This window comes from Sphingopyxis sp. (assembly GCF_016704835.1).
Taxonomy (GTDB): domain Bacteria; phylum Pseudomonadota; class Alphaproteobacteria; order Sphingomonadales; family Sphingomonadaceae; genus Sphingopyxis.
The window spans coordinates 228,782-456,189 of the sequence record NZ_JADIZJ010000021.1 but is presented as its reverse complement, the minus strand read 5'-3'; the positions used below and the strand labels follow the sequence as shown (position 1 = coordinate 456,189).

Genomic DNA, 227,408 nt, shown 5'->3' with positions numbered 1-227,408 from the left:
CCCCAAGTCTGATGCCAGCACGCGCCAAGCACGGTCAGCATCCATCGGACCGCCGTAAAAATGTGATGCCTCTGCGTCGGCAAAGAAATCACGGTAGACGACGTAATCCTCGGCCGTCGGTCCTCGCAACTCGAGACGCTGAGTTTTCAAAGTCGGTATTTGGTGCTGGATATTCATGACAAACGACAGCTTATTACGACGATCGCCTTGCGTGTAAACGACCGAAATTGGTCGTTCGCGGACACCTCCATCTCCGTTCGCGTCGAGCGAAGTCGAGACACCAATCGGCCATGCTCTGCTCCGACGGGAGTTTCGACTTCGCGCGATGCGAACCGGATGGGAAGGGTGGCTGTGGACCGGACCTCACTCCCGTCGGCGCCACTATCCTGGCTCACCAATGCGATCCCTTTCGCTGCGCCTTGCGAACATCCGACCAACGGCTAAAAGCGAGCCATGCCCGCGATCCGCCTCTTCGGCTTGCCCACCGATAGCAACAGCAGCTTCGAACGTGGCGCTGCCGCTGGACCCGCGGCGATCCGGGCGGCGCTGTTCAGCGACCGCGGGAATATGGCGAGCGAACTCGGCGCTGAAATCGGTACCGACATTGCGTTCACCGATGACGGCGATTTGCCGCTGACCGAAAATACCGCGCACGATGATGCCGCGATCCGCCGTCACGTCGTGATGCTGCAGGAGGACGGCGAGGTACCGCTCGCGTTGGGGGGCGATCATGCAGTCACCTTTCCGCTCGTCGAGGCCGCGGCGACCTGCTCTGGTCCGGTGAGCATCCTTCATTTCGACGCCCACCCCGATCTTTACGACGATTTTGCCGGCAATTCGCGCAGCCACGCCTCGCCCTTCGCGCGCATCTGCGAGGCGGGTCACGCGGCGCGGTTGGTGCAGGTCGGCATCCGCACCCTCAACCGCCATTGCCGCGAGCAGGCGGCGCGCTTCGGGGTCGAGATTATCCCGATGACCGATTTTACCCCCGATCGCGTCCCTGTCCTGGACGGACCGCTCTACATCTCGATCGACCTCGACGGAATCGATCCGTCGGCGGCGCCTGGCGTCGCGCATCCCGAGCCCGGCGGGCTGACGGTGCGCGAAGTTCTGGCAGTTCTGCACAAACAGACCGCGCCGATTGTCGGCGCCGACATCGTCGAGCATCATCCCGGCCGCGACATCGGCGATGTCACCGCGATCCTTGGCGCCAAGCTGGTGCGCGAACTCGCGGCGCTGATCGACCGCAACGGTTCATATAAAAACTGACCCCTTGAGGAGAGCATCATGACCCTGATCGTCCACCATCTGAACAACAGCCGCTCGCAGCGCATTTTGTGGCTGCTTGAAGAAATCGGTGCGCCTTATGACGTCAAATATTATGACCGTGACGCGACGACCAACCTGGCGCCGCCCGAACTGATCGCGGTGCATCCACTGGGCAAGTCGCCGGTCATCGAAGACAATGGCCGGGTCATCATCGAATCGGGTGCGATCACCGAATATCTGTGCGAGCGGCACGGCGGCGGGCATCTGGTTCCCGAGCGCGGCAGTGACGACCATATCAGCCATCTCGAATGGCTACATTTTGCGGAAGGATCGGTGATGACGCCGATCCTGCTGCGCCTCTACACCGCGAGGCTGGGTGAAGCCGCGGCGCCGCTCGAACCGCGGATCAACCAACAGCTCGACACGCATTTCGCCTATATGGAGAGCCGCGTCGGCGACACCGGCCATTTCATCGGCGATAGCCTGTCGGCGGCGGACATCATGCTGAGCTTCCCGGCTGAGATCGCGATCATGCAGGGCATGGCGGCGCGCTATCCCAAACTCGCCTACTTGGTGAACGCGTGCCACGCGCGCCCCGCCTGGCAGCGCGCGCGCGAAAAGGGCGGCGCTTATTATGGCTATTGATCGGCGGCGCTGGCTGCCGCTCGCCGCGCTGGGGTTGATCGCCAGCACGACCGGGGCGCAGGCGCCGCCGCTCGGTCCCGAGGTCGAGCGGGTTACGACGGGCGCCGACGATGCAGCCTTTACTGTCGCGGCAGCTGATGAAAGCGCCGCGATGGGCCGCTTTGCTGCCTACACGATGGCGCTGGCCAAGCGCGATTATGCCAGCGCCTATGCGATGCTGCGGCTGTCGTTCCAGGCGGCGAATCCCCGGCTCGAATGGGAAATGAACCTGCGCAAGCGCCCGACCTTATGGGCCGACGGCACGCTTCGGGTGCTGCGCGTCAGCTGGTACGCCGATCCCGCGGGACAGCCGCCGGGACTATATGCCGCGTTTGATTTTCGCGGCGATCGCAAGGACGGCGCGATGGATTGCGGCTATGTCGCGGTGCATCGCACCGCCCCCGGCGCCGACTGGACCGTGGTGCGCACCGACACCTCCGAAGTCCCCGGCGAGCTGATCGAGGACGGGGTGCCGAAGGCCGATGTCCTGCGGCAATTACCCTGCTATCTGGGCAAAGGGATCGCGACCGCTTTCTGATCGATTGCGGCGTTGATCGTCATCGACACGAAGCGGCTTGTCGCATGCCCGCAAAATCCCTAATTCGCGCGCATGACATCGACCAACGACATCCGCCGCTCGTTCCTCGACTATTTCGGGGGCACCGGGCACCATATCGAGCCGTCGGCACCGCTGGTGCCGTACAACGACCCGACGTTGATGTTCGTCAACGCCGGGATGGTGCCGTTCAAGAATGTCTTCACGGGCCTTGAAAAACGGCCGTACAGCACCGCGGTATCGGCGCAGAAATGCGTCCGCGCAGGCGGCAAGCATAATGACCTCGACAATGTCGGCTTCACCGCGCGCCACCATACCTTCTTTGAAATGCTGGGCAATTTCTCGTTCGGCGACTATTTCAAGGAACAGGCGATCCACCATGCGTGGAACCTGATCACGAAGACCTGGGGTCTGGCGCCCGAACGGCTGACGGTCACCGTCTATCACACCGATGACGAGGCGTTCGACCTGTGGAAAAAGATCGCGGGGCTGCCTGAAGAGCGGATCGTTCGCATCGCGACCAACGACAATTTCTGGTCGATGGGCGACACCGGCCCGTGCGGGCCGTGCAGCGAAATCTTCTATGACCATGGCGACCATATCTGGGGCGGCCCGCCGGGTTCGCCCGAGGAAGACGGCGACCGCTTCGTCGAGATCTGGAACCTCGTGTTCATGCAGTACGACCAGCGCGGCCCCGGCGACCGCGTCGACCTGCCGCGACCCAGCATCGACACCGGCATGGGGCTGGAGCGCGTCGCCGCGGTGCTGCAGGGCGTCCACGACAATTATGACACCGACACGTTCAAGGCGCTGATCGCCGCGTCGGTCGACCTGACCGGGGTTCCGGCCGAGGGGGCGACACAGGCCAGCCACCGCGTGATTGCCGATCACCTGCGGGCGTCGAGCTTCCTCGTCGCCGACGGGGTGCTGCCGTCGAACGAGGGCCGCGGTTATGTGCTGCGCCGGATCATGCGCCGTGCGATGCGTCACGCGCATCTGCTCGGCGCCAAGGATCCGCTGATGTACCGCCTGCTGCCGTCGCTGACCGCCGAGATGGGCGCCGCCTATCCCGAGCTGATCCGTGCGCAGCCGCTGATTGCCGAGACGCTGGAGCGTGAAGAGGCCAAGTTTCGCCAGACGCTCGACAAGGGGCTGCGATTGCTCGACGAAGCGACGGTCGGGATGTCGGCGGGCGCGACCTTGCCCGGCGAGGTTGCGTTCAAGCTCTACGACACGTTCGGTTTCCCCTATGATCTGACCGAGGACGCGCTGCGCACGCAGGACATTGCCGTCGACCGTGCCGGTTTCGATGCGGCGATGGCGCAGCAGAAGGCGGCGGCGCGCGCGGCGTGGAAGGGCAGCGGAGACAAGGCTTCGGACGAGATCTGGTACGACATTGCCGAGACGCAGGGCGGCACCGAATTTATCGGTTATGGCGCAACCGAGGGCGAGGCGACAGTGATCGCGCTGGTCAAGGATGGCGCGTCGGTTGACGAAGCCAAGCCGGGCGACCAACTCACCGTGCTGACCAACCAGACGCCTTTCTATGGCGAGAGCGGCGGCCAGATGGGCGACAGCGGAACGATCGCGACGTTGGGCGGCGCGAAGGCGTCGGTCAGCGACACCGGCAAGCCGCTGGGACGGCTCCATGCGCATCATGCCAAGCTGGAGGCGGGAACGCTGAAGGTCGGCGACACGGTGCAGTTGACCGTCGATGCCGACCGCCGCGACCGGATTCGTGCCAATCACAGCGCGACGCACCTGCTGCATGCGGCGCTGCGCAACCGGCTGGGCGGGCATGTGACGCAGAAGGGCAGTCTCGTTGCTGAAGACCGTTTCCGCTTCGACTTCTCGCACCCCAAGGCGCTTAGTGCCGAGGAGATCGCCGACGTCGAGGCCGACGTGAACGCGCAGATCCGCGGCAATGAGGCGGTGACGACGCGGCTGATGACCCCTGATGACGCCGTCGCGGCGGGCGCGCTGGCGCTGTTCGGCGAGAAATATGGCGACGAGGTGCGCGTGCTCAGCATGGGCAAGGCGACCGACAATCATTATTCGGTCGAGCTTTGCGGCGGGACGCATGTCCGGGCGCTTGGCGATATTGCTTTGCTCAAGATCATCAGCGAGTCGGCGGTGTCGTCGGGTGTGCGGCGGATCGAGGCGCTGACCGGCGAAGCAGCGCGGACGTGGTTGAACGGGCGCGACGAGGCGCTGAAGGCAGCGGCGGCGGCGCTCAAGACCTCGCCCGACGATGTCCCGGCGCGCGTCGCGCAACTGGCCGAAGCGCTGAAAAAGGCCGAGCGCGAACTCGCCGATGCCAAGAAGGCGCTAGCGATGGGTGGCGGTGGCGGCGCGACTGGGCCTGCGGTCGAGCAGGTCGGCAACACCGCGTTTATCGCGCAGGTGGTAGACGGGCTCGATCCCAAGGAACTGCGCGGCACGGTCGACGGGCTCAAGAAGCAGGTAGGCAGCGGCGTCGCAATGCTCGTCGCGGTCAACGACGGGCGCGCTTCGGTGGCGGTCGGGGTGACCGACGGGGTTGCGCATAATGCCGTCGATCTCGTCAAGCTCGCGGTTGCAGCGCTTGGCGGGCAGGGCGGGGGCGGCCGGGCCGACATGGCGCAGGGCGGCGGTCCCGATGGCGGCGCAGCCGATGCGGCGGTCGCCGCGGTCAAAGCCGCGCTGAGTTGAAACCGACCAAGAAGACGCGGCGCACCGATCATGCCGAACGGCTGATAGCGGCGCCGCTGGTCGATGTTTTTTCGGCGTTCACCAGCGAGGCGAAGCTGGCGCGCTGGTTGCCGCCCGAGGGCGCGACTGGCGAATTCGAGCATGTCGACCTGCGTCCCGGCGGCGGCTTTCTGATGCGGCTGACGTTCGATGATGCCGACGTCGAGACCAAGAGCGACGACGACAGCGATGTCGTCGAGGTCTATATTCCGACGCTCGACGACGGCCGCCTGATCGTGTGGGAGGTCGAGTTCGTGTCCGACGACCCGCGCTTTTCCGGGACGATGGCGATGCACTGGTATCTGTCGCGACAAGGCGGCGGCACGCTGGTGACGATCGACGCGCATCATGTGCCGCCGGGGATTTCGGCGAAGGATCATGAGGCGGGGTTGAATTCGTCGTTGGCGAATTTGGCGCGGGTTGTGGAGGAATAGAGCTGTTCCTCGGCGAAAACCGGGGCCCAGCGGTGTCGCGCTGTCCTTCTGGGCACCGGCTTTCGCCGGGGAACAGAATTATCCTCTCTTGGTCGTCAGCTCTCCACCCCCTTCGCTTTCCCCCACGCCCTTGCCGCCGTGTAGCCCAGATACCCCGTGCCAAAGAGCGCATAGAGTGGTTCGGGAATCCCCGCGAGATAGGCGTTCATGCCCTCGGCAATGCCCTTCGCCATCTCGGGCCGCGCCGCGGCGATCAGACCCATCGGGATGGCCCAGAGCAGCAGCGCGTACATTACGTAGAGGAAGCTCGGGCGTGCGCGGCTGGTCCACGGGTCGGCGCTGTTCGCCTCGGCGACGATCGCGGTCATGCGCGTTTTGATCGCCTCCATTTCCTGGCTGCCCTCCATTTGCAGCAGTTCCAGCTTAGCGCGGTCGCGTGCTTCGGGGTCGGGGATGATCTTGTCGATCAGCTTGGCGATGGGGCCGATCAGGCCTTCGATGATGCTCATGGTCGGATGTCCTTTTGTCGGAAGTTGTCAAAGTTCACGGTCTATCGAGGTCCGGAAAACTGGTCAGTGCTCGCCGGTCCGGTTGGCGAGCCAGCCGTGGAGAAACGCCTTCTGGCTGGGGCGGCGTTCGGCGAGTGCGATGTAGCGCTCGCCATGCAGCGCCTCCATCGCGCGCAGCAGCACCGTCTCGCCGCCTTTGCCGCGCGCTTTCAGAAAGCCGTCGAGCGCCGACAGGGTGCGCGCGCCGATGTCGCGATCGACCGCGATGTTTGGATAGTCGCGCGCGGTACGGTTGAGCGCGTTGAGCGCGCGCTGGAGGAAGCCGACCGCGGTGGCGGTGCCCATGTTGACGCCGGTGTCGAACAATTCGGCGGCGATTTGTGGCGCGCGGAGCGCAATCTTGTCGAAGCCGGGGCGCAGCCAGTAGATACTGCGATCGATCGCCACGGCGTCGGCGCGCGACAGGTCGCGCATTGCGCCGTCATCTCCCTGCGCGCGGGCGACGGCCTCGGTGATCCCCCAGCAGGTCGGGCCGCCGCGGTCGGCGGGGTGGTTTACATATCGGCCTTCGCGGTCGATGACGGCATCAATCAGCGCGTCGGCATCGACGGGCGGGCAATCGGGTCTGGACATGATTCGCTCCTGTGGTTGGTTGAATGAGTAAAACGAACCAAATTGGAATATTGTAGGAAAGACTTTTCTCCATGCGGGCTTTGCAGGTCACCGAATTGTTGCCCGATCATGCGGGAGCCACCTTGGCGGAGGTGCCGGTGCCGCAGCCCGGACCGGGCGAAGTGCGGGTGCGGGTGCGCGCGGCTGCGGTGAATTTTCCCGACCTGTTGATGACGCGCGGCGATTATCAGTTGAAGCCGCCGCTTCCCTTCGTATCGGGGCTGGAGTTTTCCGGTAAGGTCGATGCGCTGGGCGAGGGGGCCGCCGATTGGCAGCTTGGCGACGCGGTGGTCGGCGGAAACCGGTTCGGCGCGATGGCCGAATATTGCGTCGCGCCCGCGGCGGGGCTGCGCGCCAAGCCTGAGCGGCTGACGTGGGAGGAAGCAGCGGCCTATCCGGTCGCGTATCTCACCGCATATGTTGCGTTGGTCCGCTGCGCGCGGGTCGTGCCGAGGGAGTGGGTGCTGGTGCATGGCGCGGCGGGCGGCGTCGGGCTGGCGGCGGTCGATCTGGCCAAAGCGCTCGGCGCGCGCGTGATCGCGGCAGCGAGCAGCGCGGACAAGCGGGATGCCATTGCGCGGCGCTTTGCGCCGGATGCAGTGATCGACGGCGAGCCGGGTTTTCGCGAGCGGGTGAAGGAACTGACCGGCGGGGCAGGGGCGGACGTCATTTTCGACCCGGTCGGCGGCGATATATTCGACGAATCGACGCGCTGTATCGCGTTCGGCGGGCGGCTGCTGGTGATCGGCTTTGCGTCGGGACGCATTCCCGAGCTGTCGATGAACATGCCGCTGATCAAGGGCTTTGCGGTCGTCGGGGTGCGCGCGGGCGAATATGGCCGCCGCTTTCCCGAGCGCGGGGCAGAAAATATTGCGGCGATCGATGCGCTGGCGTCGGCTGGCAAGATCAAGCCGCACGTCCATGCGACTCTCGACCTCGCCGACTGGCGCGAGGGGTTCGCGATGCTGGAGCGGCGCGAGGTGATCGGAAAGGTCATTCTGATACCTTGACCGTTACCGCGACGTGGTTGTCTCGGTTCCTGCTCCTGTGCCATGGGCGTGCGTCAACGCCGTTCTGACAGAGGAAACCTTATGCGGACCCTGCCGATATTGCTCGCGCTGGCGGTCTGCGTCGTACCTGCAGCGGCGCAAGACCGGGTGGTCGATACCCATGTTCATCTTCATAATGGTGAAGCGTCGATCCGCGAATATGAAGCGCAGTTGAAGGCAGCTGGGCGGTCGGTGTCGGTCTTTGGCGCAATGTGGTTCGGCGGCCCGAACCAGGCACTCGCCGGGAATCCCGGGCAGATTCGTGCCAACAACGATGCGATGATCGCGCTGGCGGCAAAGCACAAGGGCATGCTCGCCATCGCCACGGTGCACCCTTATGACGGCGACGGCGCCATCGCCGAGGTCGAGCGCGTTGCGTTGCGCGGCGTCAAGTTGCTGAAGATCCACCCGCATACGCAGAAATTCGACGCTGCCGATCCGCGCGTATTGGCGCTGGTTCGGCGGGCCGGTGAAGTCGGGCTGATCGTGCTGATGGACAATGCCAGCATCGTCCCAGCGGACAATGAAAAGCTGTTCAACCTTGCGCTGCAGGCCCCGAAAACGCGGTTCATCTTTGCCCATATGGGGGGACTCCAGTTTCGCTTCTGGAATATATTGGCGCTGGCGCGGACGGCGGAAAATCTGTTCGCCGACAACGTCTATTTCGATATCAGCGCCACCGTTTTGCTGGCCGCAGACTCGCCGATCGAGGCTGAATTCGTCTGGACGATTCGAAATGTTGGCGTAGACAAGGTGCTGCTGGCGTCGGATTTCCCGCAAATTTCGCTTCCGGCGACCCTGACCGCTTTCGAAAAGCTCGATCTGACCGACGCGGAGCGCGTGAAAATTCGCGGTGGCAATGCGCGCAAATTGCTCGGGCTTGACTGACCGGCATTCACCGTAGCCGCGCGACACGGGCCACGACGCCGAAGTGATCGGACGGATACTCCCCGTTCACCGGCGTATCACCGATGATATGCGCATCGGTGACAACAAACTTCGATCGCTCGACAAAAATATGATCGATAACGCGCGGCTTGTGGCCGCGCTCCGGGTTGAACGTTGTTGCCGTGGCACCGCGCGGCAGCGCCGACGCAAATCGTGGCGGCCCGAAAGCCCGGAGACCCGGGTCGTCGAGCGGGGCGTTGAAATCGCCCATTATGATGCGCGGCACAGCGTCGTCAGGGAGCCAGTCGAGCAGGTCGGTCGCCTGCTGTGTCCGTACCGCAGCGGCTTCGGGCTGCCACGCGAGATGCGTTGCGACGATGTCGACGGGTTCGGATCCGATCTGCACGCGCAAGCGGATCGCGGTGCGAAAATCGGACAGTGGTTCGAGCCGGCGGCGCGCAATCTCGATCACCGGCCATCGCGTCAGGATCGCATTGCCATAGCGTTTGGGCGCTCCTTCGGATTCGACCGCCACGAAATGGACTTCGGGGTAGCCGAGCGCGTTCGCGATGGTGCTGGCCTGATTGGGCAGCCCCTTGCCGGCATCCTCCAGAACTTCTTGCAGCGCGATGACGTCGGCGTCAGTGGCTCGCAGCGCCGCGGTCAGCAGCGCGAGCCGTGCCGGCCAGTTCCCGCCTGCGTCGTGCCAGATGTTGAACGTCGCAATGCCGATGCTCGTCGCGAGGGACGCGGCGTGAAGCGCGCAACCCGAGAAGGGAATCGCGGCAATTCCGGCCAGAATGGTACGTCGATCAAATTCCGCTTTCGGCATCGCGAATAAGTCCCCCAGCCGCGCTGTCGAATGCCTACGGCGCACAGCCATGGCGCATGTCATCGCCTATTCGGTCAGTGTGAAGCTCGCTTCCGATCCGACCGAGGAGGACGGCCCCACCCACAGTTTATACTGGCCGGGCTCGCTGCCCCAGCTCATGTCCTGGCGCGTGAAGGCAAGATCGGCGTCGGTCAGCATGAACCGAACGGTGCGCTTTTCGCCCTTTTTGAGCATGATCTTTTCGAATCCCTTAAGCTCCTTGACCGGGCGCGTGACCGATCCAACGAGGTCGCGGACATAGAGTTGCACCACCTCTTCGCCGGCGCGCGCGCCGCTGTTGGTCACGGTGACGCTGGCGGTCAGCGTCTCGCCGGGACGGATCTTTGCCTTGTCGAGCGTTACTGGCGAGTAGCCAAAGCTGGTGTAGCTGAGGCCAAAACCGAACGGATAGAGCGGGGTGTTCGGGGTGTTTAGGTAGCGCGAAACATATTTTGCACCGGGCTCGCCGAGTTCGATTGGGCGACCGGTGTTTTTCATGTCGTAGTGAATCGGGACTTGCCCGACGTTGCGAGGGAAGGTGACGGGTAGCTTGCCCGAGGGGTTATAATCGCCATAAAGCACATCGGCGATGGCGTGGCCGCCCATCGTGCCCGGATACCAGGCGTGCAGGATCGCATCGACATGGGTATCGGCCCATTCAATGCTGTTCGGTCGCCCGCTCATCAGCACCAGGATGATCGGCTTGCCGGTCTTTTTCAGTTCTTCGAGCAACGCCTGCTGGTTGCCGGGCAGGTCGAGCGAGGTGCGGCTCGCGGCCTCGCCGGTCATGTCCCAACGCTCCCCCATCGCAGCGATAATGACATCGGATTTCTGCGCCAGCGCCAGGGCTTCGGCAAAACCATCCCGCTTGCCCGCATCCTCGAAAGCGTAGCTCGCGCCCTTGGCATAAGCGACGGTGGTTCGCTTCGGCGCGCGTGTCTGCAAGCCTTCGAACAAGGTGATTGGCCGCGTCTTGCGGTCGCCGGCGGCCGACCAGCTGCCGATCATGTCCTCCTTGCTGTTGCCGAGCGGGCCGATCACCGCGATCGATCTTGCCGTCGCAGCGAGGGGAAGGGCGTTGGCATTGTTCTTGAGCAGGACGATCGACTTGCGCGCGACGTCGCGCGTGGCGTCGAGGAACTCGGCTTTGTAGATCGTTGCTTTTTCGCGTGCTTCGTCTGCATAGCGATAGGGATCCTCGAACAGGCCGAGACGATATTTCATTTCGAGGATCGCCTTGACCGCAGCGTCGATGCGCGCGGTATCGACCTTGCCTTCTGCGACCGAACGGCCAAGATTTTCCATATAGACCGCGCCCTGCATATCCATATCCACCCCGGCGTTGATCGCTTGTTCGCCCGCCTGCTGCAGATCCTGCGCATAGCCGTGCGGGACCATCTCGTTGATCGATGTGTAATCGGTTACGACAAATCCCTTGAAACCCCATTTTTCGCGCAACACCTCGGTCAGCAGGTACCGGCTGCCCGAGGCCGGGACGCCGTCATATTCGTTGAACGACGTCATAAAGGTTGCGGCGCCCGCGTCGGCAGCGGCCTTGAACGGCGGCAGATAGACGTCGCGCATCGTGCGCTCCGAAATATCCACGGTGTGATAGTCGCGGCCCGCCTGCGCCGCACCATAGGCGGCGAAATGTTTGGCGGTGGCCAGAATCGTGTCGGGGCGCGACAGGTCGCTGCCCTGATAGCCGCGCACGCGCGCCTTTGCGATCAGGCTACCGAGATAGACATCCTCGCCGGCGCCTTCGGAAACGCGTCCCCAGCGCGGGTCGCGCGCGATGTCGACCATCGGCGAAAAGGTCCAGTGAATGCCCTCTGCGGAGGCTTCAATGGCTGATATTCGCGCCGCCTTTTCAATGGCCTGGAGATCCCAGCTCGCCGCCTCGCCCAGCGAGATCGGAAAGATGGTGCGGTGGCCGTGGATCACGTCATAGCCGAAGATCAATGGAATCTTCAGCCGCGTGCCCTCGACCGCAAGCGCCTGCAACTCGCGCGTATATTTCGCGGTGTAGGCGTTGAAGATCGCGCCGACGCGGCCGGTGCGGATGTCCTCCTTGTAGCCGTCGCGCATCGTCGGACCGGTCGATTCCCAATTGCTGGTGAGCAGGGTCAACTGGCCGATTTTTTCGTCGAGCGTCATTTTGGCCATCAGGTCGGCGATGAAGCGGTCCATCTTGCCATCGGGGCGGAGCCAGCCGGCTGCATCGACCTCCGTTTGCTGAGGTGCCATCGCCGCGGGCTTAGCGAACAGCGGGGCAGGCGACAGCTGCGTACCCAGCAGTAGCGCGGCCAGCGTCAAGCCTGTCAGGTTGCGCGAAATCGGCGGCATGATTCGTCCTTCCCAATCACTATACGTATATATTCTCATGCGGATTGGCCGAAATCGGCCAAAAATTGACTGATCGTCGATCCATCCGCCTGTGTCGCTTCCCCCTATACAGCGATCGTGAAACCGGTTACAAATCAAAAAAAACAACGACGCGATTTCCCGCGATTCGTCGCTGCCCGGTGGCAAGGCTGGTCAGCGAACAAGGCGAAAGCGGGGAATGTCGGGGCACAAAAAGGGAGGATGCCGTGAAGTTTCAGCGTGAAATCTCGAACAATTCTGCGCGCCGGTCGCGCGTCAAGGCCGCTGCCGCGGCGTTGGCGTGGAGCAGCGCGGGTGCGGCGCTCGCGGTTGCAGTTGTCACCCCCGCCTATGCCCAGGTGTCGAACGCATCGCTGCGCGGCACGGTAACGGCCGAAGGCGGCGTGAGTCAGGTTACCGCGATCAACGTCGATACCGGCCTGACCCGCAGCGTCGCTGTCGGCGAGAGCGGCAGTTACAACATCGCATCGTTGCCGGTCGGTACCTACCGGCTGGAAATCACGACCCCCGGCGGCGTGCGCAATACCGACGAGTTCACCCTGTCGGTCGGCCAAAACGCGGTGCTCGATTTCGACTTTTCGCAGCCCGATATCGCCGAAGGCGCGGGCGACGCGATCATCGTCACCGGCACGCGCATCCGTTCGATGGAGGGCGGCGAGGTTGGCTCGAACATTACGCAGCGCCAGATCGAAGTGCTGCCGCAGAACAACCGCAACTTTCTGGCTTTTGCCGATCTGGCGCCGGGCGTTCAGTTCGTGACCGGCGGCAACGGCCAATCGCGCTTGCAGGGCGGCGCGCAAGACAGCCGTAGCGTCAACATCTTTATCGATGGTGTCGGGCAAAAGGACTATGTCCTGAAAAATGGCATCACCGGCCAGGATTCGACGCAGGGCAATCCCTTCCCGCAGCTAGCGGTGGGCGAGTATCGTGTCATTTCCTCCAATTATAAAGCCGAATTCGACCAGGTGAGCTCGGTCGCGATTACTGCGGTGACTAAGTCGGGGACCAACGAGTTCCACGGCGAAGCGTTCATCGACTACACCGACCAGAGCTTTCGCGATCGCCGCCCGAACGAGCTGACCGGGACCAAAATCCAGACGAAGGATTTCCAGTTTGGCGGCGCACTCGGCGGTCCGATCATCAAGGACATGCTGCACTTCTTCGTAACCTATGAAGGCAAGCGTCAGCAGAATCCGGTCGACGTCACGCCGGGACTCAACCTGCCGGTCGCCTACTTCCCGTCCGAATATCAGGGCGTGTTCGGGCCGACGAACGCGACGTTCAACGAAGATCTGTATTTCGGCAAGCTCAGCTTTCAGCCTTCGAACAGCGACCTGATCGAGTTGTCGGGCAAGTATCGCAAGGAAACCGGCGAGTTCCTGGGCAGCGGCATCAACGCGCGCAGCACGATCAGTTCGCAGGATGTCGAGGAAATCCGCGGCACCGCGCGCTGGGAACATACTGCCGAAAACTGGATCAACGATTTCAAAATCACCTATGAGGACGTCAAATGGGCGCCGACCCCGTTCGAGTTCGGCAATGGTTTCCTGTTCGCTTACGCCGGACCGTCGCCGACCAACCCGCAACCCGGAGACGTCGTGCGCGGCGACATCCTGCGCATCGGCGGCGGGAGCAACTATCAGGAGAAGGGCCAGAAGGGTTGGGGCGTCCAGAACGACTTCACCTGGACCGGGCTCGAAGGTCACACAATCAAGGTCGGCGCCAAGGCGAAATGGGTCGAGCTCAATTCGCTTCAGCTCAACGCCTTTAATCCCGTCTATACCTATAACCCCGCGTTCAACCCGGGGGGCGGGACGTTCAACGACGACGTGCCCTATCGCGTCCAGTTCGGCGCCTCGACCGGGAACGGCAACCCGATCATCAATTCGAAGAATTTCCAGTTCGGCATCTATGTACAGGACGACTGGGAGGTTACCGACCGGCTGACCCTGAACCTGGGCGTGCGCTGGGATTATGAGCGGACACCGGCCTTCCTCGACTTTGTCCACCCCGCCGACGCGGTCAATGCGGTGTCGCCGGCCAATTATCCGAATCTGGTCAATGCCGATTACAACATCAGCGACTTCATCTCGACCGGCAGCGAGCGCAAGGCGTTCATGGGCGCCTGGCAGCCGCGCATCGGGTTCAGCTACGAACTGGACGACGAAGGGCGTTATGTCGTGTTCGGTGGTATCGGCCGATCCTACGACCGCAACCAGTTCGACTTCCTGCAACAGGAAATCAGCGTCGGATCCTATACGACCCGCACCTTCAATTTCCAGACCGGCGATCCGAACAACACCTGCGTCGCCGGGCCGACCTGCGTTCCGTTCGACCCGATCTATCTGACCGAAGCGGGTCGCCAGCAGTTGCTGGCGGGCGCCGGGCCGGGCGGTGGCCGCGAGCTGCGATTCATCGATAACGATCTGAAAGTCCCCTATTCGGACCAGGCCAGCATCGGGTTTCGTGCGCGCGTCACCCCGCTGTTTGAGGCTGAGGTTGGCTACAGCCATGTCGAGAGCAAGGACGGCTTCGCGTATCTGCTCGGCAATCGTCGCCCCGACGGCACGTTCTTCCCGCCGGCGCCGGCAGCACCCAACTCGCCCTTCGGTTTTGCGCCGCCGGGATTCGGGTCGATCATCATCGGCACCAACGGGCTCGAAACCAGCGCAGACACAGCCTATCTCAAGCTTGTGAAAAACTACTCGGCGGCATCGCCCTGGACGTTCTCTGCAACTTATACCTACACGCAGGCTGAAGAAAACCGCAGCTTTGGCGAAGTCTTCAGCCTCGATTTCCCGTCCCTTGACGATTATACCGTCAGTCGGTCGAGCGGCGTGCGCAAGCATCGCCTGGTCGCGACGGGTTCGGTCGACCTGCCGATCGGGGTGACGCTGTCGGGCAAGTTCCAAATTGCATCGCCGCCTTATCTCAAGGCATTCATTAACCAGGGCGGGGCCAATCCCAGCCGTACGGTGATTTCGAACGAAGCCGATGGCAACGGCGATCGCTGGGGTTTCCGCCAGATGGATATCGCGATCACCAAATATATCCCGGTCCGGTTCATCACCGACGAATCGCGACTGCGGCTGCGCGTCGACATCCTGAACCTGTTCAACGATCGCAACTATGTCGACTACAACAACGATCCAAGCTCGCCCCGTTATCTGGAGATTTCGGGCAATGGGGTTGGCGGCAACGCGCCGCGTACGGTAAAGGTATCAGCCGGATTCTCTTTCTGACCGGCTGAACAAGGCGCCCGGCCTACACCCCCCTCCCGTGGGCCGGGCGCCTGATTTTTGGAGTAACGAATGTCGTTCCGGATCGGGGCGCTTGCATTGCCCCTGGTGGCTCTGACCGCTGCCTGCACTGCTACCCCCGCGCCCACCACCCCGGGCGCTGCGTCCCCGCCCGCGCTGGCACCGATCAGCGCAGCGGTGTTTTCGGAAGAGCTGACCGAGCGGACCTTCCGCTATTTCTGGGACACCACCGACACCCAGCGCTGTCTGGCGCCCGATCGCTGGCCCAGCAATCCTTTCTCATCGATCGCCGCGACGGGGTTTGCACTGACCGCCTATGGCATCGGGGCAGAGCGCGGCTATGTTACGCGCGCCGAAGCGGCGCTCCGCACGCGCGATTGCCTGCGTTTTTACTGGACCGCCCCGCAGGGGCCCGAGGTGGCTGGAAACACAGGCTATAAGGGGTTCTTCTATCACTTCCTGAAGAATGACGACGGCACCCGGTACAAGACCAACGAACTGTCTACCGTCGACACCAGCCTGTTCCTCGGCGGCGCGCTGTTCGCGCAAAGCTATTATGACCGCAATGACCCGGTCGAGGTCGAGATCCGCGATCTGGCCGAGAAAATTTACACCCGCGTCGACTGGACCTTTGTCCAGCGGACGAACACCGGGACGCAGGCGCGCAACCTGGCGGGGTCGCATGGCATCACGATGGGGTGGAAACCCGAGAAGGGTTTCGAAACGCACGACTGGGTCGGGTATAACGAGGGGATGCTCGTTTATGTCCTGGCGCTGGGCTCGCCGACGCACCCCGTTGGTAAGGACGCGTGGGACAAGGGCTGGGCTGCCGACCTCGAAAAGGATTGGGGCACCTATTACGGCCAGGAACATCTGCAGTTCGAGCCCCTGTTCGGGCACCAGTATAGCCATGTCTGGATCGATTTCCGCGGCATCAAGGACGCTTTCATGCGCGGCAAGGGAATCGACTATTTCGAGAACAGCCGTCGCGCAACCCTGTCGCAGCGCGCATATGGCAACGCGAATCCGAGCAAATGGAAGGGATATAGCGCTGACATCTGGGGCTGGACCGCGTCGGACGGACCAGGATACTCAAAGGGACAGTATAGCGTCAATGGAAGCCCGCGCGAGTTCAACGGCTATATGGCGCGCGGGGTCAGCGCGATCCGCGTCATCGACGATGGCACGATCGTCCCGACCGCGGCGGGCGGTTCGATCCCCTTTGCACCGGAAGTCACGATCCCTGCGTTGATGGCGATGCGGACCCAATATGGGACCACGCTTTATACCCGATATGGCTTCAAGGACGCGTTCAATCCCAGCTTTACCTTCGCCGCCGCGGCGTCGCGCAGCGGCGCGGTCGACCCGGTTCATGGCTGGGTTGCCAACGACTATCTGGGCATCGACCAGGGACCGATCCTGGCCATGATGGAAAATCACCGCAGCGGTTTCGTGTGGCAGGTGATGCGCAAAAACCCCCACATCGTGCGCGGGCTGAAACGCATCGGCTTTGCTGGCGGCTGGCTCGACAAGGTGCCCGCCGCGTAATCAGCAACCCTTGCCCAGGCACAGGTCGGCAAGCACCGGATAATGATCCGACGGCAGTCGTCCACCGCTCTGCTGGGTGAGCGTCGCGTGACGCAGCACCACGACGTCGTTGCTCACGAAAATATGGTCGATCGGTGCCGGTTCTACCTGCTCGATCTTGAAGCCGGTGAAGGTGCCGCGCGGGCCGAAATGCGGTGCGCGACTGATCGCAAGCGTATCGCGCAGCGCCCCGGCGCCCGGTTCGACGATCGCGGCATAGGGTGGACTATCTGTCGGACTGTTGAAATCGCCCATGAGCACGACCGTCTCGTTCGTCGTCCGTTGAGCTGCGGTCCAACGGCGGATTTGCCGTGCGCCCTCGAGCCGCGCTATCGTGCCGACATGATCCATGTGCGTGTTCACGACGAGCAGGTTGCGTTTCGCCGCCTTGTCCCGCAGGCGCGCCCAACTCGCGATGCGCGGGTAGGTAGCGTCCCAGCCCTTGCCCGGAACGTCGGGCGTCGGCGATAGCCAGAAGGTACCCGATGCAATCAGATTGAATCGGTCACGGCGGAAACCGAGCGGCGAAAACTCGCCCTTGTCCTTGCCATTGTCGCGCGCGACCCCGACGAACCGATAAGCGGGCAGGTCGGCCTCGACTGCTTGCTTCTGATTGGGCAGCACCTCCTGCATGCCGACAAGGTCAGGGGCATAGTAGGCAATCAGGCTGGTCAGCGCGTTCCGCCGGTGGGGCCAAGCATTGTCGCCATCCGACGCGATGTCGAGCCGAATGTTGTAGGTCATCGCACTGTAGCGGTCGGAGCGTTCCCCCGCCGCCGCAGGCAGTGCGAGCAATGCCGCCAACAGGGCCAGCAGGAACCTCATCCGAGGTTGCCGCCGTTTGCCGCGATCACGCTGCTGTAGAAACGCGCGCTGCGTTTGGGTGTGCGTGTTTGCGTTGCGTAATCGACATGGACAATGCCGAACCGTTTGGAAAAACCGAGCGACCATTCGAGATTGTCGAGCAATGACCAGGCCATATAGCCGCGCACATCGACTCCCTGCCGGATTGCTTCACCGATGGCCGCGATATGCGTGCGCAGATAATCGCAGCGCAGCGAGTCGTCGATGCCATCGGGTCCGGCGGTCGGCGGATCGTAAAAGGCTGCGCCATTTTCGGTGATATAGACCGGGATGTCGCCATAGGTGTCGCGGAACCAGACGAGCGTATCGGTGAGGGCGGGGGGATAGACCTCCCAGTCGGTCGTCGTGTGCGTTGCGACCTGCTTCACCGGCGACGCGCCGAGCGGCCACTGGTTCGGGTCGGCTCGAACGACGTTGCGCGTGTAATAGTTGATGCCGATAAAATCGACCGGCTGACAAATGTCTTTCAGATCCTCGGCGGACCAATCCCGCCACGCTTCACCGAATATCTCGGCGAGTTCCGCAGGGTAGCTGCCCTTCAGTGCCGGGTCGAGATATTGCCGGTTCATATAGGCGTGTGCGCGCCCGGTCGCCGCGATGTCATCGGCACTGTCGCTGGCCGGATATTTGGGCTCGATATTTACCACCAGACCGATCTCATGCGCACCGTCGCCGCGATAGGCCTGCACCGCGCGGCCATGCGCGCGCATCAGATTGTGGCTGGCGATCGGCGTCTCGAACAGATTGCGGTGGCCGGGCGCGAGCACGCCGTGGAGATAGCCGCCATCGGTGATCACCCAGGGCTCGTTCAGCGTCACCCATTTCTTCACCCGACCATCTAGGCGGCGGTACATGACCGAACCATATTCGGCGAACCAGTCAGCGCTGTCGCGATTCAGCCAGCCGCCCTTGTCGTCGAGCGCCGCGGGCAGATCCCAATGATGCAGAGTCAGCAACGGCTCGATGTCATGCTTGAGCAATTCATCGACCAGCCGCTCGTAAAAGCTGAAACCGGGTTCGTTGATGCGCCCAATTCCTTCGGGTAGCACGCGACCCCAATTGACGCTGAAGCGATAGGCCTTGAGCCCCAGCGCTTTCATCAGGGCGACGTCGGCGGGCATGCGGTTATAATGGTCGCAGGCAACGTCCCCGGTGTCGCCCTTTTCCGCCATCAACCGCGGATCGTGGCTAAAGCGCTGCCAGATGCTGGCGCCAGCGCCGTCAGCAAGCGGCGATCCTTCGATCTGATACGCGGCAGTCGCCGCACCCCACAGGAAATTGTCGGGAAAAACAGTCTGCGTCATTTCTTGTCCTTGGCGGGAACCGGAGCGGCGAGGTGGTGGTCGAGCAGCCAGGCATAGAGTGCCGGGTCGTCGTAGGCGGGATCCCAGGCATTGTGGCCAAGATCGGGATAGATGGTCAGGCGAACCTTGCGTCCGCCGCAGCCGCGGATAGCGCGCGCCATGTTGAAGCTGCCCTCGGGTGTCACGACATCGTCGCGATCGCCGTGAAAGGCCCAGACAGGCAGGTCCATCAGGCGGCAGGCTTCGCCCGGATTTCCTCGCCCGGCGACCGGCGCCACCGCGGCGAATCGCTTCGGCTCGGCAATCGCCCAGCGCCAGCTGGCGTGGCCGCCGCGGCTGAGTCCCGTGAGATAGACCCGCGCCGGATCAATGCGATAGGTTTTGGCGACATGCGAGATCAACCGATCGAGCTTGGCGATATCCCAATCCTGATCGGCGGCGAGCAGCGGCGACACGGTCAGGAAGGGGAAGTCGGGATCGCGATCGGCAATCTTTGGCGGGCCGTGGACCTTGACGCGGGCGACATCGTCGCCGCGTTCGCCCGAACCATGCAGGAAAACGAGCAGCGGATAGGATTTGGCCGGCTCGGCCAGATAGCCCTTGGGCAGGAACAGTTGATACGGATAATTGCCGGGCTCGATCGCCGGCTGGGGCGTCTGTCCTTCGACCATGGGGGGCATGGTTGTCCTTGCAGTGGCGGGGGCGGAAGCAAGGGCGAGCCCCAGCAAGGCCGCGGTCCAGTATGTCATTCGATTGTCCTTGGTTGGAAAAGTCATCCCTTGACGCTCCCGGTGAGCAGGCCGGTCAGGTAGAAGCGCTGAAGCGCGAGGAAGAGGATCAGCACCGGGAGCGTCGTCACGACGGCGCCCGCCATCATCAGCTCATTGTCCTGAACATGCTCGCGGCTCATCGCGGCAAGCGCGACCGGAAGTGTATAAAGCTGCTGGTCGGCGAGGATGATCAGCGGCCACATGAAATCGTTCCAGCTGCCTAGGAAGACAAACAGCGCCAATGTGACGATAATCGGGGCCAGGATAGGGAGCACGATGCGGCGCAAAATCTGTCCCTCGCTCGCACCGTCGATGCGCGCCGCCTCGAGCATTTCGTCGGGGATCGACAGGCAATATTGGCGGACGAGGAAGATGCCGAAGATGCCCGCCAGCCATGGCACGAGCGCGCCGGCATAGCTGTTCACGAGACCCATCGCCTTCAGTTCGAGAAACAAAGGCAGCATCCCGATCTGCCCCGGCACGACCAGCGCCGCGACAAGCAGGCGAAAGGTCGCGTCGCGGCCCGTGAAGCGCAATTTCGCAAAGGCGTAACCCGCCGGGATGGTGAAGATCAGCGCGAGGATCGTCGCGAGCGTCGAGACGAGGATGCTATTCGCGAGGAAGCGGCCGATGCCGAAGGTGCTGAACAGTGTGCGATAATTGGCGAGGCTGGGATCGGCGGGGAGCAGCGGCGGGGGGAACTGCGCCGCTTCCCCCGGCGCCATGAAGCTGACCGAGAGCATCCACAGCAAGGGCGCGATCGTCAGCAACGCAACCAGCGCCGCGAGCAATGTGACCGTCCAATGGCGCGCGCTCATATCGCGCCTCCGCGTCGGGCCAGTCGCAGCTGCACCAGGGTCACCGCGAGTATGCACAGGAACAGCAGGAACGCGACCGCCGCGCCCGATCCCAGGTTCCACCATTTGAACCCTTCCTCATACATGAAATAGAGAATGGTGACGGTTGATTGGGCGGGGCCGCCCTGCGTCATCACATAGGGTTCGGCAAACAGCTGGAACATGCCCGCGACGGTCAGAACTGACACCAGCAACGCCGTCGGTGCAATCGCGGGCAGGGTGACGTGGCGCAGCCGCGTCCACCAGCCCGCACCGTCGATCCGCGCCGCCTCGTCGAGTTCGCGCGGCACCGTCTGCAGCGCCGCGAGGAAGATGATCATATTATAGCCGAAGGTTTTCCACCCAACAAAAATCAGGATCGCGGGCAGCGACGCATTCGGGCTGCCTAGCCAGTCAATGGGCGGAATACCGATCAACGACAGCAGATAGTTTACCAGGCCGTAGCGGGTGTGGAGCAGGTAACGCCAGACGACCGCCGTCGCGACGAGCGTCGTCACATAAGGGGCAAATAGCGCGACTCGCCAGAGGGGTCGCCACTTCAGCCAACGCGAATTGACCAGCATCGCCGCGAACAGTGAGAGGGCGACGATAAAGGGCGTCCCGACCGCCACGAACAGCAAGGTGTTCGTCATCGCTTTCCAGAACAAAGGATTTTCAATCAAACGCGCATAATTTTGGAAACCGACGAAGCGTAGATTATCGAGGTTCGCGAGCGCGTAGATGTCGAAATCAGTGAAGCTGAGAAACAGCGACGCGATTGCCGGAAACACAAAGAACAAGGCGATCGCGGCGAGCGCTGGCGATGACATCGCCCAGCCCGCGCGGGCCTCGCGGATGCGCCGCACGGCGCTCAAAGCGCGAGTCCCTTGTCGAGCATCCAGCGCCGCTTTTCGAGCAAGCGGTCGGCGCGGCGGTCGATCTCTGCCGCAGCTTCGTCGATGCCATATTGACCGCGCACCATGCGTTCGGCAACGATCTGCATTTCGGTGACGATGCGTTCCCATTCGGGTACTTTGGGCAACGCGGTTGCGTGCTCGAGCTGAGTGGCGAAGGGGGCAACGACGGGATCGCTGACCAGCCCCGCCTCGCGCCACACTGCACGCCGCGCCGGCAGGTCGCCGGTCAGCTGGTGGAATTTGAGCTGCGCCGAGGGCGCGAGCAGGCGGGCTACCAGATCCCATGCCGCATCGGGGCTTTTCGTTCCGGCAAAAACGACCAGGCTCGACCCGCCAGGCGCCGCCGATCCGACGCCATTGGGGCCGGGATTGGGCGCGGTGCCCCACTTATCCTGCAAAGCGGCGGGCAGGCGGCGTTTCATGTCGCCAATCGTCCACGGACCCGAAGTGAAGATGCTGAAAAAACCGCGCGCAAATTCGTTCCAGATGTTCGAAATCTGCGTCGCCGATACGACCGGCGCCAGCTTTTCGTCGAACAGGGATTTGTAAAAGGCGAGCGCCGCCTTGAATGCGGGATCCGAAAAGGCGCCGCGCGCATTGCGGTCGCGCAGCAGCCGCGCCCCGGCCGACAGCGCAATGGTCAGTAATTGTTCGAACTCGTTGACCGGCAACAGCACGGCATAATTGCCGTCGCCAGCGGCCGCCTTGACCCGGTTTAACGCAGCCTTCCATCCCGCCCAGTCGAGCGGCGGTGCTTCATAACCGGCGCGCGCGAACATGTCCTTACGGTAAAATTGCAGCCGCGTGTCAACATACCAGGGGACCGCCCAGGTCTGGCCCGCGATGCGGTTGGTATCGACAACGGCAGCAAACTGGTCGTCGAGCAGCGCGTGCGCCGACGCGGGGACCGGCTCGATTGCGCCAATCGCCGCCATTTCGGCGATCCAGCTGTTGCCGACCTGCCCGATCGTAGGCAGCGCGTTTCCGGCAAAACCGGTAAGTAGCTTTTCGTGCGCCGCGGTCCATGGCAGCGGCTGAACCGTCACGTTCTGCGCTCCGGCGGGAAGGTCGAGACTTTTCAACAATGCGGGCAGACTTGCGGCCTCGTTGCCCATCGCCCAGATCGTCAAACCGTCGCCGTTCTGCGCGCCGCAACTGCCGATCATCGGCAGCAAGGGCAGCGCCGCGAGCGCGCTGGTGATCTGGCGCCGCGTTACCTGCATCGGGCGCCGCCGTTGGTCACCCGTGTGCGCCGAGCACCGGCGCCTTCGCCGCGACCGCGCTACCTGCCGCGCCGCCGGTGGTGCCGCGGGCAACCAGCGTCGGGGTCAGGATCGTCGCGCTGGCCGCGGCCAGCGTCTCGCCGCGCAGGATACGTAGCAGCATCATCATCGCGGTCGAGCCAAGCCGGTCGATATTGACCTGCATCGTCGTCAGCGACGGGTTGAGGTGGCGGGCGAGCGGAATGTCGTCGAAGCCCGCGACCAGGATGTCGCCCGGGACCGACATGCCCGATGCCGCGAGTTCAGCGATCAGCCCGACAGCCATCTGGTCGTTGGCCGCAAAGACCGCGTCGGCAGGAAGCCGTCCCTGAACCAGCAGGCGCGCCGCCTGCGCGCCGCTTTCCTCCGAAAAGTCGCCGGGCAGGATGGCGGGGCTCTGTACCTTGGCGATTTTGGCCATCGCGTCGGCGAAGCCGCGCTGGCGGTCGCGCGCGTCGCGATTGTGTTTCGGTCCCGCGATATGGACGACTTGCTTCGCGCCGCGCGCCAGCAGCGCCTCGGTCATCGCATAGGCGCCGTGATAATTGTCGACCGCGACAAAGGGCAGGTCGAGCGATCCGGCGTCATAGTTGAGCAGGACAGTGGGCAGGGCGGGGTCGAGATAGCCCGACAGCAGTTCTGGCTTCACATCGGGCGGCATTACCAGCAATCCATCGACGCGCCCGCGCATCGCTGCGATCGCCGCCGCGGTTTCGTGGGTGCTGCCGTGCATATTGCCGAGCAGCAAGTGCATGCCCGATTCATGTGCAACGAGGTCGATGCCGCGAATGATCTCGGAGAAGAATTCGCCGAACAGATCGGGCAGGATCACACCGACGGTGTCGGTCTTGCGCCGCGTCAAACTGCGCGCGCCGCTGTGCGGCACGAAATTGAGCTTCTTGACCGCCGCGAGCACCGCCGCTTTGGTCGGAGCTGTGACATTGCTGTGGCCGTTGATCGCGCGCGATGCCGTCGCGACAGAAACCCCCGCCTCGCGGGCGACGTCCCTTAACGTGGTCATGCTGTTCGCCCCCTCATGTTCCGATGGCGCCGGGTCGGCGGTGCGGCACCGCTGCTATTCTGACGGCCGGGCGCGGAAACAGGTTTAGAGTAACCGGTTACAATGGCAAAAGGCAAGGTCATTTGTACGCCTCGCGGGGCAGCGCACCGCCGCCGGCGTCGAACAGATGCAGGCAATCCGGCGGCAATTGCAGCGCGATCGTTGCGCCTTCGCTGAGGCTGCCGTCGTCGCGAAACTGGCAAGCGATGCGTTCGCCGGCGCCGTCGGCTTGCAGATGCACGGTCGCTAGTCCACCAAGCCGTTCGACAAAGCTGATCGTAAAGGGCAGCGCGTCCGGTGCAGCGCCGATCCTGAGGTGTTCCGGCCGAATGCCGACCGACACCCTTGTACCCGGCGCGAGGGCGGCCGCCATTGTGGGCAGATTGATCTCACGGCCATCGTCCAAGCGGGCTCGTCCGTCCGTTGTGAGCACCGCTGGAATGATATTCATGCGCGGCGTGCCGAGAAATTGCGCGACGAAGATGTTTGCAGGCCGCTCATAAAGCTCACGCGGGGTGCCAATTTGTTCAATACGCCCATCGCGCAGCACAATGATCCGGTCGGCGAGCGTCATCGCTTCAACCTGATCGTGGGTGACATACAGCGTGGTCGTTCCGAGCGTCTTGTGCAGCGCGGCGAACTCGTAGCGCATCCGCACGCGAAGATCGGCGTCAAGGTTGGAAAGCGGCTCGTCGAACAGGAAAATCTGCGGCTGACGGACAATCGCGCGTCCGATCGCGACGCGCTGCCGCTGGCCGCCCGACAGCGCCGCCGGCTTGCGTTCGAGCAGACCCTCGATGTTCAATATCGCCGCCGCGCCGCGGACCGCGGAATCGATCGCGCCCTTGTCCGCCTGCGCGATACGCAGTGCAAACGCCATGTTTTCATAGACGGTGAGGTGCGGGTAAAGTGCGTAACTTTGAAACACCATTGCGATGCCGCGCGCCGATGGCGGCAGGTCGGTGACGTCGCGACCGCCGATAGCGATGCGTCCCTCCGTCAACTCCTCAAGCCCCGCGACCGCGCGCAGCAACGTCGACTTGCCGCACCCCGACGGACCGACGATCACAGCGAATTCGCCGTCGGCGACATCGATTGAGACGCCGCGCAGCACCTGCGTTTCGCCAAAGCTCTTGCGTGCATTCTCGATCGACAGTCCGGCCATATGCTCTCCCTGTGTTCGCGAGGTTCAGCGCGCCGGGGTCAGCGCGATGGCGAACCCGCCGCCCGCCGCCATGCGGACCGGCCATGTCGTCGCCGCGGTCACAGTCTTAGTCTCGATCGCCATGGCGAACGGGTCGCCGTCGATGCCGCCACCGGCGCCGTCGCGCCAGATCGTCGCCGAATAGCGCTTGCCGGCGGGCAGGAAAGCGAAATCGACTGTGAAGTCGCGCGCCGCCTTGTCGGTGACGCCGCCGACATACCAGTCGTCGCCCCCGCGGCGCTGTCGCGCGAAGACGGCATAATCGCCGATCGCACCGCCCAGCACGCGTGTCACCTCCCAGTCGGCGGGGACGCGCTTGATGAAATCGAACGCCGCGGGTCGAGCTTCATAATGTTCGGGCAGGTCGGCGGCCATCTGGACAGGACTGTAGATCACGACATAGTTCGCAAGCTGCTTCGCAAGCGTCGAGGGTATCCGTCGGCCGCCCTTGCCGACCAGGCTGACAATCCCCGGCGTATAATCCATCGGACCCGACAGCATCCGCGTAAAAGCCAGATTCGCTTCATGCTCGGGCGGGTTGGGCGGGTCGCCCCACGCCTGATATTCCATCCCGCGCGCACCTTCGCGGCTGACCATGTTGGGCCAGGTCCGCCGTAATCCGGTATCCTTGACCGGCTCGTGCGCGTTGATCGAAATGCGGCGCTTCGCTGCGGCCTCGACGACCGCTTGATGGTGCCGGACCTGATACTGGCCGTCGTGCCAGTCCCAGATGTCGTTGCCATCCTTGTCCCGGTGCAGCACGCCGCCCGCGTCGGCGACATAACCCGTCTTGACCGCGGGAATGCCGTGCCGCGCATAATAGTCGAAGGCGGCGTCCATCTGCGCGGCGTAGCGCCCCGAATTGCCAGCGGTTTCGTGATGACCCATGATCGCGACTCCCATTTTGCGCGCATGGGCGGCGATCCTGTCCATGTCGAAATCCGGATAAGCCGTGGCAAAGTCGAAATTGCGGCCGTGGTCGCCGATCCAGTTGCCGTCCCAGCCGTCATTCCATCCCTCGACCAGCACCGCGTCGAAGCCGTGCTTTGCGGCGAAGTCGATATATTTAAGGGTGTTTTCGGTCGTCGCGCCATGCTTCGGTCCGCTGTGCCAGCTCGCCTGATCAAGGTGCATCGCCCACCAGATGCCGATATATTTGAGCGGCTTCACCCAGCTTACGTCGCCCAGCTTGTTGGGCTCGTTAAGGCTGAGGATCATGTCGGACGCGGCATAGAGACCTGGCGCGTCTTCGGCGATCAGGATCGTCCGCCATGGCGTTTCGAACGGCGCGGCGCGGCGCACCTTTGATGGCTGGGAAGACGGGGAGAGGCGGGTGCGAAAACGCTGACCGTCGATCCGCTGCAACCAGAAGCTGGCATAATTGACCAGCGCCGCTTCGTGAATCGCGATGTGCAGACCATCGTCGCGGCGAAAGCTGATCGGCGAATGGGCGGTGCCGACCTGGTTCGCGGGGGTGCGGCTATAGAGATATTCGTAGCGGTTCCATTCTCCCGCCGGAATCCACCATGCCTCGGCCGTGCCCGCGATGTTGAACTCGGTGAGTTCCTCATCGATCTGCACATCGTGCAGTTGCGGCTGGTCGGGAAAGGCAAAGCGAAAGCCGACGCCATGGTCGAAAACCCGCGCGATCAGTTCGATTCGGCGTTTGCCGCCGATCAACTCGACGATCGGCACCTTCATCTCGCGATAGTGGTCGCGGACCCATCGATTCTCGCCCCACGGTTGTTCCCAGCGTTCGTCCGCTTCGGAAAAACTCGCCTGGCCCAGCGCCGTCGCATGCTCGAACTTGCCGTCGCCGCGCAGCATGAAGCCCAGCCGGGATGGCGCGATGACCGGCTTGCCGTCGCGCGTCACGCGATACGTCGGGATCTCGCCCACCGTCGTCAGCAAAAAGCAGGTGCGCGTGTCGGGCGAGCAGACCTCGTGGGTCATATCGTCGCGTGCTGCCGCCGTCGAAGCGGAGAGGAGCGCGGTAAGCGTCAAACCGAAGCGGGCGAGGTTGCAGATGTGCATCAGTGGATGGACACGACGGCCGCCGCCTCCTTCACCGGCGCTCGCCCGGCCGCGACGGCAAAGATGCAAAGAAGGGCGTAGCATAGCGCGGGCAGGATCAGCGCGGCGGCATAACCCATCGCGCCAGACAGCGCGCCGACGATAACGGGGACGATCGCGCCGCCGACAATCGCCGTGCAAAGCAGCCCCGATGTTGCCTCGGCCCGCGCCTCCGATCGCTCAAGGGTCAGCGTGAAGATGACCGGGAACATGATCGAGTTGACGAGGCCGATCGACAGGGCGACGAAGCCAGAATTCACGCCGCCGACGAACACCACGTAGAGGCACATCAGGCAGGCGATGGCCGTGAACAGGGCGAGCAATCGCGCTGCCGGCGCGAGCGCGAGCAGGACCGATCCGATCGCTCGGCCGACCATCGCGCCACCCCAATAAAAAGCTACCGCCTTGCCCGCTTCCTGCAGTGAAACGCCGAACACGCCGTCGCTGCCCATCGCAAAGCCGAGCAGGGGGACGCCGAATGCGGCGTCGGACTGGCCCCAGATCGCATCGCTGTTAAGGAACAGCGCCATCTGCGTGCCGATCGCGACTTCGGCGCCGACATAAAGGAAGATCGCCAGCGCGCCGATCCGCGCCCAGCGCGACGCAAGTGCCTCGCGGAACAGTTCGTCCATGCGCGCAGGTGGCCCCACTGGTGCCGACGGTATGGCCGCATCGACGACGCGGCGGCTGAACCAGAAAAAGAGGAACAGTGCCGCGATCAGGCCGCAGAGCCAGAAGTAGGCCGAATCGATGCCGGCAAGTGCCTGCGCGCGGACCGTTTCGTCCAGCGCGGCACCGTCCTTGACCTCGACGCCTTCGAGGAAAAGATGCGCACCGATCAGTGGGCCGAGGAAGGTCCCGAAGCTGTTGAACGTCTGGCTGAAGGTCAGTCGGAAGTGGCTCCATTTCGGATTGCCGAGCCCAGCCGCGAGTGGGTTCGCCGCCACCTGGAGAATGGTGATCCCGCTAGCGAGGATGAACAGGCCGACCAGCACAAGAAGATAGATCGCCAGATTGGCCGCCAGCAACATAACGAGGCAGCCGGCGACCATCGTTGCCAACGCAGCAAGGATGGATGGCACCGAATTGAAGCGCGCGATCAGTTTCGCTGCGGGAAAGGACATCAGTCCATAAGCCGCGAAGAAGGCGAAGGCTGGGAGCTGCGCCATCGTATCGCTCAGCGTGAATATCCCCTTCACCGCCGCGACGAGCGGGTCGATCAGCGAAGTGATGAAACCCCAGGCAAAGAAGAGGACCGTGACGGCCGCAAACGCCGCCACCGCGGTCGATCGTCCGCCCGCGCTGGCGGGTGCCTGATCGGCGTGTTCCATGGAGCTCGTCCCTTCCCGCTATTCCATTATCGTTATGCGAAAGGTCTAGCGACAGGCGGATTGCAATGCAACCGGTTACATTGGTGCTTTGCCGCAGCTCAGTGTCCGGAAGGACGGACATATACGGCGACGGACAGCTTTCGCTGCCCGATTAATCCGTCGTATATGTTTGAAAATTGGTCGGGACGAGAGGATTCGAACCTCCGACCCCCACACCCCCAGTGTGATGCGCTACCAGGCTGCGCTACGTCCCGACCGGCCCTGTTGGGCAGGCGAGGCCCCTAGCGCGGCTTGGCGGGGGATGCAAGGCTCTCCTGAGCGACGTGCGGCGGCGGGAGGGTGGAACCGTCGCGGCGCCCTTGACCTTCAGGCCATCCTCCCCATTTCGAGCCCGGTCGCTCGGGGAGGGGCGCGGCGTAGCCACCGGTTGCGCGCGGCGCGCCTGCATGATAGGCGCCGCGCCATTCATGCGCGCCGGTTGCGTCAAGGAACGGGCTGCGTTTTCAAACGGAAAGTTTTTCATCCATGTCGACGCAATTGCTTCTGACCCAGGCGGCCGGATCGGGCGGCGGGGCTGCCGGCTTCCTGATGCTGGTGCCGTACCTGCTGATCTTTGTCGTGTTCTGGTTCTTTCTGATCCGTCCGCAGCAGATGCGCGCCAAGGAGCAGCGCAACAAGATCGCCGCGGTAAAGCCGCGCGATCAGGTGGTTACCGGCGGCGGCATCGTCGGCAAGGTCACGCGCGTCGATGATGATTTCGTTGATGTCGAAATCGCGCAGGGCGTCAAGATCAAGGTCGTCAAGGCGACCCTGGCGGACGTGATGCAGCCCGGCGGCAAGCCCGCCAACGACTGACGCGTCGGGGTCGGCGTCGCTGCCGCCCCGCGCCTGCTATCGGACCTTTAGACCATGCTCGATTTCCCGCGCTGGAAAACCATCAGCATCAGCATCATCCTGTTGCTGGGCGTCATCTTTTCCATCCCCAGCTTCCTGCCTGAAAAGACGCTGAACAGTCTGCCGACGTTCCTGCAGGCGAAGGTCAATCTGGGTCTCGACCTTGCCGGGGGCAGTCACTTGCTGCTCGAGGCCGACATCGACGATCTGCGCAAGACGCAGCTGACCAATATGGAAAAAACCGTCCGCACGGCGATGCGCGGCGAACGCGGTCCCGACGACGATATTGCGATCGGCGAACTGTCGACGGCGGGCGGCAAGATCAGCTTTCTGATCCGCGACCAGAAGCAGCTCGACGACGCACGCGACCGGCTGTTCAGCCAGACGCAGGGCGCGGCGATGACCGGCCAGCGCGACTGGAATATCGACATCATCGATACCAGCCGCATCGTGATGACCCCGACCACTGCCGGACAGACGCAAGCGGTTGCTGATGCGATGGATTCGGCGCGCGACATCATCGACAAGCGCGTCAATGACCTTGGCACCCGCGAACCGACGATCATCCGCGAGGGTAACGACCGCGTCGTCGTCCAGGTCCCGGGCTTGCAGGATCCGGCGGCGCTGAAAGAATTGATCGGCAAGACCGCACGGCTGGAATTCCGCATGGTCGACCCCAATGCCGACCCCGCCGAAGCCGCCGCGGGCCGTGTCCCGGTCGGCAGCGAGATCGTGCCTTACGCGGAAGGCGAGGGCAGCGGCGCGACGTTCGAGGTGCTGCGCCGCCAGGTGATGATCAGCGGCGAACAACTGATCAACGCCAAGCAAAGCTTTGACCCGCAGTCGAACGAACCGGTGGTGTCGATCAGTTTCGATTCGGGTGGGTCGAGCACTTTTGCCAAGGTAACGGCGCAGAATGTCGGCAAGCGGTTTGCGATGGTGCTCGACGGCAAAGTGCTGTCGGCGCCGTCGATCAACGAACCGATCCTCGGCGGCAGTGCCCAGATTTCCGGCAGCTTTTCGGTCGCCAGCGCCAATGCGCTGGCGATCTCGCTGCGCTCGGGCGCGTTGCCGGTGAAGATGGCGGTGGTCGAGGAACGCACCGTGACCCCCGAACTTGGCGCCGATTCAATCCGCAAGGGTGTGATCGCGGGGATCATCGCCACCGTGTCGGTGTTGACGCTGATGGTGCTCGTCTATGGCCGCTTTGGCGTTTATGCCAATATCGCGCTGTTCTTTAACGTGTTCCTGATCGTCGCCATCATGGCGGCGTTCAACGCGACGCTGACGCTGCCGGGCATCGCCGGTTTCGTGCTCACGATCGGTGCGGCGGTCGATGCCAACGTGCTGATCAACGAGCGAATACGCGAAGAGCTGAAGCGCGGTCGAAAGGTTTTCCAGGCCGTTGAGCTGGGCTATTCCGAAGCGAGCCGTGCGATTTTCGACGCCAACGTCACCAATGTCATCGCCGCGGCGCTGATGTTCTGGTTCGGTTCCGGCCCGATCAAGGGCTTTGCGGTGGTGCTGACCATCGGCATCGTCACCAGCGTTTTCACCGCCGTCACCGTGACGCGCATGTTCGTCGCCCATTGGCTGCGGACGACGCGTCCGACGTCGATCAACATTTAAGGGAGCGAAGAGATGCGCTTGCTCAAACTCGTCCCCGACGACACCAACATCGACTTTCTGCAGTGGCGGAAGATCGCGTCTTTCATGAGCTTCTTCCTGGTGGTCGTGTCGATCGCGCTCGTCGCGGTCAAAGGCCTCAATCTCGGCGTCGACTTTGTCGGCGGCCAGTCGGTACGGGTCGAATTCACGCAGGAAATGCCGCCGATCGACGAAATCCGCGAGAAGGTCAGCCAGATCGGGCTAGGCGAGCCGACGATTCAGCAATTCGGATCGGGCAAGGCGATATCGATCCGAACCGCGCTGCCCGAAGGCGACAAGACGGCCGCCGACCGGGCGGGCGCGCAGCTTGTTGCGGGCGTCGCTAAGGCCTTTCCCACCGCCAAGGCGGGGGCAGTCGAAACCGTGTCGGGCAAGGTGTCGGGTGAATTGATCCGCACCGGCGCGATCAGCCTGGGCCTCGCGATCATCGGCATTTCGATCTATATCTGGATCCGCTTTGAATGGCAGTTCGGGGTCGGGGCGCTGGGTCGCCTGTTCCATGAGGTGTCGCTGACGTTCGGGCTGTTCGCGGTCACGCAGATGCAGTTCGACCTGAACAGCGTCGCGGCGTTGCTGACGATCGTCGGCTATTCGCTCAACGATACGATCGTCGTTTACGACCGAATTCGCGAAAATCTTAAGAAATATCGCAAGATGGAGATCGTCCCGCTGCTCAATCTCAGTATCAACGAAACGCTGTCGCGCACAGTCATGACCACTTTGGCCATGGTGCTCGCGCTCGGCGTGCTGTTGATTTTCGGCCCCGACGTGATTTTCGGCTTTACCGCCGCGATGTTGTTCGGCGTGTTTATCGGCGGCTATTCGTCGGTGCTGATGTCGACCCCGGTGCTGGTGTGGCTGAAGGTCGGCCCCGACAGTTTCGTGCCGCGCACAAGCGCGGGCATGGACGGCGGCGAGCGGGTCGAGCGCAAGGACGACGGCGCGGTCGTTTAACGACCGGCGCAGCGGCGCAGATGCGCGGCCAGTTCGCGGCCGTTGCGGTCCCAGTCGAAGCGGCCGCCGAGGCTGGCGGCGACGCCTGACGCTGCGGGCGGGTTTGCGAGAATCGCTTGCACCGCAGCGGCAATGGCTTCGGGCGTGCGCTCGACAATGCGACCCGCGACGGGCGACGTCACCAGTTCGGCGGCGCCGCCCGCATCGCTGATGACGATCGGGGTGCCGCAGGCGAGCGCCTCGACCCAGGCATTGGCGAGGCCCTCGCTGACCGACGGCATCACCACCGCGTCGGCGGCGCGATAAAGCTGCGGCAGGTCGGCGTTGGCGACTGGACCCATGACATGGACACGCGCTTCGACGCCGAGCCGCTGCGCCAGCGCGCGGTAGCGGCCCTCGGCTTCGCCTGCACCGGCGAGCCAATAATGGACGCAGGGCAGCGCGGGTAGCGCTTCGATTACGAGCGACTGGCCCTTGCGCGGGATGAGCGCCCCGACGGTGAGGATCATCGGCGCGTCGTCGATGCCGAGCGCAGCGCGGGCGGCGGCGCGGTCGCCGGGGTGAAAACGGGCGGTGTCGATCCCAGTGTAGTGGGTGGTGACCTTTGCAGGATCGATCCCGATCGCGGCCATGTCGCGGCGCATCGCGTCCGATACGGCGAGCAGGCCGGCCGCCTTGCCTGCCGCCTCGATCAGTTGCGGTGCGGTCGCGGGATCATGGCCGAAATGGCTGATGTCGGCGCCGCGCGCTTTGGCCGAGAAGGGGAGGCCGAGCGCCGCCGCAACGCGCATTGCGGCGGGGGCGTCGGGATAGAAGAATTGCGCGTCGACGACGTCGAAGGTCTGGCCGGGCACGGCGGATAGCACGGCGCGCGCGACCATGGCAGGGTTGAGGGGGGCGCCGATGCGCGGGATCAGCGCGAAGCGCGGGCGGTGGACGGTGAGGCCGCGCCAGCATTCGGTCGGCGGCAGGGCGCGAAGGGCGCGGTAACGGTGATGGAGCGACAGCGGGAAGGGCGGGACGCCGACCGGCGCGACGACGGTGAGTTCGATCCCCGGCTGCGCGGCGAGCGCACGCAGGCTCTTTTCGACGAACAGCCCGAAGTTGGGGCGCGCTGCGTCGGGGAAGAGCGTGGCGATCGACAGGATGCGGATGGGAGTCATGCCCGCCTTCTCATCCGCTTGTACTGAGCTTGTCGAAGCACCGTTTTTCCTTGGCGTCGGTGAAAGAAAGGACGGCCCTTCGACAAGCTCAGGGCGAACGGATATTGCTACAGCGTGCGGATCAGCCGCACTGCGACCGCGGCCCAGGGCGGGTTGCTGACCACCTGTTGCCGGGCGCCAGCACCGAGCGGCAGGAGGTGCAGTTTCTCGCTATCGACGTTGAGCAGGCGCGCAAAGAAGAAGCGCCCCGCGGGGCGAGGGACGAGCAGGTCGCGGTTGAGTGCGCTGGTCCAGTCGCCTTCGATGTGGCGGCACCAGATTTCGTCCCCGGCGCGGTAATCGCCGATCGACGAGGTGACGCGGACGGCAATCATGTCTTCCGCCGGGCGCGCGGTGAGCGCTTGTTCGACCCGCGACGGCGCCTGCGCACCATCGGCGCCGAGGTGCGCGGTGATGGTGAGCTGGGTATCCTGCGGTAACTGCACCAGCTCGGCGGCATCGACCCCGAGCGCCGCGGCGATGCGGTTCATCCAGCCGAGCGACAGATTGCGCGTGCCGGTTTCGAGGCGGCCGATCGTTTGCGCGGTGGTCGGCGGATCGCAGCGCGCGCCAACCTCCTCGAGCGTCAGTCCCTTGGCGCGGCGCACCGAGCGGATGCTGTTGATCATCGCAAAACCCTCAAATAACCAAATCGGTTTCTTCCTTCCTATAAAATATTCCAGTGTCAAGACCGGCGTGCAGCAAAGGAGTGGCGCATGACCAAGCCTCGCCGCGAAACCCGACTTCACCCCGGCGACCGGATCGACCCCGGCACGACCGGGCCGCAGGTGATGCGGCATGCGACGGTCAATGTCGGCGAAAGCCCGATCGTCTGGCTGGCGTCACGGGGGCTGCTGACCGCCGCGCAGTTCGGCGCAGGTGAAAGGCTGCGCGGCGATTATGAGCGTGCCGGACTGTCGGCGCGGGATACGATGCGATGGGATGCTGCGCCGCCGAGAAAAAGCCGGGGCGGAGCGCGAGCATCCGAAGCGTCACTGGCGCGGATTGCTGCGCATCGGCGCTTTCACGCGGCGCTGGATGCGGTGGTCCGGGACGCGCGGACATTTGCTGGCGGGTGATTTGTGCGGGTGAGGGAATTGGTGGGACGGAGAAGGGGCCGGGGGGGTGGGGAAGCTGGTGCTTGGGCTGGCGCTGGATCGGCTGGCGCGGTTTTATGGGACGGGATAGCCGGAGTGTACGGCCAGAATTGACCGGCAATGGATGTTCCCCGGCGCCAGCCGGGGCCCAGAATGTCACGACGCGACGCTTGCTCTCCAACGCACTGGGCCCCGGCATTCGCCGGCGAGCATGAGGTCCGCTCCACCCCAAACAGCCTGCCATCCGCTTTAGTGGGCCAAGCCAGCTTATCGGAGCGATTCAATCTCTTCGGCCAGTTCCAGCCAGCGATCTTCCGCCGCCGCCTTTTCTTCGCGCAGTTTTTCCAGCTTGCCCGTCAGCGCGCTGAATTTTGAATGATCGCGCGCGAAGAGATTGCCGTCCGACAATTCCGTTTCCGCCGCTGCCATCTCCGCCTCGATCGCCTCGATCCGAGCCGGTAGCAGGTCATAGTCGCGCTGATCCTTGTAGCTGAGCTTCTTGCGCGAGGTTGGCGGAGGCGGGGGTGCGGCGGCAGTTGCTTTGGTCTTGACGCTGTTCGGCTTGACCCGCTTCGCCTCCCAGTCGGCATAGCCGCCCGCGACGATGTCGACCTTGCCCGATCCGTCGAGGCCGAGCGTCACGGTGACGGTGCGGTCGAGGAAGTCGCGGTCGTGGCTGACGAGCAGCACGGTGCCGGCGTAATCGGCGATGACTTCCTGCAGCAAGTCGAGCGTTTCGAGGTCGAGATCGTTGGTCGGCTCGTCGAGCACGAGCAGGTTCGATTCGCGGGCGAATTCGCGCGCCAAGAGCAGCCGCGAGCGTTCGCCCCCTGACAGCGCGCTGACGCTGGCCTCCATGACGCCGGGATCGAACAGGAACTCCTTGAGATAGCCCTGGATATGTTTTTTGACCCCGCGCAGCTCGACCCAGTCGCCGCCGTCGGCGAGGATGTCGCGGACGGTCTTGTCGGGCGACATCAGGCTGCGCTGCTGGTCGATGATGATGCCGTCGAGGGTCGGGGCAAGCGAGATCTGACCGCTGTCGGGCTGGATCTCGCCGGTCAGCAGCTTGAGCAACGTCGACTTGCCGGCGCCATTGGCGCCGACGATGCCGATACGGTCGCCGCGCTGGACGCGGAAATCGAAATTCTTGATGATCGTGCGGTCGCCGAAGCTTTTCGACACGCCTTCGGCGACGATCACCGATTTCGAGCGAACGTCGTCGTTGGCAAGGCCGAGCTTGGCGACCCCGGGGCCGCCGATCATCGCGGCGCGGGTGGCGCGCATCTCCTTCAACTTTTCGAGCCGCCCCTGATTGCGCTTGCGGCGCGCGGTAACCCCGCGTTCGAGCCAGTGCGCCTCCAGCCGCAGTTTCGAATCGAGGCGCTGTGCGGCGCGCGCTTCCTCGGCGGCGATCGCGTCGCTCCATTCCTCGAAACCGCCGAAGCCGATTTCCTTGCGGCGGATGCTGCCGCGGTCGAGCCACAAAGTTTGACGCGTCAGGCGGGTCAGGAAAGTGCGGTCGTGGCTGATCGCGACGAAAGCGCCGGTGTAGCGCGCGAGCCAGCTTTCGAGCCAGTCGATCGCGGCGAGGTCGAGATGGTTGGTCGGCTCGTCCAGCAGCAGCACATCGGGGTCTTGCGCGAGCGCGCGGGCGAGTGCGGCGCGGCGACGTTCGCCGCCCGAGGCGCTGTCGGCGGTGCGGCTCATGTCGATGCCGAGCTGGTCGGCGATCGCGGCGACTTCAAATTCTTCGGGTGCGTCAGGCGCCGCGAGTGCGAAGTCCATCAACGTCTCGAAACGCGAAAAATCGGGTTCCTGTTCGAGCATCACGACGTGCGTGCCGGGGACGATCACCCGCTTGCCCTTGTCGGCGTCGATCTGACCCGCGAGCAGTTTGAGCAAGGTGGTCTTGCCCGCGCCGTTGCGCCCGATCAGCGCCAGCCGGTCACGCTCGCCGACATAGATGTCGAGATCCTGGAACAGCCAGCCGCTGCCCTGCACAAGACCGAGGCCTTCGTATGAAAGAATGGGAGCTGCCATGATGAACGGCGCGCTACCGTTACGTTCAGCATCATGCAAGCGCCGTGCGCGCAAAGGCCGGAACGGGTTCAGTCCGTCTGCGTTACGGGCTGGAAATCGGAAATGGTCGAGATCCGACCGACAGGAGAATGAAATGACGAAGCAAATGTTCGCCGTTATGGCAACTGGACTTGCGCTGATGGCGGCAACGCCCGCGCTTGCGCAGCAGGGAGGTTCGACGGTGACCGCAGCAACGACGCAGGGACCGATCTTGGCCTTTTCGGTCAGCGAGGAAGTGCGCTCGCGTCCCGATCAGGCGACCGTCGGCGCCGGGGTGACGACGAGCGCGCCGACCGCAGTCGAGGCGATGCGGTTGAACGCGGTGGCAATGGACAAGCTGATTGCCGCGGCGAAAAAGCGCGGGATCAAGACCGAGGATATCCAGACGAGCGGGATCAGCCTGTCGCCGCAATATGATTATAACAACCAGGGCAACGGCCAGCCGCCGCGCTTCCTGGGCTATCAGGTCAGCAACATGGTGCGCGCGACGACCAGCAAGATCGACGACGTCGGCCCGCTGCTCGACGCCCTGGTCGCTGCCGGCGGTACCAATATCGACGGGCCGTCGTTCGGCATGAAGGATCCCGACGCGCAACTGGTCGGCGCGCGCGGCAATGCGATCAAGGCGGCAGAAGCGAAGGCGGCGGACTATGCGCGACTTGCCGGATTCCGCGGCGCCGAGCTGGTGTCGATCAGTGAAGGCGCCAGCTTTGGCCCGAACCCGCCGATGCCGATGGTGCGGATGCAGGCGATGGATGCCGCGGGCAAGGCGACGCCGGTCGAGCCGGGACGCGTGTCGAATACGCTCACGCTGAGTTTTCAGTATCGCTTGGTTCGGTAAAACTGCGGTTCGTCATTGCGAGCGAAGCGAAGCAATCCAGAGCGGTTTACGCACGCTCTGGATTGCCCCGTCGCTTCGCTCCTCGCAATGACGATCGGGATAGGCCTCTGCTGATCTACCCCAACTCCCCCTCCGCCCACGGCCACGGTCGTTCGCGGAACCATTTGGTGATGATGTACTTCCGCCCCTTGCGCACCTTCATCCCATGATGAAGCGTGTCGGGGTTTACCGTGCCGTCGGCGCGGACATTGTTCCAGGCGAGTAGCTTTCCTGGCTCGGGCTGGTGCAGCTTGCCGGTCGCCAGAAAGCGTGTCGCGCCGCCCGCACCGGGCTGATTGAGATAGATCATCAGCGTCCAGCTGCGCTGCCCCGGAATCGCGCAATAGGTTTCCCAATCGGCACCGTACGGGTCGAAATAATCGGTGTGCGCCTTGAACTCTTGCCCCACGTCGTAGCGCTGGCCCTGCATCGGCTCGCCATATTCGCGGGGGATGCCGGTGAGGTCGTGGAGGCGGTTATTCACCGCGATGACCAGCGGGTCGCGGTGATCAAGGTCGCAGGTCGTGCTGGTACGGAAAGCCTCGTCGCCATTAGGATCGGCGATGGTCGAGGGGCGGATGTCGCGGTCGATCTGCGCGATCAACGCTGTGCAGGTTTCGGCGTCGAGAAAGCGCGCGAGCGTGAACTGTTCGAGCTTTGGCGTCGGTGCGCGGCGGATGCCGGGGACCGCGGCGAGCCGCGCCGTGGTGCGGTCGGCGCCCGAGGGCGCCATATCGACATTATCGTTTGCAGCCATAGCGCGCTTTTTAGCAGGGAAGCGCGTGCGAACAATGCTTGACGAACGGGGCGATGCGCGCCTATCGCCGCGCGCTGTCGAGGCCGTATTGCGCGCCCTCTTCGTATGTGTGGCGATCATAGCTCAGTTGGTTAGAGCGCCGGTTTGTGGTACCGGAGGTCGCGGGTTCGAGCCCCGTTGGTCGCCCCATTTTCGCTCACATCGCGCCCATGCGGCTTTTGTGGTGACTCATCGCTGCTGTTGCATTATTACGCTCAGACGTAATTTTTTATCGCAAGGATGAGTCCATGTCCGCAGTCTGGGATTTCGCCGATTTCGACGATCATGAGCATGTTCATATGTTCCGTGATCGCGCCAGCGGACTGACGGCGGTCATCGCTGTGCACTCTACCCACCTCGGCCCCGGCGCGGGCGGGGTGCGCTATTGGCATTATCCGCAGCGGGCGGCGGCGATCACCGACGCGCTGCGCCTGTCGCGCGGCATGAGCTACAAAAATGCGATGGCGGGCCTGCCGATGGGCGGCGGCAAGGGCGTGATCCTGGCCGACGAGGGCGCCGCGAAGACTCCCGAACTGCTCGCGGCGTTCGGCCGCGCGGTCGAATCACTGGGCGGCGCTTATGTCACCGCCGAAGACGTCGGCATGTCCGATGCCGACATGGTCGCGATCTCGAAGCATACCAGGCATGTCAGCGGCCTGCCGGTAGCGAGCGGCGAAGCGGGCGGCGATCCCGGCCCATTGACTGCGCTCGGGGTCTATCTGGGCATCAAGGCGGCGATCAAGCACGGCCTGGCGACCGACAGCACCAAGGGAGTGCATGTCGCTGTGCAGGGCGTCGGTAGCGTCGGTGGCGGCGTTGCGCGGCGGCTGGCGGCGGAGGGCGCGAAGTTGACCCTCGCCGACGTCAATCTGGCGCGCGCGAAGAACCTGGCCGAAGAACTCGGCGCCGAGCTCGCCGATTCGGCAGCGATCATGGAAATCGAGGCGGATGTGCTGAGTCCGAACGCCCTCGGTGCGATCCTGACCGAGCGCAGCATCGCGAAACTGCGCGTGCCGATCGTTGCGGGCGGCGCGAACAACCAGCTGTCGACCGCCGCCGATGGCCAGCGCATCCATGACCGCGGCATCGTCTACGCTCCTGACTATGTGATCAACGCGGGCGGGATCATCAACGTCGCGCTGGAATATCTGGGGCAGGGGAGCCGTGAGGAAGTCGAAAGCCGCATCCACCTGATCCCCGGGCGGCTGGCCGAGATCTGGGCCGAGAGCAAGGCTAGCGGCACCCCGGCATCGGCGGTGGCGGACCGGATGGCGCAGAAGCTGATCGGGCGCGGGTAGTTTCTTAAGCTCCTCCACTTCAGGGGAGGGGTTTAGTTGTTGCAGGTTTCCGCTAAGCCCGCCCCAATGAAGCGACATTTGTTTTTCGTCGGCGGCTGGCTGTCGCTCGCGGTCGGCGCGATCGGGGCATTCGTCCCGTTGCTCCCGACGGTGCCGCTCGTGATTCTGGCCGCTTTCTGTTTTGCGCGTTCGTCGCCGAAGCTCGAGGGGTGGCTGCTGAACCATCCGGCATTCGGTCATCATATCATTGCATGGCGCGAAAACGGCGCGATCAGCCGCAAGGGCAAGATTGCAGCGAGTATCGCCTTTGCGTTCAGCATCGTGCTGGCGATACTGTTTGCCCCCTGGCCGTGGATGATGGCGCCGATCATCGCCGCAGCGGTTGGCGGCAGCTGGATCTGGACGCGGCCGGAGGGGTGATTGTCACTCTACCGCGGGGAAGCGTGATCTCCCCGCATCGCACCGCATGAGGGGCCAGACCGGGTCGCATCCGGCAAATTGCTGGACCCCTGTGCCGGGCTCCCCTAAGGACGCGAACCGATGCACGCTTATGCGAATCCCACCCGTTTTCTGGCGATTGCCAGACCGCTCACGCCGTGGCTGCTCAGCTTCGGGCTGCTGCTGGTGATCGCCGGTGCCTGGGCCGGACTGACGCAAGTGCCGGGTGACTACAAGCAGGGCGAGACGGCGCGGATCCTGTATATTCATGTGCCCGCGGCGTGGCTCGGCATGGGCGGGTGGACGTCGTTGGCGGTCGCCGGGCTGGTTCAGCTCGTCTGGCGCCATCCGCTGTCGGGCATTGCTGCCCGCGCGATTGCGGTGCCCGGGATGCTATTTACGGCGCTGTGCCTCGCCACCGGATCGATCTGGGGCAAGCCGACCTGGGGCACCTGGTGGGAATGGGACGGGCGAATGACGTCCATGCTGGTGCTCCTGTTCTTGTATGCGGGTTTTATCGCGTTGACCCATGGCGATGAGGGGCAGCGCCAGGGCGGGTCGCTATCGCGCGGCGCCGCGATCTATGCGCTGGTCGGTGCGGTCAACCTGCCGATCATCAACCGCAGCGTCGTATGGTGGAACAGCCTGCACCAAGGGCCGAGCATTACGCTTCGCGGATCGAGCATCGACAATGCGCTGCTATGGCCATTGGGCTTGACCTTACTGGGTTTTTCGCTGCTATTCGGTGCCATCGTGCTGATGCGGATGCGCCGGATCATCGCCGACAATCGCGTCGCGGCGCGGCTGAGGCGGCTGGCCGACGACGAGGGGGCAATCGCGTGACGGGGGTGATCACCGGCAGCGGCCAATGGGTCTATGTGGCGGCGGCTTATGGGCTGACAGTGTTGCTGACGGGTGGCGCGCTGTGGTCAAGCTGGCGCGCGATGGTGCAGGCCGAGCGGCGCAGCGATGCGCTGCGAAAGGACCGCAAATGAAGGCGAAACATCAACGACTGGTGCTGGCGCTGGTCGCCTTGGTCGGTGTTGCGGGCGCGGGGGTGCTGGCGGCCAGCGCCCTGCGCGACGAGGCAGCCTATTTCCGCACGCCAGTCGAGATTCAGGGCGGCAAAGCCACGGTCGGCGAGGCGATGCGGCTGGGCGGCATGGTCGCGGCGGGCAGCATCAAGCGCCAGAGCGACGGACTGACAATCCGCTTCGTGGCGACCGACGGCAAGGCGTCGGTGCCGGTCGAATATAAGGGCATTGTCCCCGATCTGTTCGGCGAGGAATCGGGAATGGTCGCCGACGGCCGGATGCGCGCCGATGGGACGTTCGTCGCCGACCGCATTCTGGCGAAGCATGACGAGCGTTATATGCCGCCGCAGATGGGTGAGATGCCGAAGAATATGAAGGCGCCGAAGGCGTGAGGCATCGCTCTTCGATCTTCATCCCGGCGAAGGCCGGGATCTCGCCGGTGCGTATTGACGCAGAGCGTGGGACCCCGCCCTTCGCCGGGGTGACGAAAAAGGTTGGAGCGCCGAAGATCATCGATATGGCGCGCGCTTCGCTTGAGATTTCCGCATGATCGCCGAACTCGGCCTCGCGCTGCTCTGGATCGCCGCCGCGCTCGCGTGCCTGTCGCTCGTTGCGGGGACGCTGTTCCTGCGCGGCGGTCAGAAGGCTCTCGCCGCGCTCGTCCGCCCCGCAAGTATTGCGCAGGGCGTGCTCACGGCGGTGGCTTTCGGCCTGTTGATCGCGCTGTTCGTGCGCTCCGACATGTCGGTAGAGCTGGTCGCGCGCAACAGCAACAGCCTGAAACCGATGATCTTCAAGATCGCCGGGACGTGGGGCAATCATGAAGGGTCGATGCTGCTGTGGCTAACGATCCTGTCGCTGTCCGGGGCGCTGATCGCGCTGTTCGAAAAGCGGCTGCGCGAGGATACGCTGATCGCGACCTTGAGCGCGCAAGCCGCCCTCGGCCTTGGCTTTTTCGCCTTTCTGATCTTTTCGTCGAACCCGTTCAACCGGCTGCCGGTCGCGCCGCCCGATGGGCAGGGGCTCAATCCGCTGCTCCAGGACATCGGGCTCGCCTTCCATCCGCCGACGCTTTACGTCGGCTATGTCGGGCTGTCGGTGGCGTTCAGCTTTGCCGTCGGCGCACTCATCACGCGTGAGATCGGCCCCGCCTTCGCGCGCGCGATGCGGCCGTGGGTATTGTTCAGCTGGATATTCCTGACCATCGGGATCACCGCGGGCAGCTATTGGGCCTATTATGAGCTCGGCTGGGGCGGCTGGTGGTTCTGGGATCCGGTCGAGAATGTTTCGCTCATCCCCTGGCTGGCGGGCGCGGCCTTGCTCCACTCGGTCGCGGTGACGGCGACGCGCAACGCGCTGCGCGCGTGGACGGTAATGCTGGCGGTGATCGGTTTTTCGATGTCGATGGTCGGCACCTTCATCGTGCGGTCGGGATTGCTCACCAGCGTGCACAGTTTCGCGGTCGATCCCGAGCGCGGCACATTTTTGCTCGTGTTGATGGCGATCTATATTGGCGGCGCGCTGACCCTGTTCGCGCTGCGCGCCGGCAGCGTGGCCGAAGGGAAGAAGTTTGCGCTGCTGAGCCGCGAGGGTGCGCTGGTGATCAACAATCTGTTGCTGACGACGATCCTCGCGCTCGTCCTGCTCGGAACGCTTTATCCCATCGTGGCTGAGGCGATGGGCGAAAAGATTTCGGTCGGCCCGCCCTATTACAACCGCGTTGCCGGACCGTTGGCGCTTGCGCTCTGCTTGGTGATGGTGGCGGGACCGCTGCTCAGCTGGCGCAAGGACGATGGCAAGAAGCTCTGGTCGCGGCTGCCGCTGGCGGTGTTGGCGGGCGCGCTCGTGCTCGTGCTGCTGGTGATCTTTGGGGGTCGTGTCGGCATCCTGCCGCTGCTCGGGATGACCGTCGCCGGCGTGGTCGCGGTCGCGAGCCTGGCGCCGCTGTGGGGTCGCAATTGGCGGCGTATCCCGCTGCCGACATGGGGCATGGTGATCGCGCATTTCGGCGTAGCGGTCGCGCTCGCGGGCATGGGCGCCGAAAGCGCCTTCATCAAGGAACGGCTGGTCGCTGCGGCGCCCGGCGACGTCATAAAGGTTGGCGATTTTGCGGTGAAGTTTGCGGGCGTCAAGCCGATCGCCGGGCCGAACTATACCGCGATCGAAGGTACGCTGGTCGCGACAACGTCAGCCGGTTCATCGTTCACGATGCGCCCCGAAGCGCGCACCTTTCCCGGGCTGATGGGAACACCGCCGACCGAGACCAACGAAGCAGCGCTGCTGACACGGCCGGGCGGGCAGCTCTACGCGGTGCTGGGCCAGCCAGTGGCAAGCGATGACGGCAGTGCCGACCGCTATCAGATCCGCCTGTGGTGGAAGCCGCTGGTGTGGTGGATCTGGCTCGGCGGCGGACTGATCGCGCTCGGGGCGGGGTTGTCGCTGCTCGGCCGCGCGCAATTGCTGACGATCTGGCGGTCGCGGCGCCATCGCAAGTCGCAGGAGCGTTTCGCGCCATGAAAAATCGCTGGGTCCTTTTTGTGCCGCTGGCGATCATGGGATTGCTGTTCGGTGCCTTCATCTATCGGCTGACCGTGCCGGGCGAAAAGCTGATCCAGTCGCAGTGGATCGACAAGCCGATGCCGCTGTTCGACCTGCCGCCCGCGACCGCTGGGGTTGAAGGTCTGAAAAGCAGCCAGCTGGCCGATGGCAGGCCGCGGCTGGTCAATGTTTTCGCGAGCTGGTGCATTCCGTGCCGCGCCGAGGCGCCGCAGCTAGAGGCATTGAAGGCCGCTGGCGTGCCGATCGACGGCATTGCGATCCGCGACCGGCCTGAAGATGTCGCGATGTTCCTGCGCGAAGTTGGCAATCCGTTCGACCGTATCGGCGCCGACATGCAGAGCAGCGTCCAGATCGCGCTGGGATCTTCGGGAGTGCCGGAGACGTTCCTGATCGACGGCAAGGGAATCATTCGCGAGCAGATCCAGGGGGTGATCCTGGCCGATCAGGTGCCCGTGATCGTCGCCAAGCTGGAGGCGATGGAATGAGTCTGCGGCTCGGCCTGCTTTGCCTGCTGGGCGCGCTGGCGCTCCCCTCGGCGGCGCAGGACCGGCTGCCGCCCGCACCCTATGCCTATCAGCAGCTGAAGGACCCGGCACAGGAAGCGCGCGCGAAAGCGTTGATGGAGGAGCTGCGCTGCCTCGTCTGTCAAGGGCAGTCGATCGCCGATAGTGACGCGCCGCTCGCCGGCGATATGCGGCACGAGGTGCGCAGCAAGATCGCCGCGGGCGAAAAGCCCGACGAAATCAAGGCATGGTTGGTGGCACGCTATGGCAATTGGGTCAGCTATGATCCGCCGTTCGACGGCGCGACCGCCTTCCTGTGGCTGGGGCCGCTGTTGTTTTTGCTGCTTGGCGGCTTACTGGCGTTTGGCCGGTTTCGCCGCGGCGCGAGTGACGATGCGGAGGACGGCGCATGATCTGGCTGTGGGTCATGCTGGCGGCGGCGGTGACGATCGCTGCGATTTTCTGGCTGGGCAAACTTCCTGCGGCGGCACGGCCACTGGCGGGGGCTGCCGTCATGCTGGGGCTCGCAGGCTATGCCTTGCAAGGCAGCCCATCGCTGCCCGGAAAACCGGTTGCGGCGCCGGCAGAGCCCGAAGGGTTTGGTGACGTGATTGCGGACCAACGGCAGGGAATGACTGACCGTTTTGGCCCGGCGGCGCAATGGCTCGGCATGTCCGACGGCTTCGCGCGCACGGGCAAGACCGAACTAGCGGCGCAGACGCTTGAAAAGGGGCTTGAGCGATATCCCGACAATGTCGACCTATGGGTTGGCCTCGGCAATGCGCTGACGGCGCATGGCGGCGGGATGATGTCGCCCGCCGCTGCGCTGGCGTTCGACGAGGCGGCGCGCCGCGATCCTTCGCACCCTGCACCGCCGTTTTTTGCAGGTCTGGCGCTGGCGCAGGGCGGAGATTTGAAAGGCGCTGAAGCGGTGTGGAGCCAGTTGCTGGGGCGCAGTCCCGCCGACGCGCCGTGGCGCCCCGACCTCGAAATGCGGTTGGCGCAGCTCAGACAGGCATTGGGGCCGCAGCTGCCGCCAGCGACGGCGGAAGCGCCTTGATATGGACGCTATTACAATCGCGCGGCCTCGTCTAAAGGCTCGCGATGACTGCTGAGTCGCAAAAGGGCGCGAGCGGCGCTGAAAGCGCCGCGCCGAGTGCCGCCAACACGGGCCATTATGGCCATGGCCAAACCGGCGACGGCAAGCTGAAGCTCGCGGTCGGCGCGGTCGGCGTCGTGTTCGGCGACATCGGTACCAGCCCGCTCTACGCGTTTCGCGAGACATTTGCCGGCCATCACCCGATCGAGCCTGACCGCCTTCACGTTTATGGCGTGCTCAGCCTTGTCTTCTGGTCAATGATGCTCGTCGTCACCTTTAAATATGTCATGACGATAATGAAGGCTGACAACAAGGGCGAGGGCGGTAGCCTGGCGCTGCTCGCACTGATCAGCCGCTCGTCGGGCGAAAGGCGCTGGACCTGGCCGATCGTCCTGCTGGGGGTGTTCGCGACGGCCCTCTTCTATGGCGACAGCATGATCACCCCGGCGATGTCGGTGCTCTCGGCGACCGAAGGGCTGCGCTATATTGACCCAGGCTTTGCGCCCTATATCGTCCCGATCGCGCTTGCGATCCTGATCGGTCTATTCGCGATCCAGTCGCGCGGGACGGCGAAGGTGGGTGCCTTGTTCGGGCCGATCATGCTGCTCTATTTCATGACGCTGGCCGGGCTCGGGATCATGCACATCGGCGATAATCCGTGGATTATCGCCGAGACGATCAATCCCGTGAACGCGCTGCGGTTTTTCTATGTCGACGGATATACGGCCTTTATCGCGCTGGGCGCGGTGGTGCTGGCGGTAACCGGAGCCGAGGCGCTTTATGCCGACATGGGGCATTTCGGGCGCGGGCCGATCGGGATCAGCTGGCTCGCCTTTGTCCTACCCGCCCTGATGCTCAACTATATGGGGCAGGGGGCGATGGTTCTCGCTGCCGAGGCCGGACCGCGCGCTGAGCTGATTTCCGACCCGTTTTTCCAGATGATGCCCGAATTTCTCGAGGTTCCGGTTGTCATTCTCGCATTGCTCGCGACGATCATCGCCAGTCAGGCGGTCATCTCGGGCGCCTTCTCGCTGACCCAGCAGGCAATCCAGCTCGGCTTCATCCCGCGCTTGCGTGTCGAACACACCAGCGCTTCTGCGGCGGGTCAGATCTATATTCCGGTCGTCAACTGGTTCCTGATGACGATGGTGATCATCCTCGTTCTCTTCTTTGGATCGTCCAGCAACCTTGCCGCCGCTTACGGGATCGCGGTGACCGGCGCGATGTTCATCGACACCTGCCTATTGTCGGTCGTGCTCTTCACGCTGTGGAAGTGGCCGGCGTGGAAGGCGCTGCCGGTGCTCGCGGTGTTCTTCATCGTCGACATCGCCTATTTTGGAGCAAACCTGATCAAGGTGCCCGACGGCGGCTGGGTCCCGCTGGCGATCGGGCTGATCATCTTCACGATGCTGACCACCTGGTCGCGCGGGCGCAAGCTGATGCAGCAGGAGATGGCCGAGGGCGCGATGCCGATCCCGGTGTTCGTCAAATCGGCCGCGAACAGTGCTACCCGCGTTCCCGGAACCGCGGTCTTCATGACATCGAGCAGCGACGGGGTACCGCATGCGCTGCTCCACAATCTCAAACACAACAAGGTACTGCACCAGCGGATCATCCTGCTGACGATCAAGGTCGCCGATGTGCCGTTCGTGCGCGAGGAAAATCACTGTGCGCTTGAGGATCTGGGGCAGGGATTCCACCGCTTGATCCTGAACTATGGCTTCATGCAGCCGGTCGATGTGCCCGATGCGCTGAAGCGCGTCACAAGTTGCGGCGGCGAGTTCAAGATGCTGGAAACCAGCTTTTTCCTGTCGCGCCAGACATTGATCGCGGCCAGCAAGCCCGGGATGCCGATCTGGCGTGAAAAGCTGTTTGCGTGGATGCTGCGCAATTCTGAAAGCGCGATGGAATATTTTCGTCTGCCAACGAGCCGCGTTGTCGAACTGGGCAGTCAGGTCGCGATCTGAGGGCTGCTTCCAGATTAACTCGCCGACATCTTCGATTATACGTTTGAAGATTGGCGCCGGCCTTGCGATGCAAAGCGCGAACCGATGGAGGTTGGCCAGCGACATCGACGCGGGTAAATTGAATGCTCTGAACCTGCCGGTGCCGCCGGCACCCTAGGCGCTGATTGTGGGTGCCGCGACGCATGGTGATTGCGCTGACGCCCTGGAAATGGCGCTGCGGCATATGGGGGTGCGTCCAGAGGCTTGATATCGAAAATACCGGCATCGAAGCGCGGATTGCAACGCCGCGGTTTCGTATGCGCTTCGGTGCGGCATCGGTTTTGGCCGGTCCCGCCGCCAATGCTGCGCTCGAAATGGCCGATCTGCCCGTCGCTCGACCAGCCTGCTCGCGGCGAGCCTGACCAGCGACTGGCGTCAGGCCGGGCAATGCTGGATATTCGTCCCCAAACCCGGCGGCGCCCCGCCGCAAAGATGGAGGAGCCAATGCGGATGCGCGAATTTTTCAAGATGATGGTGCTGCTGATTGACCCTGATCGACGCCAATCATATTTTTTGGTCGCCGGCGCGGCCGTGGTCCGACGCTCCGCAATTTCGCGCTTCAATCGCCGAGATGCTGGCGATTGGGATGCCGCCGGTACTTTCCCAAGTGCTTTCCGGCGCCGCGAGAGCGACGCTGGCGCGAGGATGGGTGCGCGGGGTTTGGCGTTGTTTTCCGGGCAAGGGTTGGACGCGCGAATTCCCGTGGGCTGGATCGTGGCGGAGATGGTACGGCAGCTGTCGCGGCTCGCGCTTGACATGACGCTAAACGGCCCTGCTCGCCACGACCGCACGATGCGGAAATGGAAGCGGGCGAATGGATCGACCGGTCGCCGTCGCCAGGCGCAAGCGGTCAACGATAGATCGTGGCCGTCGAGATTGGCCATGATCGAAGATTCCGGGCCGCAGCTGGCAGGGCGCACTGCCGCCGCAACCCGAGTTCCAACGGCATCACCTCATCCCCATCGCTTTGCTTCAACGCGCGCAGAAAACGGTGATGTTCGAGGCGTTGCAGGTTGAAGGCTTCGCGCTCGAGCAATTCGAACGCAATGGCCTGACCTTCCACGCCTGCGACGGGGCGGCTCTCGTATCGGGCCATGCCCTGCATCGCGGACCGCATCAGGGCTCTAGCGACTGCGCTTGTTGCAGGACACGGCGCGGCAGGCGCTCACCGACCGGCACGGCGCCGGATTCTGGCTCAATCGCCGCGATCCGATGCGGCTGTTCGTCGATCGCTCCTATCTGGACGGTGCGATTGAAAGATTATTCGGGGGTGCTAGAGCCGGACTTTCGCTTCAAGTTCGCGACGCGCGGCGAGATATTGCGCTTCGAGTTCGGCGACAAATTCGGCGACCGGGCGCACCGCGGTAACCGGGGCTATGCCTTGACCCGATCCCCAGATATCCTTCCACGCCTTGACCTTGGTGTTGCCGCCCGAACCGAAGTTCATAGTTTTGAGGTCGCCCTCGGGCAGGTTATCGGGGTCCATACCCGCCGCGACGATCGATTGGCGGAGGTAATTGCCGTGGACGCCGGTGAAGAGGTTCGAATAGACGATATCGGCGGCGCGCCCTTCAACGATGCCGTTCTTATAGCCTTCGTCGGCATTGGCTTCGGCGGTAGCGATGAAGGCGCTGCCGATATAGGCGAGGTCGGCGCCGCACGCCTGCGCAGCGAGGATCGAGCGGCCGTGGCCGATCGCGCCCGACAGCGCGACGGGACCGTCGAACCACTCACGGATTTCCTGAAGGAGCGCGAAAGGCGACTGACGGCCGGCGTGGCCACCTGCACCGGCAGCGACGGGGATCAGGCCGTCGGCGCCCTTTTCGACCGCCTTGCGGGCGAAACGGTCGTCGATTACGTCGTGCAGGGTGATGCCGCCCCAGCTGTGCACCGCCTGATTAAGCTCCTCGCGCGCGCCGAGCGAGGTGATCGTGATCGGTACCTTCCATTTGGCGCAAGTCGCGATGTCCTGTTCGAGCCGGTCGTTCGATTTATGGACGATCTGGTTGACCGCATAGGGCGCCGACAGGCGCTCGGGGTTGGCGCGGTCCCACGCGGCGAGTTCTTCGGTGATCTGGTGCAGCCATTCGTCGAGCAAGGTTTGCGGCCGCGCGTTGAGTGCCGGGAAGCTGCCGACAACGCCCGCCTTGCACTGCGCGATGACGAGTTCAGGCCCCGATACGATGAACAGGGGCGAGCCGATCACGGGCAGTCGCAGACGGTCGAAAATCGGGGGCAGGGACATGAATCACTCTCCGGTAGCAGTTTGAAACTGACCTTAACGTAAACGGAAGGTCGTGCAAGAGGGGTTGGCGGTGCTGAAACGACAAGGGCGACCGAAGCCGCCCTTGTCGTTGGGTTTGGTTGCGATCAGGCGGCCGCGGTTCGGCGCCGCGCTGCCTTGAACGTCAGGTAGCCAAGGCCGACCATCGCGATCAAAAGCAGGCCCTGGGCGATAGCGAAGGGCGGTTCGGTTCCGTTCGGGGCGAGCGCGTTGAGCGCGGGGACTTTCAGGAAGCTCTGCACCACCAGCACGAACAGGTTAAGGTAGAGCGCGAGTGTGGCGGTGGTTGCATAGACGGTGGCGGCGCTGCCGACGAGCTCGCGGCGATACCAGGCCCAGAAGGTCGCGACGAGAATCAGCGTCGAGAGGATCCCGAAGCCGAGCGCTGGGGTGAAGGCGACGATCGGGAAAAGGAAGCCCGTCAGGCTCGTGAGCAAAGTCGTCCACAGGAAAACGCCGGTTGTGCGCGGCAGGATCAGGCCGCGCGCAAACGCGGGGAGGGCGATCAGGCCGGCGCCGATGCCGACGAGGCTGATCGCGACGTGGAGCGCGGTGAATTGCGAAAGGGTCAATCCGAGGATCATGGCCCGTCTCCCTTACAGATAGCGCGGCGCGGGGCGCGCGTGCGACAGGTTGGGGCGAAGCGCGGAGCGTGCGGCGACATAGGCGTCGTAGTCGGCCATGTCGGGGAGCGCGGGAATGGTGACGACTTCGCCCGCGTCGAAACCGGCCAGTGCGGCGTCGACCATGTCGTTCACGTCCATCACCATTTCGGCGGGGATGTTCGCAAGCTGCGCCTCGTCCCAGATCGCGGTGCGGGTGATGCCGGGCAGGACAGCCTGGATACGCACGCCTTTGGCGCCAAGTTCGGCCTGTAGCGCCTCGGTAAAGGCGAGGACATAGGCCTTGCTGGCCGGATAGACGGCGGTGAAGGCGTCGGGCATCAGCGCGGTGACCGAGGTGATGTTGACGATCGCGCCCGTTCCCGTTGTCGCGAGCCGCGGGGCGATGGCGGCGGATAGCCGCGTCACTGCGACGATGTTGAGGTCGATCATTCCAGCGAGATGAACGGGATCGGCCTCGACGAAGCTGGTTTCGCCCGCAATCCCGGCGTTGTTGATCAGGCCGGTGATCGCATCGTCGGTCCGCAGGCGGGTTTCGACGCGGGCGAGGTCGTGGAGATTGGCGAGGTCGGCGGCGATGACGTCAACCGCGACGCCGGTGTCGCTGCGCAGCTGGTCGGCGAGGGCGGCCAGTTTGTCGGCGCGGCGCGCGACGAGGATCAGATTGTGGCCGCGGCGGGCGAGGCGGTCGGCATAGACGGCGCCGATGCCGTCCGATGCGCCGGTGATGAGGAAGCTTTGCTTGGTCACGGCTTTTCTCCTTGATGAAGGAGGAGGCGCGATCGGGCTGGACCGCGCCTCCATTTATCAGCTGTTGATGAAATCCAGAAGATCGGCGTTGAACCGGTCCTGATGGGTGACCGTCAGGCCATGGTCGGCGCCTTGGTAGATTTTCAGCACCGCCTGTTTGACGATCTTCACCGTGGCGCGGGCCGAGGCATCGACGGGCACGATCTGATCGTCGTCGCCATGGAGCACGAGCGTCGGGACGTCGAATTTCTTCAAATCGTCGTTGAAATCGCTTTCCGAAAAGGCGCGGATGCTGTCGAGCTGACCCTTGAGGCCGCCCATCATCCCCTGCCGCACAAAATCGTCGCGCAGCGCTTCGCTGATAGCCGCGCCGTCGCGGTTGTAGCCGTAGAAGGGGATGGTCAGATCCTTGAAGAACTGCGGGCGGTTGTCGAAGGTGCCCTTGCGGATGCCGTTGAAGGCGTCGATCGGCAGCCCGCCCGGATTGGCTTCGGTCTTGAGCATCAGCGGGGGCACCGCGCCGATCAGCGCGATCTTGGCGACCCGTGCCGTGCCATGGCGGCCGATATAACGGGTGACTTCGCCGCCGCCGGTCGAGTGGCCGACGAGGATGACGTCGTTCAGGTCCAGCTGTTCGATCAGTTCGGCGAGGTCGTCGGCGTACTGGTCCATGTTGTTGTTGTCCCAGACCTGATCCGAACGACCATGGCTGCGGCGGTCGTGGGCGATGGTGCGGAAACCCTGATTGGCGAAAAAGACCATCTGGACATCCCAGGCGTCGGCGGTGAGCGGCCAGCCGTGCGAAAAGATGATCGGCTGCCCATCTTCCGGACCCCAGTCCTTGTAGAAGATGTGCGTGCCATCCTGCGTGGTGATCGTGGTCATATCTTGGTTCCTTTCGTTTTAGGGGGGCGGTGTGTCCGTCCCGATGACATGGATTTAGGCCGTACCGGGCTTGCGCGGGATTGGCGGATACGACATTATGCGGTTCAAATCCGACAAAGGAGCCATTATGCCTAAGCTGAAGATGCCGGACGCGGCGACTGTGCCGTTGGTCGAGGTCGGGTTGATGACCTATCCCGACTGCCAGATGGGAATGGTGCATGGCATCACCGATCTGTTCGACATAGCCGGGCGCTTTGCGGTCCAGCATGACCGCCCGCCGATCCGCGTCAGCCATTGGCGGTTGCAGCACGGCGGCGGCCTGGCGCGCTGTTTTGACAGTCACCCCGATCAGCCCGCAGCCAGTTCACCCGCAGTGCTGATTGCGCCGGGCAGCCTGCACAAGCTGCTCGAACCCGGCGAGGTCGAACCCTATGCGCGCTGGCTGCTCGACCGGCATGCGCAGGGGACGGTGCTGGCGTCGAATTGCGGCGGGGCGTTTGCTTTGGCGGCGACGGGGCTGCTCGCGGGGCGGCCCGCGACGACGCACTGGTTCTTTGCCGAGCAGTTTCGGGACCGGTTTCCCGATGTGCGGCTGGAGGCCGACCGGATGGTGATCGACGATGGCGACATCGTGACCGCGGGCGGCTTGATGGCGTGGACCGACCTGGGCCTCAGGATCGTCGAGCGGTTGCTGGGGCCGACGGTGATGATGGAGACGGCGCGCTTTCTGTTGATCGATCCCAATGGCCGCGAGCAGAAGAATTATGCCAGCTTTGCCCCCAACCTGAACCACGGCGACGAAGCCATTTTGCGGGTCCAGCATTGGTTGCAGGCGCGCGGCGTCGGCCCGGTCGCCGTCCCTGCCATGGCCAGCGAGGCGGGCCTGGAGGAGCGGACGTTCCAGCGCCGCTTCAAGGCTGCCACCGCCATGACCCCGGTCGAATATCTCCAGCATCTGCGCGTCGGCAAGGCGCGCGAGCTGCTGGAATTCACCCGGCGCACCGTCGACCAGATCGCGTGGGGCGTCGGATATGAGGATGCGGCGGCGTTCCGCAAATTGTTCCACCGCATCATCGGCCTGTCACCGCAGGAGTATCGCCAGCGTTTCTCGACCCCGCAATCGCTGACCGAAGTCGCGTAAAGCTGCCTCCTAATATCCCCCCTCGGACCCCGGCGGGCGGTAGAAACGGTGGCGTGTGACGGCGCCGTCGATGAGATGTTTCTTCAGCTTTTTGCGCATCTTGTCGGCGCCGATCGGCGAGATGCAGACGAGGCGGGTGCCGCCGTCGGGGAGGGGTTCGATCGCGCTGATCGCGACCCCTGCGCTCTTGCACAGCGCGGTGACGTCGGCCTCGGCCATCGTGACGTTCATCGCGCGGCTCATGATGTTTCGGCGCCGGGCGCCATGGCGCGGATCGCGCTGGCGACCTGTTCAAAACCCTCGGCACTGGCGGTGGCGAGCGCGAGCGGGCGGCCGCCGAGCGCTTCATTGTCGCTGTTGAGGAAATCGACCGCGGCGTCGCGCCCGCCCATGGTCAGAAAGGCGAGCTGGCTGATATCGCCTTGCCGCTTGGCATCGGCGGGGGCGAGCGGCGTGCGGTTCTTGCGGAAATGATTGTTCGTGCGCGCGCGGACGGGCGCGCCGGCATCGACCGCCTCCGCGCCAGCGGCGGCGCTGGCGGGCTTGGCAGGCGCGGTGACGGGTGCCTTGCGGACGGGCGGGTTGACGGGTTTGGCTCGGCTGTTCATCGGGCGCGGCTCCTGTTAGGGTAAGCGGGAGCGCGCAGGTCTCTCAGCCGCGGCGGCTCATCGAAAGACGTGCCGCGATGATGCTTATATGGGGATGCACGGGGAGGGTTGTAAGGCCAGCCTCACAGGCGAAAACGGCGCAGGAGCCGAAAGGCGTCATGGGCCAGAAGTCCTCCGACAACCAAGATGCAAAAAAACGCAACGACGATGCGGCGGATGTCGCGCCATTCGGGAGGGATCAGACTCGATGGCGCTTGCAGAACGGCGCCGAAAGCAACAATCAGTGCTATGCTGGCGGTCTGCCAGTGGCTCGACGCAAAGCCACGACGGATTTTTTCCTGCCGCCAGAGTGGTGGCACGGGCGCACGGCGCTCGAGGCGCCCCCATATCCGCCATTGGAAACGCGCTCGCTCGATACGCTGCACGATCGCGGTGAAAAGCCGGCCGAACATCGATAGCAAGGCAAGTGCCGTGAAAGGGCGCAGGTCATATCTTGCGCCAAGGCTTCCGAAAAAAAATCTGCAACACGACGGATGCCCAGACCGAGTGACCAAACCGGCGCGCATGGCGGATCGCCATCGCGGCGAATTCACAGATAAAGCGAACGGCCTCGTCGTCGGAAACGAAGCGGCCCTCGCCGCCAGGCGTTGGCGCATAGACGAGGCCGGCCTTTTCCCCCCGGAAGCAGGCCTGGAAGGCATTGCGCTCGCGCTCCACCGATTCGCTCAGTTTGACCATTTCGCAGCGTGTAGCGGGCCAAATTTAACAGTTTGCCAATGGGTTGATGGCCAAATTGTGCATCAGCCCGTCGTTAGCCTCTTCCCCATGCGGATGAGCGGCACGCTCGCGCGATTCGGGCCCGACGCGACGACATGTTCGATGGGGGTGTAGCCGCAGGCGCGATAGAGGGGTTCGCCCGATAGCGTGGCCATCAGCTCGGTGCGGGCGAAGCCGGCTTGCTGTGCGGCGGCTTCGCAGAGCGCCATCACCATGCGGCCGACCCCCTGCCTTGCGAAGGCGGGGTGGGTGTACATCGCGCGGATGCGGGCGGCGTCGGTGGCGGGGTTGAGCTTGGCGGGGTCGCGCAGGTCGCTGCTGTGATCGCCGCCGTAGAGCGTCGCGCGGTGCGACCAGCCGCCGCAGCCCGCGATCCGATCGCCCGCTTCGATGACGAAATAAGTGCGGTCGGTGATCAGCTGGGTGTCGAGGCCCATGACGGCGTGGCTGGCGGCGATCTGCGCGTCGTCGAGGAAGGTCTTTTGCAATTCGGCGATCGCGAGCGCCATCACCGCGCGCAGCGCGTCGAGATCGGACGGCTGCGCGAGGCGGTGGGTCAGGGTCATCGCGCGGTCAGGCGCCGTTGGCAGCGCTCAGGATCGCGCGGACGCTGGCGGTCGCGACGTCGGTATCGAGGCCGCAGCCGAAGACGCTTTTGCCGTCCGGCGTGCGACATTCGACATAAGCGGCGGCTTGCGCGGTGCTGCCCTGGCCGATCGCATGCTCGCTGTAATCGACGATGTCCATGACCGGGCCGCCCGATTCGGCGAGCGCGGCGATGACGCTGCTCATCAGGCCGTTGCCGCGGCCGCTGACGCTGCGCGGGGCGCCGTCGATGGTGAGCTTGCCGGCGAAGATGCGGTCGGCTCCGGCGTGGCTCTCCGACCAGTCGACGAGCTGGAAACGCTTGGCCTCGACCTTGAGATAGGCGATTTCGAACGCGCCCCAGATGTCATCAGCGGTCAGCTCGCGGCTGGTTTCGTCCGCCAGCGCCTGCACGACGTGGCTGAAGCTGGCCTGCATCTTCTTGGGCAGTTTCAGCCCCTTGTCCTGTTCGAGCACCCAGGCGACGCCGCCCTTGCCCGACTGGCTGTTGACGCGGATCACCGCTTCATAGCTGCGGCCGAGGTCGGCGGGGTCGATGGGGAGGTAGGGGACTTCCCAGCGTTCGTCATTCTGGCGCTCGCGCGCGGCGAAGCCTTTCTTGATCGCGTCTTGATGGCTGCCCGAAAAGGCGGTGTACACCAGCTCGCCGCCATAGGGGTGGCGCGGGTGGACGGGGAGCTGGTTGCAATATTCGACCGTCGCGATGACTTCGTCGATATTCGAAAAGTCGAGCTCGGGGTCGACGCCCTGCGTGTACATGTTGAGCGCGATGGTGACGAGGCAGGTGTTGCCGGTGCGCTCGCCATTGCCAAACAGGCAGCCCTCGACGCGATCGGCGCCCGCGAGCAGGCCGAGCTCGGCCGCTGCGACGCCGGTGCCGCGGTCGTTGTGGGTGTGGAGCGAGATGATCGCCTTGTCGCGGCCGGGCAAATTCTTGCAGAAATACTCAATCTGGTCGGCGTAGATGTTCGCAGTAGAGGCCTCGACCGTGGCGGGCAGGTTGAGGATGATCGGCTTGTCGGTGGTGGGCTGGAGGATATCCATCACCGCGGCGCAGCACTCGATGCTGAAATCGAGCTCGGCGGTCGAGAAGGTTTCGGGGCTGTACTGAAAGCGCCAGTCGGTGCCGGGGAGGCGCGCGGCATTGTCGCGCAGCTGCTTGGCGCCCTCGATCGCGATCGCCTTGATCTCGGGCATTTCCATGCCGAACACGATGCGGCGCCAGGCGGGGCTGACCGCGTTATAGACGTGGACGATCGCGGTTTTGGCGCCGGCGAGGCTGTCGAAGCTGGTGCGGATGAGGTCGGCGCGGCTTTGAGTCAGCACTTGCGGAGTGACGTCGTCGGGGATGCGTCCGTGCTGGACGAGGCCCGAGATGAAGTCGAACTCGGTCGCGCCGGCGCTGGGGAAGCCGACCTCGATTTCCTTGAGCCCGATGCGGCAGAGGAGGTCGAAAAAGCGCGCCTTTTTCTCGGCGTCCATCGGGTCGATCAGCGCCTGATTGCCGTCGCGCATGTCGGTGGACAGCCAGATCGGCGCGGCGGTGGTGACGCGGGTGGGCCATTCGCGGTTCGCCAGGGGAACTTGCGGAAAGGCGCTGTACTTGACCGAAGGGTCGCGAAGCATGGTCATGGGATTGGTCTTCTGCTGGTCGGTTGCGATGATGTCGATCGGACCCTTGAGCGGGTGGCCGCGACTAACGCGCAGCCAGTGTCACGCCCAAGGGCGTGTAAGTCGCAGAAGAAGAAGGGCGTTGCCGCGCATGGGCGCCCTAGTGATGCAAAATGTCGCGCTTGGCAAGGGGGGAGTGGGAAAATTGCGCGGGCGGGCGTATCAGCCCTTCACCCACTCCACCTTGGGATCGTTGAAATCGACGACATCGGCAAGCTCGTACACGTTGGGATAGCCGTAACCGACGAGGTTGATGAAGGTCTGGATATTGAGCGCGAGCGCGACCGATTTGACCGGTACCGGAGCGACATTGTTGCGGAAATTATTGTTGCAATAGATCAGGATAGGGCGGTCGGGGTTAGCGCCGATGACTGCGGCAAGGCTGCCCGCGGTGAAATCGGTGAGCGGCAGGTTGACCGCGCCCCTGATATGTCCGCGCGCGAAGGCGCTGGCCGAGCGCGCGTCGAGGAGCAGGGCTTCGGGTTTGACGGCTGCGGCCTTGAACACGTCGAAGGCGAGCAGGCGGGTGGCGCGCTGCGGTGCGACGCTGGCAGTGAGCGCCTGGAAGGCGGGGTAGTCGATCTGGGGATTGGCTTGCGCGAGCGCGGGGTTCGCGGTGAGCAGCAGGGCAGCCAGCAAGGTTATACGCATGATATCCTCCTCGATGGGAGGAGATTAGGCGCGCCTTGCTGGCTGCGCGATGAATGCCGCTTACTGCTTTTCAAACGCGGCGTGGATTTCGAGTTCGACCTCGTCGCTGACCGCGGGGATGCCATAGGCGACGCCGAAATCGCTGCGGCGGATCTTGCCCTCAGCCTCGAAACCGATCGTCGCCTTCTTGTTAAAGGGATTGGTTCCGGCGCCGTGGAAATCGACCTCGAGGGTGACCGGCTTGGTGACGCCGTTGAGGGTCAGATTGCCGGTGACTTTTGCCTCGTCGCCTTCGTCGTCGAGGACGACGCTGGTCGAGACGAATTTGGCGTCGGCGGGGGAGGCGCCGAAGAAGTCGGGCTTGCCGCCGTCCTTGCCCGCGCGCAGCAGATGGCCGGTGAGGCCAGCGCTGGCGGTGGTGACCTTGGCGACGGGGATCGTCACGTCGACTTTCGACGCGGCGGCGTTGGCGGGGTCGATAACCAGCGTGCCAGTCACATCGCCAAACATGCCGGTGTATTTGCTGAAGCCGAAATGATCGACTTCCCAGACCACCATCGTGTGCCCGGCGTCGGCGGTATAGGTGCCCGCGGTGACGCGCGCCTTGTCCGGGGCGCCAGGGACGGTGGGGGCGTTCTGGGCGATGACGACGGGAACCGCGACGACGGCGAGGGCGAGGGCGGCGAGGGGAGCGATACGGCGCATGAAAGGGATCTCCTGTTGGGGCGTGCAAGCTAAGCGCGCGGGCGGCGCCGCGTCAATCAGCGTACCGGAAACGCAACGTTTCTCGGCGGGGTTCCGTCAGGGCGCGCGGCGCGCTTCGAACCATTCGCGCAGCGCGGCGGAGGCGCAGCCGGTGAAGCCGTAGCTGCCGACCGGCGAGCAGCTGTTCGGGCGGGTGGCACGGGCGATATTGTCGTACCCCTCTACCGTCGAGGCCCAGCTGCCGCCGCCGACGGGAACGTCGTCCTTGAGCTCTTCGCGCAATTCCTTGGGGACGCGGTAGCGTTCGGATTCGGGTTGCTGCGCGCAAACGACGATTTCGTCGCCGACAGGTTCGGGGCAGGGATCGTCGCCATAGGTGTAGAGGACCGACGTGCGCTGCGGCGGCTGACCCGACTGGGCAAGCGAGCTGTCGGCTTGGGCTGTGACGGGCGCTGTGAGCGCGGCAAGCAGCGGCAGCAGCAAAAAGGTCGGCCTTATTCTCATCGGGCGTCGCGCCTCCAAAAGCCTCTCCCGCCCGCGGTGATAGGCAGACCAGATGAACCTAAGCCTAATCAGATGCCTGCGGCGCGTTGCAAGCTGGTATCGCGCGCCCCACATCGAAAGCCGAAGGAGCCAACCGATGCCGAGCGTTCGCATTGCCCATGATCTGCCCCGCACCGAAGTGCGCCGCCGCATGGCGGCGCGCGCCGACGACCTGGTCAAGCTGATACCCGGCGGGCTGGGGCGGGTCGAGCATCGCTGGGAAACTGACGATCGCATGGACTTCGTCATCCACGCGATGGGTCATAGTATCGCATCGACCGCGACGGTCGAAGATGCGGCGCTGGTCATCGATTTCGATCTGCCGGCCGGGCTGGGGTTCGTGCGGCCAATGATCGAGGGGATTATTCGCCAGGCGGGCGACAAATTGCTGTTGGAAAAACGCTAGGTCAGGTGATCGAGGGAAAGCGCGATGGCGTCCCACACCTGGGCCAGGTCTTCTGCGGTGATGCAATAAGGCGGCATGACATAGACCGTGTTGCCGAGCGGGCGCAGCAGCACACCATGGTCACGGGTTAAGGCGATCAGGCGGGGGGCGAGGTTCGAGAGATAGCCTGAGTCCGCCACGACGATGTCGAGCGCGGCGATGGTGCCGAGGCGGCGGGGGTTCTGGGCGCGCGGGCCGTGGCTGAGTAGCGACAGATGTGCGGCCTGCGCGTCGGCGAGGGTGTCGATGCGCTGCTGTACGGGCTCGTCGCGCCAGATTTCGAGATTGGCATTCGCGGCAGCGCAGGCGATCGGGTTCGCGGTGTAGCTGCTCGAATGATAGAAGGTTTTGGCGCGGTCGGTCGAGAAGTGGGCCTGGAAGATCGGTTCGATGCAAAGCGTCACCGCGAGCGGCAGCGCCCCGCCCGTCAGGCCTTTCGAGAGGCAGACGATGTCTGGGATGACGCCGGCCTGATCGCAGGCGAAGCGGGTGCCGGTGCGGCCCCAGCCGGTCATCACTTCGTCGGCGATGAAGAGGACGTTGTGGCGCGCGCAGATGCTGCGCATTTCGGCGAGCACCCAGGCGGGGTAGATCAGCATGCCGCCGGCGCCGAGAATGAGCGGTTCGACGATGAAGGCGGCGGGCTTTTGCACGCAGGCGGCTTCGAGCGCGTCGAGCGTGGCTTGCTCCAGTCCTTCGCGCGGGAAGGGGATGGTGTCGACGTCGAACAGCAGCGGCTGCCAGGCGCGGTTGTAGACGCCGCGCTCGCCGACCGACATCGTGCCGATCGTGTCGCCATGATAGCTGTGTTCGAGAACGAGGATGCGGCTGCGCGGCTCGCCGATGTTATACCAGTAACCGAGCGCCATCTTGAGCGCGACCTCAACGCTGGTCGAGCCCGAGTCTGAGAAGAAGACTCGGGTGAGCGGATCGGAGGTGATGCGGATCAGTTCGGCGGCGAGGCTTTCTGCAGGCTCGTGGGTCCAGCCGGCGAAGATGAGCTGGTCGAGCCGTTCGGACTGATCGCGGATCGCCGCCATGATGCGCGGGTGCGCGTGGCCGTGGGTGGTTACCCACCAGCTGGAGATGGCGTCGATCCAGTGATTGCCGTGGGCATCGTAGAGGCGGGCGCCCTCGCCGCGGGTGATCAGCGGGATGGGGTCGCCGAGGCCGTGCTGGGAGAAGGGGTGCCAGACGGGGGAGGTGTGCGACATTCTTCTTTTTCCGTTTGTGATGAGCTTGTCGAAGCACCGTTCTTCTTGCTTCGCATAAAGACAAGAACGGCCCTTCGACAAGCTCGGGCCAAGCGGCTTTCAGTTAGCCAAAATCGGCACGATCGAAGTTTGAGTTGAACGCAGCCGCGAGTGTTTCATTCGTCAGCGGGTCGAGGATTGGCAGCCGTCCCAGTGGACGGACGCCGCCGATTTCGGCGATGATCGCCTCGCTGTCCTTGACCGCATCGCCCAGGAACGCGACCCCGTGGATCGGGGCGCCGCGCGACCGCAGCGCCTCGATCGTGAGCAGGCTGTGGTTGATCGTGCCGAGCGCGGTACGCGCACATACGATCACGGGGATCTGCCAGCGCGCGAACAGGTCGGCGTAGAGCGTGGTGCGGGTGACGGGGACGAGCGCTCCGCCGGCACCTTCGATGATCAGGTTGCCGAGGGGCGGGGTGAGCTCGGCGAGGTCGATGGTGATATGGTCGATCTCGGCGGCGAGGTGGGGCGAGGCGGGGGTGTTCAGGCGATAGGCTTCGGGCAGGATTGCGACATTGGCGAGGCGGGCGACGACCTCGCTGTCAGTTTCGTCCTCGAGGCCCGACTGGATCGGCTTCCAGTACGGCGCGCGCGTTGCGCCCGCGAGCGCGGCAGCGAACACGGTCTTGCCGATGCCGGTGTCGGTGCCGGTGACGACGAAGCGGGTCATGTCGCGGCCATTGCGTCGGCCAGCGCGTGCGCCATATCGTCGATGCTGGCCTCGTCAACATTGAGGGTGATCGCGATGCGCAGTCTTGCGGTCCCGTGCGCGACGGTCGGCGGGCGAATGCCGCGGATGTCGAAACCCGCCTCGCGCAGCGCTCCCGCGATGCGCATCGTGCGGTCGTTGTCGCCGATGATCACGGGCAGGATCTGGGTACCGCTGGCGGCGATGCCAAGCGGGACGAGGCGTTCGGCGGCGTGGCGGACGACCGCGTGGAGGCGTGCCTGACGCTCGGGCTCGTTCGCAACGATTTCGATCGCCTGACGGACGAGCCACGCCATCAGCGGCGACGGGGCGGTCGAGAAGATGAAGGGGCGCCCGCGGTTGACGATGAAATCGGTGGCGATGGCGGGGGCGCAAACGAGGGCGCCTTCACAGCCGAGCGCCTTGCCGCAGGTGTGGAGGGTGATCAGATTGTCGCGGCGTGTGAGAAAATGCGCCAGCCCCGCGCCGCCGGGGCCGAACACGCCCGTGGCGTGCGCTTCGTCGACAACAAGCACCGCATCGTGGTGGTCGGCGACCGCGGCGAGATCGGCAAGCGGGGCGCGGTCGCCGTCCATGCTGTAGAGGCTTTCGACCGCGATCCACGGGGTGCCGCCGCCACCGCCTGCGCGCCAGCGAGAGATGATGTCGTCGAACGCCTGCGCGTCGTTGTGCGCGGCGGCGACGGTCCCGGCGCGGCCGAGCTTCATGCCATCGTGCGCGCTGGCGTGGATCAGGTCGTCATGAACGATCAGATCGCCGCGCTGCGGGAGGGTGGCGAAAATCGCGGCGTTGGCGGCGAAGCCGGTCGGAAAGAAGAGCGCACCCTCGCTGCCATAATGGCGCGCGGCGTGGGCTTCGAGCGCTTCATGTTCCGCGTGATTGCCGCGGAGCAGGCGCGAGCCGCCCGATCCGGCGGGGAGGCCGCGTTCGATGCCCGCCGTAAGGGCGGTGCGGAGCGCTGCGGAGTCGGCGAGACCGAGATAGTCGTTCGACGCGAAATCGCGGCCCGCGCGCGGCGCGAGCGCGCGGCGGCGGCTTTGCGCGGCCAATGCGTCGAGGTCGGCGCGGTGGGTGTCGAAGGGAGAGTTTCCCATTACGTCCTCAGTTCGTCATTGCAAGCGAAGCGAAGCAATCTCCAGCTCTCGACCTTGTGCAGGTCGATGGCTGGAGGTTGCTTCGTCGCTGCGCTCCTCGCAATGACGAGGGCTAGGCTCCGGGCCGTCAGTTCTTGGCTTTATCGACCAGCTGGTTCTTGGCGATCCAAGGCATCATCGCGCGCAGTTCACCGCCGACCTGTTCGATCGGATGCGCGGCGGCGGCCTTGCGGCTCGCCTTCAGTTCGGGCTGGCCGGCTTGGTTGTCGAGGACGAAATCTTTGACGAAGCGGCCCGACTGAATGTCCTGCAGGACGCGCTTCATTTCCTTCTTGGTTTCTTCGGTGATGATGCGCGGGCCGGTCTTGATGTCGCCATATTCGGCGGTGTTGCTGATCGAGTAGCGCATGTTGGCGATGCCGCCTTCATAGAGCAGGTCGACGATCAGCTTGGTTTCGTGGAGGCATTCGAAATAGGCCATTTCGGGGGCGTAGCCCGCCTCGACCAGCGTTTCGAAACCCGCCTGGATCAGATGCGTGATGCCGCCGCAGAGCACCGCCTGTTCGCCGAAGAGGTCGGTTTCGCACTCTTCCTTGAAGGTGGTTTCGATGATGCCGCTGCGCCCGCCGCCCACTGCCGAGGCGTAGGAGAGGGCGAGCGCCTTGGCATAGCCGTTGCCGCTGTTGCCGGTCGCTTCCTGCGCGACCGCGATTAGGCAGGGGACGCCGCCGCCCTTTTGATATTCGCTGCGCACCGTGTGACCGGGGCCTTTGGGTGCGACCATGAAGACGTCAATGTCTGCACGCGCTTCGATCAGGCCGAAGTGGATGTTGAGGCCGTGGGCGAAGGCGAGCGCGGCGCCGGGCTTCATATGGGGGCCAAGGTCGTCGGCGTAGATCTTTGCCTGATGCTCATCGGGTGCGGCGACCATGATGACGTCCGCCCACTCGGCAGCTTCCTTGTTAGAAAGCACCTTGAAGCCTGCGGTTTCGGCCTTTTTCGCGGTCGCCGATCCGGCGCGCAGCGCGATCGCGACCTCGGCGACGCCGCTGTCGCGCAGGTTCTGCGCGTGGGCGTGGCCCTGGCTGCCGTAGCCGACGACGGCAACCTTCTTGCCCTTGATCAGATCCTGGTCGGCGTCGCGATCGTAATAGACTTGCATTGGTTGAAACCCCTTCTCGTATCTGTTTGTTCGTCATCCCGGCGGAAGCCGGGATCTCGCCCTCGCGTTAAACTGCCACGGCGAGATCCCGGCCTTCGCCGGGGTGACGGGTGTGAGTAATATCTAAACCGCCTCCGACCCGCGGGCGATGGCCACGACGCCGGTGCGGCCAACTTCGACCAGACCGCATTCGCGCATCAGTGCGATGAAGCGGTCGACCTTGTCGCTCGTCCCGGTGATTTCGAAGATGAAGCTGCTGAGCGTTGTATCGACGACCTTGGCGCGGAACACGTCGGCCATGCGCAGCGCCTCGATGCGCTTGTCGCCGCTGCCCGCGACCTTGACGAGCGCGATCTCGCGTTCGACATGCGCGCCGCCGTCGGCGAGGTCGGTGACGCTGTGGACGGGAACGAGCCGGTCGAGCTGCGCGATGATCTGGTCGATCACCGCGGGCGGGCCGCTCGTGACGATGGTGATCCGCGACAGCGCGTGATCGGCGCTGATGTCGGCGACGGTCAGGCTTTCGATATTATAGCCGCGCGCCGAGAACAGCCCGGTGATCTTGGCGAGGATGCCCGCCTCGTTATCGACGGTGACGGCGAGCACATGGCGCTCGCCCGCTTCGGTGTAGATTTTCATGGGCTTAGACCAGTGCTTTCGCTTCGTCGTCCATCGTGCCGGTGACGTCGCTCGGCTGGAGGAGCATCTCGGTGTGGGCGGCGCCCGAGGGGATCATCGGGAAGCAGTTGGCGAGCTGCGCGACGCGGCAGTCGACGATCACGGGTCCCGGCGTGTTGATCATCGTTTGGATGCCGTCGGCGAGTTCACCGAGCGTGTCGATGCGCAGGCCGGTCCAGCCATAGGCGTCGGCGAGTTTGACGAAATCGGGAAGGCTGTCCGAATAGCTGTTCGAATAGCGGCTTTCGTAGGTCAGTTCCTGCCACTGGCGGACCATGCCCATCCACTGGTTGTTGAGGATGAATATTTTCACCGGCAAGCGGTACTGCGCAACGGTGCCCATTTCCTGGATGTTCATCTGGAGCGAAGCTTCGCCCGCGATGCAGATGACGAGGCGGTTCGGATGCGCGATCTGCGCGCCGACCGCGGCGGGGAAGCCATAGCCCATCGTGCCGAGGCCGCCGCTGGTGAGCCAGCGGTTGGGGCTGTCGAAATGGAAATGCTGCGCCGCCCACATCTGGTGCTGGCCAACCTCGGTGGTGATGATCGGGTCCATGCCGCGGGTCGCGTCGAACAGCGCCTTGACCGCGCGCTGCGGCATGACTTCGGCGCCATTCTCTTTCTTTTCGGGGAAGTCGAGGCAGCGCGTCGCGCGCCAGCCGTCGACCCGGCGCCACCATTCGCCAAGGTCGCGCGGCTTGTGCCCCGCATCCTGCCAGCCCGCGATGATCGCGTCGAGCGCGCGTCCGGCATCGCCCACGACCGCGAGATCGACGGGGACGATCTTGTTGATCGAACTTCTGTCGATGTCGATATGGATCTTTTTGGAATCGGGCGAGAAAGCGTCGAGACGGCCGGTGACACGGTCGTCGAAGCGCGCGCCGACCGCGATGATCAGGTCGGCGCGGTTCATCGCCATATTGGCTTCATAGGTGCCGTGCATGCCCAGCATGCCAAGCCACTTGGGATCGTCGGCGGGGAAGGCACCGAGCCCCATCAGCGTCGACGTGACCGGCGCGCCGGTCAGCGCGACGAGCTGGCGCAACGCCGCGCTCGCATCGGGGCCGGCGTTGATCACGCCGCCGCCGGTGTAGAAGATCGGACGCTCGGCCGCGGCGATCATCGCGACGGCAGCGGCGATGGCGTCGGCATCGGGTTCGACCTGCGGGCGATAGCTTTTGTGCGCGATCTTTTCGGGGATCACATAATTGCCGGTCGCGACCTGGACGTTCTTGGGGATGTCGATCACCACCGGACCGGGGCGGCCGTGAGTGGCGATATAGAAAGCCTCGTGCAGGATCGGACCGAGGCGTTCAGGATCCATCACCAGATAATTATGCTTGGTGCAGTGGCGGGTGATGCCGACGGTGTCGCATTCCTGGAACGCGTCGGTGCCGATCAGCGCCGTCGACACCTGTCCGGTGAGCACGACCATCGGGATCGAATCCATCAGCGCGTCGGTGATGCCGGTGACGGCGTTGGTCGCGCCGGGGCCGGAGGTGACGAGGACGACCCCGGGCTTGCCGGTCGAGCGTGCATAACCCTCCGCCGCATGCGTCGCCGCCTGTTCGTGGCGGACGAGGATGTGCTTGATCGTCGGATGCTTGAAGAGCGCGTCGTAAATCGGGAGCACCGCGCCGCCCGGATAGCCGAACACCGTGTCGACCCCGAGGTCGACCAGCGCCTGAACCACCATGTCGGCACCGCTCATTTCCGTCACCACGAAACTCCTTTCGACATCAAAAACGCCGCGCTTGTGCGCTGCAACAGGGTTGCGGGCAATAGGTATATGATTCTATCCTGTCAACAGGCTTTGACGTAATTTTATTGCTAATTTATCAATATAATCGTTGTTTAGTGACTCTGGGTAACGCGGCCACTCGGCGGGTGGCTGGTTGCGGAACCAGGTATACTGGCGTTTGGCATATTGGCGGGTGGCGGCCTGCGTCAGCATTAGCGCTTCGCCGCGGTCGATAAGGCCGGTCAGATATTGCGCGATCTGCGGGACCCCGATGGCGCGCATCGCAGGAAGGTCGGGGTCGAGGTCGCGAGCCAGCAGTGCTTCGACCTCGGCGACCGCGCCGCTGTCGAACATCTGGAAGAGCCGCTGGTCGCAGCGTTCGCGCAGCCAGTCGCGCGGCGGGAGCAGGATGAGCGGGGCGAGCGTGATCGTATCGCCGATGCCGCCCGTGTGCGCGGCGTGCCAGTGGCCGAGCGGGTGGCCGGTCGAGCGGACGACTTCGAGGGCGCGGGCGACGCGCGTGGTGTCGGCGGGATTCAGGCGGGCGGCGGTATCGGGATCTTCGCGGATAAGCGCGGCGTGGGTGTCGGTAACGGGCAGGGCGCGCACCGCGGCGCGAACATCGGGGTCGATTTCGGGGATCGGCGAAATCCCGTCGAGCAGGGTGCGGATATGAAGGCCGGTGCCCCCGACGAGGATCGGGATGTCGCCTGCGGCGTGCGCAGCGGCGATGGCGGCGCGCGCTTCATCGGCCCAGCGCGCGGCATTATGCGCCTCGGCGGCGTCGATATGGCCGAAGAGGTGGTGGGGGATGCCCCCCATCTCCTTGTCGCTCGGGCGCGCCGAGAGGATCGCGAGATCGGCATACACCTGGCTCGCGTCGGCGTTGACCACGACGCCGCGCCCGACGGCTTTTGCAACCGCCACCGCCAATGCGCTCTTGCCGCTGGCGGTGGGGCCAGCGATAAGCGCGACAGGTGGCCGTGCGCCGAAAGAGGATGAAGGAGATGCCATGTTCGTCGCGACGCTGATAGCAGCCGGGAAGCTGACCGACGAGGTGGTTCGCGAAGCGATCGACCGGCTCGACGCGACAGGCCACGACGTCGGCGCGCCGCACTGGCTGGATGTCGGCGACGCCGCCGATATTGTCTTTCATGGCAGTCTGGTCAGCGCGCGTGCCGAACTAGCGTTGATGGACCATGGATCGCTCGACACGATCGTCCAGCCGCAGGGTGATCGGACCAAAAAACTGATCATCGCCGACATGGATTCGACGATGATCACCGTCGAGTGCATCGACGAACTGGCCGATTATGCGGGGCTGAAGCCCGAAATTGCGGCGATCACCGAGCGGGCGATGCGCGGCGAGCTCGATTTTCGCGCCGCACTGATCGAGCGCGTCGAATTGCTCGCGGGGATGTCCGAAGCGACCCTGGTCGACTGCCGTATGGAGCGAGTGAAACTGACGCGCGGCGCGCGGACGTTGGTGCAGACGATGAAAGCGCATGGCGCGCATTCGGTTCTGGTGTCAGGGGGCTTCACCGCCTTTGCCGGGCCGGTCGGCGAGGCGATCGGGTTCGACAAGGTGGTGGCGAATACGTTGGAAATCCGGCACGGCAAGCTGACAGGCAAGGTTGCCGAGCCGATCGTCGATAGCGCGGCCAAGCTGGCAACGCTGAAGGCCGAAGCGGCCAAGCACGGCCTGCCGCTCGCCGACACGCTGGCGGTCGGTGATGGCGCGAACGATATTCCGATGATCACGTCGGCGGGGCTGGGGGTAGGCTATTACCCGCACCCGACGGCGGCGGAAGCGGCGGCAGCGGTGGTGCGGCATCATGATTTGACGGCATTGCTGTGGGCGCAGGGTTATCCGCGGCGGAGCTGGGTGCTGGGGTAGGGCAAGGCCATTTGGTGAAGGTCCGTAACATCCTGTTCGTGTGCAGTCAGAACCGGCTACGCAGCCCGACGGCCGAGCAGATATTCGCCGACCATCCGGGAGTTGAAACGGCCTCAGCGGGAACCAATAACGATGCGGAGAACCCGCTGACGTCTGAAGCCGTTCGCTGGGCGGATATGATCTTCGTGATGGAAAAGGCACGTCGAAACAAGCTTCAGAAGCGATACAGGACCGCGCTGAACGACGTGCGCGTCATCTGCCTAGACATTCCGGACGATTATGAGTTTATGGACGAAGCACTGATCCAGCTTCTGAAGGTCAAAGTGTCCCGATATCTGCCTATGTAGGTTCCGGGATGCACCGCGAACCCGCATCCGACCGAAATGGGGAGACCCCATGACCACACACCGCATCTTTTCGATCAGCGTCGCGAGCGTGTACCCGCATTATGTCGCCAAGGCGGAGAAGAAGGGCCGGGCCAAGGCCGAGGTCGACGAGATTATCCGCTGGTTGACGGGGTATAGCCAGAAAGCGCTCGAGGCGGAGCTGGCGAACGGGACGACTTTCGAGGATTTCTTTATACACGCGCCGCGGCTCAACCCGGCGCGGTCGCTGATTACCGGGGTGATTTGTGGGATCCGGGTCGAGAATATCGAGGCGCCGTTGATGCGCGAGCTGCGCTATCTCGACAAGCTGATCGACGAACTGGCGCGGGGGAAGAAGATGGAGAAGATTTTGCGGGGGTAGGGGGGCTGCTTGAGGCCTTTGATCCTCCCGGTGGCGCAGCCACGCGGAGGTGGCAGCGCGAAGCGCTGACGGAGGGGCTGTGGCACAGCGTCGCCGCCCCTCCATCATCGCCTGCGGCGACGGTCCCCCTCACCATCGCTTGGCGACAGGGAGGATATTCTCCTCGTCGTGATCCCGGACTTGATCCGGGGTCCACAGCTACGTCGCGTTGATGGATTCCGGATCAAATCCCGGATGACGAAGGTTTAGAACGACCACTTGTGGACATTCGCTGTCGGTGGCACCTCAGACAAATGTTCTCGATCGTCGCTACCTTGGGAATCCTTTTGATGGACTTGGACCACGTTCCAATTGCGGCCGAGCGCCTTGCAAAGGAGGAGGCGTCCGATGCTCAGCTCGTAGATGCCCTGAAGCAAGCTGGGGACGTCGCCACTGTCGTTCGGACGATTAGCGCGTATTTCGTCGGAAAAGATGGTCCGATCAAAGACCTCAAGGGCGATGTCGACGCTCTTGGTTGGCGGCTGGTTAGCGTGAGTGGTCCTGAGCAAGACGGCTCATTTTATCTTTGGCTGGAACGAGAACAATCAACAAGCCTTGAAGATCTCGCTCGGCTCCGCAGCGACGCACTGAAGATAGAAGCCCACTACGAAGTAAAATATGACGGCTGGGAAACGTCCGCCGAGCCCGGAATTAACTGATCCGATCGTAATTGCTCCGTTGGTGCAACGCCACTCACTACCCCAAGGCTGACCTTCACACATCGGGTTACGCGCGGCTGCCCTCGCCCGCGATTTCATCGGCCAGCCATGCCTTGAACCGCGCCATCGCGTCACTTTCGGGGCGCGACATCAGGCGGGTGAGCCAGTAGCGGCCGGCGTCGATCGTCGTGGTGAAGGGCTGGACGAGCAGTTCAGCGGCGAGCTCGCGGGCGAACATCGAAGGCGGGGCGAGCGCGATGCCCTGACCAGCGGTGGCGGCGGTCGCCATCAGCGCCGAGCTGTCGAACATCGGGCCGCGCAGCACTGGGACGGGGACACCCGCTGCGGCGAACCACAGCGCCCATTCGTCGGCGCGATACGAGCGCAGCAGACGTTCGGGGATCAGGTCGGCGGGGGTGTGGAGCCGCGCGGCGATCGTGGGGGTGCAGAGCGGGGTCATCGGCGCGGAGAGCAACGGCTCGGCGTGGGTGCCGTGCCAGGCGCCGTCGCCGAAACGGATCGCGAAATCGAGCGCCTCGCCCGCGAGGTCGACGCGGTTGTTGTTGGTCGAGATGCGCAGGTCGATGCCCGGATGCGCGCGGGCGAAGGCGTCGAGGCGCGGGAGCAGCCAGCCGGTGGCGAAGGTGCCGACGACGCCGACTTTCAGCACTTCGCGGAAGCGGCCGCCGCTATATTGGTCGAGCGTCGCGGCGACGCGGTCGAAGGCGTCGGCGACGACGGGGACAAGCGCATGCCCCTCGTCGGTGAGCGCGAGGCCGCGCGGCAGGCGGTGGAACAGGCGGGTGCCGAGGCGGCGTTCGAGCTGCGCCACCTGATGGCTGACGGCGCCCTGGCTGACGCACAGTTCGATCGCGGCGCGGGTGAAGTTGAGGTGGCGCGCCGCGGAGTCGAAAGCGCGAAGAGCGTTGAGCGGGAGCTGGGCGCGGTCCATGTTGCAGGTATCAATTATTCTCATGGCTTTGTCGAGAAATGATGCTTTGTTACACGCGGGTCGGCTTGGCATTCTCATCGCGAAGGAGACGAAAATGTTCGAAACAATCAGTCTTATGGCGTGGCTGGCGGCGGCGAGTGGGACGCCGGTTCCGGCGGTCGATCCGCTCACGCAGCCGATTACGACATCGCGATCAGCTGAATGGCTGGCGCCTGTGCCGCCCGAGAAAATTTATGGTAACGGCTATCTGGTCGGGTTCGGCGGGATGAGCGTCGCACTGATCGATACCGGCGATGGGCTGGTGCTGATCGATGGCGCCTTGCCGCAGGCGGCGCCCGCGATTCTGGCCAATATTCGCACGCTGGGATTCGACCCCAGAGACATCAAATTTATTCTGAGCACCGAGCCGCATTTCGACCATGCCGGCGGGCTCGCGGCGCTGGCGCGCGACACCGGCGCGACCGTGGTGGCGAGCGCGCGCGGGGCCGAGGGGTTGAAGTCGGGACGCCACGCCGCCGACGATCCGCAGCTGGCCTTTGGCGGCAGCTGGCCCGCGGTGACGACGCCCATGCGCGTGATGAATGATGGCGAGGTGATGACGCTGGGCAAGACCGCCATCACCGCGCATGCGACGCCGGGGCATACGATGGGCAGCATGAGCTGGAGCTGGCAGGCGTGCGAGGGCAAGAGGTGCAAGGTGATCGTCTTTGCGTCGAGCCTGAATCCGGTGTCGGCGGACGATTACAGGTTCAGCAGCCCTGCGGGAGCGCCGTTCGTGGCGGGCTTTGCGCAAAGTTATCGGACGATGGTGGCACTGAGCTGCGACATCCTGATTTCTGCGCATCCCGACAATGCGGGCGAGGGGCGGTATCGTGCCGATCCGGGGGCGTGCCGTGCTTATGCCGACCGGTCGCGCGAAGCGCTGGCGAAGCGATTGGCGGCGGAGAAGACGAAGTAGCTTGTTCTCAATCTTCCCTGCGGCGAAGCCGTGGGCAGGTCGCAGTCCGCAGGACTGACGGAGGGCCCCTGGCGCTGCCGTCGCTGTCCCTCCACCCCACGCTTCGCGAGCGGCCCCCCCAAGACTTCGTCACAGGGAGGATTTGGCCTTATTTATCGACGACCAGACAGGCCTGCCCGCCCTTGGTAAGCGCGGCGCAGAAGTTGTTGGCTTCGCCCTTGTTGGCAAAGCCGCCGGTCTGGAGGCGGGTGACCTTGCCGGTCTTGAAGTAGGTCGGCTGACGCTCGGCCACGGCAGGGTATTTTTTGCCGAGCGACGTCCAGAGGTTTCGCGCATTGGCCTCTACCCCGAACGCGCCGAGCTGTGCTCGCCAAGGGCTGTTGCCGCCGCCGGGGCGGGCCGGGGTCGGGGTTTCGCGGACCATGATGGGTTCGGTGTTGAGGGGCGGCTTGGTTTTGGCCGGAGTGGGCGGCAGCTTGCCGCTGGCGGGCGGCGGCGCATAGGTCGTGCCGGGCTTTGCCTTGGCTGCATCGGCCGCCGCGGTGGCTTCGGCAGCGGCGAGCGCGGCGGCCTGCGCGGCGGGCGTCAAGGGGGCCGGGGTCGCGATCACCGGCGGCGGCGTGTAGCTGGCGCCGGGAACCGAGGCGGGCAGGCTGGCGGTCTTGATCGGCGAGGCAGGGGCCGCCTTTGCGGCAGGCGGTGCCGCAGCGTTGACCGCGGACAGGCGTGCGCGCGCCTCGTTCTTTTCGATTTCTGGCAGCATCGCGAGCCCGCGCTGGCGCTGGTCGAGCGGGATCAGGCTGTCGAGCTGCGCCAGCCGCGCCGAGGCGACGCTCAGCCCGGCGTCGCTGGCGCGCTTGGTCAGCGCATAGGCGCGCGGCCAGTCCCGCGCGGCAAGGTCGCCGTTGAAGTGGGCGGTGCCAAGGACATATTGCGCCCGCGGCTCGCCGCGTTCGGCCGAGCGGAGGATGAAGGGCATCGCTTCGTCGCGGCGGTTGGCGGTGAACAGGACGAGACCCAGATTATCTTCGGCCTGCAAATGCCCCTGTTTCGCGGCGCGGCGGTACCAGGCCTCGGCCTGCGCCAGATCGGCGGGCACGCCGCGGCCGAGCTTATAGGCCTGACCCAGGTTGAACTGCGCATCGGCATCGCCAGCGAGCGCGGCGGGGCGCCATTGGGCGACGGCGCCCTGATAATCGCCGCGCTGCCAGGCATCGACGCCGTCCTTGACGTCGGCATGGGCGGGTGCGGTCAGCACTGTCGCCGCAATCAGCGGCAGCGCCAGCGAAACGGCGGTGCGGAATGGTCGCATCTTATTCTCCAATGACTTGCATCGCTGCAGTCCCCGACGGTTTCTTAGCGTGAATTGGCTAACACCGCGTTAGCAAGCTGCACCAGAGGCGATATTTGATCCATTTCGGGACAAGTCTCTCTTGAGGTCTTGTTAACCACGATGGCGAGCGAGCCGTTCACCTTCTTTTTATCATCGTTAACTCAATTTTAGCGCCCCGCATGGCATTCCACCGCCAATTCGTGGTTTTTCAGGGGGACAGCTGTGCGCGTTTTGGCATTGGCTTCACAAAAAGGCGGGTCGGGAAAAACGACCTTGTCGGGGCATCTCGCGGTACAGGCGCAGCTTGCGGGAGCGGGTCCGGTCGTCCTGATCGATATCGATCCGCAGGGCTCGCTCGCCGACTGGTGGAACGAGCGCGAGACCGATCTGCCGGCCTTTGCCCAGACGACCGTGGCGCGGCTTGCTTCGGATCTGGAAATTCTGCGTCAGCAGGGCTTCAAACTCGCAGTCATCGATACGCCGCCGGCGATTACGATGGCGATCCAGAGCGTGATTTCGGTCGCCGAACTGATCGTCGTCCCGACCCGGCCCAGTCCGCACGATCTGCGCGCCGTTGGCGCTACCGTTGACCTTTGCGAACGCGCCGGCAAGCCACTGGTATTCGTGGTCAACGGCGCGACGCCGAAGGCCAAGATCACCAGCGAAGCCGCGGTTGCATTGTCGCAGCACGGCACCGTCGCTCCGATCACCTTGCACCACCGCACCGACTATGCCGCGTCGATGATCGACGGGCGAACGGTGATGGAAGTCGATCCCAATGGCCGCTCGGCCGAAGAGATCCGCCAGCTGTGGACCTATATGAGCGACCGGCTCGAAAAGAATTTCCGCCGCACCATCTTTGCCGCGCCGATCCCGACGCAGGGCAATTATGGCGCGGTCCGTCCGATGGGCGGTGGCTTCGGCCGCCGCATCGCTGGCCAGTGACGGGAGGGATCGGAACCATGGGCGAACCCAAACCCCTCGCATCGCTGAGCGCCGGACTGCTGGCCCGCAAGGGTGGCGCACGGCCAGCCATGCGCCGCCAGCCGCTGGGCAGCGGTCCCGCACCCGTCAATTCGGTCGGCTATGACGATCTTGGCTGGAACGACATGGGCTATGACGTCGATCCCGACCAGTCGGGCGAACCGGCGCGGATGCTCGACCTCAAGCCACTGCTCACCGGTTCGGTGCTGGCGCATAATGTCGAGGCCGAACATGCCGTCGACGACAGCGTCGGCCATGAACTGACCGATGCGGTTGCCGAGGATTATGCGGCCGTAGATTATGGCGCCGATGCTTTTGAAGCCGAAGCGCATGAAGTTCCTGAAATCGTTCGCCAGCAGGAATCGCTGATCGATCGCGTCGCCGCCGTGGCGCGCAAGGTCGAAGCGCGGCCCGAGCCGAAAGCGAAGAAGGAAAAGGCGCCGCGCGCGCTGCGGGCGCGCGAAAAGGCGGCCTTCACGCTGCGCCTCGACGCCGAACGCCATCTGCGGCTGCGGTTGGCGAGCGCGGTGACGAACCGGTCGTCGCAGGTGATCCTGACCGACCTGCTCGACGAATATCTGACCACGCTGCCCGAAATCGACGCGATGGCGAGCCGCCTGCCGGCAGCACGCCCATCGCGCCAGACAATGCCGCGCTGAACCAGTCCAAAGGGGACCCTAAGATGAACCGCAAAATGCTGATGAACCTCGCCGTTTCGGGCTTTGTGCTGAGCGTCGCCACCGGATGCAGCGGGATGGGCGCGATGGCCGAGGCGCCGTCGCGCGCCGCGGGGAAACCCGCGGTCGCCGCCAAGTCGGCGGATCAGGCGCGCGCGGCGCTCGAAGCCGGGAAAGTCACCAAGGCGGTCGGCCTGGCCGAAGCCGCGGTTGCTGGAAACCCGCGCGACGCGAGCTATCGCGCGCTGCTGGGACAGGCGTACCTCAACGACGGCCGTTTTGCATCGGCCACCGCAGCGCTCGCCGAAGCGATGGAACTGGGCGCGACCGACAGCAATACGATTATCGCCCTGACGCTGGCGCAGATTGCGCAGGGCAAGAGCGCCGAGGCGATTTCGCTGCTTCAGGCGCACCGCGACACCGTACCGGCGTCCGACATCGGGTTGGCGCTGGCACTGGCCGGGGACAGCGAAGGTTCGATCTATGTTTTGACCGACGCGGCGCGTGAACCCGATGCCGGCGCGCGGACGCGGCAGAATCTGGCGCTCGCCTTTGCTCTCTCCGGGCGCTGGGCGCAGGCGCGGATCCTGGCGTCGCAGGACCTGTCGCCCGCCAAGCTCGAAGCGCGGATGCTGGAATGGTCGAAACTGGCCGAAAGCCCGAACGCGCAACTGCGTGTCGCGAGCCTGATCGGCACCACGGCGCAGGAGGATGCCGGGATGCCGGTTCGCCTTGCGCTCAGCAATTATGGCGAGACGCAGATGGCGGCCGCCGCACCGGCGGTCGAACTCGCGAGCGCCGATCCGGCGCCAGTCGCCGCCTATGCGCCGCCGCCGCCGGTGCTGGCCGATGCCAGCAGCGCGATCCGCAGCGTCGAGCTGCCGATGCCCGAACGCACCGCCGATGGCGTCGTGCCGGTCACCGAATTGCCGCAGCCGAAGGCCGCGGGCGAAGTCATCATGGCCGACGCAGCCCCCTATCGCGCCGCTCCGCGCGTCGCGGGCGAGGGTCGTATCCGTCCAGCGCAGCAACAGGCGCTGGAACTGGCGACCGTGCTGATCCCGAAGGCGATGGCGTTCAATGCCCAAAAGCCCAACGGCTGGGCGGTGCAGCTCGGCGCCTATGACAGCCTGGGCATTGCCAAGGAAAAATGGGGTGGCTTGAAAAAACGGAACAGCGTGCTCGCCAATTTCCCGGCATCGAGCCACGCCGCGACGGTCAATGGTCGAACCTTTTATCGCTTGACGGTGAATGGTCTGGCGACGCGCACCGATGCGAATAATCTGTGCCGCGAACTGAAAGCGCACGGTCAGACCTGCTTCATCCGCGCGATGGGCGGCAGCGAGAGCATCCGGTGGGCATCGAAAGCCGGCGCACTGCGGCTCGCTTCAAGGTAATTGAGTTTCCCAGCCTGTCGGCGGGATCCACGGAAAAGGGACGCGGTCAGCGAAGGCCGCGTCCCTTTTTCTGTCAGGAGATGGTCGCATACTGCCAATATGATCATCCCATCCTTGCATCATTCGCGTGATAGCGGGAACCCAGCGTACTGTCGCTGCGACGAGGTACACCCCCCCATGGAATGATGAGGTTGGGTGGCGGACGGTCAAACCAGGGTCATGATTCTAAATCACCGCCATATTATAGCAGTGCCAGCTGAAAATCGCCGCGGCGCCGCGGTGCGGGCGCCAGGGTTCGGCGAGTTCGCGCGCTGCCTTCTCGCTGGGACGTGCACCGAGCTGGAGGATGCGGCCGACGGCTTCCTGCACCGCGAGATCGCCGGCGGGCCAGATGTCGGGACGGCCCTCGGCAAACAGCAGGTAAATTTCGGCCGACCAGCGGCCGATGCCCTTGACCTTGGTGAGTAGCGCGATCGCTTCCTCGTCGTCGGCGGGCAGCGCGTCGAACTTGAGCTCGCCGTCGAGGATCAGCTGCGCCAGACTCTTGGCATAGCCTTGTTTCTGGCCCGACAGGCCGCACGCGCGCAGCGTGTCGAAATCGGCAACTGCGACGACTTCGGCTGGGCAGCCTACGCCGAACTGCGCCTCAAGTTTGTTCCAGATCGAGTTCGCGGCGGCCACGCTGACTTGCTGGCCGACGATGGTGCGAAGCAGGGTGGTGTAACCCGGTGCGCGGATGCGCGGTTCGGGATAGCCCGCGTTGCCGAGCGCGCGCGCGAAGTTCGGATCAAGCGCCGCGAGCGCATCGATGCCCGCGTTCAACTGCTGCTGGGTCAAGCCCATGTCATATTCCCTTTTTGTTCCTCAATCCGTCACTAGCAGTGCTTGATTTGCCGTGCAACGCGCGACATAGCGCCAGCAACATCGAAGATATGGGGACTAGCATGGCCAAGCTGATTGTCGTGACGCGTGACGGAACCGAACATGAGATCGAAGGCGACACCAGCCTGACAGTGATGGAAAATATCCGCGATGCCGGGTTCGACGAACTGCTGGCGCTGTGCGGCGGTTGCTGTTCGTGCGCGACGTGCCATGTCCATGTCGAGGCGGGTGCGGCGGATCAGCTGCCCGCGATGAGCGAGGACGAGAACGACTTGCTCGATTCGACCACCGACCGCGACGCCATGTCGCGCCTGTCGTGCCAGCTGCCGTTTAGCGAGGCGCTCGACGGGTTAAAGGTGCGGATCGCGGCGGAGGATTAAGCTCTGCTCCCTCGTCATTGCGAGGAACGGAGCGACGAAGCAATCGCCAGCTATCGGCATTGAAGGCTGCTAGCTGGAGATTGCTTCGTCGCTCGCTATGACAGCCTTTGGGCTCAGCCCTTGCCCGCCGTCGCCACCGCGTAGAGCGCGACGGCAGCGGCGTTCGAGATGTTCAGGCTTTCCATGCGCGGCGAGATCGGCAGTTTGGCCAGCACGTCGCAATGCTCCATCACATTGTGGCGCATCCCGTCGCCTTCGGAACCGAGCACTAGCGCGACCTTGCTACCGTCGAGCGTCGAGCCCAATGTCGTTTCGGTGTCTCCCATCAGCCCGATGCGCCAGTATTGCGCCTCGGCAATCTCCTCCAGCGCGCGCGACAGGTTGACGACGCGGATCCACGGCACAATTTCGAGCGCTCCAGAGGCCGACCGCGCGATGACGCCGCTTTCGGGCGGGCTGTGGCGGTCTTGGGTGATGATCGCGGCAGCATCGAATGCGGCGGCCGAACGCAGCACCGCGCCGATATTGTGCGGATCGGTGACCTGATCGAGGACAATGAGCGGGCGCTTGCTGTCGGTATCGACCTCTAGTTGCAACAGGTCGCCAAGATAGATGTCTTCGAGCGGATCGACCTCGATCACCAGCCCTTGATGCGGCGCATCGCGCGCGACCAGTCGCGCGAGGTCGGTAACCTCGGCATAGCTGATCGGAACCACCGGCGGCAGGTCAAGCTGACCCAGCGCTTCGCGCGTTCCCCAGATGCGTTTGACGGTGCGTTCGGGGTTGGCGAGCGCCGCGAGAACGGCGTGGCGGCCCCAGAAACGGGTGGCCTGGCCGCGCTGGGCCTGGCCTTGCGGGCGACGGTGACGGGAAATCTGTCTCATAGCGCGCGCCTTTCCCATGACTGGCATTGACAGGCAAGCCTCGTTTCGCCATTGGACCGCTTCCCAAAGCGGACCCCATGGACAGGTGGCCGAGTGGTTAAAGGCAGCAGACTGTAAATCTGCCCGGGTTTCCGTACGCTGGTTCGAATCCAGCCCTGTCCACCACCGCCCTCAAGGGCGCTGAAAACCCTAGAAAACATTGGTTTCTGACCTTCCGTTGCTACACAAAGTTGCTACACGGAGGCATGGAAGCTGTGTTCAAATTATCCCGCCGAAAGGGGTCCGCGAAGTGGCAGGTTCGGAAGCGTTGGCCGACTGACGTTGCGAGAATCCTCCCCGGTGAGTTCAATATGTCCACCGGAGAGGAGGACAAGAAGGCCGCTCAGGGGATGCTCCCAGTGATCGCGCCGGCGTACACCCGACAGGTGCAGAAGGCCCGCGACAAACTCGCTGCTGCGTCCAAACGCGGGCCGCCGGTGACCAATGCAACAAAGGTGAGCAAATGATCTCGATCCGTTCGATGCTTATCAGCGCGCTTGGCGCAGCATTCGTGCTACCCGGGGTTCCAGCCGTCGCGCAGAATGCCCTCTATAAAAAAACGGAGCGCGGATAGTTCATCTGTAAAGAAACGCAATCATGCGTCGCATATGCCGACTTCGACACCGGCACGATGCTGCGGCTATCAAACCGGGTGGAGGAACGCCGCTTATATTTCAGTGCGTTTAATGAAAACTGGGAGCACTTGCGGCCGTTGGCTGGGCAAAACGTGTCGCTATTCCTCAACTTTCCCGATCTTAAGCGGAGTCACGGAACCGCTGCTGTCATAACAGAAAATCAGAAGCGCATGGGTATCGCTCTTGCGAACCTAGCAAATGAGGAGGTTTTGCTGATACCGCCGGGGAGCACCTCTTTGTCCATTGAGGTGCTCTTTGCCGGGATAACGAAGCCTGCTGCAGTTGATCGTGTGCGGATCGTCGGTGGAGGCGAAGTTGCTCTTTTGTTGACCAAATGCTCTCAAGAGAATCCCGAGACGACTTGTAATCGCGTAAGCGGTAGAACTTGCAGGGGCCGTGCGGGAGATAAGGGCAAGCAGTAACACGTCGCTGACCACCATCGCCGCCGAACTCAATGCACAGCGTATCCAGACACGGCGGGGGCGGGCGGTGGCATGCCTCCAGCGTTCGCAACCTGCTCGCTAGGCTGTAGGTTTCCGGGTACACTCAAGATGCCCTACATCGTTTTGGCTGACTTGATTGCCGCCTAGTTTAGTAATTTTTCCGTTATCGTCTGTTAATACCGCCTGCTTCGCATATTCGCTTTGTTTAACGCCCTTTAGCGGCAACGGGGCTTTTCCGGTGAGACTCGTAGTGTCCCGTTTAGAAACAGAAGTTTAGATTTGCGTTCTCGCTTGTTAAGTTTACAGCAGCGAGCGTAAGGTCACGATTGGGTGGCATGTTGAGGGGCTTAATTATGTTTATCCGAACCGGCATTACGGTTATCACTGCGGGAGTCCTCGCGACGGCCCTCCCGACGATGGCAGCTGCAGCGGTGGTCCTCACTGACCCCGGAGCAGGCCCCGGCACTACTATCGTGACGTTCGACGATCATGCCCTCGCGCCAGGGACAGTAATTACTAATCAATATGCTTCGGCCGGTCTGACCGTAAGCGGGCAACCGTTATATGCCTCGAATGCTTACACAAATAACTCTGCCGTCATGGTGGGCATGCATGCAGCCTCATTTGCAAATAACGGCGCTGGCACCCCGCAGGCTATTTGGGATTTCACGTTTGCATCGCCCGTACAGCTCGCTGGGGCATTTTTTGAATTCAACTCGCCGACTTCTGCAACGTTTCAAACCTATCTCGCCGGGAATCTCGTGGAAAGCTACACTTACAACAACAATAACTGTTGCAGTTCACCTCAGTTCATTGGGTTTTCAGGAGTATCATTTGATACTTTTCGTTTGTCCAATGTCACTGGCAATGATTTTTATATGGAAGACTTGAAGTTTAGCAGCGTCAGTGGAGCGGTACCTGAGCCCTCTACATGGGCTATGATGCTCTTAGGCTTCGGCGGGATTGGTTTTGCGATGCGTCGGCGTGGCCAGCAGCAACGCAAGTTAAGGGTGCGCTACGCCTTTTAATTCTCGCTTAATTTGGGATTTCAGGCGCCGCCGGCTTTCCAGCTGGCGGCGTTCTGATGTGGAAAATCGGCTCTAGACCCAAACCTTCGCGGACCTCTGAAATGGGCTTAACGTTTCTAAAGGAACAGGTCATGGCCTTGCTGTTGCCCCACTGAACTGCCACACATTTGCCCACAACGGCAGTGAAAGACCCTAGGTTTTCTGCGGTTTTCTGGTGAAATCTGGTAATCCAGCCCTGTCCACCAAACTTCTTTCACTTCCCGCAGCACTCCCCGGTTTGGACTAGCCTTCGGGCCAGCGCCTGCCTGGGCTGCTACATAATTTTCTACAAGAGTGGGGCAGTGGCCTGCGGCCGATCCCGCTTACGCAGCACGTTTGGGTAGGCGCCCAGATCGCGCGACGCCCGCACGTTCGTTCGCCCCGCGCTCGAGGTCACCCTTACCGCCTCAAGCCGGAACTCACGGCTGGGCTTGCGTCTTTGCAGTGTGGGCCTCCGATAGATGGAAACACACTGTCTCGGTGGCCGTCCAAACCGGCAGCAGGCCTCATCATCGATATCGCAGATGCTGAGCAGGAGGCAGGTGATGAGGCTTATTCTCCGGCGAACACAAGGGTCCGAAGCTGGATCAAAGCTGTAGGAAAGCGCGTTCGCGTGTTCGCAGGAGCAAGTGTACCCACTTCAATCCCGCCGTTGCAGGCTAACCACCACGTCGATCGGCAATTCGGCGTAGAGATGCGGGAACATCTCGCCGCCGCGCGCTTCTTCCCAGCGGATCGCGTCGCCGAGCCGGATGAGATCGACCTCGACGAGCATCAGATCGGTTTGGCCGGCGAAATGCTTGGCCAGCGTTCCTTCGAGCTGCTCGGTGGTCGAGAGGTGGATATAGCCGTCGGCGATGTCGATCGGGGCGCCGCGAAAGACGCGTTCGCGTTCGAAATCGGCCCATTGCTGATGGGTCAATATCTTGAAGGCGGTGGTCGTGATCATTCGGCAGTGCTGTCGGGTGTGGTTTCGGGGGCTTCAGTTCCGGCTTCGGTCTCTACGCCCTCGACTTCGACTTCTTCGCTTTCCTCGATCAGCGCCGCCGACACGACATGTTCGTTGTTCGCAACGTCGAACAGACGGACGCCCGCCGTTCCGCGGCCGATAACACGCATCGAATCAAGTCCCATGCGGATCAGTTTCGCCTGGTTGGTGACCAGCATCAGCTGATGCGCCTTGGTCGCGGGGAAGCTGGCTACGACGAGGCCGTTGCGGGCGATGTTGTCGATGTTGGTGATCCCCTGACCACCGCGGCCAGTGCGGCGATATTCATAGGCGGACGAGAGCTTGCCATAGCCGTTGGCGCAGACGGTGAGGATGAACTGTTCGCGCGCGGCGAGCTCTTCCATGCGGTCGGCGGGCAGCGTCGGTTCGTTCTCATTGTCCTTCCACGGCGCGGCGCGCAGATAGGCTTCGCGTTCGTCGCCGGTCGTGCCGACGCGGTGGAGAATCGACAGCGAGATCACCTCGTCGCCCGCGGCGAGGCGCATGCCGCGTACGCCGGTCGAATTGCGGCTCTGGAATTCGCGGACGTCGTCGCCGGCAAAGCGGATCGCCTTGCCTTGCTGCGTCGCGAGCAGGACATCGTCGCTTTCGTCGAGCAGGGCGACGCCGATCAGACAGTCGTCCTCGTCCTCACCTTCGAACTTCATCGCGATCTTGCCGTTCGATGGCACGTTGGTGAAGGCGTCCATGCTGTTGCGCCGCACGCTGCCCTTGGCGGTGGCGAACATGACGTGGAGCTTGCCCCACTCGGTTTCGTCTTCGGGAAGGGGAAGCACGGTCGAGATCGTCTCGTCCTTGCCCAGCGGCAGCAAATTGACCATCGGGCGTCCGCGCGTCGCCGGTCCGCCTTCGGGCAAGCGCCACACCTTCATGCGGTACACTTTGCCGAGGGTCGAGAAGAACAACACCGGGGTGTGCGTCGAGGTGACGAACATTTCGGTGACGACATCCTCGTCCTTCGTCGCCATGCCGGCGCGGCCCCTTGCCGCCGCGGCGCTGGGCGCGGAACGTGTCGAGGGTGGTGCGCTTGATATAGCCGTCCATGGTGACGGTCACGACCATCTCTTCGCGCTCGATCAGATCTTCGTCGTCGATGCCGTCGGCGGCAGGCGCGAGCTGGGTGCGGCGCGGTTTGGCGAATTCGTCACGCACCGCGATCAGCTCTTCGCGCATCACGGCAACCAGCTTGTCGCGGTTGGCGAGGATACTCAGAAGTTCCTCAATCTCGTCCGCCAGTTCCTTGAGTTCTTTGCCGATTTCGTCGCGGCCAAGCGCCGTCAAGCGATGCAGGCGGAGATCGAGGATGGCCTTGACCTGGACTTCGGACAGGCGATAGCTCGAGCTGTCGTCCAGCTCGCCGTCGATCGCTTCGACTAGGCGAATATAAGGCGCGATGTCGCCGATCGGCCATTCGCGCGCGAGCAGCGCTTCGCGAGCCGCGGCGGGGCTGGGCGAACCCCGGATGATGCGGACGACTTCGTCGAGATTGCTGACCGCCACGACGAGGCCGAGCAAGATATGGGCGCGGTCGCGTGCCTTGTTTAGCTCATACTTGCAGCGACGAGTGATCACTTCTTCGCGGAAATCGATGAATGCCGACAGGATCGTCTTGAGCCCCATCATTTCGGGGCGGCCGCCGCGGATTGCCAGCATATTGGCGGGGAAGGATGATTGCGCCGGGGTGTGGCGCCAGAGCTGGTTGAGCACGACCTCGGCGGTCGCGTCGCGCTTCAGCTCGATGACGACCCGGACGCCTTCGCGGTTCGATTCGTCGCGGATGTCGGAGACGCCTTCGATGCGCTTGTCGCGCGCCGCTTCGGCGATTTTCTCAACCAGACCCGACTTGCCGACCTGGAACGGAATGGACGTCAATACAATCGATTGTCGGTCGTTTCTGCCTTCCTCAATGATGTGCGTCGCGCGCATCATCACCGAGCCGCGTCCGGTGGCATAGGCGTTGCGCGCGCCGCCCTGGCCCAGCATCAGCGCGCCGGTCGGGAAATCGGGGCCGGGGATGATCGTCATCAGTTCGTCGAGGGTGATTTCGGGATTGTCGATCGTCGCCAGCGTCGCGTTGATCACTTCGCCCAGGTTGTGCGGGGGGATGTTAGTTGCCATGCCGACCGCAATGCCGCCCGCGCCGTTGACGAGCAGATTGGGATAGCGGGCGGGCAGGACGGTAGGCTCGGACTCCGACCCGTCATAGTTCGGCTGGAAATCGACGGTGTCCTTGTCGAGATCGCCGAGCAGCGTGTTCGCGACCTTGGCAAGGCGCGATTCGGTGTAGCGCATCGCCGCTGGCGGATCGGGATCCATCGAGCCGAAATTGCCTTGGCCATCGACGAGCGGGACGCTCATCGACCAGTCCTGCGTCATGCGCGCGAGCGCGTCGTAGATCGAGCTGTCGCCGTGGGGGTGATATTTACCCATGACGTCACCGACGATACGCGCCGATTTGCGATAAGGACGCCCCGCGACATAGCCGCTTTCGAACGCCGAATAGAGGATGCGCCGGTGCACCGGCTTTAGCCCGTCGCGCACATCGGGCAGCGCGCGGCTGACGATCACGCTCATCGCGTAATCGAGGTAGCTTGTCTTCATTTCGTCGACGATGTTGATCGGCGAAATGCCGTCTTCGGACGGCGGCGTCGGCGTATTTTCTTCGGTCAAGACCCGGCCTTTTTTCTGCTTTTCGGGAGGTGGTTTTTACCTAGCCGACGGCGGCGGGGAATGCCAGCGATTCGGTAGCTTTTCAGGGAATGATTTCACTGCCGTCCCACGCGAAAATCCGACCGGTTTCGGCGGATGTCAGCGTCTCTAGCGTGCGCTGCAGATTGACGGCGGCAGCGGCGGCCGACGTCAGCTTTTCGATGGGGACGCCGCGCTGAAACGGCGCCGACAGGCTGGTGTCCACAGTGCCGGGGTGCAGCGCGACGACGAGCGCGTCAGGGTTGCGCCGCGCTTCGGCAATCGCGAAGCTGCGTACCAGCTGGTTGAGCGCGGCTTTCGACGCGCGATAGCTGTACCAGCCGCCGCTGCGGTTATCGCCGATGCTGCCGACGCGCGCCGACAGCATCGCGAAAACGGTGCGTCCGCGGCGGGGCAGCAGGGGCAGGAAATATTTGGCAATCAGCGCCGGTCCAATCGTGTTGACAGCAAAGCTCTGCGCCATCCAGTCGGCATTGATGTCGGCGAGCTTTCGTTCGGGCTGCTGTCCCTGAGCGTGGAGGAGGCCCGTGGCGACAATCACCAGCCGCGGCGGCGGACCGCTGTCGTGAACCCAGGCTGCGGCGGCAGCGACTGATGCTTCGTCGGTGATGTCGATGCTGTGCGGCGCGGGAAGCTGGCGCGCGAAGCGGTGGATGACGTCATGGTGTCCATCTACCTGCAAAGCGTCGGCCAGCGCAGCGCCGATCCCGCCCGAAGCCCCGATGATGATTGCCGATCCGTTGCCTGTCACCGCGGCGGCGTATCATGCGCCGTAACGGCGCGACAAGCGATGCTTGCCAAACCGGTTCGGCGCCATATGACGGTGAGCCGTGACGTTTCAATATCATCGCGCCCGCCGATGGCTCTGATTGCGCTGATCGGCGCCAGCGAAGTCTTGCCCGACGGCGGGCTGCGCGCGCTCGTTACCGTGGCGGGCGAAACGCTGATCGAGCGGCAGGCGGCGCGGCTGGCCGATGTTGGGGTGACGCATATTGCCGTCGCAGTTGCGGCGCTTCCCGCCGACCTGCTGGCCACCTGTGACCGGATCCGCCGCCGCGGGCTGAAAGTGACCCCGGTGCGCGCTGCCTCCGACCTGATGGGGCTTGTGCAGGGCGACGACCGGATCATTCTGGTCGCCGACGGGTTGCGCGCCGGTGGCACGCATTATGCCGCGATCGCCAAGCCGGGGGCGCCAGCGATCCTGGTCACCGGCGATACGCCGCTGACGCAAAGCTTTGAACGGATCGACGCGACGCGGCGGTGGGGTGGGCTCGCGAGCATTTCGGAGCCGATGGTCGCCGAACTCGCGGCAATGCCGGGTGAATGGGACATGATGCTCACCCTGCTGCGGCTGGCGGTGCAGTCGGGCGCGCGACGGCTCTATTGCGAACCAGCGCTGTTCGAACAGGGTGAGATCGCGATCGTCACCGACCGCCCGACCGCGGCGCTGATCGAGCAATCGAGCCTGCAGCAGGTCGAATATGGCGGGATGGGATTCGGCCGGTCGGCGATCATGATGCCGCTGATCCGGCTTTTCGGGCCACTGCTGGTCAAGTCGCCGACAACCGCGCGATACTTGCCGTTTCTCACTGCCTTGCTGTGGGCGGCGGTGGCGGCGCTGGCGGCGGGCGGCCTGGCGGCGGCGGGGGCGCTGGTCGCGATCCTCGGCGGGCTGGGGCTGACCGCGATGCGCTTCCTGTCGGCGTTCCGCGCCGAAAGCGCGGGGCAGGACCGGGTGCGCGAGGTCATTCGGACCTTTGCGTGGGCCTTGCTCGCGATTTTTCCGTGGCTGGTCGCGCTAGCGGGGCCGGGGCATCGCATGCCGCTATTTTCGGAGGCGGCCTTGGCGCCGTGCCTCGCCGCGACGATCCTGCTGGCGCGCTCGCTGTACGAGGATTCGAGTGAGCGGCGGCGCTTCCACTGGCTGCTGCCCGACGCCGATCAGGCGTGGATCATGCTGGCGCCCGCGTTACTGTTCGGCTTTGCGTCACTGATGTTCGCGATCCTGCCACTGGTGGCGTTGCTCCAGATTCTGCTCTGGCTCCGCTTGGCACGGCGCCCGGAAGCCCGCTAATACAAAGCGCTTCAAGGTTTAGCGCGTATTAACGCCATCCTGCTATCCGCGATCGAGCATGACTGACTCCGTCTCCTCGTCCGGCATCGATCCGCTGTCCGCGCGCCTGCGCGAACTTGCGGACTATCTGGCGGCCCCTGCGGCCGGACGATTGACCGAGGAGCAGCGCGCCCTGTCGCTGGGGATCGCACGCCGGCTGGTCGCCGATGTCGCAGCATGGCTGGACCCTGCGATCGACGCCGACGGATTGTGGCGCGATTGGCTGCGCAACGGGGTGCCAGGCGCCGCGCGGCTGGCGCCGATCTGCTTCGCCCGCGCCGAGGAACATCGCTGGCGGGAACAATCCGCGCAGCGCACGCCGCCGCCGCCTATCCTGGCCGATACCGGCGAAGGGAAGAGTGAGGCGGCGGTTGGCGCGCCGCTGTCCGAAGTTGACCGCGCCTATCTGGCACTGCAGATTGCCGATCGGCGCCGTTTTGACGCGCTGGGTCACCCGGCGCTGGCGGTTGCTGACCTCGACGGCGACGTGTTTCGCGGGTTGTTGCGCGATGTCGCTGCGTGGCGTCTCCCCGAGGTCAGCCAGTATCAAGCCCGCGCCGCCAAACTGGGCGATGCGGTGCGCGTCGCCACCGAACGTCACGCCGCGCAGCGCGGAATTGCCGACGCGGGAGCAGCCTATCACAAGATTTTGGGCGCGGGCCTGTCCGAAGCTGCCGGACAGGCGACCGCCCGGCACGATTGGCCGACGCTGATCGCGCTTGCCGCCGCGGCGCTCCACCGCCGCTATGACGATATGGCACTGGCGCTGCTGACAGCAGAGACGGCGGCGCTGCCGTCGTTGCTCGCGCCGCTCCACCTCGATCGCACCGCGCTGGCGCCGCTCGAAGCGTCGCTGACAATGCTGCCATCGCGCGCGGTCACCGATGACGGCGCGCGCGACTATCGCGAGATGCTCGCTCCGGGGCAGGGCAAGCGATGAACGAGCGGATCGTTCATGGCCGGATCGATCGGTCGGGCGCGCTGGTCAGCGCCGATGCGCCGCTGCTGCGGCTGCAACAGCGCGCGGGCGCCGGGCTGGGCAAACCGTTGGCGCTGCCGCATCTGGCGCGGCTCGTCGCGCTGGCGCAGCGGCTGCACCGCGATATCAGCCGGCCGCTGCACGCCGCCGACGACCATAGCGACATCCTCGCGCTGGTAAGGATCATCCCCGACGCCGATGGCGCCAGCCTGGAGATCAGCGACTGGCGCGCGCGGCCGGTGGCGCAACCGCAGATCCCGGCGATTGCCGACAATGTCGTGATGCCGCATGGCTGGACTTGGGAGTGCGACCAGCAGTTGCGAATGGTCGCTCTGCGCGCTGCGCCCGATGCACCGCCGGTCCCTGCCGATTGGGAAGGGTGCTCGCTGTCGGAATTGTTCGAGCTGCAACCCGATGGCGACGGCCGTTTTCCGGTGCTGCGCGCGCTGGCGCGGCAGTCGCGTTTCGATGGCCAGCATGTGCAGGCTGACGCGCCTGATGGACGTTTGGCGATGACCCTGTCGGGCGACGCACTGTTCGACGCGGTAGGCGGGTTTACCGGGTTTCGCGGTTCGGCCGTGGTCGCCGAGGGTGACGTGATGGTCGATGCGGTGCCCGCAGCGATGCTGGTCGATCCCGCCTTCGGTTCGCTGCCGCTGTCCGACCCGCAATTTGGTCGGCGTATCGACGGCGCGCTGCGCGGTCCGCTCAGCCGGATCATTGCGACCGCCGAGACCATTTCGGGCCAGTTCGACGGCCCGATCCGTGCGGATTATGCGCGTTACGCGGGCGATATCGCGCATGCGGGGCGGCATTTGCTGGGGCTGGTCGACGACCTGGCCGATCTGCAGAATATCGAGCGCCCGGGGTTCAAGGCGGCCGCTGACGAAATCGACCTGGGTGATCTGGCGCGCCGCGCGGTCGGCCTGCTCGGCATGAAGGCCGAGGAAAAGGGCATCCGCATCGACGCCCCGCGCACCGATGACAAGGCCCCCGCGACCGGCGAGTTCCGCCGCGTGTTGCAGGTGCTGCTCAACCTGCTGGGCAACGCGATCCGCTATTCGCCCGACAATTCGCTGATCTGGATCCGCGTCAACCGTGAAGGCGACCACGCGACGGTGACGGTCGCCGATCAGGGACAGGGGATCGATGCCGACCAACAGGCGGTGGTGTTCGAAAAATTCGAGCGGCTGGGGCGGACCGACAGCGGCGGTTCGGGGTTGGGGCTGTATATCGCGCGGCGACTGGCGCGGGCGATGGATGGCGATCTGACCGTCGATAGCGCGCCGGGGCAGGGGGCGAGGTTTACGCTGAGCCTGCCGGCGCGCGATGTAGGGTAGGCGGCGGCGTCTGTTTTGGGGTTGGGAGTTGTCACTCCCGTTTCGTCATCCCGGCGAAGGTCGGTATCTCAACCTCTCGGATTTAGGCACAGACGAGATCCCGGCTTTCGCCGGGATGACGAGGCTGCGGGTAGCCGCAATCGGTCGAGACCGGCCGAAAAAGGGGGCCGTACACGGTCCCCTTTTCGTTGTTGGCGTCTGCCGTGATCAGCGCTTGCCCACCGCTACATAATCGCGCGGTGCCGGACCCGTGTAGAGCTGGCGCGGGCGGCCGATTTTCTGGGCGGGGTCGGAGATCATTTCGTTCCACTGCGCGACCCAACCCACGGTGCGGGCGAGCGCGAAGAGTGCGGTAAACATCGTCGTCGGAAAACCGATCGCCGACAGGATAACCCCTGAATAGAAATCGACGTTCGGGAACAGCTTTTTCTCGACGAAATAGGGGTCGCTGAGGGCCATTTCCTCGAGCTGCAGCGCGACTTCGAACACCGGGTCGTTGACCTTGAGCGCCTCGAACACTTCGCGCACCGTTTTCTGCATCACCGTCGCGCGCGGGTCGTAGTTTTTATAAACGCGGTGGCCGAAGCCCATCAGGCGGAACGGATCATCCTTGTCCTTGGCGCGCGCGATATATTCGGGGATGCGTTCGGGGCGACCGATTTCGCGCAGCATGTTAAGCGCGGCTTCATTGGCGCCGCCATGCGCCGGGCCCCACAGGCAGGCGATGCCGGCCGCGATGCACGCGAACGGGTTGGCGCCCGACGAACCGGCCAGGCGGACGGTCGAGGTCGATGCGTTCTGCTCATGGTCGGCGTGGAGGATAAAGATGCGGTCCAGCGCGCGTTCGACGACCGGGTTAACCACATATTCCTCGGCCGGAACGCCAAAGGTCATGCGCAGGAAATTGCCGGTGTAGCTGAGCTTGTTGTCGGGATAGACGAATGGCTGTCCGACCGAATATTTATACGCCATCGCGGCAATGGTCGGCATTTTGGCGATCAGCCGGTGGCTGGCGATCATCCGCTGGTGCGGATCATGGATCTCGGTCGAATCATGATAGAAAGCGCTGAGCGCGCCGACAACGCCGCACATGATCGCCATCGGATGCGCATCGCGGCGGAACCCGCGATAGAATGTCGCCAGTTGCTCGTGCAGCATCGTGTGGCGGGTGATCGTATAGTCGAACGTCGCCAGCTCGTCGGCGCTCGGCAGTTCGCCGTTGAGCAGCAGATAGCAGACTTCCATGAAGCTGGAATGCTCGGCAAGGTCGCCGATCGCATAGCCGCGGTGGAGCAGCACGCCCTCGTCGCCGTCGATATAGGTGATCTGCGATTCGCAGCTCGCGGTCGAGGTGAAGCCGGGATCATAGGTGAAGGCGCCGGTCTGGGCATAGAATTTGCGGATATCGACGACGTCGGGACCTACGGTGCCCGACAAGACGGGGCTTTCGACAGTCTTGTCACCCAGGGTGATTTTTGCGGGCTGGTCGGTCATATGTTGTTCCCTGTTATGACGGCGGAGAGCGTGGTTACGCCCCTGCCGGATAATGTTGCGCTGCGTCAAGTCGGGCCAGACTGACATCACGCCCAAGCAACAACAGCACGTCGAAAATCCCTGGGGAAACGGTCCGGCCGGTTAGCGCCGCGCGTAATGGCCCAGCCAACTTGCCGAGCCCCAGTTCGGCGGCTTCGGCCTCGGCCCGTACGGCGGCGTCCAGCTCTTCTGTCGTCCATTGGTTCAGCCCGCGCAGCCGCTGCGTCACGGCAGCCAGCAAGCCTTCGGGCGCCGCCTTTAGCACTTCGCCAGCCTTTTCGTCCACCGGCAACGGATCAGCTTGGAACAGGAACAACGCCCCGTCGGCGATTTCATCAAGCGTTTTGGCGCGGGGTTTGAGCGATTCCATGGCGCGCGTCAGCACGTCGCGCTCGGCGTCGTCGAGTGACCGGCTGACGAGCGTTTCGACCCGTGGCGCGACCAGCGTGGCGAGCCGCGCATCATCGGCCTCGCGCAGATAATGGCCGTTGAGATTCTCCAGCTTTTTAAAATCGAAGCGCGAGGGTGAGCGACCGACATGCGCGAGGTCGAACCATTCGGTCGCCTGGCCGCGGCTGATGATTTCGTCGTCGCCATGGCCCCAGCCGAGGCGGAGCAGATAATTGTTCACCGCTTCGGGCAGATAACCCATTTCGTCGCGATAGGCGTCGACGCCCAGCGCGCCGTGGCGTTTCGACAGTTTTGCGCCGTCGGGCCCGTGGATCAGCGGGACATGGGCATAGACGGGCTCGCGCCACTGCATCGAACGAATCAGCGCTAACTGGCGAAAGGCGTTGTTGAGATGGTCGTCGCCCCGGATAACATGGGTGACGCCCATGTCATTATCGTCGACGACGACGCTGAGCATATAGGTTGGGGTGCCGTCGCTGCGCAGCAGGACGAAATCGTCTAGTTCGGCGTTCTGGACGGTGACATCGCCCTGAACCTTGTCGGCGATTGTTGCTGCGCCCTCCTGCGGGGCGCGCAGGCGTACGACGTGCGGCACCAACGGGTCGCCATTGTCGCGGTCTCGCCAGGGGCTGCGGACCCGGAACGGCAGGCGCTTTTCCTGTGCTTCGGCGCGCATTGCTGCAAGTTCGTCCTGCGTGAGATAACAGCGGTAAGCTTCGCCTTTCGCCAGCAATTCGGCCGCGATAGCGGCATGGCGATCGGCACGCGCGAACTGGAATACGGCCTCGCCATCCCAGTCGAGATCGAGCCATTGCATCCCGTCAATGATCGCGTCGATCGCTGCGTCGGTAGACCGGGCGCGGTCGGTATCTTCGATACGCAGCAGGAATTTGCCGCCGTGATGACGCGCGAACAGCCAGTTGAACAGCGCGGTGCGCGCGCCGCCGATGTGCAGGAATCCGGTCGGCGAGGGAGCAAATCGGGTCACCACGGCGGCGCCCGTCGCTTCGGAGGTCGTGGTCAAACTGGTTTCAATATCGGTTGCCACCAAGGCCTCTTTCACTCAATTAGCCACGCACCGCGGCGGCGATCGGGGAGCCCCTAGCATGGCGACAAGGCAGCTTCAAACGCCCATTGCCGCGCACTGGGCAAGTCACTGGCGAGGGCTGGGCGACGCGATCGAGATACGGCTGGAGGCGGAGCGCGAGCGGATCGCACTGTGGCTGCCCGTTGCGCTGGGGGCGTGGATCGCGCTCTGGCTGGCGATGCCAACGGCGATGCACTGGATCGGGGCGCTGCTGGCGCTGACCGCAGGCGCGTTGGCGGGGCTGCTGATCAGCTGGCAAATGAGGCTCGGGCGATCGACTGTCATCGGTTGCGGCGTCGTTGCAGCAGGGATGCTGCTGATCTGGGGCCGCGCGCTGTGGGGCGCGGCGCCGGTGCTGGCGCAGTCGGTGACCAATAGTTTTTTGCCAGAGGTCGAGCGCGTCGATGGGCAGCTGGCGCGGGGGCCGATGCGGTTGATCGTTCGGCACTATACGCGGGCCGACCTGCCGCCGCTCGCGAGCCTGCCGGGAGGCTATGATTTTTCGCAGTGTGCGCGGTTCGACCGCTTGATCAGCGACCGCTGGTTACCACACGAATGCGTGGGACGCTGGATGACGATCGATCGCGACAGCCCGAGCGAAACCGGCGGCTTGGCACTCAATCTGGATGAGCGGGCCCGCGGCCGTCGCCACGCTGCGCGCGGGGGACGCGTATCCGTGGCGGCAACCGCAGCAACTTAGTGGTAACGACGCAGCAGCCCCGACAGGCGCCCTTGCACGATGACGCGGTCGGCGGGGTAGCGCTGCGGCTCATAGGCACTGTTCGCAGGGTCGAGCCGGATCATCGGGCCTTCGCGGCGAAAATACTTGAGCGTCGCGTCCTGGCCATCGACGAGCGCGACGACAATGTCGCCCTCTCGCGCGGTGCTGGCTTTCTGGATCAGCGCGTAATCTCCGTCGAAAATCCCGGCCTCGACCATCGAGTCGCCCGATACTTCGAGCGCATAATGTTCGCCCGAACCGAGCAGCGCGGCGGGAACGGAAAGATGGTTGTGGTCCTCGAACGCTTCGATCGGAACGCCGGCGGCGATCTTGCCGTGCAGCGGCACTTCGACGATGTCGTTGGCGGCGATCGGTCGCATCGCGGGGGCGGGCTTGCGCAGCGGGACGACATTGTCGCGATCATTGCGCACCGCCGACTTGGCCGCATCGGGCACCTTGATCACTTCGAGCGCGCGGGCGCGATTGGGCAATCGGCGTAGGAAACCTCTTTCTTCCAAGGCGCTTATCAGGCGATGTATGCCCGATTTCGATTTCAGTCCCAGCGCCTCCTTCATCTCTTCGAACGATGGCGAAATACCGCTCGCGTCGAGCTTTTGCTGAATGAAGTGAAGCAGTTCATGCTGCTTAGCGGTCAACATTGATCATCCTCCGTCGGGGTCAGAACCGGACATAATGAGAACGATAGTAGAACAGAGCGGAACTTGTCAAGCGGTGACGATATAGTCGGCGACGTCGCCCGCTGCGCGTCGCGGGGCGTCGATCTCGCGGATCAGCAAAGCGTTCGCGGCGGCGAGGGGCAGCGTCATGCCGCTGTCCTGGCTGTGCAGCGGGGTGAGGCGGCCGTTTTCCAGTCGTGCGCGCAGATAGTCGCGGCGAGCACCGCCGCCATCCAAAGCTGTCGCGAGCGGCGCCTGATGGATCGCGGGGTGCGGATTGCGCGCGCCGGCGAGGTGGCGGACGAGCGGGAGCAAGAACAGGGTCGCGGTGACGAACGCCGACGAAGGGTTGCCGGGCAGGCCGAGCAGGACCGCATCGGCGATCCTCCCGGCGATCAGCGGCTTGCCGGGGCGCATCGCGATCTTCCAGAAATCGATTTGCCCACCGGCGTCCTGCAGCGCGCCGCGGACATGATCATGGTCGCCGACCGAGGCTCCGCCGACGGTGACAATGACGTCGTGACGTCGCGCCAAATCCTTCAAAACCTTGGCAAGTAGCGGGCGATCGTCGCGAACATGATGCGGAAGGCTGACTTCGGCGGGTTCGCTTGCGAGCATTGCGGAGATCATCGGACTGTTGCTGTCGGGGATCTGGCTCGCGGTCAGCGCGCGCCCAGCCTGGACGAGTTCGTCGCCGGTGGTGAGAATCGCGACGCGCGGGCGGCGGCCGACCGCGAGCTGGTCAACGCCGCTCATCGCCGCGGCGGCAATCGCGCCCGGGGTCAGGCGGGTTCCCGCGGGTAGCAGGCATTCGCTGGCGGCGAAATCGCTCGCGCGGGCGCGGATATGGCGGCCGCGCGTGCCGGGGCCGTCGCGGGTCAGGGTCAGCGCGGCGCCGTCTACAGCGACATCCTCCTGCACGATGACGGTGTCGGCGCCGCTTGGGACGATCGCGCCGGTGAAGATGCGCATCGCTTCGCCTGGGTTCACGGTGCGACCCGGCGCAGTACCGGCGGCGCTTTCGCCGACGACGGTCCACGGGCCGGGGAGTTCGTCGAAGCGAATCGCATAGCCGTCCATGGCCGATACTGGCGCGGCGGGCTGGTCGCGCTGGGCAAAGATATTATCCGAGGTGTAGCGGCCAACGCATTCGGAAAATGATACTTTTTCAGAGGAAATCGGGCTGCGCAGGGCCAGCAGACGCGCCTGCGCTTCTTCGACCGGCAGCAGGCCGCTCATTCGGCGCGCCAGTCGCCCGAGCGGCCGCCGCTCTTTTCGAGCACGCGGATATTGCCTAGCACCATCGCGCGATCGAGCGCCTTGGCCATGTCGTAAAGGGTCAGCAGCGCGACCGAGGCGGCGGTCAGTGTCTCCATCTCGACCCCGGTCGGCCCGGTTGTCGTGGCGGTAGCGGTTACGGCGATGCCATTAGCTTCCCAAGCAAAGTCGATGCTGACTTTGGTGAGCGCAAGCGGATGGCAGAGCGGGATGAGGTCTGAAGTGCGCTTGGCGGCCATGATCCCGGCGATGCGCGCGGTCGAGAGGACGTCGCCCTTAGGGGCGTTGCCACTGCGGATCGCTTCGAGGGCTTCGGATGACATCGTGATTCGCCCGCTGGCGACGGCGCGGCGCTGGGTCGCTGGCTTGGTGCCGACATCGACCATGTACGCGGCGCCGGTTTCGTCGAGGTGAGTCGGTTTGATCGTCATTAGGGGAGCGAAGCAAGGTGGGGTGGGAAAGGCAAGGGAAGATCGGGATGTGGAGATTGGAGTTAATGGCTGGAAACGACCAAGCTAGCCGCCGCGCCCGCGAAGGCGGGGGCCGCTGTCGGTTTACACTGCGACGCAGGAATAGGCCGTTTGCGGTCTCCGCCTTCGCGGGTGCAACGATCATCGGTGACTTAGGCTCCCCACCCCGAAGCGGACTTCAGCCCTCGAGTAGCAACCTCGTTGCCGCCGTGACGTCATCCTGGCGCATGAGGCTTTCGCCGACGAGGAAGGCTTTCACGCCGCTGGCCGCGAGGTGCTGGCAATCGGCGTGAGTGGCGATGCCGCTTTCGCCGACCAGCAGCGTGCCCGCGGGAACAAGTTTGGCGAGGCGTTCAGTGACGCCGAGGTCGGTTTGGAAGGTGCGCAGGTCGCGATTGTTGACGCCGATGAGACGCGAATGCAGCTGGGTCAGCGCGCGGTCGAGTTCGGCCTCGTCATGCACCTCGACGAGCACGTCCATGCTGCGGTCGGTCGCGGCCGCCTCGATCTCTTGCATCGCGCTGTCATCCAGCGCGGCGACGATGATCAGGATCGCGTCGGCGCCGATCGCGCGCGCTTCGGCGACCTGCCAGGGGTCAATCATGAAATCCTTGCGCAGCGCGGGCAGGGCGCAGGCGGCGCGCGCGGCGACGAGATAATCCTCGTGCCCCTGAAAATATTGGGCATCGGTCAGCACGGACAGGCAGGCGGCGCCTCCTTCGGCGTAAGCGCGGGCGTGGTCGGCGGGGTCGAAATCTTTTCGGATCAATCCCTTGGAGGGCGATGCTTTCTTGATCTCGGCGATCAGGGCGAAGCCGCCCTCGTCGATCTTCGCCTGCAAGGCGGCGTGGAACCCACGCACCGGCCCGGCATCGATGGCGTCGAGGTCGGCGAGCGAGCGGAGGGCACGGCGCGCAGAGACTTCTTCGGCCTTGGTGGCAAGGATCTGGGTCAGCTTGTTCATTTCGGGCTCAACATTATCATCATTGCGAGCGTAGCGAAGCAATCTCCAGCTAGCGATCTTGATGGACGAAAGCTGCAGCTTGCCGCGTCGCCTCCGGCTCCTCGTAATGACGTGGAACGCGCGGCTCTCATTTATAGGCGATCCAGCAGTCAAGCAGCGCGTTGGCGAGCCCCTTGTCGATCGCTTCGGCGGCTTCTTCAACGCCATCGGTAAGCGTTTCGGCGGCGCCCGCGATGACCAGCGCCTCGGCGGCGTTGTACAGGACCGCGTCGCGATAGGCGCTGGGGGCGCCTTGCAGCAGCTCGCGCAGGGCTTTGGCATTGTCGGCGGCGTCACCGCCACGGATGGCAGAAATAGGGTGGGTGGGAAGGCCTGCGTCGCTTGCGTGGCTGCGCTGCATGAACACGCCCTCGGCATCGACCACCGCGACCTCGTTGCCGCCCGCGAGCGAGAGTTCGTCGATGCCTTCGTCGCCCGAGACGACGCGCGAATGATCGGTACCGAGCCGATGCAACGCCTCGGCATAGACAGGGACGTAGCCCGGGCGCGCGATGCCGATCAGCTGGCGGGTGACGCGCGCGGGGTTGGCGAGCGGTCCCATCAAGTTGAAGATCGTGCGGCGGCCGAGCTTCTGGCGGATCGGCTGGATGCGCTTCATCGCCGGGTGGTGGTTGGCGGCAAAGAGGAAACAGATGCCGAGATCGGCGAGCGTCGCTTCGGCCAAGCGTCCCGCACGGTCCATGTCGAGGCCCAGGACTTCGAGGGTGTCGGCGGCACCCGATTTCGAGGAAGCCGCGCGATTACCATGTTTTGCGACCGGAACTTCGCAGGCTGCAACAACAATCGCGACCGCGGTGGAGACGTTAAGCGTGTGGTGGCCGTCGCCGCCGGTGCCGCACACGTCGATCGCGCCGGTGGGGGCGTCGATAGGGACTAGCCGGTCGCGCAGCGCCTGCGCCGCCGCAGCGATTTCGACCATTGTCTCGCCGCGATCGGACAGCGCGGCGAGGAATTCGGCGATCTCGTCCTCGCTGGTGCGCGCGTCGAGGATGTCGGCGAAGGCCTGCGCGGCCTCGTCATGACCCAGCAGGTGCGCGGGGTCGGGCAGCGGACCGAAGCGGCTCATGCGGCTTGCCGCGCCAGTACGGGCAGCCCGGCGACGGCCATGAAATTGCCGAGCATCGCATGGCCATGTTCGGTCGCGATGCTTTCGGGGTGGAATTGCACCCCGTGGATCGGGAGCTCGGTGTGGCGGAACCCCATCACGGCGCCGTCGTCGCTGGTCGCGTTGATGGTCAGACAATCCGGAATGTCGACGACCTCGAGGCTGTGATAGCGCGTCGCCTGAAACGGCGAGGGCAGGCCGGCGTAGAGCCCGCTGCCGTCGTGGCACACCGGCGAGGTCTTGCCGTGCATCAGATGGCCGCGCTGGACGGTGCCGCCAAAATGCTGGCCGATCGCCTGGTGCCCCAGGCAGACGCCGAGCAATGGGCGCTGGGCGTCGGCGCACGCGGCGACGAGGTCGAGGCTGATCCCGGCTTCGTTGGGGGTGCACGGGCCGGGCGAGATCAGGATGGCTTCGGCGCCGGTCGCGAGGGCTTCGGCGGCGGTCAGCGCGTCGTTGCGTTCGACACGCACGTCGGCGCCCAGCTCGATCAGATAGTGAACGAGGTTGAAGGTGAAGCTGTCGTAATTGTCGATGACGAGGATCATGGGGTGCGCCGTAACGATTTTGGGGTGGCGGGGGAAGGGATAGAAGCTTTTCGGCGCTCAAACTTACCTTCGTCATTCCGGCGAAATTCGCGACCTACGTAGCAACGTCGCAACTGAAGCCCCGCTTGCGCGGGAATGACGAAAGAAGGCAGGTCATTGGCCATATCCGGGCGTTCCCGCCAGTCGCACCGCCTCGCGCGCCGCGGCGAACAGCGCGCCGGCTTTCGCCTCGCACTCGCGCTGTTCATAGGCGGGGTCGCTGTCGGCGACGATGCCAGCACCGGCCTGCACATGCATTTCGCCATCCTTGACGATCGCGGTGCGAAGGACGATGCAGCTGTCCATATTGCCGTCGGGGGCGAAATAGCCGACGCCGCCGGCATAAGGTCCGCGCGCGTCGACCTCGAGCTCGGCGATGATCTGGCAGGCGCGGACCTTTGGCGCGCCGCTGACAGTGCCTGCGGGGAAGCCCGCGAACAGCGCGTCGATTGCGTCCTTGTCGGGAGCGATGCGGCCGATGACGTTCGACACGATGTGCATAACATGGCTGTAGAATTCGACGGTGTAGCTGTCGGTGACGGTGACGCTGCCGCCGACCGCGGCGCGGCCTACATCATTGCGGCCGAGGTCGAGCAGCATCAGATGCTCGGCGCGTTCCTTGGGATCGGCGAGCAGGCTTTCGCGGTTCTCGACGTCCTCGGCGCTGGTGCGGCCGCGCGGGCGGGTGCCGGCGATGGGCCGGATCGTGATTTCGCCATCGCGCACGCGCACCAATATCTCGGGTGACGAGCCGATCAGCGCGAAGCCGGGCAGGTCGAGGAAATAGAGGAACGGCGACGGGTTAATGCGCCGCAGCGCGCGGTAGAGGTCGAAGGGCGGCAGGTCGAATGGGGTCGAAAAGCGCTGCGACAGCACGACCTGAAAAATGTCACCCGCAGCGATATAATCCTTGGCGGCGGCGACCATTGCGGTGAACTGCGCCGGCGTCGTCGCGGCGTGCAGGCCAATGTCGGCGGGCAGTGCATCGGTGGCGGCGCGGTCGGCGTGGGCGCTGGTGCTCGCCAGACGTGCAGCAATGGTGTCGAGACGGTCCTGTGCCGCTTCGATCATGCGGTCGAGCGCGCCATCGGCGTCGGGCCAGATTGGCGCGATCAGGAACAGTTCGTCGGCGAGACGGTCGAACACCAGGATCGTCGTCGGGCGTACGAACACCATATCGGGTAAGGCGAGTCCGGCGCTGCGCGCGCGCGGGATGCGTTCGACAAGACCGATGGTTTCATAGGCGAAAAAGCCGACGAGCGTTGCCAGCGCCTTGGGCAGTCCCTCGGGGACGTCGAAACGGCATTCGGCGACGAGATCGCGTAGCGCCTGAAGTGCAGGGGCAGCGAGCGGTGTGAAGGCACCCCGGTCATGGCGCCATTCGCGATTGATCCGCGCAGCGTCGCCGGTGACTTCGAACATCAGATCGGGGTCGAGCCCGATCAGGCTGTAGCGCCCGCGCGTCTCGCCGCTTTCGACCGATTCGAGCACCCAGTCGCCGCGCCCCGGCTCGATGAGCTTTAGCGCCGCCGAAACCGGGGTTTCGATATCGGCGATCAGCCGCTGCCAGACTACCGCGCCGCGGCCGCCCGCCAAGGCTTCGAGCGCCGCGGCTTTGCCCTCCAGCGCCACCAGGACGTTATTCGGCGACCGGAGCGGTGCCGGTGAGTTCCTGGCGCAGCTGCTCGACTAGTTTTTTGTTGATCGTCACCCCGACGCGGCGCTTGGCTTCGCCCGCAAGCTGTTCGATCAGTTCGTTGCCGAAGGCGGGGGCGAGCGGCTGCGCGATGGCGGCGACGCGGGCGGGATCGATCGATTTGGGATCCGGGCGCTGGACGTCGGCGAGCGCGATCACCATCCAGCCGCGATTGCCGGGGATTTCGAGCGTCTTGACGCTATTTTTTGCCATCGAAAACAGCAGCGCGAGTTCGGGCGGCACCGGCTGGCCGTTCTGGCCGAGCTCGCCGCGGCGGCCGCCAATCGTCTGGACGCTGCCGATGTTCGGTCCGGCGGCGGTGACCGCGGCGCCGAGCGTCTGGCCACCCTCGACTGCCTTGACAATCGCGCGGGCCTTGTCGCGGGCGACCTTTTGCCCCTGCGCGAAACGCCAGTCGGTGAGCAGGTCGGCGCGGATCTGCGCGAAGGGCGGCGGCGCCGCGGCGACAATCGATTTGACGGCATAGATGGCGAATTTCTGGTTCTCAACCAGCGTCGCCAGTTGGCCTTCGCCTTCCGAGCTGCCCTGAAACGCCTGGCTGACGAGCGGCGCGAGTTCGGCGGGCAGGGTGTAGGCGGGCTGGCCGGGAACGCGGCCGCTCGGCAGGAGGGCGGGGGTAGTGGCGAGCGTCAGTTTGCGGTCGGCGGCGACTTCCTCGATCGATGCGCCGCTGTTCACGGCGTCCTGGATCGTATTGTAATAATCGACGATCGCCTCGTTCGCCTTGTTTTTGGCGAGTTCGGTGCGGATGTTGGCGCTGGCGTCGGCCAGGCTTTTGGCGGGACGCGCGGTGACGTCCTCGACGCGCGCGACGCTCCAGCCAAGGCCGGTCTGGATCGGGCCGATCAGGTCGCCCTGCCTAGCGGCGAAAGCGGCCTTCGCCGCGGCGGCGGTGCTGGTGGCGGCGTAGGATGATTGGGTGAGGTCGCCAGTGGTCGACGCCGACAGGCCCGCGGCCTGCGCCGCGGCGGCGAGCGGTGTGCCGCTGCGCACTTTTGCGGCCAGTGCATTGGCGGTTGCCTGATCGGGCGCGATCACCTGCGCAAAACGGCGCGTTTCGCTCGCGGCGTATTGCGCGGCATTGTCCTTGTAGACTTTGGCGATTTCGGCGTCGGTGACCGCCGGAACCGGAACACTGGCCGCGTCGAACGTCGCATATTGGATCACACGGCGTTCGGGCACGGTGAATTTGGCGGCATTCTGGGTGAGGTAGGTCTTGAGCGCGGCGTCGCCAGGGTCGGCGGTCGGCGCGAAGGGGCTGGCGGGAATGAAAGTCGCCTGACCGCGGCGCTGTTCGAGCAGCAGCGCGGCATAGGGTTGCGCCATGCCGGAGGCGAGGCGCGGCATGCTGGCGATCGGGGCGGCGATCTGTTCGATCAGCAGTTGCTGGCGCAGGTCGCGGCGCAGCTGCGCCTCGGTCATGCCGTTCTGGCGGAGGAAGGTTTTGAAGGCGGTCTGGTCAAAGCTGCCCGATACGCCAGCAAAGGCGGGGATGTCGGCGATGCGGCCATCAATCAGCCGTTTGCTGACGCCAAAGCCCAGCTCGGTGGCGAATTGGTCGAACGCCATTCCCTCTACCATCTGGTCGAGCACCTGGTCGAGCCCGCCCGATTCGACAAACGCTGCCATCGTCATCCCGGGCTGGTTCTGCCGTGCCTGGTTGTAGGCCAGGCGCACTCTGTCGCGCAGCTCGCCGACGCCGATTTCTTCGCCGCCGACTTTCGCGACATTGGCACCGCCAATGCCGCCAAAGGTCGAATTGCCGGTGACGTCGCTGAGCGCAAAGGCCACCCCGACGAGGACGACAAAGCCCAGCGCAAGGAATTTGCCGATGGTTGAGGAAAACATGCGGCGGATGGCGGTGATCATGGGGCAGGCAATCTTTCGGCGGGGCGCGAGGGCGCACGGTTGCGCGATGCTTTAGAGGCGCGATGGCGGTGCATCAAGGCGCGAAACGGGCTTTTCATGACGCCGCGACACTGCTTGCCTATTGGCCCCGCCCGCCGCTAGGGCAATTCGATCATTCAGACAGCGGGAGCGACGCGGCGATGGCACGGCGAAAATATGTGGTCGGCAACTGGAAAATGAATGGCGTGACCGCGTCGATCGCCGATGCGCAGGCGATTTTTGCCGCGGCAGGCGATCATGCCGGCGTCGATGTGGCGCTTTGTCCGCCGTACACGCTGATCGGTGCAATGGTCGCAGCTGCGCCGGGCGCCGTGATCGGCGGACAGGATTGCCATCACGCTGCGTCGGGCGCGTTCACCGGGTCGGTCGCGGCGGGGATGCTGGTCGATGCTGGTGCCAGCGTGGTGATCGTCGGGCATAGCGAGCGGCGCGAAGGATGCGGCGAGGGCGATGGCGATGTGTGCGCCAAAGCCAAGGCAGGGATGGCGGCGGGCCTGTCGGTCATATTGTGCGTCGGCGAGCCGCGCGAGGTGCGCGAATCGGGCGGTGCGATCGATTATGTGCTTGAGCAGCTCGCCGGATCGGTCCCCGATGATTTCGACGCGGACCGGCTGGCGATCGCTTATGAACCGATCTGGGCGATCGGCACCGGGCTGGTGCCGACGGTGGGCGATGTGGCGGCGATGCACGGTGCGATCCGCGGCGCGCTGGCAGCGCGTTTTGGGGGCGCCGCGGACAATATGCGCTTGTTGTACGGCGGGTCGGTGAATGGCGACAATGCTGCCGAATTGCTCGGGGCGGGTGATGTCGATGGGGCGCTGGTGGGTGGCGCGAGCCTGACCGCGGCGAAATTTATGCCGATTGTGGCGGCGGCGGCCGAGTTGGGGTGACCTAGCCCGATCATCGCTGCGGCGTAGTCATGGGGAGGGGGACCGCTTGCGAAGCAAGTGGTGGAGGGGCCGCGACGTTAGTGCCATTGCCCATCCGTCAGCGCTTCGCGCTGCCACCTCCCATCGTTACACGTCAGCGAGGATCGTCGCACGGCGACGATATGCTTGAAGCGCGGCCGCTTCGTCTCTATGTGCGCCGCGGGCGCGGTCCGTTTGAGGTCGTGCAAGATCAGGAAAATATGATGTCCAGCCTTTTCACCTTCATTCTCGTCTTGCAGGCGCTCGTTGCCGCGGCGATGATCGGCGTCATTCTGATGCAAAAGTCGGAAGGTGGCGGTTTGGGGGTTGGCGGCAGCCCCGGCGGGATGTTGTCGGCGCGCGGCGCGGCGGATTTCATGACCCGGGCAACGACCATTTTGGCCTGCTTGTTCGTTGGCCTGTCGATCGTCCTGGCGGCGATGGCTTCGGTCGGTCGCAGCGGTTCGACGATCGACACCTCGCTGTCGAAATCGGCGCAGACGAGCGGTCCCGCGCCGGCCTCGTCGCTGACCGGTCCGGCGCAGCCGGCACAAGGCGCACCCGCGACCGCAGCGCCCGCACCGGCGAGCGACGATCCGCTGGCGGCGGCTGCTGCCGCGGCGACGCAGGGAACCGCTCCGGCCCCCGCACAGGCTCCTGCCAAGCAATAACTCAAAGCTCCGGCTTTCAGCATAGCCCGCGCGGCGGAAATATATTCCGCCGTTTGCGATTCGACGGCTTGCGCCGTCCCCCTCCGGTTGAGTAAGTCTTTCCTCCCATGGCGCGGTTCATTTTTATCACCGGCGGCGTGGTCTCCTCGCTTGGCAAAGGTTTGATGGCGGCAAGCCTCGCGGCTTTGTTGCAGGCGCGCGGCTATCGCGTCCGGATCCGCAAGTTCGATCCCTATTTGAACGTCGATCCGGGGACGATGTCGCCGTACCAGCATGGCGAGGTCTATGTGACCGACGACGGCGCCGAAACCGACCTCGATCTTGGTCATTATGAACGCTTTACCGGCGTTGCGGCGCGGCAGAGCGACAATATCACCTCGGGCCGCATCTATCAGCAGATCATCACCAAGGAACGCCGCGGCGATTATCTTGGCGCGACGGTGCAGGTCGTCCCGCATGTCACCGATGCGATCAAGGCGTTCGCGCGCGCTGAACTCGACGACCTCGATTTCGTCCTGTGCGAAATTGGCGGCACCGTGGGCGACATCGAATCGCTTCCGTTCATTGAAGCGATCCGCCAACTGCGCAACGAAGAGGGACGCGACAAGACGTTGTCGGTCCATGTCACGCTGGTGCCGTACATCGCCGCGGCCGGCGAACTGAAGACCAAGCCGACGCAGCATAGCGTGCGCGAACTCGCCTCGCTCGGTGTCCAGCCCGAAATCCTGCTCTGCCGCTGCGAGCGGCCGCTGCCCGACGGCGAGCGTGCGAAGATCGCGCAATTTTGCAACGTGCGCAAAGAGGCGGTGATCCCGGCGCTCGATGCCGACAGCATTTATTCCGTGCCGGTGCAATATCATGGCGAAGGGCTCGACAATGAAGTGCTGCGGCATTTCGGGATCCATGATGCGCCCGCCCCCGACCTGTCGCGGTGGTACGACATCATGGATCGCAAGCAGCATCCCGAGGGCGAAGTGACGATCGGCGTCGTAGGCAAATATGTGTCGCTGCCCGATGCCTATAAGTCGTTGAACGAAGCGCTGGTCCATGGCGGTTTGGCGCACCGGGTGAAGGTCAATATCCGCTGGCTCGACGCCGAAATGTTCGAACGCGACGAAGATCTCGCGGCGAATCTGGAACCGCTGCACGGCATTTTGGTGCCCGGCGGGTTCGGCGAGCGCGGGTCCGAGGGCAAGATTTCGAGCGTGCGCTTTGCGCGCGAACGGAGCGTGCCTTTCTTTGGCATATGTCTGGGCATGCAAATGGCGTGCATCGAGGCCGCGCGGCACACCAGCGGTATTGCCGATGCGTCGAGCACCGAATTCGGCAAGACCGACGAGCCAGTGGTGGGACTGATCACCGAATGGATGAGCGCCGAAGGTCTACAAAAGCGCGGCGCCAACACCGATATGGGCGGCACGATGCGGCTCGGCGCCTATGAGGCGAAATTGTCGCCGAACAGCCATGTCGCGAGCGTCTATGGCACCAATGACATCAGCGAACGTCACCGCCATCGGTATGAGGTCAATGGCGCGTATCGCGATCGGCTGGAGACGGGCGGATTGGTCTTTTCGGGCATGTCGCCCGACGGCATGTTGCCGGAAATCGTTGAGCGTCCGGACCATCCGTGGTTTATCGGGGTCCAGTTCCATCCCGAGCTCAAATCGAAGCCGTTCGACCCGCATCCGTTGTTCGCGGGCTTTATCGAAGCTGCGGTGAAACAGAGCCGGCTGGTCTGACCGTTTGGATAGAGGGGTATCAGGGGCATGGATCACGCAAGACTCGCCGAACTGCAAGGCCCCGACAGCATCTTTGCAGGTCTGTCTGCCGAAGATTGGGCCGATATCACCAGCCGCGCGGTGCAGATCACCTTTGTCAAAGGCAAGGAATTGCTCGTCCAGGGCGACCCGGGCGACATGATGCTGATCCTGACCCAGGGCACGGCACGCGTGTCGATGCTGACCGGTGGCGGGCGCGAGATCGTGCTGGCCTATGCCGAACCAGGCGCTGTGCTGGGCGAGATCGCGCTGCTCGATGGCGGCGAACGTACCGCATCGGTGACCGCGACGAGCGCCGGCAGCGCGTTGCAACTTGGTCGCAACGCGCTCAAGGATTTTGCGGCAAGCCATCCCGAATTTGCCTGGTCGCTGATGCAGCAGCTGGCGCGGCGATTGCGCACCGCCGACCAGACGATCGAAAGCGACCGCGCCTATGCGTCGGGGCCGCGGCTCGCACGTTACCTCAAACGCCTGATCCGCAAGGATGTCGAGGCGTCACACCGCGTCGAGCTCAGCCAGACCGAACTCGGTAATTTTGCCGGGATGAGCCGCGAGCATATCAATCGCCAGCTGCGCAGCTGGGAGGAATCGGGAGTCATTTCGCTCGAGCAGGGACGGGTGCGGGTGCTCGATACCGATATGCTGGAGGATATCAGCGAGAGCGAGGGGTAGGAGCCGTCGCCCCCGCGAAGGCGGGGGCCGCAGTCGTTTACGCAGCGTTTCCGGGTTGAGCCGCCAGCGTCCCCAGCCTTCGCGGGGCGACGCTTCGCGGCGGAATCACAACGCCCGGGCCTCTTTCGAGACCCGGGCGCGTGTGACGAACACTCGCCATCCCCTTTTGTTGCAGGCCCGGCGAAAGGCCTGCACTCCCTGGAACCGGGCCTTGGGGCCGCTTGATCCAGAAGTCATCGGGCTAGGCGCAAGAGGGCCGTTTGTCACCCTGCGCAAGCCGTTCGGCGGCGCTTTTGACCTGCGCTGTGGCCGTTGTGCAACATATTCTGCGAATCGGTCGCAAAAGACTCTCATGCCCGCGCCCATTGCCAGCGGTGAAGGCTCTGCTTAAAGCGGCCGCACGCGTGTCATCTTACATGCGCCGCAAAGGCCGATTGCTCCATGATCCTGCGTCCTTACGAACGCACCATCTTCAAACGCTATATGCTTCCGCAGCGGGGCGAAGGGTTCATCTTTGTCGCGGCGGCGTTCAGCTTTGTCGCCGTCACGTTGGGCGTTGCGGCGCTGGTGATCGTGATGAGCGTGATGAACGGAGTGCGCGCCGACCTGTTCGACAAGATCGTCGGGTTGAACGGCCATGCCGTGGTGCAGGGCTTTGGGGGGCGGCTCGACGATTGGCGCGATGTGCTGAAGCAGGCGAGGGCGACCCCCGATGTGGTGTCGGCGACGCCACTCATCGAACAGCCGCTGCTCGCGACCTTTGGCGGGCGGGTTGAGGGGATATTGGTGCGCGGCATGACGGTGCCCGATATTCAGAGCAACCAGACGCTGGGCGGAAAGGTGTTACAGGGGAGCCTCGACACGCTCACCGCCAATGGCGGCAATGTTGCGATCGGCAGTGAACTGGCGCGCAACCTTGGCGCGACGGTGGGATCGAATTTGACGATCATCAATCCGCAAGGGCGCCCAACGCCGTTTGGCACGGTACCTCGCGAAATCAGTTATCGGGTGACCGCGGTGTTCGAGATCGGAGTCTATGACTTCGACAAGATGTATGTCGTCATGCCGATGGAGGATGCGCAACTGCTGCTGCTGTCGGGGGATCAAATCGGGATGATCGAAGTGAAGGTGACCGACCCCGACGATGTTGACCGCATATTGGCGCCGCTCAAGGAAAAGGTCGCGGCGCAGGCAGTGGTGTCGGACTGGCGCCAGATGAACAGCAGTCTGTTCGAAGCACTGTCGATCGAGCGCGTCGCAATGTTTGTCATCCTGTCGCTGATCGTACTGGTCGCGGCGTTCAACATCGTGTCGTCGCTGATCATGCTGGTGCGCGCCAAGACCCGCGACATGGCGATTTTGCGCACGATGGGGGCGCCGCGCGATGCGGTGCTGCGCATCTTCATGGCGATCGGGCTGTCGATCGGGGTCGCGGGGACTTTGATGGGGATGGCGTTCGGGTTCGGGCTGCTCTATTTCCGGCAGGGCGTGCTGCGCGGGGTCGAATTTCTAACCGGCCAGCCTTTGTGGGATCCATCGATCCGTTTCCTGACCGAGTTGCCGTCGAAACCCGATCCGTTTGAGATCACCGGTATCGCCCTGATGGCGGTCGTGTTCAGCTTCCTTGCGACGCTCTATCCCGCGTTCAAGGCGGCGAACACCGATCCGGTACAGGTGCTGCGCTATGAGTGACATGATCCTCGAACTGGTCGCGCTCAAGCGCAGCTTTACGCAGGGCGATGTGACGATCGACGTGCTGCGCGGGGTCGATGCGCATCTGAAGCGCGGCGAGATCGTCGCGCTGCTCGGCCCGTCGGGATCGGGCAAATCGACAATGTTGCAAGCCGTCGGCCTGCTCGAAGGCGGGTTCGACGGGACGATCCGGATCGATGGCGCGGACGTCACCCAATATGATCAGGGCGAGCGGACGAAGACGCGGCGCGAGAAGATCGGCTTCGTCTATCAGTTCCACCATCTCCTGCCCGATTTCAACGCGATCGAGAATGTGGTTCTACCGCAGCTGATTCGCGGGACGGCACAAGCCGATGCCGAGGAACGCGCGGCCGATCTGCTCGGGCGGCTCGGGCTGGGCGAACGATTGCAGCACAAGCCGAGCAAGCTGTCGGGCGGCGAGCAACAGCGCGTCGCGGTGGCGCGTGCGCTGGCAAACCGGCCCATGCTGGTGCTGGCCGACGAGCCGACGGGCAACCTGGACGAGGCGACTGCCGACCGGGTATTCGACCAGTTCGTCAGCCTGGTGCGCGACCATGGCTCGGCGGCGCTGGTCGCGACGCACAACGAACGGCTGGCGGCGCGGATGGACCGCGTGCTGCGCTTGCACGACGGGCGGATCGAGGCGTAAGGTCCGCGGGCCGGGGCAGAGGAGGGGAATCCAGATGCTACGCCTGCCAATCCTGTGCGCAATCTTGCTGTCGCCCGCTGCCGTAATCGCGCAGTCGCCGCCACCACCGCCCCCGCCTATTCCGATGCCGCCGTCGCCGGCGCCGCCACCTCCGCCGATCCTGCTGCCGCCGTCACCGTCGCCCGTTTCGGCGCCTGCTGCGCCGCCGCTGGTGGCGTCGGCTTGCACGGCGCCCGACTATCGCGCTTTCGATTTCTGGGTCGGTGAGTGGGATGTCTATGCGAATGGCAGCAGCGCGCAGGTGGCGACGAGCAGCATCGAGGCGATGTTCACGGGCTGTGCGATCCGCGAGACGTGGAAGCCGCTGAAGGGTGGCAGCGGTGGATCGTTCAGCCATTATGATAGCGAACGGCGGTATTGGCGGCAGATGTGGGTCGACAGCAGCGGCGCGCGGGTCGATTTCGACGGCGGACCGGCGGGCGGCAAGATGGTGCTGACTGGCCATTGGGCGAATGTCGTCGCCAAGGGTCAGGACGGGCTTATCCGTATGACATACAGCAGGCAGCCTGACGGATCGGTGCGCCAGCGTGGCGAGCAGTCGACCGACCATGGGCTCACGTGGGGCACGAGTTTCGATTTCATCTACAGGCCGCGAAAAGCGGGGGAGAAATGACCATGAGCCTATATGATTTTTCGGCGCCGCTGCCCGGTGGGGCCAAACAATCGATGGCGGATTATCGCGGCAAGGTGCTGCTGATCGTCAATACCGCGTCGAAATGCGGTTTCACCCCGCAATATGAGGGGCTGGAGGAGCTGTACCGCGAGTATAAGGACCGCGGGTTCGAGGTGCTGGCCTTTCCCTGCAACCAGTTCGGGGCGCAGGAGCCGGGTGATGCGGCCGAAATCGCGAATTTCTGTTCGCTGACCTATGACGTCAGCTTTCCGGTGATGGCGAAGGTCGAGGTCAATGGCGATGGCGCCGATCCGATCTTCAAGCATCTGAAGCAGGAAAAGACCGGGCTGCTGGGCAGCGGGATCAAGTGGAACTTCACGAAATTTTTGGTCGGGCGTGACGGCAAGGTGGCGTCGCGGCACGCGCCGACGACGAAACCCGAGCAGTTGCGCAAAGAGATTGAGGAATTGTTGGGGTAGCGTCCCGAACGCGTCAATGCCCGCGAAGCGAAGCTATCTCCTGCTGTCGATATTGCGCGGGGCCGATGGCTGGAGATTGCCGCATCGCCTTCGCCTCCTCGGAATGACATTTTTGTTAATCGAGCCATGGTCGAATCAATAGCGCCGCGTTAGCGTCCCCCCATGGCCTACAGCCCCTTTGTCCCCCTGCGCGTCTTTTCCAGTTACACGATGCTCGAAGGGGCGATCGAGCCGAAGGCGATCGCCAAAGCGGCGCGCGAGCGTGGGTTTCCGGCGATTGCGATCTGCGACCGCAACGGGCTGTACGGCGCGATGGCGTTTGGCGATGCGTGCAAGGCGGCGGGGGTGCAGCCGATCGTCGGGGCGCTGCTCAGCGTCGCGCGACCGGGACAGCGGCTGGCGAATGGCGCGGCACAGATCGACTGGCTGGCGCTCTATGCGCAGGACGAGACGGGGTATGGCAATCTGTGTGCGCTGGTGTCGCGCGCGCATTTGGGCCGCCCGGTCGAGATGGACCCGCACGTTACGCTGGCCGACATGGCTGGGCGGACCGACGGGTTGATCTGCCTGACCGCGGGCGGCGAGGGCGCGCTGACGCGTTTGCTCGCAGGCGAGCAGGCGGTCGCGGCGAATGATTATGTCGAGCAGCTGGAGGCGCTGTTTGCAGGGAGGCTCTATATCGAGTTGTCGCGGCGCGGCGATGCGGCTGAAATCGCGGCCGAAAAGGCGCTGATCGACCTCGCCTATGCGCGCGCGCTGCCGCTGGTCGCGACCAACCCCGCGAGCTTTGTCGAACCGCAATTTCACCCCGCGCATGATGCGATGCTTTGCATTGCGCAGTCGGCCTATGTCGAAAGCACCGACCGGAGGGTGAGCAGTCCCGAGGCGTGGCTGAAGCCCGCCGAGGCGATGGAGGATGCATTTTCGGACCTGCCCGAGGCGATGCGCAACAGTGTGGTGGTCGCGCAGCGCTGCGCGTTCATGGCGCCCAACCGCGCCCCGATCCTGCCGAGCCTTGCGGGCGATCGCGAGGCTGAGGCGGCGCAGCTGGCGCGCGATGCGCGTGACGGGCTCGATATGCGGCTGGCGCTTTATGCCGAACTGACGGACGACGAGCGGCAGACCTATATCGACCGGCTCGATTTCGAGGTGGGGGTGATCACCCAGATGGGCTTCCCCGGCTACTTCCTGATCGTGGCCGACTTCATCAAATGGGCAAAGGCGCAGGATATTCCGGTTGGGCCGGGGCGCGGTTCGGGCGCGGGCAGCGTCGTTGCGTGGGCGCTGACGATCACCGATCTCGACCCTTTGAAACTCGGCCTGCTGTTCGAACGCTTCCTTAATCCGGAACGCGTGTCGATGCCCGACTTCGACATCGATTTTTGCGAAACACGGCGTGGCGAAGTCATTCGTTATGTGCAGGAAAAATATGGACGCGACACCGTCGCGCAGATCATCACCTTCGGGAAACTGAAAGCGCGCGCGGTGCTCAAGGATACCGGTCGCGTGCTCCAGATGAGTTATGGCCAGGTGGACCGGCTGGCAAAGCTGGTGCCGAACCATCCGACCGATCCCTGGACGCTCGAACGCGCGCTGAACGGCGTGTCCGAGCTGATGACCGAATATAAGCAGGACGACGGGGTGCGGCGCCTGTTCGACATGGCGCGCCAACTCGAAGGGCTGCCGCGGCACAGCTCTACCCACGCCGCAGGGGTGGTGATTGGCGACCGCCCGCTCGACCAGCTCGTGCCGCTCTATCGCGATCCGCGATCGGACATGCCGGTGACGCAGTTCGACATGAAATATGTCGAGAGCGCGGGGCTGGTGAAGTTCGACTTTCTCGGGCTCAAAACGCTGTCGGTTTTGAAAGAGGCGCGGCGACTGCTCGCGTTGCGCGGGATCGACGTTGATCTCGATACGCTGAGTTGGGATGACGCGGCAGTGTACGAGCTACTGCAGCGCGGCGAAACGGTCGGGGTCTTCCAGCTGGAATCCGAAGGCATGCGGCGCACGCTGTCGGCGGTGAAACCGACGAATTTCGGCGACATCATCGCGCTCGTCGCGCTCTATCGGCCCGGGCCGATGGACAATATTCCGCTGTTCGGTGCGCGCAAGAACGGGCGCGAGCCGATCGCCTATCCGCACCCGCTGCTGGAGGAAATCCTCGCCGAGACCTATGGCATCTTTGTCTATCAGGAACAGGTGATGCAGGCGGCGCAGATCCTGGCCGGTTACAGCCTCGGCGGCGCCGACCTGCTGCGCCGCGCGATGGGCAAGAAGGTTCAGGCCGAAATGGACGCGCAGCGCGACACCTTTGTCAAAGGGTGCGGCGAGCATAACCAGATCGCTCCCAAGGCGGCGAATGAACTGTTTGATTTGATCGACAAATTCGCGGGTTATGGTTTTAACAAGAGCCACGCCGCCGCCTACGCCTTGTTGTCGTATCAGACCGCCTGGCTGAAGGCGCATTATCCGCATGAGTTCTTTGCGGCGTCGATGTCGTTCGACAGCCATCAGACCGACAAATTGTCGATCTTTATCGACGACATGCGGCGGTCGGGCATCGCGGTGGCGCCGCCGTCGATCAATGAGAGCGAGGCCGATTTTTCGGTTGGCCAGAGCGGCGACGACCTGACGGTGCGATTCGCGCTCGGTGCGCTGAAGGGTGTGGGCGAAAAGGCGATGGAGGCGTTGGTCGCCGAACGGCAAGCGAAGGGCGATTTTGCCAGCCTCGACGATTTTGCGGCGCGGATCGATCCCAAGCTGCTCAACCGGCGGCAGATCGAGGCGCTGGCCGCGGCGGGGGCGTTCGACGGGGTCGAACCCAACCGCCCGCGCGCCTATGCGGGAGCCGAAAGTCTGCTCGCCTGCGCCAATTCGTCGGCACACGAGCGGTCGACCGGGCAAGGCGGCCTGTTCGGTGGCGACATCGACGTGGCGCCGGTGCTGCAGTTGCCGACCGCCGAGCCCTGGACACTCGCAGAGCGGATGACGCGCGAAAAGGAGGCGTTCGGCTTCTATTTCTCGTCACACCCGGTCGAGCAATATGAAGCGATCGTCGCGGCGCGCGCGGGGCGCGGACCTATGGTGACATCTGCGCGCAGGTCGAAATGACGCCGGGGACACGGATCCCGATGACGATGGCGGGCATGGTGGAGAACGCCAAGGCCCGGGTGTCGCAGCGCGGCAACCGCTTCCTGAACTTGACGCTGTCGGACCGCAGTGGGCAGTTTCAGTCGAGCTGTTTTGATGAACAGACTTGCAAACTGCTGGAATCACTCGCGACCGATGGTGGCTGCGCGATCCTGTCGGTCGAACTCGACCTGCTCGAAGGCGAAGAGACGCCGCGCGTGACGGTGCGCGGGGCGCAGCCGCTGGCCGAGATTGCGGCGACCGCGGCGCTGGAGCTGACATGCCGCGTCGCGCTGCCCGAGGCGATTTCCGACATGGCGCGCCTGCTCGAACGGCGCGACGATGCGCGCGGTAAGGTGATTGTCGTGGCGGACGACCCCGACACCGGTGGCGTGATCAGGATATGTCTGGGCCGCCGCTTTGCGCTCGGTGCCGATGTCGTGGCGCGGCTCGAAACGGTTGCCGGGATCAGCGACACCGCGCTGTCGCTGGTTACGCCGCGCGATTTTCGGGTGCGCTGATCCCGCTTCACGCTTGCGTAAACCGCCGTCCTCGCCTTATCCTTTGAGGAAATAAGAGAGGAATCCCTAAATGTCCGGAATGCAAAGCCAGCCGCTGCTGGTCACCAGCCTGATCGATCATGCCGCGCGCGAACATGCGGGACGCGAAATCGTCTCGCGCTGGGCCAATGGCAGCGTCACGCGATCGAACTGGGGCGAAGTCGGGCAGGATGCGCGCCGCTTTGCCGCGGCGATGGTCAAGCTGGGGATGCAAAAGGGCGACCGCATCGCGACACTGGCGATGAACCACGGCCACCATCTGGTCAGCTGGTACGGCAGTGCCGGCATCGGCGGGGTGCTGCACACGGTCAATCCGCGACTGTTCGACGAACAGCTGGTTTATATCATCAACCATGCCGACGACCGCGTGCTGCTGTTCGACGCAATGTTCCTGCCGATCGTCGAGCGGCTGCGCAGCCAATTGCCAACCGTCGAGCATTTCATCCTGTTCGATGCGCCGGCACAGGACGGTTATCTGTCGTACCGCGATCTGATCGATGCCGAGGACGGCAGTTTCCAGTGGGTCGACCTCGACGAGCGCGATCCGGTCGGGCTCTGCTACACCAGCGGCACCACGGGCAATCCGAAGGGCGTGCTCTACGAGCATCGCTCGAACGTCATCCATGCGATCACCGAGATCCAGCCCGATGTGTTCGACATGTCGAACCGCAGCGTGATCCTGCCGATCGTGCCGATGTTCCACGCGAACAGCTGGGGCATCCCCTTTGCCGCGGCGACGGTGGGGGCAAAACTGGTGTTTTCGGCGACCAACGACGCCGCGGTGCTGTGCGACCTGATGCACAGCGAAGGTGTGACGCACAGCGCCGGGGTGCCGACCGTGTGGATCGCGATGTTCGCGCATATGGACGCAACGGGTATCGACTATGGCAAACTGCACCGCGTCATCATCGGTGGATCGGCGTGTCCGCGCGCGATGATCGAGCGCTTTATGAAAGCGGGGATCGACGTCGGCCACGCATGGGGGATGACCGAAACCAGCCCGATCGGGACGATGGGCAAGCGCCCGTGGAGCTGGGATGAAATGAGCTTTGACGAGCGCGTCAATGTCGTTGCGCGCCAGGGCTGTCCACCATTCGGCGTCGAGCTGCGTATCGTTGACGACGAGGACAACGAACTGCCGCGCGACGGGGTGACGAGCGGGCGGCTGCAATGCCGCGGGCCGTGGATCATTCAGCGTTATTTCCGGGCCGACAGCGATGCCGCCGATGCCGACGGATGGTTCGACACCGGCGATGTGTCGGTGATCCACCCCGATGGTGTCATGCAGATCACCGACCGCGCCAAGGATGTGATCAAATCGGGCGGCGAATGGATTTCGTCGATTGAACTGGAAAATGCAGCGGTCGGCGCGCCGGGGGTACAGGAGGCGGCGGCGGTGGGGGTCTATCATCCCAAATGGGATGAGCGGCCGATCCTGCTGATCGTCCGGAAACCGGGGGCTGAGGTGAGCGAGGCTAGCATCGTTGATTATCTCAAGGACAAGATCGCCAAATGGTGGCTGCCCGATGAGATCGTGTTTGTCGATGAGTTGCCGCATACGGCGACGGGCAAGATTTTAAAGCGGCAGATCAGGGACGATTATAAGGATTATAAGCTGAAGTCGCTGGCGGCGGCCTAAAATAGCTCCATCTGCCCGTCGCGTGCGGGCGGGCGGAACAGGTCGCTCCGGAGCGGCGGAAAGCTCTTGTCCATGCCGTGCCCGTGCGCGGCGCGCTTGACGCGGGTGCGGATGAGCTGCGCCCAAACGCCGTGCCCTTTCATGCGCGCGAAGAAACTGGGGTCGTTGTCGCGACCGCCGCGAATGTCCTGCACCATGTGCATCACCTTGTCGGCACGGTCGGGGTAGTGCGCGGCAAGCCAGGCGCGAAACAAGGGCGCGACCTCATACGGCAGGCGCATCAGGATATAAGAGGCGCGGATCGCGCCTGCCTGTGCAGCGGCGGTCATGATCGCTTCGATCTCGTGATCGGTGATCGCGGGGATGATTGGCGAGATATTGACCTGCGTCGGCACCCCGGCGTCGATGAGCTGGCGGATCGCGGCGAGGCGGCGTTTGGGGTGCGGCGCACGCGGTTCGAGGGTGCGCGCGAGGCCGGGGTCGAGCGTCGTGACCGAAATCGCCACACCGACCAGATTGTCGCGGGCCATGGCGGCGAGCAGGTCGATATCGCGCAGCAGCCGGTCGGATTTGGTGGTGATGAGCAGCGGGTGGCGGGTTTCGGCGAGCACCGCGATCACCGACCGCGTGATGCCCCATTCGCGCTCGATTGGCTGGTAGCCGTCGGTGTTGGTGCCGATCGCTAGCGGCGCGGCGGTGTAGCCGCGCTTGGCCAGCTCGGCGCGCAGAAGCTTGGCCGCGTCGGGCTTGGCGAACAGACGGCTTTCGAAATCGAGGCCGGGTGACAGGTCGTGAAAGGCATGGGTCGGGCGCGCGTAGCAGTAGATGCAGCCATGTTCGCAGCCGCGATAGGGATTGATCGAACGGTCGAAGCCGATGTCGGGCGACGTGTTGCGAGCGATGATCGTTTTGGGGTGTTCGACGGTGACGGTGGTGCGGAGAGGGGGTGGGGCGCCGTCTATCAGTTCGGCGATGTCGAGCCAGTCGCCATCGGGCTCGCGATCGAGCGATCCGGTGCGCGTCGGGCGTGGATTGGCGGCGGCGCCGCGGCCCGAGATTGGCGGGAGGGATTTGGTCGATTCCACCGAGGCAGACTATCGTGTCAATGGGAACAAATAAAGAACAAATAGCTGAATGAAGCACCTCATCGTCATGCCGGACTTGATCTGGCATCCATTCGGCAGCGGTGAAATGACCCCGGATCAAGTCCGGGGTGACGACGATTCCAAAGTTGGCCCTATTCCATCAACCGCGGCATCAGTTCGACGAAATTGCACGGCTTGTTCCGGCTATCGAGCTGGGTCGCCAAAATGCCTTCCCACGCGTCGCTTACCGCTCCGGTCGAGCCGGGGAGCGCGAAGATGTAGGTACCGCGCGCAACGATGGCGCAGGCACGCGACTGGATCGTCGAGGTGCCGATTGTTTGGTAGCTGAGCCAGCGGAACAGTTCGCCAAACCCGGGGATGTCCTTGCCGTCGAGCCGGTGCAGCGCCTCGGGCGTCACATCGCGGCCGGTCAAGCCGGTGCCGCCGGTGGTGATGACGGCATCGACCTCGGGATCGTCGATCCAGTTATGGAGGCGCGAGACGATCAGGTCGGTTTCGTCTTTGATAATCGCGCGCGCGGCGAGGATGTGGCCCGCGGCGCTCAGCAATTCTTCCAGCTTGTCGCCCGAGCGGTCTTCGGCCGCGCTGCGGCTGTCCGAAATCGTCAGCAGCGCGATCCGGACCGGTTTGAAGACAAGGCTTTCGTCAATCGGCATTGGCCAAGCCGCCCGCCCAGGTCAGGCGGGTGCGGTCTTTGCTGTCGGGGAAGCGCGGCCATTTGCCCTGCGCGAGCGCGGCGCGGCTGACCGACGGCTTGCCCTGCTGCGCTTCGTACATCCAGTAATTGCGCAGCACGATACCGACATAACCGCGCGTTTCCCAATAGGGGATCGATTCCATGTAGAGCAAAGGATCGCCATTATCGCGAATTTCGGACTGCCAGCGCGCGACGGGCGCGGGCCCGGCGTTATAGGCGGCGATCACCTTGGGCAGCTGGCCGCCGGTCGAGGCGTCGCGGGCGAGATATTGCAGATAGCTCTGCCCCATGTCCATGTTGACCGCGGGAATGCGTAGATCGCCCGTGCCGCTGTCGCCGCGCCAGCGCGCGACGTCGCGCGCGGTGCCCGGACGCACCTGCATCAGGCCGAAGGCGCCCGCGGGGCTGACGACGCTGCGCTGAAAACGCGATTCTTGCAGCGTGTGCGCGAAAACGAGGGCGGGATCGACCTTCCATCCGCCGTTCGGTTCCCACTTTGGCTGCGGGTAGCGAGCCTGCGCCGCGGGTTTGCGGCCCTGCGGCGTATTATGGGCGAGGTAGAGCTGAGTTTCGGGCAGGCTCAATGTGCCGGCGATCGCGAGCAATTGTTCGTGCTGGCGCGCATCGCCGATCCGCGCCTGATGACGCAGCACGGAATCGGCATATTGGTCTTCGCCAATCTCCGACAGCGCCATTGCAGAGCGGACGTTCGGCAGGTCTTCGAGCGTGCGCCAGGCGCTGCGGTCGGCGCGCACATTCTCGCGCTGGCGGCGCGGTTCGACGCCGAGCGTTTCGGCGGCAAGGAGGCCGTAAAAGGTCTCTTCGTTGGCGGCGGCGGCGCGCAGGCGTGGCTGCACCGATGCGGGTTCGCCCGCCGCGATCGCGGAGCGCGCAGCCCAATAATAAGCGGCGGCGCGCAATTCGCTGTCGGGCGCCTCTTTCGACACACGGTCAAAGGCGGTCAGCGCGGCGCGATAGTCGCGCGTACGCCAAGCCGCGAGACCCTTGACCCATGCGCCCTGCGTCGACCAAGCACCCTGACCGTTGCTGCATTCGTTCGCGAGGCGCAGCGCATTTATGTCGTCATTTTCGATATAATAGGACCAGGCGACCTTTTGCCGCCATTCGTTGCGAGCCTCGGGCGTCAACTGATCGCCCGCTGCGTTCAGCAGCGCTTCGGCGCCGGCAGGGTCGTCATTCTTGATGCGTTCGGGGATCGAACGGGCAAGCGCGGCCGCAACGGGGTCGCCGCTGACCGCATCGGCGCCGATGCGGCGGGGCGCGGTTCCGGCCCAGGTGAGGCGGGCTTGCGAGGGAAGCGTCGGCAGGTCGGTCGCGCCGCGCTTTGCGGCAAGCCGGCCAAGCTGTTCAGCCTGCGGCAGATGGGGCGAACGCGACAGAATCGGCATGATGTCGGCAACTTCAGCGCGCGGGCTGTTTGCTGCGGTGAGCAGCTCGGCGCGCAGGAAGTCGTCGAGCGGCCCGTTTCCCGCGCCATCGAGCAGCGATTTCGCGTCGGCCCAGCGCTGGCCGCGGATCGCGGTCAGCACCTGCGTGTACAGCTGTTTCTGTTTCGACGATAGGATGTCGGGCACCGTTTGCGGCGCCGATACCATGTCGCGGCTGCTCGCATCGGCGGCCAAGGCCGGAACTGCGGCGAAAGCGGCGGCGAGAGCCGCGCATGAAACGAAAGTCTTGGTCATATTCTGCATCCGTCAACGTCCCCGGTTGAGCAGTTTCAGGCTATCCCATGCCGCCGCCTTTTGCGCGGGCCGGGCCAGGAGCATCGCGGGATGCGCCACAGCCACCGTCTCCACCTTGCCGCCATCTTGGTTAATATTCAGTAACTTTCCGCGCGTGTTGGACAATTCGCTTGCCACCGCCATACGGACGATGTCGCTTCCGATCAGCAACAACCGTGCGGGTTTCGCCAGCAGCAAGTGATGCCACAGCAGCCGGTCGAGTTGGGCCGCTTCGTCGCCGTCGCAGCGCCCACCTGCGGGGCGCGTAATCGCGAGACTTGCCACATAGCATTCTTCGCGCTTCATTCCGATCGCGAGCAGCATCGCGTCGAGCAACTTGCCTGCGGCGCCGGTAAACAGCGCGCCGTCGCGCTGGTCGTCAATTTCGGGCCAGGCGGTGAGCAGCATCAGCGGCGCGTTCATCTGGCCGACGGGCAAAATGCGGCGGGCGTCCCACTGGCTGCCGGGCACATCGTCGCTTGCCGCAAGCCACTGCTGAAATTCGTCCCAAGCGTCTGGAAAGACGACCGGCCCCTTCGCTGCGACAGTCTGCGGTGCTTCCGGGCGCTGTAAAATGGCCGGGAGGGGCGCTCCTTCGGATTCCGGCGCGATGGTCGGTTTGGGCCGCAGTGCCGCAGCGTCATTCGCCGGCGGCAGGACGAGCCAGCCTGCCGGTTCCTCGCCAACCAGCGCATCGACGCCCGCCAGTGACCACCAGTCGCTAATGCTGTCCGCCAGCAAGGCTGATTGTGAGCCACCCATGTGATTTATCCAAACAGGCTGTTGACGGACACGTCAATTGGCGGGCATCGCATTTCGTGACAGAATGAGCGCCGCTTACGATGAATGATCGGCGCCGGGACGGCAGAAAGGCTTTGCAAGTGAGCGAACGGGAATCGATGCCCTATGACGTGGTCATCGTCGGCGCGGGTCCGGCGGGACTTTCGGCGGCGATCCGCCTGAAACAACTGGCGAATGAAGCTGGCAGCGAGCTGTCGGTCTGTATCCTGGAAAAAGGGTCCGAAGTCGGCGCGCATATCCTGTCGGGCGCGGTGATCGATCCCAAATCGCTCGACGAATTGCTTCCCGAATGGCGGACCCAAGGCTGTCCGATGGCCGAGGTGCCGGTCAACGACAACCAGCATTGGGTGCTGACCAAGACCAAGAAGATCGGGGTGCCGCACATCATTACCCCCGGCTTCATGCACAACAAGGGGACCTATACTGGCAGCTTGGGCAATCTGTGCCGCTGGCTCGCCGAGCAGGCGGAAGGGCTCGGGGTCGAAATTTTCCCCGGCTTTCCCGCGGCAGAAATCCTCTACAACGACGACGGTTCGGTCAAAGGCGTCGCAACCGGCGATATGGGCATTGCCCGCGACGGCAGCCACAAGGGCGATTATGCGCCTGGGCTGGAACTCCATGCCAAATATACCTTCTTTGGCGAGGGCGTGCGCGGCCACCTGACCAAGATTTTGAAACCGCAATTCGCGCTCGACAGTGATTGCGAGCCGCAGGTCTATGGGCTGGGTGTCAAGGAATTGTGGGACATCAATCCTGAAAACCATGCGCCGGGCCGGGTGATACACACGCAGGGCTGGCCGCTTGACGAACATGCCAATGGCGGCGGGTTCCTCTATCATCAGGCGAACGGCCAGGTCGCGCTGGGTTTCGTCACCTGGCTCAATTACCGCAACCCGCACATCTCTCCGTTCCAGGAGATGCAGAAGTGGAAGACGCATCCCGAGATCGCCAAGGTTTTGAAGGGCGGCAAGCGCGTGTCCTACGGCGCGCGCGCGATCAGCGACGGCGGGTACCAGTCGGTGCCGAAGCTGGCGTTCCCAGGCGGGGCGCTGATCGGCGACAGCGCCGGGTTCCTGAACGTACCGCGTATCAAGGGCACGCACACCGCGATGAAATCGGGGATGATGGCGGCCGAGGCGGCGTTCGCGGCGGTGAGTGCTGGACGCGGCAGCGACACGCTCGACGCCTATCAGACGGCCTATGACGACAGCTGGGTCAAGAAGGAACTGAGCGTCGTCCGCAACGTGCTGCCGCTCGTCGAAAAATGGGGCGACCTGGGCGGGACGATTCTGTCGGGGATCACGATGTGGCTCGAAACGCTCAAGATCAAAGTGCCGTTCACGATGAAGCATCATCCGGACAATGAGAGCCTTTACCGCGCCGACATGATGCCGAAGCCCGATTATCCGAAGCCTGATGGGGTGCTGACCTTTGACCGCCTGTCCTCGGTGTTCGTGTCAAACACTAACCATGAGGAAGATCAGCCGGTCCATTTGCAACTGAAAGACCCGACGATCCCGGTCGCATACAACCTGCCGCTCTATGACGAACCCGCGCAGCGCTATTGCCCGGCGGGGGTCTATGAAATCGTCGGCGAAGAAGAGGGCGATCCGAAGTTCGTCATCAACGCGCAGAATTGCGTCCATTGCAAGACGTGCGATATCAAGGATCCGACCCAGAATATCAACTGGGTCACCCCCGAAGGCGGCGGAGGCCCCAATTACCCGAATATGTAAGCTCGCGCGGGTTGTTCTGGCCGTCGGCGTGATCGGCGCGGCCTGTCCGGTGCAGGCCGCGGACGATGGCGGCGCGGCGCTGAACGCGCTGGTGCGGGCGCGGCTGGCCGAGGCGGGCGGTGAACCCGCGGCGGCGCTGGCGGCGCTGACCGATGTGTCGAGTCTGGCGCCCGGCCTGCCGGGAGTGCGCGGGCGGATCTTGGAACAGGCGATCGAAGCGGGCGACCTCGCTGCCGCGCGCACAGCGGCGTTGCAGCTCTGGACCGCGGGCGATCGCCGTTTCGATGCGCAGCTGGTGCTGATGGTCGATGCGATGCGGCGAGCGGACTGGAAGGCTGCGCGCGATTTTATGTCGGGCCGCGGCGACAAGACGGGCGCCGATACGATCGCGCGGCTGATCCTGCCGACCGTCAATGCATGGATCGACGTTGGCGGGCGTGAGAAGCAGCCCGAGCGGCATTTGCTGGACGTCACTGGCCAGGCGCGCTCCGAGCCGGCGCTGACGTTGCAGGTGGCGCTGGTGCAGCTGGCGACAAGACGCGCGGAGGAAGCGACCGTGCTGACCGACGAGATTGTCTTGACCGACCGAACGAGTCAGCTGGTCGGGCTGCGTCTCGCTGCAACGCTCGACAAGGCGGGACAGGGAGATGCCGCGCAACGGCTGCGCGGACGGATCGCGCTGGCGGCGGGGCAGCGCGAGGATCCGATGCTGCTGCTGCCCGATCAGGCGGTCACGACGCCTTGCGCTGGGGTGGCGCAATGGCTGGGGCTGCTGGCCGACGGGCTGGCGCGGGTACCGAACGGCAACACCAAACTGCCGCTGCTCTTTTCGCGCGCTGCCTTCTGGCTGAACGATGCGGATTGGGCGGTCCGCGCGACGTTGGTCGAGGCGCTCGACCGCAATGGCCAGCGCGACGCGGCTGCGGCTTTGATCGACAGCGGGCGCGCTGAACTGCCGCCGGTGCTGGCGATGCGGCGCGCCGAGTTGCTGGCCGAAGGCGGCGACCTGCTGGGCGCGGCGAAACTGGCCGAAACGGCGGCGGTGGGCGATGCGCCGCGCAGTATGCTGGTGCGGCTTGCCGATATTGCGCGGCGATCGGACGATCCGAAAGCTGCGGCGCGCGCTTATGAGCGGCTGGAGGCGGCGCTCGGTGAGGGCGATGGCGACCAGATACTACGCGGCTCCTTGCTGATTGCGCGCGCCGAATTGTTGTTGCAGGCAGGTGAATGGGACGCCGCGGCGCCATTGATGGAACGCGCAGTGGCGCTGCGTCCGAACGATGCCGCGGTGCTAAACTTCGCAGGCTATTCGGCGCTGGAACGGCGCAAGGAGGTCAAACAGTCACTGGCGCGGATCGAGGCGGCGTGGGCGCAGGAGCCGCAGAATGCCAGCATCACCGACTCGCTTGGCTGGGCCTATTTCCTGACCGGGCGCACCGACGATGCGGTCGATCTGCTCGAAAGGGCGCAGCGCGGCGAGCCGACCAATGCGGTGATCGTCGAGCATCTGGGCGATGCCTATTGGCAGGCGGGACGCAAATTCGAGGCGCGGTATAAATGGCGCGCGGCGACGCTGCTCGCCGAAGCCGAGATGGCGACGCGGCTGGCGGCGAAGCTGCGCGACGGGCTGACGCCGGCGACGACCGCGCCATGAACGATGTGATGCAGGAAACCGGTTGGGCGAAGATCAATCTCGCGCTGCACGTGCGGGCGCGGCGAAGCGACGGCTATCATGACATCGAGACCTTGTTCGCCTTTGTCGATGGCGGCGACGGGATTGTCGCCGAGGTGGCGGCGGCGGACAGCCTGACGATCGCTGGTGAGTTTGCCGAGAGGCTGAGCGCGGGCGACGACAATCTGGTGATGCAGGTGATGGCACTGCTGCGCGAGCGTCATGGCGCCGATCGCGTGCCGCCGCTCGCGGTGACGCTGAGCAAACGGTTACCCGTGGCGGCGGGAATTGGCGGCGGGTCGGCGGATGCAGCGGCGATGGCGCGGCTGGTGCGGACGCAATTCCTGCCAGAACTCGGCGATGCGGCGCTGACGCGGATCATCAGCCCGCTCGGCGCCGATATTGCCGCGTGTGTGGCAAGTTCAACCTGTCTGGGCGTAGGGGTCGGCGAAGAATTGAGCGCCGTTCCCGAACTGCGGCTGGCTGGCACGCCGGTGCTCCTCGTCAACCCGCGCCAGCCGGTCGCGACTGCGCCGGTTTTCGCCGCGTGGGACGGCATCGACCGTGGAGAATTGTTCGGCGATCCGGCGGGGCGGGCGCAGTTGCTGGCAGCGCGCAACGATTTGCAACGTCCCGCCACTGCGCAATGTCCAGCGATTGCCGATGTGCTGCTCGAACTCGGCGCGCTTCGGCCTTGGCTGGCGCGGATGTCGGGATCTGGCGCGACCTGTTTTGCACTGTTCGATGCAGCGGCGGAGCGCGATGCAGCGGCGGTTTCGCTGGCGCAGAGTCATCCGCAGTGGTGGCAGTTGGCAGGCGCGCTGCGGTGAACGAGGCGTGGCGCCAGTTGGGGACGCCGCGGACAGGCGGCATCTTGCTGATCGCGGATCATGCATCGAACTATGTTCCAGATGACATCGATCTGGGGATCGATCCGGCACTGCTGACCAATCATATCGCGATCGATATTGGGGTTGCTGAGGTGGCAGCCTCGCTGGTCGAGAACGACGCGGTCGACGCCGCGATCCTGGGCGGGGTGTCGCGACTGGTGGCCGACTGCAATCGCGAGGAGGAGTCGCCGGGGGTGCTGCCGATCGCGAGCGATGGGCATGCGGTGCCGGGAAATGCGCTGGACGAGGCAGGCCGCGAAGCGCGGCTGGGGCGGTTCTTTCGGCCTTATCACGCGCATATTGCGGCGACGACCACAGCGCATCGTCCGGCCATGATCCTGTCACTGCACAGCTTTACCCCGGTGCTGGCGGCGCATCCCGATCAGGCGCGGCCGTGGCATGTCGGGGTGCTGTATAATGACGACGACCGGCTGGCGGCGGCGGCGATCGCGGCGCTGAAGGCCGAAGGCATGATCGTCGGAGATCAGCTACCCTATTCGGGCAAGCTGCTCAACGCGACGATGAACCGCCATGCCGAAAGCAATGGTATTCCCTACGTCGGGATCGAGATGCGGCAGGATCTCGTCGGCGATGCGGCGGGGCAGGCGCTGTTTGCCGCGCGGTTGGCGCGAATGTGTCAGAAAGTGGCGTTGAACATCGCGGGCTAGGCGTGTAGAGGCGCGTTCTCTCCCAATTAATTGTAATTATATTTCTAGGAAACTGAAAAATGCCTTCTTATCGTTCGCGCACGACCACGCATGGCCGCAATCAGGCTGGAGCCCGCGGACTGTGGCGTGCGACGGGGATGAAGGACGGCGATTTCGGCAAGCCGATCATCGCGGTGGTCAACAGCTTTACCCAGTTCGTCCCCGGCCACGTCCATCTGAAAGACTTGGGCCAGATGGTTGCGCGCGAGATCGAGGCGGTCGGCGGGGTCGCCAAGGAATTCAATACGATTGCGGTCGATGACGGGATCGCGATGGGGCATGACGGGATGCTCTATTCGTTGCCGTCACGCGACCTAATCGCGGACTCGGTCGAATATATGGTCAACGCGCATTGCGCCGACGCGATGGTGTGCATCTCCAACTGTGACAAGATCACCCCGGGCATGCTGATGGCGGCGCTGCGCATCAATATCCCGGTCGTGTTCGTATCGGGCGGGCCGATGGAGGCGGGCAAGGTCGTGCTAAAGGGCAAGACCGTTGCGCTCGACCTGGTCGATGCGATGGTCGCTGCTGCAGACGAGAAATATAGCGATGAGGAAGTTCTGGCGATCGAGCAGGCAGCGTGTCCGACCTGTGGCTCATGCTCGGGCATGTTCACCGCCAATTCGATGAACTGCCTGACCGAGGCGCTCGGGCTGTCGCTCCCGGGCAACGGATCGCAGCTGGCGACGCACGCCGACCGCAAGGAGCTTTTCCTGCGCGCGGGACGGATCGTCGTCGAGATGTGCAAGCGGCACTATGAGGAAGGCGATGACAGCGTCCTGCCGCGCAATATCGCGACCATTGAAGCGTTCGAGAATGCGATGAGTCTCGACATTGCGATGGGGGGATCGACGAACACGGTGCTGCATTTGCTGGCGGCGGCGTTCGAGGCCGGGGTCGATTTCACCATGACCGACATCGACCGGCTGTCGCGGCGGGTGCCGTGCCTGTCGAAGGTCGCGCCCGCCAAGTCCGACGTCCATATGGAGGATGTTCACCGCGCCGGCGGGATCATGGCGATCCTCGGCCAGCTCGAACGCGCGGGGCTGCTCCACGCGCATCTGCCGACCGTGCACAGCGCAACGCTGGGCGATGCGCTGAACAAATGGGACATCTCGCGGACCAACGATCCCGAGGTGCAGAAATTCTTCATGGCGGCACCGGGCGGGGTGCCCACACAGGTCGCGTTCAGCCAGGAGCGGCGCTGGGATTCGCTCGATCTTGACCGGGAAACCGGAGTGATCCGGTCGGCATCGCACGCGTTCAGCCAGGATGGCGGACTGGCGGTGCTGTCGGGCAATCTCGCGCTCGACGGCTGTATCGTGAAAACCGCGGGGGTTGATGAATCGATCCTGAAATTCTCGGGACCGGCGAAGCTGTTTGAAAGCCAGGATGCATCGGTGGCGGGCATATTGACCGGGCAGGTCATCGCGGGCGATGTCGTCGTCATCCGTTACGAGGGGCCGAAGGGCGGACCGGGGATGCAGGAAATGCTCTATCCAACCAGCTATTTGAAATCGAAGGGGCTGGGTGCGGCGTGCGCACTGGTCACCGACGGGCGCTTTTCGGGCGGCACGTCGGGCCTGTCGATCGGCCATGCCTCGCCCGAAGCCGCTGAGGGTGGCCTGATCGGCCTGGTCGAAGATGGTGATATGATCGAGATCGACATTCCGAAACGCACGATCCACCTCGCCGTCCCGGATGCCGTGCTGGTAGCGCGGCGGACGGCGATGGAGGCCAAAGGCGACGCCGCATGGCAACCCGCCAAGCCTCGTCCGCGCAAGGTTTCGGTGGCGCTGCAGGCCTATGCCGCGATGACGACGAGCGCCGCGCGCGGCGCGGTGCGCGACCTGTCACAGTTGAAAAACAAGTAATGCAGAAATTGGGGGGTATCGCAGGACTCATGCTCCTCGCCGCGTGCAGCGGCGCGCCCGACAATGACGATTTGGCGGAAGCGGAAGCCCGCGGGTCGCGCGCAGCGGCGGAAAATGGGCGTATCGAATGCGCGCTGGAAGGCGCCAAGCTGTTCGATCGCACGTGTACCGTTGAGGAGATGAGCGGTCAGGACGGCGCGGTGCTGGTGGTCGGGCGTGCGAATGTCGGATACCGCCGGTTGCAGATCACGTCCGACGGGCACGGTGTCGTGTCGGCCGACGGGGCCGAGCCAGCGAAGGTGTCGATCGTGGGTGACGGCATGATCGAGGTTGCAATCGGGAATGATCGGTATCGGTTGCCTGCCAATACGGGTGGTGGGACCTGATGACGGGTTGAGGGGGCCGAGCGCTTCCACCGCGACTTTTTGGCTGGTCGTGCTAGTCTGACGCGATGTCCGTTCCCGCCGACGCCCCGATCCTGACCAGCGCCGTGATGCGCGAGGCCGAGGCCGCCTGCGCGGTGCAGGGTACGCCGCTGTCCGAACTGATGGAGCGCGCCGGTGCGGCGGTGGCCGATATCGCGTGGCGGATGGCGGCGGGGGCGCCGGTTCTGGTCCTTTGCGGTCCAGGCAATAATGGCGGCGACGGTTATGTCGCGGCGCGGTTGCTGGCGGAACGCGGCGCGGCGGTGCGGGTTGCGGCTTTGGCCGAGCCGACGACCGATCTGGCAAGAGTTGCGCGTGCGGAATGGTGCGGGTCGGTCGAGCTGCTGGACTCCACGTTGGCGCCGGCGCCGCTGATCGTCGATGCACTGTTCGGTGTTGGACTGTCGCGGCCGCTGGATGACAATCTGGCGCTGTCGTTGCAGCGCTTCGCCGGACGCCGCGTTCTCGCGGTCGATGTACCAAGTGGCGTCGAAAGCGACGGAAACGCTGATTGGATACCGCCGCTGGCCGCCGATACCACGGTAGCGCTTGGCGCACTGAAGCCCGCGCATGTGCTGCTGCCGAACGCCCCCGCCTGCGGCCGCGTGCTGCTCGCGCCGATCGGGATTGCGCCGCGCGGCATGATGCGGACACTGCCGCTGGCGACGACCCGAACGCCCGACGCGACTACGCACAAATTCAACCGCGGGATGGTGCTGGTGATTGCCGGGCCGATGCCGGGGGCGGCAGGGCTGGCGTCGGCGGCGGCGCTGCGCGCGGGGGCGGGGTATGTGGTTTTGGAGGGCAGTGAACGCGCGCCGCTGTCGGCGATCATCACTGAGAGCGAGGCGCGCTTTGGCGCGCGGCTGAGCGATCCGCGCGTTGGGGCGGTGGTGATCGGGCCGGGCTTTCCGGCGAGCGATGAACTGCTGTTCGACGTCGAGGCTGCGCTCGATTCGGGCAAACCGCTGGTGCTCGATGCGGCAGCGATTGCCGCTGCTCTGCCGCGGCTGTGCGCAACGCCATGCCGGGCGATCCTGACCCCGCATGAGGGCGAGTTCGCGCACGCTTTCCCCGAACTTGATGGCAGCAAGATCGACCGGACGAAGGCGGCGGCGGTGCGGACAGGTGCGGTGGTCGTTTATAAAGGCGCCGATACCATCATTGCCGCGCCCGACGGCCGCGTCGTGGCGGCCTGGCCGGGCAACCCCTGGCTGGCGACCGCAGGGACGGGTGATGTGCTGGCGGGGGCGTGTGGGGCGATGCTGGCGCGCGGCGTCGATACCTTCGACGCGGCGGTGGCGGCGGTGGGGTGGCATATCGCGCAGGCCACGCGTATAGGCCCCGGCCTTGTCGCCGACGATCTGGTTAGGGAATGAAATGAGCGAAACTGCGCTGATCGAGCGCATTGCCGCGCGCGGCGATGGCGTGACCGGCGATGGCCGCCATGTCGCTGGCGGCGTTCCGGGCGATCACTTAGCGGTCGACGGGACGCTGATCCCCGGGCCGAACCGCGCCGAACCGCTGTGCCGCCATTTCGGCAAATGCGGTGGGTGCGAATTGCAGCATGTCGCCGAGCCCGCGCTCGCTGATTTTGTGCGCGACCGGGTGGTTGGAGCTTTGGCGGGGCAGGACGTGCCGGTGGGCGACGTCTTGCCTGCGCTGCTGTCGCCGCCGCAGAGCCGCCGTCGCGCGGCACTCACTGCGCTGCGCACCGGCAAGCAGGTGGCGATCGGGTTCAACGCGGCGCAGAGCAACCAGATCGTCGATATGCGGCAATGCCCGCTGCTGCTGCCCGAATTGTTCGCGCTGATCGCACCGCTACGCGAGTTGCTGGCGACGATTGCGCAGCAGAAGCGACCGGTAAAGGTCAAGCTGCAGATGCTCGATCAAGGCGTCGAAGTGATATTGGAAGGCGTAAAGGCAGACGGACTGGACGCCGCGATGGCGCTTCAGGATTTTGCGGGAACGCATAAGCTGGCGCGCTTTGCCGTCGATCAGGGGCATGGGTTGGAAACCTTGTGGCAGCCCGAGCCGCCCACCGTCCGTTTCGGAGACGTCACGGTCGAAGTTCCGGCTTTCTCGTTTCTGCAGCCGACCGCCATGGGGCAGACGGCGTTGGTCGATGCGGTTGCGAAAGCGATCGGCGATGCCGCGGCGGTGGCTGACCTGTTTGCTGGGGTCGGCACGTTTGCGCTGTCGCTTCAGAAGGGGCGCAAGGTCTATGCTGCCGAGGGCGCGCGCGATGCGATTGCGGCGTTGAAAGCGTCCGCCAACCGAGCCGGGGCGCTGGTTGCGACCGAGCATCGCGACCTGTTCCGGCGGCCGCTGATCCCGGCGGAGTTGAACCGCTTTGGCGCGGTGATCGTCGATCCGCCGCGTGCGGGGGCCGAAGAGCAAGTTGCGCAACTGGCGGCATCGGACACGCCGGTAATCGCGTATGTTAGCTGCAATCCCGCGAGCTTTGCGCGCGATGCGAAGCTGCTGGTCGATGGTGGTTATACGCTCGATTGGGTGCAACCAGTTGGTCAGTTCCGCTGGTCGACGCATGTGGAACTGGCGGGGCGGTTTTCGAAATAGCATAGGGTCCGGTCCCGCTCCGGCGAGGGGTCCGTAGGGTTGCCGCATGGCCGATGGACCTGCCCGCTGCGACTAACGTAAACGTTCGCAAGTCTTGCCGCCCTCCCCCTAAAGGGGAGGGCGTGAAGGCATCAATGCAACACAAACCCCATGAACGCGTGCACGCATAGCGCGAGCAGCGCGAGGCTGGCCAGTGCGAAAACGGCGAAGCGCCACAGGACCCGATTGACGGTCACCTGGATCAGGCTGTGAATGATCCTTAAGCCGACATAGGCCCAGGCGATCTGGGTATTCAGCCCGCCGCCCATGCCGCCGACCGCGAGTGCCAGCGCGACGGCGTAGAAGATCGTCGGCTGTTCCATCAAGTGGTTATAGTTGTGCGCCTTCCACTGCACTTCCGGCGGCAGCACTTCGTCAAGGCTCTTGCCGGTGCCGCCCACCATTTTGGCGGCGTCGATCTTGGCTCGCTGCATCGCCGGGATGCGGGTTGCGTACATCCACACCCAGATGATCATCGACCACAGCGCAAGTGTCGCGACCGGCCCCAAAATTGCATTGGTTTCCATGATATTTCCCCCTCAACCCAAAGTGGCGATCACCGCCAGTACTGCCAGTGCGAATAGACAAAATGTCGACAGCCCGAAAATGGCAAAGCGTACCGGGATACGATTAACCGTCGCCTGCCAAAAACTGTGGACGATGCGCAGCACGACATAGGCCCACGCCAGCCCGCGCGTCAGGTCGGTACTGCCGCCCGAAAGGTGTAGGAAAACGGTTACTGCATAGAAGACCGTCGGCTGTTCGAGCAGATGCGTATAATTATGCGATTTCCAGTTGATCGTCGGCGGCAGAATATTTTCCAGATCGACCCCACGACCGCCCGGCGGCGCGGCTTTCAGGTCGACGCCCGCCTTGGCCATCGCGCCAAAACGCGTTGCGGCGACCCAGCCAAGCATGATGAGTGTCCACAGCGCGAGCACCGCGCCGGGTGCAAGCAGGCTTTCAGGCATATCATTCCCCCTCGTTATTTTCGCGCGATGCTAGGGCGCGCGACCGACAATGCAATAATCGATGTTCAGCGACGGCGTTCGGCGAGTTCATCGCGGATCACCGCGCCGTCGCCGTCGACGCGCGGCGCGAAACCCAAATCTCCAGGCGGCATCGCTCCATATTTTACCGGCGGCTGCATTTCGTGGAATGCGCCGACGTCGGGATGCGTGCGGTGCCGGAAGAAACCCGTCGCGATGAAATGCGGATCCGCCTTGATATCCTGCAGGTCGCGTGCCGCCATCGCGGGGATGTCGTTGGCGGCAAACAGTGCCAGCCATTCGGCGCTCGTCTTTGCCGGGGTTTTGCGGGCGATTTCGCTGTAAACGATCTGCATGTGCTGGCCTTTCGCCTTGGCAGCCTCGAATTCCGGCGTATCGGTCAGGCCTTGGCTGCCGAGCAGTGTCATCAGCCGTGCCGTCGATTCGGGAGTATAGGGGACAATCGCGAGATAGCCGTCACTGGTCGGGAACGGCTGGCGTGTCGGGTCGAGCTGGCGTGGGTAGCCCGCGGGGCCGAGCGGCGGATCGAGCGCCGCGTCGCGCAGATGTTCGGTGAGCATGAACGAGGCGAAGCATTCGAACATCGGCACTTCGACCTGCTGCCCCATGCCGGTCCGCAGCTTGTGGACCAGCGCCGCAAGGATCGCCTGCGTGCCGAACTGCCCCGCGATCTTGTCGGCGATCAGCGACGGGAAATAGCGCGGGCGCGGATCGCCATCGACGCGCGGGAGCAGGCTGGTGGTACCGGTCGCGGCCTGGATGACGTCGTCATAGGCCTGAAGATCGGCATAGGGGCCATCCTGTCCAAAGCCGGTGCCATGGACGTAGATGATGTCGTCCTTGATCGCCTTACAGCCCGCATAGTCGAACCCCAGCTTGGCAATCGCCTTGCCGCGGACATTGTGAAAAAAGACGTCGGCGGTCGCGACAAGGTCGCGCAGCACCGCCGCGTCCTCGGGCTTTTTAAGGTCGAGCGCGATCGATCGCTTGCCGCGGTTCACGGTGAGGTGAATCGACCCCATCGTCGGATCGGGTGCGCCGCTGCCGAGATAGCGTGAGATGTCGCCTATCCCGGGGGTTTCGACCTTGATCACCTCGGCACCGAGATCGGCGAGCATCTGCGTCGCATAGGGACCGAAAATCACCGTCGTCAGGTCGACGATGCGGATACCGTTGAGCATAGTCATGCGGCGCGATCTCGCCGGTATGATTTCAACGCCATCGTCTGCCTCTCCACTGCTCTTGTCGCCCGGAATGGTTGCAGAAGGAAACCGAAAACGCAATCGAGCATCCCGATGTTGGCGCGGCGTCGTTATGCCTGCCGTCACACCGCGGCCGGCAGGCGGGCGAGCATCGCGACCAGCTGCGCCTGGCTGGTCGCGCCAGTTTTCCGGAAGATGCCTTTGAGCAGGAAACGGACGGCGTTCAGGCTGACGGCGCGCAGTGCCGCGTAACTTTGCAGCGACTGTCCTCCGGCGAGCGCGACCGCGAGCCGCGCCTCTGCCGGGGTAAGGGCGAACCATTGCGCAACGCGGTCGATCTCGACGACGGGCGTTTCGCCGGGCGCGCTTCCAAGCGTGACGATGAGCGAGGCGCCGGCGCTGAACCCGCCGATTTGCTGCACCGCTTGCGGCGTTATCCGTGCGACGAGCACCGGACATTCGACGCCCGACCGGCCGACCGCCTGGAAAGCGAGTCCCGCGGCCTTGGCACTCCTGACCAGATCAAGCAGCTTTTTCTGACTGGCGGGATGGGCAAAGGCAAAGCGGCCCTGCGCGAGGTGGATGATCCCGGCGTTCTCATATCGACCGGCGCGGCTGTTGGCGGCTAGGATGTTTAGCTGATCGTCGAGACTGAAGATCGCGAAGGGCGCGAAATCGGCGGCCGCGCGGGCCGCGCCGACGGCCAGTTCGAACGTCGCGATGCGATCACTGATCCGCATGGCGCGCTGGATGTGCGGCGCCAGGACGCGCAGCCCGCGCTTGAGCCTTTCGACATCGCGGTCGCCGGGGCCGGGTAGCATCAGCCCCAGCCGCTCGCCGCCGCGGCGGTCGAGCAGGACGCAGACCATTCGATCGATGCCCCAGGGCGCGAGAAAATTCTGGAAAAATGCCGATTCCGCAAATTCGTCGCGGGTCATGATATCGTTGCTGTCGACGACGCTGCCATTGCCATAGCGCATCAGTTTCCGTGACCAGGGGTGGTTGCCGGCATAGACCGCGGTGTAAATTTCCTGCACCCCGGCGGCGAGCCCGGTCGCGGCGACGAAGCGCGCGCGCGGCGGGTTGCTCCCCTCCCAAAGGATGAACGCCGCTTCCCAGCTTAGGGGACACAAGGCACCGGTGATCCGGGCGAGCGTATCGTTCCAGCACTCAGGCTGGAGGACGGAATCGTAGATGAGTCCGATCAGGACATTCAGCGTTTCCCATTCATCGGGTTCGTTGTGACCCGGTGCAAAGATCGGAACATCGCTCGACACAGCTTCCCCGGCAGGCGGCACAATGGCTTAGGATCTCGGCCGGGATACACGAATGTCGCCTGAAAAAGCGCAAAATATCGCGGCACTACCCGAATGGGTAGTGAAACGGCGCGTCGCATGCGGCATGAATCGGGTGCGACCCAAGGGCAGGATGGTCCACAAAGACCATCCTGTTCGCTTCAGGCCCGTCGGCTCGGCCCGGCGGGCTTCTTTTTTGCAACGGAAAAGGGGCTGGTCGCATCGCTGCGCCAGCCCCATTTTATCGATCAGCGGGATTGGGTCAGAACAGTTTAGTCACCGTCGCACTGCGGCGTTCCGGTTCGACTTCGCCAGTGTAGAGGCTCGTCATCGGCTCATCGCTGACCACATGCGTCTCGTCGGCGCCGAAGCCGTTGAACTTGGTGCGCATCGCGCAGCCATAGGCGCCAAGCATGCCGATTTCGATGAAGTCGCCCGCCTTGATGTCCGTCGGCAGAAAGAAGGGTCCGGCCATATGGTCTAGGTCGTCGCAGGTCGGGCCATAGAAGCTGAACGGCACCATCTCGGCATCGCTTTCGACGTCGCGTTGCAGCGACACCGGGAAGCGCCAGCCGACATGTGCGGCGTCGAACAGAGCCCCGTATGCGCCGTCGTTGATGTACAGTTCCTCGCCGCGGCGCTTTTCGACGCGGACGATCAGCGAGCTGTACTCGGCCGACAGTGCGCGGCCGGGTTCGCACCACAGTTCGGCCGAATAGCTGATCGGCAGGCTTTCGAAGCTGCGGTGTATCGTGTCGAAATAGGCGTCGAGCGGCGGAGGCTCCATGCCCGGATAGGACGATGGAAAACCACCCCCGACATCGATGATGTCGACGGTGACCGATGCCGCGACGATCGCGGCGCGGACGCGCTCCATCGCCTGCGCATAGGCATGCGGGGTCATTGCCTGGCTGCCGACGTGGAAACAGATGCCGAGCGCGTCAGCCGCCTGGCGGGTCGCCATCAGCAGCTCGACGACCTCATCGGCTTCGGCACCGAATTTGGCGGCGAGGCTGAGCTTTGAATGGTCCGACGAGACGCGAAGGCGCACGAGCAGGTTGAGGTCGGCGGCGCCTTCGGTCGCGCGCACGATCTTTTCCAGCTCGTCCATCGTGTCGAGCGAGAAGGTGCGCACGCCATGCTTCCAATAAGCTTCGGAGATCGCTTCCTCGGCCTTCACCGGATGCATAAAGCACAGCGTCGCTTCCGGCAGGGTACGCGACACCAGCCGGACCTCGGCGATCGACGCGACGTCATAATGGGTGACGCCCGAATCCCATAGCACGCGTAAGAGGTCGGGCGACGGATTTGCCTTGACCGCATACATGGTCGTGCCGGGAAACCGGTCGATGAAGAAACGCGCCGCGCGCCGTGCGGCGTGCGGACGGACAAGCGTGACAGGTTCGACCGGCGAAAGTGCCTGAATCAGCCCGTGGGCGCTATGATGCTGGTGCAATGCAAGGGACCCCCAAAAGTGTAACGGTAAACGACAAGGCTGCCTTGCGGTTATTGGAAGTCCCCCTGGGGCAGCGGAGAGCGCATATATGGAGGGGGGTCCCCCCTGTAAAGTCCCTATCGCGCAATTTTGTAACAGTGTGGTAACTGGATGGGCGAACCGGGGCGGATATGCGCCGAGCGGGGCAAAATTGAGACAGGGCGGCGGCTCTGCGCTAAGGCAATACAACTCGCAACGCCGAAAAGGACGCGCGCGCCATGATCACTCCCGCTGACGTGAATCATACTTTCTCCGATACCGAGCTCGAGGAACTACTGGCCTTTGGCACGGTCGAATCATATCGCGCAGGCGACCTGATCATCGAAGAGGGCGCGATGGCGCCCGACTGCATCATCACCCTTTCGGGCCATACCGATATTTTCGCATCGACCGAAGACGGGCGGAAGCGCGTCGGCTGGATGGAGCGCGGGCAGTTCGCGGGTGATTTGTCGGTGCTGACGGGTCAACGCCATCTCTCGCGCGTCGAAATGGGCGCAGATGGCGAGATATTGCGCATAGCGCACGCCGATTTCCAGCGGCTGATTGCCAGCAATTCCTATTATTCGGACATATTCATACGCGTGCTTTCGGCGCGGCGCGAGTTCAGCAACCAGCGCGGCTTTGCAGTGACGATCGTGATCGGCGCTGCGCTCGACCGCAGCGTCTATGCGCTGCGCGACCTGCTCGCCAAACATGGCGTAGCGCATCGCTGGTTTGATCCCGCCGATGGGCCCGTCCCCGCGCACCTTCTCGCCGAGCGCGACATCAGCGAGGAGCAGTTGCCGGTCGTGATTCTCGGCGCCGCCGACCTGCTCGTTCAGCCGACGCCCGAACAGCTGGCAGCGGCGCTGGGACTCGACCTGCTCCCCGACGGAGCGACCGCCGATGTGCTGGTCGTCGGCAGCGGGCCGGGCGGGCTCGCAGCCGCAGTCTATGCCGCATCAGAAGGGCTGACGGTCATCGCGCTCGACGCCCACGCGCCGGGCGGACAGGCGGGCACTTCGTCGAAGATCGAGAATTACCTCGGCTTTCCGACCGGAATTTCGGGCAATGAGCTGGCGCGCCGCGCTACTGTGCAGGCGCAGAAATTCGGCGCGCGGATCGCCGCGCCGGTGCGCGCCGCGTCGATCGTGCGCGACGAGGAGGTGTATTGCCTGCACCTGGCCGACGGGCGCAAGCTCCGCAGCCGCGCAGTGGTCGTCGCGTCGGGCGCGCAATATCAGCGCCTGCCGATCGAGGGTATCGAGGCCTATGAAGGGCGCGGCATCTTTTATGGCGCAACGCCGATGGAGGCGCAGCTGTGCGGCAACGCCGAGGTTACGGTCGTCGGGTCGGGCAATTCGGCGGGGCAGGGCGCGATCTATCTGGCGAGCGTCGCGAAGACGGTCTATGTCATATTTCGCCGCAAAAGCCTGCGTGAAACCATGTCGGATTATCTGGTCCGGCGGCTGGAAGACCATCCGAATATCCAGATCATCCCATCGACGGACGTGATCGCGCTGCATGGCGAGGACGGGCTGGCAGGGCTGACCTATCGCTGCCGCGAGACCGGCGAAGAAGGCCATTGCGATTGCCGCTTCCTGTTCCTGTTCCTGGGCGCCAGCCCGAACACCGGCTGGTTGCCAAATGAAATGGTGTGCGACGAGCGCGGGTTCGTGAAGACCGGCGCCGACATAGCGCCGCTCGAATTGGTCAAAGCCGGGTGGTCACTCGACCGGATGCCGAGCCGGTACGAGACCAGCTGGCCGCGGATCTATGCCATAGGCGATGTGCGCAAAGGTTCGGTGAAGCGCGTGGCGTCGTCGGTGGGCGAGGGGTCGGCGGTGGTCAGCGATATTCATCAGGCGCTGGCGGAAATGGGCGCGCCGGTCAGTTGATGATCGCGTCCATCCTGGCCTCTGCTTCCTCTTCTCCAGCCTGAACGGCCTGCAGGCTGCGGGTCATGACGAAGCCGCCCGAATAGTCGTCGATCGACCAGTGGCCGTCGACTTGTTGGCCATCGGTGCTCAAAATGCCCTCATACGCCACCGCATGCCCATAGGCTGCGTCGCCGTCGTAATATTTGTAGAAGCTCACCGCTGTCCCGCTGCGTGTGCCTCGAACGTCGGCGCGTTCGTCAGCACCGGCGAGAAGATCGGACGCCTCGCTCGTCGAACCTGACAAGGATCCTTGATTGTCGCTGAGGGTCGCGATGAAACTGCATGGCGGCTCCCAAGGCTCGGGATACCAATATTGCCCGATCCATAATCCGGTCATGTCCAACGGGCCCAACATTCGCCGTCACCCCAGCCGCGTCTTGAAATCCTCATAGCCGAATTCGCGGATCAGCTTCAGTTCGTCGGTTTCGCTGTCCCAAAGCCAGATCGACGGCAGCGGGACTCCGTTAAAGGTGTTGGTCTTGACCATCGAATAATGCGCCTGATCAAGGAACGCGAAACGCTCGCCGATGCGCGCGCCGCCGGGGACGCGGTAGTCACCGATCACGTCGCCCGCGAGGCACGACGGACCGCCGAGGCGCACCGGCATCCCTTCGTCGCCTTCACCGAGCATCGCGGGGCGATAAGGTGCCTCGATGACGTCGGGCATGTGGCAGGTCGCAGAAATATCGGTGATGCCGATGGGCATGCCGTTGTCGAACAGGTCCAGGATCTCGCCGACGAGGATGCCCGCGTCGAGTGCGATCGCTTCGCCGGGTTCGATCATCACGTCACAGTCGGTCGCCGCGCGAACCTGTTTCAGGAAGGCGATCAGGTCGTCGACCTGATAATCGGCGCGGGTGACATGATGGCCACCGCCGAAGTTGATCCATTTGAGCCGGCCGAAGAACGGCCGCAACATCGGCTGCACAGCTTCCCACGTGCGCTCCAGCGGCGGGAAATCCTGTTCGCACAGGCTGTGCATATGGATACCGTCGATGCCCTCCATATGTTCGGGGAGCAGCTGGGTGACGGGAAAGCCAAGGCGGCTGCACGGCGCAGCGGGGTCGTATTTCGCGACCTCGCCTTCGCTGTGCATGGGGTTGATGCGCAGGCCGATGTCGAACGCCGCACCCTGCTCGCGGAGGTCGTCGAGCAGCGGGCGGAAGCGCGCGATCTGGCCGGGCGAATTGAAAATCAGATGATCCGATAGCGACGCGATTTCGGGCAGGTCGGCTTCCTTGTAGCCTGCACAATAGGTCGCGACTTCGCCGCCATATTCCGCGCGGCCAAGCTTGGCTTCGTAAAGCCCTGAAGCGCAGACGCCGTCGAGATATTCGGCGACCGTCGGGCCGAGCGACCACATCGAAAACGCCTTGAGCGCCGCCAGCACGCGGGCGCCGGAGGCATCGCCGATGTGGCGTAGCACCGAGAGATTGGCGCGCACCTTCGCCGCGTCTACGACGAATGCGGGCGAGGGGACGCGGGTCAGGTCGAAATGGGCAAAGGCCCCGGGGTCGCCGGCTCTGGTTTCCATGCCGCGCTCTAGCGCAGCGCGCGCGGTCGCTCAAGGCACCGGCGTCTTGACGTTGCCGGCGGCGGTTTGCACCGAATAGCTGAAACCGGCCTTTTCCCAACCCGTCTGCGCGCCGCCGTGCATGCCGTCGCGGCGGATCACCGCGATACCGCCGCTGATTTCATAGCCGGCATCGGTAATGCGCTGAATCGCGGCCTCGGCGGCCGCTTTCGGCTCCATGCCGCCGCGCATCAATTCGACCGCATGATAGGTCGGCAGGAAGCGCATCATCACGTCGCCATTGCCGGTCGCCACTGCCGCGCCGACCGCCTGGTCGACATAGGCGCCAGCCCCGATGATTGGCGAATCTCCCACGCGGCCCGGGATCTTGAATTCGCGGCCGTTGGTCGAGCAGCCGACGCACAGATTTCCGGCGGCGTCGAGCGCGATGCTGCCCACCGTGTCATGACCCGCGAGCTTGGCCGGTTTGCCGATCGGTTCTGACTTGAAGGCGTCCGATTTTTCGCCCTTGGCGGCCCATTTGTCCCACGCCTGCTGTGACACCACGCTGGTCAGTGTCGTTTCGGTGAAGCCCATGCGCGCCGCAAACCGCGTGGCATCGTCGCCAACAATCAAACTGTGCTGCGTCGCTTCCATCACCTTGCGCGCAACCGAGATCGCCTTTTTGACGCGTTTTAGGCAACCGACCGCGCCGGCATCATGGGTCGGCCCCCACATGATCATCGCATCGAGGGTCGTTTCGCCGACCTCGTTCGGCACGCCGCCAGCGCCGACCCAGTAATCGCCGAGCAGTTCGACATGGTTGATCGCGGCCTCGACAACATCAAGCGCCGAGCCCCCGCCCGCGAGCATCGGCCAACCGATCGCGTTGGCTCCCGGACCGAAATCCCATGTCGTCAGGATGAAGGGTTTGCCGGTCGGGATCGCTTTTGGTTTTGCCGGTATCGCCGATGCCTGCGACGCACCGAGCGTCGCCAATCCCGCCGCGCCGACTCCGAACGCGCGCCGCGAAACACCCGTGCTATCTGTTGCCATCGCGCGTCCTCCTGACCGTGAGGCTAGCGGGACTGCGGTCAGGTCGCAATCGGTCCCTTGAAGATGAAGAACGCCCCGGCCGCGATCAGGCCGAAGCCGACGAGATGGTTCATCGTCAGCTTCTCGCCGAGCCAAAATGCCGCGAACCCGGCAAAGACAATCAGTGTGATGACTTCCTGCAAGGTCTTGAGCTCGGCGGCGGTGTACACGCCGTAACCGATGCGGTTCGCCGGCACGGCGAGGCAATATTCGAAAAAGGCGATGCCCCAAGCGATCAGCACCGCGAGCCACAGCGGCCGCGACATATCGCCGAGATGGCCGTACCAGGCAAAGGTCATGAAGATGTTCGAGGCGATCAGCAGGCCGATAGGCACGAGATAGGCGGTCATTTCACCTCCCTTGTCAGCGGGAGCACGTCGCGGAGCAGCGCGGCGAAGAAGTGCCCCGGTTCCTCGACCATCGGCATATGCGCCGAATGTTCGAGCCATACGAGCGACTTAGAAGGCGCTTCAACCCTGTCGAACCATTCGGCGGCCACTGGCGAAGGCACCGTATAATCATGACGGCCGAGCAGAAAGACGAGCGGCACATCCATCGTCCGTATCTTCGTGAAGCTGACATCGGCGAGGCGCGGCCAGAGGGTCGTCACCGAAAACGCGCTTCCCAAGCCCCACGCTTTGCGGTCGGCTTCGCTATATTCGGGCGATAGGCGGGGGGTCTGGAAATAGAGGTTGAGGTCGGGCTTGTTATACATCAGCGAGCCATAGGGAATCGCGTATTTGCGCCAGCCGTCGGCCTTGGCGATGGTGAACTCGCCTTGCGGATAGGGCGCAAGCCTATCGATTGCGGCCACCGCTTCGCCGTCACCGGCAGCGAGCGCCTTGGCGCGCGTCCACGCCATCCCTGTCTTTTCGCCTTCGCGAAAATCGATCCCCTGTCCCACGCCGACATAGGCATAGAGCAGGTCGGGGCGCTTGACCGCGACCGACAGGGCGACGATCGAACCCCAACTATGCCCCATCAGCAAAACCTTGCGCTTCGCGTAGCGCTGCCTGAGCAAGTTGATCAATTCGATGGCATCATCGCGGTAACGCTCGACCGTCATCGTCGGCGCAAGCGTTGCAGGATCGTTCAGCGTATAGGAGCGCCCGGCGCCGCGCTGGTCATATTGGACCACGGTGAAGACGTCTTCCCAGGGGCGCTGGAATGCCCACGCGAAAGGCATCTCGACCGCGCCGGGGCCGCCGTGGACAAAGATGAGGATCGGGTTGTCCTTGTCCGATCCCCGCACATTCACGACCTGCCGCGCCCCGCCGAGCGTAACCTCGAAAGTCTCCTGCACCCCGTTTGGCGTGACGATCTTGCCAATGTCGGCGACGATCGCGCGCGCAGGGGCGTAGGCGTCCTCGGTTTGAGCGGCCGCTGGCGCGGCGAAAGCGGCGAGCAGGGCGACCGCTGCAAATCGCAATTTCATGTCGGCTACCTTTCGTCATTCCCGCCGAAGCGGAAACCCAGTTCCGACGTGGCTACTGGGTTCCCGCTTCGTCGGGAATGGCGAAAAAGGCAAAATCGATCAAAATTCGAGCGGCCCGTCCAGTTCCTTCACCTGCCACGGCAGGCCGTGCTGGTTCAGCATGTCCATGAAAGGATCGGGGTCCATCTGTTCCATGTTGAACACGCCGTCGCCGGCCCATATGTTCGTCACCATCATCGCCGCACCGATCATCGCGGGGACGCCGGTGGTATAGCTGACCGCCTGGTTGCCGGTTTCGGCATAGGCTTCTTCATGGTCGCAGATATTGTAGAGGTAGAGCGTTTTATCCTTGCCGTCATGGCCAAGGCCGGTCGCGATCACTCCGATGTTGGTCTTGCCCTTCGTCGTCTCACCGAGGCTTGAAGGTTCGGGCAGCACGGCCTTAAGGAACTGCAGCGGAATGATTTCGCGGCCTTCGTAGATCACCGGATCGATCCGCGTCATGCCGACGTTCTGCAGCACGTTGAGGTGGGTGATATAGGCCTCGCCAAAGGTCATCCAGAAGCGAATGCGCTTTATTTCGGGAAGATGGGTTTTCAGGCTTTCGATCTCCTCATGATACATGAGGTACATCGTCTTCGGCCCGACCGCTTCGAAATCGAACTGCTGCTTCACCGACATCGGCGGGGTTTCGACCCAGTCGCCATTTTCCCAGTGGCGCGCGACCGCGGTGACTTCGCGGATGTTGATCTCGGGATTAAAGTTGGTCGCGAAATGCTGACCGTGGTCACCGCCGTTGCAGTCGAGAATGTCGAGCGTGTCGATGCGCGCAAAATGATGTTTCTTCAGCCATGTGGTGAATACGCTGGTGACGCCGGGGTCGAAGCCCGAACCGAGCAGCGCCATCAGGCCGGCATCCTTGAAACGGTCGTGATACGCCCACTGCCAATGATATTCGAACTTCGCCTCGTCGCGCGGTTCGTAGTTGGCGGTGTCCATATAATGCGCGCCCGTCGACAGGCACGCCTCCATGATCGTCAGGTCCTGATACGGGAGCGCAAGGTTCACGACATGCGTCGCGCCGATGTCGCGGATCAGTGCCGCGGTCGCATCGATATGGTCGGCGTCGACCTCGGCGGTCTTGATCGTGATGCCGGTGCGCGCTTTCACCGATTCGGCGACCGCATCGCACTTGAACTTGCGGCGGCTGGCCAGCGTGATGTCCGGAAAGATGTCGGGGTTCATCGCCATTTTGTGCACCGCGACTGAACCGACGCCGCCTGCGCCGATCACCAGAACCTTGCTCATCGAAAATCTCCTGTGGCGGCCCGATCGCCGCTTGTCATGTATGAGCGGCGCTATAGGACGAAGCGATGACACAGCAAAGCCCCGATCCCCTGCTCAGCCCTGCCCGCGCGCCGACGCTCGCGGGTGTCGAACGCGCCGCGGCGAAAGTCGCCGAACTGCTGCCGATGACGCCGCTGCTGCCGATGGAGGTTGATGGCCGGACGATCTGGTGCAAGGCCGAATGCCTGCAACCCGTCGGCGCGTTCAAGATTCGCGGCGCGTGGCATCGGCTGACCGACCTCTCGCCCGAGCAGGCGGCCGCGGGGGTGGTCGGGGTGTCGAGCGGCAACCATGCGCAGGGGGTGGCGTGGGCGGCCAAACGGTTGGGCATATCGGCGACGATCGTGATGCCGAGCAATGCGCCGAAGATGAAACTGGCGGCGACGCGCGCGTTGGGGGCCGAGGTTGTCCTGTACGATCGCGTGACCGAATCGCGCGATGACGTTGCGGCGAAGTTGCTGGAGGAAAGCGGCGGGACGCTGGTCCATGCCTATGGCGATCCGTGGATCATCGAGGGCCAGGGGAGTGCGGGAATCGAGGCGCGGGCACAGTTGGTGGCGCGCGGTATCGCTGGCCCCGACAAGGTGGTCGCGTGCTGCGGCGGCGGCGGATTGTCGGCGGGGCTGGCGCTGGCCTGTCCCGATGCGGAGATCATCGCCGTCGAGCCCGAGGGGTGGGACGATGTGACGCGGTCGCTCGCGGCGGGCGAAATCCTGTCGGTCGAGGATCTGGCTTATCCGACCGAATGCGATGCGCTACAGACGCCGCGGACCTGGCCGATCAATTTTACCGTGCTGCAGGCGCGCGGCGTGCGCGGGGTTGTAGTGACGCGCGAGGAAGTGCGCCACGCGATGCGCGTCGCGTTCGAGCGGCTGCATCTGGTGGTCGAACCCGGCGGTGCGGCGGCGCTGGCGGCTGTGCTCGCCGGTAAGGTCGAACTGGGCGATTCGACGCTGGTCACCCTGTCGGGGGGCAATGTCGATCCCGAGCTTTATGCCGAGATAATCGCCGGGTGACGCCGCGCGGGATATCTGCTTCATTTGGTGCGTTGGGACGGCAAAGGAGAAGCGAAATGCAAAAAAGCGTGATTCTCGCTGGTGCAGCGGCACTGGCGCTGCTGAGCGGATGCGAAAAGGCCGAGGCGCCCGCGCCAGCCGACACGACGGCGACTGACGCTCCGGTTGAAACGGCGATGCCCGAAGGAACGGCCACCGAGCCGGCTGCGGCAGCGCATCGCTATGCTGCCTGGGCGGGCAAATGGACCGGGGTCGAGGGCATGTATGCCACGATCACGATCGCCGAGCCGGGCAAATACAAGCTGGAGATGCAGTCGGACCTCGACACCAAGGGAACCTATGATGGCACCGACAGCGATGGCGGCATCTCCTTCAAGCGCGGCGATGAAACGCTGACGCTGGCGGCATCGACTGGCGACGCCACGGGCCTCAAATATCTGGCGGGCAAGAAAGACTGCCTGAAGGTCAAGGATGGCGAGGGTTATTGTCGCGATTGATCAGTTTGGTCTTGCGTCATTGCCAGCACAAAGAAGCAATCCAGCGCTTGCGTAAACCGCTCTGGATTGCTTCGTTGCGCTGGCAATGACGACGGGGGAGGCGCGAAATGGACCAAGTCAGCGTTGCTTCGGCAGACGATCAACCTGCTCTGATCGAGACACTCGCGCAGGCCTTCCAGACCGATCCGGCGCTGTCCTGGATATTGCCCGATCCAGCCCACCGCGCCCGCGCACTACGCGGATTGTTTCGTACCCTCGTGCCCGCCGACATGCGCGCCGGTGTGGCGCTTCGCTCCGCAGGCGACGAAGCGGCGGCATTGTGGCGCGCCCCGGGGCAGGCACATGGTGGGACGCTTGAATTCCTGCGTACCGTTCTGCCGCTGGTCGCCACCTTCGGCACCAATTTGCCGCGGGGGCTTAAAGTCCAGGGTGGCATCGACGCGCACCGGCCTAACGGCCGATTCTGGTATCTCCACTATGTCGGCGTCCGCACCGCGCATCAGGGCAAAGGTCATGGTGGGCGGATCATTCGCGCGCAAACCGCGGTTGCCGACGCTGCGGAGCTGCCATGCTGGCTCGAAACCGCGACGCCCGCAAATGTTGCGCTTTATGAACGGCTGGGCTTCGTCACGCAGGTCGAATGGGATGTGCCGGGTGGCGGGCCGCATTTCTGGGGCATGATGCGGTCGCCCGCCGCTTGAATATTCCCGTCACTTCTCTACCACTTGACGGCGTGGACAGCACCCAATGGTCATCAGGCGCGGACGAGGCGCGCGCGCGGCTGACGGCAGCGCTGACCGCCGTCGGGCGCGGCGACCGTGTGGCGATGCGCCAAGTCTATGACATGACCGCCGCGAAACTATTTGGAATCTGTCTCCGTATCTGTGGCGAGAGGGCCAGCGCGGAGGATGTTTTGCAGACCGTCTATATCAAGGTGTGGGAGCGGGCGGGGCAATTCGATGCCGCGCGTGCCAGCCCAATCACCTGGCTGGCGACGATCGCGCGCAATGGTGCGATCGACTGGCGGCGATCGGTTGCCGGTCGTGCGGTCCGCGATACCCTGCCCGAACAGGCATCCTTTGCGGTGGCCGACGACAGTCCGCTCGCCGATCAGTCGCTGGTCGCGGCGGAGGACGGCGCGCGGCTCCACCACTGCCTGGATGAACTCGAGGAACGCAGCCGCACGTCGATCCGCGCGGCCTTTTTCGATGGATCGACCTATGCTGAGCTGGCGGAGCGCGAAAATGTGCCGCTGGGGACGATGAAAAGCTGGATTCGGCGCGGGTTGCTGCGCCTGAAGGATTGTCTTGGCGATGGATGACCATCTCACGCCCGCCGAGGAGCGCGACGCGCTCGCCGCCGAACTGGCGCTCGGCCTGCTCGAAGGGCAGGCGCGCGCCGATGCGCTGCGGCTGGCGCTGAGCGATCCCGCCTTCGCGGCGCAGGTCGCGGCATGGGAGGCGAAGCTGGCGCCGCTGCATGACGAGTGGGCCGATGTCGAACCCGGCGCTACCGTGTGGAGCGGGATCGAACGGCAGCTGACGGATGCGCCCAACGACAAGGTCACCGCGATCGAAACGCGTTTGCGCCGGTGGCGCGCCGGGGCGCTGCTGTCGGGCGCCGTCGCGGCGGCGCTGGCGTTCGTGATGATCACTCAGCCCGTGCCACCACCAACGCCTGCCGCGCCGCAACTCGCGGTCGCACGGATCGAAAGCAATGCCGCGGGGCCGCTGGTGCTCGCGCGCTACAACCAGAGCAATGGTCTGATGCAGCTGCGCATCCAGGGCTTTGAGTCGGGAACGCTGGCGCCCGAGCTATGGGTCATTCCGGAAGGTGGGCCGCCCGTCTCGCTGGGGCAGATCGGCCATGCGGGTGAGGCCGAAATGACGATGCCGCCGCCGCACCGGCTGCTCATGACCGAAGGCGCGACGCTGGCGATCACCATGGAGCCGGTGTCGAAGACCCCGCATCCGGCGCCCAGCAGTGCTGCGGTCGCGTCAGGGAAAATCATCACTATCTGAGGTCGCTGTGCATCCGATGGCGGATCGGTGCCGTAGCTGCGCCGCATTCCGCATTTCCGGGGTGCCAGAAACCAGAGGATTGTATCATGAAACTTTCCAAACTCTCCGCGTCGCTCGCTGTTTTGATGATGGTTGCCGGGGGCGGCGTCGCCCTCGCTAACCCGATGGTCGGCGGTGCCGCGATGTACGAAACCAAGAACATCGTCGAAAATGCCGTCAATTCAAAGGATCACACGACGCTGGTCGCCGCGGTGAAGGCCGCCGGCCTGGTCGACACGCTCGCCAGCCCCGGCCCGTTCACCGTGTTCGCACCGACCAACGCCGCGTTCGGCAAGCTGCCCGCCGGCACCGTCGATACGCTGCTGAAGCCCGAGAACAAGGGCACGCTGACCGCCGTGCTCACCTATCATGTCGTACCCGGCACGCTGACTGCCGCCGATCTGGCCGCCAATGCGCAGGCCAATGGCGGCAAGGCCGTTCTGACGACGGTTCAGGGCGCCAAGCTGACCGTGTGGGGCAAGGATGGCAAATGGTATGTCACCGACGCCAAGGGCGGTCAGGCGCAGATCACCATCGCTGATGTCAAGCAGTCGAACGGCGTGATCCACGTTGTCGATAGCGTATTGCTGCCGGGCTAACCCCTTCGTCCGGTAACAGGTGCGGTCCGTCCACTTCCCTCCCGGGACGGGCCGCATTGCCGGGTCGATTATACCAAGACCTAAATGAACTCGCGAGCGGCGTAGCCAACGGCCAAGCCGAAAATGATGGCAAAAACCGCGAGGCATCCGAGCGTTGGCCAGCGGTGGTGTCGCAGCCCCTGGTCGAGCTGTTTTGCCAACAAAAGGTCGATGACAGCTTGGATAGCGGCCGAGCGAATTTCCCGATCAGTCGTCGAAGCCCACGAATCGCGCGGCATCGGCGACGCTCTTGCGGTTCGACACCACCGCATTGGCGGGGAAGTCTTCATCGGGCCAACCCAGCGCGACGCAGATCATGATCACCTGATCGTCAGGAATCTTCGCATGCTCGCGCACCACCGGGCTTTGCATGATGCCCTGGCTATTGATGACGCAGCCCAGCCCGCGCGACCAGGCGGCGTTGACCAGAGCGTTGGTGACAGCGCCGCAATCGAAGGGCGCGATATCGCTGCCGAGCAGGACGCGGTCATAGGTCACGACGACGCTGACCGGCGCGTCGAACTGGCGAAAGCCGCGCAGTACCCAGTCCTGCCGCCCGTCCTTGTCGTCGCGCTCGATGCCCATCGCGCCGAACAATTGCTTGGCAACCTCGATCTGGCGACCGCGATGTTCGTCGGGGACGACGTTGAAAGTCCGAAATTCGCGGCTGTCGGGTTTGCCCGCCAAAATGCCGTCAGTGTTGCCGCGGCGGATCGCATCGAGCGGTTTGCCGGTGACGACCGAGAAATTCCAGCACTGATTATTGTAGGACGAGGGCGCGCGCATCGCGACCTCGACGATCTCGGCGATCAGTTTCTTGGGGACAGGCTTGTCGAGGAAGCCGCGGATCGAGCGGCGCCCCAGCACGACATCGTCAAAACCGATTGCTTGGTTCACGCAGCCTCGCGCAGTTCCAGCTCCAACCGGCCCCAGATTTCGACCAGCGCGCTCGTCAGTTCGCGCATCATCGCCTCGTCATGCGCCGGGCCGGGAGTGAAGCGCAGCCGTTCGGTGCCGCGCGGCACGGTCGGGAAATTGATTGGCTGCACATAGACGCCATATTCGGCGAGCAGAATGTCGCTGATCTTTTTCGCGCGCACCGGGTCGCCGACCATCAGCGGCACGATGTGCGTCGTTGAATCCATCACCGGCAGACCGGCGTCGCGGAAACATGCCTTGAGATAGGCGGCGTTGGCTTGCTGTGCCTCGCGCTCGACGCTCGAGCTTTTCAGGTGGCGGACGCTGGCGAGCACCCCGGCGACGAGCACCGGCGACAGGCTGGTGGTGAAGATAAATCCCGGCGCATAGCTGCGGATCACATCGATGATATTCTTGTCGGCAGCGATATAGCCGCCCATCACGCCGAACGCCTTGCCCAGCGTCCCCTCGATGATTGTCACCCGGTCGGCGGCTTCGTCGCGGTCGGTGATGCCGCCGCCGCGCGGACCGTACATGCCGACCGCATGGACTTCGTCGCAATAGGTCAGGGCATTATATTTGTCGGCCAGGTCGCAGATCGCGTGGATCGGGGCGACATCGCCGTCCATCGAATAAACGCTTTCGAACGCGATCAGCTTGGCGGCTTCGGGATCATCCTCCGCCATCAATTCTTCGAGATGGGCGAGGTCGTTGTTGCGCCATACGCGTTTTTCGCAGCCAGAGTTGCGGATGCCCGCGATCATCGAGGCGTGGTTGAGCTCGTCCGAATAGATGATGCAGTTGGGCAGCAATTTGCCGAGGGTGCCGAGCGTCGCCTCGTTCGAGATATAGCCCGAGGTGAAGAGCAGCGCACCGTCCTTGCCGTGCAGGTCGGCAAGCTCATGCTCGAGGTCGATGTGATAATGGGTGTTGCCGCCGATGTTGCGGGTGCCGCCAGATCCGGCGCCCACGTCGTGCAACGCCGATTCCATCGCTTCGACGACCTTGGGGTGCTGGCCCATCGCGAGATAGTCGTTTGAGCACCAGACGGTGATTGGTTTCGGGCCGTTGTGACCGGCAAAACAGCGGGCGTTGGGAAACGAACCGCGGTTGCGCAGGATGTCGATAAAGACGCGATAGCGCCCCTCTTCGTGCAGCCGGTCGATCGCGCGAGCGAAGATATCGTTATAATTCACGTTCCAGCCCCGCAGTCCAGGTGCCAAATCCAGGCATTTTTGCCGCTCGTTCAGGGCGACTAATAACAGGCGGGCCAATAAAGGTGAATTGGGTTGAAATCCAGTGCGAACGATTCGCAAGTCATTGCGTCGTTCAGTGTGATCAATTGCACCGGTATGTTGACCGTAAGCAGCTAACATGAAACTCGAACATGCGGTTGCGATGGACATGCGGCGATCCGTGTTCGGGGACCGGCACTCGGTGCGCGGCCTGGGCGTCGCCCGGCGCTGCAAATGCAGGTTGGGGCCCGTCCGACAAAAGCCCGTGTGTTTGCGGTGGTCGCCTCCACGTCGCATCGAATGGAGACGGGTTCGGTTGCACCAACCCCGTTCGAGCGGCGGGGTTTCCAAAGGTGCGCTTGCTAACACAGGAGGGTCCGGAAAGCGCAGGATCGCGCGTGGTTGAGCGCGTGCGGTGCGGGAGCCCGGATTAGGTCGTTTCGATCCGGTTGATGCCGTAGGGCGCTAGTGCCGCGAGCGGCGGTGGCGGTCGGTCGGCGCTGCGAGTGAACACCGCGAGGCCGGGGGTTGCGGTGGTGGGCCATGGCTGGCCTTGCGTCAGGTCGGCGATCCGCCGCGCAATGCCGTCGGCGCCGTCGATCAAGAGCACGCCCGGACCAGCCGCAGCCTGCAATTCGTCGGCCAGCAAAGGGAAATGGGTGCAGGCAAGGACGATAACGTCGATCGCATCGCCGCCCGGTTGATCGCGCAGGCCGGCGATGGCGCGCGCGATGACAGCGGGGTCGAGCTGCTCGCCGCGCAGTTTGGCCTCGGCGCCGGTGACGAGGCCGGGGCTGCCGTGACGCAGCACGGTCTTGCCGCTCGCAAAGCGCGCGCTGAGGTCGTCGACATAGGGCTGGCGCACGGTCGCTTCGGTACCGAGCACGCCGATGACCCCGCTTTTGGTGAGTGCCGCGGCGGGCTTGATCGCGGGAACGGTGCCGACGATCGGCAGGTCAAGAGCGGCGCGAACGTGGGCGAGCGCGATCGTCGAGGCGGTGTTGCAGGCAATGACCGCGAGCCGCGGCTGGTAGCGTTCAACGAGACGGCCGAGCAGCGCGGGGACGCGCGCCGCGAGTTCAGCCTCGCTTTTCTGGCCATAAGGCAGGCCGGCATAGTCGGCGGCGTAGACGATCGGCGCGGTCGGCAACCGCGCGCGGGTCGGACCGAGCACGGTGAGGCCGCCAAGGCCGGAGTCGAAGAACAGGATAGGGGCGTCGGCGGTCGGAGCGTGCATGGCCGGGGCGTAGCAGGGGGGAGGGCGACGCTCAATTGCATCTCGTCGCCCCCGCGCAGGCAGGGGCGGCAAGAGGGCTTCAACCGCAGGTGAGACATGGGACGATGGTGGGCTCCGTCTCCACGCGAACGACGGTCGTATCCGTTTTGACAATCAACATGCGCGAATCCGTTGATTGCGCCCGCCAACTTCGCCACACTCGCTGCGAACGGAGCAAGGATCGGAATGACGACTTTATCGCTGATCGCCATGGGTTATTTGCTCGGCTCGATCCCCTTTGGCGTAATCCTGACACGCCTGTTCGGCGCCGGCGACCTGCGCCAGATCGGGTCGGGCAATATCGGCGCTACCAATGTGCTGCGCACTGGCCGCAAGGGGCTGGCGGCGGCGACGCTGATCCTCGACGGCGCGAAAGGCGCGGTGGCGGTGGTGCTGGCGCGGCAATTTGTGCCTGAACTGGGCGATCAGGGCGCGATGATTGCAGGCGCCGCGGCGATGATCGGCCATTGTTATCCAGTATGGTTGAAGTTTCGCGGCGGCAAGGGGGTTGCCACGCTGCTCGGCCTTGCGCTGGCGCTCGCCTGGCCGATCGGGCTGATCTTTGCTGTGGTGTGGATCGGCGCCGTACTGTTCCTGCGGATTTCGTCGCTGGGCGGCATGCTCGGCGCGGTCGCGGCGCCGATTGCGGCGCTGGCGCTGGGCTATCCGGTCTATGCGATCGGTCTCGCCGGACTCGCAGTGATCGTGCTGTGGCGGCACCGTGAGAATATCGCGCGGCTACGCGCCGGGAACGAACCGCGGATTGGCGGCAAGAAGGAGCCCGCATGACCCACGCCGAGCGGCTGGCGCGGTTGCGTTGATCCGCACGCCGCCTGTCGGCCCGGTCAGCCGGCACCAGCTGATGCAGCGGTTGGGATCGGGCGAGGCGGCGCTCGACGCGCTCCCCGACCTGGTGCTGCGCGGCGGCGCCGGGACGGTCCAGGTTGCGCCAATCGAGGTCGCCGAGCGTGAGCTTGCCCGCGCCGGCGAGCTCGGCGCGCGGCATATCTTCAGCGACTAAGCCGACTATTCGCCAATGCTGCGCGCGGTCGAGGGCGCACCGCCGGTGGTTACGGGGCGCGGGGATAGCGCGATGCTGCGGCGCCCGTGCGTGGCGGTCGTCGGTGCACGCAAGGCCTCCGCGAACGCGTGTCGGTTTGCACGCCAGCTTGCCGCCGACCTGGTGGCACGCGATGTCACGGTATTCAGCGGCCTGGTACGCGGTGTCGACACCGCGGCGCATAGCGGCCTGCTGGGCGGATCGACGGTCGGGGTGATCGCGAGCGGCATCGACATCGTCTTTCCGCCCGAAAATGCCGCGCTGCCGGAAAAATCGCGACCGACAGTTGCTGATCGCAGAACAGCCGCCGGGCAGCGAGCGGCTGGCGCGTCACTTCGCCTCGCGTAACCGCATCATCGCCGGGTTGGCGCATGGCACGGTGGTGATCGAAGCGGCACCAAACTCTGGATCGTTGATCACGGCGCGGCGGGCAGGAGACTGGGGGAGCGAGGAGATAGCGGTCGCAGGATCGCCACTCGACCCGCTCCCCCAAGGCTGCAATCTGTTGAACCTTGAGGGTGCTACGTTGATCCAGACTGTCGATGACGTGATCGAGCCGGGGGATCCGATTGATACTCGGCATGTGCGCGAACTGGTGCGTGGTTATGCGGCGGCGGTCGATAGCGAAGTGGGTGACGGCGACCGGAGGCGCGTAATCGACATGCTCGGTCCCACTCCGGTGGCTATCGAAGAACTGGTGGGACAATCGCGACAGCCCGCGGCCATGGTGCCCTGTGCTGCTCGAACTCGAACTGGCGGGGCGGGTAGAACGGCACGCAGGGGCCAAAACTCACTGGTGTGAGCCCGCGCACCGCGCACCAGCTGGCAAAGACATAACCATTCATCGCGGTTCAGCCACGGTTCAGCGGTCGAGCTTCAGTTTGATGATATTGTGTTACATCGCGGGGAGTGGGATGATGCGAAGCCGATTGATGACGAGCGTGACGATGGTCGCGGTACTGGCGGCCGCACCCGGGCCGATGCCCATTTCGACGGCGCAGGCAAGGTCGGTTACGGGCCAGGGCTTTTGCCGCAACGCCGATCCGCTGCCGCGGCTCGATCCCGAAGTTCACCCACAGCAACAGCAGTTGGACGGAGCGATCAAGGCCGAGGGCGGCAGCAAACGCGATCGCTCGGACAGCATGGCGTCCGAGCCTCCTTCTCTCCTCCTCCTCCACCACCACCTCCTCCTCCACCTCCACCTCCACCTCTCTCCTCCAATGGCGCCACCGTCCCCCGACTATGACGGCGGAGTGGATGAAGCGGCTATCGCCGTTACGGGCTCGCGAAGCGCGAGACCCATGCTGGAGTCGGCCAGTCCGGTAACTGTCATCGGGTCGGATATGACCAGCGGCTTGCCCGCCTCCGCGCCTCCCGTAACCGGATCGACCACAGATTCGCGCGTGCCGCCGCCGCGCCCCTATCCGCGCCCACAGCCGCTACCGCAGTCGGGCATCCTGACCGCGGGCGAGCATGACGATTTGCTCAACCCCGAACTTTATGCCGCCTATGTGAACCGCAGCGGCGATTTGGGGCAGGAGGTGCGCAACCTGCCGCGCGTCGACACGACGCGCGTCTTGACGGTGAAAGTCGCCGACCGCAGCGGTCAGCCGATCCCGTTCGCCGACGTCACCGTCACGTGCAGCGATGGCAACAGCATCACCATGGCAACGCAGGCCGACGGCAATGTTGTGTTCTTCCCCGGCCTCGACCGGCTGAGCGAACGGATCACGGTTTCAGCGCGCAAGGCGGGGCAGACGATTGCCGACGCGCGCCCGGTCCTCGTCGCCAACGCGGCGGGCGGCCAGCTGGTCGGCCTGACCGCCAATCAGGCGGCGACGAAAGTGACGAAACTCGACCTGATGCTGGTCGTTGATACCACTGGAAGCATGGGCGACGAGATCAGCTATCTGCAGTCGGAGCTGCGCTCGATCATCGCGTCGATCACCGCGAAACACCGCCAACTCGACATCCGCATCGGCTTCGTCTTTTACCGCGACTTGGGCGATGAATATGTCACCCGCACGGTTGTCTTCGATCGCGATGTCGGGCGCGTGCAGGGGGCGCTGGCGCGACAGAATGCCAATGGTGGCGGTGACTATCCCGAGGCGATGGACCAGGCGATGATCCGTGCGGTCGGGCAGGATTGGCGTCCCGATGCGGTCAAATCGCTGTTGCTCGTCGCCGACGCGCCGCCACACGACCAGCTGTTTGGACGCACCTGGCAAGCCGCCGAAGCGGCGCGCGCCAAGCGGATCCACATTACCCCGGTCGCCGCCTCGGGTGTCGCCGACAAGGCCGAATATGCGATGCGCGCGATGGCGGCGGCGACCCAGTCGCGGTACCTGTTCCTGACCGATGACAGCGGGGTGGGCAATCCGCACGCCGCGCCAGCGGTCGATTGCTATCTGGTGACCAAGCTCGACGCGCTGGTGCGCCGCGTGATCGACACCCAGATCAGCGGCCGCCGCATCGAACCCGAGGATCAGGAAATCATCCGCAGCGTCGGCAGATATGACGCGGGCAAATGCATCCTGCCCGCCGACTTCCAATGGCAGAATTGATCCGAGATTGACTTGGCCCCGCATCTGACCGATGCGGGGGCGTGGGTTGCTTCGGGGGAGCTCCGCTGCCGGACATCGGTTTGCGGGGTCGGAGGACCATTTCATGAAAAAACTGCTGTCGGCCATCGCGGTGATCGCGATGCTTGCCCAGCCCGTCGTCATCGCCGCCAAGGACCAAGAACCGGTCAAAATTGCGGGTCCGGCCAATGCGAAGGGCGTGACGTCCGTTACCGTAGGCGCGTTCAACGTCGGCTTTATCTTTGAATCGACCGATCAAACCAAGGCATCGGGCGGCCTGATGGGCGCGTTCGGCGGAACGACCAAGGCGAAGAGCGAACTCGTCGGGGTGACACCCGAAATGATGCAGGCGGTGACCGACGCCGCCTATGCCGATTTCGTGGCGCAGCTGGCCGCCAGCGGTTACGCGGTGCAGCCCGCTGCCGATCTGTTCAGCCATGCGGCGCTGGCAAAGACCAAGTCGCAGGATGTTCCGCTCGACATCAACATCGCGCTTGAAAAGGGCAGCAAGGGCAAGGCGACCTATTACAAGCCGTCAGCGCTTCCGTCGCTGTTGATGATTCCCGGCGATTTCCTGGGATCGGGGATGAGCAGCATGGGCATGAACATGGCGGCGGGACAGGCGAGCGGGGCATTGTCGCAATATGCAAAGGCGGCGGGCGTTGGGGTGATCGATGTCGTTTATCTGATCGACTTTTCGGAACAGAAGCGCCCGGGCGCCTTCAGCTTTGGCGGCATCCAGGTCAACAGCGGGCTGTCGGTGACCGCCGACTATTCGCGGATCACGTTGATCGCGCCGACCGGCAAGCAGTCGGTGATTACGGTCAAGGCGCCGGTCGCGGTCGAAGGCGAATTCATCGACAAGGCTGACGCGTCGAGCGGCGCCGACAAGGCGCTGCAATCGACCGCCAACGTCGCCGGCGGTCTCGCCGCAGCGGCGGGCTTTGGCGGGCTGGGCTTTGGCAAAACGCGCAAATTTGCCTTTACCGCCAAGCCGGGCGCTTATGAAGAGGGCGCAGCGAAGGCGGCGAGCCTGGCCAGTACGATGCTGATCGGACGGCTCGGCGCGCTGCGCTGATCGGGCGGCGGTCGGGCGCTCCGAAACTTCTTGACGGAGGGACTGGACGCCCGCCACCCTCGCGCGCATTTGGGCGAGGGGAGTTTCGGTCCATGCAATTTGATGCGAGCCTACTGGTTCCGACCCTCCGACGAAGCTGGGACATGGCGGCGGCCATGCCGGGCACCGTGTTGGTCGGCTGGCTGGCAACCGCGGTAGCGGGGATTGCTTCGGACGTTGCTTTTGACCGGATGGGTGACGTGGGCAACCTCGTCCTGATCATCTACGGCATTCTGATCACATTTGTTCAGGTGTGGATTACCCGCGAAGCTTTTAAACAGGTCGGCATTGCGCCCGCCCTCTTGGTTGGCAATTCGTTGAGCGTGTATTTGCAGGGCGTTTTGATCGGACTTGGGATCTTGCTGGGAATCGTCCTCGTCATCCTGCCTGGGCTCTATGTATTCGCGCGGTGGTACCTCGCGAGCGCGCTTCTGGTGCGTTACGGCAGTGGGCGCCGGGCTGCGATGCAGCGGAGTTGGGATATGCTGGCGGCGCACTGGCCCGCCGCGCTGGGCGTCGGATTGATTCTCGCGGCGCTGTCTGTTGCGCCGCTGGTCGTCGGGGAGGTGGCTCCCGCGCTGGCGGTCGAATATGGGTTTGGATGGTTGGCCGCGACCAACCTTGTCGCGGCCGCGGGGATTGTGGGCGGCTATCTGGCAGCGGTGAGCCTGTTGCTGAACATCGAGCAACCCGCTCCGGCCTTGCAGGAAATTTTCGGTTGACGCGGCGCACGGCGACGCCACCCTCACGCGTACGTACGTAAGGGACAGCAAGGACTAAGGTTTTTCATGCAGTTGGTAATTGTGGAATCGCCCGCAAAGGCGAAGACGATCGAGAAATATCTGGGACGCGATTTCAAGGTGCTGGCCAGCTATGGCCATGTCCGCGACCTGCCGCCCAAGGACGGATCGGTCGATCCCGACGACGGCTTTGCCATGCAGTGGTTGCTGTATCCGGACAAGGCCAAGCGCATGAAGGAAATTCAGGACGCCGCCAAGGGCGCCGATCGACTGATCCTCGCGACTGACCCTGATCGCGAGGGTGAAGCGATCAGCTGGCATGTGCAGGAATTGCTGCGCAGCAAAAAGGCGCTACCGGCCACGGTCGACCGAGTGACGTTCAACGCGATCACCAAGGATGCGGTGCTGACCGCGATGGCCAGTCCGCGCGCGCTCGACGAAGATCTGATCGACGCTTATCGCGCTCGCCGAGCGCTCGATTATCTCGTCGGCTTCACGTTGTCCCCGGTGCTGTGGCGCAAGCTGCCTGGCGCCAAATCAGCGGGGCGCGTCCAGTCGGTGACGCTGCGCATGATCGTTGAACGCGAGCGCGAGATCGAAGCCTTTGTTGCGCAGCAATATTGGTCGATCACCGGGCTGTTCGAAATGTCGGGAACGCCGTTCAAGGCGCGCCTCGCGCGCTGGCGCGGCGACAAGATCGAGCGGCTGACGATCACCAACGAAGCCGATGCGCGCGCTGCCGAAGCCGATGTGAAGGCGGGCCATTTCACCGTCGATCTGGTCGAGACCAAGCCGCTGACGCGCAACCCGCCGCCGCCGTTCACGACGTCGACCTTGCAACAGGAAGCCGCGCGCAAGCTTGGCTTCTCGGCCAGTCACACGATGCGGATTGCGCAGGGGCTGTATGAGGACGGCGCAATCACCTATATGCGGACCGACGGCGTCCAGATGGACGGCAGCGCGATCAGCGCGGCGCGCAAGGCGATCGCGACGCGATACGACGGCGGCTATGTCCCCGACCAGCCGCGCCAGTATCAGACCAAGGCAAAGAATGCGCAGGAAGCGCATGAGGCGATCCGTCCGACCGATTTTTCGAAGGATAAGGTTGGCGGAGGCGACCATGCGCGGCTCTACGAGCTAATCTGGAAGCGCGCGATGGCGAGCCAGATGGCCTCGGCACGGCTCGAACGCACCAGCATCGACCTGACCGACGGCACCGGCAAGACGATGCTGCGCGCCACCGGACAGGTGATCAAATTCCCCGGTTTCCTTGCGCTCTATGACGAAGGCCGCGACGACAGCGAGGATGAGGACGCACGTCTGTTGCCCGCGACGGCCAAGGGCGATGCGCCGGCCAAGACCGGCGTCGAAGTCGAGAAGCACGAGACCCAGCCGCCGCCGCGTTATTCGGAAGCGAGCCTCGTCAAAAAGATGGAGGAGCTCGGCATTGGGCGTCCGTCAACCTATGCTTCGATCCTCCAGGTGCTCAAGGACCGTGCCTATGTGATGGTGGAGAAGAACCGCTTCATTCCCGAAGAGAGCGGACGGTTGCTCACCGCCTTCCTCGAACGCTTCTTCACCGGCTATGTGCAATATGACTACACTGCCGGTCTGGAAGAAGAGCTCGACGATGTGTCGGGCGGCCGTGCGCAGTGGCAGGCGGTCCTCGAACGCTTCTGGCGCGATTTCAAGCCGCGTACCGGTGAAGTCATGGAGCAAAAGCCCTCTGAGATCACGGCGGAACTCGACATATTCCTCGGCCCCTATCTCTTCCCCGACAAGGGCGACGGCACCGACCCGCGCATCTGCCCCAATTGCGGCACCGGCAAGCTGGCGCTGCGCGGCGGGAAGTTCGGGCCGTTCATCGCGTGCAGCAATTATCCCGACTGCAAATTCACGCGCAAATTCGCGCAGCCGGGCGGCAGCGACGGCGCCGATACCGGGCCGGAAACGATGGGCAACGATCCCGACAGCGGACTGGAAGTCACCAAGCGCAGTGGGCGCTTTGGCCCCTACATCCAGCTCGGCGATGGCAAGGAGGCAAAACGCTCGTCGATCCCGAAAGATATCCCGGGGGAGGATTTCGATCTCGACTATGCGCTGCGGTTGCTCAGCCTGCCGCGTGAGGTCGGGACGCATCCGGAAAGCGGCAAGGTCATCATGGCTGGGCTGGGACGTTACGGCCCGTACCTGCTCCACGACGGCAAATATGCGAAGCTCACGGGCACCGCCGAAATCTTTGACATCGGCATGAACGCCGCAGTCGTCCGGATCGCCGAAGCGGCAGCCGGCGGCGGGCGCGGGCGCACCAAGGCCGAACCGCTCAACACCTTCGGACCGCACCCGACGAGCGGCGGCGAGATGAAGCTGATGGAAGGACGTTTTGGTCCCTATGTGACCGACGGCACGACCAACGCCACCTTGCCCAAGAGCAGCGATCCGGCGACGCTGTCGCTGGAGGAGGCGATTGCGTTGATCGATGCGCGCGCAGCAAAGGGTCCGGCGAAGGGAAAGAAGAAGGCAGCGCCCAAGAAAGCTGCCGCCAAGAAAGCGCCCGCCAAGAAAAAGGCGCCAGCGAAGAAGAAGGCCGCCGCCGAATAGCGTTCATCCGCGGCGTTTTGCGACGCCGCGAAGCCGTGTTAGGGTGACGCATCGGGGAGACCGTCGATGCGCCACTTCTACGCAGCCGTTTTGATCGCCATCCTGTCGGTGCTCACCGTGCCGGCCGCGGCGCAGCCACCCCGGTATCTGATCTCCGCTCAGCCGATGCCAGAGACGCCTCCCGGCGTGCAGGCGTGGCGCGTACAATATTGGACGACGAACGGGAGCGGTGCGCGTTTCGCGGTCACCGGCATCGTTGCCGCGCCGATGGAGGCCATTCCGCCGCGCCCGCGCCGCGTCATCGCCTGGACCCACGGCGCGTGGGGTGTCGCAGAAAAATGCGCCCCGTCGCTCAGCCCGAATTTCTTTGCGGCGACCGCCGGGATCGACGCGGTCAGCCGCGGTTATGTTGTCGTCGCGCCCGACTATATCGGCCTCGCCAACCCGACGATGCACCCATTCCTTGTCGGCGCCGACACCGGACAGGCGGTGCTCGACGGCGTGCGCGCGGCGCGCGAAATTCCCGGCGCTGCAGCGGGCAGTAGTTTTGCCGTTTGGGGCGAATCGCAGGGCGGTCATGCCGCGCTGTGGACCGCGATGTCGGCGCGCTCCTACGCCCCCGACCTGACTCTCGTGGCGACGGCAGCCGCAGCACCGCCTACCGACCTCGCCGCAAATTTGCGCGACGGTAGCGACAAGAATGCGCGTGCACTGCTGCTCTCCTTCGCGCTGCATAGCTGGTCGACGCTCTACGGCTTTTCGATGGATGGCGTCGCCAACCGCACGAACCAGGGAATCATTACGCGGCTGGCGCAGAATAATTGCGTCAGTCTCGACAAGAAGCCCAAGCTCGGCACGATCCTTGGCATCCTGACCATCGTCCGCGCGACGAAGAACAAGGATATCGCGAAGATCGAGCCGTTTGGCAGCTTCGCGCGCGCCAACAGCGTCGATGCGGCGCGGGTGCCGGGGCCGCTGCTGATCGCGCAGAGTGGCAACGACACGATCGTCGCGTCCTCGGTGACGCGCAAGTTCGCCAAGGCGGTTTGTCGGCGCGGGACGGGTGTCCGCTGGATCGATATGACCGGCGACCATGGCAACAGCGCGCGCGAAAGTGCGCAGGAAACGATCGGTTGGATCACGTCACGCTTTGACGGCAACCCAGCGCCGAATGATTGTCGGCGGGTTTAGGCTGCCTAGTCGAAGGTTCGAGGATCGACCGAGTCTTTTCCGAACCAGGCGCGGGCGTCGGGTCGGAACAAGAAAAAGATCGAAAGCGCCGTCAGCGTAGTGCTGACAAGCGAAATTGCGAGCGCAAGCCCTGTCGGCGACCTCGGATCGTTGAGTGACGTAAGCGTCGAGACGGCGCCAAATCCCATGACCGCTACATAGATCCATTTGGCGATATTGCTCGCCTTTCGGGCAACGAAATACCAGAGAAGGATCGATATTGCGAAGCCAAATCCCAGTGCGATGCCGACGAAGATTGCCGCCGACCCGACCATCGGTGCGGTAGCCGGATCGCTTCTCAGCGAGGCGATGATCGTTGGCCAATGAAGCGCCAAACTTCCGACGCCGAGCAGCATGGAAGCCCAGAAACTGCGCTCGAAGTTTATGATGGATGCCGGACGTGCCACGGTTTGCCGCTCAATCCACCCAATCAAGCCCCATGTCGCGATAGACGCTGCGATCCTCGTCCCAGTTCGCTTTGACCTTCACATGCAGAAACAGGTGAACCGTCCGCCCCAGCAGTTCGGTCAGTTCGGCGCGCGACTTGCTGCCGATCTCCTTGATGCGTTCGCCCTTGTGGCCAAGGATGATCGCGCGCTGGTTGTCGCGGGCGACGAGGATCTGCTGATGGATTTCCGCGCTGCCGTCCTTGCGCGTCGTGAATTTCTCGGTCTCGACGGTTGATTGATAGGGCAGTTCCTCATGGAGCTGGCGATAGAGCTGTTCGCGGGTGATTTCGGCGGCGAGCATGCGTTCGGGCGCGTCGCTCACCTCGTCTTCGGGGAAATGCCAATGCCCCTCGGGCATCAGCGCCGACAGCGTCGCTTTCAGTTCGGGAACGCCGTCGCCCGTGCTTGCCGAGATGAAGAAGGTTTCATCGAACGCGACGCGCTCGTTGAGCGTCGTCGCGGTCGTCAGCAGCTTGTCCTTCCGGGTCAGGTCGACCTTGTTGAGCACGAGGAACTTCTTTTCGGGCCGCCCTTCGATCCCCTGCAGCACGCGCTCGGCGCGTTCGCCGAGTTTTGCCGCAGCATCGATCATCACCAGGATCGCCTCGGCCTGGTCGAGGCTGTTCCACGCCGCAGCGACCATGGCGCGGTCGAGCCGACGGGTGGGGGCAAAGATGCCCGGCGTGTCGATCAATATGATCTGCGTCTCGCCATCCATCGCGACCCCCATCAGCCGGGTGCGCGTCGTTTGCGCCTTGGGGCTGACAATTGCGACCTTCTGGCCGACCAGCGCGTTGACGATGGTCGATTTGCCCGCGTTGGGCGCGCCGACGACGGCGACAAATCCGCAGCGGTGGGTCATTCTTTAAGTCCTTCGAGTTCGGCGAGCAGGGCTGCCGCTGCGGCCTTTTCGGCCGCCTGTTTGCTGGTGCCTTCGGCCTCTGCGCGTGCAAGCTTGCCGACGCTGACGGCAACGCGGAAGCGCGGTGAGTGGTCGGGGCCTTCGCGGGCGACGATTTCATATTCGGGGGGGCGGCGTTTGCGCGCGAGCGCCCATTCCTGCAGCGCCGCTTTGGGATGTTTGGGTGCTTCTACCTGTCCGTCGACCATGTCGCCCCAATGGGCGAGGATGAAGGCGCGGGCGGCGTCGATGCCCTGATCGAGATAAAGCGCGCCGATCAGCGCCTCGATCGCATCGGCCGCGATATTGTCGCTATAGCGCCCGCCATCGTTGCGCGCCTGCGCGCCGAAACGGATCAGGTCGGTGAGGTTCAGCCGCTGCGCAATCGCCGCGCAAGTCGCGCCGGATGCCAGCACATGCAGCCGCGACGACATCTCGCCCTCGCTCGCGGTCGGATAGCGCGCGTAAAGTTCGGATGCGATGACCAGGCCAAGCACGCGGTCGCCCAAAAACTCGAGCCGCTGGTAATCGGCGCGCCCGGTGCTGCCATGGGTCAGCGCCAGTTCGTAAAGGGCCAGATCGTCCGGGGTGCTGCCGAGGATTTCGGCGAGCGCCCCGGTGTCCAGCTTATCGGTCAAAAACCATCCCCGATGCGGCTCCAGCGCGCCGCGGTGAACCAGCTGATCGGGTTGATCCAGCTCGCCGATCCGTCGGTCGAGAACATGCCGACGAGCGCTTTGCCGACGAGGTTCTCTTCGGGCACCAGGCCGATGCCCTGATTTTCCATCGCAGGAAAACGGCTGTCGGCACTGCGGTCGCGGTTGTCGCCCATCATGAACAAATGGCCTTCGGGAACGACGACCAGATCCGTGTTGTCCTCGGCAATCGTGGTTATATCGAGGATATTGTAGCTTTTGCCGCTCGGCAGCGTCTCGCGGAACTGCTTGTAGCGGCATTGGCGCTGACCGTCGGGCGCGACTTCCTCAAACTCCATCGAGTAGCAGGGCAAGCTTCCCATTGCGCGCGATGCGTCGACCATGTTCGGGGTCACCGGAATAACAAAATCGGCGATCGGCTCGCGCTTCAGCGGCTTGCCGTTCAGCCACACGATGCCGTCCTTCACCTGCACGCTGTCGCCCGGCAGGCCGATGACGCGCTTGATATAATCATTGTCGGCAACCGGCGGCGCCTTGAACACTGCGACGTCGCCGCGCTCGGGGGTGCGCGCGAACAGGCGGCCCGGGATCAGCGGCACGCTGAACGGCAGGCTGTACTTCGAATATCCGTAGGCCATCTTATTGACGAGCAGATAGTCGCCGATCAGCAGCCTGGGCTGCATCGATTCCGAGGGAATGTTGAACGGCGACAGGAAAAAGCTGCGGAAAACCAGCACCGCGATCGCGAGCAACGCGAGGAAGCGGACGGTGTCGACCGCCTCTTCCTTTGCCGATACCGGTGCGGGGGTCGGCGCGGACGGGGCGGGCTGGCTGGCTGGCCCGTTATCGACGGTAATGCTGGCTTCGGTCATGCCGCGGCATTGGCGATGAATAGGTTACCACGTCAAGCAAATATCGGCGGATGGCGCTGGTGTCGCGAGGGGCGTGGACGTATGGAAAGGCCAGTCAATCCCGTTCGCATCGAGCGAAGTCGAGATGCCCCTTGGCAGCACATGTCCTCGCGGTGTCTCGACTTCGCTCGACACGAGCGGATTTTAGAGGATTTTCGATGACGACAGCCGATCAAGCCTGGCGCGCGTTCGCAGACTGGCAGCCGCATAAACTGACCGACCTGATCGCCACCGATCCCGACGCGCGGTTGCAGGCTCTGGTGCGCAGCGTTGCCGATATTCGCTTCGATTTTGCCAAGACGCATCTGGATGACGCTGCGGTCGCGATCCTGTCCGACCTTGCCGCCGCGCAGGATTTCGACGGGCGCCGCAAGACGCTGTTTTCAGGCGGCATCGCCAATCCGACCGAGAACCGTGCCGCCGAGCATAGCGCCGAACGCGGCGACGGCGCCCCCGATTCGGTCCACCGCGCGCAGGCGCTGCATCAGCGGATGCGGATGATGATCGATGCGATCGAGGCGGGTGCATTCGGCGAGATCCGCCACCTGCTCCACATCGGCATTGGCGGATCGGCACTCGGCCCCGACTTGCTCGTCGATGCGCTGGGTCGTCACAGCAACCGCTATGACGTCGCTGTGGTGTCGAACGTCGATGGCGCGGCGCTCGATGAGGTGTTTGCCAAGTTCAGCCCCGAACATACGCTGGTTGCGGTCGCGTCGAAGACCTTCACCACCACTGAAACGCTGATGAACGCCAATTCGGCGCTGCAATGGCTCGACGAAGCTGGCGTCGACGATCCGCTCGGGCGCTTCATCGCGCTGACCGCAATGCCCGATCGCGCAATTGAATGGGGCATCGACGAAACGCGAATCTTGCCGTTCAACGAGACGGTGGGCGGGCGCTATTCTTTGTGGTCGTCGATTGGCTTTCCCGCCGCACTGGCGCTCGGCTGGGATGCGTTCGAGGATATGCTCGAGGGCGCAGCGGAGATGGATCGCCATTTCCGCCTCGCGAACGGTGCGGACAATATCTGCCTGCTCGCCGCCTTCGCCGATCAACTCTACGCCAATCGGCTCGGCTGCCAGACGCGCGCGGTGTTCGCCTATGACGAGCGGCTGCGGCTCCTGCCGAGCTATTTGCAGCAGCTTGAAATGGAATCGAACGGCAAGTCGGTGACCCTGGCGGGTGAGGCGCTAGGCCGCCACAGCGCCGCGATCACCTGGGGTGGGGTCGGCACCGACGCGCAGCACGCCGTGTTCCAGCTGCTGCATCAGGGCACCAATCTGGTCCCGGTCGAATTTGTCGTAGCGCGCGAGCCCGACCATCTGCTCGACGACGCGCATCACGAAACGCTCGTCGCCAACTGCATCGCGCAGGGCGCGGCGCTGATGGCGGGACGGGCGAGTGAAGATGGCGCGCGCAACTATCCGGGCGACCGTCCGTCGACGACGATCCTGCTCGATCAGGTGACACCGCACGCGCTGGGCGCGCTGATCGCCTTTTACGAACATCGCGTGTTCGCCAATGCCGTGCTGCTCGGGATCAATCCGTTCGACCAGTTTGGCGTCGAGTTGGGCAAGGACATGGCAAAGGGGCTGGCCGAGGGAACGATCGACTTCGACCCGGCAACGCAGGCGCTGATGGCGGCTGCGCTCGGCGAATGAGACAGCGCCACTGTCTGTGATGGCAAAAATCGATTGGCATCGCGGCACCGCGTAACCACATAGGCGCCGGCTGCGAAAGCCAGCCAATTCTATTTCAAGGGTCTCCCACATGAGCAATTTCGACTTCGACCTGTTTGTCATCGGCGCCGGGTCGGGCGGCGTTCGCGCCTCGCGCGTGGCTGCGTCCTATGGCGCGCGCGTCGCGGTGGCCGAAGAGCATCGCGTCGGCGGCACCTGCGTCATTCGTGGCTGCGTGCCCAAGAAATTGCTCGTTTATGGCGCGCATTTTGCCGAGGATCTGAAGGACGCCCGCCATTTCGGATGGGACGTGCCCGACTGCAAATTCGACTGGGACCGGCTGCGCGACAATGTGCTGGCCGAGGTCACCCGGCTCGAAGGACTGTACGGTCAGACGCTCGAAAATCACAAGGTCACGCTGTTCAAAACGCGCGCGACGATCGTCGGGCCGCAAAAGGTGCGGATGGCCGATGGAGAGGAAATCACCGCCGAGCGCATCCTGATCGCGACCGGCGGCTGGCCTTTCGTTCCCGAATTTCCGGGCAGCGAGCATGCGATTACCTCGAACGAGGTGTTCCACCTCGACAAGTTGCCGGGTCGCGTCGTGATCGCGGGCGGCGGCTATATCGCCAACGAATTCGCTGGCATCTTCAACGAATTCGGCAGCAAGGTAACGATCGTCAACCGCGGCGACACGATCCTGCGCGGGTATGATGAGCAGATCCGCGACCGGCTGCTGCAGATCTCGATGACCAAGGGCATCGAATTCCGCTTCAACGCGCCGTTCGAGTCGATCGAGAAGAAGGAGGACGGTTCGCTGACCGTCCATCTGGGCAATTGCGATCCGATCGATGCCGACATCGTGCTGGTCGCGGCGGGCCGGGTGCCGAACACCAAGGGGCTGGGGCTGGAAGAGGTCGGCGTCGAGCTCGACAAAGAGGGCGCGATAAAGGTCGACGAGACCAACCAGTCGTCGGTTCCCAGCATCTATGCCGTCGGCGACGTCACCAACCGCATCCAGCTGACCCCGGTCGCGATCCGCGAAGGGCAGGCCTTTGCCGACAGCGTCTTCGGCGGCAAGCCGACGGTGGTCGACTATGCCAATGTCCCGAGCGCGGTGTTCAGCCACCCACCGATCGGCGCGGTCGGGATGACCGAAGCCGAAGCGCGCAACAAGCTGGGCACGGTGCGTGTGTACACGAGCGATTTCCGCGCGATGAAGAATGTTCTGGCGGGCCGCAACGAGCGCGCGCTGTACAAGATGGTGGTCAATGAGGCGACCGATCAGGTGGTCGGGCTGCACATGATCGGCCCCGATGCGCCGGAGATTTTGCAGGCGGCAGCGGTTGCGGTGAAGGCCGGGCTGACCAAGGCCGATTTCGACGCGACGGTGGCGCTGCACCCGAGCATGGCGGAAGAGTTGGTGTTGCTGAAATAAGATCGTTGCCCCCGCCTTCGCGGGGACGACGGTTAGCCAATCCGATACGGCACGACGTCCCGCCGATCGGGATCGACCAAGATCGGCCGATCGCTCGGCGGAAAAGCGCGTTGGTCGCAGTCGTCGCGCGGGCAGATGCGGCACGACAGGCCGATGCGCGTCGCCGCCTGTGGGGCGGTGACGTCGACCCCGTCGGCATAGACGAAATCCCCCGCATATTGCGCCTCGCACCCGAGCGCGACGGCGTAGCGCCGAGGGCTGCGCGCGTAGCTGCCCGACGGCTTCACCAACCCCTTCGCCATCGACACATAGCGCAGCCCGTCGGGTGTCTCGGCCAGCTGGAACAGGATGCGGTCGGGGATCGCCGCCGCTTCATGGACGATCCACAGCGGGCAGGCGCCGCCGAAGCGCGCAAATTGGAGGCGCGTCGCGCTGTGCCGCTTGGTGATATTGCCCGCCATGTCGACGCGGCAGAAAAACATCGGAATGCCGCGTGCGCCGGGGCGCTGAAGGGTCGAGAGGCGGTGGCACGCCTGTTCGAAGCTGACCCCATAGTCCATCCGCAGCCGGTCGATGTCGTGGCGCACGGCGCGCGCGCTGGCGCGGAAGGGGGCGTAGGGCATCAGCACCGCGCCCGCAGCATAGTTGGCGAGGCCGACGTGGAGCAATTGCCGCGCGGCGGCTGTGCGTAGTGGACTGGCCTCCACCACCGCCGCGATTTCGCGCGCCAGCGCTAACGCTGCGAGTTGGTGCGCCAACTGAAACCGGCGGCTCTCGGCGGGCTGCGACGGGTCGATCACCAGGTGGCGCATCGTCGCGTCGAAATCGCGAAGACTTTGCGTCTGGGTGTAAACGATCGAAATGCCGAGCGCGTCGCGCAGCCGTCGTTCGATCGTCTCGATGGTTGGGGAAGGGTCTTTGCCGCGCAACTGCCCAGCCAGGGTTTCGGCGGCGCGGTCGATGCTATCGACATAGTTGCCCGCATCGTGAAACCAGTCGCGTACCTCTTCCCACGGCAGGCGGCTGCCCTCGGCGGTGCCGCCGGTCAGAGCCTCGTCGATGATCTGGAGCCGCTGCCCCGCGCGGCGATAGGCGGCGTGGAGCGCGACAAACTGGTCGGTGAGCTGTGGCTGTTGCAGTGCCGCGCGTTCGAGCTGTTCGGGGGGCAGGGGCGCGGCAGCGAAGAGCGGGTCGGCAGCGGCTTCGCGCAGTGCTCCGGCGCGGCGATCACCGGCGTCGGCGGCGACCTCCTCCCATTCGAGCGGAAACAGCTTTTGCAGCCGGTCGAGGAGTACAGGGGTCAGTGGCCGGTCGTCATGCTCGATCTGGCTGAGGTAGGAGGCCGAGATCCCGAGTTTTGTCGCGAAGTCCGACTGACGGAGGTTGCGGGAGTCCCGAAGTTGGCGAAGTTGCCGCCCGGCGTAGAGTCGGTTTTGCACCATCGGCGGCACTTTATTCTGCAAACTAGCACTTTGCAACTTTGCAAATTCGCATTTGCCTGCGCGGCTCGAAGCGGGCAGACGATATTCTGAAGTGCGTTGGGAGAGCCGAATGTCCGCCAATATCGCCGAAATGGAACGCCGCCGCGCCGCCGCTGTCTTGGGCGGCGGGCAAAAGCGCATCGATGCGCAGCACAGCAAGGGCAAGCTGACCGCGCGCGAGCGAGTCAATGTGCTGCTCGACGAAGGCTCGTTCGAAGAACTCGACACCTATGTCGAGCATAATTGCGTCGATTTCGGCATGCAGGACCAGAAGATCCCGGGCGACGGCGTGGTGACCGGATCGGGGACGATCAACGGGCGTCTCGTTTATGTTTTCAGCCAGGATTTCACGGTTTTTGGCGGCGCGCTGTCCGAGCGTCACGCCGAAAAGATCATGAAGGTCATGGACAATGCGATGAAGGTCGGCGCGCCGATCATCGGGATGAACGACAGCGGCGGCGCGCGCATCCAGGAGGGTGTGGCATCGCTTGGCGGCTATGCCGAGGTGTTCCAGCGCAACGTGCTCGCGTCGGGGGTGGTGCCGCAGATCAGCCTGATCATGGGGCCGTGCGCGGGCGGCGCGGTTTACAGCCCGGCGATGACCGACTTCATCTTCATGGTCAAAGACAGCAGCTATATGTTCGTCACCGGCCCCGATGTGGTCAAGACCGTGACCAACGAGGTGGTCACGCAGGAAGAGCTCGGCGGCGCGATCACCCACACGACCAAGAGCTCGGTCGCAGATATTGCGTTCGAGAATGATATCGAGGCGCTCCTCGCAACGCGCGATTTCTTTGACTATCTGCCCGAAAACAACCGCAGCGGCGTCCCGGTGCGCCCGACGAGCGACCCCTATGATCGCGCCGAACCGAGCCTCGACACGCTGATCCCGCCCAACGCGAACCAGCCGTACGACATGCACGAGCTGATCAGGAAGACCGTCGACGAGGGCGATTTCTTCGAGGTGCAGCCGGCGCATGCGGGCAACATCATTTGCGGCTTCGGGCGCATCGAGGGCCGCACGATCGGCATCGTCGCGAACCAGCCTTTGGTGCTCGCCGGCGTGCTCGACATCAACTCTTCGAAGAAGGCGGCGCGTTTCGTGCGCTTCTGCGATGCGTTCGAGATCCCGATCATCACCTTCGTCGACGTCCCCGGCTTCCTGCCCGGCACCGCGCAGGAATTTAACGGCATCATCAAGCATGGCGCCAAGCTGCTGTTCGCTTATGCCGAGGCGACGGTGCCGAAGATCACGGTGATCACGCGCAAGGCCTATGGCGGCGCCTATGACGTGATGGCATCAAAGCACCTGCGCGGCGATCTGAACTATGCGTGGCCGACCGCCGAGATCGCCGTAATGGGCGCGAAGGGCGCGGTCGAGATCATCTTCCGCAGCGACATCGGCGACCCCGAAAAGATTGCGCAGCGCACTAAGGAATATGAGGACCGTTTTGCGAACCCGTTCGTTGCGGCGTCGCGTGGGTATATCGATGAGGTCATCCACCCGCATAACACGCGGAAACGGATCGCCCTGGGGCTGCGCAAGCTGCGGAACAAGCAGCTGGAGAACCCGTGGAAGAAGCATGACAATATTCCGCTGTGAGGTGCCAGAGTGCTCACTTTGACATACAGGCCTGAGGCCCTCGAGGTGACACCTGAAAAATCTGCTCGCTTTTCGGTGAACTCGGTGATCTCAAAAATGAAGGAAATATCTCCGACCAGCGCAGATTGGCATTGCGACCCCGCATATCAATAGTCTTCGAAGGTACTGCTCTATGAAATTAGGCCGCCTCAACCACATCGGCGTCGCGACGCCTTCCATCGCCGACAGCATCGTCTTTTACCGCGACGTGATGGGCGCGACGAAGATCCATGAACCTTTCGACCTGCCCGAGCAGGGGGTGAAGGTGTGTTTTGTCGATACGCCGGGTGCCGAGGGGGCGCTGAATGGCACGCAGATCGAGCTGGTCGAGCCGCTGCCCGGAAACACCTCGATCGCGGGGTTCCTGGAGAAGAACCCGGCGGGGGGGCAGCATCATCTATGTTACGAGGTGCCTGACATCCATGTCGCCAAGGCCGCGTTCGAGGCGTTGGGCAAGCGCGTGCTGGGCGAGCCGCGCATAGGGGCGCATGGGACGTTGATTTTCTTTGTGCATCCCAAGGATATGGGCGGGGTGCTGACCGAGATAATGGAGACGCCCAAGGGCGCGCATTGACCTGTTTACTCTCGTCACCCTGAAATTGTTTCAGGGTCCATGGCCTGCCGTGTCCTTCTATGCAGCGCTCGATTAGAGGCCCGGCCATGGATGCTGAGACAAGTTCAGCATGACGAATTTTAGAGAAGCTGAGATCGCATATGACCGACAAACCCACCCTCGACCAATGGGCCGCCGCCGCTGACAAGGAAGTCAAAGGCAAGGACCTGACCTGGCACACCGCCGAGGGGATCGACGTCAAGCCGCTCTATACGGCTGAGGACGTGCGCGAAGACCCCGGCCTCCCCGGCTTCGCACCGTTCACCCGCGGTGTGCGCGCGTCGATGTATGCCGGGCGGCCGTGGACGATCCGGCAATATGCGGGTTTCTCGACCGCCGAGGAATCAAACGCCTTCTATCGCCGCAACCTCGCCGCGGGACAGAAAGGCCTGTCGGTCGCCTTCGACCTCGCCACGCACCGCGGTTATGACAGCGACCATCCGCGCGTTACCGGCGATGTTGGCAAGGCAGGGGTCGCGATCGACAGCGTCGAGGATATGAAGATCCTGTTCGACGGCATCCCGCTTGACCAGATGTCGGTGTCGATGACGATGAACGGCGCGGTGATCCCGATCCTCGCCTTCTTCATTGTCGCGGGCGAGGAGCAGGGGGTCGATCGCAAGCAGCTCGACGGGACGATCCAGAACGACATCCTGAAGGAGTTCATGGTCCGCAACACCTATATCTACCCGCCCGAACCCTCGATGCGGATCATCAGCGACATTTTTGGCTACACGTCGCGCGAGATGCCGAAATTCAACAGCATCTCGATCTCGGGCTATCACATGCAGGAAGCCGGCGCGACGCAGGTGCAGGAACTGGCCTTCACCATCGCCGACGGCATGGAATATGTGAAATATGGCGTCGCGTCGGGGCTCGACATCGACAAGTTCGCCGGGCGGCTGAGCTTCTTTTTCGCGATCGGCATGAATTTCTTCATGGAGATCGCCAAGCTGCGCGCGGCGCGGGTGCTGTGGCACCGCGCGATGACCACGCTCGGCGCGCAGGACGAGCGGTCTAAGATGCTGCGCACGCACTGCCAGACGTCGGGGGTCTCGCTCACCGAACAGGATCCGTACAACAACGTCATGCGCACGACGATCGAAGCGATGGCGGCGATGCTGGGCGGGACACAGAGCCTCCACACCAACGCGCTCGATGAGGCGATCGCGCTGCCCACCGACTTCTCCGCCCGCATCGCGCGCAACACACAGATCGTGATCCAGGAAGAGACGGGGATGACCAAGGTCGTCGACCCGCTCGGCGGCTCCTTTTATGTCGAGGCGCTGACGCAGGAGCTGGTCGACAAGGCGCAGGAGATCATCGACCGCGTCCAGTCCGAAGGCGGAATGGCGAAGGCGGTCGCTGCGGGCTGGCCCAAGGCGATGATCGAGACTGCGGCCGCGGCGCGGCAGGCGCGGGTCGATCGCGGCGACGATGTGATCGTCGGGGTGAACAAATATCGCAGAAAAGACGAAGATCTGCTCGAAACGCTCGAGGTCGATAACGCCAAGGTGCGCGAGGGACAGATTGCGCGGATCAGGAAGACCAAGGCCGAGCGCGACGAAGCGGCATGTCAGGCGGCGCTGACGGCACTGCGCGATGGCGCCGCGGGCCAGTCGAGCATTGAGAACAACCTACTCGCGCTGGCGGTCGAGGCAGCGCGCGCGCGCGCGACGCTGGGCGAGATTTCGTCGGCGATGGAGGAAAGCTTCGACCGTTACGGCACCCAGCCGACGCCGGTGAAGGGCGTTTATGGCGCACCCTATGAAGGCGACGCCCGCTGGGCGCAGGTGCTCGACGGGGTCGAGGCGGTGACCCGGCGGCTCGGTCGCAAGCCCAAGTTGCTCGTCGCCAAGATGGGACAGGACGGCCACGACCGCGGCGCCAATGTCATCGCGTCGGCCTTCGGCGACATGGGGTTCGACATCGTGTCGGGACCGCTGTTCCAGACCCCCGACGAGACCGTGGTGCTGGCGCTCGACAGCGGGGTCGACGTCGTCGGCGCCTCGAGCCTGGCGGCGGGGCACAAGACACTTATCCCCGAACTTATCCACAAGCTGAAAGAGGCGGGGCGTGGAGATATAAAGGTGATTGCGGGCGGCGTTATTCCGCCGCAGGATTATCAGTATCTTCGCGATGCGGGGGTTCAGGGCATCTATGGCCCCGGCAGCAATGTGGTGGAGTGCGCGGCCGACGTGCTGCGCTTGTTGGGGCACAATATGCCACCGGTGATGGAAGAGGTTTGATATGAAAAAGCAGTTTCTCGTCGCATCGATCCTCGCCGGCATAGCGTCACTTGGCGCCGCGCCCGCGCACGGCGCGCTCGAAACATCGCCCGGGCTCGGTGTGACCGAACTTCATCAGGCGGTTGCTGAGTTCGATCAGCTGTGCCTGTCGATTTTCCCGAACCCAAAGCGTTTCGAATATGTCGTCGCCAAGAGCGCTTTCGGCTATGAACGCGCCGACGACGATCGCTGGCGCTCGGACCGCACCGTCGTGACGCGCGTCGCCGCTGCGCAATGTGACTTCGACGCCGCGTTGAGCGCTGACGACAGCAGCAGCGACAAGATCGCCGAAGCGGTCGAAAAGGGGCTGCGCAAGGAACTGGGGCTGCGCCCCGTCCGTGTCGTTTATGACGGCGGCATGCGGTGGGAATGGCAGGTCGATGGAAAGACGCACAGCGTCTCCTATTATTTCGGCCCGACCATCCCGGCCCGCCAGCTTGTGCTGACCTATCGCGTCGGCGCCTGACCGACAACGCCGCCATATTTGCGCCGGACGTGTTGCCCACCGAGGGCCTCATGTTCGGCGCTCCCACCCTCTTCCCTTGCCTCGAAAGCGCCATGATGACACGTACCGACTGGACCCGCGAGGAAATCGCGACCCTCTTCGACCTTCCGTTCGACGAACTGATGTGGGAGGCACAGAGCGTCCACCGCCGCCACCACGCGCGCGGCGAGATCCAGCTGTGTACCTTGCTCAGCATCAAGACCGGCGGCTGCGTCGAGGATTGCGGCTATTGCTCGCAGTCGAAGAGCGCCGATTGGAAACGTGCATGACGCTGGGCATGCTGAGCAAGGAGCAGGCGCAGACGCTTGGCATGGCGGGGCTCGATTATTACAATCACAACATCGACACCTCGCCGGAAAATTACGGCAATATCATCACCACGCGGACGTTTCAGGAACGGCTCGACACGCTGGAAGAAGTGCGCAGCGCCGGGATCAACGTCTGCTCGGGCGGCATCGTCGGCATGGGCGAGACGCGCGCCGATCGCGTCGGCTTTATCCACACGCTCGCCACCCTGCCCGAGCATCCGGGCAGCGTACCGATCAATGCATTGGTGCCGGTGAAGGGAACCGTGCTCGGCGACATGCTGGCGGACACCCCGCTCGCGAAGATCGACGACATCGAATTTGTCCGCACCGTCGCGGTGGCGCGCATCACGATGCCGCTGAGCATGGTGCGGTTGAGCGCGGGGCGTGAGAGCATGTCGGAGGCGACACAGGCTTTGTGTTTCATGGCGGGCGCGAACAGCATCTTCACGGGTGACAAGCTGCTGACGACGGCAAATGCCGGCGACAGCAAGGATGCGGCGCTGTTCGCCAAGCTCGGGCTGAAGCCGATGGAGGGCGAGGAGCCGATGCGGATGGAAGCGCAGATGGAGCTGGCTGAGTGATCCTCGCCGCGCTCCTGCTGCTGGCCGCGCCGATCAACGATCCGGCGATCGACTGCGAGAACCAGCTCTATCAGGTCGAGATGAACCATTGCGCCGGGCAGGCCTATGAGGTCGCCGACGTCGCGCTCAACGCGCAATGGAAGCGGGCCGTCTCGGTGATGCGCGAGCGCGACAAGACGATCGACCGCCGTCACGACACCCAGCCCACCCATCATGACGCCTTGCTCGCGGCGCAGCGCGCGTGGCTAACGTACCGCGACCAGCATTGCCTGAACGAAGGCTTTGCGGCGCGCGGGGGGAGCATGGCGCCGATGCTGCACAGCGGCTGCATGGCGCGACTGACCAAGGCGCGGACCGCCGAACTCCAGGCACTTGTCGAGGAATATTGATGTTCAAGAAAATCCTGATCGCCAACCGCGGCGAAATCGCCTGCCGCGTCATCAAAACTGCGCGGCGCATGGGCATCGCGACGGTCGCGGTCTATTCGGACGCCGACGCGCGCGCGCCTTTCGTGCAGATGGCCGACGAGGCGGTGCATATCGGCGCCTCACCTGCGTCCGAATCCTATCTGGTCGCTGACAAAATCATCGCGGCGTGCAAGGCGACCGGCGCCGAGGCGGTGCATCCGGGTTACGGCTTCCTGTCCGAACGGACCAGCTTTGCCGAGGCGCTGGCCAAGGAAAATATCGCCTTCATCGGCCCGCCGGTGAACGCGATTGCCGCGATGGGCGACAAGATCGAATCGAAAAAGCTCGCGCTCGCCGCGGGGGTCAATGTCGTCCCGGGCTTCGTCGGCGAGATCGACGACACCGAACATGCGGTGCGGATTGCGAACGAGATCGGCTATCCGGTGATGATGAAGGCGTCGGCGGGCGGCGGCGGCAAGGGAATGCGCCTCGCCTATGACGAAAAGGACGTCCGTGAGGGGTTTGAGGCGACGAAGCGCGAGGGGCTGAACAGCTTTGGCGACGACCGCGTGTTCATCGAGAAGTTCATCCTCAATCCGCGCCACATCGAGATCCAGATCCTCGGCGACCAGCATGGCAACATCCTCTACCTCAACGAACGCGAGTGCAGCATCCAGCGCCGCCACCAGAAGGTCGTCGAGGAAGCGCCGTCGCCGTTCGTGACCGAGAAGATGCGAAAAGCGATGGGCGAGCAGTGCGTCGCGCTTTCGAAAGCCGTCGGCTATTACAGCGCGGGTACGGTCGAGCTGATCGTCAGCGGCGCCGACCCGACGGGCGAGAGTTTCTACTTCCTCGAAATGAACACCCGCCTGCAGGTCGAGCATCCGGTGACCGAGGCGATCACCGGCATCGATTTGGTCGAACAGATGATCCGCGTCGCCGCGGGCGAGAAGCTCGAAATGACGCAGGACGACATCAAGATCGACGGCTGGGCGATCGAGAACCGCGTCTATGCCGAGGATCCCTATCGCGGCTTCCTGCCCTCGACTGGACGGCTCGTGCGCTATCGCACCCCCGTTCCGGCGTGGGCGGGCAACCCGCGCGGCGAGGACGGCGTGCGCGTCGATGCGGGGGTCGAGGAGGGGGGCGAAGTGTCGATCTTCTACGACCCGATGATCGCCAAGCTGGTCACCTGGGGCGAAACGCGCGACGAGGCGGCCGACAAGCAGATCGCGGCGCTGGACCGTTTCGAACTCGAGGGGCTCGGCCATAATATCGATTTTGTGTCGACAATCATGCAGCACCCGCGCTTTCGCTCGGGCGAGCTGACGACGGGATTCATCGCCGAGGAGTATCCCGATGGTTTCCACGGCGCCGCGACCGAGGATCATATCATACGCGCCCTCGCCGCGATCGCGGGTTTCATGGCGAGTGCCGAGGCTGACCGCGCCCGGCGCACTGACGGCCAGCTTGGCGACCGGCTCGATCCGCCCGCCAAGTGGCAGGTCACCGTTGGCGGGGTCGAGCATAAGGTAAAGCTCGGCCACAAGCACATCAAGGTCGATGGCGAAAAGCTCGACATCGCGCTGGAATATACGCCGGGAGACCGGCTGTTGATCGCCGAGATCGACGACAGCGAGCTGGCGGTCAAGGTCGCGAAGACCCGCGCCGGCTGGCGGATGACGACGCGCGGGCGCATGCACGATGTGCGCGCGCTGCCCTGGCACGTCGCGCCGCTGACCCGGCATATGATCGAAAAGATCCCGCCCGACCTGTCGCGCTTCCTGATCTGCCCGATGCCGGGCCTGCTCGTCGCGCTGCATGTCGGAGCGGGTGACAAGGTCGAGGCGGGTCAGCCGCTGGCGACGGTCGAGGCAATGAAGATGGAGAATATCCTCCGCGCAGAAAAATCGGGGACGGTGAAGAGCGTCAACGCGGCGCAGGGCGACAGCCTGGCGGTCGATGCGGTAATTCTGGAGATGGAGTGACCACACCGATTTTCGTCATTGCGGGGGGCGACGTGACGAAGCAATCTCCAGCTACCGGCTTTACAGGGCGATAGCTGGTGATTGCTTCGCTCTGCTCGCAATGACGGATACTCAAGATGCACCTGAATCACGAAACCGACGCCCCTGCCGCAGACCCTGTCACCTTCGAAGATTTCCTCCGTGTCGACATCCGCATCGGCACCATCGTCGAAGCCGAGCCCTTTCCCGAAGCGCGCAAGCCCGCGTTCAAGCTGAAGATCGACTTCGGCCCCACGATCGGCATCAGGAAGAGCAGCGCCCAGATCGTCGATCGCTACGCTCTGGTTGAACTGGTCGGGCGACAAGTCGCCGCAGTGGTCAACTTCCCGCCGCGCCAGATCGGCAAATATCTGTCCGAAGTGCTGACGCTGGGCTTTGCCGACGAGACCGGCGCGGTGATCCTGTTTGCGCCCGATAAGCCAGTCCCGAACGGCTCGCGCCTATTCTGACCGCCGCAGCCGACTAGCCCATTTTCGATGCGGCGCGTGTCCGCGCAGGCGGTTAGCTAGCGCCGACTTGTCGAGCCTGGCCTTGACGGCATAAGCTTGGCGCAAAAGACATTCAGGCGAGATGGGAGATGGGGTTTCGGCCAACGATGATGGCGGCGGCGATCGGTGCCCTGCTGGTGGCGCCGACCGATGCCCAGCCCATAGCGGCGATTGCCCGTGGCAAATGCCGCCAGGTCGGCTAGGCTGCGGCGCAGGACCATGGGGGGAGATAAATCATGACCTTGCCGGTAACCGCCTTCGTCGCGGCTGTTTGCGCGCTGTTGTTGCTCGCGACCGCGATCGACACGGTGCGCCAGCGGCTGCGTATCCAGGCCGCATTTGGCGACCATGGCGATGCCAAGCTGATCAGCGCCAGCCGCAGCCATGGCAATCTGGCCGAATATGCACCGATCACGATCATCCTGCTCGGCCTGCTGGAAAGCGCGCGCGCCAATCATATGGGCTTGATGGTGATCGGTGCGATCTTCCTGATCGGTCGCGTCGCGCATATTGCGGGCCTTTACGCCAAGATCACCCCCGGTAAGGCACCAGTGCCGCGCCAGGTCGGGGTCATTGCGACCTTCGGCACGTTGCTGGCGCTGGGTGCGTGGACATTGTGGATGCTGGTGGCAACGAACCTTTAGGCGTCTTCCGCGGTTGCGTCATTGCGAGCGAAGCGAAGCAGTCCCGGGCGGTTTATGCTACTCTGTATTGCCGCGTCGCTTCGCTCCTCGCAATGACGAACAGTATTAATCCTCCACCATAGCCACCGCCCTGATCCACCCCGCGCTGGCGCGTTCGATCTTCACCGGAAAACAGCTGAAGGTGAAACCTGTCGCCGGGATCGCTGACAGATTGGTGAGCTTCTCGATCTGGTAATAGGGCCGGATGCGCCCCGCTTTATGCCCCTCCCAGATGATCGACGGATCGCGCGTTTCGGCCCAGCGTCTTGCGGTGTGGCTGAACGGTGCGTCCCAGCTCCATGCGTCGGTGCCGACGACCTGCACGCCGCGTGTCGTCAGATAGAGCGTCGCCTCGGCGCCCATGCCGCAACCCTGATCGGTGAAATTGTCGGTGCCGTACATCGCGCCCGACTGAACGAGCACGATGTCGAGCGGCTGGAGGTCGTGCCCGATCCGCGCGAGTTCGGCCTCGACCTCAGCGCCGCTGACGACATGACCGTCCGGGCGATCTGAAAAATCGAGCTTCACGCCGGGGCGAAAGAACAGGTCGAGCGGCGCTTCGTCGATCGACGGGGCGGGGGATGCGCCATTGTCGGTGGTCGAGTGGTAATGCCATGGCGCGTCCATATGGGTGCCGTTATGCGTGCTGAGCGTCAGGCTCTCGACCGCCCAGCCTTCGCCATCGGGCAGGTCTTCCTTCGTCAGCCCGGGAAAGAACATCGCGATCTGCTCCCATGTATTTTCATGGGTCATATAGGTGATATTGGGCCGCATCACCGGCGGGTCGGAGATGACGTCGTTGGTGATCGGGATCGAGAGGTCGATGAACTGCATTTGTGCAGTCTGGCACCATATTCCATCCGCGCCAAGAAGACTTGCGCACAGCCATCGGGCAACTAGACGTAGCGTAACCGTTCGCATCGAGCGAAGTCGAGACACCCTGCGTCGACGATGCCCGCGAGGCATCTCGACTTTGCTCGATGCGAACGGAAGAGAAAGAAGCCCGAACGGGTGGGGGAGCCAGAAGACCATGACCGAAGCCAGTGCCGCGGGCGCCGTTTACGAACCAACCCAGAAAGAAATTCGCATGGTCATCGCCGCCTCATCGGCGGGGACGGTGTTCGAATGGTATGATTTCTTTATCTACGGCACTCTGGCCGCGATTATCGGCAGAGCCTTTTTCCCGAGCGACAATGCGACGCTGGAAACGCTGCTTGTCTGGGCGGGGTTCGCGGTCGGCTTCGGATTCCGTCCGCTCGGCGCGGTGTTGTTCGGCTTCCTTGGCGATAGGCTGGGTCGCAAATATACGTTTCTCGTCACCGTCACGTTGATGGGGATCGCCACCGCCGGGGTCGGCATGATCCCGTCGGCGGCGACGATCGGTATCGCGGCGCCGATCATCATCATCCTGCTGCGTATCCTGCAAGGGCTGGCGCTCGGCGGCGAATATGGCGGCGCCGCGGTTTACGTGGCCGAGCATTCGCCGCCCGGAAAGCGTGGTTTCTACACCAGCTTTATCCAGGCGAGCGTCGTCGGCGGCTTCGTGCTCAGCCTGATCGTCGTGCTGGGATGCAAGGCGTTGATGCCCGATGCGGTGTGGGAGAGCTGGGGGTGGCGCGTGCCGTTTCTGCTGTCGCTGATCCTGCTCGCGATTTCGCTGTGGATGCGCCTCAAACTGTCCGAAAGCCCGGTATTCAAAGCGATGAAAGACCAGGGCGAGCTGGCGAAGAATCCGCTCAAGGAAAGCTTCACCTACCCGGGCAACCCGCGCCGCATCTTCATCGCGCTGTTCGGAATCGCTGCCGGCCTGACCGTGATCTGGTACACCGCGATGTTCTCGGGCCTCTCCTTCCTGAAAGGCCCGATGAAGGTCGATGATACTGCCGCCGAGATTATCGTCGGCGTCGCCGCCGCGGTTGGCATGGGCTTTTTCATCTGGGCCGGGCATTGGTCCGATCGCGTCGGGCGCAAGAAGCCGATCGTCTGGGGCTATGGCGTCACGCTGGTGCTGCTGTTCCCGCTGTTCTGGTGGATGGGCAGCGTCGCCAACCCGTCGCTGCAGGCCGCCGCCGAGCGCGCGCCGGTGACGGTCAGCGGATCGCGGTGCGATTTCGATCCCTTCGCGCAGCAGCAGGAAACTGCGTGCGGCAAGACGCTGGGTGAGCTGACCAAGCTCGGTGTACCTTATGCGGTCGCGGCGACCGATAGTGGGTTCGACAGCGTCGCGATCCGCATCGGCGACCGCGAGGTGGCGAGCGAGGATCCGGCGTTGCTCCGGCCCGCGCTCGAAGCGACCGGCTACGATTTTGCCAAGCAGATCCCCGGCTGGGGCAGCATTGCGGTGATCTTCCTCGCGCTGCTCGGGCTCAGCGCCTTGTCGGGGTTCACCTATGGCCCCGTCGCAGCATTGTTGTCGGAGATGTTCCCGCCCCACGTCCGTTACTCGTCGCTGTCGATCCCCTATCATATCGGAACCGGCTATTTCGGTGGGTTCCTGCCGCTGATCGCGAGCTTCATCATCGCCAAGACCGGCAACGCCTATTCGGGGCTGTGGTACACCTGGTTCGTGGTGCTGGTCGCGTTCCTCGTCACGGTTTTCATGATGAAGGATCCTGTCGAGGGCGAGTGGGACAAAAAGCCCTCCACGCCGCCGCCGGCGGCTTGATCCAGCCCATTGGCGGCGCCCGCGAACCCGTATAGGGGCACAGCCATGATCGCCGTGCCGTCACCGCTCCGTCTGCGCCTTTCGTCCGATGCGCTCGTTGCCAACTGGCGCTGGCTCGCGGCGCAAAGCGGCGCGGCGGCTTGCGGGGCGGCGCTCAAGGCCGATGGCTACGGGCTCGGCGCGCGCGAAGTGATGCGGCATCTGGCGGCCGCAGGATGCCGCGACTTCTTCGTCGCCACCTGGGCCGAGGCCGCGGCGCTGATGCCGTTGCCCGCGAACGTGTCGTTGTCGGTCCTGCACGGCGTGGGCGAGAGCGATATGGTTGCCGCGCGGCTGCTCCCGGCGCGTCCAGTGCTGAACAGCGTTGAGCAGGTACAGCGCTGGCGTGAGGCAGGCGAGGGGCAGCGGTGCGACGTCATGGTCGATACCGGCATGAACCGGCTGGGGCTACGTGTCGAGGAGGCACTGGGCGGGGCGCTTGATGGTCTCGCGATCGAAACGCTGCATAGTCATTTGGCGTCGGCCGACGAAGATTGCGACCAGAATGCCCGGCAACTCGTGACCTTTTGCGCGCTTCGTGATCGCGTTCCGGCGCGGCGCTACAGCCTGGCGAATAGCGCCGGCATTTGCCTTGGCGCCGACTATACCTTTGATCTGACGCGTCCCGGAATTGCCCTTTATGGCGGCATTCCGCGCGTCGAGGCGGCGGAGCATATCCGACAGGTCGCCTTTCCTGGCGCACGCGTGCTGCAAGTGCGGACGGTTCCGGCGGGCGAGACGGTCGGTTATGGCGCAAGTTGGGCCGCGCCGCATGATTGCCGAATTGCTGTCGCCAATCTGGGTTATGCCGACGGCTATCTGCGCTGCCACGCGGGCAGCGGCGGTGCGACCTGGCAGGGGCAGGCCCTACCACTTGTTGGCCGCGTGTCGATGGATCTGACCGCGTTCGACGCCAGCGACGCGGCTGGAGTGGGTGAGGGTGACTGGCTCAGCCTCAGCTACGACCTGCCCGAGGTTTCGGGGCGCAGCGGACTATCTCAATATGAGCTGCTTACCGGACTGGGCAGCCGGTTCGAACGCGTCTGGGGCTAAGCCGGGCGCATCCCCCATGGATCGAAATCGCGCGACCGGATCCAGCGGGTGCAGACCCATTTCTCGCCGCGCGTCACCGGCAGGCCGGCGTGGCGGCTGCGTTCATCGACCCGGCCTTCGGCCAGCGTATTGACGAACAGGATCGCGTCGCCGATCGCGCCCCGAAATTCGGTATCGATCGCTGGAAACTGCGTCGCGCCGCCGTCATAGTCATCGCTCAGATAGATGATCGCGGTCATCACGCGCTGGTTGGGTTCGCCCGGCAGGCAGTCGTGGTGGAGGCGATATTGCTGGCCCGGCACATAGCGCAGCACAGTCAGCGGTTCGCCCTGCTCAACGCGTGTCCCGCTGATCGCAGCGATACGCCGGTCGAGCGCGTGGATGACGAGGTCCTGCTGGATCGGGCCGAGCACCGTGCCTTCGGACGTGCGGATGGGGTGTGGAACCTGACGGTGCGTGGCAGGATCGACGACGACAGAAGGTACCATTTTGGGCGCCGATAGCGCCACGATATGATCGCATTCGTTGGGGGTGAAAAGTGCGCGCGCGACGGCGACCTTTGGGCTGACCGATAAGGATTCGAGTGCGAATAGCGAAGCGGGCGCGCCGGCAGGCGTCAACGCCATGGCCGCAATCAGATCGCGCTGGCGTGCGGCGGCGGGATCGTGCGCGGCCGCCTTTTCAACAAGCGCGAGTGCCGTGCGCCAGTCGGCCGGGCCGCCCGCTCCGATCGCGACGAAGACCGCATGGGTGAGCGCCGCCGCCTTGTGCCCGGCAATCCCGGCCTTTTCATATAATCCGCGGGCAGCGGCGAAGCTGCGCGGTACGGGATGGCCATAGACATGCCATAGCGCGAGTTCGTGCAACGCGTCGGGGTTGTCGCGTTTGGCGGCATCGATGAGGCAATCGACAGCGGCCTGAGCCTGACCGGCGCCGAGCAAAGCGTTGGCGCGTTCGACGATGTCTGGCTGGGGCATAGGCGTCAACCGAGCGCCGGGTCGGCAAAAAAGGCGGCAATTTCTTCGCGTTCGCGCGCGCTGAGTTCGGGACGCCAGATATCGAAGATCAGCACGACCCGGTCTTCGCTGCTGTCGTTCCACGCTTCATGCTCGATCGTGTCGTCGAAGATCAGCAGCTTGCCTTCTTCCCACGGACGCACGTCGTTGCCGACGCGAAAGCCACAGTTCGGCGGCACGATCAGCGGCAGGTGGCAGATCAGCCGGGCATTGTGGGTGCCGGTATGCGGCGCGATGCGCGCGCCAGCACGCAACAGCGAGAACATCACCGTGGGCGAATTGACTATGTGGGGTAGCGGGGCAGCCTGAACCGCGGCCCATGTCCGGGGACAGCGCGCGACGATGTCGTCGGAAATTGTGCCATTTTCACAGAGGAACAGCGCGCTCCAGTCGATATTGTCCAGCAGGCGATTGACGTCGGCGCGCGGTTGGTCGGTGTGCGTCTGCATATAGGGACGAAAGCCGTCGGTACCCGCCGCGAGCAAGGCGGTGATTTCCTGCTTGATCGCTGCGGCCGCCGCTTCGAGCGTGGGCACCCAGTCGAAATCGGCGGGGTCGAAAAACTGCACCTGCGGCAGTTCGGGGACATAATAGCCGGTCGGTTCCTGCACGAAAATCTGGCGCCGTCCGGCGAGGATGTCGAGCGAATGCTGGAACCGGCGACTGCGCTTTTCGGGCGGCAGGCCGCGCGCCAGCAGTTTTGCCTCGCGCTGTTCGACGACACGTGCCTTGAACTGCGCGACCCACGCTTCGGCGCGCTGCAATTCGGCGCGCAGATCGGCGGGCAGTTCCTGATTTGCGGCGATGAGCAGGGCAATTTCATAGCCGCGCAGGGCGCTGCGTTCGTCACCGGCATTGGCGCGGCAATCGGCCTTCATGATGTGCCCGCGCACCGCCTGGGGTTCGAGGGTGAGCAATTGATCGAGCGCGGCTTCTTCGGCACCGCTGTCATTGTCACTGCGGCACGCCACCGCGAGGAGCAGCCAGATCTGGCCGTTGGCGCGACCGCTTTGCGCGATGCTTTCAAACCGCGCGCGGGCGATGGCAGGCTGGCCGCGCTGCAATGCATCGACGCCTTCTTTGGCCAGGCGCTCCGCCTCCTGGTTGCTCAGCTGCACGGCATATCCTTATGGCCAAAGAAAGGGGGCCGGAACAATGTCCCGACCCCCCATCTATTCCGATCGCGTCGCGATTAGAAGCGGGCGCGTGCGCCAGCGTAGAAGTTGCGACCACGGAAGTTGTAGATCGCGCTACCCGCACCCGTTGCCGTCGAACCCAGCGGCGGCATGCGGTCAAGCACGTTGTCGACGCCGACGTAGAAGTTGAGGTTCGGACCGCCGGCTTCCTTGTTCACGTCCCATTCGAAGCGAAGGTCGTGATAGAAGACCGCCGGATATGTATCGCGGTCGGCAAAGTCGAGGTTGCCGCCGGTCGCCGCACCGTTGATGCCGAAGTAATCTTCGTACACGCTGATGAACTGCGGACCGATGTAGCGCATGCGATAGCCGAAGGTGAACGGCCCGGTGCTCAGGTCGACGTCCCAACGGAACTCGTTCTTCGGATCGCCGAGTTCGCTGAGAATACGGTTTTCGAAGGTCGGGTTCGTCGGATCCTGGAAGTTGCTGATCTTCAGATTGTGGGTGTAGATCAGGTTGGTGTTGAACGCCAGATCGTTGCCCAGGTTCGTCCGATATGCGACGTTGACGTCGATACCCTTACGTTCGCGACTGGCATAGTTCAGCGGCGCCGCGACGAGCGAGTTGCCCAGAACACGACCTGCGAGTTCGCCGTTCGGGCCGGTGCCCGGACCGCGGAAGCGCGTGAACTGCTGACAGAAGATGTTGTTGAGGTCGGCCGCGTCATAGCAGCTGTTGACGATCTGTTGCGCCGTCAGCGATGCGATGATGCCCTTCACCTTGATGTCGTAATAGTCGACCGACAGGTTCAGACCAGGGACGAAGCGCGGCTGGATGACCACACCGTAGGTCCAGGAGTCGGACTTTTCCGCTTCCAGGTTCGGGTTCGAACCGCTGACGATCGGCAGTGAATAGGTAGTATCCGAGAAGCCAGCGAGCAGCGCGCCGAGATCTGCCGTGCAGTTCGCGTTGCGGTTTGCACTGGTATTGATACGACCCGGATCGCAAGGATCGGTGAAGCCCGGCGCGAAGTTTGGCACCAGCGGGAAGGCCGTTTCCGAAACGTTCGGCGCGCGCACTGCGCGGCTGTAGTTGCCGCGGAAGCGGACGTCTTCGATCGGAGCCCAGTCGAGACCGGCGTTGTACGACCACACCGTGCCGGTGCCGCCCTGATATTTGGCCACGCGACCGGCACCGCTGACGGTCAGTTCATGCGCGAAAGGCATGTCGGCGAGCAGCGGGAGCTGCAATTCGCCGTAAAGCTCTTTCACTTCGAACGGATCGGGGCGGAACGACGGGATCGACACGCCGTTGGTGAAGCCGTTGGTTACGAACGGATCCTGTTCGTAGAACGCCTTTTCCTCACGATATTCGGCACCAAGTGCGAAGCGCACCGGACCGCCCGGGAGGTTGAAGAAGCCGCTGGTATCGCCCGAGACGAAGCCTGACAGGATGAACTGCGACAGCCCCGAGGTGGCGGTGAAGGTGCGGGCGAAATAGTCGACCGATGCGCTGTTGTCGGGCGAACCGAACGGGTTGTAGGGGACGCAAGCCGCGATGTCCGCTGCGAGACGGGCGGCATTGGCGGACGCAGGAGCGGCGAAGCCGACCAGCGGAACCGCCGAAGCCGGGTCGAACTGCGACCGGCACTGGATCGCGCCGGTGACCGGGTTGCGACCGGCATCCATGGCAAGGGCGAAGCGCTGGCGATCGATGAAGCCATCGGTCGTCACATCTTCGCGGAACTTGCCATAGTTGGCGGAAATTTCGTAGCTCCAGTCTTCATTGAACGTGCCACGCAGGCCGCCAACGACACGCCACGTGTCGCGCTGGAACTTTTCATCACGCAGACCGACGTCGAGCAGGTTGCGCGCAACGACGAAGCGATAGCTGCCGTCTGCGATAGCTGCAATATTGGCAGCGGTCAGATTGCCGGCGGCTGGGCAGGTCACCGTCAGCGATGAGTTGCAGCCCGATGCCAGAATGGCGTTGGCGAGCGTAGTGCGGTCGGCCGTGTTCAGGAACGGGTTGTCGAGACGGGCGCGCTCGCGGAAGTCGGTCGTGCCGCCGGTGCCCTGAATGAAAGACGGACCGGCGTTGTTGCCGAGTGCGTTGACGCGGTTCCACTTGGCTTCGACGAACACTTCGGCAGCTTCGCTGAACTCGTAACGCGACAGCAGGTTGAAGTTGTAGCGTTCGGTAAACGGCAGGACCGAAAGGTTCTTGCCTTCGCGACCAGTCTGGCCGTTGCCGCCGATGATGCCGCTGTTGATGCCGGTACCGAAGCGCGAACCGGTCTGGGTCTGCAGACGGCCTTGGTCGTTGAAGACATAGGTGCAGCTAAACGGAACACCCGTGCTGTTAGTGCCGCCATTGTTCGCCAGCGATGCGTTGCCGCACAGTCCTGATTCAAACGCCGGAGTGGCGGCGTTGTCCGAACGCTGGTTGACCGGAATCAAGCCGTTGAAATGGATCGTCGTGCTGCGAACGTCGCGAAGAAACACGCGATCGGGAAAACCGTCGCTGTTGCCGGTCAGGCCAGCGGAATCGGCATCGACAATGAAAAATCCGTCGTTCGAACGAAACTCAGGTACGTCCGACGCGAAAACGCGCGACTGACGGGCATATTCGCCGTGCAGCGTGATATTGCCGCGACCTTCGGAGAAGTTCTTGCCGACCATGGCCGACATATATTGGTTGCCGCCAAAGCCTTCTTCGGTGACGCCGGCCTGGGCGCGCAACTGCACGCCTTCGTAATCGCGGCGCAGCACGAAGTTGACAACGCCCGCGATGGCGTCCGAACCGTAAATGGCCGAGTTGCCGCCGGTGACGATGTCGACGCGCTCGATCAGGTCGTTCGGGATGGTGTTGACGTCGGGCGAAACCGCGTTGTTCAGAATGTCGGCGGGGACGTGGCGGCGACCGTTGACCAGAACCAGCGTGCGCTGCGTACCGAGGCCGCGAAGATCGAGGAGGTTAAGACCGGCGATGCCGATGCCCAGGCCCGGGTTCTGCTGAGCAAAGGTACTGCGCAGCTGCGGCAGGTCGTTCAGGGTGTCGCCGATGTTGGTCTGACCCTGCTTCAAAAAGCTTTCGCCGGCGATCGAGGTGATCGGCACGGTCGAATCCAGGTTCGGACGGCGGATGCGCGAGCCGGTGACGACGATAGTGCCTTCGGAGGCGGCTTCGGCCGCATCGTCCGCAGGAACGGTATCGTCCTGGGCCATTGCCGGCATGGCGCTGAACAATGCAAGAGTCAGGGCAGAGCCCCGGACCAGCAGGCTAGTCTTCTTCATGATGTATTTCCCCGGTTACGATTTAGAAAATTCAAATTAAGCTGAATTTCGCCTAGAAAGACGGAAATCCCCCCCTACACAAGCGATTGATGTAGTTTTTCTGACACCGGGACACCGAAATGGTCGCGCTGTGACTTTTGCGCAACACGCCTTTGCCGCACGGGAAACTGACTGGCCAATCACAAAAATGCGAAAATAAAGTGTTGAGGGGTGTCAGGCAGGCCGAAAGAGCAAAATAGTTCCATTTCATCAGTTTCGTTTGTAACTAAATTGCCTGGCGTCAGCCGAGACGTCAGTGAAATCGTTCGGCGATTGCGCAGCCGGGCAGATTTGAGCACGAAACTTTTGCGATGCTATGGACTTTTCACCGTTCGTTCTGAGCGCAAGGACGAATCATGGGCGCCGAGGAGCTATGTCCGTGCATGTTGCGATGCATCAATATTTGGTGCTAATGCCTCGAGCAATCAAATATCCGGCGCGGCGCAGTCGCTAAAGCGCCGGATGATAAGGAGCGCAGGTCAAGATGGCGAAGTCCAAGACGGCAGCAGAAGATGGCGTCGTCACGATCAAGAAATACGCCAATCGGCGGCTCTATGATACCGAGCGCAGCTGTTACATCACGCTCGAGGATCTGGGCACAATGGTCCGCGACGGGCGCGAGTTTCGCGTCGTTGATGCGAAGAGCGGCGACGACATCACGCACAACGTGCTGACGCAGATCATCATGGATGAGGAGACGCGCGGCGAGACGCTGCTGCCGGTCAATTTCTTGCGCCATCTGATCGGCATGTACGGCGACAAGATGCAGTCGATGGTGCCGCAATATCTGGAAGCATCGATGACCGCGTTCCGCAAGAATCAGCAGGATGTCCGCGCGGCGTTCGACGGCGTGCTCGGGTCGAACCCGCTCGCCGAACTGACGCGGCGGAACATGGAGATGTTCCAGCAGGCGGCCGGCGCGCTGATTCCTGGGGTCGGCGGCGCCAAGGCAAAGGACGCCGAAATCGCGGCGCTCAAGGCCGAAGTGGCCGCGCTCAAGGCGGAACTCGCCAAGAAATGAAATGACGGGCGCCCCTTCGCCCTAAAACGACAGAAATCGGATGATATGGTCAAACATGCGCTCAGCGTAACCCGGCAAGCCGACTTTGCGGCCTGGTATCAGGATGTCATCGCCGAAGCCGACCTGGCCGAGGAATCGGGCGTGCGCGGCTGTATGGTCATCAAGCCGTGGGGCTATGGCATCTGGGAGCGAATCCAATCGGTTATGGACGCGGCGATCAAGGATGCCGGGGTTCAGAACTGCTATTTCCCGCTGTTCATTCCCTTGAGCTTCTTTGAGAAGGAAGCCGACCATGTCGATGGTTTTGCCAAAGAAATGGCAGTCGTCACCCACCACCGCCTGATCCAGGACGGCAATGGCAAGCTGATACCCGATCCAGAAGCCAAGCTCGAAGAACCGCTGATCGTCCGCCCGACATCGGAGACGGTGATCGGCGCCGCGATGAGCCGCTGGGTGCAAAGCTGGCGCGACCTGCCGCTGAAGGTCAACCAATGGGCCAATGTCGTGCGCTGGGAAATGCGCACCCGCATGTTTCTGCGCACCAGCGAGTTCCTGTGGCAGGAAGGCCATACCGCGCACGCCGACAAGGCCGACGCGATGGCCGAGACGTTGCGCGCGCTGGAAATGTACCGCGCCTTTGCCGAAGATGTTCTCGCGATGCCGGTAATTGCCGGCGAAAAGCCCGAGAACGAGCGTTTTCCGGGCGCCGTTGCGACCTATTCGATCGAGGCGATGATGCAGGACGGCAAGGCGCTTCAGGCGGGCACCTCGCACTATCTGGGGACCGGCTTCGCCGAGGCGGCGGGTATCCGTTACCAGGACAGGGACGGCGGCCACAGCCTGTGCCACACGACCAGCTGGGGCACCTCGACGCGCATGATCGGGGGCGTCATCATGACGCATGGCGACGACGATGGTCTACGCTGCCCGCCCCGCATAGCGCCGCACCAGATTGTCATTGTGCCGATGCTGCGCGACAATGAAGAGGATCAGGCGATTCTCGATTATTGCGCGGCTTTGCAGGCCGACCTGAAGGCGCTCGACGTTTTTCGCGAGCCGCTGCGCGTCTACCTTGATGCCGGGGCGAACAGGGCGCAGACCAAGCGCTGGGGCTGGGTGAAGAAGGGCGCGCCGATCATCCTCGAAATCGGACCGCGCGACGTCGCCGGCGGCAATGTCGCGGTGATCCGCCGCGACCGGCTGTACAAGGACGACGGCAAGCTCAATTCGGCGTTCATCGCAAAGGACGATTTTGTCGCCGATGCGGTCGCGACGCTGGAGGATATTCAGACGAGCCTCCACGCCGAGGCGAAACAGCGTCTTGACGCCAATATCCGCCGCGACGTCGCCGACCTTGCCGCGCATTTCAAGGGCGATGAAAAATTCGTTGGCTGGGTGGAAGTGCAATGGGCGCGGCCGTCCGGCGCGGCGCTCGAGAAGATCGTCGAGCAGCTGAAAGCGCTCAAACTGACAATGCGCAACACCCCACTTGACGCCGCACCCGCCGACGGCACCTGCTTCTTCACCGGCGAAACCGCGGTCGAACGCGTGCTCATCGGGCGGACCTATTAATTGGCCAAACGGCAACAGCCTGCTGGTCTGCCCAGCCCGGATCAGATCCTCCGCTTTATTGAAGAGAGCAAGGATGCCGTCGGCAAGCGCGAGATCGCCAAGCATTTTGCGCTCCATGGCAATGAGAAGATCGCGCTGAAGGCGCTGCTCAAGGACATGACCGACGAGGGGCTCGTCGATCTGGCGCCCGGACGCGCGTTCCACAAGCATGGCGGGTTGCCGCGGGTGACCGTGCTGCGCGTCGCGGCGATTGATGGCAGCACCGTCTGGGCGGTCCCCGAGCATTGGGAGGCCGCCGTTCCGGCGCCGCGGCTGCGCGTGATCGAACAGGGGCGCAAAGGCGCGCTTGGGGTCGGCGATCGCATTTTGGCGCGCACCGAGGAACGCGGCGGCGGCCATGTTGCGCATCCGATGAAACGGCTCGAAGCGGGCGGCGGGATCGTGATCGGAGTGCTCGTCGAGGATATGGGGCCGGGGGGCAAGCCGATCCTGTGGCTGCGCCCCGCCGACAAGCGCGCGCGCTATGACTTTGCCGTCGCCGACAAGGGCGACGCCAATATTGGCGATCTGGTTCGCGCCGAGCTCACCGGGCGCGGTCCGGCGATCAAGGCAAAGGTCGTCGAGCGTCTGGGCGATCCGTTCGCGCCGAAGTCGCTCAGCATGATCGCGATTGCGCGCCACGAAATTCCGCATGTGTTCGGCGCCGAGACCTTGGCCGAGGCCGAGGTCGCCGCAAAACTGCCGCTCACCGCCGATGGCCGCGAAGATCTGCGCGAGCTGCCGATCGTTGCGATCGACCCGATCGATGCGCGCGATCATGATGATGCGGTGTGGGCGGAGGCGGACACCGATGGCCCCAACAAGGGCGGCTTTCGCGCGATCGTCGCGATCGCCGATGTCAGTTATTATGTGCGGCCCGACGGCGAGATCGACCGCGAGGCGCGGCGGCGCGGCAACAGCGTCTATTTTCCCGACCAGGTCGTGCCGATGCTGCCCGAAACATTGTCGGCGGGCGTCTGCTCGCTGAAAGCGGGGCAAGATCGCGCCGCGCTGGCGTGCCATCTGGTCATCGACAAGCAAGGCAAGGTGACCTCATGGCGGTTCACCCGCGCGCTCGTCCGGCTGCGCGCCAATATTGCCTATGAGCATGCGCAGGCGGCGTATGACGCCGACGTAGCCCGCGAGGAATGGGACGCCGATGTGCTCCCGACGCTCCAGAACCTGTGGGCGTGCTGGGCGCTGTTGGCAAAAGCGCGCGCCGCCCGCGCGCCGCTCGACCTCGACCTGCCCGAACGACAGGTCATCCTCGACGAGAAGGGCGGCATCGCCGAAATTCGCGTCCGCGACCGGCTCGATTCGATGCGGCTGATCGAGGATTATATGATCGCGGCGAACGTCGCGGCGGCGAAGGCGCTCGAGGCGAAGAAGTCGCCGGTGATGTACCGCATCCACGAGCCGCCGAGCCGCGAAAAGCTGGTCAGCCTCAAGGATTATCTCGAAACCTTCGAACAGAGTTTTGCGCTGGGGCAGGTGATTACGCCCGCGGTGTTCAATCGGCTGATCGACGGCTTTTCCGAAGACGACCGATTGCCCGAGATCATGCAGGCGATTTTGCGCAGCCAGACGCAGGCCTATTATGGTCCCGCCAACGCTGGGCACTTCGGGCTCGCGCTCGGCAGCTATGCGCATTTCACCTCACCGATCCGCCGCTACGCTGATTTGATTGTCCACCGCGCGTTAGTCGATAGCTATCGTCTCGAAGTCCCCGGCAAGCCCAAGGGACTGCCCGAACGCACCGGGCTGGGCGAAGCCGACGCCAAGGGGCTGTCGCGCATCGGCGAGGCGATCAGCGCGCTCGAGCGCCGCGCGATGGAGGCCGAACGCGAAACGGTCGACCGTTACGTCGCGGCCTATCTGTCCAACAAGACGGGCGAAATCGTCCAGGCGCGGATCACCGGGGTGCAGCCGTTCGGATTTTTTGCCACCGTCGACGGTCTTGGCGGCGACGGGCTGGTGCCGGTTTCAACTTTGGGCAACGAGCGTTTTTTCTATGATGAAAAGGCACGCACGCTCGATAGCGAACATGGACGGGTGAGTTTCACCGTCGGCCAGCGGCTTGATCTGCGGTTGATGGATGCAAATCCGATCAGCGGCGCGCTGCGCTTCGAACTGCCCGACGCGCCCGAGGGCGGATACCGGAACCGCGGGCCGCGCCGCGACGGGGTGAAGGACAAGGCGGGCAAGCATGTCATCGGCCAGCGTGGGCGGCCGGCGAATATCAAGCATAAGGGACGGCGGCGGTAGGCACCTTGTCATCGCGAGGAGCGAAGCGACGCGGCAATCCCCAGCCATCGGTCGTACGTAACGTCGATGACTGGAGATTGCTTCGCGTCGCTCGCCATGACGGCGTTATTTTCCCGCCAGCTTCTGCAACAACGCCGCGCTCTCCCCATCTGCTGGAAAAAACGCCTCGATCGCCAGTTCCGACAGCGTGATATCGACCGGCGTCCCGAAAATCGTCACCGTCGATACGAACGCGATCCGCCCCGCATCGGTGTTCAGGATCAGCGGCACCGCGATGCTGCTGGCATGACTGCCGCGATGCTCGGCGCTGTGGTCGTCGCCTTGCACCGCATAGCCCGCCAGCTCGTCGCGCAGCGCGATCAGCCCGGCATCGGCGCTCGCCGCAATCTGGACGTCCATTCGCTCCAATATATGCGCGCGCCATTGGCCATAGTTGACGATCTGCGGCGCCAGCCCTTTGGGATGCAGCGCGATGCGCAGCACATTGACCGGCGGCGCCAGCAGGGCAGGGGCGACCTGCGCGATCAGGATCGCGATCGCCTCGTTCGCGGCGATCATGTTCCAGTGCCGATCGACCGCGAGGGCAGGATAGGGCTCATGCCCCTTTAGCACATGCTCGACGATCGCGCGGACGCCCGCCATTTCGGGGCTGTCGAGCGGGCGTTCCTGATAGTCGGGGGCGTAGCCCGCGGCGAGCAGCAGCGCGTTGCGGGCGCGGTGCGGGACTTCGAGCCGGTCGGCGATGCGCCCGAGCATCTGCACGCTCGGTTTCGATCGACCCGTCTCGATAAAGCTCAAATGCCGGGTCGAGATCTCGGTATCGAGCGCCAGATCCATCTGGCTCATCCGGCGGCGGCTGCGCCATTCGCGGAGTTGGGCGCCGAGCGGTGCGGGTTGCATGATCGTCTCCTTTGCCGCGAGAGCTATACCCCGGCTTTCTGCTTTTCCATTACCTCGCGCGTAATCGACTGGGTGCATTTTGGGCGGCAGATGGAGCGGGCCATCCAAAAAGGAGAACCCCAATGTCGCTCTTCACCCTCAAGAACACGCTGATCATCGATGCCATCACCTGCACCGGATTGTTCGTCTTTTGCGTCTTGGCGACTGCGACGGTCGCCACCCTGCTCGGCCTCCCCTCCGAACTGGTGACCGTCGCAGGCTGGATCGGGCTGCCGTCGGCGCTGCTGATGCTGTTCGTTGCCAACCAGAACGTACCGAACAAGGGGCTCGCAAACCTGATCGCAGCCGGTAACCTGGGCTGGGTGATCGCCAGCTTCGCGGTGCTGGCGATGTTTGCCGGTCAGATGACCGCGCTCGGCACTGCGGTCGTCATCGTCCAGGCGATCGGGGTGCTGGTTTTCGCGATCTATGAAGCCAAAGGAGCGGCCGCTTTGCCGCGCACGATCACCATCTAACTCAGCGCATCGAGCCGCGCGAGGTCGATCCCGCCTGGTACGATCATCACCGGACAGGGCAGCGTTCCGGCGTCCTGTCCGGTGAAATGCGCCACCAGCGGCCCCGGCGCGCCGTTCGCAGCGGTCGCCAGCACCAGCGCCGCAATCTCGTCGCTGGCGTTGATCACCTCACGCACGACATCGGCGGGCTTGCCCGACTTCACCATGATCTGCGGCGTCACGCCGGCTTCCTGCACCACGGCATCGGCGGCGGCGGCGACCAGTTGTTCGGCATGTTCGCGCGCTTCGGCCTCGATCGTCGCTTGCACGCTGCCAAAGGCGACGAAGTCCTGCGGCGTCACGATCGCCAGCACCGCCACTCCGCCGCCGGTCCGCGCCGCGCGCCGCGCTGCAAAGCGCAGCGCCAGCGACGCCTCCGGGCTGTCGTCGATCACCACCAAATATGTCCGCATCGCCCCGACCCCCATTATGCTTTTTGCGAGTGGAGAGTGCGTTACATTCGTATGAAAGGCAAGTTTGCCCCGCTGGACCTTGACCGTCACAATGCTTAAGGCAAGGAACAAGCCGTAGCGGCAGGCACCGCCTGCAAGACTGACAGGGAACACGCCGAACCATGCCAATCGAACTGAAAATGCCCGCCCTCTCGCCGACGATGGAGGAAGGCACGCTGGCCAAATGGCTGGTCAAGGAAGGCGACACCGTCAAATCGGGCGACCTGCTGGCGGAGATCGAGACCGACAAGGCGACGATGGAGTTCGAGGCGATCGACGAGGGCGTGGTGAGCCAGATCCTGGTCGCCGAGGGCACCGATGGGGTGAAGGTCGGCACCGTGATCGCGGTGATTTCGGGTGAGGGTGAGGATGCGAGCGCGAAGGCTGCTCCGGCGCCTGCTGCGAAAGAAGAAGCTAAAGCCGCTGAACCTCAAGACGTCACTCCCGCGAAGGCGGGGGCCGCTAGCCAGAGTGCGCCCACGCCAGCGGCCCCCACGTCCGCGGGGGCGACGGAAAAGGCTGCTCCTGCCACCGCCGCATCGGGCGAACGTATCAAGGCGAGCCCGCTTGCCAAGCGTCTCGCCGCCGAACGCGGCATCGATCTGGCAACGATCATCGGCACCGGCCCCGGCGGTCGGATCGTCAAGGACGACCTCGACGGCGCCCCGGCGAACGCCGCTGCACCCGCAGCCGCAGCCGCTCCCGCTGCAGCAGCCGCGGTACCTGCGTCTGCGCCAGCCGCCGCTGGCCCGATCCCCGATTTCGGCATCCCGCATGAGGACACAAAGCTCAACGGCATGCGCAAGACGATCGCGCGCCGCCTGACCCAATCGATGCAGGAAGCGCCGCATATTTATCTGACCGTTGACATCCGACTCGACGCGTTGCTCAAGCTGCGCGGCGAGCTCAACGCCAGCCTTGAAAGCCGCGGCGTTAAGCTCAGCGTCAACGACATGCTGATCAAGGCGCTCGCGGTCGCGCTCGAACGCGTGCCCGCGTGCAACGTCAGCTTCGGCGGCGATGTGATGCGCCAGTACAGCCGCGCCGACATCTCGGTCGCGGTCAGCATCCCCGGCGGGCTGATCACCCCGATCATCACCGACGCGGGCGGCAAGTCGATGTCGAAAATCTCGACCGAAATGGCCGAGCTCGCGGCGAAGGCCAAGGAAGGCAAGCTCCAGCCCAACGAATATCAGGGCGGCACCGCCTCGATCTCGAACATGGGCATGATGGGGATCAAGCAGTTCACCGCGGTGATCAACCCGCCGCAAGCAATGATCATGGCGATCGGCGCGGGCGAGAAGCGTCCTTATATCGTCGACGACGCACTCGCGATCGCGACGGTAATGTCGGCGACCGGCAGCTTCGACCACCGCGCGATCGACGGCGCCGATGGGGCGCTGCTGATGAAGACGTTCAAGGAGCTTGTCGAAAGCCCGCTGGGACTGGTGGCCTAAGATGGCTGACACCAATTACGACCTTATCGTTCTCGGTTCCGGTCCCGGCGGCTATGTCGCCGCAATCCGCGCGGCGCAGCTCGGGCTCAAGACCGCGATCGTGGAGCGCGAGCATCTGGGCGGCATCTGCCTCAACTGGGGCTGCATCCCGACCAAGGCGCTGCTGCGCTCGGCTGAGATCTATCATTATATGCAGCATGCGGGCGATTACGGTCTGATCGCGCAGCAGATCAGCGCCGACATCGACGCCGTCGTGAAGCGGTCGCGCGGGGTCGCAAAACAGCTGAGCCAGGGCGTCGCCTTCCTGATGAAGAAGCACAAGATCACCGTCCATATGGGCGAGGGCAAGCTGACTGCGCCGGGCAAGATGGAAGTGAAGGGCGAGAAGGGAACCGAGTCTCTCTCCGCCAAGAATATCATCGTCGCGACCGGCGCGCGCGCTCGCGACCTGCCCTTCGCCCCCGCCGACGGCAAGCGCATCTGGACCTATCGCCACGCGCTCGTCCCGCCCGAATTGCCCAAGAAGCTTCTCGTTATCGGATCGGGTGCGATCGGAATCGAATTTGCGAGCTTTTACAGTGATATGGGCGCCGACGTCACCGTGGTCGAAATGCTCGACCGCCTTGTGCCGGTTGAAGATGCCGACGTGTCGGCCTTCCTCGAAAAGCAGCTCAAAAAACAGGGCATGACGATCTTTACAGGCGCCGGGGTCGAGGAACTCAAGGCCACCGCGAACGGCGTCACCGCGAAGATCAAGACCAAGGACGGCAAGAGTGAATCGGCCGAATTCAGCCACGCGATCGTCGCGATCGGCATCGTCCCGAACACCGAAAATATCGGGCTCGAAGCCCTCGGCGTGAAGACGACCAAGGGCCATATCGACACCGACGCGATGTGCCGCACCAATGTGCCCGGCATTTGGGCGATTGGCGACGTCACCGCGCCGCCGTGGCTCGCGCACAAGGCAATGCACGAATCGGTGATTTCGGTCGAGGCGATCGCGGGCAATCACCCGCACGCGATGGACGTCCGCAACATTCCCGGCTGCACCTATTGCCGCCCGCAGATCGCGAGCGTCGGACTGACCGAAGCGAAGGCCAAGGAACTGGGTTATGAGGTCAAGGCCGGAACCTTCCCTTTCATCGGCAATGGCAAGGCGATTGCGCTCGGCGAATCCGAGGGTTTCACCAAGACCGTGTTCGATGCGAAAACCGGCGAACTGCTCGGTGCGCACATGATCGGCGCCGAGGTCACCGAGCTGATCCAGGGCTATACGATCGGCAAGACCGCCGAACTGGTCGAGGATGATTTCATCGGCACCGTCTTCCCGCATCCGACGCTGAGCGAAACGATGCACGAAGGCGTGTTGGCAGCGTTCGGCCGACCGCTGCATATTTAGCGACCTGCTCGAGCGATTTGTAAGGACGGCGCGTTCATTCCGTCATTGCGAGTGAAGCGACGCAATCCTGAACGGTTTTCGCGCGCTCTGGATTGCCGCGTCGCTTCGCTCCTCGCAATGACGAGGCACGCCCGCGTCAATCGGTGACCGCGGTTTGTTGCTCTGTGCGCGAGCTTTCGCCATAGGCGGTCGCGTGAATATTGCTGCCAACCGCATCGCCATCATTCGTTGCGCCCTGATCGCGGCACTGCTTTTCGCACTGGTTAGCGCCGTCGCGGCGGCGGGCTGTGCCGATGGCTTCGACCGGCAGATCAGTGCCGCTCTGGCCATGACGGCGGACTCGGCGCCGCAAAGTTGGATCCTGTTTATGCAGGGCATCAGCTGGATCGGCGGCGGACTGCCACGCTGGGGAATCGTCATTCTGCTGTGCGCGCTGGTCTGGCACTGGTGCGGGCCGCGCTGCGCGGTGGCACTCGGCGGAGCGTCGTTGCTCGCCAATCTCGCCTCGACCCTGCTCAAGATCGCAGTTGGTCGGCCACGTCCCGATCTGGTGCCGCATCTCGACCATGTCTCCAGCGCATCCTACCCCAGCGGTCATGCGACGAGCGCGGCGGCGGTGTATCTGTTGCTTGCGTGGCTCGCGCCGCCGCGCTGGCGGACGGCGGCTTGGGCGCTGGCGGCGACCATGATCATCCTCAACGCCTTCTCGCGCATCATGCTCGGCGTGCATTGGGCGAGCGACATCGTCGGCGGGACGTTGCTCGGGGCCGCCTTTGCGCTCATTGCCGTTTGGTGGGTTGGCCCGCGTGGTGCCCTGCAAACAGGCACGATAAGGGAATAGTAAGCTCTCGCTGCTACCGAAGACCGCGGCATCATGGGAGCTGCGGCATGACTATTTCCCCCGGCAAAGTGCTTGGCGTCATCGGCGGGCTCATTCCGCTCGTCTGGATCGGTTGGCTGCTACGCCATTTCGTTGGTGTCGGTGGTGGCACCGCCGAGGGCGTGGCGGGGATCGGACTGGGTCCGACGGTGATCGGGCTGTCGATCGTCGGCCTGTTGTTCGCCCTGCCGCTGATCATAAAATTGCTGCGCGCCACAACCGGCGTCGATCGTGTTCCGGGCGCCAGCTTTGAAACCAAACTGAAACCCGGCGAAGTGGTCGTGGAGCCGGCCTTCGACGCCGATGCGGCGTTCGCCAACTATATGCGCAAACGCGAAGCAGGCGTGGTGGGGAATGTTTCGGTCAATCCTGCCGACCATGAATCGTCGGAACCGTTCGCCCCGCGCCCGTCAGGCTTTGGCCGCAAGTCGGTTTAGCCGCCGCTCCGCTCTCGACAGCAGCGCGCCAGCGGCTACGAATGTCGCATGGCACAAGGCACCCACGATTTCGTCCCCGATCCGCGCAACGACGCGATCCTGATCAACGTCAACGGCACGCTGGTGCCGCGTGCGCAGGCCAGCGTGTCGGTGTTCGACAGCGGCTTCATGCTCGGCGACGGGATGTGGGAGGGGATTCGCGTTCACAACGGCCGCATGGCGTTCCTCGACCAGCATCTCGATCGATTGTGGGAAGGCGCGAAGGCGATCGCGATGGACATCGGGATCGATCGTGCGGCGCTGACCCGGCGGATCTACGACACCATCGACGGCAACGCCATGGACGCCTGCCACATCCGCTTGATGGTCACGCGCGGCATCCGCTCGACCCCCTATCAGGATCCGCGCGTCGTCATCTCGCCAGCGACGATCGTGATCATTGCCGAGCATAAGGATCCGCTGCCGTCGACGGTCGAGAAAGGTCTGTCGTTGTTCACCGTGCATGTCCGCCGCGGCGACCCGGCGGTGCAGGATCCCAAGCTCAATTCGCATTCCAAACTCAACTGCATCACCGCGTGCATCCAGGCGGCGCAAGCGGGCGCCGACGAGGCGCTGATGCTCGATCCGCACGGCTTTGTCGCGACGTGCAATTCGACGCATTTCTTCATCGTCCGCAAGGGCGAGGTGTGGACGTCGAGCGGCGATTATTGTCTGGCGGGGATCACCCGCAGCAATGTCATCCGCATCTGCCGCGACAATGGCATCCCGGTGTTCGAGAAGAATTTTTCGCTCACCGAGGTTCATGGCGCCGACGAAGCGTTCGTGACCGGCACCTTCGCCGGAGTCGTGCCGGCGCATACGATCGACGGGCGCGTGTTGACCGCGGGGCGCGGGCCGATGGTCGAGCGGCTGCAAGGGCTGTACAAGGCGTTGATCGAGCGTGATATCGCGGGGCGCGACCGCCCGTGAGCGGCGGCATCCGCATCGCGATGTGGTCGGGTCCGCGCAACCTGTCGACCGCGATGATGCGCAGCTTCGGCAGCCGCGCCGATAGCTTCGTGACCGATGAGCCCTTTTACGGCGCCTATCTGAAAGCAACCGGCGATCCGCAGCCAATGGCCGACGAGGTGATGGCGTCGATGGATTGCGATTGGCACGGTGTCGCACGCAGCTTGACCCGCGCCTGTCCGACCGGCGCGTCAATCTGGTACCAGAAGCATATGGCGCACCATATGGTGGGGCCGATCGCGCACGATGATTTGCCGGGGCTCCGCCACGCCTTCCTGATCCGCGATCCGGCGCGCGTCGTCGCGAGCTATGCCGCGAAACGCGTCGCGGTGCGTCCCGACCATCTTGGCACCGATAAGCAGGTCGAATTTTTCGACCGCGCGGCGGACCGTCTGGGCCATGCGCCGCCGGTGATCGACAGCGCCGACATCCTGCGCGATCCGCGTGCGTTGCTGCAGAAATTGTGCGCGGCGTTGGGCATTTCATGGGATCCTGCAATGCTGCATTGGCAGGCCGGGTTGCGGCCGACCGACGGGATATGGGCGAGCCATTGGTATGACGCGGTAGCGTTGAGCACCGGCTTTGGCGCGCCCGACAAGCGGCAGCCCGACCTGACCCCGGAGGCCCAGAGCGTCGCCGACGACTGCCGGCCCCACTACGACTATCTGGCGCAGCACAAGATCAAAGCCTGAAACTTTTCCATCCTCCCTGCCGCGTAGTGTTCAGACCGGGGACATCGTTTTCAGTTGTTCGGAGACATCGTTTACACTTTTTGCTGGTTGGCCGGGGAGTGGAGCGATGCCGTTCGCCAAAGCCCCGCCGTCAGCGGCTACGCCGCTGCCACCTCCCCATGGCTGCGCCACAGGAGGAACAATTTTGCCCCGCCGCAACTTTCCGCTGTCCTATTAAGGCCCGCTTTGCCATCAAGATTGCGGGCATCAACAACAGGGCGGGTCAAACATGCAATCGCGCGTGAAGTTCGGCAGTTTTCTGCGGGGAATCGCTTTTGGCGCTCCCGCTCTTTTTGTCGCCACGAGCCTGCCCGTGCAGGCACAGGAACCCGCCGGTCAGACCGTGGTCACGGCCGCGCGCTACGTCGACGTGCTGACCGGCAAGACGGTCGAATATCCTGCGATCTTCGTCGGCCCCGATGGCCGCATCACCAACATCGCCGACGCGCGGGTCATCAAATGGGGCAGCGACGTCAAGCATATCAACCTCGGCGACAAAACGCTGCTTCCCGGCCTGATCGACATGCACGTCCATCTCGACGGCCCCGCCGACATCGGCGGCTATCGCGGGCTGGAATTTACCGACAGCTTCTGGGGCATGACCGCGGTCAAAAATGCGCGCGACATGCTCGACGCCGGATTCACGACGGTGCGCAATGTCGGTTCGGACAACCGCAACGACATCGGGCTGAAACAGGCGATCGAGGCAGGCTATGCGGTCGGGCCGCGCATCGTCCCAGCGGGCTATGCCTTGGGCGCCACTGGCGGCCACTGCGACAGCACCTATCTGCCGCCCAGCCTGGAAAAGAAGGACGGCAAGGAGGAGGGGATTGGCGACAGCCCCGACGAGCTGCGTTATCAGGTGCGCCGCCAGCGCAAATATGGCGCCGAGGTCATCAAGGTGTGCGCGACCGGCGGGGTATTTTCGCGTAACACCGAGCCGGGCCAGCTGCAGGTTCCCGAAGCCGAGCTGCGCGCGATTGCCGACGAGGCGCACCAATGGGGGCTGCGCGTCGCCGCGCACGCGCATGGCGGGGCGGGGATCCGCGCCGCGATTGCTGCCGGGATCGACACGATCGAACATGCCAGCCTGGTCGACGACGAGGGAATCCGCATGGCGGTGGCGCGCAAGCAGCCGGTGTGGTTCTCGATGGATATCTTCAACACCGAATATACCCAGGCCGAAGGCGCCAAGAACGGCGTGCTCGAGGATAATCTGCGCAAGGATCGCGAGATCGCGCAGATCCAACGCGATAATTTCCGGAAAGCTGTGAAAGCTGGCGTCCGCATGGTGTTCGGTTCCGACGCCGGGGTGATGCCGCACGGGCAGGTCGGCGGCCAGTTCCGCGTCATGGTCGAATATGGAATGACGCCTTTGCAAGCGATCCAGGCCGCGACGAAGAATGCCGCCGAGGCGCTGGGGCGCGAGAAGGACGTCGGGGCGATCGCGGTGGGGCGTTATGCCGATCTGGTGGCCATCGATGGCAATCCGCTGACCGATGTGCGCCAGCTGGAAAGCATCGATGCGGTGGTCAAAGGCGGAGTGCTGGTGAAGGGCGAGTAAGCGCGGGCATCGCCGCCTGCGGGGGCGATGGTTAGTTCACCACCAGCTTATCCGCGATCGCGTCGCGCATCTCGGGGGTGAAGTTCAGCACCGCCTCGGCATAGGTCGCCACATCGCCATGGTCGCGGCGCACGGTGGTCAGCGCAGCATCGAGGAAAATTGGGTTCACCGACATCAACGTACGGATTGCATCGTCGTGGATTTGGGCATTGTAGCGGGCGCGAATATGGTCGCCGCCCTGCGCGATGCGCTCCTCGATGTTGCCCGCGCTGTTGGTGAGCAGATAGTCGTGCATCAGGTCATCTTCATGCACCCCGAGCAGCCGGTGAACGACGGCGACGGCAAAACCGGTGCGATCCTTGCCCGCGACGCAATGAACCAGGCTCGGCGCATCATATTCGGCGAGTGCCGCCAGATATAGCCGCAGCGTGTTCACCAGCACCGGGCGATAGGGCATGCCGGCATAGACATCGATCATCCGCGACCGCGCCGTGTCGTTGTCGATCGTGTCGCCTGCGGCCTGCAAATGGGGGGCGAGACCTGCAGTATTGCCCTCGGCGTACAAGACGCGCGCCGAAAAACCTTCCGGTCGCCGGCACGGATGCAGCGCGCGTTCGTCGTCGCCGCGCAAGTCAATGATCGTTTCGATCCCCAGCTTGTCGATCGCCGCCAGATCGTCGTCGCTGGCGTCCTGATGATGCGCCGAACGCCACAGCATGCCGCTGCGCAGTCGCCCGCCGCCTTCGACCGCATAGCCGCCATAATCGCGGAAATTGTGGATACCGGCCAGGGGCAGGACGCGCTCGGCAATCATGGTCATTCTCCTGTAAACACCGGCGGGCGTTTTTCGACGAAGGCGTTGATCGCCTCCCGGTTATCGGCCGTCTCGTGCACGATCGCCTGATAGGCGGCGCTGAGCTCCAATATGTCGCTCATCCGGCTATGCTGCGCCTCGCGCAGCAGCCTCTTTGTCAGGCGCAGCGCGCGGGGCGGATTGCACACGATCCGTTCGGCAATCGCGACCGCGCGTTCGAGCAGTTCCGCGTCGGGGACGACGTCCGTCACCAGACCATATTCCTTTGCCTGGGCCGCGTCAAAGCGGTCGCCGGTCAGGAACAGTTCGGCCGCGCGCGGGTAGCCGAGTATCTTCTGGAGCAGCCATGCGCCCCCATCGCCGGGGACGATCCCGACCTTGATAAAGCTGCACGCGAACTTCGCGCTTTCGGCGGCGATACGGATGTCGCAGGTGCAGGCAAGGTCGGCGCCAAGGCCGATCGCATGGCCGTTGACGGCGGCAATCATCGGCACTTCACAGTCCATCAGCGCGCGGATCACCGCCTGCACCCCCTTGCGATAATTGGCGCGGGTGGAGTCGGGCTGGTCGAGCACCCCGATGCCGGTGCGATCCTGCATGCCTTTCAGGTTGCCGCCAGCGCTGAACGCCTTCCCGCTGCCGGTCAGAATGATCGCGCTGACGCTGCGATCGTCGCCGAGGGTGCGCAGCGTGTCGATGATGTCCTGGCAGTCTTCGTGGGTGCCGATCGCATTCATGCTTTCGGGCTTGATCATTGTCAGGATCGCAATCTTGCCCCGCCGCTCGACACTCAAAAACTCGCCCATGATCAAAATCCTTTCCTGTTGGCAAAGGCTATTGCATGGCGGTGGGGACATGCAAGGCAGGCGATGTCGTGGCGCGCGCCAACTGCTGGGCGAGCTTCGATGGGGATTTCAGCCGCGCGCTGGGCGCCGCCGGTTACATCGGGATGACCTTGCCCAGCCGCTATGGCGGCGGCGACCGGCATCCGCTGGAACGCTATGTCGTGATCGAGGAACTGCTGGCGGCGGGCGCGCCGGTTGGCGCGCACTGGATCGCCGACCGCCAGACCGGGCCGCTGATCGTGCGTTACGGCAGCGAGGACCAGTGCGAGCGCTATCTGCCGGGGATTGCGAAGGGTGAGCTTTATGCGTGCATCGGCCTGTCCGAACCGGGAGCGGGGTCCGACCTGGCTGCAGTGCGGACGACGGCGCGTGAAACCGCCGAGGGCTGGCGCATCAACGGGCAGAAAATCTGGACCACCGGAGCGCATTTTTCGCACATCATGCTGGCACTCGTGCGCACCGAAGAGGGGAGCGCGCGCAACGCAGGATTGAGTCAGCTGCTGATCGATCTCGATACCCCGGCATCACGATCCGCCCGATCATCGACATGGCGGCGCATCATGATTTCAACGAGGTGTTTTTCGACGATGTCCTCGTCCCGCACGGCGCGCTGGTCGGGACGCGCGGGCAAGGGTGGCAACAGGTCACCGCCGAACTGGGTCTCGAACGATCGGGGCCGGAACGCTATCTGTCGAGCCACGCGCTGTTCTCCGCACTGATTGATGCGGCGGGCGCCGATCCCGACGCGGCAGTCGCAGCGCTGATCGGCGAACTGGCGGCCGAAATGTGGACGCTGCGCCAGCTGTCGATGTCCACCGCGGCCAAGCTGGCGGCGGGCGAAGATCCCATGGTCGAGGCGTCGGTGGTCAAGGAATTGGGCAATGCGTTCGAGCAGGACATGCCGCGCCGGGTGCAGGCGATCGTGGGCTGCGGCTGGGACGATACAGACGATCTGGCGCGTCTGCTGCGTGCGCTGCTTATCGCATCGCCCAGCTTTTCGCTGCGCGGCGGGACGCGCGAGGTGATCCGGGGAATTATCGCGCGCGGACTGGGCCTGCGATGAGCGCGGCGCGCGAGATGCTGTGCGACACCGCGCGCGCAGTGTTCGCAGAGGCGGTGACGACGGGGATTGCGCCCGTTGCGGACGCGGGATTTGAGCTGCTGCTTGTGCCCGAAGCTGAGGGCGGTTTCGGCGGCGACTGGGGCGACGTCAATGCGGTGTTGCAGATTGCGGGGTTGCGGATCCCGGATCTGCCGGTTGCCGAATTGCTCCTGCACGGTCGGGGTGAAGGGTTGCATGCTGCGGCCACGGTAAGCCTGATGGCCGGCGCGATGGGGCAGGCGCTAGCGCTGTCGATCGAGCATGTGAACACGCGGCAGCAATTCGGGCGGCCGTTGGGGAAATTCCAGGCGGTGCAGCAATCGCTGGCGGTGATGGCTTGCGAGGTGCGCGCGGTGGAGGCGGCAGCGGCGGCGCTGGCGACGCGATTGGATGCCGTGAGTCTCGATCCCGCTACGGCGGATTTCGAGATCGCTGCGGCGAAGCTGCGCGCCAACCGCGCAGTGGGGGTCGTTACCGGCATCGCGCATCAGGTCCATGGTGCGATAGGGTTTACCCGCGATTATGACCTCAACCGGGTGACGATCCCGCTGATGCGCTGGCGCAGCGCGTATGGGAATGACGCTTACTGGGCGGCGCGGCTCGGGCGGCAGGTAACGGGATTTGGCGGGCGCGGATTGTGGGACGCAGTGACGGCGCGATGAGCGAGCTGTTCTGCAATAATGTCATGGCGAGCGCAGCGAAGCAATCTCGGGCGGCGTAAACCGCTCTGACTTGCTTCGCTGCGCTAGCAAAAACAAAATTTGTTAGCGCACCGCGCCATCGTTACGTAGCGCCGCAATCTTGCTCGCATCATAGCCAAGTCCCGCCAGCACCGCATCGCCATCGGCGCCGACGGTTGGCGCGGCGCGCGGGGTGTCGTTGACCGTTCCCGAGTATCGCGGCGCCGGGGCAGGCTGCACCGCTCCACCGATGGTTACAAACGTCTTGCGCTCCACATTATGCGGATGTTGCGGTGCCTCGCCAAGCGAGAGGATCGGCGCGAAACAGACGTCGGTCATCTCCATGATCGCGCACCATTCGTCGCGGGACTTCGTGAGGAACAGCGCGGTCAGCTTGTCCTTGAGCGGTGCCCATTGTGACGGATCCATCTGCGCATCGAAATCGGGATCGTCGGTCAGCCCGGTTTTCTCGCGCAGCAGCGCATAGAATTGCGGCTCGATCGACCCGATCGAGATGAACTTTCCATCGGCGCAGACATAGCTGTCGTAGAAATGCGCCGCGCCGTCGAGCATGTTGACGCCCGCCTCGTCCTTCAGCCGTCCCATTGCGTTGAACCCCCAGGTCATGCCGGCAAGCAGCGCAGACCCGTCAGTCATCGCGCAATCGATCACCTGACCCTCACCAGTGCGCGCCGCATGAACAAGTGCGCTCGCCATGCCGAAGGCGAGCATCATTCCGCCGCCGCCGAAGTCGCCGACATAATTGACCGGCGGCACCGGCTTTTCGCCCGCGCGCCCGATACCGTGGAGAACACCCGACAACGCGATATAATTGATGTCGTGGCCCGCTGCATGGGCGTAGGGGCCGAACTGCCCCCAGCCGGTCATGCGCCCGTAAACCAGTTTCGGATTATCGGCGAGCAGCACGTCGGGGCCAAGGCCAAGCCGCTCCATCACGCCGGGGCGATAGCCTTCGATGATCCCGTCGGCGCTCTTGCAAAGGTCACGCGCAATTGCGACCGCTTCCGGGTTCTTCATGTCGAGGACGATCGAGGTCCGGTTGCGGCTCAGCGGGTCGCGCGGGTCCATGAAGCCGCCGGGGCGGTCGATGCGGATCACCTCGGCGCCATGATCGGCGAGCATCATCCCGCAGAAGGGGCCGGGGCCGATCCCGGCAAATTCGATGATGCGGATACCCTTGAGCGGTCCGGCCATGTCTGTCTTCTCCCTTGTTGTCAGGCGGCCTTGCCGGGACTGTGAAGGCCCGGCAAGGTCAAAACTGGTCGTGGCGAGCAGGGCCACGCGGGTGCAGCACGCGTGTCACAAACGCACCCTATCGCGCGCCTTAGCGCTGGATTTCCGGAGTTGCACCCATGCTTGACCGTCGCCGATTTGCCATCACCGCTCTCGCTTTCACCGGGCTTGCCGCGCAGAGTCGCGCGGTCGCGGGCGGGATGATGGCGATCGACCTCGGCTATGGCCCGCTGCAGAGCGACCCGGCGGGATTGATCGACCTGCCACCGGGTTTCTCTTACCGGATCGTATCGCAGCTGGGCGACACGATGACCGACGGCCTTCGCGTTCCTGATCGGGCCGACGGCATGGGTTGTATCAAACTCGATCATGGCCGGATCGCACTTGTTCGCAATCATGAATTGCAGCCGCGGCACTTGGCCGACGGTCCGCTGCCGGTCGGGGCGGAGGTACCGGAAGGCACATTCGATACGATCGGTGGGGCAGCGATTCCGGGCGGGACGACGACGCTGGTGCTCGACTCTGATACACTGACGTTGGAAAAGCAATATCTGAGCCTGCTCGGCACGATCCGCAACTGCGCGGGCGGGGTGACGCCATGGGGCAGCTGGCTGAGCTGCGAAGAGAGCGTCGACGGGCCGGAGCAGGGGGTGGGCAAGCCGCACGGCTGGATGTTCGACGTCCCCGCCGATGCCGACAAGCTGGTCCATGCCGAACCGCTCAGGGCGATGGGACGGTTCATGCGCGAGGCGGCGGTCGTCGATCCGCGCACCGGGATCGTCTATATGACGGAGGATCGTGAAGACAGCCTGCTCTATCGTTTTCTGCCCGACGATGCGGGCGCATTGCACAAGGGCGGACGATTGCAGGCGTTGGCGTTCGAAGACCGTTGGCTTCGCGACAGTCGCAACTGGAACGGCATAAAATGGGCGCCGGGGGGCTGGCAATTTGCACGCTGGATAGATCTCGACGATCCCGAAAGCCCGCGCGACGACCTGCGCACCCGCGGCGCAAAAAAAGGTGCCGCAATCTTTGCGCGCGGCGAGGGCGTGCATTGGGGCGACAACGAACTTTATTTCACCTGCACGTCGGGTGGTCGCATGAAACAGGGGCAGATCATGCGGTACCGTCCGTCGCGCCACGAAGGAAAGAGCCGCGAAAAGGGCGCGCCGGGACGCATCCAGCTGTTCCTCGAGTCGACCGATCCCCGCCAATACAGCTTTGGCGACAATCTGACCGTTGCGCCCAACGGGCATCTGATCGTCTGCGAAGACCAATATGGCGATATCGTCGACAACCATCTGCGCGGTGTCACTCCTTATGGCGAGGTCTATGCCTTTGCCCGGATCAAGACCCAGACGGAGCCGGCGGGGGTGTGCTTCTCCCCCGACGGCAGGACGATGTTCGTTAACCTGTATAGCCCGACCAAGACGCTGGCGATCCGCGGCCCGTTCTGAAGAATGGTAATCAGATCCGTTCGATGATGATCGCGGGTGCCATGCCGCCGGCGGCGCACATGGTGACGAGGCCGTAGCGCCCGCCCGAGCGTTCGAGTTCGTCGAGTGCGGTGCCGATCAGGATCGAACCGGTGGCGCCGATCGGATGGCCAAGCGCCATCGCGCCGCCGTTGATGTTGACCTTGTCGCGGTCGAGATCGAGATCGCGGATGAATTTTTCGGCGACGACGGCAAAGGCCTCGTTGATTTCCCAGACATCGATGTCGTCTTTGGTCAGACCGGCCTTTTCGAGCACCTTTTTCGCGGCGGGCACGGGGGCGTTGAGCATCAGCGTCGGATCATCGCCGATATTGGCATAAGCGACGACGCGCGCACGCGGCTTCAGGCCATGCTTGTCGGCATAGTCCTTCGACGCAAGCAGGATCGCGGCGGCACCGTCGACGACGCCCGAGCTATTGCCGGCATGGTGGAAGTGCTGGATCTCGACATCGGGATAGCGGCGATTGACCTGTTTGCGGAAGGTGAAGCCGCCGCCAAGGTCGAAGTCGGCGAGCCCGGTGAAGGCGGGCTTGAGCGACGCCAGCCCTTCGGCGGTGGTTTCGGGGCGCGGGAATTCCTCATGGTCGAGCGCGACGCTGCCGTCGGTATTCAGAACCGGGACGACCGATTTGGCGAAGCGGCCTTCCTTGATCGCCATGTCGGCGCGCTGCTGGCTGACCAGCGCCAGCGCGTCGAGCGCTTCGCGGCTGATGCCCTCGATCGTCGCGATGGCGTCGCCGCAAACGCCCTGATGCGACTGTGGGTGGCGTTCGTCGAGCGCTTCATGGCCCGAACCCATCAACCGCGGCGGCAGTCCGGCATTGGCCTGTTCGGCGGCGAAAGCGGTGGTGTAGCTCATCATCTCGGTGCCGCCTGCGATGACGCAATCTTCCATCCCGCTCATGACGCTGGCCGCGGCGAGATTGACCGAGGTGATGCCGCCGCCGCAGAAGCGGTCGAGCGTCGTTCCCGATGCCTTAGTGTCATAACCCGCCGACAGCGCCGCCATCCGGCCAAGGTCGCCGCCCTGCTTGCCGTTCTGGCTCGACGTCGACCAGATGATGTCGTCGACCGTTGCGGTGTCGAGGTTGTTACGGTCCTTGATCGCCTTCAGCACCGTCGCGGCCAGATGCTGCGGGTGGAGGTGCGACAAGGCACCTTTGCCGGGTTTGCCAACCCCGCGCGGGGTGCGGACGGCGTCAATGATATAGGCTTCGGCCATGATGATTTCCTTCTGGTCGGGGAGGGGGTTAACGCGGAGCCATGCGGATCGCGCCGTCGAGGCGGACGGCCTGGCCATTGAAATAGGTGTTGCGGATCATTTCCATCGCGAGGCTGGCATATTCTTCGGCCTTGCCGAGCCGCTTGGGGAAGGGGACCGAGGCTTCGAGGCTTTCCTTTACCTTCGGGTTCATGTTGCCCAGCAACGGCGTGCCGAACACGCCGGGCATAATCGAGTTGACGCGAATGCCCAGGTCCATCAGGTCGCGCGCCATCGGCAGTACGAGGCCGTTCACGCCTGCTTTTGCCGAACCATAGATAACCTGACCAATTTGCGCATCCTGCGCTGCGACCGAAGCAGTGAAGATGATCGCACCGCGTTCGCCGTCGTCCATCTCGGGCAAGGTCGCCATGCCCTCGGCGGCGATCGATCCGATGCGATAGCTCGCGGTCAAAATGCCCGCCACGCCATAGGCGTAGTCCTCGGTCGGAGTGCGGCGGAAGGTCCGGGTTTCCTTGTCATAGGCGAGCGTTTTGCCGCGCCGCGAGGTCATCGCGCAATGGACGCAAATCCGTTCCTGGCCATGCGCCGCGCGTGCCTTGGCATAACCGTCGAGGACCGATTGTTCGTCGGTGATGTCGACTTTGCAGAACAGCCCGCCGATCGACGCCGCGACCTCTTCGCCGAGTGCCTCGTTGATATCGAAAATCGCGACCTTCACGCCCGCGGCTGCCAGCGCTTCGGCGGTGGCGCGGCCGAGGCCCGATGCGCCGCCTGTGACGACCGCCGCGGTAGTGGAATCGAACTTCATGCGCTGCGCCTCCTCAGGCCGGAATCTGGTTGAAGGGGATGCCCTTGTCGGGGCGATAGTCCTGCGGTAGTCCGAGCACCTTTTCGGCGATCGTGTTGAGCAGCGTCTCGTCCGACCCGCCCGCAATGCGACCGGTCGGGGCGTTGATCCAGCTCGACGCCCAATCCTCCTTTTGCGAGGCATGTTCGTCGAAGGCGAAGCCGCCGCTGCCCTGCAGGTCGATCGCGAGTTCGGACAGCTTCTGACGCGAGCGGACGGCGACGAGCTTGTTGAGCGAACCTTCAGCGCCGGGGATCATCCCCGCCTGCATCATCAGGCGGGCGCGGACGTTGATCGAATCGAGCCCCGACCGCATCGCATAGTTGCGCGCGATCTGTTGGCGGATGCGGCCATCTTCGATCGCCGGCTTGCCATTGAGCAGCGTGTCTTTGGCAAGGTCAACGAACAGGTCGAGGTGCGGGCCGAAGCCCGCGCTGTCGGTCGCGACATAGCGTTCGATCATAAGCGTGGTGATGGCGACCGCAAAGCCGCCGCCGACGGGCGACATGCGATGATCGTCGCTGATCTTCACATCGTCGAAGAACACCTCGTTGACGTGGCTGTCGCCGCCCGCGAGCTTGATCGGGCGGACGGTGACGCCGGGCGCTTTCATATCGACCCAGAAATAGGTCAGCCCCTTATGCTTGGGCACGGTCGGGTCGGTGCGCACGACGATGACGCCATAATCGCTGTAATGCGCCCAGCTCGTCCACACCTTCTGGCCGTTGATCTTCCATCCATTGCCGTCGGGTTCGGCCTTGGTCCGCAGCCCGGCGAGGTCGGAGCCGCCCGAAGGTTCGGAGAACAGCTGGCACCAGATTTCTTCGCCTTGCAGGGCTTTGAGCACGCGTTCCTTGACGAAGTCCCGGTCGCTGCCGAATTGCATCAGGACCGGCACAGGCATGCCGAGCGAGATGCCGAAATAGAAATTGGGGAAGCCGTGCTTCATTTCTTCGGCGTCGAAGGTGACCTTTTCGAGATGCCCAAGTCCCTGACCGCCATATTCGGTCGGCCAGTTGATCCCGGCAAAACCCGCGTCGAACTTCGCTTTCTGATAGCGGCGCCCAAGCGCGAGGTCGTCGGCCTCGGCCAGCCCCTTGCGCGCCTCGCGGCCGTACGTCGGTGCCATCGATTCGAGCCACGTCGCCGCCTTGGCGCGATAAGCTTCAAGATCGCTCATGCCGCTTCTCCTGTCAGTCGGTCGACGAGGACATCTTCCCAGAACAGGCTGCTGCCCTGCTCGATCGCGAGGCTGCGCGCGCGGCGCATATGGAGGTGGAGCCCGAGATCCCAGGTCACGCCGATCCCGCCGTGGATCTGCACACAATCGCGCGCCGCGGTGTCATAGGCCTCGGTCGCCGACAGCCGCGCGGCGGCGGCGGCGGTGATGAAATCGGCGGCGCCTTCGCGCGATGCGGCGTGGATGCAGTTGGCGCGCGCGAGTTCGACGAGTCCGTAAAGTTCGGCGATGCGGTGCTTCACCGACTGGAAGGCGCCGATCGGCTGGCCAAAGGCGCGGCGGGTCAGCGCGTAATCCCGCGCGATTTCCATCAGCACCTCGGCGCCGCCGGTCTGTTCGTGCGCGGTGACGACGGCCTGAAGTGCCAAAATGTGCAGCGCCGCTTCGCGGGCAGCCGCGCCGACGACAAGGGTTTCCGATGGCGCCGCCGAAAAGTCCAGGTCGGCGTAGCAGCGGCTGTTGTCGAAGCTGTTGACCGCGACGCGCGCGACATCGCGCAGTTCGACGAGTTCTAGCGCCAGCATCCCGGGACCGTTGGCCAGTACGATCGCCACGTCGGCGAACAACGCGCCGACAACGCCTTTTTTGCTGCCGTCGATGCTGTAGTTGGTCACGGTCACCGTTGGCTGCGTCGGCAGCGCACTAGGTCCGGAGGCGATGGCTACAGCGCCGATCGTGTCGCCGCTTGCGAGGCCTGGCAGCCAGCGCGCCTGCTGCTCTGCGTTGCCATAGAGCTCGATCGCCTTCGCGGCGCCGAAATTTGTAGTCAAGAAGGGCGCGCCGCTCAGGCTGCGGCCTGCCTGGTGCGCGATCAGACCCAGCTCGACGAGACCCAGTCCCAGCCCGTCATGCGCTTCGGGCAGCGCCAATGCGGTCCAGCCCTGCTCCTTTGCGGTGTCCCAGAAAGGGCGATGATAGCCGCCGACCGATTCGAGCAGCGGCAGCAAGCTATCCTTGCTGATTCGCGCTTCGAGCACCCGCCGCGATTCGGTCGCGATCGCCTGTTGGCCTTCGTCATAGAGGATCGTCATGGCCGCATCAGTCCCGCTCCCACATATCTTGTCTTGCCAATGAACCGGACGTTGACGTAAACGTCAAGTCAATTCCAGCACGGCGACGACGTAGCGTCAATTTGCTGCGACCGATCATGGGGAGGGAACTGACGATGGCTTTTAAGACACGCATCACCGAAATGCTGGGGATCGAACATCCGATCGTGCAGGGCGGGATGCAGAGCGTCGGCTACGCCGAACTGGCGAGCGCGGTGTCGAACGCCGGCGGGCTCGGCATCATCACCGCGCTGACCCAGCCTAGCCCCGCGGCGCTCAGCGCCGAGATCGAGCGTTGCCGCGCGATGACCGACAAGCCGTTCGGGGTGAACATGACGGTTTTTCCGACGATCAACGCGCCCGATTACAAGGCCTTTGCGCAGGCGATCATCGACGGCGGGGTCAAGATCGTCGAGACCGCGGGAACGCCCGCCGTGCGCGAGATCTGGGAAATGCTCAAACCGCACGGCATCGCCATCCTGCACAAATGCACCGCAGTGCGTCATGCCTTGTCGGCGGAGCGCGCGCGCTGCGATATCATTTCGATCGATGGTTTTGAATGTGCGGGACATCCGGGCGAGGACGATATTCCGGGCCTGATCCTGATCCCCGCCGCAGCCGACAAGGTGAAGATCCCGATGCTTGCGTCGGGCGGGTTCGGCGACGGCCGCGGGCTGGTCGCCGCGCTGGCGCTGGGGGCCGAGGGGATCAACATGGGCACGCGCTTTTGCGCGACGGTCGAGGCGCCGATCCACGACAATGTGAAGCAGGCCTATGTCGATAATGACGAGCGCGGATCCTATCTGATCTTTCGCAGCCTCAAGAATACCGCCCGCGTCGGCAAGAGCGCGGTCAGCGAAGAGGTCGTCCGCCGTCTCGCGCAGCCCGACGCGACCTTTGCCGATGTTGCCGGACTGGTGAACGGCCAGGCAGGGCGCGAGCTGCTGCAGACCGGCGACCTGTCGAAAGGCGTGTTCTGGGCCGGGATGGTGCAGGGGTTGATCCACGACATCCCGACCTGTCAGCAACTGATCGACCGCATCATCGCCGAAGCGGACGCGATCATCGATCAACGGCTGGCTTCGTTGCGACGGTAAAGCGCTTCATGCCGATACGCTGGCGCGGCGCGTGTGCTTTCGATATGATCCGATTCTTCGCAATTGGATCAGTTCGTTGCCCACGGCGTTATTGCCCGCCGGTGCGCCAGGGGGATGTTTGAGCGTCATCGAATATAAGGGTTTCGGCGGCGTCCCGCTGACCGCGGATGTGCTGGGCGACGACAACGACCCCGCGGTGCTGCTGATCCCCGACATCGGGCAGGCGCGCGGCGCTTGGCGCGACGTCGCCGATGGACTGGCGCGTTCAGGACGCCGGGTCGTGAACCTCGATCTGCGCCCCGATGGCGAGCTCGGTCAGCTGGCGGAGCATATCGAGGATCTGCGCCTTGTCCTCGCCCAAATGGGGTCGCGTCCGGTCGTCGTTGCTGCGCGGCACAGCGGCTGGATCGCAACCCGCGCGCTCGCGATCGATGGCGTGCTGCTCGCTGGCGGGCTGGTGCTGGTTGACATGCCCGAAGACACCGACGCCATCGCCAGCGGCATCGCGGCGCGTCAGGCGCTGCCGACGCTGCTGGTGCGCGGCGGCTTTGCGGCGGCGCCGAACAACGCCCTAGGTGATGCGTTCGGCGGCGCGCTGCCGATCGGTGAAAGCGCGGACATCGACGAGGCCGATCTGGCGCTCGAGGCCGACCGGACCGAAGCGTTGCTCGGCCAGCTGCTCGAATTTCTGGAACGCCGCCAGCCGCGCGAGGCAACCGAGTTTCAGGCAGGGTCGGACCCGCGGACGTTGCGCGATGCGATGGGCTGCTTTGCGACTGGCGTCACGATTGTCACGGCGCTCGACTCTGCGGGCGTCCCCGTTGGCCTGACCGCGAACAGCTTCACGTCGGTGTCACTGGACCCGCCGCTGCTCTTGGTCTGCATCGCCAATTCGTCGGGTACCGCCCCCGCGCTGCGCGAGGCGTCGCATTTCGGAGTCAATGTTTTGCAAATCGGGCAGCAACCCGCGTCGAACCGCTTCGCGACGCGCGGGGAGGATCGGTTCGCCAATCTGCCGTGGACGCCGGGGCAGACGGGGGTGCCGCTGCTGAACAGCTCGCTGGTGTCGTTCGAATGCCAGCGCGAATCGCTTCATGAGGCGGGCGATCATTTCATCCTGGTCGGCCGCGTCGTGCGCGCGCAGTTCGAGCCTCACCGCGACCCGCTGCTCTATTTCCGGGGCAAATACCGGCGGCTGCATTTCGCCTGACGTGGGGTTAGACCGGACGGTCGGTGGCGCTGCACCGGCTTCGCATTGGCATTTGCTTAAATTCTAACAATTATTTTGCCGATTTCCCTACCGCGGGAAACAGGAAAATCAGGACCAGTTAGCGCGTTATTGTCGTTGCAACAGGGATTGCTGGTATCGCACCGACGAACGTCGCAGCCTGGAATTGGGAATCGGATTGTCGCGTTGATTTCAATATGGGTAGCAGTGCAAAAGCGGCTGGGCTCTGATCCTGGCTGGTGAAAACCAGGGGGTCATGTCACTTCGCGCACGATATGGTCGGTTTTCTGCGGGTTTAATTCTATGGCATGCCGCAAAATAGCCATATGCTTCGAATAGCGGGCCTTGACATAGGCTTCTTTGAGCTTCTCGAAGCGGGCACGCACTTCGCGCCGTTCGCGCGGCCAAGCATCAACGAGCTGCATATCGATCCGCTCCGCCTGCGTTCGTAGGAACCCCAGATTGTGGACGTGTGGCGTGTAGAAGGTGCAGACGAGTAGCGCGCAGTGATAGAGTCGTTCCGCCGCCTGATGAAACTGGAATGCAGCCAGCTTCAATCTCCTTTGGCAGATGTCGTCAAGTTCGCGCGTCCCTGAAAATGCCGAAGCGGAAACCACTCGTCGAAATATTCCTGCGCCATCGCCAGCGCTTGTTCGGCGTCTTGGGCTTTGGGTGTGGAAGCGGCTTGTCGTCATATTCGTAGAGCGCGATGCCGTCCTTTGCGACGTCCATGAAGAAATAGCGCCCGTGGGCGAGGCCGTCGTTCACTTCCTGCAAGGTGTGGACGATGAAGTTGACCGGGGTCTTGAGCGTCTTGTCGATCGCCAGTTCGCGGATCAGCCGGTCTTCGAGCTTGGCCCAGAAATCGACCTTCTCGGTAAGCCTTTTGTCATTGACGATGATGAGCAGGTCGAAGTCCGAGCGATAGCCTTTGGCCGTATGCGGCTCATCGACCCAGCCGCCGCGCGCGTAGCTGCCGTAGAGGATGATCTTGTCGATCCTGCCTTTCTTCTTCCAGCCCATCGTGCCGAGCGCGATGGCATCTTCGAATTCTTCGAAAACGATCGCCTTCACGCGGTCGGAGCTCGCGCTGTTTGTTCGCCGGAAGATGATCGAGATCGGTTTTCATCGCTGGCGGCACCCTGTCGGCGCGGCGGCCGATTGGCAAGATCGAAGCGCCGTCAGCGGCGCCAGAATTGCCACCGCCTGCGGTTCTTTCTATCGACCGTTTGCGCGAAAAATGTCGGACTGGATCCTGTGGGACACACAGGGACCCGAATCGCTTCTCAAACCCGCAGCAAAGCTGGGATGTGAAAAACGGATCGGGCGGATGTGGGATTAGAACTTGGCGGAGCGGGTGGGATTCGAACCCACGATAGGCTTTTGACCTATACTCACTTTCCAGGCGAGCGCCTTCGACCACTCGGCCACCGCTCCGCATGCTTGGAACGCGCGCCCTAATCGCTGGGCGGGGCTTTCGCAAGTCGCATGAGCATGGCAGACAGGCGGCATGAAACATCTGGTTCTAGCCGCCGCTGCGGCGTCGCTCGCCCTTCCGGTTACCGCGCAGGAGCCGGTGCCAAACCCGTCACCGGGCGAGATCGCCGCCGCGGCGCCCGCAAGCGATTGGGTCGCGATTGCGCCGTCCGAACTGCTGGTGATGGACCTCGCGCCCGACGCCACTGGCAAAGCGCGCCGCGTCGTGATCCAGCTGATGCCCGCGCCATTCAGCCAGGGGTGGATCGGCAATATCCGCAAGCTTGCCGCGGCACATTGGTGGGACGGGACAAGTATCAACCGGGTGCAGGACAATTATGTCGTGCAATGGGGCGATGCGACGGAGAAGAAGGCGCTGCCTGAGGGATTGATGACGGTGCCGGAGAGCGGGTATGTAACTACTTCAGACGCGATCAGCGAGGCGAATGCGAAACACTTAGATTTGGTAGGAGGTGGCGAATCCGCATTGGCCGCAGCACTGAGCGCCGAAGCTGCAGCCGTGAAGTCCGAAAACAACGCGGCGCAATTTTCGATTGACGGAACTCGGACAAAGGCAGCGCCCGGTGGCTGGCACGAGCGCGATTCCTACACATCGTGGGTCGAGATATTCAACGGATGGCCCGTCGCGGCGGAGCAGTCGGGAGAGGGTGTTTGGCACTATTGGCCCGTCCACTGCTATGGCGCAGTCGGTGTCGGCCGAAATATGTCGCCCGATACAGGCAGCGGCGCTGAGCTTTATACGGTTATCGGCGAGGCGCCGCGCCATCTCGACCGCAACATCGCGCTGGTTGGCCGCGTCATCACTGGGATGGAATATTTGACCAGCCTGCCACGCGGTACGGGGGCGCTTGGATTTTATGAGGATGCAGCCCAGCGCGTGCCGATCCGGTCGATTCGCATGGCGAACGAGTTGTCGCAGGACGACCAGCCAAAGTTTGAAATTCTCTCAACCGACAGCGTCACCTTTCACCGTTACGTCGAAGCACGTGCAAATCGCCGTGATCCATTCTTTATCAAACCCGCGGGCGGGGTAGGTATCTGCAATATTCCAGTGCCGGTGCGGATGGCGCCAAAATGATCCAGATCAGCCGTTCGCATCGAGCGAAGCCGAGATGCCGTGAGGCCGCGCGCCCAAGAGCGGTGTCTCGACTTCGCCCGACACAAACGGGTTGAGAGCGAGGTGGAGAGTTTCACATTTACCACGCCGCTCTGGCGCTGGCAGTCCGCCACCGCGCCCGCGGCTTGGCATTTCGTCACCATCGCGGGCGACGCTGCTGATGGCATCCGGATCGCGGCGATCAGTGGCCAGTGGCTGAACGGGCGCAAGGGGTTCGGATCGGCGCGGGTCGATGTAACCATTGGCGACACAAGCTGGCAGACATCGGTGTTCCCGCACAAGGAGAGCGGCGGCTGGTTGCTGCCGGTCAAGGCCGCGGTGCGCAAGGCCGAACGGCTGGTCGAGGGCGATGCGGTGACGGTGACCGTCAGTCTTTAGCAGGCGTTTCGGCCTTGGTTTCGCGCGCCTGCGCCTTGCGCTTGCGCAGGTTATCGCGCAGCGCCTCTGCCAAGCGGCGTTCGCGCTCGATGTCGGCGGGGGAGGGTGGTTTGCTCACGAAAGCGGCCATGCCCGCGAAATTGACCCAACGTCAAGCTTCGCAACTTGACAGGCGCGGGGCGCCCCGCCATAGGCCGCGCCTGCCCAGCGAACAGGCGTTTGCGGGCGTTTCGGTTGCTGCTGTAGCTCAGTGGTAGAGCGCGTCATTGGTAATGACGAGGTCGGGAGTTCAATCCTCCCCAGCAGCACCATTCTTCTATCGCGATCGGCGACTTGATTTACCGTCCAGGCCGTCGACCTGTCCGGACGTCCGGCAGTTTCGGTTTCAATGCCTGTTATGTCCGCCTGCGTGTAGTCCGGTTTCCGCACTTGATGGTCAGCCTTGCCAGCAGAATATTCATATTGGGAACGGTCTGAAGCATGTGAGCCGCACAAGACCACGAAGCGGCAATGGAAAGTCGGCTTTGACTGGCAGCCAATATCCGCTGCCGGAGGATGGGGTTGGCGAGCGTCGATCGCCTTAAATCTGACGGCGACAGCTAGCAATGCGCGGTGGCAAGGATGCGTGTCCGTCTAACGTATATTCGTGTCTCCAGCGACGGCCATGGCCGACATCGCGCTTTGACGTGACCTCGGTGATCGGGGCCCGCGACCAAGGTGCAGGGACAGGCAAACGCTGCTTTTTTCGCCGGACCTAGTATGTGGCCAGGTCATATTTGTCAAGATGCTTGGGACGGAGGGTGACATTTGCCAGAAACCAGGGCTTGGCGATGGCGGCACCTGATTAGCCCGCTGGACGCAAAGGCTGGCAACGCCAGAGTGATCGGAAACATCGCGACCGATGGGGGGGATTCTCGTCGATGGGACGGTGTTTTCGGGGGATCAAAATTGGGTTGGCGATATTATGGCGCATTGGGGCGGCTTCTGTATACAAGGCCGCGTGGGCAACAAGAAATTGTGCTCGAGAACGGCCGATACCTCGTTGCCGGGTGCGGCGGCAATTGTTCAGGATGGCCCGGGTCCGTTCTCGGGATTTCGACGCGTAGGACTTCACACGGATAAGTGACGCACATACATTGGCTACCGGCTCCGGGCAGATAACCTCAGACGACCCGAAGATTATTAATGCCGATTTTCGCCGATCGTGAATCTGGACGGTGCAGGTATCCTTCGACAGCGGATGGCCAGGCCATCGGTGGCTGCCTTGGGCCAGCAATCCGCGTGGTGTCGGTGCGCATGAGAATTGCCGTCAGAACATCGTAACTGGTTGCGGTTTCGACCTGGCAGTCGGTCGAATAGGAACGGACCTTGCAATCGCTTGAGACGACATATAAGACGATTGTGCTGTAGCATGGCATGCGGGGAAGGGATTGACCATGATCCTCGTCGGGCCTGGTGCCTGTCGGGGCTATCCTGCCGAATGAGGGGCTGCATTAAGGTGGAAGCACGGGTTTGGTAGGGCGCTGCGGGGCTCTTCGCCGAGTATCTGTGGGCGTATCGGCGCTTAGCCGGAAAGGCTCGAATGATGCGCGCGTAGGGTGGCTTTGCGTGTGGCCTCGGCGACTTGGCGGTCCATGGTTTTCGTTGCACCATTGGCGACTTTAAACCATCGCTGATGGTGACGATACCGGGTTCTAGGGGGTCTGTCGGGCATTTTCACAACTCGCCGGAAGGTGTCGATCCGGACTGCAAGCCCTTGGAAACAACGAGGGGCGCCAGATGCAACCGCTACGCCAAATTCCTTGGGGCGCGTCATTCTCTGGAGCTGACAACTGAGGTGGACTCGTTCGCGGCATGGTAACGGGCTGCCGCGGACTTTGTTGCTCGAAATGTCGATTTCGACAGAATGGCAGAGGCGATCTTGCGGTGTGGCTGGTGACAGTTCATCAAGGGGGTGATCTGGGCCAGAACTATTTACCGGCGTTCGTCGATGTGCAAAATCCCGTAGCCTGGGATTCTCGGAGACGTGCTTTGGGATTTTGAACGCGGCGGCGGTATTTATCCATCGTCATAGGACTTGAAAATTCCATGATCCGCCCCTAGATCATCCGCTTTCCAAACGTTGTCGAGCGAGAAGATTTCGAAGCTGCGGGCCATGCTGTCCGCATCAATGGCGATCGACCCTACTGCGAAACGGCGGAAAATAACCAGATTGCCGTGACCGAAAGTGCCGTCTTGGTCAAGAGCGTCGGAATCTGGCAAACATTTTTTACGTCGACCAAACTGGCCGGGACAGCAGGAGATGGTCTTGGCTACAGGAACAGATGATGTCGCTTCCGGGTGATTACAAGTTCGAACAAAATCAGAACTCGGCCTTCAAACTGGGGACATAATTGCAGAGGTGGAAACCGCTCAGATCTTCGCCGCGAGTAGCCAGTCGTGGAACAGCTTGACCGCTGGCTGGCGCAGTGCGCGCGGTCGGCACACGAACCAGTAGCTGTACGGGCTGTCGACATCGAAATCGAATAGCCGGACAAGCCGCGGGTCATGCGCGTCGTCGAAATGATGGCCGTGCATGAAGGCGACCCCGATGCCCTGCGCCGCCGCTTCGAGCATCAGCGGCCCCGAATCGAAATAATCGATCCCCGCCGGTTCGAGATAGGGCATACCGATCGCCTTTTTCCACTCGCTGAAAGTCTCTGGCATCTCGCGGTGGAGTAGAACCGTCATGCGCTGAAGCTGCTCGGGCACCGCGATCGACCGGTTGGCGTCGGCCAGCGTCCGCGCCGCGATCGGAAACACCTTGTCCTGATCGAGCCGCGCGGCATAAAGCGCCGGATCGATCGAGCGGGCGAGCGCGATCGCAGCGTCGATACCGTCGCCCAATCGCGCTTCGGCATGCGACATGGTATCGATGTCGATATGCAGTTCGGGATGCTGACGGCGCAGTTCGGGCAATCGTGGAAAAAGCCGTTGCTGCGCAAACAGCGGTAGCACGTTGAGATGCAGGCGCAGCGATGCGTCGGGGCTGCCGACCTGACCGATCACCGTTCGCAATTCGTCGAGAATCGGCGCCAGCTGCCCCTGCAACCCACGCCCCGCTTCGGTCAGGCTGAGCCCGTGATGATGGCGATTGAACAGCGGGCGGCCGACAGCATGTTCGAGCGTCTGGATGCGGCGCGACAGCGCTGGCATCGACAGGCCTAGCTCGATCGCGGCAGCCTTGACCGTGCCATGGCGGGCGACCTCGAGAAAGGCCTCCATGCTGCTGAGGGGAGGAAGGCGGGGCATATTCGGCGCGGATGATGACACGGCCTCGCGCGACTTGCCACAATTTTGTGCAGTGCGTCATAGGTTGGCGCAGGCCCAGGGGAGGGCAAGGGGTCGCAAATCGGGAACGAGCACCCTATCTTCGACATATTGAGCTTTTTGAGGGAGACGCGCCTTGGCCGATGCAGCGGTAAAAGAAAAACAGGTGAAACTGCAGGTGGCGAATTCGCGCGCCGAGGAAAGCGGCGGCGGGATTGCGCGCATCCCTCGTTCCGTGATGGCCGAACTGGGCGTGACCGAAGGCGACATAATCCAGATCAGCGGCAAGCGGCAGACGGCCTCGCGCGTGGTTCTTCCCTATGCCGAAGATGAAGGGCTCGAAGTCATTCGCCTTGATGGCTTGCAGCGCGCCAATGCTGGCGCTGGCGCCGGCGACATGGTGATGCTGAGCCGCGTCGAAACGCGCCCGGCGACGCGCGTAGTATTTGCCCCCGCGCAGGAAAACCTGCGGTTACAGGGATCGGCTAACGCGCTGAAACGCAGCTTTTTTGGAAGGCCGCTCGTCGCGGGTGACACCGTCGCGACCGCGGGACAGCAGCGATTGCCATCTGGGGACATGCCGCCGCAACTGCGTCAGATGCTCAATGCGCCCGCCTATGCACTGGCCGAAGTGCGTCTGCTCGTTGTGTCGGCGGCTCCAAAGGGCATCGTCTTCATCGACGAGAACACCGAAATCGAGCTGCTTCCCGAATATCAGGAGCCACACGACGCACGGCGCACCGACGTCACCTATGACGATCTCGGCGGATTGGGCGAGACGATCGACCAGCTGCGCGAGATGGTCGAACTGCCGCTGCGCTATCCCGAGCTGTTCCGCCGGCTGGGCGTCGATCCGCCGCGTGGGGTGCTGCTGCACGGGCCGCCCGGAACCGGCAAGACGCGACTGGCGCGCGCGGTCGCCAACGAGAGCGAAGCGCAGTTCTTCCTCATCAACGGCCCCGAGATCATGGGATCGGCCTATGGCGAATCCGAAAAGCGGCTGCGCGACATTTTTGAGCAGGCCGCCAAAGCATCGCCGTCGATCCTGTTCATCGACGAAATCGATTCGATCGCGCCCAAACGCGGACAGGTGACCGGCGAAGCCGAAAAGCGCCTGGTCGCTCAGTTGCTGACGCTGATGGACGGGCTGGAGCCGCGCACCAATCTGGTGATCATTGCTGCCACCAACCGCCCCGATGCCATCGATGAAGCGCTGCGCCGTCCGGGCCGTTTCGACCGTGAAATCATCATCGGGGTTCCCGACGAAGGCGGGCGCCGCGAGATATTGGGCATCCACACCCGCGGCATGCCGTTGGCCGAGGATGTCGATCTGGCCGAGCTGGCGCGGACGACGTTCGGCTTTGTCGGTGCCGACATGGCAGCGCTGACGCGCGAAGCGGCAATCGAGGCGGTCCGGCGGATCATGCCCAAGCTCGATCTGGCCGAAGGCACTATCCCGCCCGAGGTGCTGGAAGAACTGCGCGTTACCCGTGACGACTTCAGCAATGCGCTCAAACGCGTGCAGCCGTCGGCGATGCGCGAAGTCATGGTGCAGGCACCCACGACGCGGTGGAGCGACATCGGCGGACTGGATGCGGCGCGCGAGAAGCTGATCGAAGGGATCGAACTGCCCCTGAAACATCCCGAGGCGTTCCGGCGGCTGGGCATCCGCGCCGCCAAGGGTTTCCTGCTCTATGGCCCGCCCGGCACGGGTAAGACCTTGCTCGCGAAGGCTGCGGCGCGCGAATCTGATGCCAACTTCATATCGATCAAATCGTCCGATCTGCTGTCGAAATGGTATGGCGAGAGCGAGCAGCAGATTGCACGGTTATTTGCCCGAGCGCGTGCGGTGGCGCCAACGATCATCTTCATCGACGAACTCGACAGCCTGGTCCCAGCACGCGGCAGCGGCACTTCGGGCGAGCCGCAGGTGACCGAGCGCGTGGTCAACACAATCCTCGCCGAGATGGACGGGATCGAAGAGATGCAGTCGGTTGTCGTCATCGGCGCCACCAACCGGCCCAACCTGATCGACCCGGCGTTGCTTCGTCCCGGTCGGCTCGACGAACTGATCTATGTGTCGGTCCCCAACAAGGAAGGCCGCCGCCGGATATTGGAGATCCAGACCGGGAAGATGCCGCTGGCGGACGATGTCGATCTGACGGTGTTGGCGGATAAGTCCGACCGGTTTACCGGTGCGGACCTTGAGGATCTGACCCGGCGCGCGGGTCTCGCCGCGCTGAAACGATCGATCAACAGCGACACGGTGACGATGGCTGATTTTGACGCGGCGCTGAAGGACACCCGTGCTTCGGTCGCCGAAGCGATGGAAAAGGATTATGAAAAGATCCAGGGCGAGATCAAGCAGCAGGCGATGAGCGTCAATCCGATCGGCTTCTTTGCGCCAGGCATGCTCAAGCCCTTCCGCGATCGCAAACATAGCGACGACGAGGTGAAGGACTAGCTGGCCACGGGCTGGTCCTGGCGCAGCGCGGACCAGCCCCACAACACCAGCCAGCCGCAAAAGCTCGCCATCAGGCCATAAGCGACCATCGGGTGCCAGTTGTACAGCAGCACGCCGACCGCGGGCGACACGATGTAAGCCGAGCCATTGATCGACGCGGTCATGCCCGCGACGCTACCCTGGTCGCGGCGCGGCACCGAAAGCGACACTCCGGCGGTGAAGCCGGGGCGGAACAGCCCGAAGCCTAACGAGGCAAGGGCGAAGCCGATCACGATGCCGTGCAGATTCTGCGACAGGCCCGTCATGACGAGCCCGGCGCCGCCGAGCGCAGCGCCAACCAGCACCGCGGTCCGCGCCGACAGCTTGAGCAGCGGGATGAGCCCCCATTGCGACAGCAAGGTTGCGAACGCGCCCGCCATCAATACGATGCCGGTTATCGCGGCACCCTCGTCGGGGTTGAGCCGAAGCTCCAGCCGGTCGAGGATCAGAAAACCGATGACGCCCAGCATCATCGCCTGCGCCTGGCCACCGAAGAGCCCCGCGAGCAGCCACGGGCGCACGCGCGTGTCGGACCAGCGTAGCGGCGGCGCGGCTGCTGCGGCGGGGTCGAAGACATCGTCGTCGCTGTCGTTGGTCGCCGCCGCAGGCGATCCCGCCGACGTCGGATAAGCGACGATAGCGCCGCGTGCGGCGAACCGCGGCACATCGTCGGGCAGCCGCCAGCGCAGCATGATCAGGACAAGCAGCCCGATCAGCGCAAAGACGAGCAAGGGACCGGCGAGACCGACGAACGGCAGGATGAAGAAGGGCGCAATCGCCGGGCCGATCACGGTGCCAAGCCCAAAGGACGAAGAAACGAGCGACAGCGCCTGAGTGCGTTCCTCGGGTTCGGTCCGCGCTGCGACATAGGCCTGCACCGCGGGCGGCGCGGCCGACCCGAATCCCCCATACAGGCTGCGAAACAGGGCAAAGATGACGAAGGTGGTGCCAGCGGCGAGATAGCCCTGCAGCCCCGACCACAGCGCGAGCCCGCAAAACGCCATCGACGCCATGAATCCGGTCACGCCTAGCGCCATCAAGGCCTTGCGCCCGCGCTTGTCGGACTGGCGTGCCCAATAGGGCGCCGTCATCACCCACAACAACGCCGACCAGCTGAAGGCCAGACTCACCCACACATCGGGGATATTAAGTTTGGCGCCAATGGCGGGCAGAATCGATTGCATTGCAGTATTGCCGGCAGCAGCGACAAGCATCACGGTGAAGAGAACGGCCATGCGGTCAGCGGGGATCGAGCGCGATAGCGTCGCCATGCCGATAATCCCCTTTCCGTCGCCCACCATCCGCAATGCGGCTTGTCACTACACGCGAACGCTGGGCTGTCCAGAGTCAAGACAGACTCTTTCCTTGCGCCATCGCCCCGATTTTGCCACGCCAATGCCAACCGCAACAACGCGAAAGCCAACATGACCAATCCGCGGGCGCAGGCCCAAGAAAAGAAAGCCCCACTGGCCCGTCGGCTGCGGGTGGGGCTCAAACGCTTTTTCGGACCATGGGGCATGTTCGTCCGTGGGTTTATCAAACATCCGGTCATGGTCGGGTCGATCGTGCCGTCGTCGCCGACGCTGATCCGCCACATGTTGCGCCCGGTCGACTGGAAAAACACTACGCTGTTCGTGGAATATGGCCCGGGGGTCGGTACCTTTTGCCGCCCGGTGCTCGAACGCATGGCGGGCGACGCGACGCTGATCGCGATCGACACCAACGAGGATTTCATTGACTATCTGCGCGAAGACATCCGCGACAGCCGCTTTATTGCGGTGCACGGGTCGGCGTCGGACGTCGAGGCTATCATCGCGGCGCATGGTTTTGAAAAGGCAGATTATGTGCTCTCGGGCCTGCCGTTTTCGACATTGCCAGCCGGTGTCGGCCCGGCGATTGCGGCGGCAACGCACCGGTACTGCGCCCCGGCGGCGCGTTTCTCGTCTATCAGTTCCGCGCCCGTGCCCGGGATTTCCTCGCCCCGCACTTTGCCCGCATCGACAATGCGTTCGAATGGGTCAACGTGCCGCCCTGCTTCCTGTTCTGGGGCTGGAAAGACTAAACCTCCAGGTCGGGATCGGTTTCACTCAGGCCGAAATTGAGTCGCCGCGAAACGGTATAGTCCGCGGCCGCAACGACAAACCACGCTAGCGCCCAACGCAGCCTAGTCAGAAATCCGCCGCGCGCCTTGTGCTCGGCGGCAGTGATGTCGTCGCAGTTCACCTGCTGCGCCGCAATGTAACCTCGCATCTGCTGGGCAAAACCGGCATCGGCAATGCGCAACATCACTTCGACGTTCACGAACAGGCTGCGCATGTCGAAATTGGCAGTGCCGATATAAACGACATCGTCGATCACGATCAGCTTCATGTGCAGCTTGCACGGGACATATTCCCACACCTGCGCGCCTTTGCGCAGCAAATAACCATAGAGCAGTCGCGAAGCCTCAATCGTCGCGGCGTTGTCGGACTTCGCCGCCATGATGAAGCGCGCCCTGCCGTGCCGCGCGACGCGGCCAAGTCGCCGCAGCATCCCTTGACCGGGGGAAAAATAGGCCATCGCCATGTCGAGTTGGCGCGCACCGACCAAATCGGTCCGCACCGCCTGTGCCCAGGGTGAGAGCCGCTGGGTGGGGCCGCCGACGAGCCAGGATACCGGTCCCGTTTCCACTGGCCATTCGCGGATCAGACGGCGGAGCATCAGCAATTTGCCGTCGTTGTTCAGGGTATAGTCGTGGATCTCTTCGAACCAGGCGACCATCCGCGCCACCGACGGGCCGCGCACGACGATGCCTAGGTCAAACCAGCAGGTTTCGGTTTGGCTGTTGAGATAGGGGGCCGCGATGTTGAAGCCACCGGTCACCGCCACCGTGTCATCGATCAGCAGCATTTTCTGGTGATTGCGGATCAGGTAGCTCGATCGCCAGCGCCGCGAGAAAAAGGTCACGCTGCCGCCGGCCTCGCGCAGCGGCGTGAAGATGGCGTCGGAGATGTCGGACGAGCCGAAACTGTCGATCACCGCGCGTACCCGCACGCCGCGCCGCGCGGCTGCGGTCATCGCATCGAGCACGCGCGTCCCGGCGGTATCATGCTTGAAAATATACATGATGATATCGATGCTGCGGATCGCACCGCCCAGAAGGGCGAGGATGCGTTCGAGGCGCTCGTCGCCGTCGACGATAACCTCCAGCCGATGGCCTGCGACGTCAGCAGTCAGCGTAGCGGGATCGCGTGCGGGGCAGGGTGCGTCGGTCATCATCCGCTCATAGGCGGGGGGCCGCAAGGGCCGCAAGGGCAGCGCTTCGATTGACACGGACGGGCCGTCCTGCTAGCGCGCAGCGCTTGCCGCCACGCCCCCAAAAAGGCTGGTCTCTCCGATATTCTAAGGAAACAACATGGCCCGCGTTACCGTCGAGGATTGCGTCGACAAGATTCCCAACCGTTTCGACCTGGTCCTGCTCTCCGCGCACCGCGCACGCGAGATTTCGGGTGGTTCGGAACTGACCGTCGACCGCGACCGCGACAAGAATCCCGTCGTGGCGCTGCGCGAAATCGCCGAACAGACCGTGCGTCCGAAGGATCTGAAAGAAACGCTGATCACGACGCTGCAGAAGGTTGTCATCGACGATGACGATACACCTGATGAAATCAGCTCGATCAGCCGCTCGGCCGAAGCCCTTCGCCTGACTGCCGCTGCGCCGCCGCGCAGCCCCGCAGGTGGTGGCAACGACTTCGAATAAGCTTGCGATAGCTGATACGAAGGGGTCGCGGGAAGCTGCGGCCCCTTTTTTCGTTTTAGTCGATTGTAGCCAGCTCGGCGACGCGGATTGCCTTGGATTCAAGCATCGGCTCTACGATCCGCTGGATACGGTGCGCGCGCGGCGAGCCGGTCGCGATGTTGAACAGGCTGTTTGCGACGACGTCGGCGATCTGGACGCCGTCGCTGCGATGGCTGTCGGCGAGTGAGGCGCTGCCCCACCCGCCGAGACCGGCCTGGATATCGGCGCGCACGCGTCCGAGAATTGCGGGATCGTATCGGCCATCGTCGATCACCACGTCGGTGCAGACCCCGCCCGTTTCAGGCAGCCAGCGACCAATCGCCAGATCAAGCAGCGCGGCATAGAGTGAAAGATCGCTGGGCAGCGTTCCGCCCGGATTTTGCGCGAGCGTATCGCGCTTGGCTATCGCGACCCAGGCGCGGCCACCGGCACGGTCGAACAGTTCGAGGAGATAGGCGCGTTCAACCAAACTGATCCGGCTGCCTTTGAGCTCGCCGCGAAGACCGGTGACGCTGCGAAATCGGCCATGGATGTCGGCGGCGGTCTGCGGCGTCAGCATCACCGCGGCAAAGGTCATCGCACCCGCGTTAAGCCCGCCCGACTCGTCACAGTAGATCGTCACCGACCACCGCCGTCAAAATTCACCGGACGCGACCGAAAAAGGCGACTGCGCGGCTTTGACCGGGGGCGACGGCGTCGGGCCACAACCACCGCACATGGGTGACATCCGCCGCGGCAGCAGGCCGCGGCGCGGCGTCGGCAACCGCGACTCTCAGCCCCTCAAGAGCGCCGAACGTCTTGCCGCCATCGACGGAGACGGTGAAACCCGCGGTGTCGCTCGTGCCATCGAAGACCAATGCCTCGGGAATCGGGTTGGTGAGATTGACCCCCGCCGCGGGGGCTGCGCCGTTGTTGGTGAAGGTGAGCGTCAGGCGGATCCGGTCGCCGGGAACAACGACATCGGGCGTCGTGTAGATCGCCTCGCGCTCGCGCCCATCGACCGCCGGAGTGACTTTTTCCAGTTCGACCTTGTTCGTCAGCACGCCGGTGCCCTGCGCCGCGGCGGGTTGCGTTCCCATTGCCAGAGCGGCCGCCAGCGTCATCATGGTCCACGATTTACGGATCATCACCGTCTCCTTTGTCGATCGCTCCATGGCGGATCAGGCAGGACAGGGGTAGCGTTTCTTCATCAGGGCATCGAATGCTGCGTGGATGCTCACCTTCGTGCGGACCGGTGCGGGGTAGGAGCGTAAGTGGCCCAGCCATTGATCCGGGGTCAGCGTCCCCGATTCGGGCGGGCAGCTGGCGGTTTTGCGGCCCGCGCGGCGATCGGCATCAATCCGCGCCTTGTAGCGTTTGCCCGCGGCGATGACCTCGCCCTTCAGCTGATTGCCCTGCGGCGTTGCCAAGGCGAGCGGGCCGAGCCGCGCGAGCGAATCGGCGCGCATCAGAAAGGCGGCGACGCTCATGTCACCCGGCGCCATCGCGGACAGCAACGGCGCCGTGAGCAAGACAGGCAAGATGCGAGCGCGTTTCCCGAATGTCATGCGCCGCAAATTGCCGTCAGCCAATGAATAACCCCTGAATCGAGCGCGCTAGATTCAAGCCCTAAGCGCCCTGGGGCTTCGGATCGCCGAACGGCCCGCGCGGCTTGCGCTTGATCTGCGGCAACGAACCGGCGTGGCCCGACACCGGAGTGCCGCGCTTGTCGGCATCGTCCTCACGGCCGATATCCTCGCCCTTGATCGCGCGCTTCGATTCCTCGCCTGACAGCGTTTCATATTCAAGCAGCGCCCCGGCGAGCAGATGCAGCTCGTCGAGATGATCGGTCAGCACCTTGCGCGCAACATTCTCGCCTTCTTCGACTAGGCGGCGGACTTCGGCGTCGATCAGGCGCGCGGTGTCTTCGGACATGTTCTGCGCGCGTGACACGCTGTGGCCCAGGAACACTTCATCCTGATTGTCGCGATAGCGCAGCCAACCGAGCTTGTCCGACATGCCATATTCCATGACCATCGAGCGCGCCATGTCGGTCGCCTGCTGGATGTCGTTCGACGCGCCGGTATTCAGCTCGTCCTTGCCATAGATCAACTGCTCGGCGATGCGGCCGCCGAAGCAGAGCGCGAGGCGCGCCTTCATCTGTTTCATGCTCATCGAATAGCGGTCGCGTTCGGGCAGGTTCCACGTCACGCCCAGCGCGCGGCCGCGCGGAATGATCGTGACCTTGTGGAGCGGATCGCAGCCATCGACGTGGAGCGAGACGAGCGCGTGACCGGCTTCGTGATAGGCGGTCGATTTCTTTTCGTCCTCGGTCATCACCATCGACCGGCGCTCGGCGCCCATCATGACCTTGTCCTTGGCCTCTTCAAACTCGTCGTTGGCGATCAGGCGCTTGCCCTTGCGCGCCGCGAGCAGCGCCGCTTCGTTGCAAAGATTAGCCAGATCAGCGCCCGAGAAGCCCGGCGTACCGCGCGCCACGCGGCGCAGGTCGACGTCGGGGGCGAGGGGCTTTTTGCGCGTGTGGACTTCGAGGATTTTCTGGCGGCCCTCGATGTCGGGGCGCGGCACGACGACCTGGCGGTCGAAACGGCCCGGACGGAGCAGGGCAGGGTCGAGTACGTCGGGGCGGTTGGTCGCGGCGACGATGATGATGCCTTCGTTCGCTTCGAAGCCGTCCATTTCGACGAGCAGCTGGTTCAGCGTCTGCTCGCGCTCGTCGTTGCCGTTGCCGAGGCCGGCGCCGCGATGGCGGCCGACCGCGTCGATCTCGTCGATGAAGACGATGCACGGCGCGTTGCGCTTGGCCTGTTCGAACATGTCGCGGACGCGGCTGGCGCCGACGCCGACGAACATTTCGACGAAGTCCGAACCCGAAATGGTGAAGAAGGGGACGCCCGCTTCGCCCGCAATCGCGCGGGCGAGCAGCGTTTTACCGGTGCCGGGCGAGCCAACGAGCAACGCGCCCTTCGGAATTTGGCCGCCGAGGCGCGAAAATTTGGTGGGATCGCGCAGGAATTCGACGATTTCTTCGAGCTCTTCGCGTGCTTCGTCGATGCCCGCCACGTCGTCGAATGTCACCTTGCCTTGCTTTTCGGTCAGCATCTTGGCGCGCGACTTGCCAAAGCCCATCGCGCCCGAGCCATTGTTCTTCTGGACCTGACGGAACACGAAAAATGCGATGCCGAGGATCAGGATGAACGGCAGCGACTGGATGAGCATATACATCCAGAAATTGGGCGCTTCGGTGGCTTTGCCGTCATATTTGACATTGTTGTCGTTGAGCATCTTCAGTAACTCGGGATCGCGGACGACGTTCGCGGTGAAGCGATCGCCGTTCGACAGGGTCCCGGTCACCTTGTCTTCGGACAGGACGACATCCTTGACGGCGCCTTCTTCGATTTTCTGGCGGAATTCCGAATAGGCCATCGCGCTGCCCGCGGGCTGCGCGGTTCCGCCGAACATCGAGGCGACAAGGAGCATGGCGAGCAAAATGCCGCTCCAGATCATCACGCTCTTCATCCAGGGGTTGCCCTGCGGTTCCTTGTCGTCCTGCATGCGGAATCTTTCCTAATCGGCGCGGCGCCGCGCTCCTATCTCAACAAGATAGGATAATCAGGTTAAATGACAATGAGGCAATCAGGCCTTTTTGGGCAGTTTCCGTCGCGGCGCAGCAGAAATGCGCCAAATCGTCCCCTCAAGGCCGCGAACGGGGTCGATCAGCAATGCGCCGACCATTGCGCGCTTGCCTTTTTGCATCGCCGCGATGACGCCGTCGAGCGAAGCGCCGCGAACCGCCAGTTGCGGGGTGTTGGCGCGCAGGCGCAATGCCACAATGCGGCGGAACATCTCGGGCGGATAGGATTCGTTGCGGATCACGGCGATGTCGGACGCGTCGGGCCAGGATGCGACGAGGCGCTCGACCGCCCAGTCGAGCGCCTCGTCGGCCTCGGCGAGCCAGCCGGCCGATCGGGCCGCGGCGGCGGGGTCGAGGATCGTCTGTGACTTCAGCGCCTGCCGCAAGCGGGCGCGATCGAAACGATTGTTGCTGTTCGACGGATCATCGACAAACGGCAGATCATTCTCGAGCGCCAGACCGACCAGATCGCTGTGCCGCCAGTGCAGGAACGGCCGCATGACGACGCCGTTGCGTGAGCGAATCGCGGACAAGCCGCCGACGCCGCTGCTGCGGTTTAGGCGCATGACGATCGTTTCGAGCTGATCGTCAGCATGATGTGCGGTGAGGATATGGTTGAGTGCATTGGCGCCGCGCCACTGCTCGAGCAGATGGTAGCGCTCGGCACGCGCGGCGGCCTGCAGCGAGCCTTTGATCGGCACGGCGGGACGGAGGATCGAATGCGGGATATGTTCGCGCATGCAAAAACTGGCGACCATGCGCGCTTCTTTGTCGGACCCTTTGCGCAGGCCATGATCGACCGTCGCCGCCCAGACCTGTCCGGGCAGCAGCGTCGCCATCAACCAGAGCAATGCCATGCTGTCAGGGCCGCCGGAGACGGCGACGCCATAGTGCAAGCGGTGCCATTCGGTCCCGCAAGCGCGCGAAGATCGCCCGCGAGCCGGTCAGCACTGTCGCGGTCAGCAACCTGCTTTTGTTTTGGCGGCGGCTGCATCGGTTCGGACATCCTGCGGGGCCTTGTCACCATAGACTTCTTCGAGTTCGCGGAACGCCTTGCAGGCGTCGGCCTTGCGGCCCAGCTTGTCGAGCGCGACCCCCATGTACATCAGGCTGTGCGGCGCGCGTGCGCCGCTGGGGCGGTCCTTGTAATTATTGTAGAAAGCCACGGCGGCCAGGCTGGGCTTGCCCTCGTCAAGATAGGCGCGGCCGAGCAGGTTCTGGGCAAAGCTGGCCTGACTGCTGGTCGGCCATTTGGTAACGACCTGTTTCAACTGCACCTGCGCCTCGGGGTAGAGCTTCGCTTCCCACAG

General features: G+C 64.0%; 211 protein-coding genes, 5 tRNA genes and 5 pseudogenes (2 of these 221 running past the window's edge). 114 read left to right on the top strand and 107 right to left on the bottom strand.

Annotated elements, in window-relative coordinates; translation table 11 throughout:
* Positions 1-177 carry the beginning of a GNAT family N-acetyltransferase gene (locus IPF76_RS17265; protein ID WP_293846549.1) on the bottom strand. The gene continues 306 nt to the left of window position 1, outside the view, so the window shows 177 of its 483 coding nt (coding positions 1-177); the start codon lies at positions 175-177; its stop codon lies off the left edge, out of view.
* 276 nt (positions 178-453) lie between these two features.
* Between IPF76_RS17265 and speB the strand changes: the two genes are divergently transcribed.
* The 5 genes from speB (at position 454) to IPF76_RS17240 (ending at position 5,673) form a co-directional block, all read left to right on the top strand.
* On the top strand, positions 454-1,269 hold the full coding sequence (speB, locus tag IPF76_RS17260; protein WP_293846547.1) for an agmatinase: 816 nt from the start codon (positions 454-456) through the stop codon (positions 1,267-1,269).
* A gap of 18 nt (positions 1,270-1,287) precedes the next feature.
* The gene (locus IPF76_RS17255) at positions 1,288-1,914 is read left to right on the top strand and encodes a glutathione S-transferase (RefSeq protein WP_293846545.1); all 627 of its coding nucleotides are present in this window, start codon (positions 1,288-1,290) and stop codon (positions 1,912-1,914) included.
* Complete coding sequence (locus IPF76_RS17250; RefSeq protein ID WP_293846543.1) at positions 1,904-2,491, top strand: hypothetical protein; 588 nt, start codon at positions 1,904-1,906, stop codon at positions 2,489-2,491. The genes IPF76_RS17255 and IPF76_RS17250 overlap by 11 nt, the downstream gene beginning before the upstream one ends.
* A 72-nt stretch (positions 2,492-2,563) precedes the next feature.
* Entirely contained in the window at positions 2,564-5,200 is a 2,637-nt protein-coding gene (gene alaS, locus IPF76_RS17245) for an alanine--tRNA ligase (protein ID WP_293846541.1), read from the top strand.
* Positions 5,197-5,673: an SRPBCC family protein gene (locus IPF76_RS17240; protein ID WP_293846539.1), complete on the top strand. Its 477-nt coding sequence runs from the start codon at positions 5,197-5,199 to the stop codon at positions 5,671-5,673. Before alaS ends, IPF76_RS17240 begins: the two co-directional genes overlap by 4 nt.
* A gap of 95 nt (positions 5,674-5,768) precedes the next feature.
* Here IPF76_RS17240 and IPF76_RS17235 read toward each other — a convergent pair whose 3' ends face one another.
* Together IPF76_RS17235 and IPF76_RS17230 are read right to left on the bottom strand one after the other, a co-directional pair.
* Positions 5,769-6,182: a holin family protein gene (locus tag IPF76_RS17235; RefSeq protein WP_293846537.1), complete on the bottom strand. Its 414-nt coding sequence runs from the start codon at positions 6,180-6,182 to the stop codon at positions 5,769-5,771.
* A gap of 63 nt (positions 6,183-6,245) precedes the next feature.
* The gene (locus IPF76_RS17230) at positions 6,246-6,815 is read right to left on the bottom strand and encodes a glycosyl hydrolase 108 family protein (protein ID WP_293846535.1); all 570 of its coding nucleotides are present in this window, start codon (positions 6,813-6,815) and stop codon (positions 6,246-6,248) included.
* A 71-nt stretch (positions 6,816-6,886) separates the two neighbouring features.
* Here IPF76_RS17230 and IPF76_RS17225 point away from each other — a divergent pair, with 71 nt between their 5' ends.
* Positions 6,887-7,864, top strand: a complete 978-nt coding sequence (locus IPF76_RS17225; protein WP_293846533.1) for an NADPH:quinone oxidoreductase family protein — start codon at positions 6,887-6,889, stop codon at positions 7,862-7,864.
* 81 nt (positions 7,865-7,945) lie between these two features.
* Positions 7,946-8,791: an amidohydrolase family protein gene (locus IPF76_RS17220; protein ID WP_293846531.1), complete on the top strand. Its 846-nt coding sequence runs from the start codon at positions 7,946-7,948 to the stop codon at positions 8,789-8,791.
* 7 nt (positions 8,792-8,798) lie between these two features.
* On the opposite strand, the gene IPF76_RS17215 is transcribed toward IPF76_RS17220, so the two are convergent.
* Complete coding sequence (locus tag IPF76_RS17215; protein ID WP_293846529.1) at positions 8,799-9,623, bottom strand: endonuclease/exonuclease/phosphatase family protein; 825 nt, start codon at positions 9,621-9,623, stop codon at positions 8,799-8,801.
* Positions 9,624-9,689: 66 nt separating this feature from the next.
* Entirely contained in the window at positions 9,690-12,008 is a 2,319-nt protein-coding gene (gene bglX, locus IPF76_RS17210; RefSeq protein WP_293846527.1) for a beta-glucosidase BglX, read from the bottom strand.
* A gap of 245 nt (positions 12,009-12,253) precedes the next feature.
* Here bglX and IPF76_RS17205 point away from each other — a divergent pair, with 245 nt between their 5' ends.
* Both IPF76_RS17205 and IPF76_RS17200 read left to right on the top strand, forming a co-directional pair.
* Complete coding sequence (locus IPF76_RS17205; RefSeq protein WP_293846525.1) at positions 12,254-15,289, top strand: TonB-dependent receptor; 3,036 nt, start codon at positions 12,254-12,256, stop codon at positions 15,287-15,289.
* 69 nt (positions 15,290-15,358) lie between these two features.
* Positions 15,359-16,855, top strand: coding sequence for a glucoamylase family protein (locus IPF76_RS17200; protein ID WP_293846523.1), 1,497 nt, complete (start codon positions 15,359-15,361; stop codon positions 16,853-16,855).
* Here IPF76_RS17200 and IPF76_RS17195 read toward each other — a convergent pair whose 3' ends face one another.
* The 11 genes from IPF76_RS17195 to IPF76_RS17145 form a co-directional block, all read right to left on the bottom strand.
* Positions 16,856-17,719 carry an endonuclease/exonuclease/phosphatase family protein gene (locus IPF76_RS17195; RefSeq protein ID WP_293846521.1) on the bottom strand — a complete coding sequence of 288 codons (864 nt, stop codon included), beginning with the start codon at positions 17,717-17,719 and terminating at the stop codon, positions 16,856-16,858. It abuts the gene before it with no gap.
* On the bottom strand, positions 17,716-19,062 hold the full coding sequence (locus IPF76_RS17190) for a GH1 family beta-glucosidase (RefSeq protein WP_293846519.1): 1,347 nt from the start codon (positions 19,060-19,062) through the stop codon (positions 17,716-17,718). Before IPF76_RS17190 ends, IPF76_RS17195 begins: the two co-directional genes overlap by 4 nt.
* Positions 19,059-19,811 carry a PHB depolymerase family esterase gene (locus IPF76_RS17185; RefSeq protein WP_293846517.1) on the bottom strand — a complete coding sequence of 251 codons (753 nt, stop codon included), beginning with the start codon at positions 19,809-19,811 and terminating at the stop codon, positions 19,059-19,061. The genes IPF76_RS17190 and IPF76_RS17185 overlap by 4 nt, the downstream gene beginning before the upstream one ends.
* Before the next feature lie 23 nt (positions 19,812-19,834).
* Positions 19,835-20,650: a carbohydrate ABC transporter permease gene (locus IPF76_RS17180; RefSeq protein ID WP_293846515.1), complete on the bottom strand. Its 816-nt coding sequence runs from the start codon at positions 20,648-20,650 to the stop codon at positions 19,835-19,837.
* Entirely contained in the window at positions 20,647-21,534 is an 888-nt protein-coding gene (locus IPF76_RS17175) for a sugar ABC transporter permease (RefSeq protein WP_293847390.1), read from the bottom strand. The genes IPF76_RS17180 and IPF76_RS17175 overlap by 4 nt, the downstream gene beginning before the upstream one ends.
* Positions 21,535-21,539: 5 nt before the next feature.
* Positions 21,540-22,808 (bottom strand): extracellular solute-binding protein, encoded by a 1,269-nt coding sequence (locus tag IPF76_RS17170; RefSeq protein WP_293846513.1) that lies wholly within the window; start codon positions 22,806-22,808, stop codon positions 21,540-21,542.
* Positions 22,809-22,824: 16 nt separating this feature from the next.
* On the bottom strand, positions 22,825-23,868 hold the full coding sequence (locus IPF76_RS17165; protein WP_293846511.1) for a LacI family DNA-binding transcriptional regulator: 1,044 nt from the start codon (positions 23,866-23,868) through the stop codon (positions 22,825-22,827).
* Between the two features lie 118 nt (positions 23,869-23,986).
* Positions 23,987-25,072: a sn-glycerol-3-phosphate ABC transporter ATP-binding protein UgpC gene (ugpC, locus tag IPF76_RS17160; RefSeq protein WP_293846509.1), complete on the bottom strand. Its 1,086-nt coding sequence runs from the start codon at positions 25,070-25,072 to the stop codon at positions 23,987-23,989.
* A 24-nt stretch (positions 25,073-25,096) separates the two neighbouring features.
* A complete protein-coding gene (locus IPF76_RS17155; RefSeq protein ID WP_293846507.1) occupies positions 25,097-27,145 on the bottom strand; it encodes a glycoside hydrolase family 97 protein in 2,049 nt (682 codons plus the stop codon).
* The gene (locus IPF76_RS17150; protein ID WP_293846505.1) at positions 27,145-28,515 is read right to left on the bottom strand and encodes an MFS transporter; all 1,371 of its coding nucleotides are present in this window, start codon (positions 28,513-28,515) and stop codon (positions 27,145-27,147) included. The genes IPF76_RS17155 and IPF76_RS17150 overlap by 1 nt, the downstream gene beginning before the upstream one ends.
* A gap of 177 nt (positions 28,516-28,692) precedes the next feature.
* Positions 28,693-28,769 (bottom strand) — tRNA-Pro (locus IPF76_RS17145).
* A gap of 271 nt (positions 28,770-29,040) precedes the next feature.
* Between IPF76_RS17145 and yajC the strand changes: the two genes are divergently transcribed.
* From yajC to secF, 3 genes are read left to right on the top strand one after another with little or no spacing between them, the layout of a single operon-like run.
* Positions 29,041-29,370, top strand: a complete 330-nt coding sequence (yajC, locus tag IPF76_RS17140; protein WP_293846503.1) for a preprotein translocase subunit YajC — start codon at positions 29,041-29,043, stop codon at positions 29,368-29,370.
* 54 nt (positions 29,371-29,424) lie between these two features.
* Positions 29,425-31,038, top strand: a complete 1,614-nt coding sequence (gene secD / locus IPF76_RS17135) for a protein translocase subunit SecD (RefSeq protein WP_293846501.1) — start codon at positions 29,425-29,427, stop codon at positions 31,036-31,038.
* 12 nt (positions 31,039-31,050) lie between these two features.
* Positions 31,051-32,031, top strand: a complete 981-nt coding sequence (gene secF / locus IPF76_RS17130; protein WP_293846499.1) for a protein translocase subunit SecF — start codon at positions 31,051-31,053, stop codon at positions 32,029-32,031.
* Here secF and IPF76_RS17125 read toward each other — a convergent pair.
* On the bottom strand, positions 32,028-33,194 hold the full coding sequence (locus tag IPF76_RS17125; RefSeq protein ID WP_293846497.1) for a glycosyltransferase: 1,167 nt from the start codon (positions 33,192-33,194) through the stop codon (positions 32,028-32,030). The genes secF and IPF76_RS17125 overlap by 4 nt on opposite strands.
* Before the next feature lie 107 nt (positions 33,195-33,301).
* Positions 33,302-33,862 carry a helix-turn-helix transcriptional regulator gene (locus IPF76_RS17120; RefSeq protein WP_293846496.1) on the bottom strand — a complete coding sequence of 187 codons (561 nt, stop codon included), beginning with the start codon at positions 33,860-33,862 and terminating at the stop codon, positions 33,302-33,304.
* A gap of 87 nt (positions 33,863-33,949) precedes the next feature.
* On the opposite strand from IPF76_RS17120, the gene IPF76_RS17115 reads away from it, so the two are divergent.
* Entirely contained in the window at positions 33,950-34,312 is a 363-nt protein-coding gene (locus IPF76_RS17115) for a DUF6456 domain-containing protein (RefSeq protein WP_293846495.1), read from the top strand.
* A gap of 285 nt (positions 34,313-34,597) precedes the next feature.
* Here the strand turns inward: IPF76_RS17115 and IPF76_RS17110 are convergent, their stop codons facing one another.
* Entirely contained in the window at positions 34,598-36,373 is a 1,776-nt protein-coding gene (locus tag IPF76_RS17110) for an ATP-binding cassette domain-containing protein (RefSeq protein ID WP_293846493.1), read from the bottom strand.
* A 133-nt stretch (positions 36,374-36,506) separates the two neighbouring features.
* On the opposite strand from IPF76_RS17110, the gene IPF76_RS17105 reads away from it, so the two are divergent.
* The gene (locus IPF76_RS17105; protein ID WP_293846491.1) at positions 36,507-37,253 is read left to right on the top strand and encodes an SIMPL domain-containing protein; all 747 of its coding nucleotides are present in this window, start codon (positions 36,507-36,509) and stop codon (positions 37,251-37,253) included.
* A gap of 115 nt (positions 37,254-37,368) precedes the next feature.
* On the opposite strand, the gene IPF76_RS17100 is transcribed toward IPF76_RS17105, so the two are convergent.
* The gene (locus IPF76_RS17100) at positions 37,369-38,049 is read right to left on the bottom strand and encodes a 2OG-Fe(II) oxygenase (RefSeq protein ID WP_293846489.1); all 681 of its coding nucleotides are present in this window, start codon (positions 38,047-38,049) and stop codon (positions 37,369-37,371) included.
* A 112-nt stretch (positions 38,050-38,161) separates the two neighbouring features.
* Between IPF76_RS17100 and IPF76_RS17095 the strand changes: the two genes are divergently transcribed.
* The 13 genes from IPF76_RS17095 (at position 38,162) to IPF76_RS17035 (ending at position 48,042) form a co-directional block, all read left to right on the top strand.
* Positions 38,162-38,238: transfer RNA gene (locus tag IPF76_RS17095), tRNA-His, on the top strand.
* Positions 38,239-38,336: 98 nt separating this feature from the next.
* The gene (locus IPF76_RS17090) at positions 38,337-39,386 is read left to right on the top strand and encodes a Glu/Leu/Phe/Val dehydrogenase dimerization domain-containing protein (RefSeq protein ID WP_293846487.1); all 1,050 of its coding nucleotides are present in this window, start codon (positions 38,337-38,339) and stop codon (positions 39,384-39,386) included.
* A 66-nt stretch (positions 39,387-39,452) separates the two neighbouring features.
* Positions 39,453-39,806, top strand: coding sequence for a YbaN family protein (locus tag IPF76_RS17085; protein WP_293846485.1), 354 nt, complete (start codon positions 39,453-39,455; stop codon positions 39,804-39,806).
* 120 nt (positions 39,807-39,926) lie between these two features.
* Positions 39,927-40,667 carry a heme ABC transporter permease CcmC gene (gene ccmC, locus IPF76_RS17080; protein ID WP_293846484.1) on the top strand — a complete coding sequence of 247 codons (741 nt, stop codon included), beginning with the start codon at positions 39,927-39,929 and terminating at the stop codon, positions 40,665-40,667.
* The gene (locus tag IPF76_RS17075; protein WP_293846482.1) at positions 40,664-40,819 is read left to right on the top strand and encodes a hypothetical protein; all 156 of its coding nucleotides are present in this window, start codon (positions 40,664-40,666) and stop codon (positions 40,817-40,819) included. Before ccmC ends, IPF76_RS17075 begins: the two co-directional genes overlap by 4 nt.
* Positions 40,816-41,250: a cytochrome c maturation protein CcmE gene (gene ccmE, locus IPF76_RS17070; RefSeq protein WP_293846480.1), complete on the top strand. Its 435-nt coding sequence runs from the start codon at positions 40,816-40,818 to the stop codon at positions 41,248-41,250. Before IPF76_RS17075 ends, ccmE begins: the two co-directional genes overlap by 4 nt.
* Complete coding sequence (locus tag IPF76_RS17065; protein ID WP_293846478.1) at positions 41,247-41,408, top strand: hypothetical protein; 162 nt, start codon at positions 41,247-41,249, stop codon at positions 41,406-41,408. The genes ccmE and IPF76_RS17065 overlap by 4 nt, the downstream gene beginning before the upstream one ends.
* Entirely contained in the window at positions 41,405-43,375 is a 1,971-nt protein-coding gene (locus IPF76_RS17060) for a heme lyase CcmF/NrfE family subunit (protein WP_293846476.1), read from the top strand. Before IPF76_RS17065 ends, IPF76_RS17060 begins: the two co-directional genes overlap by 4 nt.
* The gene (locus IPF76_RS17055; RefSeq protein ID WP_293846474.1) at positions 43,372-43,902 is read left to right on the top strand and encodes a DsbE family thiol:disulfide interchange protein; all 531 of its coding nucleotides are present in this window, start codon (positions 43,372-43,374) and stop codon (positions 43,900-43,902) included. Before IPF76_RS17060 ends, IPF76_RS17055 begins: the two co-directional genes overlap by 4 nt.
* Positions 43,899-44,333 carry a cytochrome c-type biogenesis protein gene (locus IPF76_RS17050; protein WP_293846472.1) on the top strand — a complete coding sequence of 145 codons (435 nt, stop codon included), beginning with the start codon at positions 43,899-43,901 and terminating at the stop codon, positions 44,331-44,333. Before IPF76_RS17055 ends, IPF76_RS17050 begins: the two co-directional genes overlap by 4 nt.
* Positions 44,330-44,980, top strand: coding sequence for a tetratricopeptide repeat protein (locus IPF76_RS17045; RefSeq protein ID WP_293846471.1), 651 nt, complete (start codon positions 44,330-44,332; stop codon positions 44,978-44,980). The genes IPF76_RS17050 and IPF76_RS17045 overlap by 4 nt, the downstream gene beginning before the upstream one ends.
* A 44-nt stretch (positions 44,981-45,024) precedes the next feature.
* The gene (locus IPF76_RS17040) at positions 45,025-46,986 is read left to right on the top strand and encodes a potassium transporter Kup (RefSeq protein WP_293846469.1); all 1,962 of its coding nucleotides are present in this window, start codon (positions 45,025-45,027) and stop codon (positions 46,984-46,986) included.
* A 483-nt stretch (positions 46,987-47,469) separates the two neighbouring features.
* Positions 47,470-48,042 (top strand): hypothetical protein, encoded by a 573-nt coding sequence (locus tag IPF76_RS17035; protein WP_293846467.1) that lies wholly within the window; start codon positions 47,470-47,472, stop codon positions 48,040-48,042.
* 256 nt (positions 48,043-48,298) lie between these two features.
* On the opposite strand, the gene IPF76_RS17030 is transcribed toward IPF76_RS17035, so the two are convergent.
* The 4 genes from IPF76_RS17030 to IPF76_RS17015 all read right to left on the bottom strand — a co-directional run bounded on the left by IPF76_RS17030 (position 48,299) and on the right by IPF76_RS17015 (position 51,567).
* Entirely contained in the window at positions 48,299-49,270 is a 972-nt protein-coding gene (locus IPF76_RS17030; RefSeq protein ID WP_293846465.1) for a nitronate monooxygenase family protein, read from the bottom strand.
* 125 nt (positions 49,271-49,395) lie between these two features.
* Positions 49,396-49,893, bottom strand: a complete 498-nt coding sequence (locus tag IPF76_RS17025; protein WP_293846463.1) for a hypothetical protein — start codon at positions 49,891-49,893, stop codon at positions 49,396-49,398.
* A 12-nt stretch (positions 49,894-49,905) separates the two neighbouring features.
* The gene (locus tag IPF76_RS17020; protein WP_293846461.1) at positions 49,906-50,682 is read right to left on the bottom strand and encodes an SDR family oxidoreductase; all 777 of its coding nucleotides are present in this window, start codon (positions 50,680-50,682) and stop codon (positions 49,906-49,908) included.
* A 57-nt stretch (positions 50,683-50,739) separates the two neighbouring features.
* Positions 50,740-51,567, bottom strand: coding sequence for an alpha/beta hydrolase (locus IPF76_RS17015; RefSeq protein ID WP_293846459.1), 828 nt, complete (start codon positions 51,565-51,567; stop codon positions 50,740-50,742).
* 127 nt (positions 51,568-51,694) lie between these two features.
* Here IPF76_RS17015 and IPF76_RS17010 point away from each other — a divergent pair, with 127 nt between their 5' ends.
* On the top strand, positions 51,695-52,708 hold the full coding sequence (locus IPF76_RS17010) for a GlxA family transcriptional regulator (RefSeq protein WP_293846457.1): 1,014 nt from the start codon (positions 51,695-51,697) through the stop codon (positions 52,706-52,708).
* 9 nt (positions 52,709-52,717) lie between these two features.
* On the opposite strand, the gene IPF76_RS17005 is transcribed toward IPF76_RS17010, so the two are convergent.
* The 9 genes from IPF76_RS17005 to IPF76_RS16965 form a co-directional block, all read right to left on the bottom strand.
* Entirely contained in the window at positions 52,718-52,939 is a 222-nt protein-coding gene (locus IPF76_RS17005) for a hypothetical protein (protein WP_366499738.1), read from the bottom strand.
* Positions 52,940-52,947: 8 nt separating this feature from the next.
* Positions 52,948-53,316, bottom strand: coding sequence for an antitoxin Xre/MbcA/ParS toxin-binding domain-containing protein (locus IPF76_RS17000; protein WP_293846454.1), 369 nt, complete (start codon positions 53,314-53,316; stop codon positions 52,948-52,950).
* Positions 53,317-53,438: 122 nt separating this feature from the next.
* Positions 53,439-53,777: a hypothetical protein gene (locus IPF76_RS16995; protein ID WP_293846452.1), complete on the bottom strand. Its 339-nt coding sequence runs from the start codon at positions 53,775-53,777 to the stop codon at positions 53,439-53,441.
* Between the two features lie 25 nt (positions 53,778-53,802).
* The gene (locus IPF76_RS16990; RefSeq protein WP_293846450.1) at positions 53,803-54,054 is read right to left on the bottom strand and encodes a hypothetical protein; all 252 of its coding nucleotides are present in this window, start codon (positions 54,052-54,054) and stop codon (positions 53,803-53,805) included.
* A 62-nt stretch (positions 54,055-54,116) separates the two neighbouring features.
* Complete coding sequence (locus tag IPF76_RS16985; protein WP_293846448.1) at positions 54,117-54,659, bottom strand: GNAT family N-acetyltransferase; 543 nt, start codon at positions 54,657-54,659, stop codon at positions 54,117-54,119.
* 7 nt (positions 54,660-54,666) lie between these two features.
* Positions 54,667-56,331 carry a 2-isopropylmalate synthase gene (gene leuA, locus IPF76_RS16980; RefSeq protein ID WP_293846446.1) on the bottom strand — a complete coding sequence of 555 codons (1,665 nt, stop codon included), beginning with the start codon at positions 56,329-56,331 and terminating at the stop codon, positions 54,667-54,669.
* Positions 56,332-56,532: 201 nt separating this feature from the next.
* On the bottom strand, positions 56,533-57,021 hold the full coding sequence (locus IPF76_RS16975) for a rhodanese-like domain-containing protein (RefSeq protein ID WP_293846444.1): 489 nt from the start codon (positions 57,019-57,021) through the stop codon (positions 56,533-56,535).
* Positions 57,022-57,081: 60 nt separating this feature from the next.
* Positions 57,082-57,726, bottom strand: a complete 645-nt coding sequence (locus IPF76_RS16970) for a YceI family protein (RefSeq protein WP_293846442.1) — start codon at positions 57,724-57,726, stop codon at positions 57,082-57,084.
* A gap of 96 nt (positions 57,727-57,822) precedes the next feature.
* On the bottom strand, positions 57,823-58,230 hold the full coding sequence (locus IPF76_RS16965) for a hypothetical protein (RefSeq protein WP_293846440.1): 408 nt from the start codon (positions 58,228-58,230) through the stop codon (positions 57,823-57,825).
* A gap of 136 nt (positions 58,231-58,366) precedes the next feature.
* Here IPF76_RS16965 and IPF76_RS16960 point away from each other — a divergent pair, with 136 nt between their 5' ends.
* Positions 58,367-58,675, top strand: a complete 309-nt coding sequence (locus IPF76_RS16960) for a polyhydroxyalkanoic acid system family protein (RefSeq protein WP_293846438.1) — start codon at positions 58,367-58,369, stop codon at positions 58,673-58,675.
* Here the strand turns inward: IPF76_RS16960 and IPF76_RS16955 are convergent.
* The 7 genes from IPF76_RS16955 to miaA all read right to left on the bottom strand — a co-directional run bounded on the left by IPF76_RS16955 (position 58,672) and on the right by miaA (position 66,368).
* Positions 58,672-59,928 (bottom strand): adenosylmethionine--8-amino-7-oxononanoate transaminase, encoded by a 1,257-nt coding sequence (locus IPF76_RS16955; protein ID WP_293847389.1) that lies wholly within the window; start codon positions 59,926-59,928, stop codon positions 58,672-58,674. The genes IPF76_RS16960 and IPF76_RS16955 overlap by 4 nt on opposite strands.
* Before the next feature lie 103 nt (positions 59,929-60,031).
* Positions 60,032-60,640, bottom strand: a complete 609-nt coding sequence (gene bioD / locus IPF76_RS16950; protein WP_293846436.1) for a dethiobiotin synthase — start codon at positions 60,638-60,640, stop codon at positions 60,032-60,034.
* The gene (locus IPF76_RS16945; RefSeq protein ID WP_293846434.1) at positions 60,637-61,773 is read right to left on the bottom strand and encodes an 8-amino-7-oxononanoate synthase; all 1,137 of its coding nucleotides are present in this window, start codon (positions 61,771-61,773) and stop codon (positions 60,637-60,639) included. The genes bioD and IPF76_RS16945 overlap by 4 nt, the downstream gene beginning before the upstream one ends.
* A 127-nt stretch (positions 61,774-61,900) precedes the next feature.
* Positions 61,901-62,935 (bottom strand): ketol-acid reductoisomerase, encoded by a 1,035-nt coding sequence (ilvC, locus tag IPF76_RS16940; protein WP_293846432.1) that lies wholly within the window; start codon positions 62,933-62,935, stop codon positions 61,901-61,903.
* Between the two features lie 123 nt (positions 62,936-63,058).
* Complete coding sequence (gene ilvN, locus IPF76_RS16935) at positions 63,059-63,574, bottom strand: acetolactate synthase small subunit (protein WP_293846430.1); 516 nt, start codon at positions 63,572-63,574, stop codon at positions 63,059-63,061.
* A 4-nt stretch (positions 63,575-63,578) separates the two neighbouring features.
* Positions 63,579-65,333, bottom strand: coding sequence for an acetolactate synthase 3 large subunit (locus tag IPF76_RS16930; RefSeq protein ID WP_293846428.1), 1,755 nt, complete (start codon positions 65,331-65,333; stop codon positions 63,579-63,581).
* 75 nt (positions 65,334-65,408) lie between these two features.
* Positions 65,409-66,368 carry a tRNA (adenosine(37)-N6)-dimethylallyltransferase MiaA gene (gene miaA / locus IPF76_RS16925; protein WP_293846426.1) on the bottom strand — a complete coding sequence of 320 codons (960 nt, stop codon included), beginning with the start codon at positions 66,366-66,368 and terminating at the stop codon, positions 65,409-65,411.
* Here miaA and serB point away from each other — a divergent pair.
* From serB to IPF76_RS16905, 4 genes are all read left to right on the top strand, one after another.
* Complete coding sequence (serB, locus tag IPF76_RS16920) at positions 66,367-67,251, top strand: phosphoserine phosphatase SerB (protein WP_293846424.1); 885 nt, start codon at positions 66,367-66,369, stop codon at positions 67,249-67,251. The genes miaA and serB overlap by 2 nt on opposite strands.
* Before the next feature lie 14 nt (positions 67,252-67,265).
* Positions 67,266-67,598, top strand: coding sequence for a low molecular weight protein tyrosine phosphatase family protein (locus IPF76_RS16915; RefSeq protein ID WP_293846422.1), 333 nt, complete (start codon positions 67,266-67,268; stop codon positions 67,596-67,598).
* A gap of 49 nt (positions 67,599-67,647) precedes the next feature.
* Positions 67,648-67,998: a DUF2200 domain-containing protein gene (locus tag IPF76_RS16910; protein WP_293846420.1), complete on the top strand. Its 351-nt coding sequence runs from the start codon at positions 67,648-67,650 to the stop codon at positions 67,996-67,998.
* A gap of 293 nt (positions 67,999-68,291) precedes the next feature.
* Complete coding sequence (locus IPF76_RS16905; RefSeq protein WP_293846418.1) at positions 68,292-68,696, top strand: ribonuclease E inhibitor RraB; 405 nt, start codon at positions 68,292-68,294, stop codon at positions 68,694-68,696.
* Positions 68,697-68,763: 67 nt separating this feature from the next.
* Here IPF76_RS16905 and IPF76_RS16900 read toward each other — a convergent pair whose 3' ends face one another.
* On the bottom strand, positions 68,764-69,648 hold the full coding sequence (locus tag IPF76_RS16900; RefSeq protein WP_293847388.1) for a LysR family transcriptional regulator: 885 nt from the start codon (positions 69,646-69,648) through the stop codon (positions 68,764-68,766).
* Positions 69,649-69,742: 94 nt separating this feature from the next.
* On the opposite strand from IPF76_RS16900, the gene bla reads away from it, so the two are divergent.
* Complete coding sequence (bla, locus tag IPF76_RS16895; protein WP_293846416.1) at positions 69,743-70,606, top strand: subclass B3 metallo-beta-lactamase; 864 nt, start codon at positions 69,743-69,745, stop codon at positions 70,604-70,606.
* 148 nt (positions 70,607-70,754) lie between these two features.
* On the opposite strand, the gene IPF76_RS16890 is transcribed toward bla, so the two are convergent.
* A complete protein-coding gene (locus IPF76_RS16890; RefSeq protein WP_293846414.1) occupies positions 70,755-71,918 on the bottom strand; it encodes an SPOR domain-containing protein in 1,164 nt (387 codons plus the stop codon).
* A gap of 243 nt (positions 71,919-72,161) precedes the next feature.
* Between IPF76_RS16890 and IPF76_RS16885 the strand changes: the two genes are divergently transcribed.
* Genes IPF76_RS16885 through IPF76_RS16875 form a run of 3 tightly spaced genes read left to right on the top strand, consistent with a single transcriptional unit; the run spans position 72,162 to position 74,997 of the window.
* Positions 72,162-72,884, top strand: a complete 723-nt coding sequence (locus IPF76_RS16885) for a ParA family protein (protein ID WP_088443538.1) — start codon at positions 72,162-72,164, stop codon at positions 72,882-72,884.
* A gap of 17 nt (positions 72,885-72,901) precedes the next feature.
* Positions 72,902-73,582, top strand: a complete 681-nt coding sequence (locus IPF76_RS16880; RefSeq protein WP_293846412.1) for a hypothetical protein — start codon at positions 72,902-72,904, stop codon at positions 73,580-73,582.
* A 23-nt stretch (positions 73,583-73,605) separates the two neighbouring features.
* Entirely contained in the window at positions 73,606-74,997 is a 1,392-nt protein-coding gene (locus IPF76_RS16875; protein WP_293846410.1) for an SPOR domain-containing protein, read from the top strand.
* Positions 74,998-75,222: 225 nt separating this feature from the next.
* On the opposite strand, the gene IPF76_RS16870 is transcribed toward IPF76_RS16875, so the two are convergent.
* On the bottom strand, positions 75,223-75,840 hold the full coding sequence (locus IPF76_RS16870; RefSeq protein ID WP_293846408.1) for a DNA-3-methyladenine glycosylase 2 family protein: 618 nt from the start codon (positions 75,838-75,840) through the stop codon (positions 75,223-75,225).
* Positions 75,841-75,941: 101 nt separating this feature from the next.
* On the opposite strand from IPF76_RS16870, the gene IPF76_RS16865 reads away from it, so the two are divergent.
* A complete protein-coding gene (locus tag IPF76_RS16865) occupies positions 75,942-76,259 on the top strand; it encodes a 2Fe-2S iron-sulfur cluster-binding protein (protein WP_293846406.1) in 318 nt (105 codons plus the stop codon).
* A 113-nt stretch (positions 76,260-76,372) separates the two neighbouring features.
* On the opposite strand, the gene rlmB is transcribed toward IPF76_RS16865, so the two are convergent.
* A complete protein-coding gene (gene rlmB, locus IPF76_RS16860; protein WP_293846404.1) occupies positions 76,373-77,143 on the bottom strand; it encodes a 23S rRNA (guanosine(2251)-2'-O)-methyltransferase RlmB in 771 nt (256 codons plus the stop codon).
* A gap of 79 nt (positions 77,144-77,222) precedes the next feature.
* Between rlmB and IPF76_RS16855 the strand changes: the two genes are divergently transcribed.
* The 3 genes from IPF76_RS16855 to IPF76_RS16845 all read left to right on the top strand — a co-directional run bounded on the left by IPF76_RS16855 (position 77,223) and on the right by IPF76_RS16845 (position 79,288).
* Positions 77,223-77,308 (top strand) — tRNA-Tyr (locus tag IPF76_RS16855).
* Between the two features lie 185 nt (positions 77,309-77,493).
* The gene (locus IPF76_RS16850) at positions 77,494-77,649 is read left to right on the top strand and encodes a hypothetical protein (protein WP_293846402.1); all 156 of its coding nucleotides are present in this window, start codon (positions 77,494-77,496) and stop codon (positions 77,647-77,649) included.
* Positions 77,650-78,613: 964 nt separating this feature from the next.
* Positions 78,614-79,288 carry a PEPxxWA-CTERM sorting domain-containing protein gene (locus IPF76_RS16845; RefSeq protein ID WP_293846400.1) on the top strand — a complete coding sequence of 225 codons (675 nt, stop codon included), beginning with the start codon at positions 78,614-78,616 and terminating at the stop codon, positions 79,286-79,288.
* A gap of 679 nt (positions 79,289-79,967) precedes the next feature.
* On the opposite strand, the gene IPF76_RS16840 is transcribed toward IPF76_RS16845, so the two are convergent.
* The 3 genes and pseudogenes from IPF76_RS16840 to IPF76_RS16830 all read right to left on the bottom strand — a co-directional run bounded on the left by IPF76_RS16840 (position 79,968) and on the right by IPF76_RS16830 (position 83,796).
* Positions 79,968-80,276, bottom strand: coding sequence for a DUF952 domain-containing protein (locus IPF76_RS16840; protein WP_293846399.1), 309 nt, complete (start codon positions 80,274-80,276; stop codon positions 79,968-79,970).
* A pseudogene (gyrA, locus tag IPF76_RS16835) lies at positions 80,273-82,937 on the bottom strand (DNA gyrase subunit A). The gene IPF76_RS16840 and the pseudogene gyrA overlap by 4 nt, the downstream one beginning before the upstream one ends.
* Before the next feature lie 151 nt (positions 82,938-83,088).
* Positions 83,089-83,796, bottom strand: a complete 708-nt coding sequence (locus tag IPF76_RS16830; RefSeq protein WP_293846397.1) for an SDR family NAD(P)-dependent oxidoreductase — start codon at positions 83,794-83,796, stop codon at positions 83,089-83,091.
* Between the two features lie 108 nt (positions 83,797-83,904).
* Between IPF76_RS16830 and IPF76_RS16825 the strand changes: the two genes are divergently transcribed.
* The 3 genes from IPF76_RS16825 to IPF76_RS16815 are packed head-to-tail and all read left to right on the top strand — an operon-like array spanning position 83,905 to position 87,477.
* A complete protein-coding gene (locus IPF76_RS16825; protein ID WP_293846395.1) occupies positions 83,905-85,119 on the top strand; it encodes a hypothetical protein in 1,215 nt (404 codons plus the stop codon).
* 58 nt (positions 85,120-85,177) lie between these two features.
* A complete protein-coding gene (locus IPF76_RS16820) occupies positions 85,178-86,098 on the top strand; it encodes a hypothetical protein (RefSeq protein ID WP_293846393.1) in 921 nt (306 codons plus the stop codon).
* Entirely contained in the window at positions 86,095-87,477 is a 1,383-nt protein-coding gene (locus IPF76_RS16815) for a HAMP domain-containing sensor histidine kinase (RefSeq protein ID WP_293846392.1), read from the top strand. Before IPF76_RS16820 ends, IPF76_RS16815 begins: the two co-directional genes overlap by 4 nt.
* A gap of 207 nt (positions 87,478-87,684) precedes the next feature.
* On the opposite strand, the gene IPF76_RS16810 is transcribed toward IPF76_RS16815, so the two are convergent.
* Together IPF76_RS16810 and gltX are read right to left on the bottom strand one after the other, a co-directional pair.
* Positions 87,685-88,971, bottom strand: a complete 1,287-nt coding sequence (locus IPF76_RS16810; RefSeq protein WP_293846390.1) for a citrate synthase — start codon at positions 88,969-88,971, stop codon at positions 87,685-87,687.
* A gap of 34 nt (positions 88,972-89,005) precedes the next feature.
* Positions 89,006-90,469, bottom strand: a complete 1,464-nt coding sequence (gene gltX, locus IPF76_RS16805; RefSeq protein ID WP_293846388.1) for a glutamate--tRNA ligase — start codon at positions 90,467-90,469, stop codon at positions 89,006-89,008.
* Between the two features lie 58 nt (positions 90,470-90,527).
* Between gltX and IPF76_RS16800 the strand changes: the two genes are divergently transcribed.
* Positions 90,528-91,208 carry a hypothetical protein gene (locus tag IPF76_RS16800; RefSeq protein ID WP_293846386.1) on the top strand — a complete coding sequence of 227 codons (681 nt, stop codon included), beginning with the start codon at positions 90,528-90,530 and terminating at the stop codon, positions 91,206-91,208.
* Here the strand turns inward: IPF76_RS16800 and lexA are convergent.
* The 8 genes from lexA to IPF76_RS16760 form a co-directional block, all read right to left on the bottom strand.
* Positions 91,205-91,888 carry a transcriptional repressor LexA gene (lexA, locus tag IPF76_RS16795; RefSeq protein WP_293846384.1) on the bottom strand — a complete coding sequence of 228 codons (684 nt, stop codon included), beginning with the start codon at positions 91,886-91,888 and terminating at the stop codon, positions 91,205-91,207. The genes IPF76_RS16800 and lexA overlap by 4 nt on opposite strands.
* A gap of 66 nt (positions 91,889-91,954) precedes the next feature.
* A complete protein-coding gene (locus tag IPF76_RS16790) occupies positions 91,955-93,145 on the bottom strand; it encodes a molybdopterin molybdotransferase MoeA (RefSeq protein ID WP_293846382.1) in 1,191 nt (396 codons plus the stop codon).
* The gene (gene moaC / locus IPF76_RS16785) at positions 93,142-93,615 is read right to left on the bottom strand and encodes a cyclic pyranopterin monophosphate synthase MoaC (protein ID WP_293846380.1); all 474 of its coding nucleotides are present in this window, start codon (positions 93,613-93,615) and stop codon (positions 93,142-93,144) included. The genes IPF76_RS16790 and moaC overlap by 4 nt, the downstream gene beginning before the upstream one ends.
* A gap of 217 nt (positions 93,616-93,832) precedes the next feature.
* Positions 93,833-94,618, bottom strand: a complete 786-nt coding sequence (gene trpC, locus IPF76_RS16780) for an indole-3-glycerol phosphate synthase TrpC (protein WP_293846378.1) — start codon at positions 94,616-94,618, stop codon at positions 93,833-93,835.
* Positions 94,619-94,745: 127 nt separating this feature from the next.
* The gene (gene trpD / locus IPF76_RS16775) at positions 94,746-95,744 is read right to left on the bottom strand and encodes an anthranilate phosphoribosyltransferase (RefSeq protein ID WP_293846376.1); all 999 of its coding nucleotides are present in this window, start codon (positions 95,742-95,744) and stop codon (positions 94,746-94,748) included.
* Positions 95,741-96,331: an aminodeoxychorismate/anthranilate synthase component II gene (locus IPF76_RS16770; protein ID WP_293846374.1), complete on the bottom strand. Its 591-nt coding sequence runs from the start codon at positions 96,329-96,331 to the stop codon at positions 95,741-95,743. Before IPF76_RS16770 ends, trpD begins: the two co-directional genes overlap by 4 nt.
* 153 nt (positions 96,332-96,484) lie before the next feature.
* Positions 96,485-98,002, bottom strand: a complete 1,518-nt coding sequence (locus IPF76_RS16765; RefSeq protein ID WP_293846372.1) for a chorismate-binding protein — start codon at positions 98,000-98,002, stop codon at positions 96,485-96,487.
* A gap of 7 nt (positions 98,003-98,009) precedes the next feature.
* A complete protein-coding gene (locus IPF76_RS16760; protein ID WP_293846370.1) occupies positions 98,010-99,956 on the bottom strand; it encodes a peptidylprolyl isomerase in 1,947 nt (648 codons plus the stop codon).
* Between the two features lie 179 nt (positions 99,957-100,135).
* Between IPF76_RS16760 and tpiA the strand changes: the two genes are divergently transcribed.
* The 10 genes and pseudogenes from tpiA (at position 100,136) to IPF76_RS16710 (ending at position 112,869) form a co-directional block, all read left to right on the top strand.
* Complete coding sequence (gene tpiA, locus IPF76_RS16755; protein WP_293847387.1) at positions 100,136-100,885, top strand: triose-phosphate isomerase; 750 nt, start codon at positions 100,136-100,138, stop codon at positions 100,883-100,885.
* Positions 100,886-101,124: 239 nt separating this feature from the next.
* Positions 101,125-101,574, top strand: coding sequence for a preprotein translocase subunit SecG (gene secG / locus IPF76_RS16750; RefSeq protein WP_293846368.1), 450 nt, complete (start codon positions 101,125-101,127; stop codon positions 101,572-101,574).
* Positions 101,575-101,681: 107 nt separating this feature from the next.
* Positions 101,682-103,313: a CTP synthase gene (locus IPF76_RS16745; RefSeq protein WP_293846366.1), complete on the top strand. Its 1,632-nt coding sequence runs from the start codon at positions 101,682-101,684 to the stop codon at positions 103,311-103,313.
* A 27-nt stretch (positions 103,314-103,340) separates the two neighbouring features.
* The gene (locus IPF76_RS16740) at positions 103,341-104,024 is read left to right on the top strand and encodes a Crp/Fnr family transcriptional regulator (RefSeq protein WP_293846364.1); all 684 of its coding nucleotides are present in this window, start codon (positions 103,341-103,343) and stop codon (positions 104,022-104,024) included.
* 441 nt (positions 104,025-104,465) lie between these two features.
* Positions 104,466-105,716: a lipoprotein-releasing ABC transporter permease subunit gene (locus tag IPF76_RS16735; protein WP_293846362.1), complete on the top strand. Its 1,251-nt coding sequence runs from the start codon at positions 104,466-104,468 to the stop codon at positions 105,714-105,716.
* The gene (locus IPF76_RS16730; protein ID WP_293846361.1) at positions 105,709-106,386 is read left to right on the top strand and encodes an ABC transporter ATP-binding protein; all 678 of its coding nucleotides are present in this window, start codon (positions 105,709-105,711) and stop codon (positions 106,384-106,386) included. The genes IPF76_RS16735 and IPF76_RS16730 overlap by 8 nt, the downstream gene beginning before the upstream one ends.
* A gap of 34 nt (positions 106,387-106,420) precedes the next feature.
* Positions 106,421-107,059: a hypothetical protein gene (locus tag IPF76_RS16725; RefSeq protein ID WP_293846360.1), complete on the top strand. Its 639-nt coding sequence runs from the start codon at positions 106,421-106,423 to the stop codon at positions 107,057-107,059.
* Between the two features lie 2 nt (positions 107,060-107,061).
* Positions 107,062-107,538 carry a glutathione peroxidase gene (locus IPF76_RS16720; protein ID WP_293846358.1) on the top strand — a complete coding sequence of 159 codons (477 nt, stop codon included), beginning with the start codon at positions 107,062-107,064 and terminating at the stop codon, positions 107,536-107,538.
* A gap of 162 nt (positions 107,539-107,700) precedes the next feature.
* Positions 107,701-111,191, top strand: a pseudogene (gene dnaE / locus IPF76_RS16715) (DNA polymerase III subunit alpha).
* Positions 111,192-111,270: 79 nt separating this feature from the next.
* A complete protein-coding gene (locus tag IPF76_RS16710) occupies positions 111,271-112,869 on the top strand; it encodes a long-chain fatty acid--CoA ligase (protein ID WP_293847386.1) in 1,599 nt (532 codons plus the stop codon).
* On the opposite strand, the gene IPF76_RS16705 is transcribed toward IPF76_RS16710, so the two are convergent.
* The 4 genes from IPF76_RS16705 to IPF76_RS16690 all read right to left on the bottom strand — a co-directional run bounded on the left by IPF76_RS16705 (position 112,866) and on the right by IPF76_RS16690 (position 117,176).
* Positions 112,866-113,927 carry a PA0069 family radical SAM protein gene (locus IPF76_RS16705; RefSeq protein ID WP_293847385.1) on the bottom strand — a complete coding sequence of 354 codons (1,062 nt, stop codon included), beginning with the start codon at positions 113,925-113,927 and terminating at the stop codon, positions 112,866-112,868. The genes IPF76_RS16710 and IPF76_RS16705 overlap by 4 nt on opposite strands.
* A gap of 179 nt (positions 113,928-114,106) precedes the next feature.
* Entirely contained in the window at positions 114,107-114,631 is a 525-nt protein-coding gene (gene moaB / locus IPF76_RS16700) for a molybdenum cofactor biosynthesis protein B (RefSeq protein ID WP_293846356.1), read from the bottom strand.
* Positions 114,621-116,375: a lytic transglycosylase domain-containing protein gene (locus tag IPF76_RS16695; protein ID WP_293846354.1), complete on the bottom strand. Its 1,755-nt coding sequence runs from the start codon at positions 116,373-116,375 to the stop codon at positions 114,621-114,623. The genes moaB and IPF76_RS16695 overlap by 11 nt, the downstream gene beginning before the upstream one ends.
* 12 nt (positions 116,376-116,387) lie before the next feature.
* Positions 116,388-117,176 carry a uracil-DNA glycosylase family protein gene (locus tag IPF76_RS16690; RefSeq protein WP_293846352.1) on the bottom strand — a complete coding sequence of 263 codons (789 nt, stop codon included), beginning with the start codon at positions 117,174-117,176 and terminating at the stop codon, positions 116,388-116,390.
* A 119-nt stretch (positions 117,177-117,295) separates the two neighbouring features.
* On the opposite strand from IPF76_RS16690, the gene IPF76_RS16685 reads away from it, so the two are divergent.
* From IPF76_RS16685 to IPF76_RS16650, 8 genes are all read left to right on the top strand, one after another.
* Positions 117,296-118,951, top strand: a complete 1,656-nt coding sequence (locus tag IPF76_RS16685) for an electron transfer flavoprotein-ubiquinone oxidoreductase (RefSeq protein ID WP_293846350.1) — start codon at positions 117,296-117,298, stop codon at positions 118,949-118,951.
* A gap of 28 nt (positions 118,952-118,979) precedes the next feature.
* Positions 118,980-120,605 carry a tetratricopeptide repeat protein gene (locus IPF76_RS16680; RefSeq protein WP_293846348.1) on the top strand — a complete coding sequence of 542 codons (1,626 nt, stop codon included), beginning with the start codon at positions 118,980-118,982 and terminating at the stop codon, positions 120,603-120,605.
* The gene (locus IPF76_RS16675) at positions 120,602-121,453 is read left to right on the top strand and encodes a 4-(cytidine 5'-diphospho)-2-C-methyl-D-erythritol kinase (RefSeq protein WP_293846346.1); all 852 of its coding nucleotides are present in this window, start codon (positions 120,602-120,604) and stop codon (positions 121,451-121,453) included. The genes IPF76_RS16680 and IPF76_RS16675 overlap by 4 nt, the downstream gene beginning before the upstream one ends.
* Positions 121,450-122,181, top strand: coding sequence for an N-formylglutamate amidohydrolase (locus IPF76_RS16670; RefSeq protein WP_293846344.1), 732 nt, complete (start codon positions 121,450-121,452; stop codon positions 122,179-122,181). The genes IPF76_RS16675 and IPF76_RS16670 overlap by 4 nt, the downstream gene beginning before the upstream one ends.
* Before the next feature lie 59 nt (positions 122,182-122,240).
* Positions 122,241-124,097 carry a dihydroxy-acid dehydratase gene (ilvD, locus tag IPF76_RS16665; protein ID WP_293846342.1) on the top strand — a complete coding sequence of 619 codons (1,857 nt, stop codon included), beginning with the start codon at positions 122,241-122,243 and terminating at the stop codon, positions 124,095-124,097.
* The gene (locus IPF76_RS16660; RefSeq protein WP_293846340.1) at positions 124,097-124,483 is read left to right on the top strand and encodes a hypothetical protein; all 387 of its coding nucleotides are present in this window, start codon (positions 124,097-124,099) and stop codon (positions 124,481-124,483) included. The genes ilvD and IPF76_RS16660 overlap by 1 nt, the downstream gene beginning before the upstream one ends.
* Positions 124,484-124,548: 65 nt before the next feature.
* A complete protein-coding gene (locus tag IPF76_RS16655; protein WP_293846338.1) occupies positions 124,549-125,901 on the top strand; it encodes an NAD(P)H-hydrate dehydratase in 1,353 nt (450 codons plus the stop codon).
* A gap of 1 nt (position 125,902) precedes the next feature.
* Positions 125,903-127,102 carry a class I SAM-dependent RNA methyltransferase gene (locus IPF76_RS16650; protein WP_293846336.1) on the top strand — a complete coding sequence of 400 codons (1,200 nt, stop codon included), beginning with the start codon at positions 125,903-125,905 and terminating at the stop codon, positions 127,100-127,102.
* A gap of 131 nt (positions 127,103-127,233) precedes the next feature.
* Here IPF76_RS16650 and IPF76_RS16645 read toward each other — a convergent pair whose 3' ends face one another.
* The 5 genes from IPF76_RS16645 to IPF76_RS16625 all read right to left on the bottom strand — a co-directional run bounded on the left by IPF76_RS16645 (position 127,234) and on the right by IPF76_RS16625 (position 132,104).
* Positions 127,234-127,668 (bottom strand): MAPEG family protein, encoded by a 435-nt coding sequence (locus tag IPF76_RS16645; protein WP_293846334.1) that lies wholly within the window; start codon positions 127,666-127,668, stop codon positions 127,234-127,236.
* A gap of 12 nt (positions 127,669-127,680) precedes the next feature.
* Entirely contained in the window at positions 127,681-128,112 is a 432-nt protein-coding gene (locus IPF76_RS16640; RefSeq protein ID WP_293846332.1) for an MAPEG family protein, read from the bottom strand.
* Positions 128,113-128,177: 65 nt separating this feature from the next.
* Complete coding sequence (locus IPF76_RS16635) at positions 128,178-129,338, bottom strand: CoA transferase (RefSeq protein ID WP_293846330.1); 1,161 nt, start codon at positions 129,336-129,338, stop codon at positions 128,178-128,180.
* 137 nt (positions 129,339-129,475) lie between these two features.
* Positions 129,476-130,630, bottom strand: a complete 1,155-nt coding sequence (locus tag IPF76_RS16630) for a helix-turn-helix transcriptional regulator (RefSeq protein WP_293846328.1) — start codon at positions 130,628-130,630, stop codon at positions 129,476-129,478.
* A 280-nt stretch (positions 130,631-130,910) separates the two neighbouring features.
* On the bottom strand, positions 130,911-132,104 hold the full coding sequence (locus tag IPF76_RS16625) for a type III PLP-dependent enzyme (RefSeq protein WP_293846326.1): 1,194 nt from the start codon (positions 132,102-132,104) through the stop codon (positions 130,911-130,913).
* A 257-nt stretch (positions 132,105-132,361) separates the two neighbouring features.
* Between IPF76_RS16625 and IPF76_RS16620 the strand changes: the two genes are divergently transcribed.
* Positions 132,362-134,020 carry an FAD-dependent oxidoreductase gene (locus tag IPF76_RS16620; RefSeq protein WP_293846324.1) on the top strand — a complete coding sequence of 553 codons (1,659 nt, stop codon included), beginning with the start codon at positions 132,362-132,364 and terminating at the stop codon, positions 134,018-134,020.
* Here IPF76_RS16620 and IPF76_RS16615 read toward each other — a convergent pair.
* From IPF76_RS16615 to IPF76_RS16590, 6 genes are all read right to left on the bottom strand, one after another.
* Entirely contained in the window at positions 134,013-134,399 is a 387-nt protein-coding gene (locus IPF76_RS16615; protein WP_293846323.1) for a hypothetical protein, read from the bottom strand. The genes IPF76_RS16620 and IPF76_RS16615 overlap by 8 nt on opposite strands.
* A 24-nt stretch (positions 134,400-134,423) precedes the next feature.
* Positions 134,424-135,596, bottom strand: coding sequence for a carboxynorspermidine decarboxylase (locus IPF76_RS16610; protein ID WP_293846321.1), 1,173 nt, complete (start codon positions 135,594-135,596; stop codon positions 134,424-134,426).
* Positions 135,597-135,626: 30 nt separating this feature from the next.
* On the bottom strand, positions 135,627-136,631 hold the full coding sequence (locus IPF76_RS16605; protein ID WP_293846319.1) for a N(4)-(beta-N-acetylglucosaminyl)-L-asparaginase: 1,005 nt from the start codon (positions 136,629-136,631) through the stop codon (positions 135,627-135,629).
* 38 nt (positions 136,632-136,669) lie between these two features.
* Positions 136,670-137,020, bottom strand: coding sequence for a DMT family protein (locus tag IPF76_RS16600; RefSeq protein ID WP_293846317.1), 351 nt, complete (start codon positions 137,018-137,020; stop codon positions 136,670-136,672).
* Complete coding sequence (locus IPF76_RS16595; protein ID WP_293846315.1) at positions 137,017-138,105, bottom strand: alpha/beta hydrolase; 1,089 nt, start codon at positions 138,103-138,105, stop codon at positions 137,017-137,019. Before IPF76_RS16595 ends, IPF76_RS16600 begins: the two co-directional genes overlap by 4 nt.
* Positions 138,106-138,204: 99 nt before the next feature.
* Positions 138,205-139,413 carry a saccharopine dehydrogenase family protein gene (locus IPF76_RS16590; RefSeq protein ID WP_293846313.1) on the bottom strand — a complete coding sequence of 403 codons (1,209 nt, stop codon included), beginning with the start codon at positions 139,411-139,413 and terminating at the stop codon, positions 138,205-138,207.
* Between the two features lie 65 nt (positions 139,414-139,478).
* Between IPF76_RS16590 and IPF76_RS16585 the strand changes: the two genes are divergently transcribed.
* The 6 genes from IPF76_RS16585 to IPF76_RS16560 all read left to right on the top strand — a co-directional run bounded on the left by IPF76_RS16585 (position 139,479) and on the right by IPF76_RS16560 (position 143,624).
* Entirely contained in the window at positions 139,479-140,468 is a 990-nt protein-coding gene (locus IPF76_RS16585; protein ID WP_293846311.1) for a pyridoxal-phosphate dependent enzyme, read from the top strand.
* Between the two features lie 56 nt (positions 140,469-140,524).
* Entirely contained in the window at positions 140,525-140,965 is a 441-nt protein-coding gene (locus tag IPF76_RS16580; RefSeq protein ID WP_293846309.1) for a hypothetical protein, read from the top strand.
* Between the two features lie 107 nt (positions 140,966-141,072).
* A complete protein-coding gene (locus IPF76_RS16575) occupies positions 141,073-141,666 on the top strand; it encodes a GNAT family N-acetyltransferase (protein WP_293846307.1) in 594 nt (197 codons plus the stop codon).
* 32 nt (positions 141,667-141,698) lie between these two features.
* Positions 141,699-142,286 (top strand): sigma-70 family RNA polymerase sigma factor, encoded by a 588-nt coding sequence (locus IPF76_RS16570; RefSeq protein WP_293846305.1) that lies wholly within the window; start codon positions 141,699-141,701, stop codon positions 142,284-142,286.
* Complete coding sequence (locus tag IPF76_RS16565) at positions 142,279-142,986, top strand: anti-sigma factor (RefSeq protein WP_293846303.1); 708 nt, start codon at positions 142,279-142,281, stop codon at positions 142,984-142,986. Before IPF76_RS16570 ends, IPF76_RS16565 begins: the two co-directional genes overlap by 8 nt.
* 86 nt (positions 142,987-143,072) lie before the next feature.
* A complete protein-coding gene (locus IPF76_RS16560; RefSeq protein ID WP_293846301.1) occupies positions 143,073-143,624 on the top strand; it encodes a fasciclin domain-containing protein in 552 nt (183 codons plus the stop codon).
* A 246-nt stretch (positions 143,625-143,870) separates the two neighbouring features.
* Here IPF76_RS16560 and IPF76_RS16555 read toward each other — a convergent pair whose 3' ends face one another.
* The 3 genes from IPF76_RS16555 to murI form a co-directional block, all read right to left on the bottom strand.
* Complete coding sequence (locus tag IPF76_RS16555) at positions 143,871-144,560, bottom strand: nitroreductase (RefSeq protein WP_293846299.1); 690 nt, start codon at positions 144,558-144,560, stop codon at positions 143,871-143,873.
* Positions 144,557-145,777 carry a 5-aminolevulinate synthase gene (gene hemA, locus IPF76_RS16550; RefSeq protein ID WP_293846297.1) on the bottom strand — a complete coding sequence of 407 codons (1,221 nt, stop codon included), beginning with the start codon at positions 145,775-145,777 and terminating at the stop codon, positions 144,557-144,559. Before hemA ends, IPF76_RS16555 begins: the two co-directional genes overlap by 4 nt.
* A 469-nt stretch (positions 145,778-146,246) precedes the next feature.
* Entirely contained in the window at positions 146,247-147,053 is an 807-nt protein-coding gene (murI, locus tag IPF76_RS16545) for a glutamate racemase (protein ID WP_293846295.1), read from the bottom strand.
* Positions 147,054-147,278: 225 nt separating this feature from the next.
* Between murI and plsY the strand changes: the two genes are divergently transcribed.
* The 7 genes and pseudogenes from plsY (at position 147,279) to IPF76_RS16510 (ending at position 156,383) form a co-directional block, all read left to right on the top strand.
* Positions 147,279-147,881, top strand: coding sequence for a glycerol-3-phosphate 1-O-acyltransferase PlsY (gene plsY, locus IPF76_RS16540; RefSeq protein WP_293846293.1), 603 nt, complete (start codon positions 147,279-147,281; stop codon positions 147,879-147,881).
* Positions 147,856-148,940 (top strand): annotated as a pseudogene (locus tag IPF76_RS16535) (DNA-processing protein DprA); the annotation flags it as partial. The gene plsY and the pseudogene IPF76_RS16535, both read left to right, overlap by 26 nt.
* A gap of 126 nt (positions 148,941-149,066) precedes the next feature.
* Positions 149,067-150,716, top strand: coding sequence for a vWA domain-containing protein (locus IPF76_RS16530; protein ID WP_293847384.1), 1,650 nt, complete (start codon positions 149,067-149,069; stop codon positions 150,714-150,716).
* Between the two features lie 103 nt (positions 150,717-150,819).
* Positions 150,820-151,812 carry a hypothetical protein gene (locus tag IPF76_RS16525; protein ID WP_293846291.1) on the top strand — a complete coding sequence of 331 codons (993 nt, stop codon included), beginning with the start codon at positions 150,820-150,822 and terminating at the stop codon, positions 151,810-151,812.
* Between the two features lie 143 nt (positions 151,813-151,955).
* Positions 151,956-152,573: a hypothetical protein gene (locus tag IPF76_RS16520; protein WP_293846289.1), complete on the top strand. Its 618-nt coding sequence runs from the start codon at positions 151,956-151,958 to the stop codon at positions 152,571-152,573.
* A gap of 66 nt (positions 152,574-152,639) precedes the next feature.
* Positions 152,640-155,192 carry a type I DNA topoisomerase gene (gene topA / locus IPF76_RS16515; protein ID WP_293846287.1) on the top strand — a complete coding sequence of 851 codons (2,553 nt, stop codon included), beginning with the start codon at positions 152,640-152,642 and terminating at the stop codon, positions 155,190-155,192.
* A gap of 66 nt (positions 155,193-155,258) precedes the next feature.
* Positions 155,259-156,383: a lipase family protein gene (locus IPF76_RS16510; RefSeq protein ID WP_293846285.1), complete on the top strand. Its 1,125-nt coding sequence runs from the start codon at positions 155,259-155,261 to the stop codon at positions 156,381-156,383.
* A gap of 5 nt (positions 156,384-156,388) precedes the next feature.
* Here the strand turns inward: IPF76_RS16510 and IPF76_RS16505 are convergent, their stop codons facing one another.
* The 4 genes from IPF76_RS16505 to lepB are packed head-to-tail and all read right to left on the bottom strand — an operon-like array spanning position 156,389 to position 159,300.
* On the bottom strand, positions 156,389-156,829 hold the full coding sequence (locus tag IPF76_RS16505; protein WP_293846283.1) for a hypothetical protein: 441 nt from the start codon (positions 156,827-156,829) through the stop codon (positions 156,389-156,391).
* 10 nt (positions 156,830-156,839) lie between these two features.
* Positions 156,840-157,733 (bottom strand): GTPase Era, encoded by an 894-nt coding sequence (gene era / locus IPF76_RS16500; protein ID WP_293846281.1) that lies wholly within the window; start codon positions 157,731-157,733, stop codon positions 156,840-156,842.
* Positions 157,730-158,410, bottom strand: coding sequence for a ribonuclease III (rnc, locus tag IPF76_RS16495; protein ID WP_293846279.1), 681 nt, complete (start codon positions 158,408-158,410; stop codon positions 157,730-157,732). The genes era and rnc overlap by 4 nt, the downstream gene beginning before the upstream one ends.
* Positions 158,407-159,300, bottom strand: coding sequence for a signal peptidase I (gene lepB, locus IPF76_RS16490; protein WP_293846277.1), 894 nt, complete (start codon positions 159,298-159,300; stop codon positions 158,407-158,409). The genes rnc and lepB overlap by 4 nt, the downstream gene beginning before the upstream one ends.
* 197 nt (positions 159,301-159,497) lie before the next feature.
* Between lepB and pgi the strand changes: the two genes are divergently transcribed.
* The gene (pgi, locus tag IPF76_RS16485) at positions 159,498-161,003 is read left to right on the top strand and encodes a glucose-6-phosphate isomerase (protein WP_293846275.1); all 1,506 of its coding nucleotides are present in this window, start codon (positions 159,498-159,500) and stop codon (positions 161,001-161,003) included.
* A gap of 109 nt (positions 161,004-161,112) precedes the next feature.
* Positions 161,113-162,459 (top strand): glutathione-disulfide reductase, encoded by a 1,347-nt coding sequence (gene gor / locus IPF76_RS16480; RefSeq protein WP_293846273.1) that lies wholly within the window; start codon positions 161,113-161,115, stop codon positions 162,457-162,459.
* Positions 162,460-162,491: 32 nt separating this feature from the next.
* Here the strand turns inward: gor and IPF76_RS16475 are convergent, their stop codons facing one another.
* Entirely contained in the window at positions 162,492-163,901 is a 1,410-nt protein-coding gene (locus tag IPF76_RS16475) for a helix-turn-helix transcriptional regulator (RefSeq protein WP_293846271.1), read from the bottom strand.
* A gap of 109 nt (positions 163,902-164,010) precedes the next feature.
* Here IPF76_RS16475 and IPF76_RS16470 point away from each other — a divergent pair, with 109 nt between their 5' ends.
* From IPF76_RS16470 to IPF76_RS16430, 9 genes and pseudogenes are all read left to right on the top strand, one after another.
* Entirely contained in the window at positions 164,011-165,543 is a 1,533-nt protein-coding gene (locus IPF76_RS16470; protein WP_293846269.1) for an acyl-CoA carboxylase subunit beta, read from the top strand.
* 172 nt (positions 165,544-165,715) lie between these two features.
* Positions 165,716-166,156 (top strand): methylmalonyl-CoA epimerase, encoded by a 441-nt coding sequence (mce, locus tag IPF76_RS16465; protein WP_293846267.1) that lies wholly within the window; start codon positions 165,716-165,718, stop codon positions 166,154-166,156.
* A 140-nt stretch (positions 166,157-166,296) separates the two neighbouring features.
* On the top strand, positions 166,297-168,444 hold the full coding sequence (gene scpA, locus IPF76_RS16460; protein WP_293846265.1) for a methylmalonyl-CoA mutase: 2,148 nt from the start codon (positions 166,297-166,299) through the stop codon (positions 168,442-168,444).
* A gap of 1 nt (position 168,445) precedes the next feature.
* Complete coding sequence (locus IPF76_RS16455) at positions 168,446-168,949, top strand: hypothetical protein (protein WP_293846263.1); 504 nt, start codon at positions 168,446-168,448, stop codon at positions 168,947-168,949.
* A gap of 92 nt (positions 168,950-169,041) precedes the next feature.
* A pseudogene (bioB, locus tag IPF76_RS16450) lies at positions 169,042-169,877 on the top strand (biotin synthase BioB).
* Positions 169,874-170,266, top strand: a complete 393-nt coding sequence (locus tag IPF76_RS16445; protein ID WP_293846261.1) for a lysozyme inhibitor LprI family protein — start codon at positions 169,874-169,876, stop codon at positions 170,264-170,266. The pseudogene bioB and the gene IPF76_RS16445 overlap by 4 nt, the downstream one beginning before the upstream one ends.
* On the top strand, positions 170,266-172,272 hold the full coding sequence (locus tag IPF76_RS16440) for an acetyl/propionyl/methylcrotonyl-CoA carboxylase subunit alpha (protein ID WP_293846259.1): 2,007 nt from the start codon (positions 170,266-170,268) through the stop codon (positions 172,270-172,272). Before IPF76_RS16445 ends, IPF76_RS16440 begins: the two co-directional genes overlap by 1 nt.
* A gap of 116 nt (positions 172,273-172,388) precedes the next feature.
* Positions 172,389-172,760, top strand: coding sequence for a tRNA-binding protein (locus tag IPF76_RS16435; protein ID WP_293846257.1), 372 nt, complete (start codon positions 172,389-172,391; stop codon positions 172,758-172,760).
* Between the two features lie 275 nt (positions 172,761-173,035).
* A complete protein-coding gene (locus tag IPF76_RS16430) occupies positions 173,036-173,443 on the top strand; it encodes an MAPEG family protein (protein ID WP_293846256.1) in 408 nt (135 codons plus the stop codon).
* 105 nt (positions 173,444-173,548) lie between these two features.
* Here IPF76_RS16430 and IPF76_RS16425 read toward each other — a convergent pair whose 3' ends face one another.
* Complete coding sequence (locus IPF76_RS16425) at positions 173,549-174,316, bottom strand: cyclase family protein (RefSeq protein WP_293846254.1); 768 nt, start codon at positions 174,314-174,316, stop codon at positions 173,549-173,551.
* Between the two features lie 196 nt (positions 174,317-174,512).
* On the opposite strand from IPF76_RS16425, the gene IPF76_RS16420 reads away from it, so the two are divergent.
* Both IPF76_RS16420 and alr read left to right on the top strand, forming a co-directional pair.
* The gene (locus IPF76_RS16420) at positions 174,513-176,147 is read left to right on the top strand and encodes an MFS transporter (protein WP_293846252.1); all 1,635 of its coding nucleotides are present in this window, start codon (positions 174,513-174,515) and stop codon (positions 176,145-176,147) included.
* A gap of 45 nt (positions 176,148-176,192) precedes the next feature.
* Positions 176,193-177,239 carry an alanine racemase gene (alr, locus tag IPF76_RS16415; RefSeq protein WP_293846250.1) on the top strand — a complete coding sequence of 349 codons (1,047 nt, stop codon included), beginning with the start codon at positions 176,193-176,195 and terminating at the stop codon, positions 177,237-177,239.
* Here alr and IPF76_RS16410 read toward each other — a convergent pair.
* The 3 genes from IPF76_RS16410 to IPF76_RS16400 all read right to left on the bottom strand — a co-directional run bounded on the left by IPF76_RS16410 (position 177,236) and on the right by IPF76_RS16400 (position 182,687).
* On the bottom strand, positions 177,236-178,216 hold the full coding sequence (locus IPF76_RS16410; protein WP_293846249.1) for a 2OG-Fe(II) oxygenase: 981 nt from the start codon (positions 178,214-178,216) through the stop codon (positions 177,236-177,238). The two genes, alr and IPF76_RS16410, sit on opposite strands and share 4 nt — an antisense overlap.
* Positions 178,217-178,221: 5 nt before the next feature.
* Entirely contained in the window at positions 178,222-179,373 is a 1,152-nt protein-coding gene (locus tag IPF76_RS16405) for an aspartyl/asparaginyl beta-hydroxylase domain-containing protein (protein ID WP_293846247.1), read from the bottom strand.
* Between the two features lie 74 nt (positions 179,374-179,447).
* A complete protein-coding gene (locus IPF76_RS16400; RefSeq protein ID WP_293846246.1) occupies positions 179,448-182,687 on the bottom strand; it encodes a TonB-dependent receptor in 3,240 nt (1,079 codons plus the stop codon).
* 523 nt (positions 182,688-183,210) lie between these two features.
* Here IPF76_RS16400 and phaR point away from each other — a divergent pair.
* Genes phaR through IPF76_RS16385 form a run of 3 tightly spaced genes read left to right on the top strand, consistent with a single transcriptional unit; the run spans position 183,211 to position 187,623 of the window.
* A complete protein-coding gene (phaR, locus tag IPF76_RS16395) occupies positions 183,211-183,747 on the top strand; it encodes a polyhydroxyalkanoate synthesis repressor PhaR (RefSeq protein WP_293846245.1) in 537 nt (178 codons plus the stop codon).
* A 45-nt stretch (positions 183,748-183,792) separates the two neighbouring features.
* Positions 183,793-185,319 (top strand): proline--tRNA ligase, encoded by a 1,527-nt coding sequence (gene proS, locus IPF76_RS16390; RefSeq protein WP_293846244.1) that lies wholly within the window; start codon positions 183,793-183,795, stop codon positions 185,317-185,319.
* Positions 185,320-187,623, top strand: coding sequence for a VacB/RNase II family 3'-5' exoribonuclease (locus IPF76_RS16385; protein WP_293846242.1), 2,304 nt, complete (start codon positions 185,320-185,322; stop codon positions 187,621-187,623). It abuts the gene before it with no gap.
* A 105-nt stretch (positions 187,624-187,728) separates the two neighbouring features.
* On the opposite strand, the gene IPF76_RS16380 is transcribed toward IPF76_RS16385, so the two are convergent.
* The gene (locus IPF76_RS16380) at positions 187,729-188,523 is read right to left on the bottom strand and encodes a helix-turn-helix transcriptional regulator (RefSeq protein ID WP_293846240.1); all 795 of its coding nucleotides are present in this window, start codon (positions 188,521-188,523) and stop codon (positions 187,729-187,731) included.
* Positions 188,524-188,645: 122 nt separating this feature from the next.
* Between IPF76_RS16380 and IPF76_RS16375 the strand changes: the two genes are divergently transcribed.
* The gene (locus tag IPF76_RS16375) at positions 188,646-189,038 is read left to right on the top strand and encodes a hypothetical protein (protein WP_293846239.1); all 393 of its coding nucleotides are present in this window, start codon (positions 188,646-188,648) and stop codon (positions 189,036-189,038) included.
* Here IPF76_RS16375 and IPF76_RS16370 read toward each other — a convergent pair.
* Positions 189,035-189,490: a universal stress protein gene (locus tag IPF76_RS16370; protein WP_293846237.1), complete on the bottom strand. Its 456-nt coding sequence runs from the start codon at positions 189,488-189,490 to the stop codon at positions 189,035-189,037. The two genes, IPF76_RS16375 and IPF76_RS16370, sit on opposite strands and share 4 nt — an antisense overlap.
* Before the next feature lie 161 nt (positions 189,491-189,651).
* On the opposite strand from IPF76_RS16370, the gene IPF76_RS16365 reads away from it, so the two are divergent.
* The 7 genes from IPF76_RS16365 (at position 189,652) to IPF76_RS16335 (ending at position 197,005) form a co-directional block, all read left to right on the top strand.
* The gene (locus IPF76_RS16365) at positions 189,652-190,986 is read left to right on the top strand and encodes a pyruvate dehydrogenase complex dihydrolipoamide acetyltransferase (RefSeq protein ID WP_293846235.1); all 1,335 of its coding nucleotides are present in this window, start codon (positions 189,652-189,654) and stop codon (positions 190,984-190,986) included.
* 1 nt (position 190,987) lies between these two features.
* Complete coding sequence (lpdA, locus tag IPF76_RS16360) at positions 190,988-192,385, top strand: dihydrolipoyl dehydrogenase (RefSeq protein WP_293846233.1); 1,398 nt, start codon at positions 190,988-190,990, stop codon at positions 192,383-192,385.
* A 193-nt stretch (positions 192,386-192,578) separates the two neighbouring features.
* On the top strand, positions 192,579-193,226 hold the full coding sequence (locus tag IPF76_RS16355) for a phosphatase PAP2 family protein (RefSeq protein WP_293846231.1): 648 nt from the start codon (positions 192,579-192,581) through the stop codon (positions 193,224-193,226).
* A gap of 47 nt (positions 193,227-193,273) precedes the next feature.
* Positions 193,274-193,702 carry a hypothetical protein gene (locus IPF76_RS16350; protein WP_293846230.1) on the top strand — a complete coding sequence of 143 codons (429 nt, stop codon included), beginning with the start codon at positions 193,274-193,276 and terminating at the stop codon, positions 193,700-193,702.
* A gap of 48 nt (positions 193,703-193,750) precedes the next feature.
* Positions 193,751-194,671 carry an aminotransferase class IV gene (locus tag IPF76_RS16345; protein WP_293846228.1) on the top strand — a complete coding sequence of 307 codons (921 nt, stop codon included), beginning with the start codon at positions 193,751-193,753 and terminating at the stop codon, positions 194,669-194,671.
* Positions 194,668-195,402, top strand: coding sequence for an HAD family hydrolase (locus tag IPF76_RS16340; protein ID WP_293846226.1), 735 nt, complete (start codon positions 194,668-194,670; stop codon positions 195,400-195,402). The genes IPF76_RS16345 and IPF76_RS16340 overlap by 4 nt, the downstream gene beginning before the upstream one ends.
* Before the next feature lie 268 nt (positions 195,403-195,670).
* Positions 195,671-197,005, top strand: coding sequence for an amidohydrolase family protein (locus IPF76_RS16335; RefSeq protein WP_293846225.1), 1,335 nt, complete (start codon positions 195,671-195,673; stop codon positions 197,003-197,005).
* A 31-nt stretch (positions 197,006-197,036) separates the two neighbouring features.
* Here IPF76_RS16335 and IPF76_RS16330 read toward each other — a convergent pair whose 3' ends face one another.
* Positions 197,037-197,819 carry a tyrosine-protein phosphatase gene (locus IPF76_RS16330; protein ID WP_293846223.1) on the bottom strand — a complete coding sequence of 261 codons (783 nt, stop codon included), beginning with the start codon at positions 197,817-197,819 and terminating at the stop codon, positions 197,037-197,039.
* A gap of 2 nt (positions 197,820-197,821) precedes the next feature.
* Positions 197,822-198,625 (bottom strand): crotonase/enoyl-CoA hydratase family protein, encoded by an 804-nt coding sequence (locus IPF76_RS16325; protein ID WP_293846221.1) that lies wholly within the window; start codon positions 198,623-198,625, stop codon positions 197,822-197,824.
* 35 nt (positions 198,626-198,660) lie between these two features.
* Between IPF76_RS16325 and IPF76_RS16320 the strand changes: the two genes are divergently transcribed.
* The 3 genes from IPF76_RS16320 to IPF76_RS16310 all read left to right on the top strand — a co-directional run bounded on the left by IPF76_RS16320 (position 198,661) and on the right by IPF76_RS16310 (position 200,428).
* The gene (locus tag IPF76_RS16320; protein ID WP_293846219.1) at positions 198,661-199,383 is read left to right on the top strand and encodes an acyl-CoA dehydrogenase family protein; all 723 of its coding nucleotides are present in this window, start codon (positions 198,661-198,663) and stop codon (positions 199,381-199,383) included.
* A 65-nt stretch (positions 199,384-199,448) separates the two neighbouring features.
* Positions 199,449-199,727, top strand: a complete 279-nt coding sequence (locus IPF76_RS16315) for a hypothetical protein (protein WP_293846218.1) — start codon at positions 199,449-199,451, stop codon at positions 199,725-199,727.
* Positions 199,724-200,428 (top strand): acyl-CoA dehydrogenase family protein, encoded by a 705-nt coding sequence (locus tag IPF76_RS16310; protein ID WP_293846216.1) that lies wholly within the window; start codon positions 199,724-199,726, stop codon positions 200,426-200,428. Before IPF76_RS16315 ends, IPF76_RS16310 begins: the two co-directional genes overlap by 4 nt.
* Before the next feature lie 102 nt (positions 200,429-200,530).
* Here the strand turns inward: IPF76_RS16310 and IPF76_RS16305 are convergent, their stop codons facing one another.
* Entirely contained in the window at positions 200,531-201,661 is a 1,131-nt protein-coding gene (locus IPF76_RS16305; RefSeq protein WP_293846214.1) for a CaiB/BaiF CoA-transferase family protein, read from the bottom strand.
* A 158-nt stretch (positions 201,662-201,819) separates the two neighbouring features.
* Here IPF76_RS16305 and IPF76_RS16300 point away from each other — a divergent pair, with 158 nt between their 5' ends.
* Positions 201,820-203,157, top strand: coding sequence for an alkaline phosphatase PhoX (locus IPF76_RS16300; protein ID WP_293846212.1), 1,338 nt, complete (start codon positions 201,820-201,822; stop codon positions 203,155-203,157).
* A 10-nt stretch (positions 203,158-203,167) separates the two neighbouring features.
* Here IPF76_RS16300 and IPF76_RS16295 read toward each other — a convergent pair whose 3' ends face one another.
* From IPF76_RS16295 to IPF76_RS16280, 4 genes are read right to left on the bottom strand one after another with little or no spacing between them, the layout of a single operon-like run.
* Positions 203,168-204,418 carry an acetyl-CoA C-acetyltransferase gene (locus tag IPF76_RS16295; protein WP_293846210.1) on the bottom strand — a complete coding sequence of 417 codons (1,251 nt, stop codon included), beginning with the start codon at positions 204,416-204,418 and terminating at the stop codon, positions 203,168-203,170.
* 28 nt (positions 204,419-204,446) lie between these two features.
* Positions 204,447-205,229, bottom strand: a complete 783-nt coding sequence (locus IPF76_RS16290; protein WP_293846208.1) for an SDR family NAD(P)-dependent oxidoreductase — start codon at positions 205,227-205,229, stop codon at positions 204,447-204,449.
* A gap of 13 nt (positions 205,230-205,242) precedes the next feature.
* Positions 205,243-206,448 carry an acyl-CoA dehydrogenase family protein gene (locus IPF76_RS16285; RefSeq protein ID WP_293846206.1) on the bottom strand — a complete coding sequence of 402 codons (1,206 nt, stop codon included), beginning with the start codon at positions 206,446-206,448 and terminating at the stop codon, positions 205,243-205,245.
* A complete protein-coding gene (locus IPF76_RS16280; RefSeq protein ID WP_293846204.1) occupies positions 206,445-207,539 on the bottom strand; it encodes an acyl-CoA dehydrogenase family protein in 1,095 nt (364 codons plus the stop codon). The genes IPF76_RS16285 and IPF76_RS16280 overlap by 4 nt, the downstream gene beginning before the upstream one ends.
* A gap of 134 nt (positions 207,540-207,673) precedes the next feature.
* On the opposite strand from IPF76_RS16280, the gene IPF76_RS16275 reads away from it, so the two are divergent.
* Positions 207,674-208,654 carry a nitronate monooxygenase family protein gene (locus IPF76_RS16275; protein WP_293846202.1) on the top strand — a complete coding sequence of 327 codons (981 nt, stop codon included), beginning with the start codon at positions 207,674-207,676 and terminating at the stop codon, positions 208,652-208,654.
* 118 nt (positions 208,655-208,772) lie between these two features.
* Positions 208,773-209,864 (top strand): flavin reductase, encoded by a 1,092-nt coding sequence (locus tag IPF76_RS16270; protein WP_293846200.1) that lies wholly within the window; start codon positions 208,773-208,775, stop codon positions 209,862-209,864.
* A 272-nt stretch (positions 209,865-210,136) separates the two neighbouring features.
* Here IPF76_RS16270 and IPF76_RS21000 read toward each other — a convergent pair whose 3' ends face one another.
* Positions 210,137-210,439, bottom strand: coding sequence for a hypothetical protein (locus IPF76_RS21000; RefSeq protein ID WP_366499737.1), 303 nt, complete (start codon positions 210,437-210,439; stop codon positions 210,137-210,139).
* A gap of 19 nt (positions 210,440-210,458) precedes the next feature.
* Positions 210,459-210,956, bottom strand: a complete 498-nt coding sequence (locus IPF76_RS20995; RefSeq protein WP_366499736.1) for a nucleotidyltransferase domain-containing protein — start codon at positions 210,954-210,956, stop codon at positions 210,459-210,461.
* 34 nt (positions 210,957-210,990) lie between these two features.
* Between IPF76_RS20995 and IPF76_RS16260 the strand changes: the two genes are divergently transcribed.
* A complete protein-coding gene (locus IPF76_RS16260; protein WP_293847414.1) occupies positions 210,991-211,224 on the top strand; it encodes a hypothetical protein in 234 nt (77 codons plus the stop codon).
* Positions 211,225-211,228: 4 nt separating this feature from the next.
* Here IPF76_RS16260 and IPF76_RS16255 read toward each other — a convergent pair.
* A tRNA-Ser gene (locus IPF76_RS16255) sits at positions 211,229-211,319 on the bottom strand.
* Between the two features lie 73 nt (positions 211,320-211,392).
* Here IPF76_RS16255 and IPF76_RS16250 point away from each other — a divergent pair.
* Positions 211,393-212,457, top strand: coding sequence for a peptidylprolyl isomerase (locus IPF76_RS16250; protein ID WP_293846199.1), 1,065 nt, complete (start codon positions 211,393-211,395; stop codon positions 212,455-212,457).
* Positions 212,458-212,559: 102 nt separating this feature from the next.
* Positions 212,560-212,874 (top strand): DUF1905 domain-containing protein, encoded by a 315-nt coding sequence (locus IPF76_RS16245; protein ID WP_293846198.1) that lies wholly within the window; start codon positions 212,560-212,562, stop codon positions 212,872-212,874.
* On the opposite strand, the gene IPF76_RS16240 is transcribed toward IPF76_RS16245, so the two are convergent.
* The gene (locus tag IPF76_RS16240; RefSeq protein ID WP_293846196.1) at positions 212,864-212,992 is read right to left on the bottom strand and encodes a hypothetical protein; all 129 of its coding nucleotides are present in this window, start codon (positions 212,990-212,992) and stop codon (positions 212,864-212,866) included. The genes IPF76_RS16245 and IPF76_RS16240 overlap by 11 nt on opposite strands.
* 118 nt (positions 212,993-213,110) lie before the next feature.
* Between IPF76_RS16240 and IPF76_RS16235 the strand changes: the two genes are divergently transcribed.
* Positions 213,111-213,185 (top strand) — tRNA-Thr (locus IPF76_RS16235).
* Positions 213,186-214,932: 1,747 nt separating this feature from the next.
* Here the strand turns inward: IPF76_RS16235 and IPF76_RS16230 are convergent.
* Both IPF76_RS16230 and IPF76_RS16225 read right to left on the bottom strand, forming a co-directional pair.
* Positions 214,933-215,136 (bottom strand): hypothetical protein, encoded by a 204-nt coding sequence (locus tag IPF76_RS16230; RefSeq protein WP_293846194.1) that lies wholly within the window; start codon positions 215,134-215,136, stop codon positions 214,933-214,935.
* A gap of 150 nt (positions 215,137-215,286) precedes the next feature.
* Complete coding sequence (locus tag IPF76_RS16225) at positions 215,287-216,165, bottom strand: LysR substrate-binding domain-containing protein (RefSeq protein ID WP_293846192.1); 879 nt, start codon at positions 216,163-216,165, stop codon at positions 215,287-215,289.
* A gap of 196 nt (positions 216,166-216,361) precedes the next feature.
* On the opposite strand from IPF76_RS16225, the gene IPF76_RS16220 reads away from it, so the two are divergent.
* Positions 216,362-218,647, top strand: a complete 2,286-nt coding sequence (locus IPF76_RS16220) for a CDC48 family AAA ATPase (RefSeq protein WP_293847383.1) — start codon at positions 216,362-216,364, stop codon at positions 218,645-218,647.
* On the opposite strand, the gene IPF76_RS16215 is transcribed toward IPF76_RS16220, so the two are convergent.
* A complete protein-coding gene (locus IPF76_RS16215) occupies positions 218,644-219,957 on the bottom strand; it encodes an MFS transporter (RefSeq protein ID WP_293846190.1) in 1,314 nt (437 codons plus the stop codon). The two genes, IPF76_RS16220 and IPF76_RS16215, sit on opposite strands and share 4 nt — an antisense overlap.
* A 153-nt stretch (positions 219,958-220,110) precedes the next feature.
* Here IPF76_RS16215 and IPF76_RS16210 point away from each other — a divergent pair.
* A pseudogene (locus IPF76_RS16210) lies at positions 220,111-220,748 on the top strand (methyltransferase domain-containing protein).
* Here IPF76_RS16210 and IPF76_RS16205 read toward each other — a convergent pair.
* A complete protein-coding gene (locus IPF76_RS16205; RefSeq protein WP_293846188.1) occupies positions 220,745-221,998 on the bottom strand; it encodes a phosphatidylserine/phosphatidylglycerophosphate/cardiolipin synthase family protein in 1,254 nt (417 codons plus the stop codon). The pseudogene IPF76_RS16210 and the gene IPF76_RS16205 sit on opposite strands and share 4 nt — an antisense overlap.
* A gap of 82 nt (positions 221,999-222,080) precedes the next feature.
* On the opposite strand from IPF76_RS16205, the gene rpoZ reads away from it, so the two are divergent.
* Complete coding sequence (gene rpoZ, locus IPF76_RS16200; RefSeq protein ID WP_293846186.1) at positions 222,081-222,425, top strand: DNA-directed RNA polymerase subunit omega; 345 nt, start codon at positions 222,081-222,083, stop codon at positions 222,423-222,425.
* A gap of 55 nt (positions 222,426-222,480) precedes the next feature.
* On the opposite strand, the gene IPF76_RS16195 is transcribed toward rpoZ, so the two are convergent.
* The 6 genes from IPF76_RS16195 to IPF76_RS16170 form a co-directional block, all read right to left on the bottom strand.
* Complete coding sequence (locus IPF76_RS16195; protein WP_293846184.1) at positions 222,481-223,086, bottom strand: DUF3800 domain-containing protein; 606 nt, start codon at positions 223,084-223,086, stop codon at positions 222,481-222,483.
* Positions 223,087-223,105: 19 nt separating this feature from the next.
* Positions 223,106-223,591, bottom strand: coding sequence for a hypothetical protein (locus IPF76_RS16190; RefSeq protein WP_293846182.1), 486 nt, complete (start codon positions 223,589-223,591; stop codon positions 223,106-223,108).
* A 33-nt stretch (positions 223,592-223,624) separates the two neighbouring features.
* Complete coding sequence (locus IPF76_RS16185) at positions 223,625-223,984, bottom strand: hypothetical protein (RefSeq protein ID WP_293846181.1); 360 nt, start codon at positions 223,982-223,984, stop codon at positions 223,625-223,627.
* A gap of 88 nt (positions 223,985-224,072) precedes the next feature.
* Positions 224,073-226,019: an ATP-dependent zinc metalloprotease FtsH gene (gene ftsH / locus IPF76_RS16180; protein WP_293846180.1), complete on the bottom strand. Its 1,947-nt coding sequence runs from the start codon at positions 226,017-226,019 to the stop codon at positions 224,073-224,075.
* Between the two features lie 81 nt (positions 226,020-226,100).
* Positions 226,101-226,955 (bottom strand): tRNA lysidine(34) synthetase TilS, encoded by an 855-nt coding sequence (gene tilS / locus IPF76_RS16175; RefSeq protein WP_293846179.1) that lies wholly within the window; start codon positions 226,953-226,955, stop codon positions 226,101-226,103.
* A gap of 102 nt (positions 226,956-227,057) precedes the next feature.
* On the bottom strand, positions 227,058-227,408 hold the end of the coding sequence (locus IPF76_RS16170; RefSeq protein ID WP_293846178.1) for a tetratricopeptide repeat protein. 588 nt of this gene lie beyond the right edge of the window; only the last 351 of its 939 coding nucleotides appear in the window; the start codon falls outside the window, past its right edge; the stop codon is at positions 227,058-227,060.

Bases quoted from the DNA above. Each gene is read 5' to 3' on its own strand.
- IPF76_RS17235 (WP_293846537.1), bottom strand. From the start codon at position 6,182: ATGAGCATCATCGAAGGCCTGATCGGCCCCATCGCCAAGCTGATCGAC.
- lexA (WP_293846384.1), bottom strand. From the start codon at position 91,888: ATGTTGACCGCTAAGCAGCATGAACTGCTTCACTTCATTCAGCAAAAG.
- IPF76_RS17100 (WP_293846489.1), bottom strand. From the start codon at position 38,049: ATGGCTGCAAACGATAATGTCGATATGGCGCCCTCGGGCGCCGACCGC.
- IPF76_RS16575 (WP_293846307.1), top strand. From the start codon at position 141,073: ATGGACCAAGTCAGCGTTGCTTCGGCAGACGATCAACCTGCTCTGATC.
- gor (WP_293846273.1), top strand. From the start codon at position 161,113: ATGAGCAATTTCGACTTCGACCTGTTTGTCATCGGCGCCGGGTCGGGC.
- ccmE (WP_293846480.1), top strand. From the start codon at position 40,816: ATGAAGGCGAAACATCAACGACTGGTGCTGGCGCTGGTCGCCTTGGTC.
- trpC (WP_293846378.1), bottom strand. From the start codon at position 94,618: ATGAACAAGCTGACCCAGATCCTTGCCACCAAGGCCGAAGAAGTCTCT.
- IPF76_RS17120 (WP_293846496.1), bottom strand. From the start codon at position 33,862: ATGATCAACAGCATCCGCTCGGTGCGCCGCGCCAAGGGACTGACGCTC.
- topA (WP_293846287.1), top strand. From the start codon at position 152,640: ATGCAGTTGGTAATTGTGGAATCGCCCGCAAAGGCGAAGACGATCGAG.
- IPF76_RS17200 (WP_293846523.1), top strand. From the start codon at position 15,359: ATGTCGTTCCGGATCGGGGCGCTTGCATTGCCCCTGGTGGCTCTGACC.
- IPF76_RS17025 (WP_293846463.1), bottom strand. From the start codon at position 49,893: ATGATCCTCGGATTGACCCTTTCGCAATTCACCGCGCTCCACGTCGCG.
- IPF76_RS16790 (WP_293846382.1), bottom strand. From the start codon at position 93,145: ATGAGCGGCCTGCTGCCGGTCGAAGAAGCGCAGGCGCGTCTGCTGGCC.
- IPF76_RS17040 (WP_293846469.1), top strand. From the start codon at position 45,025: ATGACTGCTGAGTCGCAAAAGGGCGCGAGCGGCGCTGAAAGCGCCGCG.
- ilvD (WP_293846342.1), top strand. From the start codon at position 122,241: ATGCCTTCTTATCGTTCGCGCACGACCACGCATGGCCGCAATCAGGCT.
- IPF76_RS17090 (WP_293846487.1), top strand. From the start codon at position 38,337: ATGTCCGCAGTCTGGGATTTCGCCGATTTCGACGATCATGAGCATGTT.
- IPF76_RS16455 (WP_293846263.1), top strand. From the start codon at position 168,446: ATGAAAAAGCAGTTTCTCGTCGCATCGATCCTCGCCGGCATAGCGTCA.
- IPF76_RS16845 (WP_293846400.1), top strand. From the start codon at position 78,614: ATGTTTATCCGAACCGGCATTACGGTTATCACTGCGGGAGTCCTCGCG.
- IPF76_RS16640 (WP_293846332.1), bottom strand. From the start codon at position 128,112: ATGCCTGAAAGCCTGCTTGCACCCGGCGCGGTGCTCGCGCTGTGGACA.
- IPF76_RS17055 (WP_293846474.1), top strand. From the start codon at position 43,372: ATGAAAAATCGCTGGGTCCTTTTTGTGCCGCTGGCGATCATGGGATTG.
- IPF76_RS17010 (WP_293846457.1), top strand. From the start codon at position 51,695: ATGCCTAAGCTGAAGATGCCGGACGCGGCGACTGTGCCGTTGGTCGAG.
- IPF76_RS17220 (WP_293846531.1), top strand. From the start codon at position 7,946: ATGCGGACCCTGCCGATATTGCTCGCGCTGGCGGTCTGCGTCGTACCT.
- IPF76_RS16615 (WP_293846323.1), bottom strand. From the start codon at position 134,399: ATGACCGGATTATGGATCGGGCAATATTGGTATCCCGAGCCTTGGGAG.
- bglX (WP_293846527.1), bottom strand. From the start codon at position 12,008: ATGCCGCCGATTTCGCGCAACCTGACAGGCTTGACGCTGGCCGCGCTA.
- IPF76_RS17185 (WP_293846517.1), bottom strand. From the start codon at position 19,811: ATGACATACTGGACCGCGGCCTTGCTGGGGCTCGCCCTTGCTTCCGCC.
- IPF76_RS16740 (WP_293846364.1), top strand. From the start codon at position 103,341: ATGGATCACGCAAGACTCGCCGAACTGCAAGGCCCCGACAGCATCTTT.
- plsY (WP_293846293.1), top strand. From the start codon at position 147,279: ATGACGACTTTATCGCTGATCGCCATGGGTTATTTGCTCGGCTCGATC.
- IPF76_RS16510 (WP_293846285.1), top strand. From the start codon at position 155,259: ATGCGCCACTTCTACGCAGCCGTTTTGATCGCCATCCTGTCGGTGCTC.
- IPF76_RS17190 (WP_293846519.1), bottom strand. From the start codon at position 19,062: ATGACGCAGACTGTTTTTCCCGACAATTTCCTGTGGGGTGCGGCGACT.
- miaA (WP_293846426.1), bottom strand. From the start codon at position 66,368: ATGGCATCTCCTTCATCCTCTTTCGGCGCACGGCCACCTGTCGCGCTT.
- phaR (WP_293846245.1), top strand. From the start codon at position 183,211: ATGGCGAAGTCCAAGACGGCAGCAGAAGATGGCGTCGTCACGATCAAG.
- IPF76_RS16330 (WP_293846223.1), bottom strand. From the start codon at position 197,819: ATGATTGCCGAGCGCGTCCTGCCCCTGGCCGGTATCCACAATTTCCGC.
- IPF76_RS17195 (WP_293846521.1), bottom strand. From the start codon at position 17,719: ATGAGGTTCCTGCTGGCCCTGTTGGCGGCATTGCTCGCACTGCCTGCG.
- IPF76_RS16590 (WP_293846313.1), bottom strand. From the start codon at position 139,413: ATGAGCAAGGTTCTGGTGATCGGCGCAGGCGGCGTCGGTTCAGTCGCG.
- IPF76_RS16380 (WP_293846240.1), bottom strand. From the start codon at position 188,523: ATGCAACCCGCACCGCTCGGCGCCCAACTCCGCGAATGGCGCAGCCGC.
- secD (WP_293846501.1), top strand. From the start codon at position 29,425: ATGCTCGATTTCCCGCGCTGGAAAACCATCAGCATCAGCATCATCCTG.
- bioD (WP_293846436.1), bottom strand. From the start codon at position 60,640: ATGACCCGCTTCGTCGTCACCGGCACCGACACCGGCATCGGCAAGACC.
- IPF76_RS16190 (WP_293846182.1), bottom strand. From the start codon at position 223,591: ATGATCCGTAAATCGTGGACCATGATGACGCTGGCGGCCGCTCTGGCA.
- IPF76_RS16295 (WP_293846210.1), bottom strand. From the start codon at position 204,418: ATGGCCGAAGCCTATATCATTGACGCCGTCCGCACCCCGCGCGGGGTT.
- mce (WP_293846267.1), top strand. From the start codon at position 165,716: ATGAAATTAGGCCGCCTCAACCACATCGGCGTCGCGACGCCTTCCATC.
- IPF76_RS16430 (WP_293846256.1), top strand. From the start codon at position 173,036: ATGACCTTGCCGGTAACCGCCTTCGTCGCGGCTGTTTGCGCGCTGTTG.
- IPF76_RS16770 (WP_293846374.1), bottom strand. From the start codon at position 96,331: ATGATCCTCGTCATCGACAATTACGACAGCTTCACCTTCAACCTCGTT.
- proS (WP_293846244.1), top strand. From the start codon at position 183,793: ATGGTCAAACATGCGCTCAGCGTAACCCGGCAAGCCGACTTTGCGGCC.
- ugpC (WP_293846509.1), bottom strand. From the start codon at position 25,072: ATGGCCGGACTGTCGATCGAGAATGCACGCAAGAGCTTTGGCGAAACG.
- IPF76_RS16645 (WP_293846334.1), bottom strand. From the start codon at position 127,668: ATGGAAACCAATGCAATTTTGGGGCCGGTCGCGACACTTGCGCTGTGG.
- IPF76_RS16660 (WP_293846340.1), top strand. From the start codon at position 124,097: ATGCAGAAATTGGGGGGTATCGCAGGACTCATGCTCCTCGCCGCGTGC.
- IPF76_RS16905 (WP_293846418.1), top strand. From the start codon at position 68,292: ATGTTCTCGATCGTCGCTACCTTGGGAATCCTTTTGATGGACTTGGAC.
- IPF76_RS16440 (WP_293846259.1), top strand. From the start codon at position 170,266: ATGTTCAAGAAAATCCTGATCGCCAACCGCGGCGAAATCGCCTGCCGC.
- IPF76_RS17225 (WP_293846533.1), top strand. From the start codon at position 6,887: ATGCGGGCTTTGCAGGTCACCGAATTGTTGCCCGATCATGCGGGAGCC.
- IPF76_RS17230 (WP_293846535.1), bottom strand. From the start codon at position 6,815: ATGTCCAGACCCGATTGCCCGCCCGTCGATGCCGACGCGCTGATTGAT.
- ccmC (WP_293846484.1), top strand. From the start codon at position 39,927: ATGCACGCTTATGCGAATCCCACCCGTTTTCTGGCGATTGCCAGACCG.
- IPF76_RS16275 (WP_293846202.1), top strand. From the start codon at position 207,674: ATGGCTTTTAAGACACGCATCACCGAAATGCTGGGGATCGAACATCCG.
- IPF76_RS16745 (WP_293846366.1), top strand. From the start codon at position 101,682: ATGGCGCGGTTCATTTTTATCACCGGCGGCGTGGTCTCCTCGCTTGGC.
- serB (WP_293846424.1), top strand. From the start codon at position 66,367: ATGTTCGTCGCGACGCTGATAGCAGCCGGGAAGCTGACCGACGAGGTG.
- rpoZ (WP_293846186.1), top strand. From the start codon at position 222,081: ATGGCCCGCGTTACCGTCGAGGATTGCGTCGACAAGATTCCCAACCGT.
- IPF76_RS16865 (WP_293846406.1), top strand. From the start codon at position 75,942: ATGGCCAAGCTGATTGTCGTGACGCGTGACGGAACCGAACATGAGATC.
- IPF76_RS16370 (WP_293846237.1), bottom strand. From the start codon at position 189,490: ATGCGGACATATTTGGTGGTGATCGACGACAGCCCGGAGGCGTCGCTG.
- IPF76_RS17250 (WP_293846543.1), top strand. From the start codon at position 1,904: ATGGCTATTGATCGGCGGCGCTGGCTGCCGCTCGCCGCGCTGGGGTTG.
- IPF76_RS16250 (WP_293846199.1), top strand. From the start codon at position 211,393: ATGAAACATCTGGTTCTAGCCGCCGCTGCGGCGTCGCTCGCCCTTCCG.
- IPF76_RS16260 (WP_293847414.1), top strand. From the start codon at position 210,991: ATGATCGAGATCGGTTTTCATCGCTGGCGGCACCCTGTCGGCGCGGCG.
- tpiA (WP_293847387.1), top strand. From the start codon at position 100,136: ATGGCACGGCGAAAATATGTGGTCGGCAACTGGAAAATGAATGGCGTG.
- IPF76_RS16675 (WP_293846346.1), top strand. From the start codon at position 120,602: ATGAACGATGTGATGCAGGAAACCGGTTGGGCGAAGATCAATCTCGCG.
- IPF76_RS16945 (WP_293846434.1), bottom strand. From the start codon at position 61,773: ATGGGAAACTCTCCCTTCGACACCCACCGCGCCGACCTCGACGCATTG.
- IPF76_RS16810 (WP_293846390.1), bottom strand. From the start codon at position 88,971: ATGACCGACCAGCCCGCAAAAATCACCCTGGGTGACAAGACTGTCGAA.
- moaC (WP_293846380.1), bottom strand. From the start codon at position 93,615: ATGACGATCAAACCGACTCACCTCGACGAAACCGGCGCCGCGTACATG.
- IPF76_RS16960 (WP_293846438.1), top strand. From the start codon at position 58,367: ATGCCGAGCGTTCGCATTGCCCATGATCTGCCCCGCACCGAAGTGCGC.
- IPF76_RS16365 (WP_293846235.1), top strand. From the start codon at position 189,652: ATGCCAATCGAACTGAAAATGCCCGCCCTCTCGCCGACGATGGAGGAA.
- IPF76_RS16310 (WP_293846216.1), top strand. From the start codon at position 199,724: ATGAGCGCGGCGCGCGAGATGCTGTGCGACACCGCGCGCGCAGTGTTC.
- IPF76_RS16345 (WP_293846228.1), top strand. From the start codon at position 193,751: ATGGCACAAGGCACCCACGATTTCGTCCCCGATCCGCGCAACGACGCG.
- IPF76_RS16820 (WP_293846393.1), top strand. From the start codon at position 85,178: ATGACTGACTCCGTCTCCTCGTCCGGCATCGATCCGCTGTCCGCGCGC.
- IPF76_RS17085 (WP_293846485.1), top strand. From the start codon at position 39,453: ATGAAGCGACATTTGTTTTTCGTCGGCGGCTGGCTGTCGCTCGCGGTC.
- IPF76_RS16840 (WP_293846399.1), bottom strand. From the start codon at position 80,276: ATGATCACGACCACCGCCTTCAAGATATTGACCCATCAGCAATGGGCC.
- IPF76_RS16375 (WP_293846239.1), top strand. From the start codon at position 188,646: ATGTCGCTCTTCACCCTCAAGAACACGCTGATCATCGATGCCATCACC.
- IPF76_RS16650 (WP_293846336.1), top strand. From the start codon at position 125,903: ATGAGCGAAACTGCGCTGATCGAGCGCATTGCCGCGCGCGGCGATGGC.
- trpD (WP_293846376.1), bottom strand. From the start codon at position 95,744: ATGAGCCGCTTCGGTCCGCTGCCCGACCCCGCGCACCTGCTGGGTCAT.
- IPF76_RS16595 (WP_293846315.1), bottom strand. From the start codon at position 138,105: ATGAAATTGCGATTTGCAGCGGTCGCCCTGCTCGCCGCTTTCGCCGCG.
- IPF76_RS16870 (WP_293846408.1), bottom strand. From the start codon at position 75,840: ATGGGCTTGACCCAGCAGCAGTTGAACGCGGGCATCGATGCGCTCGCG.
- IPF76_RS16520 (WP_293846289.1), top strand. From the start codon at position 151,956: ATGGCGGCGGCCATGCCGGGCACCGTGTTGGTCGGCTGGCTGGCAACC.
- IPF76_RS16285 (WP_293846206.1), bottom strand. From the start codon at position 206,448: ATGAGCGATCTTGAAGCTTATCGCGCCAAGGCGGCGACGTGGCTCGAA.
- IPF76_RS16655 (WP_293846338.1), top strand. From the start codon at position 124,549: ATGTCCGTTCCCGCCGACGCCCCGATCCTGACCAGCGCCGTGATGCGC.
- IPF76_RS16965 (WP_293846440.1), bottom strand. From the start codon at position 58,230: ATGAGAATAAGGCCGACCTTTTTGCTGCTGCCGCTGCTTGCCGCGCTC.
- IPF76_RS16815 (WP_293846392.1), top strand. From the start codon at position 86,095: ATGAACGAGCGGATCGTTCATGGCCGGATCGATCGGTCGGGCGCGCTG.
- IPF76_RS16305 (WP_293846214.1), bottom strand. From the start codon at position 201,661: ATGGCCGGACCGCTCAAGGGTATCCGCATCATCGAATTTGCCGGGATC.
- murI (WP_293846295.1), bottom strand. From the start codon at position 147,053: ATGCACGCTCCGACCGCCGACGCCCCTATCCTGTTCTTCGACTCCGGC.
- IPF76_RS16610 (WP_293846321.1), bottom strand. From the start codon at position 135,596: ATGGAAACCAGAGCCGGCGACCCCGGGGCCTTTGCCCATTTCGACCTG.
- IPF76_RS16955 (WP_293847389.1), bottom strand. From the start codon at position 59,928: ATGTCGCACACCTCCCCCGTCTGGCACCCCTTCTCCCAGCACGGCCTC.
- IPF76_RS16875 (WP_293846410.1), top strand. From the start codon at position 73,606: ATGAACCGCAAAATGCTGATGAACCTCGCCGTTTCGGGCTTTGTGCTG.
- IPF76_RS16600 (WP_293846317.1), bottom strand. From the start codon at position 137,020: ATGACCGCCTATCTCGTGCCTATCGGCCTGCTGATCGCCTCGAACATC.
- IPF76_RS16335 (WP_293846225.1), top strand. From the start codon at position 195,671: ATGCAATCGCGCGTGAAGTTCGGCAGTTTTCTGCGGGGAATCGCTTTT.
- IPF76_RS16435 (WP_293846257.1), top strand. From the start codon at position 172,389: ATGCACCTGAATCACGAAACCGACGCCCCTGCCGCAGACCCTGTCACC.
- yajC (WP_293846503.1), top strand. From the start codon at position 29,041: ATGTCGACGCAATTGCTTCTGACCCAGGCGGCCGGATCGGGCGGCGGG.
- IPF76_RS17015 (WP_293846459.1), bottom strand. From the start codon at position 51,567: ATGACCACGATCACCACGCAGGATGGCACGCACATCTTCTACAAGGAC.
- IPF76_RS16990 (WP_293846450.1), bottom strand. From the start codon at position 54,054: ATGGTCAAACTGAGCGAATCGGTGGAGCGCGAGCGCAATGCCTTCCAG.
- ilvN (WP_293846430.1), bottom strand. From the start codon at position 63,574: ATGAAAATCTACACCGAAGCGGGCGAGCGCCATGTGCTCGCCGTCACC.
- IPF76_RS16620 (WP_293846324.1), top strand. From the start codon at position 132,362: ATGATCACTCCCGCTGACGTGAATCATACTTTCTCCGATACCGAGCTC.
- IPF76_RS16635 (WP_293846330.1), bottom strand. From the start codon at position 129,338: ATGACTATGCTCAACGGTATCCGCATCGTCGACCTGACGACGGTGATT.
- IPF76_RS16325 (WP_293846221.1), bottom strand. From the start codon at position 198,625: ATGGGCGAGTTTTTGAGTGTCGAGCGGCGGGGCAAGATTGCGATCCTG.
- scpA (WP_293846265.1), top strand. From the start codon at position 166,297: ATGACCGACAAACCCACCCTCGACCAATGGGCCGCCGCCGCTGACAAG.
- IPF76_RS17045 (WP_293846471.1), top strand. From the start codon at position 44,330: ATGATCTGGCTGTGGGTCATGCTGGCGGCGGCGGTGACGATCGCTGCG.
- secG (WP_293846368.1), top strand. From the start codon at position 101,125: ATGATGTCCAGCCTTTTCACCTTCATTCTCGTCTTGCAGGCGCTCGTT.
- alaS (WP_293846541.1), top strand. From the start codon at position 2,564: ATGACATCGACCAACGACATCCGCCGCTCGTTCCTCGACTATTTCGGG.
- era (WP_293846281.1), bottom strand. From the start codon at position 157,733: ATGACCCACCGCTGCGGATTTGTCGCCGTCGTCGGCGCGCCCAACGCG.
- IPF76_RS16975 (WP_293846444.1), bottom strand. From the start codon at position 57,021: ATGCGTATAACCTTGCTGGCTGCCCTGCTGCTCACCGCGAACCCCGCG.
- IPF76_RS16695 (WP_293846354.1), bottom strand. From the start codon at position 116,375: ATGACCAAGACTTTCGTTTCATGCGCGGCTCTCGCCGCCGCTTTCGCC.
- IPF76_RS16800 (WP_293846386.1), top strand. From the start codon at position 90,528: ATGGCGACAAGGCAGCTTCAAACGCCCATTGCCGCGCACTGGGCAAGT.
- ftsH (WP_293846180.1), bottom strand. From the start codon at position 226,019: ATGCAGGACGACAAGGAACCGCAGGGCAACCCCTGGATGAAGAGCGTG.
- IPF76_RS17180 (WP_293846515.1), bottom strand. From the start codon at position 20,650: ATGAGCGCGCGCCATTGGACGGTCACATTGCTCGCGGCGCTGGTTGCG.
- IPF76_RS17170 (WP_293846513.1), bottom strand. From the start codon at position 22,808: ATGCAGGTAACGCGGCGCCAGATCACCAGCGCGCTCGCGGCGCTGCCC.
- IPF76_RS17050 (WP_293846472.1), top strand. From the start codon at position 43,899: ATGAGTCTGCGGCTCGGCCTGCTTTGCCTGCTGGGCGCGCTGGCGCTC.
- IPF76_RS17105 (WP_293846491.1), top strand. From the start codon at position 36,507: ATGACGAAGCAAATGTTCGCCGTTATGGCAACTGGACTTGCGCTGATG.
- IPF76_RS17165 (WP_293846511.1), bottom strand. From the start codon at position 23,868: ATGACCACGTTAAGGGACGTCGCCCGCGAGGCGGGGGTTTCTGTCGCG.
- IPF76_RS16850 (WP_293846402.1), top strand. From the start codon at position 77,494: ATGTCCACCGGAGAGGAGGACAAGAAGGCCGCTCAGGGGATGCTCCCA.
- secF (WP_293846499.1), top strand. From the start codon at position 31,051: ATGCGCTTGCTCAAACTCGTCCCCGACGACACCAACATCGACTTTCTG.
- IPF76_RS16880 (WP_293846412.1), top strand. From the start codon at position 72,902: ATGGGCGAACCCAAACCCCTCGCATCGCTGAGCGCCGGACTGCTGGCC.
- IPF76_RS16720 (WP_293846358.1), top strand. From the start codon at position 107,062: ATGAGCCTATATGATTTTTCGGCGCCGCTGCCCGGTGGGGCCAAACAA.
- IPF76_RS16280 (WP_293846204.1), bottom strand. From the start codon at position 207,539: ATGACGATCCTCTATGACGAAGGCCAACAGGCGATCGCGACCGAATCG.
- IPF76_RS17115 (WP_293846495.1), top strand. From the start codon at position 33,950: ATGACCAAGCCTCGCCGCGAAACCCGACTTCACCCCGGCGACCGGATC.
- IPF76_RS16825 (WP_293846395.1), top strand. From the start codon at position 83,905: ATGGCTCTGATTGCGCTGATCGGCGCCAGCGAAGTCTTGCCCGACGGC.
- IPF76_RS16315 (WP_293846218.1), top strand. From the start codon at position 199,449: ATGTGGACGCTGCGCCAGCTGTCGATGTCCACCGCGGCCAAGCTGGCG.
- IPF76_RS17030 (WP_293846465.1), bottom strand. From the start codon at position 49,270: ATGTCCCTGCCCCCGATTTTCGACCGTCTGCGACTGCCCGTGATCGGC.
- IPF76_RS17215 (WP_293846529.1), bottom strand. From the start codon at position 9,623: ATGCCGAAAGCGGAATTTGATCGACGTACCATTCTGGCCGGAATTGCC.
- IPF76_RS16225 (WP_293846192.1), bottom strand. From the start codon at position 216,165: ATGCCCCGCCTTCCTCCCCTCAGCAGCATGGAGGCCTTTCTCGAGGTC.
- IPF76_RS16985 (WP_293846448.1), bottom strand. From the start codon at position 54,659: ATGACCCTGACCCACCGCCTCGCGCAGCCGTCCGATCTCGACGCGCTG.
- IPF76_RS16425 (WP_293846254.1), bottom strand. From the start codon at position 174,316: ATGCAGTTCATCGACCTCTCGATCCCGATCACCAACGACGTCATCTCC.
- IPF76_RS17110 (WP_293846493.1), bottom strand. From the start codon at position 36,373: ATGGCAGCTCCCATTCTTTCATACGAAGGCCTCGGTCTTGTGCAGGGC.
- IPF76_RS16735 (WP_293846362.1), top strand. From the start codon at position 104,466: ATGATCCTGCGTCCTTACGAACGCACCATCTTCAAACGCTATATGCTT.
- IPF76_RS16530 (WP_293847384.1), top strand. From the start codon at position 149,067: ATGATGCGAAGCCGATTGATGACGAGCGTGACGATGGTCGCGGTACTG.
- lepB (WP_293846277.1), bottom strand. From the start codon at position 159,300: ATGACCGAAGCCAGCATTACCGTCGATAACGGGCCAGCCAGCCAGCCC.
- IPF76_RS16760 (WP_293846370.1), bottom strand. From the start codon at position 99,956: ATGATCACCGCCATCCGCCGCATGTTTTCCTCAACCATCGGCAAATTC.
- IPF76_RS16525 (WP_293846291.1), top strand. From the start codon at position 150,820: ATGAAAAAACTGCTGTCGGCCATCGCGGTGATCGCGATGCTTGCCCAG.
- IPF76_RS17255 (WP_293846545.1), top strand. From the start codon at position 1,288: ATGACCCTGATCGTCCACCATCTGAACAACAGCCGCTCGCAGCGCATT.
- IPF76_RS16890 (WP_293846414.1), bottom strand. From the start codon at position 71,918: ATGCGACCATTCCGCACCGCCGTTTCGCTGGCGCTGCCGCTGATTGCG.
- IPF76_RS17035 (WP_293846467.1), top strand. From the start codon at position 47,470: ATGCGGATGCGCGAATTTTTCAAGATGATGGTGCTGCTGATTGACCCT.
- moaB (WP_293846356.1), bottom strand. From the start codon at position 114,631: ATGCCGATTGACGAAAGCCTTGTCTTCAAACCGGTCCGGATCGCGCTG.
- ilvC (WP_293846432.1), bottom strand. From the start codon at position 62,935: ATGCAAGTCTATTACGATCGCGACGCCGACCAGGATCTGATCAAGGGC.
- IPF76_RS17000 (WP_293846454.1), bottom strand. From the start codon at position 53,316: ATGAACAGCCGAGCCAAACCCGTCAACCCGCCCGTCCGCAAGGCACCC.
- IPF76_RS17005 (WP_366499738.1), bottom strand. From the start codon at position 52,939: ATGAACGTCACGATGGCCGAGGCCGACGTCACCGCGCTGTGCAAGAGC.
- IPF76_RS16710 (WP_293847386.1), top strand. From the start codon at position 111,271: ATGCAAAGCCAGCCGCTGCTGGTCACCAGCCTGATCGATCATGCCGCG.
- IPF76_RS16585 (WP_293846311.1), top strand. From the start codon at position 139,479: ATGACACAGCAAAGCCCCGATCCCCTGCTCAGCCCTGCCCGCGCGCCG.
- leuA (WP_293846446.1), bottom strand. From the start codon at position 56,331: ATGACCATGCTTCGCGACCCTTCGGTCAAGTACAGCGCCTTTCCGCAA.
- IPF76_RS16605 (WP_293846319.1), bottom strand. From the start codon at position 136,631: ATGGCAACAGATAGCACGGGTGTTTCGCGGCGCGCGTTCGGAGTCGGC.
- IPF76_RS16410 (WP_293846249.1), bottom strand. From the start codon at position 178,216: ATGCCCCAGCCAGACATCGTCGAACGCGCCAACGCTTTGCTCGGCGCC.
- IPF76_RS16725 (WP_293846360.1), top strand. From the start codon at position 106,421: ATGCTACGCCTGCCAATCCTGTGCGCAATCTTGCTGTCGCCCGCTGCC.
- IPF76_RS16970 (WP_293846442.1), bottom strand. From the start codon at position 57,726: ATGCGCCGTATCGCTCCCCTCGCCGCCCTCGCCCTCGCCGTCGTCGCG.
- IPF76_RS16215 (WP_293846190.1), bottom strand. From the start codon at position 219,957: ATGGCGACGCTATCGCGCTCGATCCCCGCTGACCGCATGGCCGTTCTC.
- IPF76_RS16350 (WP_293846230.1), top strand. From the start codon at position 193,274: ATGACTATTTCCCCCGGCAAAGTGCTTGGCGTCATCGGCGGGCTCATT.
- IPF76_RS16320 (WP_293846219.1), top strand. From the start codon at position 198,661: ATGGCGGTGGGGACATGCAAGGCAGGCGATGTCGTGGCGCGCGCCAAC.
- IPF76_RS17060 (WP_293846476.1), top strand. From the start codon at position 41,405: ATGATCGCCGAACTCGGCCTCGCGCTGCTCTGGATCGCCGCCGCGCTC.
- alr (WP_293846250.1), top strand. From the start codon at position 176,193: ATGATCGCCGTGCCGTCACCGCTCCGTCTGCGCCTTTCGTCCGATGCG.
- IPF76_RS16300 (WP_293846212.1), top strand. From the start codon at position 201,820: ATGCTTGACCGTCGCCGATTTGCCATCACCGCTCTCGCTTTCACCGGG.
- IPF76_RS16910 (WP_293846420.1), top strand. From the start codon at position 67,648: ATGACCACACACCGCATCTTTTCGATCAGCGTCGCGAGCGTGTACCCG.
- IPF76_RS16475 (WP_293846271.1), bottom strand. From the start codon at position 163,901: ATGGTGCAAAACCGACTCTACGCCGGGCGGCAACTTCGCCAACTTCGG.
- IPF76_RS16730 (WP_293846361.1), top strand. From the start codon at position 105,709: ATGAGTGACATGATCCTCGAACTGGTCGCGCTCAAGCGCAGCTTTACG.
- tilS (WP_293846179.1), bottom strand. From the start codon at position 226,955: ATGGCATTGCTCTGGTTGATGGCGACGCTGCTGCCCGGACAGGTCTGG.
- IPF76_RS16580 (WP_293846309.1), top strand. From the start codon at position 140,525: ATGCAAAAAAGCGTGATTCTCGCTGGTGCAGCGGCACTGGCGCTGCTG.
- IPF76_RS16290 (WP_293846208.1), bottom strand. From the start codon at position 205,229: ATGAAGTTCGATTCCACTACCGCGGCGGTCGTCACAGGCGGCGCATCG.
- lpdA (WP_293846233.1), top strand. From the start codon at position 190,988: ATGGCTGACACCAATTACGACCTTATCGTTCTCGGTTCCGGTCCCGGC.
- rlmB (WP_293846404.1), bottom strand. From the start codon at position 77,143: ATGAGACAGATTTCCCGTCACCGTCGCCCGCAAGGCCAGGCCCAGCGC.
- IPF76_RS17125 (WP_293846497.1), bottom strand. From the start codon at position 33,194: ATGACTCCCATCCGCATCCTGTCGATCGCCACGCTCTTCCCCGACGCA.
- IPF76_RS16565 (WP_293846303.1), top strand. From the start codon at position 142,279: ATGGATGACCATCTCACGCCCGCCGAGGAGCGCGACGCGCTCGCCGCC.
- pgi (WP_293846275.1), top strand. From the start codon at position 159,498: ATGACGACAGCCGATCAAGCCTGGCGCGCGTTCGCAGACTGGCAGCCG.
- IPF76_RS16560 (WP_293846301.1), top strand. From the start codon at position 143,073: ATGAAACTTTCCAAACTCTCCGCGTCGCTCGCTGTTTTGATGATGGTT.
- IPF76_RS16470 (WP_293846269.1), top strand. From the start codon at position 164,011: ATGTCCGCCAATATCGCCGAAATGGAACGCCGCCGCGCCGCCGCTGTC.
- speB (WP_293846547.1), top strand. From the start codon at position 454: ATGCCCGCGATCCGCCTCTTCGGCTTGCCCACCGATAGCAACAGCAGC.
- IPF76_RS16690 (WP_293846352.1), bottom strand. From the start codon at position 117,176: ATGGGTGGCTCACAATCAGCCTTGCTGGCGGACAGCATTAGCGACTGG.
- IPF76_RS17155 (WP_293846507.1), bottom strand. From the start codon at position 27,145: ATGCACATCTGCAACCTCGCCCGCTTCGGTTTGACGCTTACCGCGCTC.
- IPF76_RS17150 (WP_293846505.1), bottom strand. From the start codon at position 28,515: ATGGAACACGCCGATCAGGCACCCGCCAGCGCGGGCGGACGATCGACC.
- IPF76_RS16400 (WP_293846246.1), bottom strand. From the start codon at position 182,687: ATGAAGAAGACTAGCCTGCTGGTCCGGGGCTCTGCCCTGACTCTTGCA.
- IPF76_RS16900 (WP_293847388.1), bottom strand. From the start codon at position 69,648: ATGGACCGCGCCCAGCTCCCGCTCAACGCTCTTCGCGCTTTCGACTCC.
- IPF76_RS16420 (WP_293846252.1), top strand. From the start codon at position 174,513: ATGACCGAAGCCAGTGCCGCGGGCGCCGTTTACGAACCAACCCAGAAA.
- bla (WP_293846416.1), top strand. From the start codon at position 69,743: ATGTTCGAAACAATCAGTCTTATGGCGTGGCTGGCGGCGGCGAGTGGG.